At 44.7% G+C, this 162,318-nt stretch carries 133 protein-coding genes, 5 tRNA genes and 1 pseudogene (1 of these 139 running past the window's edge); 96 read left to right on the top strand and 43 right to left on the bottom strand.

Annotated elements, in window-relative coordinates:
* Nucleotides 1-159: 159 nt before the first annotated feature.
* From AAJP47_RS11160 to AAJP47_RS11110, 11 genes are all read left to right on the top strand, one after another.
* Nucleotides 160-690, top strand: coding sequence for a P-loop NTPase family protein (locus AAJP47_RS11160; RefSeq protein ID WP_346717997.1), 531 nt, complete (start codon nt 160-162; stop codon nt 688-690).
* Nucleotides 691-1,020: 330 nt separating this feature from the next.
* Nucleotides 1,021-1,464, top strand: coding sequence for a thiol-disulfide oxidoreductase DCC family protein (locus AAJP47_RS11155; protein ID WP_346717996.1), 444 nt, complete (start codon nt 1,021-1,023; stop codon nt 1,462-1,464).
* A 222-nt stretch (nt 1,465-1,686) separates the two neighbouring features.
* On the top strand, nt 1,687-2,031 hold the full coding sequence (locus AAJP47_RS11150; protein WP_346717995.1) for a VOC family protein: 345 nt from the start codon (nt 1,687-1,689) through the stop codon (nt 2,029-2,031).
* 123 nt (nt 2,032-2,154) lie between these two features.
* On the top strand, nt 2,155-2,574 hold the full coding sequence (locus tag AAJP47_RS11145) for a GFA family protein (protein WP_346717994.1): 420 nt from the start codon (nt 2,155-2,157) through the stop codon (nt 2,572-2,574).
* A gap of 82 nt (nt 2,575-2,656) precedes the next feature.
* Entirely contained in the window at nt 2,657-3,184 is a 528-nt protein-coding gene (locus tag AAJP47_RS11140; protein ID WP_346717993.1) for a CbrC family protein, read from the top strand.
* Between the two features lie 307 nt (nt 3,185-3,491).
* A complete protein-coding gene (locus AAJP47_RS11135) occupies nt 3,492-3,971 on the top strand; it encodes a hypothetical protein (RefSeq protein ID WP_346717992.1) in 480 nt (159 codons plus the stop codon).
* A gap of 288 nt (nt 3,972-4,259) precedes the next feature.
* Nucleotides 4,260-5,087, top strand: coding sequence for a TIGR02391 family protein (locus AAJP47_RS11130; protein WP_346717991.1), 828 nt, complete (start codon nt 4,260-4,262; stop codon nt 5,085-5,087).
* Nucleotides 5,088-5,223: 136 nt separating this feature from the next.
* Nucleotides 5,224-6,663 (top strand): P-loop ATPase, Sll1717 family, encoded by a 1,440-nt coding sequence (locus tag AAJP47_RS11125; protein ID WP_346717990.1) that lies wholly within the window; start codon nt 5,224-5,226, stop codon nt 6,661-6,663.
* 57 nt (nt 6,664-6,720) lie between these two features.
* Nucleotides 6,721-7,137, top strand: a complete 417-nt coding sequence (locus AAJP47_RS11120; RefSeq protein WP_346717989.1) for an OsmC family protein — start codon at nt 6,721-6,723, stop codon at nt 7,135-7,137.
* Nucleotides 7,138-7,146: 9 nt separating this feature from the next.
* Nucleotides 7,147-7,611, top strand: a complete 465-nt coding sequence (locus AAJP47_RS11115) for a flavodoxin family protein (protein ID WP_346717988.1) — start codon at nt 7,147-7,149, stop codon at nt 7,609-7,611.
* 60 nt (nt 7,612-7,671) lie between these two features.
* Nucleotides 7,672-8,331, top strand: a complete 660-nt coding sequence (locus AAJP47_RS11110; RefSeq protein ID WP_346717987.1) for a DUF938 domain-containing protein — start codon at nt 7,672-7,674, stop codon at nt 8,329-8,331.
* A 320-nt stretch (nt 8,332-8,651) separates the two neighbouring features.
* On the opposite strand, the gene AAJP47_RS11105 is transcribed toward AAJP47_RS11110, so the two are convergent.
* Nucleotides 8,652-9,443, bottom strand: coding sequence for a dienelactone hydrolase family protein (locus AAJP47_RS11105; protein ID WP_346717986.1), 792 nt, complete (start codon nt 9,441-9,443; stop codon nt 8,652-8,654).
* 484 nt (nt 9,444-9,927) lie between these two features.
* On the opposite strand from AAJP47_RS11105, the gene AAJP47_RS11100 reads away from it, so the two are divergent.
* Nucleotides 9,928-12,015, top strand: a complete 2,088-nt coding sequence (locus tag AAJP47_RS11100; protein WP_346717985.1) for a catalase — start codon at nt 9,928-9,930, stop codon at nt 12,013-12,015.
* Nucleotides 12,016-12,310: 295 nt separating this feature from the next.
* Nucleotides 12,311-13,081, top strand: coding sequence for an MBL fold metallo-hydrolase (locus tag AAJP47_RS11095; RefSeq protein ID WP_346717984.1), 771 nt, complete (start codon nt 12,311-12,313; stop codon nt 13,079-13,081).
* 138 nt (nt 13,082-13,219) lie between these two features.
* Here AAJP47_RS11095 and AAJP47_RS11090 read toward each other — a convergent pair.
* The 7 genes from AAJP47_RS11090 to leuS form a co-directional block, all read right to left on the bottom strand.
* A tRNA-Lys gene (locus AAJP47_RS11090) sits at nt 13,220-13,295 on the bottom strand.
* A 188-nt stretch (nt 13,296-13,483) separates the two neighbouring features.
* Nucleotides 13,484-13,559: transfer RNA gene (locus AAJP47_RS11085), tRNA-Lys, on the bottom strand.
* A gap of 184 nt (nt 13,560-13,743) precedes the next feature.
* Nucleotides 13,744-15,741, bottom strand: a complete 1,998-nt coding sequence (locus AAJP47_RS11080) for a MacB family efflux pump subunit (RefSeq protein WP_346717983.1) — start codon at nt 15,739-15,741, stop codon at nt 13,744-13,746.
* Between the two features lie 125 nt (nt 15,742-15,866).
* Entirely contained in the window at nt 15,867-17,198 is a 1,332-nt protein-coding gene (locus AAJP47_RS11075; RefSeq protein ID WP_346717982.1) for an efflux RND transporter periplasmic adaptor subunit, read from the bottom strand.
* A 245-nt stretch (nt 17,199-17,443) separates the two neighbouring features.
* Complete coding sequence (locus AAJP47_RS11070; RefSeq protein WP_346717981.1) at nt 17,444-18,520, bottom strand: DNA polymerase III subunit delta; 1,077 nt, start codon at nt 18,518-18,520, stop codon at nt 17,444-17,446.
* A 187-nt stretch (nt 18,521-18,707) separates the two neighbouring features.
* The gene (locus AAJP47_RS11065) at nt 18,708-19,427 is read right to left on the bottom strand and encodes an LPS-assembly lipoprotein LptE (RefSeq protein ID WP_346717980.1); all 720 of its coding nucleotides are present in this window, start codon (nt 19,425-19,427) and stop codon (nt 18,708-18,710) included.
* A gap of 102 nt (nt 19,428-19,529) precedes the next feature.
* The gene (gene leuS, locus AAJP47_RS11060; RefSeq protein WP_346717979.1) at nt 19,530-22,250 is read right to left on the bottom strand and encodes a leucine--tRNA ligase; all 2,721 of its coding nucleotides are present in this window, start codon (nt 22,248-22,250) and stop codon (nt 19,530-19,532) included.
* Nucleotides 22,251-22,456: 206 nt separating this feature from the next.
* Between leuS and AAJP47_RS11055 the strand changes: the two genes are divergently transcribed.
* Nucleotides 22,457-22,834: an arsenate reductase gene (locus AAJP47_RS11055; protein ID WP_346717978.1), complete on the top strand. Its 378-nt coding sequence runs from the start codon at nt 22,457-22,459 to the stop codon at nt 22,832-22,834.
* Nucleotides 22,835-22,924: 90 nt separating this feature from the next.
* Nucleotides 22,925-23,284 carry a hypothetical protein gene (locus AAJP47_RS11050; protein ID WP_346717977.1) on the top strand — a complete coding sequence of 120 codons (360 nt, stop codon included), beginning with the start codon at nt 22,925-22,927 and terminating at the stop codon, nt 23,282-23,284.
* A 31-nt stretch (nt 23,285-23,315) separates the two neighbouring features.
* Here AAJP47_RS11050 and AAJP47_RS11045 read toward each other — a convergent pair whose 3' ends face one another.
* The 6 genes from AAJP47_RS11045 to AAJP47_RS11020 form a co-directional block, all read right to left on the bottom strand.
* A complete protein-coding gene (locus AAJP47_RS11045; protein WP_346717976.1) occupies nt 23,316-23,549 on the bottom strand; it encodes a hypothetical protein in 234 nt (77 codons plus the stop codon).
* A gap of 15 nt (nt 23,550-23,564) precedes the next feature.
* On the bottom strand, nt 23,565-24,476 hold the full coding sequence (gene argB / locus AAJP47_RS11040; RefSeq protein WP_346717975.1) for an acetylglutamate kinase: 912 nt from the start codon (nt 24,474-24,476) through the stop codon (nt 23,565-23,567).
* 91 nt (nt 24,477-24,567) lie between these two features.
* The gene (locus tag AAJP47_RS11035; RefSeq protein WP_346717974.1) at nt 24,568-26,391 is read right to left on the bottom strand and encodes a phosphohexomutase domain-containing protein; all 1,824 of its coding nucleotides are present in this window, start codon (nt 26,389-26,391) and stop codon (nt 24,568-24,570) included.
* Nucleotides 26,392-26,681: 290 nt separating this feature from the next.
* Complete coding sequence (dut, locus tag AAJP47_RS11030) at nt 26,682-27,146, bottom strand: dUTP diphosphatase (RefSeq protein WP_346717973.1); 465 nt, start codon at nt 27,144-27,146, stop codon at nt 26,682-26,684.
* Between the two features lie 79 nt (nt 27,147-27,225).
* Nucleotides 27,226-28,629, bottom strand: a complete 1,404-nt coding sequence (gene mgtE / locus AAJP47_RS11025; protein ID WP_346717972.1) for a magnesium transporter — start codon at nt 28,627-28,629, stop codon at nt 27,226-27,228.
* A gap of 109 nt (nt 28,630-28,738) precedes the next feature.
* On the bottom strand, nt 28,739-30,772 hold the full coding sequence (locus AAJP47_RS11020; protein WP_346717971.1) for a UvrD-helicase domain-containing protein: 2,034 nt from the start codon (nt 30,770-30,772) through the stop codon (nt 28,739-28,741).
* A gap of 811 nt (nt 30,773-31,583) precedes the next feature.
* Here AAJP47_RS11020 and ndhC point away from each other — a divergent pair.
* The 14 genes from ndhC to AAJP47_RS10950 all read left to right on the top strand — a co-directional run bounded on the left by ndhC (nt 31,584) and on the right by AAJP47_RS10950 (nt 49,224).
* Nucleotides 31,584-32,207 carry an NADH-quinone oxidoreductase subunit A gene (ndhC, locus tag AAJP47_RS11015; RefSeq protein WP_346717970.1) on the top strand — a complete coding sequence of 208 codons (624 nt, stop codon included), beginning with the start codon at nt 31,584-31,586 and terminating at the stop codon, nt 32,205-32,207.
* A gap of 205 nt (nt 32,208-32,412) precedes the next feature.
* Nucleotides 32,413-33,081: a NuoB/complex I 20 kDa subunit family protein gene (locus tag AAJP47_RS11010; RefSeq protein ID WP_346717969.1), complete on the top strand. Its 669-nt coding sequence runs from the start codon at nt 32,413-32,415 to the stop codon at nt 33,079-33,081.
* Nucleotides 33,082-33,245: 164 nt separating this feature from the next.
* On the top strand, nt 33,246-35,021 hold the full coding sequence (nuoC, locus tag AAJP47_RS11005) for an NADH-quinone oxidoreductase subunit C/D (RefSeq protein WP_346717968.1): 1,776 nt from the start codon (nt 33,246-33,248) through the stop codon (nt 35,019-35,021).
* 224 nt (nt 35,022-35,245) lie between these two features.
* Nucleotides 35,246-35,755, top strand: a complete 510-nt coding sequence (gene nuoE, locus AAJP47_RS11000) for an NADH-quinone oxidoreductase subunit NuoE (protein WP_346717967.1) — start codon at nt 35,246-35,248, stop codon at nt 35,753-35,755.
* Nucleotides 35,752-37,176: an NADH-quinone oxidoreductase subunit NuoF gene (gene nuoF, locus AAJP47_RS10995; protein WP_346717966.1), complete on the top strand. Its 1,425-nt coding sequence runs from the start codon at nt 35,752-35,754 to the stop codon at nt 37,174-37,176. The genes nuoE and nuoF overlap by 4 nt, the downstream gene beginning before the upstream one ends.
* A gap of 10 nt (nt 37,177-37,186) precedes the next feature.
* A complete protein-coding gene (gene nuoG, locus AAJP47_RS10990) occupies nt 37,187-40,270 on the top strand; it encodes an NADH-quinone oxidoreductase subunit NuoG (protein WP_346717965.1) in 3,084 nt (1,027 codons plus the stop codon).
* A gap of 1 nt (nt 40,271) precedes the next feature.
* Nucleotides 40,272-41,315 (top strand): NADH-quinone oxidoreductase subunit NuoH, encoded by a 1,044-nt coding sequence (gene nuoH / locus AAJP47_RS10985; RefSeq protein WP_346717964.1) that lies wholly within the window; start codon nt 40,272-40,274, stop codon nt 41,313-41,315.
* Between the two features lie 55 nt (nt 41,316-41,370).
* Complete coding sequence (gene nuoI, locus AAJP47_RS10980; protein WP_346717963.1) at nt 41,371-41,919, top strand: NADH-quinone oxidoreductase subunit NuoI; 549 nt, start codon at nt 41,371-41,373, stop codon at nt 41,917-41,919.
* The gene (gene nuoJ, locus AAJP47_RS10975; protein WP_346717962.1) at nt 41,916-42,659 is read left to right on the top strand and encodes an NADH-quinone oxidoreductase subunit J; all 744 of its coding nucleotides are present in this window, start codon (nt 41,916-41,918) and stop codon (nt 42,657-42,659) included. The genes nuoI and nuoJ overlap by 4 nt, the downstream gene beginning before the upstream one ends.
* 104 nt (nt 42,660-42,763) lie before the next feature.
* Nucleotides 42,764-43,066: an NADH-quinone oxidoreductase subunit NuoK gene (nuoK, locus tag AAJP47_RS10970; protein ID WP_346718002.1), complete on the top strand. Its 303-nt coding sequence runs from the start codon at nt 42,764-42,766 to the stop codon at nt 43,064-43,066.
* Nucleotides 43,067-43,070: 4 nt separating this feature from the next.
* A complete protein-coding gene (gene nuoL, locus AAJP47_RS10965; protein WP_346717961.1) occupies nt 43,071-44,945 on the top strand; it encodes an NADH-quinone oxidoreductase subunit L in 1,875 nt (624 codons plus the stop codon).
* Nucleotide 44,946: 1 nt separating this feature from the next.
* Nucleotides 44,947-46,572 (top strand): NADH-quinone oxidoreductase subunit M, encoded by a 1,626-nt coding sequence (nuoM, locus tag AAJP47_RS10960; RefSeq protein WP_346717960.1) that lies wholly within the window; start codon nt 44,947-44,949, stop codon nt 46,570-46,572.
* A gap of 3 nt (nt 46,573-46,575) precedes the next feature.
* The gene (nuoN, locus tag AAJP47_RS10955; RefSeq protein ID WP_346717959.1) at nt 46,576-48,054 is read left to right on the top strand and encodes an NADH-quinone oxidoreductase subunit NuoN; all 1,479 of its coding nucleotides are present in this window, start codon (nt 46,576-46,578) and stop codon (nt 48,052-48,054) included.
* A 330-nt stretch (nt 48,055-48,384) separates the two neighbouring features.
* Complete coding sequence (locus tag AAJP47_RS10950; protein ID WP_346717958.1) at nt 48,385-49,224, top strand: ferredoxin--NADP reductase; 840 nt, start codon at nt 48,385-48,387, stop codon at nt 49,222-49,224.
* Nucleotides 49,225-49,327: 103 nt separating this feature from the next.
* Here AAJP47_RS10950 and AAJP47_RS10945 read toward each other — a convergent pair whose 3' ends face one another.
* Nucleotides 49,328-50,110: a hypothetical protein gene (locus AAJP47_RS10945; RefSeq protein WP_346718001.1), complete on the bottom strand. Its 783-nt coding sequence runs from the start codon at nt 50,108-50,110 to the stop codon at nt 49,328-49,330.
* 722 nt (nt 50,111-50,832) lie between these two features.
* Here AAJP47_RS10945 and AAJP47_RS10940 point away from each other — a divergent pair.
* Together AAJP47_RS10940 and AAJP47_RS10935 are read left to right on the top strand one after the other, a co-directional pair.
* Nucleotides 50,833-51,720, top strand: coding sequence for an energy transducer TonB (locus tag AAJP47_RS10940; RefSeq protein WP_346717957.1), 888 nt, complete (start codon nt 50,833-50,835; stop codon nt 51,718-51,720).
* Between the two features lie 147 nt (nt 51,721-51,867).
* Entirely contained in the window at nt 51,868-52,746 is an 879-nt protein-coding gene (locus AAJP47_RS10935) for a mechanosensitive ion channel family protein (RefSeq protein WP_346717956.1), read from the top strand.
* A gap of 186 nt (nt 52,747-52,932) precedes the next feature.
* On the opposite strand, the gene ybeY is transcribed toward AAJP47_RS10935, so the two are convergent.
* Nucleotides 52,933-53,538 carry an rRNA maturation RNase YbeY gene (gene ybeY, locus AAJP47_RS10930; protein WP_346717955.1) on the bottom strand — a complete coding sequence of 202 codons (606 nt, stop codon included), beginning with the start codon at nt 53,536-53,538 and terminating at the stop codon, nt 52,933-52,935.
* A gap of 398 nt (nt 53,539-53,936) precedes the next feature.
* Nucleotides 53,937-55,025 carry a PhoH family protein gene (locus tag AAJP47_RS10925; protein WP_346718000.1) on the bottom strand — a complete coding sequence of 363 codons (1,089 nt, stop codon included), beginning with the start codon at nt 55,023-55,025 and terminating at the stop codon, nt 53,937-53,939.
* Nucleotides 55,026-55,645: 620 nt separating this feature from the next.
* Here AAJP47_RS10925 and AAJP47_RS10920 point away from each other — a divergent pair.
* From AAJP47_RS10920 to AAJP47_RS10905, 4 genes are all read left to right on the top strand, one after another.
* Nucleotides 55,646-56,878: an FAD-dependent monooxygenase gene (locus tag AAJP47_RS10920; protein ID WP_346717999.1), complete on the top strand. Its 1,233-nt coding sequence runs from the start codon at nt 55,646-55,648 to the stop codon at nt 56,876-56,878.
* A 75-nt stretch (nt 56,879-56,953) separates the two neighbouring features.
* The gene (locus AAJP47_RS10915; RefSeq protein ID WP_346717954.1) at nt 56,954-58,225 is read left to right on the top strand and encodes an FAD-dependent monooxygenase; all 1,272 of its coding nucleotides are present in this window, start codon (nt 56,954-56,956) and stop codon (nt 58,223-58,225) included.
* 54 nt (nt 58,226-58,279) lie between these two features.
* On the top strand, nt 58,280-59,494 hold the full coding sequence (locus tag AAJP47_RS10910) for a hypothetical protein (protein ID WP_346717953.1): 1,215 nt from the start codon (nt 58,280-58,282) through the stop codon (nt 59,492-59,494).
* A gap of 58 nt (nt 59,495-59,552) precedes the next feature.
* Nucleotides 59,553-60,203: an OmpA family protein gene (locus tag AAJP47_RS10905; protein ID WP_346717952.1), complete on the top strand. Its 651-nt coding sequence runs from the start codon at nt 59,553-59,555 to the stop codon at nt 60,201-60,203.
* Nucleotides 60,204-60,224: 21 nt separating this feature from the next.
* Here the strand turns inward: AAJP47_RS10905 and AAJP47_RS10900 are convergent, their stop codons facing one another.
* From AAJP47_RS10900 to nadA, 3 genes are all read right to left on the bottom strand, one after another.
* Entirely contained in the window at nt 60,225-61,136 is a 912-nt protein-coding gene (locus tag AAJP47_RS10900; RefSeq protein WP_346717951.1) for a LysO family transporter, read from the bottom strand.
* Between the two features lie 124 nt (nt 61,137-61,260).
* Entirely contained in the window at nt 61,261-63,243 is a 1,983-nt protein-coding gene (locus AAJP47_RS10895; protein WP_346717950.1) for an L-aspartate oxidase, read from the bottom strand.
* Between the two features lies 1 nt (nt 63,244).
* A complete protein-coding gene (gene nadA, locus AAJP47_RS10890) occupies nt 63,245-64,384 on the bottom strand; it encodes a quinolinate synthase NadA (protein ID WP_346717949.1) in 1,140 nt (379 codons plus the stop codon).
* A 399-nt stretch (nt 64,385-64,783) separates the two neighbouring features.
* On the opposite strand from nadA, the gene AAJP47_RS10885 reads away from it, so the two are divergent.
* The 3 genes from AAJP47_RS10885 to AAJP47_RS10875 all read left to right on the top strand — a co-directional run bounded on the left by AAJP47_RS10885 (nt 64,784) and on the right by AAJP47_RS10875 (nt 67,826).
* Entirely contained in the window at nt 64,784-65,824 is a 1,041-nt protein-coding gene (locus tag AAJP47_RS10885) for an NUDIX hydrolase (RefSeq protein ID WP_346717948.1), read from the top strand.
* A gap of 190 nt (nt 65,825-66,014) precedes the next feature.
* Complete coding sequence (gene nadC / locus AAJP47_RS10880) at nt 66,015-66,875, top strand: carboxylating nicotinate-nucleotide diphosphorylase (RefSeq protein ID WP_346717947.1); 861 nt, start codon at nt 66,015-66,017, stop codon at nt 66,873-66,875.
* Nucleotides 66,876-67,184: 309 nt separating this feature from the next.
* Nucleotides 67,185-67,826, top strand: coding sequence for a MarC family protein (locus AAJP47_RS10875; RefSeq protein WP_346717946.1), 642 nt, complete (start codon nt 67,185-67,187; stop codon nt 67,824-67,826).
* A gap of 190 nt (nt 67,827-68,016) precedes the next feature.
* Here AAJP47_RS10875 and AAJP47_RS10870 read toward each other — a convergent pair whose 3' ends face one another.
* Together AAJP47_RS10870 and AAJP47_RS10865 are read right to left on the bottom strand one after the other, a co-directional pair.
* The gene (locus AAJP47_RS10870) at nt 68,017-69,237 is read right to left on the bottom strand and encodes an acetamidase/formamidase family protein (RefSeq protein ID WP_346717945.1); all 1,221 of its coding nucleotides are present in this window, start codon (nt 69,235-69,237) and stop codon (nt 68,017-68,019) included.
* A 422-nt stretch (nt 69,238-69,659) separates the two neighbouring features.
* Nucleotides 69,660-70,245: pseudogene (locus tag AAJP47_RS10865) on the bottom strand (LysE/ArgO family amino acid transporter).
* A gap of 135 nt (nt 70,246-70,380) precedes the next feature.
* On the opposite strand from AAJP47_RS10865, the gene AAJP47_RS10860 reads away from it, so the two are divergent.
* The 3 genes from AAJP47_RS10860 to AAJP47_RS10850 all read left to right on the top strand — a co-directional run bounded on the left by AAJP47_RS10860 (nt 70,381) and on the right by AAJP47_RS10850 (nt 72,524).
* Complete coding sequence (locus tag AAJP47_RS10860; RefSeq protein ID WP_346717944.1) at nt 70,381-71,151, top strand: hypothetical protein; 771 nt, start codon at nt 70,381-70,383, stop codon at nt 71,149-71,151.
* A gap of 100 nt (nt 71,152-71,251) precedes the next feature.
* Complete coding sequence (locus tag AAJP47_RS10855; protein WP_346717943.1) at nt 71,252-71,914, top strand: hypothetical protein; 663 nt, start codon at nt 71,252-71,254, stop codon at nt 71,912-71,914.
* A 52-nt stretch (nt 71,915-71,966) separates the two neighbouring features.
* Entirely contained in the window at nt 71,967-72,524 is a 558-nt protein-coding gene (locus tag AAJP47_RS10850; protein WP_346717942.1) for a hypothetical protein, read from the top strand.
* Between the two features lie 320 nt (nt 72,525-72,844).
* Here AAJP47_RS10850 and rluB read toward each other — a convergent pair whose 3' ends face one another.
* Nucleotides 72,845-73,765 carry a 23S rRNA pseudouridine(2605) synthase RluB gene (rluB, locus tag AAJP47_RS10845; RefSeq protein WP_346717941.1) on the bottom strand — a complete coding sequence of 307 codons (921 nt, stop codon included), beginning with the start codon at nt 73,763-73,765 and terminating at the stop codon, nt 72,845-72,847.
* A gap of 293 nt (nt 73,766-74,058) precedes the next feature.
* Here rluB and folD point away from each other — a divergent pair, with 293 nt between their 5' ends.
* Both folD and AAJP47_RS10835 read left to right on the top strand, forming a co-directional pair.
* Nucleotides 74,059-74,946: a bifunctional methylenetetrahydrofolate dehydrogenase/methenyltetrahydrofolate cyclohydrolase FolD gene (gene folD / locus AAJP47_RS10840; RefSeq protein WP_346717940.1), complete on the top strand. Its 888-nt coding sequence runs from the start codon at nt 74,059-74,061 to the stop codon at nt 74,944-74,946.
* A gap of 98 nt (nt 74,947-75,044) precedes the next feature.
* The gene (locus AAJP47_RS10835) at nt 75,045-75,563 is read left to right on the top strand and encodes a phosphate-starvation-inducible protein PsiE (RefSeq protein ID WP_346717939.1); all 519 of its coding nucleotides are present in this window, start codon (nt 75,045-75,047) and stop codon (nt 75,561-75,563) included.
* 81 nt (nt 75,564-75,644) lie between these two features.
* On the opposite strand, the gene corA is transcribed toward AAJP47_RS10835, so the two are convergent.
* The gene (gene corA / locus AAJP47_RS10830; protein WP_346717938.1) at nt 75,645-76,859 is read right to left on the bottom strand and encodes a magnesium/cobalt transporter CorA; all 1,215 of its coding nucleotides are present in this window, start codon (nt 76,857-76,859) and stop codon (nt 75,645-75,647) included.
* A 58-nt stretch (nt 76,860-76,917) separates the two neighbouring features.
* Entirely contained in the window at nt 76,918-77,307 is a 390-nt protein-coding gene (locus tag AAJP47_RS10825) for a DUF2237 family protein (RefSeq protein ID WP_346717937.1), read from the bottom strand.
* 498 nt (nt 77,308-77,805) lie between these two features.
* Here AAJP47_RS10825 and AAJP47_RS10820 point away from each other — a divergent pair, with 498 nt between their 5' ends.
* The 13 genes from AAJP47_RS10820 to AAJP47_RS10760 all read left to right on the top strand — a co-directional run bounded on the left by AAJP47_RS10820 (nt 77,806) and on the right by AAJP47_RS10760 (nt 94,736).
* A complete protein-coding gene (locus AAJP47_RS10820) occupies nt 77,806-79,113 on the top strand; it encodes an ATP phosphoribosyltransferase regulatory subunit (protein ID WP_346717936.1) in 1,308 nt (435 codons plus the stop codon).
* 180 nt (nt 79,114-79,293) lie between these two features.
* Nucleotides 79,294-80,583, top strand: a complete 1,290-nt coding sequence (locus AAJP47_RS10815; protein WP_346717935.1) for an adenylosuccinate synthase — start codon at nt 79,294-79,296, stop codon at nt 80,581-80,583.
* A 201-nt stretch (nt 80,584-80,784) separates the two neighbouring features.
* Entirely contained in the window at nt 80,785-81,201 is a 417-nt protein-coding gene (locus AAJP47_RS10810) for a lysozyme inhibitor LprI family protein (protein ID WP_346717934.1), read from the top strand.
* A 487-nt stretch (nt 81,202-81,688) separates the two neighbouring features.
* Complete coding sequence (gene ndk, locus AAJP47_RS10805; protein ID WP_346717933.1) at nt 81,689-82,120, top strand: nucleoside-diphosphate kinase; 432 nt, start codon at nt 81,689-81,691, stop codon at nt 82,118-82,120.
* Between the two features lie 488 nt (nt 82,121-82,608).
* Nucleotides 82,609-83,838 carry a dual-specificity RNA methyltransferase RlmN gene (rlmN, locus tag AAJP47_RS10800; RefSeq protein WP_346717932.1) on the top strand — a complete coding sequence of 410 codons (1,230 nt, stop codon included), beginning with the start codon at nt 82,609-82,611 and terminating at the stop codon, nt 83,836-83,838.
* Nucleotides 83,839-84,085: 247 nt separating this feature from the next.
* Complete coding sequence (pilW, locus tag AAJP47_RS10795) at nt 84,086-85,021, top strand: type IV pilus biogenesis/stability protein PilW (protein ID WP_346717931.1); 936 nt, start codon at nt 84,086-84,088, stop codon at nt 85,019-85,021.
* Nucleotides 85,018-85,827: a helix-turn-helix domain-containing protein gene (locus AAJP47_RS10790; protein ID WP_346717930.1), complete on the top strand. Its 810-nt coding sequence runs from the start codon at nt 85,018-85,020 to the stop codon at nt 85,825-85,827. The genes pilW and AAJP47_RS10790 overlap by 4 nt, the downstream gene beginning before the upstream one ends.
* Nucleotides 85,828-85,913: 86 nt before the next feature.
* On the top strand, nt 85,914-87,029 hold the full coding sequence (ispG, locus tag AAJP47_RS10785; protein ID WP_346717929.1) for a flavodoxin-dependent (E)-4-hydroxy-3-methylbut-2-enyl-diphosphate synthase: 1,116 nt from the start codon (nt 85,914-85,916) through the stop codon (nt 87,027-87,029).
* Between the two features lie 83 nt (nt 87,030-87,112).
* Nucleotides 87,113-88,402: a histidine--tRNA ligase gene (gene hisS / locus AAJP47_RS10780; RefSeq protein ID WP_346717928.1), complete on the top strand. Its 1,290-nt coding sequence runs from the start codon at nt 87,113-87,115 to the stop codon at nt 88,400-88,402.
* A 99-nt stretch (nt 88,403-88,501) separates the two neighbouring features.
* A complete protein-coding gene (locus AAJP47_RS10775) occupies nt 88,502-89,293 on the top strand; it encodes a YfgM family protein (RefSeq protein WP_346717927.1) in 792 nt (263 codons plus the stop codon).
* Between the two features lie 85 nt (nt 89,294-89,378).
* Nucleotides 89,379-90,587, top strand: a complete 1,209-nt coding sequence (gene bamB, locus AAJP47_RS10770; protein WP_346717926.1) for an outer membrane protein assembly factor BamB — start codon at nt 89,379-89,381, stop codon at nt 90,585-90,587.
* A 499-nt stretch (nt 90,588-91,086) separates the two neighbouring features.
* Nucleotides 91,087-92,508, top strand: coding sequence for a ribosome biogenesis GTPase Der (gene der, locus AAJP47_RS10765; protein ID WP_346717925.1), 1,422 nt, complete (start codon nt 91,087-91,089; stop codon nt 92,506-92,508).
* A 269-nt stretch (nt 92,509-92,777) separates the two neighbouring features.
* Complete coding sequence (locus AAJP47_RS10760) at nt 92,778-94,736, top strand: ATP-binding protein (RefSeq protein WP_346717924.1); 1,959 nt, start codon at nt 92,778-92,780, stop codon at nt 94,734-94,736.
* A 287-nt stretch (nt 94,737-95,023) separates the two neighbouring features.
* Here the strand turns inward: AAJP47_RS10760 and AAJP47_RS10755 are convergent, their stop codons facing one another.
* Both AAJP47_RS10755 and AAJP47_RS10750 read right to left on the bottom strand, forming a co-directional pair.
* Nucleotides 95,024-96,190 (bottom strand): D-alanyl-D-alanine carboxypeptidase family protein, encoded by a 1,167-nt coding sequence (locus AAJP47_RS10755; protein ID WP_346717923.1) that lies wholly within the window; start codon nt 96,188-96,190, stop codon nt 95,024-95,026.
* A gap of 523 nt (nt 96,191-96,713) precedes the next feature.
* Nucleotides 96,714-97,151: an MCR_0457 family protein gene (locus AAJP47_RS10750; RefSeq protein ID WP_346717922.1), complete on the bottom strand. Its 438-nt coding sequence runs from the start codon at nt 97,149-97,151 to the stop codon at nt 96,714-96,716.
* Between the two features lie 614 nt (nt 97,152-97,765).
* Here AAJP47_RS10750 and surE point away from each other — a divergent pair.
* The 11 genes from surE (at nt 97,766) to modB (ending at nt 107,983) form a co-directional block, all read left to right on the top strand.
* Entirely contained in the window at nt 97,766-98,566 is an 801-nt protein-coding gene (gene surE / locus AAJP47_RS10745; RefSeq protein WP_346717921.1) for a 5'/3'-nucleotidase SurE, read from the top strand.
* A 221-nt stretch (nt 98,567-98,787) separates the two neighbouring features.
* On the top strand, nt 98,788-99,609 hold the full coding sequence (locus AAJP47_RS10740) for a LysM peptidoglycan-binding domain-containing M23 family metallopeptidase (RefSeq protein ID WP_346717920.1): 822 nt from the start codon (nt 98,788-98,790) through the stop codon (nt 99,607-99,609).
* A 115-nt stretch (nt 99,610-99,724) separates the two neighbouring features.
* On the top strand, nt 99,725-101,032 hold the full coding sequence (locus AAJP47_RS10735) for a lytic murein transglycosylase (RefSeq protein ID WP_346717919.1): 1,308 nt from the start codon (nt 99,725-99,727) through the stop codon (nt 101,030-101,032).
* Nucleotides 101,033-101,527: 495 nt separating this feature from the next.
* Nucleotides 101,528-102,823 (top strand): molybdopterin molybdotransferase MoeA, encoded by a 1,296-nt coding sequence (locus tag AAJP47_RS10730; RefSeq protein ID WP_346717918.1) that lies wholly within the window; start codon nt 101,528-101,530, stop codon nt 102,821-102,823.
* A gap of 144 nt (nt 102,824-102,967) precedes the next feature.
* Nucleotides 102,968-104,047: a GTP 3',8-cyclase MoaA gene (gene moaA, locus AAJP47_RS10725; RefSeq protein WP_497198724.1), complete on the top strand. Its 1,080-nt coding sequence runs from the start codon at nt 102,968-102,970 to the stop codon at nt 104,045-104,047.
* A gap of 72 nt (nt 104,048-104,119) precedes the next feature.
* Nucleotides 104,120-104,656, top strand: coding sequence for a molybdenum cofactor biosynthesis protein B (gene moaB, locus AAJP47_RS10720; RefSeq protein ID WP_346717916.1), 537 nt, complete (start codon nt 104,120-104,122; stop codon nt 104,654-104,656).
* Nucleotides 104,643-105,380 carry a molybdenum cofactor guanylyltransferase gene (mobA, locus tag AAJP47_RS10715; RefSeq protein ID WP_346717915.1) on the top strand — a complete coding sequence of 246 codons (738 nt, stop codon included), beginning with the start codon at nt 104,643-104,645 and terminating at the stop codon, nt 105,378-105,380. The genes moaB and mobA overlap by 14 nt, the downstream gene beginning before the upstream one ends.
* Nucleotides 105,381-105,403: 23 nt before the next feature.
* Nucleotides 105,404-105,925: a cyclic pyranopterin monophosphate synthase MoaC gene (gene moaC / locus AAJP47_RS10710; protein WP_346717914.1), complete on the top strand. Its 522-nt coding sequence runs from the start codon at nt 105,404-105,406 to the stop codon at nt 105,923-105,925.
* Between the two features lie 244 nt (nt 105,926-106,169).
* On the top strand, nt 106,170-106,451 hold the full coding sequence (locus AAJP47_RS10705; RefSeq protein WP_346717913.1) for a MoaD/ThiS family protein: 282 nt from the start codon (nt 106,170-106,172) through the stop codon (nt 106,449-106,451).
* A 231-nt stretch (nt 106,452-106,682) separates the two neighbouring features.
* Entirely contained in the window at nt 106,683-107,147 is a 465-nt protein-coding gene (locus AAJP47_RS10700) for a molybdenum cofactor biosynthesis protein MoaE (protein ID WP_497198723.1), read from the top strand.
* Between the two features lie 128 nt (nt 107,148-107,275).
* On the top strand, nt 107,276-107,983 hold the full coding sequence (modB, locus tag AAJP47_RS10695) for a molybdate ABC transporter permease subunit (RefSeq protein ID WP_346717911.1): 708 nt from the start codon (nt 107,276-107,278) through the stop codon (nt 107,981-107,983).
* 60 nt (nt 107,984-108,043) lie between these two features.
* On the opposite strand, the gene AAJP47_RS10690 is transcribed toward modB, so the two are convergent.
* The 6 genes from AAJP47_RS10690 to kdpF form a co-directional block, all read right to left on the bottom strand.
* Nucleotides 108,044-108,730 (bottom strand): response regulator, encoded by a 687-nt coding sequence (locus tag AAJP47_RS10690; protein WP_346717910.1) that lies wholly within the window; start codon nt 108,728-108,730, stop codon nt 108,044-108,046.
* Nucleotides 108,731-108,736: 6 nt separating this feature from the next.
* Entirely contained in the window at nt 108,737-111,499 is a 2,763-nt protein-coding gene (locus AAJP47_RS10685) for a DUF4118 domain-containing protein (protein ID WP_346717909.1), read from the bottom strand.
* Nucleotides 111,500-111,594: 95 nt separating this feature from the next.
* Complete coding sequence (gene kdpC, locus AAJP47_RS10680; RefSeq protein WP_346717908.1) at nt 111,595-112,290, bottom strand: potassium-transporting ATPase subunit KdpC; 696 nt, start codon at nt 112,288-112,290, stop codon at nt 111,595-111,597.
* 23 nt (nt 112,291-112,313) lie between these two features.
* Entirely contained in the window at nt 112,314-114,452 is a 2,139-nt protein-coding gene (gene kdpB / locus AAJP47_RS10675; protein WP_346717907.1) for a potassium-transporting ATPase subunit KdpB, read from the bottom strand.
* 248 nt (nt 114,453-114,700) lie between these two features.
* Nucleotides 114,701-116,413, bottom strand: coding sequence for a potassium-transporting ATPase subunit KdpA (kdpA, locus tag AAJP47_RS10670; protein WP_346717906.1), 1,713 nt, complete (start codon nt 116,411-116,413; stop codon nt 114,701-114,703).
* Nucleotides 116,413-116,493 carry a K(+)-transporting ATPase subunit F gene (gene kdpF / locus AAJP47_RS13475; RefSeq protein WP_497198722.1) on the bottom strand — a complete coding sequence of 27 codons (81 nt, stop codon included), beginning with the start codon at nt 116,491-116,493 and terminating at the stop codon, nt 116,413-116,415. Before kdpF ends, kdpA begins: the two co-directional genes overlap by 1 nt.
* 281 nt (nt 116,494-116,774) lie before the next feature.
* Here kdpF and AAJP47_RS10665 point away from each other — a divergent pair, with 281 nt between their 5' ends.
* The 3 genes from AAJP47_RS10665 to AAJP47_RS10655 all read left to right on the top strand — a co-directional run bounded on the left by AAJP47_RS10665 (nt 116,775) and on the right by AAJP47_RS10655 (nt 119,338).
* A complete protein-coding gene (locus tag AAJP47_RS10665) occupies nt 116,775-117,434 on the top strand; it encodes a type III PLP-dependent enzyme domain-containing protein (protein WP_346717905.1) in 660 nt (219 codons plus the stop codon).
* A gap of 1 nt (nt 117,435) precedes the next feature.
* Nucleotides 117,436-118,344 (top strand): ornithine cyclodeaminase family protein, encoded by a 909-nt coding sequence (locus AAJP47_RS10660; protein WP_346717904.1) that lies wholly within the window; start codon nt 117,436-117,438, stop codon nt 118,342-118,344.
* A 103-nt stretch (nt 118,345-118,447) separates the two neighbouring features.
* Nucleotides 118,448-119,338, top strand: a complete 891-nt coding sequence (locus AAJP47_RS10655; RefSeq protein ID WP_346717903.1) for a LysR family transcriptional regulator — start codon at nt 118,448-118,450, stop codon at nt 119,336-119,338.
* Here the strand turns inward: AAJP47_RS10655 and AAJP47_RS10650 are convergent.
* The 5 genes from AAJP47_RS10650 to AAJP47_RS10630 all read right to left on the bottom strand — a co-directional run bounded on the left by AAJP47_RS10650 (nt 119,288) and on the right by AAJP47_RS10630 (nt 122,354).
* Nucleotides 119,288-119,665: a RidA family protein gene (locus tag AAJP47_RS10650; RefSeq protein ID WP_346717902.1), complete on the bottom strand. Its 378-nt coding sequence runs from the start codon at nt 119,663-119,665 to the stop codon at nt 119,288-119,290. The genes AAJP47_RS10655 and AAJP47_RS10650 overlap by 51 nt on opposite strands.
* A gap of 16 nt (nt 119,666-119,681) precedes the next feature.
* The gene (locus AAJP47_RS10645; RefSeq protein WP_346717901.1) at nt 119,682-120,809 is read right to left on the bottom strand and encodes a threonine synthase; all 1,128 of its coding nucleotides are present in this window, start codon (nt 120,807-120,809) and stop codon (nt 119,682-119,684) included.
* A 679-nt stretch (nt 120,810-121,488) separates the two neighbouring features.
* Nucleotides 121,489-121,965 carry an NUDIX hydrolase gene (locus AAJP47_RS10640; RefSeq protein ID WP_346717900.1) on the bottom strand — a complete coding sequence of 159 codons (477 nt, stop codon included), beginning with the start codon at nt 121,963-121,965 and terminating at the stop codon, nt 121,489-121,491.
* Nucleotides 121,966-122,161: 196 nt separating this feature from the next.
* Nucleotides 122,162-122,238: transfer RNA gene (locus AAJP47_RS10635), tRNA-Asp, on the bottom strand.
* A 40-nt stretch (nt 122,239-122,278) separates the two neighbouring features.
* A tRNA-Val gene (locus AAJP47_RS10630) sits at nt 122,279-122,354 on the bottom strand.
* Between the two features lie 519 nt (nt 122,355-122,873).
* Here AAJP47_RS10630 and AAJP47_RS10625 point away from each other — a divergent pair.
* The 7 genes from AAJP47_RS10625 (at nt 122,874) to AAJP47_RS10595 (ending at nt 133,005) form a co-directional block, all read left to right on the top strand.
* The gene (locus AAJP47_RS10625) at nt 122,874-124,412 is read left to right on the top strand and encodes a cardiolipin synthase (protein ID WP_497198718.1); all 1,539 of its coding nucleotides are present in this window, start codon (nt 122,874-122,876) and stop codon (nt 124,410-124,412) included.
* A 164-nt stretch (nt 124,413-124,576) separates the two neighbouring features.
* A complete protein-coding gene (locus tag AAJP47_RS10620) occupies nt 124,577-126,046 on the top strand; it encodes a tetratricopeptide repeat protein (protein WP_346717898.1) in 1,470 nt (489 codons plus the stop codon).
* A 120-nt stretch (nt 126,047-126,166) separates the two neighbouring features.
* A complete protein-coding gene (locus tag AAJP47_RS10615) occupies nt 126,167-127,810 on the top strand; it encodes a 3-deoxy-D-manno-octulosonic acid transferase (RefSeq protein WP_346717897.1) in 1,644 nt (547 codons plus the stop codon).
* Nucleotides 127,807-128,574 carry a 16S rRNA (uracil(1498)-N(3))-methyltransferase gene (locus tag AAJP47_RS10610; RefSeq protein WP_346717896.1) on the top strand — a complete coding sequence of 256 codons (768 nt, stop codon included), beginning with the start codon at nt 127,807-127,809 and terminating at the stop codon, nt 128,572-128,574. The genes AAJP47_RS10615 and AAJP47_RS10610 overlap by 4 nt, the downstream gene beginning before the upstream one ends.
* A 289-nt stretch (nt 128,575-128,863) precedes the next feature.
* The gene (locus AAJP47_RS10605; RefSeq protein WP_346717895.1) at nt 128,864-129,991 is read left to right on the top strand and encodes an extracellular solute-binding protein; all 1,128 of its coding nucleotides are present in this window, start codon (nt 128,864-128,866) and stop codon (nt 129,989-129,991) included.
* 62 nt (nt 129,992-130,053) lie between these two features.
* On the top strand, nt 130,054-131,730 hold the full coding sequence (locus tag AAJP47_RS10600; protein ID WP_346717894.1) for an ABC transporter permease: 1,677 nt from the start codon (nt 130,054-130,056) through the stop codon (nt 131,728-131,730).
* 72 nt (nt 131,731-131,802) lie between these two features.
* Complete coding sequence (locus tag AAJP47_RS10595) at nt 131,803-133,005, top strand: ABC transporter ATP-binding protein (protein WP_346717893.1); 1,203 nt, start codon at nt 131,803-131,805, stop codon at nt 133,003-133,005.
* 20 nt (nt 133,006-133,025) lie between these two features.
* Here AAJP47_RS10595 and AAJP47_RS10590 read toward each other — a convergent pair whose 3' ends face one another.
* A complete protein-coding gene (locus AAJP47_RS10590; RefSeq protein ID WP_346717892.1) occupies nt 133,026-133,982 on the bottom strand; it encodes a methyltransferase domain-containing protein in 957 nt (318 codons plus the stop codon).
* A 286-nt stretch (nt 133,983-134,268) separates the two neighbouring features.
* On the opposite strand from AAJP47_RS10590, the gene AAJP47_RS10585 reads away from it, so the two are divergent.
* The 7 genes from AAJP47_RS10585 (at nt 134,269) to AAJP47_RS10555 (ending at nt 143,304) form a co-directional block, all read left to right on the top strand.
* Nucleotides 134,269-135,912: an alpha/beta hydrolase family protein gene (locus tag AAJP47_RS10585; RefSeq protein ID WP_346717891.1), complete on the top strand. Its 1,644-nt coding sequence runs from the start codon at nt 134,269-134,271 to the stop codon at nt 135,910-135,912.
* Between the two features lie 292 nt (nt 135,913-136,204).
* Nucleotides 136,205-136,384: a YdcA family protein gene (locus tag AAJP47_RS10580; protein ID WP_346717890.1), complete on the top strand. Its 180-nt coding sequence runs from the start codon at nt 136,205-136,207 to the stop codon at nt 136,382-136,384.
* Nucleotides 136,385-136,674: 290 nt separating this feature from the next.
* On the top strand, nt 136,675-139,494 hold the full coding sequence (gene gyrA / locus AAJP47_RS10575) for a DNA gyrase subunit A (RefSeq protein ID WP_346717889.1): 2,820 nt from the start codon (nt 136,675-136,677) through the stop codon (nt 139,492-139,494).
* Between the two features lie 185 nt (nt 139,495-139,679).
* Nucleotides 139,680-140,750: an EamA family transporter RarD gene (gene rarD / locus AAJP47_RS10570; RefSeq protein WP_346717888.1), complete on the top strand. Its 1,071-nt coding sequence runs from the start codon at nt 139,680-139,682 to the stop codon at nt 140,748-140,750.
* 276 nt (nt 140,751-141,026) lie between these two features.
* Nucleotides 141,027-141,695, top strand: a complete 669-nt coding sequence (locus AAJP47_RS10565; protein WP_346717887.1) for a glutathione S-transferase — start codon at nt 141,027-141,029, stop codon at nt 141,693-141,695.
* A 201-nt stretch (nt 141,696-141,896) separates the two neighbouring features.
* Nucleotides 141,897-142,145 carry a hypothetical protein gene (locus tag AAJP47_RS10560; protein WP_346717886.1) on the top strand — a complete coding sequence of 83 codons (249 nt, stop codon included), beginning with the start codon at nt 141,897-141,899 and terminating at the stop codon, nt 142,143-142,145.
* Between the two features lie 46 nt (nt 142,146-142,191).
* Nucleotides 142,192-143,304 carry a ribonuclease Z gene (locus AAJP47_RS10555; protein WP_346717885.1) on the top strand — a complete coding sequence of 371 codons (1,113 nt, stop codon included), beginning with the start codon at nt 142,192-142,194 and terminating at the stop codon, nt 143,302-143,304.
* An 83-nt stretch (nt 143,305-143,387) separates the two neighbouring features.
* Here the strand turns inward: AAJP47_RS10555 and AAJP47_RS10550 are convergent, their stop codons facing one another.
* Nucleotides 143,388-144,353 carry an ATP-binding protein gene (locus AAJP47_RS10550; protein WP_346717884.1) on the bottom strand — a complete coding sequence of 322 codons (966 nt, stop codon included), beginning with the start codon at nt 144,351-144,353 and terminating at the stop codon, nt 143,388-143,390.
* Nucleotides 144,354-144,445: 92 nt separating this feature from the next.
* Here AAJP47_RS10550 and AAJP47_RS10545 point away from each other — a divergent pair, with 92 nt between their 5' ends.
* Nucleotides 144,446-145,423: a serine/threonine protein kinase gene (locus AAJP47_RS10545; protein WP_346717883.1), complete on the top strand. Its 978-nt coding sequence runs from the start codon at nt 144,446-144,448 to the stop codon at nt 145,421-145,423.
* Nucleotides 145,424-145,504: 81 nt separating this feature from the next.
* Here AAJP47_RS10545 and AAJP47_RS10540 read toward each other — a convergent pair.
* From AAJP47_RS10540 to AAJP47_RS10530, 3 genes are all read right to left on the bottom strand, one after another.
* Nucleotides 145,505-145,589: transfer RNA gene (locus tag AAJP47_RS10540), tRNA-Leu, on the bottom strand.
* Nucleotides 145,590-145,999: 410 nt separating this feature from the next.
* Nucleotides 146,000-147,793, bottom strand: a complete 1,794-nt coding sequence (locus tag AAJP47_RS10535; protein ID WP_346717882.1) for a sigma 54-interacting transcriptional regulator — start codon at nt 147,791-147,793, stop codon at nt 146,000-146,002.
* Between the two features lie 64 nt (nt 147,794-147,857).
* Nucleotides 147,858-149,264: a two-component system sensor histidine kinase NtrB gene (locus AAJP47_RS10530; RefSeq protein ID WP_346717881.1), complete on the bottom strand. Its 1,407-nt coding sequence runs from the start codon at nt 149,262-149,264 to the stop codon at nt 147,858-147,860.
* Nucleotides 149,265-149,411: 147 nt separating this feature from the next.
* Between AAJP47_RS10530 and rimO the strand changes: the two genes are divergently transcribed.
* The 11 genes from rimO to lpxA all read left to right on the top strand — a co-directional run.
* Nucleotides 149,412-151,022 carry a 30S ribosomal protein S12 methylthiotransferase RimO gene (gene rimO / locus AAJP47_RS10525; protein ID WP_346717880.1) on the top strand — a complete coding sequence of 537 codons (1,611 nt, stop codon included), beginning with the start codon at nt 149,412-149,414 and terminating at the stop codon, nt 151,020-151,022.
* A gap of 169 nt (nt 151,023-151,191) precedes the next feature.
* On the top strand, nt 151,192-151,917 hold the full coding sequence (gene pyrH, locus AAJP47_RS10520; RefSeq protein WP_346717879.1) for a UMP kinase: 726 nt from the start codon (nt 151,192-151,194) through the stop codon (nt 151,915-151,917).
* Between the two features lie 110 nt (nt 151,918-152,027).
* Complete coding sequence (frr, locus tag AAJP47_RS10515; RefSeq protein ID WP_346717878.1) at nt 152,028-152,582, top strand: ribosome recycling factor; 555 nt, start codon at nt 152,028-152,030, stop codon at nt 152,580-152,582.
* 269 nt (nt 152,583-152,851) lie between these two features.
* Nucleotides 152,852-153,610: a polyprenyl diphosphate synthase gene (uppS, locus tag AAJP47_RS10510; protein WP_346717877.1), complete on the top strand. Its 759-nt coding sequence runs from the start codon at nt 152,852-152,854 to the stop codon at nt 153,608-153,610.
* 178 nt (nt 153,611-153,788) lie between these two features.
* Nucleotides 153,789-154,598 (top strand): phosphatidate cytidylyltransferase, encoded by an 810-nt coding sequence (locus AAJP47_RS10505; protein ID WP_346717876.1) that lies wholly within the window; start codon nt 153,789-153,791, stop codon nt 154,596-154,598.
* A 238-nt stretch (nt 154,599-154,836) separates the two neighbouring features.
* Nucleotides 154,837-156,039 (top strand): 1-deoxy-D-xylulose-5-phosphate reductoisomerase, encoded by a 1,203-nt coding sequence (gene ispC / locus AAJP47_RS10500; protein WP_497198717.1) that lies wholly within the window; start codon nt 154,837-154,839, stop codon nt 156,037-156,039.
* 33 nt (nt 156,040-156,072) lie between these two features.
* Nucleotides 156,073-157,449, top strand: a complete 1,377-nt coding sequence (gene rseP, locus AAJP47_RS10495; RefSeq protein ID WP_346717875.1) for an RIP metalloprotease RseP — start codon at nt 156,073-156,075, stop codon at nt 157,447-157,449.
* A 262-nt stretch (nt 157,450-157,711) separates the two neighbouring features.
* Complete coding sequence (bamA, locus tag AAJP47_RS10490) at nt 157,712-160,126, top strand: outer membrane protein assembly factor BamA (protein WP_346717874.1); 2,415 nt, start codon at nt 157,712-157,714, stop codon at nt 160,124-160,126.
* A 151-nt stretch (nt 160,127-160,277) separates the two neighbouring features.
* Entirely contained in the window at nt 160,278-161,294 is a 1,017-nt protein-coding gene (lpxD, locus tag AAJP47_RS10485; protein ID WP_346717873.1) for a UDP-3-O-(3-hydroxymyristoyl)glucosamine N-acyltransferase, read from the top strand.
* Between the two features lie 52 nt (nt 161,295-161,346).
* Nucleotides 161,347-161,856, top strand: coding sequence for a 3-hydroxyacyl-ACP dehydratase FabZ (gene fabZ / locus AAJP47_RS10480; RefSeq protein WP_346717872.1), 510 nt, complete (start codon nt 161,347-161,349; stop codon nt 161,854-161,856).
* Nucleotides 161,857-162,079: 223 nt separating this feature from the next.
* Nucleotides 162,080-162,318, top strand: the beginning of a protein-coding gene (gene lpxA, locus AAJP47_RS10475; protein WP_346717871.1) for an acyl-ACP--UDP-N-acetylglucosamine O-acyltransferase. 541 nt of this gene lie beyond the right edge of the window; only the first 239 of its 780 coding nucleotides appear in the window; the start codon lies at nt 162,080-162,082; the stop codon falls past the right edge of the window.

Below are 162,318 nucleotides of genomic sequence, written 5' to 3'. Positions count from 1 at the left end.
TACGGCGCTCAGGTCATCGTCAGCTCTCTATTCCTGACTAGCCCCTTGATACTAACGTATCAAGGGGCTTTTCTTTGCGTGTTGTTTCCGATAACATACGTTCCCTTTTAAAACAGCTTCCTGTTTAAGTTTCTCGAATAGGATTTTAGGTGCAAAGGTATGAAAAAAATCAACGTAATAGGAACCAGCGGAAGTGGCAAATCTACCTTTAGCCGTATGTTAGCAACCACATTGGATTATCCGCACCTAGAAATGGACTCAATGTTTTGGCAGTCTAATTGGCAAGAATCTAGTGACGATGAGTTTTTTAGTAAGCTTAGATCTTGCCTTGCTCAAGATACTTGGGTGTTGGATGGTAATTATAGTAGAACCACTGAGATAAAGTGGGCGGCTTTTGATCATGTCATATGGATAGATTATTCGTTTTCTCGTACTGTTTATCAAGCCGTAAAACGCGCCTTTATTCGCTCAATAACCAGAGCTGAGCTTTGGGGAACTGGGAATGTTGAGACATTTGCTAAGTCTTTCTTTAGCCGTGATTCAGTTATCGTTTTGGCACTAAAAACGTATAAGCGCAATCGTGTACGTTATACTAAGATCTCTACCGATCCTAACTATAGTCATATCACGTTTGTTAGAATAAGAAGTCCAAAAATGGCTAACGCTTACATAGAAAAACTACGTACGTAATGACATTATAATTATATAAAAACTCGTAGTACCAATTATAGTTTGTCTCGTTTACTGACATTGGATCAGCATTCTTTCTTTATACTTAACGTTCCTAACTTAATCGTTAGGAGCTTTTTTTGTTTGTATGTCGCTAATATAAATCGGCTGCTCTTGCTCGCCTTTCTATTCATCTCTTTTTTACACGTATTTACTACTGTGGTTTGCCTCGTTTAATCAGTATCTGTTTATAAACTTACTTTAGTTCATTTAATTGCTATATTTATATTGTTGGCTACTGGTATTAGTGCTAAATTTGCAAGACGATAAACCGCGATTAAGAGTCTGACCGTGAATACTGACAAGCTTCCTCCCAATGTTGGATCTTCAGACAAAGTGATTCTTTTTGATGGGGTTTGTAAGCTTTGCAACGCGTGGAGTAACTTTATCATTAAACACGATAAACAGCGCCTTTTTAAATTGTGCAGTGTACAGTCAGACGAAGGACAAGCAATACTGCTTCACTTTGGTCTACCTATCGATTCTTACGAGACGATGCTCTATATAGAAGGTAATCAGGCCTTTCAAAAAAGCGATGCGTTTTTTCAAATAATGGCAAACCTTGGTTATCCATGGAAAATGATTGGTGTTTTCAAGCTGATTCCACGGTCATTACGTGATTGGATGTACGACCGCATTGCTCTAAATCGCTACAGTCTGTTTGGTAAATACGATTATTGTACTTTACCTTCGCCAGAACATGAGGCACAGTTTTTAGATGCATCTTGGAAGTAGGATTCTGCTGAGCTGGATAGTGGATCTGATAACTTAGAATCGCTTGATAATTTGTTGTAGTTTGTGCCAAGTCAAATCGTCTTTTACTATCAATTGATAAAGCCAATTTAACATTCTGTATCTAACTAAATATAGAGTCAAAATCTAAAATATATGTGGTTAGTTCAAAGTAATCTGTTTGGATGAATTTTAATACAGCCTTAACGACTTCTGGAAATTATTATGAAGGTAACGGATATAAAAGTGTTTGTTCCAAGTAAGGACTATGAAGTCTCAAAGCTGTTTTATGCGGAAATTGGTTTTAATCCTGAATTTATAACCGATGATTTAACGCTCTTTCAAAATGGAGCGTCTTTTTTATATCTGCAACGCTTTTATAATCAGGAGCTGGCAAATAATTTTATGCTACAGATCTGCATCTCAGATATTGAAGCAGCTTTCAATGTGTGTTCAAACTCAAAGCATAAGACTAAAATCACGCCTGTGCAAAATGAAGCGTGGGGCAAGGTATTTTATTTATGGGGTCCAGCGGGTGAACTGTTGCACATTACTGAGTTGAGCAACTAGCCAGATGTTGTCCAATCGCTTTTCCAACTCATATTATTTTAAGATTTACTCAAATATCATTTATTGGCCTTGGTCGTGTCTTAAAGAAGTGAGAAATTCAAATAGGTATAAAAGGATTGATTGATGAAAGGTGAATGTCTTTGCGGTAATGTAAAGTTTGAGATTTTGGAAGAACTTCGAAACTTCCATCAATGTCATCGCTCCTTGTGCCGAAAAGCCACCAGTACGGTCGCGAATACGGCGACTTTTGTGCAAGAGACAGCGTTTCGTTGGGTAGCGGGAGAAAGCGATATCAAATCCTATAAAAAGCCAAGTGGCTACCGAAGTGATTTTTGTTCAGTGTGTGGGAGTTTGGTTCCTAACAGTTTAAGAGACAGCGGGATGGTGTGGGTTCCTGCTGGTTTGCTTGATGAACCGATTACATCAACAATTTCAGCTCATCTGCATACAAAGTCAGCTGCTACTTGGGCGCAAGATTCTACTGAGTGTATGCGTTTGGATGGTGGGCCTGATAGTCTAGAGGTGCTTAATAAATTGTTGTAGCTTGTTCAGCATAAATGGGCTTTTACGACACATCTTTGTTAAAGATCTGCCCTATCAATCGTTAGCGTACTACGGAGAGCGTATGATTCTACCTTTATTTAAATATCATCCAAATCCTATTGACACAGGCGCAATCGAAAGAACGGAAGAAGCGTGCGAGTGTTGTGGTCAAGCTAGAGGCTATCGAGCTACTTCTACCATTCACTCAGTAGAGAGTATTGAGACGATTTGTCCGTGGTGCATTGCGGATGGTGTGGCCGCCAAAAAGTTCGACGGTGAGTTTTCAGATTCTCACCCTTTACTATCGGACGGAATCGATAGAGAGATTGTCAAAGAAGTGTGTGAAAGAACGCCCAGCTTTATTTCTTGGCAACAAGAACGATGGCTATCACATTGTAATGACGCCTGCGAATTTCACGGAGATGCGGATAAATCAGATTTAGAAGCACTGACAGGTGAAGATTTAAATAAGTTTTTAAATGCTGAGTATATAGAACCTGAATTTTGGTCACATATATTGCAATCATATACTGAAGGTGGTGACCTAGCTGTTTATAAGTTTAAGTGTAGAGTCTGTGGTAAAGACCAATTTTATTCAGATTGTAGTTAGTAATGTTAATTCAGGCGTCACTGTAATTGAGACTCAGCGAAACAGGTTACTATTAAAAATAAACTAGGATGAACAGATCAGTAGTTCTCTATTTTTAAAAAGCCTTTGACATTTATATGTTGAGGGCTTTTTATTAGTTATTACTCTTAGTGGCTTGTAAATGATTTAGTTATATTCACCTAACATACTTTAATATCTTCACGTGATAAGAATACTAAAGTTGGTTTTCTTAATATATTTATATTGTTGATATGAGCTATTAGTGCTAAGTTTGCAGGATATGAAGTAATTATCAACAGGAAATAAAATGAGCATCGAGCAAGAGTTTAGAGAAAAAGTTCAAGAGTATCTAGATAATTTGAGCCGTGATATAAAGCCAGTTCTAAAACATCTAATTGAATACAGCTATCCAAAAGAAGTTGTCAGCTTAGAGTTTGAAGTATTTGTTGATGGATTTACACAAGGATTCCCAGTTAGAGCTTTCTTTATGGATGCATATAATTCTGAGCACTTTGTTTATGTCGATGATAAAGCTCAATATCCGTCGCCTGTTGATCCAGAATTATTAGAGATAGAGCATGTCTATCCTTATGAACTTGAGGAACAATATACAAGTCAGGATGATGAGCTTGAACCATTGAGTGTCGCTACTGACGAACTTATTATATGGTTTTCAAGATGCTGGAGAGAAGTAGGTGGGGAATCGTTTAAGCTAAAAGCTAATATTGCACCTCATGATAATGATCAGGTATATAACCTTATAGAGAGTAAGTGGGAAGAACGGTAGAAGCATACGAGGGTAAAGGAAACTATAGTGTTAGAGGAAAACCTAAAGTTCAAATGCTATGCTCGTCCAACAGTACAGCGAGCTAAAATAATCTTGTGAGTGCTGAGCCCAAGATGACTATCCTCTAAAGAAATCAATTTTTATGGAGTGAATGTCTTCATAGGTATAGTTGGGTATAGGGATAAATTGTCGTTAGCTGTCTATGTTCTCTCATTACACTATTAAATAAAACCCTGCTCTACGAACTGTAGCAATAATCCATGCTCAGCAATTAAGATAGGAAAATCAGTGAAAGCTAAATTTGCAGGTATTCAATATCTAGGTGAAAGTGGTATGACGCAAACATGCAAAGAAGCAGTCATACAGCTTATACACGCTGGTGAAGATATAAAAGACGTGAAAATACTTACTTTTGAAGAAGCTTACTCACATGCTCATGCCTTATTGCTAACCCTTGAGTATGACATTCAGATAGTCATTAAAGGTGGTTTTGCTTCTGGCTACAATGGAGAGGGGCCAAAAGGATATGCATTCGTCTTAAACTTATTACGCAACTATACAGACAGTATCAATGAATACATCATTTCAAAATCGATTTTTGAACGTATATCCAACTCAAGTTTAACCGTGAAAGATTTGGAATATATCAATAGTATTAATCCAGTGCGTCCTGCTAGGTGGTATGATTCTGCTTATCTATACAAGGGACGTGAGAGTAATATTTTTAGTGAGTTTCCACTTACTATTCCTATGGCATTGCTTGACCCACGCCTGATTGAGCTGGCATTGAATTTTGATAAGAATCCAGACAATGCAATCATGGGTGCATACCGAAAGCTTGAATCTATTGTTAAAGAGCGTACAGGCTTACATAACGAAAGTGGCGTTAAGCTGTTTGCAAAAGCATTCCAAGGTGATGATTCAGTTTTGTATTGGGAAAACTTAGATTCAGGTGAATCTAAAGGCAGAGCATCGCTGTTTGCGAGTGTCTATATGGCTTATCGCAACAATCGAGCACATCAAGAACCTCGTCATAATATAAGTGACGATATTCGAGAGTTTATGTTGATTAATCAGTTGTTTATTTTAGAAAGCGAGGCAATTGTAAGAAATTAAAATGCTTAAAATATTAAACGTAAAATGATAGTAAAAAAGCTATATTTTTTTAAAGAATATAATTTTCGTATATCCTACATAGTGATTAGCTTTTAGCTAAGATGCATTAATTATTATATTTTTCAAGGAAAGTGTTATGGAGTTCAACGAAAACAATCTTCAAAGGTTATTTGGTCATGAAGCAGCAGAAGATGAGGATCCTCAAAGATTGAGAGAATATTATTTTAAAAGTAAAATATATTCCCAAGTAGTTAATGATCTACCCTTGAGAATAGTGGTAGGTCATAAGGGCATAGGTAAGTCAGCGTTGTTTCAGGTTGCAATTAATGAAGAGTCAGAAAATAGTAGGTTAACACTGTTAATAAAACCAGATGATATTATTGGTATTGGAGAGGATACTGATGATTTTTTGAAACTCATCAGAGATTGGAAAATTGGTATTAACGAAATTATAGCTAAAAAGGCTTTGATTTCTTTTGGTCTTATCTATGATGGTTGGAGAGGTAAGCTTAATCAATATGGAGGTGCTGCGCTAGACTTTCTAGTATCAACCGTGAAGATGGATGATAAAGTTAGTCTGAATAGTTCTAAAGAAGCTATATTGAAAGATTTTTTAAAAAATAACAAAATATCAGTGTATATTGACGATTTAGACCGGGGGTGGCAAGGAAGAAAGCGTGATATTCAAAGAATTTCTGCATTACTTAATGCTATTCGAGATATATCTACCGAAAATAGAGGAATATACTTTAGAGTTAGTTTGCGTTCTGATGTCTACTACTTAGCTAGAACATCGGATGAATCAACTGATAAAATAGAAGGTTCCGTTATTTGGTATACATGGACAAATCATGAGATATTAGTCCTCTTAATTAAAAGGATTGAAAGCTTTTTTGGGAGAGAAATTGATGAAGTGGGTTTACTAAAGAAGCATCAATCTCAACTTATGGAGTATTTACTACCTGTTATCGAAGAAAAGTTTACTGGTAAGGGGCGGTGGAAAGACGCCCCAATGTACCGTGTACTAATGTCTTTAATAAGAAAACGGCCTAGAGATCTGGTTAAGCTATTAACATTAGCGGGTAGACAAGCCCATTTGAATAATTCAAATATTATATCGACAGGAAACTTAGAGGCTGTGTTCGAAGAGTATTCTCAAGGCCGTCTTCAAGATACAATTAATGAGTATCGTTCTGAATTACCTGAGATTGAGAGGTTAATACTTGGGATGCGGCCCTCTAAGATGCAAAGAAGAGCCGCTGAGGGCTATGTATATAAGACAGATGCACTATTGAAAAAAATTAAAGATATTGAAGAGAGAGGGAAATTCTCTTGGGCAAATGGAAACAAAGCGGAAACTAAAGATCTAGCAGGGTTTCTTTTCAAAATTAATTTTATTACAGCTAGAAAAGAAACAGAATTGGGAATTGATAGAAAATATTTTGAGGAAAATCGATATCTATCAAATAAATTCACAGAATTTGGCTATGAATGGGAGGTTCACCCAGCATATCGTTGGGCACTTCAGCCAGAAGATTCTATGAAAATATTTAGTGAATTAGAGCTAAATTCGTAATTTGTATGAAAAATTATAAATATTTTTTATAGATATCAAATAACAAAGAGAACCCCCATGACCACATCAAAAGTAACCTACCAAGGCGATTTACGCACTACCGCCATTCATTTGCAATCAAACAATGAAATCATCACCGATGCGCCAACCGACAATCAAGGCAAAGGCGAGGCATTTTCACCGACTGATTTATTAGCGACCAGTTTGGCCAGCTGTATGCTGACCATTATCGGTATCAAAGCCTGTGATATGGATATCGATATCACAGGTACGACGGCAGAAGTGACCAAAGTCATGGCCACTGACCCAAGACGCGTGAGCGAAATACATGTTATCGTGACGTTTAATAGAGAACTTGATGATAGAACGCAAACGATCTTTTATAACACCGCATTGACTTGTCCGGTGGCAAACAGCATCCACCCTGATATCACGCAAAATGTCGTTTTTAGATGCGAAAGACCGCTTGAATAAGGTAAGACTATGACTACCAAAACCTTACTTATCGTCGCTCATGCACCGTCTCCCAATACAGAAAAATTGGCGCAAGCCGCTTATAAGGGTGCCAATCATCCTGATATAGATGTCAAGGTCATTCTCAAGTCGCCGCAAGACACTCAGCCAGAAGATGTGTTGGCTGCCGATGCGCTATTACTGGGAACGACTGAGAATCTTGCGTATATGGCAGGACTGACCAAAGACTTTTTTGATCGTTGTTATTATCCGGTGTTAGAGGAGAAGCAAGGATTGCCGTTTGCGTTATATATTCGCGCAGGGCAGGATGGCACGGGTACTAAGCGTGCGCTGAAGACGATTACGACAGGGTTGCGCTGGTCATGGATACAAGAGGCGCTGATACTACAAGGCGAGTGGCAAGATGATTTTGCTGAGCAAGTAGAGACGCTGGCGATGACCCTTGCAGCGGGCTTGGAAGCTGGCATTTATTAGCGTCAGGCAATTCATCGATTAGCAGTAACTCGCTTTCTGTCATATAAAGGTGAAGATATTATGATATATAACAATACTGATTTTATCCCTTCTGATGCGTTGCCGTTTTCTCAAGCTTGCGAAAACAACAAGCAACCCATTCTATCGGTTTTGCAAAAAGAGTTGGCAGATTCGGCACATGTATTGGAAGTGGGGTCAGGAACGGGTCAGCACAGCGTGTACTTTGCCCCGAGACTGGCACATTTGAAATGGCAGACCAGTGATGTGTTAGCCAATCACAGTGCGATTCATGCGTGGCACACGTCACACCCTGCAACTAATTTATATGCGCCTTTAGCGTTCGATCTGTCCGTTGGTTCAGTGCCTGTCAATCCAGTGCCTGTTAATCCAAATAATAACGTACCTTATGATGCATTTTTTACGGCCAATACGTTGCATATCATTGCGTGGTCGTTAGTAGAGCGCTTATTTGCGCTGGCAGGCGATACCTTACCTTTAGATGGGAAGTTGATCGTTTATGGGCCGTTTAATGAAAATGGCCACTATACCAGCGCCAGCAATCAACAGTTTGATATGAGTCTACGGCAGCGCGATCTAAACAGCGGTATTCGTGATAAAGATGATGTTGTAGCGTTAGCAAATCAGCACGATCTGAAGCTTAGCAATACTTATGCGTTGCCTGCCAACAACCAGATACTGGTCTTTACCAAAGTAAATTAAAGTTGCTAGGGCGTGTCCTCAATTCAAGCGATAGTTATCTAAATGGACTAAAAATGGCTAAATTTCATTAAACTGCGTCAAATATCTCGATATTATCTTCACTATTTTCCTTGTTTGACTTCAATTTATCTTATTTTTATCCTCATTTTTAAAATGAGGACATGCCCTAACTCTTCTGAAAATAAAAAACCAAGATAGAACAATTGCCTCTATCTTGGTTTTTTTATAAAGTGTTCTTTATACGGCATTTTTTAGACAATAACTATGGCTTTTTTAATATGAAGATTTTATGAATAAGGTCTTCATATAGGCGATTTGCACTATTTATATTCATCGGCTAAAAAATCCAAATACCGTTTCCAAGAACGTGAATCGGCACGTGCATCATAGCGATCACTATCGAAGACACTAAAGGCGTGAGGCGCACCGCTATAGGTTATCATCTCATGTGGTACTTTGGCCGCTTCTAACGTCTTACCTAAAGTCGCAAAGCTCTCTAGAGATACCGATTCGTCAGCAGAGCCGTGGAATACCAATATTTCACCCGTTGTTTTATCATAATTCTGTCCTGTTGGAATATCAAAAGCACCGTGGAAAGGCACAAAGGCTTTTTGCGGGAATCCTGAACGCGCCAACTCCAACGCAACCGTACCGCCAAAACAATAGCCCATCGTCACGCCTTCACGCACATCATTGCCTTGTAATCGTCCAGCATTCAACGCACCTTGTAGGATGCGGCGCATTTTACTGCGATCATCATATAGTGCGCCCGTTAAGCGTTTATTTTCTTCAACCGAGGTAGGGCGAATACCTTGGCCGAACATATCTGCGGCCAATACATTGTAGCCTTCCGTCGCTAACATATCAGCGCGTTTACGCTCATAGTCTGTTAAACCGTCCCAATCATGAATGAGCAAAATAAAAGGCGCGTTTGGCTTATCCGCTTTGGCGTAATAGCCCTCATAAGCTTGGTTGTCCACTGTATAAGTGACATTTTTGGTAGTGATAGCAGCAGCGGTTTGACTGACTGTCAATGCCATGAGACTGATGGATGCGCTTACCATTAGTGATCGATACGCGTTTTTAGCGGAAGGTTTCTGTGCTGGAAACATAATAAATAGCCTTATAGTTTGTTAAAAAAGATAAATAGATGGCTAAATATCCTATCCATTTTATTTATCGCTCGTATTCCGTCTTCACCAAATCATACCTTAAAGAAGAACGACATTACAAGATTCGACTGTTAACGTTGAGTCTCGCTCAAAAAAATATCTTGATTGCATATTGATGACATGTGCAAAAATTAACTAAACATCAACAAGGTTCACCATATGTATTACGCAATTTTTAGGTAAGATTAAATGGTAAGTTTTTCTTATGTTTTTCAATAATTCCCAATAAATCATTTGTTTTTCAATACCTAATCATTGAATAACGAAGTTTTCAACAATCAATTTTTCAATAACTAATAACGCAAAAAAGCACAGACACACAAGCGACATATGAAGTCATCAATATCTCCAAGGATATAGGTCTGTGTATTTATATTAATAAAGGTCTCAGAAGAGGCCATTTTACTGATAGCCAGGACATTTTATGAAAAAGAACCTTGATAATACCGACCCAGCTAAAAACATGAATACCGAAGTTGGCAATGGTGGCGAAACCCATCAACGCGCCGATGCGGATTCAAAAGTGTTGACCACTCAGCAGGGCGTTGCCATTAGTGACAATCAAAATTCTCTAAAAGCCGGAGACCGTGGTCCAACGCTACTAGAAGATTTTGCATTACGTGAAAAAATTACCCATTTTGACCATGAACGTATCCCTGAGCGTGTCGTCCATGCTCGTGGTAGTGCAGCGCATGGTTATTTTGAGCTGACTGAATCTTTAGCAGAATATACAACAGCCAATATTTTGAGTGAAACTGGTAAGCAAACCCCTGTCTTTACTCGTTTTTCAACGGTCGCTGGTAATAAAGGCTCAAAAGATACCCCACGTGATGTACGCGGTTTCTCCACTAAATTTTATACAGATGAAGGCAACTGGGACTTGGTTGCCAACAACATGCCAATCTTCTTTATCCAAGATGCGATTAAGTTTCCAGATTTGATTCACGCCGTAAAGCCTGAGCCAGATCGTGGTTTTCCGCAAGCCGCTTCTGCGCATGATACGTTCTGGGACTTTGTATCACTTAGCCCTGAAACCATGCACAACGTTATTTGGCTAATGAGTGACCGTGCCTTGCCACGTAGCTTTAGTATGATGGAAGGTTTTGGTATTCATACGTTCCGTTTGCTCAATAAAGAAGGTAAAAGCACCTTTGTTCGTTTCCACTGGAAACCAGTCGCCGGTGTCCAATCATTGATTTGGGATGAGGCCGTAAAAATCTCTGGTGCTGATCCTGATTACAATCGCCGTGACTTGTTCGAAGCGATTGAGGCTGGTGATTATCCAGAATGGCAATTGGGTGTTCAGTTATTCACGGAAGAAGAAGCCGATCAATTCCCGTTTGACCATTTAGACGCGACCAAACTGATTCCAGAAGAAACCGTACCAGTAAAAATCATTGGTAAGATGGTATTGAACCGTTATCCTGATAATTTCTTCTCAGAAACAGAGCAAGTGGCTTTCTGTCCATCGCACGTACCACCTGGTATTGATTTTAGTAATGATCCTCTATTACAAGGTCGCCTATTTAGTTATTTGGACACACAGTTGTCACGTTTGGGTTCGCCAAACTTTGCCCAGATTCCAATCAATGCGCCAAAATGCCCGTTTGCGAACAACCAGCAAGACGGTCATATGCAAATGCGTGTGCCAAAAACCCGCGTCTTATATGATCCACAGAGTCTTGATCCAGAAAGACCACGTGAAAGCCCAGAGAAAGGCTTTAAGTCATTTGTTGAAAAGTTGGACGATGGTGTTAAAGGCCGCATAAGAGCGGAGAGTTTCGCCGATCATTATAGCCAGCCACGTATGTTCTATCGTAGCCAAACGTCAGCAGAGCAAGCCCATATTGCAACCGCTTATACGTTTGAGCTGAGTAAAGTAGACACACCGTATATTCGTACTCGTATGCTGGGTCACTTACGTCAAATCGACGAAGAGTTGGCAAACCGTGTGTCTAAAGCGCTTGGCATGGAATTGCCAGAACCTGCTCATGCAGCGGCACCTGTACAAGATTTGGCATTATCAGAACCGCTACAAACGATTGGACGTACGCCTAAAACCTTAAAAAGCCGCTTGATTGGTATTTTGGTAGCAGAAGGCTCAAACCATAGCGAGATTAAGAAGTTCGAAGAAGCGGCAATGAAAGAAGGTGCCCGAGTGAAGATTGTTTCACCGAGTAAAGAAGTGGTGCTAGATGATGGCACGCGCATTCAAGCTGACGAGCGTGTATCAGGTGGACCTTCTGTCCTATTTGATGCGGTAGTAAGCATTATCATGCCAGATCAAGCTAAGAAAATGGCGAAAGATAGTGCGACACTAGATTGGTTCAACGATGCTTATGTACACTGTAAAGCAATTGCTTATTGCGGTGCGACAGATGAATTTATCCTAAGTAAACTACCGGTTGAAAAAGATGCGTTTGTGACGCCGCTTGATAATGTTGATGGGTTTATTGAAAATGCTAAAACTCGTCTATGGGAACGTGAGCCAAAGGTTCGTGATTTGGCATAAGCTTTTAATATATAAATAGTATCTACTTTAAATATAAAAAACCCAGCCAATGTGCTGGGTTTTTTTGTGTCAACGCTTTATGTTCCTATATATTTTTTAGCTATCGCCAGTTAAAAAATCGTCATTTTAAATAGTCACAAGCGTTCACTGATAATGGTTTATTCGTGGTCAATGGGCGTTATACTAAAATAAAAGACTGGGACAGTCTGAAAGGGTAGCCCTGCAGCCAGCGAGGTTTGCACAAAACGAATATATCGCTGTGTTGTTGCTATTAATGAATCAAGGATGAGTAATCATGAGTTTACGCGAGGTCGTGCTTTTGGACGGCTATATACAAAGTATTTATTTGGCCATTTATGCTGATAAGCTGATGCTACTGGACGGCTGTTGTCGCCCTGATGTACCCATGGTATTGGACTATATTCAAACCACATTACAACGACCAATCAGTGATCTCAAAGTCGTAGTGGTATCGCATATGCACCCTGACCACGCTGGTGGTGCCAGTAAGCTCAGACAAGCCACAGGTTGCCGCATTGTCTCGGCCCAGAAGGCTAAGCAGTGGTATGCAGGCGTAGGAGGGCAGTTGATGCATCTGGTAGACACAGGGCTGGCTTATTACGTGGCTAAACGCCAAAACCGACGTCCCAAGAATCTGTGGTATTCTGCGCATCTGCATCCTGATATTACCTTAAGTGATGGTGACTGTATTCCTGGCTTTGAAGATTGGCAAGTGTTTGAGACGCCCGGCCATACGGATCGCGACTTGTCGGTGTTCCATAAGCCTACGCATCAAGTATATACCGCCGATCTGATCATCAAGTTGCGCCACAAGTTTGTTGCGCCATTTCCAATATATGATCCTGCCGCTTATCGACAATCACTCGAAAAAATCAAAAATCTACAACCGTCCAAGGTAATGATGGCGCATGGTCGTCATCTGGCTATTGATGCCGCCACTTTTGATAGACTGATAGCGGATGCCCCCAAATATCGACGCACCATCAAAGATACCATTATTCATAAACTGCTGTGGCGTCGAGGCAAGAGGTCTTTATTTAAATAAGATAGAAACAATAGTATTTGAGATAAAGACGCTTTTTAATTCACAAAAAGTTAATTCATAAAAAGTTGATAGATGAAAAGTTGATGGACAAAAAAAAGCCCAGTTACTATAAAGTATAGTAACTGGGCTTTCTAAATATGGTGGGCCGACCGCGACTCGAACGCGGGACCAATTGATTAAAAGTCAACTGCTCTACCAACTGAGCTATCGGCCCTGAGCGAGGATAAAATGAAGCACTGCTTCATCTGAGCGCAAGAGAATTTACATTCTCGTAAATTCTAAAAACCCTGTATCCAAACTAGGTCTATCTTTACTACAAACAAGACATCTTAACGATATCTTTTAAACCTATTAATCAACTACCGGATAGGGCAGAACGAATAACAAGTATCAAACTAAATATGGTGGGCTGTCCGCGACTCGAACGCGGGACCAATTGATTAAAAGTCAACTGCTCTACCAACTGAGCTAACAACCCTAACGTTTAAAGTGTTTGTATCCCTAAACGTGAGAGCACATTATATATATAATTATGACAATTACAACCCCACATGATAAAAAAATTGCCAATCTTGCCTAAAAACTCATATTTCTTTAAAAATTCATACTGATATAGGTCTTAAGCACTAAGTTTTGAGTATAAATTCACTGTTTATTAAAGGTTAATCTCTAGAAAGGGCTTCAACAGGATCTAGTTTTGCTGCGTTGCGTGCTGGCAAGAAGCCAAAAACGATTCCGATCAGCGTTGAGCACATAAAAGCGGCGATAATCGAGGTCGCTGAATAAATGACTTGAAAACTATCACCGCCCACGCGATTGATCAATTCACCAATCGCGAAAGCCAGCCCAATCCCAATTAATCCGCCTAAAATACAGACCAACACCGCTTCAATTAAGAACTGCTGCATAATGTCACTTTGGCGCGCGCCGACAGCCATGCGTACCCCAATCTCATTGGTACGCTCGGTCACTGATACCAGCATGATATTCATAACACCGATGCCACCAACCATCAAAGAGATAATGGCAATAGAGGAGATTAATAACGTCATTGCCGTGGTGGTTGCTTCAATGGTTTGACGAATAGAATCTGAGTTACGTATGCGAAAATCATCAGTACCGTGGCGGCTCACCATCAATTGAGAGATGGCAGATTCGGCGGCTGTAGAAGAGATATTGTCATTGATAAGAGCCACAAAGCTGTCAATATTGGAACCGCCTCTGATACGCGACATCATGGTGGTATAAGGCATATAAAGCGTTGGTGTATCGACATTGCCACCAAAACCAGCAGTATTGGGTGCAAGGACACCAATCACGCGTCCTGGGACACTACCGATCAATACCACCTCGCCAATGGGATCGGCGTTATCTGGAAAAAAAGTCTTTTTGGCACTGTCATCAATGATGATGTCTTGTGTTCGGCGTAGAATGCTTTGCTCGCTAAAGCCTTGACCTTGAATTAAGCTCTCACCGCTGACACTAAGATAATCTTGACCGACACCGCTAATGCTAGCTGCCTCTTGTATATTGCGATAGCGCACATCCATATTACTATCGAGTTGCGGGCTAACACTGCTGACATAAGGCTGATCTGCGACCGCCTGAGCATCTTGCGGTGTTAAATTGTCATCATTATATCGCCGCCTCGGATCGCCATAGGGATAACCGTCATTGACCGTAATGGTATTGGTACCAAGCGCGCTGATATTGGTCAGAATTTGTTCCTGTGAGCCTTTGCCAAGCCCAACGACGGAGACGACTGACGCGATACCAATAATAATGCCCAGCATGGTCAGCAAGGTACGCATTTTGTGGGCGCGCATCGCCAACAAAGACATCTTAAAGGCTTCGAGCAAGCGGTCGATAAAGCTACTAAAAGCGCCTTTACGATTGTTGTCCAAAATGGGCTCAGGTTGTACGGGGTTTTGCTTATAATGATCGTTTTTATAATCAGCAATCAGGTAGCCGTCTTTTAACTCAATTACCCGCTCGGCTTGCTCAGCGAGGTTTGGATCATGAGTGACCATAATGATGGTGTGACCTTGGGCATTTAGGTCATGTAATATCTTCATGACATCATCACCGGACTTGCTGTCAAGCGCACCGGTTGGCTCATCGGCTAATATAATATCGCCGCCGTTCATAAGCGCTCGTGCGATAGAAACACGCTGCTGCTGACCGCCTGAGAGTTGGCTGGGGCGATTATTGACCTTTCCTTCCAACCCCAAATCGGTTAATAGCTTTTCTGCGCGATCGCTGCGTGTTTGTCCATCCATACCCGCATATACGGCGGGGACGGACACATTGTCGCGAGCAGTGATATCACCAAGCAGATGGTAACGCTGAAAAATAAAACCAAAGTGCTCACGGCGCAATTTGGCCAGCTCATCTGCATCCAGACGGCTGACAGGTTGCCCATATATTTTGTATTCACCCGCACTCGCTTGATCCAAGCAGCCCAAGATATTCATCAAGGTTGACTTACCAGAACCTGACTGACCGATAATAGCGACCATCTCACCTTGATTGATGGTCAGGTCGATATTATGGAGCACTCGAATGGTTTGTTCACCCGCTTTGAACTCTCTTATTAATCCTTTGACCTGCATCAATGGAACAGCGGCTGCGGTAGTAGGGCTGGGATCTTGGGTATTCATCTGCGATGCTGCCTATATCAATACTGCTTATATAATTGCTCTTATCGAAAGCGATAACGTGCTTGTCAATGAAGGGTAATGCGTGCGCTGTGCTTGGGCACTAAAACCCTGTCGGGGTTTGGGCCTTAGAACCCTCTAGGAGCTCTGCCGCCTTGACCTTTTTCTGGACCTTCTTCACCCAATATCACCTCGTCACCTGCATTCAGACCACTTAAAATCTGTACACTAACGCGGTTATTAATACCTGTCTGTACCGTTTGTTCAACCACTTGACCATCCGGCTTTAGCACGCGAACTTTAGCAGTTTTTACGTTTGAATCAGCGTTGGCTGTACGAGTATTAACGGCTTTATCGGCAGGTTGTAGGGCAGCTGCTGGTATCAGTAGGGCGTCTTTTGCCTGATTAATGACGATGTAAACCTGAGCCGTCATATCGATGCGAAAGCGCCGCTCAGTGTTGGGCACTTCAATATAGCCGACATAATAAATCGCAGCGTCCGTTGAGCTGGTATCACTAATCACCTCAGGCGCCGGTTCAACGGCTTTGAGAACCGCGTCGAATTTTTGATCAGGATTACCAATGATATTGAAATAAACGGGCATACCAGCACTGACGTCGATGACATCGGCTTCTGATATTTGCGCGTTGATGCGCACGGTGGATAAATCGGCCAAGGTTACGATGGTAGGTGCGGTTTGATTGGCGTTAACCGTTGTGCCTTGTTCGGTGGTAATCGACACAACCGTTCCTGAAATCGGGGCACGAATCGTGGTGTAACTAAGGTCTTCTTCAGCCGTATTGACGTTGGTTTGTGACTTGCGCAGTGCCGCTTGCTGGCTGTTGATATTGGCATCTGCCGTCGCAATAGCAGCCTTGGCAGTATCGATAGCCGCTCGTGCATTAGCAACGGCTGCTTTGGCCGTTTCTACGCTGGTGGCTTGCGTGTCATATTCTTGCTGAGATATGGCGTCAATTTCGACCAAAGATTTTAAACGAGTAAAATCTGACTGGGCTTGTTTGAGCTCAGACTCACGGCTGGCAAGGTCGGCATAAGCACTCTTTAGGCTGGCTTGTCGGCTTAAAGAATCTGCTTGCGCGCTTTGGATAGCGGCCACACTTTGTTCAAGGGTGGCTTGCTCATTGCTTAAGTTGTTTTTTTGCGTGACTTGATCGATTTGGGCAATAAGATCGCCTTGCTGCACCTCATCACCAACGTCGACATAGAGGCGCTTTACTTCACCCGAAACCTGAGCACCGACATCGACAGTATTTAGCGCTTTGACTTTACCAGACGCCATGACATTGTTTTCGATGTCACCAATTTCAGCAGTTGCCGTTAAATAGTTGGGTGTTGTTTCTTTTGGCTTCAAAAAAGTATAAGTCAATGCCCCTAATGCTACGACAATTAAGGCGATCACTCCCCATTTAATAGCAGATTTTTTGCTCATTTTGCGCATAACAACAGTCCAATCACAATTAAATCAAATGTAGCTATAGTAGAGGCTTCGTAAGCAAAAGGGAATGGTAATTAGTTTAAGAAAGGTTAAGGCAGCTTTAGATAAGGTAAGAATAGCTAAGCAACATGCCGCTGAATTAGGTAGGTGGGATGATAATCATGCTTGTGATCTATGCTTGTGACGGTTTGATGAGTAAATGATAAGTTTTATAAGTAAATGCTAAAAGTGGGGAAAAACAATAAAACTTATCGCGCGGTAAACAAACGCTTGCCTGCCAGCTCAAGCGCCGCCTGTAACAGCAACTCCCACGCTGGTTGACGAATAAGACCTTTGATTGCCTGATCGCAGCGATAAAGCAGGGCTGGCCATTCCGCCGTTTGAGACTTGGACTGACGGCGGCACGCTTGTTGATACAATCCTTGTTTGCTACGCCAAATACCAAGCGCTTGCGGATCTTGTCCATCCATTAGCTGCATGATTTGCCGCATGTCTTTACTGATTGCCCAAAGCACCAACGTGGTTGGCTCATCGGTGGCTTTGAGCTGAAAGATGATTTTGGCAACTTGCGCGCTATTACCAGCAAGCATAGCGTCTGATAAGTCGAATACGCTAAATTGAGCATCGCTGACCAGCGCCGCTTGCAAGTCGTTGATATCCAGTGCGACATTGGTGGCAGGCTGTGCGAGTGTAGCAGAGTCCTTGGATGAGTCATGATGATCGTTGACTAACTGCGGCGCAAATAAATAGGACAGTCGCCACAAGGTTTGATAAGCACTCAATAGATGATGCTCAGTGTGCGACATGAGCAGCTGCCAAGCTTCTTGTGACAAGCGTAACCCAAACTGCTGGGCTTGTATTTGCAATAGCTGCTGACGCTGTTGTTCACTATATAAGTTACAGTCAATCACGTGACCATATTGCGCAAATGGGGCAAACCATTTACTGCTCTGAGAGCGTTTGTCTTGTTTGGGGGTTAGCCACACCAAACTGTGACTGTGCGCCCCTGTTTGAGCATCCTGTGCAAAGCGCTCTAGTGCGTCAATCACCGCTTTGTCTGGTTTGTGATTGCCCGTTACGATTAATGCGCTGGCATCATCAAATAAAGACTGACTACCAAGCTCTGATAGGACGTCTTGCCAGCTTTTGACCGATATCAGCTCTATACGTTTAATCGCATAATTCTGTGCTCGCCAATGCGGTCGCAAGGCATCGATGAGCCATTGACTCAAGAGCGGCTCATCACCATGCGCCAGCCACAAGCCTGTGACCACAACGGAAGGTTGTAGTAGTTTTGGATAGGCTTGTATAAAGGTATCTTGCATAGAGTCAGGGGCGCAGGTTGATGAGCGTAAATGTAGTCAGTTTTAAATAAAAGAGGTGCATCCATTATAACGCGCGACTGAGTTAATTTTGCTTGCTGTGCCTTCGCAGACAGAGGTGACGCAAAACCTATTTCAGTCGTACTATATTTATTTTATAGTGGAGATAAAATATTTAGCGCATGACGCGTTAAGACGTTGGTACCACCACGGCCGTCGCTGCCGAGCCGTTACCGACGGGTATCGGTTTACTAGCGCCAGTAGAGGTCACTCTAGGTAAAGAGATGGCAACATACTGATCCGTGATACGGCGTGCCAAACTGTCGTACAGCCAATCACGAATTTGATCGCCTTGCAGATCGTCCGTACTGACCGAGGCTTCATTATACTGATAGCTACGCTCGACTTGGATAGGGTTCGTAAGCGTGACAGGCTTGCCATTTTCAATCGTTTGGTAAGTGACATTGGCAGACAGTACCAAACGGATTTCTGTCAAAACACCGACCAGCTCATAACGCTTAAAACGCACATCGCTGATATTAATAACCGCAATGGGTTCGGCGCCAACGCTTTTATTGTTTGTCACCACATCAGATGCCGTCATGTTGTCAATAACATCGACGCCTAAAACATTTAAGCGCCGCGTCAATGGGCGTTTGAGCGGAAACGAGATGCGATTGTCTTCGATAATCACGGCGGTCTTGTCAGCACCAAACAGCATCGGTGCATCATAGCCTCGTAGCTGAAACCCGCAGCCACTAAGACCAGCCGTGGCACCAACAACTGTGAACATGGGCAAGGCCGCGAGTAATACTGCTGCTACTTTCTGTCCACTTAATGCTTTGGTAAGACCACTCTTATTACTTGATCGGGTGTGGTGTGACGCTCCAGCTCTCTGCTTGTACGACATACTCGCTATCCTTAGATGATAAGAAGGCTTAGAGTAATAAACTTTAAGCCTAAAATGCTTAGCTCAATGCACTTATTTTAAAGTACTTATTTACTAGAGCAATTAGCCTGCAACCACGATATTCACCAATTTATTAGGCACAACGATTTCTTTTTTGATATCGCCCGTAATGAACTTAGCGACACTTTCCATCGTACGCGCTTGCGCTTTTAATTGCTCAGGATCGCTGTTCGGTGCCACATCCATTTTGCCGCGCATCTTACCGTTGACCTGTACCACCATCGTGATGGTATCTTGTACAAGCGCACTTTCATCAACAGCAGGATAGCTTAGCGCGACACTCTCAAGGCCAAGCGCTTCCAGTAAATGCTCACCAACGTGCGGCGCATAGACGGATAGCATGATGAGCAAATCAACCAATGATTTATGCTGTACTCGCAAATCTTGCTCATTGCTGGTTTTAAAGCTTGCAAGCTCATTGGCAAGTTCCATCAAACTAGAGACTGGTGTATTCAAAGCCAAACGATCGCCCAAATCATTGTCAATCTTGGCAATGGTCTCATGCGTCTTACGACGTAGATTTTTGGCTTCTTTAGATAAGTCGTCAGTATTCAACGCTTCACTGTTTAATACATCGACGCTTACGTTTGCGTCAGCCAACGCTTGCATGTGCTCGGTGGCAATGCGCCATACTTTTTTAACAAAATTATAAGGGCCTTTTAGCGCGTCATCTGACCATTCCAGCGTTTGATCGGCAGGGGCGGTGAACAGCGTGTATAGACGGACGGTATCAGCACCATATTTATCAATGGTAAGCTGCGGATCAACACCATTGTTTTTTGACTTAGACATTTTCTCGATTTTGCCAATCGTTACAGGTTGTCCGTCTAACTTTAACAAAGCCTTAATCGGTTGTCCGCGCTCATCAAATTCAATATCGATGTCTTCTGCAAAATAATAAGTGGTACTGCCATCAGCATTGACGCGGTAGAAAGTCCCTGCCAATACCATGCCTTGAGTCATCAAGTTGGCAAACGGCTCATTGCCTGTTACCAAGTTTTCATCGCGCATAAGCTTGTGGAAGAAACGCGCATAAAGCAGATGCATGACGGCATGTTCTACGCCGCCGATGTATTGATCTACAGGCAGCCATTTGTTGGCGGCTGATTTGTTGACCATGTTTTGCGTGTCATTCGGACTTGCAAAGCGGGCATAGTACCAGCTTGATTCGACAAAGGTATCAAAGGTATCGGTTTCACGCTCAGCCGCGTTGCCACATTTAGGACAAGTGGTATTTACAAACTCTGGGATATTTTTGAGCGGGTTACCACGACCATCAGGGACGACGTCCGTTGGCAATACCACAGGCAAGTCTTGCTCTTCCACAGGCACGGTACCGCAATGCTCACAGTTGATCATTGGAATAGGGCAGCCCCAATAACGCTGGCGCGATACACCCCAGTCACGTAGACGGTACTGGATTTTTTTCTTAGCCAATTCTTTTGGTTCAAGCTTGGTCAGCATTGCATCAAATGCTTGCTCAAAGTCCATGCCGTCGAACTCACCTGAATTGACCAAAGTATTGCGTTCGGTATAAGCAAGATTGGCTTCCGTATTATTCGCTTTAGCCTCTGCTTCTAGCTCATCGAAGTAACCGTTTGGAATGTCGATCACTTGTTTAACAGGTAGGTTGTACTTGGTCGCAAATTCATAATCGCGTTCGTCATGCGCAGGAACGGCCATGACCGCGCCTGAGCCATAGCTCATCAAGACGTAGTTCGCCACCCAAACCGGCACTTCTTCGCCAGTTAGAGGATGGGTCACAGTAAGACCCGTATCCATACCGATTTTTTCGGCTTTGGCCAGATCCGCTTCAGCGACTGAGCCTTTTTTACACATAGCACAGAATTGTGCGATCACGTCATCTTTTTCAGAGGCGTATTGCGCGAGTGGATGTTCTGCGGCAACCGCCACATAGGTCACGCCCATCAAGGTATCAGGGCGCGTGGTAAACACATCAAGCGTGTTTTTTTGACCTGCCAGCTCATAAGGGAAATGCACTTCCATACCTGAGCTGCGACCGATCCAGTTGCGCTGCATGGTCAGTACTTCAGACGGCCAATGACCTTCTAGCTGATCCAAGTCATCTAACAGCTCATCAGCATAATCGGTGATATTAAAGTAATACATGGGGATGTCGCGTTTTTCGACCGCAGCGCCACTACGCCAGCCTTTGCCGTCGATGACTTGCTCGTTTGCTAACACGGTATTGTCAACTGGATCCCAGTTAACGGTTGATAGCTTTTTATAGACCAAGCCTTTTTTGTACAGCTGCAAAAACAACCACTGTTCCCACTGATAATAGTCAGGGCTACAGGTGGCAAATTCGCGTGACCAGTCGATAGACAAGCCCAGTAATTTAAGCTGTGCGCGCATGTTATCAATATTGGCAAACGTCCAAGCCGCAGGCGGGGTTTGATTGGCAATCGCCGCATTTTCTGCTGGCAAGCCAAAGCCGTCCCAACCCATTGGCTGCATGACTTCATAACCTTTCAGGCGATAGTAGCGGCTTAAAACATCAGAGATCGTATAGTTGCGCACGTGCCCCATGTGCAGCTTACCGCTTGGGTAAGGGAACATCGACAGCATGTAACGACTTGGCTTGTCGCTTGGCTCATTACCGACTTCATAGCGCTTATCATTTGCCCATTTGGCTTGCTGCGCGGCCTCGATCAGTTGCGGTTGATATTGGTTGCTGTTATTAGAGGTATCATTCGCACTGGTGTTCATATTAGATTGGTCTGCTGTCACGGCGTTGCTCATAGTCGGCTCGGAATTGGTTAATACTGATAAAAAATAGGTGGAATTTGACAATGCCATAGCATAGCGTAATTTGGCAAAAATTGCGATGATATGATGTATTTGCTCGTAAGGTTTACTGCTAAAAAGAGTGTAAGGAGAGCAGTGTACCTACTGCTCATCAGTCTTAGGTATAATGACAGCAATACGATTATTAAATAGGATGAAAAATGACCATCACCATTTACGGTATCAAATCTTGTAGCACGATGAAAAAAGCGTTCACTAAGCTAGATGAGCTTGGCGTTAGCTACGACTTTCATGATTACAAAAAACAAGGCATCGATAAAGAAACCGTACAGCGCTGGGTCAATGAGCTTGGTATTGAAAAAGTACTCAATAAGCGCGGCACCACCTGGCGCAAGCTAACTGACGAGCAAAAATCGGAAGCTGATGCAAGTGTAGATAGTGCCGTTGATCTGCTTGTTGAACATACCAGTATGATTAAGCGTCCAATAGTAGAAGGCCAACTGGTTGATAAAAATAAAGGTCAGCCAATACTGCTGTGCGGATTTGATGAAGCGATGTTTGAGGAAACTTTTTCATAAATGTGTTGTCAGTTTGGCGCATTATAAATTATGCTAGCATTAACAGAATAAAGTTGGCTAATTATAGTGTGCCCAGACGAGGATAAGACGATGAAAAAATTATTAATAGTAGCTGCCCTTGCAACCGCGCCTTTGATGATGATAAGTGTGCAAGCGGCTGATTCATCTACCAAGATAACGTTTGCTAAAGACAGTTATTGCGGAAGCTTTACGGGCAATATTCGAGACGGCAAAGAGTTTCGTTTGTGGCTCATGCCAGAGCAGAACTTGGTTATTCGTAATGTGGGTGATGATCAAATCAACGTCGCTTATGTGACAGGCCCTAATGGACGTTTAAGCGGTGATCGCTATGACAAGGAAAACTCTTATTTTGTTCAGCGTAAAGGCAATCATCGTATGAAAGTATATGGTAATAGTAGCCATAGCTCTGTTGAATTTTGCGCCTACTAGACGCTCAAAAATACTGGTGAAATGCCCGAGATTAGCCCCATCTAAGCTCGGGTTTTATGAGGCCTACCACAAACCACAGCACACTAAATGCCCAAATAATAAGAACATATAAGCGAATTTGCTCTGCATTCCAATCTAGGGCAAACCATTCAATCATAAAAAAAGATTTCCAACCTTCTATCCATCTTGCACCGCCATAGCCAATAATCCACCAGCAGTAGATACTTTCTAATACAAACAGCAGACACCATAGTGCGAGCGACATGATGGATTCCTACGGCTAGTTCGATAAGGCATCTATCTCACGGCTGATGAGTGTACCAACGCCTTCGTTGGTGAAAATCTCCAGCAAGGTGGCGTGAGGAACACGACCATCGACAATGACGGCACTTTTGACGCCACTACGTACCGCGTCAAGCGCACACTGAATTTTGGGAATCATCCCGCCTGAGATCGTACCGTCTTCGATTAGGCCATCGACTTTCTTTGGTGTCAGCCCCGTCACCACTTCGCCATCTCGTCCCAATACGCCTTTAATATTGGTCAGGAGCATGAGTTTTTCTGCTTGTAAAAACTCCGCCACTTTACCTGCCACCAGATCTGCATTGATATTATAAGTGTTGCCTTCGCTATCGACGCCGAGTGGGGCGATGACAGGAATGAAGTTTGAGCCGATGAGCATGTTAATGACGTCTTTATTGACACTGACCACGTCACCGACAAACCCCAAATCTATCGGTACAGCTGTACCATCTTCACCGATTTTATCCTTCATGAGTTTTTTGGCAGTAATCAAGTTGGCATCTTTACCCGTCAAACCAATAGCGCGGCCACCATGTTTGTTGATTAGACTTACGATAGATTTATTAACGCTACCGCCCAAGACCATCTCAACGATATCCATGGTGCTTTTGTCGGTGACACGCATTCCGTCAATGCGGTCAGACTGTCGACCCAACTCTTTTAATAAGTTATCGACCTGCGGCCCGCCGCCATGGACGACCACAGGATGTATGCCCACGGTTTTTAGCAATACAATATCACGAGCAAATGAGCTTTCAAGCTCAGGGTCAGTCATGGCATTACCGCCATACTTCACCACAATAAGCTTATCTACAAAGCGCTGGATATAAGGGAGGGCGGTGGTTAATACTTCTGCGGTATTTTTGGCATCATCTAAATTAAGCGTCATTATAAGCTCCTAAAGGGCAGTTTTAATGGGGTATTTATTGTGGCATGGCTAAGGTGTCATGATTTATAAAAGCATCGTTTATATCAGGCATTTATTCAAAACTATTGGTACAAAGCTGATGGTTCAAAGTGGTCGACTCAGCAGGAATAGTAGCAATCTGTACGGCCAATGTTTGATCAAAGGGACGACACAAGGCGGCAAACTTTGACTGAATGTCTTTTAAATCATCCAAGCTATCACCAGCGAAGCGAGCAGTCAGATGATGACTGGTATTTGATTGACGCAGCACCCCAAAACCATGAGCAAAGTCTAAACGCACGCCATCGATACAGCTTAGCTTGGTTCCTACAGGCAATAGATGGCTGGCTTGCTCCAGTGTCATATATTGCTTGTGGGCCGAACAGCCACAGAGTGACGATGGGCAAGTATCTAACAAAGTACGATCTGCATCGTTGGCGTTGGTTACTGCCACAAGTGTGCGTAAATACTGGCAAAGCCTTGCTAACTGTTCGACGATGGAACAATCTGCCTCAGTGGTTTTAGGGATGGGCAAATAATGATCAGCGGTGCTAATCATCGCGGGTAAACATTGAGTAATATCTGTCAACGCGCGTTTGTCACCAAGACCATTAGACGCAGATAACCAATGTAGCAAGCGTAACGCGGCATACATGGCGTCATCATAAATAATAAAGCGGCTGTCATTAAAGATAAAATGCCCTGATAATTCGCCTGCAAATAAAATGCGGCTGCCAGTATGCTGCATCTGTTGGCGCATAAGGCTGCTTCCCGTCTTACTCAAAACAGGCTCTGAACCAAGCTCAGTCAATAGGGTTGGCAGATGATGGGAGCATTTAATATCAAATAGGATCTGAGGCGTTGAGAGTGAATCTGCGAGCGGTTTGGGACATTCAGCCAGTGCTATTTTTGCCAATAAGTAGAGTAGGTGATCAGACGTGACTATGTTGCCACTATTATCAACGATCATCAGACGGTCGCCATCGCCATCAAACGCCATACCGATATCGGCATCATGATCCACAACGCTTTGCTGCAACTGCTCAAGACGGTCAGGTTCGGTCGGATCAGGATTGCCTTTAGGGAAACTGCCATCTGGTGTGTCGTTGAGCATGATAACTTGACGACAAAAACGTTCAAACAAACGCTGAGCAATGGTGCTGGTCGCCCCATTCATACAGTCAATGACGACCGTCACGTCAAGCTTGTCAGATAAAAGAGAGTTATGCTCGCAATTCTGGGCATTGGATGGATACAGTTGCTCAAATACGTGCGTGATGGCTGTCATATAAGTCGTAGCAACTTGCTCACAGGTCAAATCAGTTGGTCGATGACTCATAGCCGAGTCTATGCTGCTCAAAGATATATTTTGCTCTTGGTTTTCTTTGTGACTATCAATGAGATTTTGTGAAGGGTCGTAAGATTTGCCATGCGTCAGCTGCTGATAAAGGCGTTGAATTTGTGTACTGTTAGGGGATTTGTGATCAATGAGCCATTTGATACCCAAAATATCTTTAGCAGAATGACTGGCCGTTACTACGATACCGTGCCCCTGATATTGCTCCGCCCAAAACGCCATCATTGGCGTGGTGATTAGCCCAAGCTGAACCACCTTTATCCCGTACCGAGCTAAGATATTGGCCAATGTTTGCGCAAGACGCTCACTACCACAGCGCACATCATAGCCAATCACAACGATGGGTCTTTTAGACTCCCTATCTGATGATGTTAATGAGCGACTGTTTAAGGATGGGCTTTTTGGAGGGAAGGGAATAGTAGTATAAAGATGGACAAATGCCTTGCCCAACGCGTCTACAAAGTCAGAGGTAAAATGCTGGCGCGACCCACGAATGTCATAAGCACGAAACAAGGATTGCTGCGCAGCAAAAAATGGCATCGCTTACTCTCCTTGTCTTCGTAATATATGTTGGCGTGGATAATGGTTTTGAATAGTTACTTTCGATAGTAACTTTCGATACTTGCTTTCAGTAGTTTTTTTTAATAATCGCTTTACATGCTTTTCTTTCAATCATTGCTTTGAATCATTAGCACAAATAAGCCGTTTATTATCAATAAAAAAACAAAATTAAAAGAACAAACGGCTCAAACTGATTACTGATTCAACGTAAATGTTAGCATTTTATGCGTCTCTGTCACTGTTTAATCTAGTAAATTGACAAGTTGTTACTACTGACGACCAGAGTGACCAAATCCACCAGCACCGCGTGCGCTTTCATCACTAAACTCGTTTACGACTTCAAATTCAGGACGGGCAACGGGTACAACCACATATTGCGCCATACGTTCCGCTGGATTTAGAACGAAGTCTTCTTGACTGCGATTCCAAATACTGACCATCAGCTCGCCTTGATAATCGGCATCAATCAGCCCAACCAAGTTGCCCAAAACGATACCGTGTTTATGGCCCAAACCTGAGCGCGGCAAGATCATACCCGCATAGTTTGGATCTTGAATATAGACGGCAAGGCCTGTGCCTATCAAGTGCGTGGCACCCGCCTTAATGGTCAAAGGCTCATCAATACAAGCCCGTAAATCAATACCAGCACTGCCATCAGTGGCGCGAGTAGGCAGAGAAAAGGCGTCATCTTCGACGATTTTAGGGTTTAAAACTTTAACTTGTACAGCTTGCATAACGCACTCACTTAACGATTTTATGAATTTCTAATATAAGTAGAACAAATTTAATGTTTCTGATGGGGCAAATTTTTTATTAAAGTATCAGCGCACTTGCTAAGCCCAAAAACGACATAAATCCGACGATGTCAGTGACGGTGGTCAGGATTACTGAGGCAGATAGGGCAGGATCAATATTCATACGTTTTAGCATCAAGGGTATGCTGATGCCTGACACATTGGCGACGGTCATGTTGATGGCAATGGCAAAACCAATCACTGCACTGATTTCAGCATCATGAAACCACAATTGTGCAATAAATGCCATGATTATCGCCCATATGATACCGTTTATCGCGCCAACCCATAGCTCTTTATTAAGGAGCCATAAGCGGTTAGAACCCCCGATTTGACCCATGGCCATCCCGCGAATCACCACGGTGAGGGTTTGCGAGCCTGCAATCCCGCCCATACTTGCCACTACCGGCATAAGTATGGCAAGCGCCACCACTTGCGCCAGTACAGCTTCAAACTGTCCAATCACCGCCGCAGCGAGCAGGGCGGTACACAAGTTGATGCCCAGCCAAATACTACGACTCTTTGCACTTGTTAAAATAGGCGCAAACAGCTCTTCGTCCTGACTAACACCCGCCAAGTTTTTCATGGTGCTATCGACATCATCTTGGATAATCTCCATGATGTCTTCGCCATTGAGCTGACCCACCAACTCGCCATGGTTATTAATCACAGGCGCAAAGCGAATGTCTTCTGACCGAAAAATCGCGGCGGCATCTTGAATGTCTAAGCGATCATTGATGGTAATGGCGGTATCAATCAGTGCTGAAACCAGCATGCGCTGATCGTGTTTGATTAAGTCCACCAAACTTAATAGACCGAGTAACTGCTGGCTTTGATCGACCACCAACAGCTCTTGGCTTTCGTCGTCTAGCAGATCATCATTTGCACGCAGCCAATTTTGTACCTCCGCCAAACTCACGTCTTCTCTTACCTGAATCAGGTCAGGATCCATATAGCTACCGACTTCCCAATCTTCATAGGTGTCGAGCTTATTGACCTGCACACGAATGTCTTCGTCCAAGGTTGCCATGACCGAGGTACGCACGCTTTCGGTGACGGTGTCTAGAATCTCAGAGATGTCCTGCGCATCAAGGTCTTGGGTGAATAAAGAGATCTCTTTTGAAGAGATATTCTCCATCAAAGGCTGGCGTGTATCAAAATCCAGCTCAGCGAGCACTTCCCCTTTGATATGCTCAGGTACTTGCGCCCAAATCAGTAGACGATTTTGGGTGGGAAATGATTCTAATAGACTGGCAATCTCATATTCTGACTGCTTTTCTAAAAACTCAGTAATGGCTTCATAAGCCTTGTCAGCAACCAAACCTTGCAAATACAGGAGCTTGTACTCGGCGCTATATTCTGCCGGATTGTAATCTCCTGATAGCACTGATGGCCGTTCCTGATTAGGCGTAGGGGTAGACATAAGGGGTCTCGTGTTTTTAGAAGGTGGAGATAATTACTTAGCATACAATGGATGGGTCATACTGCCACTGCACGCTAGGCTATTGAACACTTGGGTTCGCAGTTTATGGCTAACGTTTGCCAAGTAAGGCTCGAATATTAGCCAAATATTCATCAGCGACTTTTGCTGGATCTTTGGTCGCTTGTTTCTTTTTGGCTTTGGCAGGCCAGTCGATATGATCTTCTGGCAGCTCATCTAAGAATCTGGACTCTGACGTGACGCGCATTTGCCCACCCGCACGGCGCTGGGTGGCAAGCGTCAAGGTCAGCTCACGACGGGCGCGTGTGATACCCACGTACATCAAACGCCGCTCTTCTTCGACCGTCTCGCTCAGAATAGAGTTGCGGTGCGGCAGCATCTCTTCCTCAAGTCCCATGATATAAACGTAATCAAATTCCAGACCTTTGGCGGCATGCAAAGTCATTAAGTTTACTTTATTGGTGTTCTCTTCTTCTTGCTGCTGCTCTAGCATATCAAGTAAAACCAGCTTACGAATGATGGTATCAATCGTGCGATCTTCGTCCTCTTCAGCGCGATTGATCAAGGATTGAATGCTGGTATAGAGCATATCGATATTATCGATGCGGTTTTTTTCTTGTTGCGGGGTTTTGGCATCGCTACGGACAAAATCAATGTAACCTGTCTCATCGATCATCTGACGTACGATAGGCACAGGGTCAGGATGTTGATCAAGCTCTCGCGTGTAGTGCTCGATGAATTCACCAAACTCTTTTATTGTGCCATAAGCCTTCGATGGCAAAACATGCGCCAGACCTGCATGGGTACAGGAGGCCAATAGCGATATGCTGTGCTCTTGCGCAAACAATCCCAGTTTCTCTAAGGTTGCTGGCCCCATACCGCGCTTGGGTGTATTAATAATACGCAAAAAGGCACTGTCATCTTCTGGGTTCAAAATCAAACGCAAGTAACCCATGATGTCTTTGATTTCACTACGTGCAAAGAAGGATTGACCACCCGATAATTTATAAGGAACTTGCAATTGACGGAGTTGTGCTTCTAACATACGCGCTTGAAAATTACTGCGATAAAGAACGGCGTACTGCTCCCATTCATTACCAAAGCGCAATTTGTGCGTGACGATCTCTTTAGCAACGCGCTCAGATTCATCATCGTCATTGCGACAATTAAGAATACGGATTTTTTCGCCCTGACCTTTATCCGACCACAGTTTTTTCTCAAATAAATGCTCATTATTTAAAATAACGGCGTTGGCAGACGTCAAAATACGGGTGGTTGAGCGATAGTTTTGCTCAAGCATGACGATTTTTAATTTAGGAAAATCTTCTTTGAGCAGTGCCATGTTTTCAGGCTTGGCGCCGCGCCACGCATAAATGGATTGGTCATCGTCGCCCACGACCGTGAAGCGGCCTTGTGGTCCGACCAGATATTTGATCATCTCGTACTGAGCGGTGTTGGTATCTTGATACTCATCGACAAGCAAATAGCGAATACGGTTTTGCCATTTGTCACGCAATTGCGCATTTTCACGCAAGATCTTGGTTGGCAGGACAATCAAGTCATCAAAATCGACGGCGTTGTAAGCGCGTAGATTGCGCTCGTATAAGGCATAAAGCGTCGCAAAAATCATATCTTCTGGATCGTCTAAGGTTTCCATCGCCTTATCCGGTTCAACCAAATCGTTTTTCCAGTCTGAAATCATTTTGATCGCTTTACCGACCAGCTCACGACTCTCAGCGCCGCTTAAATTATCGCGCATCATCAGTTCCATGAGCAGACGCTTGCTATCATCGCTGTCCATGATGGAGAAGTTGCCCTTAAGCGGGGTGTGAATCAACTCGTAGCGTAAAAACTGTAGGCCAAATTGGTGAAAGGTAGACACGGTCAAACCACGCATTTTTTCGCTTGGCAACAGTTTGCTGACACGGGCTTTCATCTCGCGTGCTGCTTTATTGGTAAATGTCACCGCCGTAATGCGCTCAGCTGGCATGTCGCATTCTTCGATAAGATAGGCGATCTTGCGCGTAATCACGGACGTCTTACCAGAGCCTGCGCCCGCTAGTACAAGGAGTGGACCGGATACGTAGAGCATGGCTTCTTGTTGTTTGGGATTAAGTTGACTCATAACGTGTCCTGTAAAACAAAAGCAAAAAAGAAGAATGGTGCAGATAACATCACAATCGAGCAATGGTGAGGCGTATCATGAATATTAAAACGATACGCTGATGATATTTTAATCAAAAAAGCAGTAGACGTTGCGACTTAATGGCCTTTGACTAATAATAAGTTATTGAATTAGGTGGGCTATTATAAAGCAAAAACGGTGGTTTTGGGGAGGAGTTGACGACTGAATCAAGACAGTAAAGAATCAAATTTGAGTTCGATAAAGGGGTTAATAATGGCACTCAGATCGCTTATAATATAAAGTATGGATTTGGGGTTAATATAAGGTAACGTCCATATCATAATTTATCGTAAAAAAAATACATTTTTTTGTAGATAAAGTGACCGTTCAATACAGTTAAAAACTAGCTTTTGGACACTGACATGCGTATAGTACGTAAATAATTTATGCCAGTTGTCACGTCATTATTGACCACGTGTAATGAGCTATTAAATCAATTAAGTAAACTTTGGATATGACATTGATTTAATACGTTGATCTTACGTTGTTAGGAGATGCGTTAGGCGACCAGCCATCTATCCGCGCATACCGGAATATCCACAGTTGGTCATGTCTGACATCGTCGTCAATAAGCTTGATAATTGGTTATTACCAGCACAGACCCTAAAATAGTTACCTAAATACGATATAGCGACTCAATGACCGTCGCTTTGTATTTTCGTTTGCGTTATGTCTGTCGTTAGATGGCCTGCAAGTGGGTCGTTATTGACGCCGGGCTTAACACTCAATTGGGTGAGGAGCACGTATTATCATGTCTGCTTTTAATTGGTCAGCCATTGCTTTTATCTTAGCCGCCATTGGGCTAGTTGTCTTTATGCTGGTCGTTCCGCGTTTGCTTGGCGGTCGCTCTCAGGGCTCACAAAAAGAAGAGATATTTGAAGCGGGTGTTGTCGGATCTGGCAACGCCCGTATTCGTTTGTCTGCCAAATTTTATTTGGTAGCGATTTTCTTCGTTATTTTTGATTTAGAAGCGCTCTATCTCTACGCCTATGCCGTGTCAGTACGCGAAGCGGGCTGGCTTGGTTTTGCCGCCGCTGCTATATTCATTACCATTTTGATTATTGGTTTGATATATGAGCTGAGCTTGGGCGCGATGAACTGGGCACCTGCCGACAAGCGCCGCAAAAAAGAGCGCCTATATGCAGCGCCAGCGGGCTTTAATTTGGCAGATATCACAGGTTTTGATGGCGTTGACGAGCTGATGGTTGATCCGACCGGTAAAATACCAGCACAGTCTTCAGGGCAGATTAACGTTTCAAACAATATCGAAACCAATCGCCGTCACTTGCAAAACATCGATCATATCAATACCACCGGTAATGTGACTTCTGTCGATTTTGCGTCGTCTGCGACTCAAGATAACGTTGGTCGCTGATTGCTTTTTTTGCTTTCGTCTAAGTTCTTGGCGCTGGTTTTAGCGCTGTTTTTAGAGGTTAGACAGATTGATTGCAAAGGTATGACGACAAGGTCATGCTTGTTTATTAGATTGGTATTGATGCCCATTTATTCATAATAGAAGTTAAGGCCATAGCGATGGCAAAATACTTGCCATGCCAAGCCTAATTAAAAGGTTGTATGTTATGAAATACACATTAACAAAAGCCAACCCTGATGCAGATATCTATCCTGCACAGACCAGTCAAACGGTCAATGACCCCATCGAAGACGAAGTCAATAAAAATGTCTTTATGGGTCGTCTAGAAGACCTTGTTCATTCAACAGCAAACTGGGGGCGCAAGCACTCACTTTGGCCATTTAACTTTGGTACGTCTTGTTGTTATGTCGAATACGCCACCACTTTAACCGCCGTTCATGATTTATCGCGCTTTGGGGCAGAGGTTATCCGTGCTTCTCCCCGTCAGGCCGATGTCATGATTGTGGCTGGGACATGCTTTGTCAAAATGGCACCCGTGATTCAGCGTCTTTATGAGCAAATGCTTGAGCCAAAGTGGGTCATCTCAATGGGTGCTTGTGCCAATTCGGGCGGTATGTATGACATCTATTCTGTCGTCCAAGGTGTCGATAAAATTATCCCAGTAGATGTCTATGTGCCAGGCTGTCCGCCGCGTCCAGAAGCACTGATTCAAGGGCTAATGTTATTACAAGAATCGATCACTAAAGAGCGTCGTCCATTGGGTGTTCATGTCAATGAACAAGGGGTCTATCAACCTCAAATGACGCCTGAGCGTGACCGTAAACAAGCGGATCGTATCGCGGTCAAAAACTTGCGTAGTCCAGACAGTATTTAATCAGTCTGTTAGCCATTGATTGCGGACGCTCGCAATTTGGCTCATTTGTTAATAATCCCTAAAAGGGCCAGTACGCATACGCTCATCATCGTTCGGTTATGATTAACACAGTTCGGTTATGATTGACATAGTTCAGTTATGATTAATGAAGGAATACATCATTCATGGTCACGGTAGTCGAAAACATAGATCCTAAAATTAAACCTGTCCCCGCGGTTATCCAAGAGCTGGAACAGAAGTATGCTGGTAAATTTGTAGTGCAGCACACTGTGGATGAGATTCCAACAGTTTGGGTGGCGCGTGCAGATTTGCTTGATGTCCTTTTATTCCTGCGTAAGCTGCCCAAACCTTATGTCATGCTGTTTGACTTATCAGCGATAGATGAGCGTCTGCGTCAGCATCGTGCTGGGTTGCCTGATAGCGACTTCACGGTGTTTTATCACTTGATGTCGCTCGAGCGTAATAGTGACGTACGTATCAAAGTGGCACTGAGTGAAGATGATCTCACCGTACCGAGCGCTACCCAGATTTGGCCAAATGCCAACTGGTACGAGCGTGAAGTGTGGGACATGTTCGGTATCGTCTTTAGCGGCCACCCGCATTTGACTCGGATTTTATTGCCCAAATATTGGGAAGGTCATCCACTGCGTAAAGAATACCACGCGCGTGCGACCGAATTTACGCCGTACTTCTTAAACGCTGCCAAGCAACAATATGAGCAAGAGAACCTGCGCTTTATCCCTGAAGAGTGGGGCATGAAACGTTCGGGCCGTGACGAAGACTTTATGTTCTTGAACATTGGTCCTAACCATCCCTCAGCGCATGGTGCGTTCCGCTTGGTGCTACAGCTTGACGGCGAAGAAGTGGTCGATTGTATTCCTGATATTGGCTATCACCACCGCGGTGCCGAAAAAATGGCAGAGCGTCAGACGTGGCACTCGTTCATTCCTTACACCGATCGTATCGATTATTTGGGCGGTGTGATGAATGAGCTGCCGTACATCATGTCGGTCGAGAAGTTGGCGGGAATTACCATTCCGCCTCGCGCTGAGACCATCCGCGTGATGATGAGCGAGTTTTTCCGAATCACCAATAACTTATTGTACGTCGGTACTTTTATTCAGGATGCAGGCGGTATGACCCCTGTTTTCTATATGTTTACCGATCGCCAAAAAGCGTATGACGTCATCGAAGCTGTGACGGGTTACCGTATGCATCCAGCATGGTTCCGTATCGGCGGTACAGCGGCTGACTTGCCGCGCGGTTGGCAGCGTTTGGTGCGTGAGTTTTTAGACTGGATGCCAAAACGTTTGGATGAGTATGTCAAAGCCGCTCTACAAAACAGTGTGCTAAAAGGTCGTACCCAAGGCGTGGCGCAATATAATGCCAAACAAGCATTGGCGTGGGGCGTGACGGGCGCAGGTTTGCGGGCAACGGGTTTGGACTTTGATCTGCGTAAAGCGCGTCCATATATGGGCTACGAGAATTACGACTTTGAAGTACCAGTCGGCTATAACGGCGATGCTTATGACCGCTGTATGGTCAAAGTCGAAGAGATGCGTCAATCGTTACGCATCATTCGCCAGTGTATGGATAACATGCCGCAAGGCCCTTACAAAGCGGATCATCCATTGGCTGTGCCACCCCCAAAAGATCGCACCTTGAATGATATTGAGACCTTGATCAATCACTTTATCTCGGTGTCGTGGGGTCCGGTGATGCCAGCGGGTGAGTGCGCCACAATTGTAGAAGCGACCAAAGGTTTGAACAGCTATTACATTACCTCTGATAAAGCCACGATGAGCTATCGCACGCGCATTCGGACGCCGACGTTTGCTCATTTGCAGCAGATGCCGTCAGTGATTAATGGATCGCTGGTATCGGACGCCATTATGTATCTGGCTTCGATTGATATTGTGATGGCAGACTGTGATCGTTAGTAGGGCTTATTAAAGCGATCATTTATTAGAACGATCATTAAACAGTGACGACTCAATACAGTCGTCAGCAAATAAAATCTCTCATTGTCAAAAAGCTACGTTAAACAATATATTGCCGCCAAATGGCACACCAAAATGCTGTCATTTTTTAAAATAACGACCGTTGTGAGACGACTGTCATTATTAAGAAATAGAGCGTGATGAGTGAGGAAAGATAGAAAATTATGAAAATTGTTTCCGACAAAATGCCAAAAGTAGACGTGGCAAGTATCCTCACCGCTGAGGAAATTGCCGCTATTCATGAGTTTATGCACCATTATCCGCAGGCGCGTGCCGCCTCGCTGGATGCGTTAAAAATGGTACAAAAGCGCAATGGTTGGGTTGATGACGCGCAAGTAAATGCCATTGCCAATATTTTAGATATTCCAACGTCAGATATGGACGGGGTTGCTACTTTCTTTAACCGTATCTACCGTCAGCCTGTCGGTCGTCACGTCATTCTTATTTGTGATTCAGTGGCTTGTTACCTAACGGGCTATGAGGCGTTATCGGCTGAAATTCGATCACAGCTGGGTATTGAGTATGGGCAGACAACGGCGGATGGTCGCTTTACGTTATTACCGATCTGCTGTTTGGGCAACTGTGATAAAGGCCCTGCCGTATTGATTGACGAAGACACTTATGGCCCTGTCCAGCCCACCGAGGTCGCGCAATTATTGGAGCTATACGCATGAGTTTAACGATTTCAGAGCAGATTGCTCGTCGCGGCCAAGGCAAAGCGCCAAGCCAGCTGAATGAACAGCGCGTTCCAATTTATGGTGATAAAGCAACTGCTACCAGCGAAACCAGACCGTTGACATGGCGTTTGGCGCACCATGATGCCGTACTTGATTTGGCGACTTATGAGTCTTTAAAAGGCTTTACTGGCTTAAAGCAAGCATTAGACAAGTCTCCAAAAGATGTCGGCAATATGATTAAAGCAGCCAATGTCCGAGGTCGCGGCGGTGCCGGTTTTAATGCTGGTCTAAAATGGTCGTTTATGTCGCCTCCTGACGGCTTGCCGCGCTATCTTATTTGTAACGCAGATGAGATGGAGCCGGGTACATTTAAAGACCGTTTATTGATGGAGCGTCTGCCGTTTCAGCTGATTGAAGGCATGTTGATTACAGCCCATGCGATTGGTGCTACCGATGGTTATATTTTTATTCGCGGTGAGTACATTGTGGCGGCCGAGCGTTTGGCGGCGGCTATCGATGAGTGTATTGCTAATAATCTAATGGGCGACAACATTTTAGGGTCTGACTTTAGTTTTAATCTGCATATTCATACGGGTGCTGGACGTTACATTTGCGGCGAAGAGACTGCCTTGATTAACTGTTTGGAAGGTCGCCGCGCCAATCCGCGCACCAAGCCACCATTTCCACAGATCTCTGGTGCATGGGGCAGACCAACCGTTGTCAATAACGTCGAAACGTTGTGCAATATGCCAGCGATTTTAAATCACGGTGTAGAGTGGTATCAGGGGTTAGCTGATATCAAAGGCAAAAGCAAAACGCCGGGTACTAAGCTGTTTGGCTGCTCAGGTTTGGTCAATGATCCGGGTCTATGGGAGTTGCCCTTTGGTTATACCGCTCGTGAGATTATCGAAGAGCTGGCAGGCGGTATGAAAGACGGTAAAAAGCTAAAAGCTTGGTTACCGGGCGGCGCTTCAACGGACTTTTTGACCGCTGATCATTTAGATGTGGTTGTCGATTTTGATTCAATTCAAGAAGCAGGCAGTCGTTTAGGTACGGGCCTAATTATGGTGGTCGATGAATCACAAGATATGGTGCCATTGGTACGCAATCTTGAGATTTTCTTCCAGCGTGAATCATGCGGTTGGTGTACGCCATGCCGCGATGGTCTACCATGGGGCGTAAAATTGCTGACCGCTATCAACGACGGTGACGGTCAAATTGGCGACGTAGAAAAACTTGAGGGACTCACGCGCGACTTATGGATTGGTAAAACATTCTGCGCGCATGCGCCAGGTGCAATGGAGCCACTCATGAGTGCAATTAAATATTTCCGTCCTGAGTTTGATCAAAAAATCGCGCAGGCGGTTGGTGTAGACGTCATTGATGCGGCAACCAATCAACAGCCAGTAGTGAAATAAGGAGAGCGGCATGGCAGTCATACATATTGATGGAACCACTGTCGAAGTAGATAGCAGCGACAACTTGCTACAAGCATGTTTGTCCCTTGGCATTGATGTGCCTTACTTTTGCTATCATCCAGCCCTCGGCTCAGTCGGTTCGTGCCGCCAGTGCGCGGTTAAGCAGTACCAAAATAAAGAAGATATGGAAGCAGGTCGTGGTCGCCTTGTGATGTCATGCATGGTTGCCGCTGATAACGACATGTATATCTCAGTCACTGATGATGAAGCCAAAGCGTTTCGTAAGTCGATGGTTGAGCTACTCATGACCAATCATCCGCACGACTGTCCAACTTGCGAAGAAGGTGGACATTGTCATTTGCAAGACATGACCTATATGTCGGGTCACAGCCGTCGTCGTTATCGCTTTACCAAGCGCACCCATCACAATCAAGAGCTTGGGCCATTCATTGCGCACGAGATGAACCGTTGTATCGCTTGCTACCGCTGCGTTCGTTTTTATAAAGACTACGCGGGTGGCGAAGATTTGGGCGTATATGGTTCAAACAATCGTGTTTACTTTGGTCGTGATCAAGACGGCCAGTTTGAAAGCGAGTTTTCAGGCAACTTAACCGAAGTTTGCCCAACGGGTGTCTTCACTGATAAAACCCATTCCGAGCGCTACAACCGTAAATGGGACATGCAGTACGCACCAAGCATCTGCCATGGCTGCTCAGCGGGCTGCAACATCTCACCGGGTGAGCGTTATGGCGAGCTGCGCCGTATCGAAAATCGCTACAATGGCGAGGTAAACCGTTACTTCTTGTGTGATCGTGGTCGTTTTGGCTACGGCTATGTCAATCGTGCGGATCGTCCAACCCAAGCCCTTGAGCGTATCAATGACAAGCATGTCAAAATCAATATCGATTATGCGTTAGATGAAACCATCAAGCGTATTAAAGATAAAAAAGTCATTGGTATCGGCTCACCACGTGCCAGCTTAGAGACCAATTTTGCCCTAAAAAACTTAGTCGGCTTTAACCATTTTTCAACCGGTCTCAATCACCAGCAGCAGTCACTGGTCAATAAATGCATCGAAGTACTCAGCACTGATGGCATCTACAACCCAAGTATGGCGGATATCGAAAGCTACGATGCGGTATTGGTGTTGGGTGAAGATATCACTCAAACCTCATCGCGCGTGGCATTGTCAGTGCGTCAAGCAGCGAAAAACGAAGGCCTAAAAATGGCGGCCGCGTTGAAAACGCAGCCTTGGCTTGCCGAACCTGTTAAACGTATCACTCAAGACGCTTTAAGCCCAGTTTATGTCATTGACGTGACCCAAACCAAGCTAGAAGATATTAGTAAGGTCAGTGTGGTTGCCACACCTGAAGATATCAGCAAGCTTGGTTTTAAAGTGGCAGATGAGATTGACCGCTTGGCGGATGATTTATCAAAAATCGAAGACCCACAAGCCACTGACTCGCAAAGCTCAGCAGCTGATACCAATACTGATGGTATGCAAGCGCTGGCGCAGCAGATTGCCTACGATCTGATACAAGCGGATAAACCGCTAATCATATCGGGCACCAGTTTGTCGTCTAATGCGTTGATAGAAGCGGCCGCTCATATTACACAAAAGCTCACGCAAAAGCGGGCAGCCATTAAAGCCACCGAACAGCATCAAGTTGACGTCCACAATGAAAAGGTGCGTTTGGCAGAGCAGCAGGCGCAAACCGATCAGCCTGACGAAGACCAAGAGCTGTCAGCCAAACCAGAAAAACCGGATACAGGTACGAATAAAGAGGCGCAAGACGATGTCGAGCGCGAACCTGCCAGCAATCTTGAATTGAAAGAAGTCAATGACAGCTATCATGCGCAAGCAGGTATTTATCTTACTGTTCCAGATGCCAATAGTATGGGGGTTTGCCTGCTTGGTGGTCAATCTGTAGAAGAGGTACTGGCCACTGATTTTGATGTCGTGATTGTCGCTGAAAACCAATTAACGGATGCCATTGATGCTCATAAATTGACGCAGTTATTGGCGGATAAAACGGTCATCGCATTGGATCATCAACTGCTCGATTGGCACAAAGATGTTGATATCGTTTTGCCAGCTGCTAGTTTTGCTGAAGCCGACGGTACCTTGATCTCGGCTGAAGGTCGTGCTCAGCGTTTCTTCCAAGTGTACGACACCAATTACTACCATCCGATGAGTAGTATCAAAGAAGGGTGGCGCTGGCTACATGCGGTTCATAGTAGCTTAGAAGGCAGAGAGGTTGATTGGACGCAATTGGATGATGTCATTAATGCGCTAATCGTTACGCATCCAAAACTTGCTGGTATCAAGGGCGCGGCTCCTGAAGCGGATTATCGTATCACGGGTCTAAAAATTGCACGTCAGCCACGTCGTTACTCAGGCCGTACTGCTATGCGCGCGCCAATTTCAGTCCATGAGCCAATGCAGCCAAAAGACTTGGATACAGGTTTGACTTTCTCAATGGAAGGTTATAGTGGCAAAGAAACGCCAAGCTCGATGATTCCTTTTGCCAACGCGGCAGGTTGGAACTCACCACAAGCGTGGAATAAGTATCAAGACAAAGTTGGCGGTCACTTGAAAAACGGTGATCCAGGTGTGCGTTTGTTTGATCAATTGGAGCGTCTGGCCAGTCGTCAGTATGTAGCACCAGAAGCCACTGCTTCGACCACGACAAACCTGCAGCAAGGACAAGCCAAATTGGTGCCTATTTACAACATTTATGCCAGCTCAATGATGGCCTCACGCAGTCCTATCGTCGCTGAGCAATTGCCTGTTGCAACATGGCGTCTCGGTATTGATGATGCCAAAGATTGGAATATCGCTGCAGGCGACTATCTAGCGATTGAGGTTGATAAGCAACAAATCGTCTTACCTGTACAGCTTGTCAGTTATTTGGCAGAAGGTTGTATCGGTTATCCAGTCGGCCAAGTCAGTATTATTCATCCGTCCATGCCAGCGTCGGTTCGTAAAGTTGATGCACCCGTGGCCATGATGGGCGGTATGGCTGAGGATATGATGGACAATAATAACGCAGCGCAAATGAACACAGCGCCGACCACCACACAGGAGGTGTAATATGCCAGTCATCCGTATTATCCCTGATGTGCCAAGCTTTTTGGCCGGTAGCTTAAGTTTTGATGCGTGGTCCATTTTATTTATGGTTGGGCAGTCGCTGGTTATCTTCTTGGTCGTGGTGCTGGTTGCGGCGATGATGATCGTCTATGAGCGCCGTATGTTGGCCTTGTGGCAAGATCGTTATGGTCCAAACCGTGTGGGGCCTTTTGGTTCATTGCAACTGATCGCTGATATGCTCAAAATCTTCTTTAAAGAAGATTGGACGCCAAAATTTACCGATAAGTTTATGTTTACCTTGGCACCTGCGGTCGCGATGTTTACCGCATTGGCCTCGTTTGCCATTATTCCTATTTCGCCCACACTGGGTGTGGCAGATTGGGACATTGGTATTTTGTTCTTCTTTGCGATGGCGGGTATCGCGGTTTACGCAGTGATGTTCGGTGGTTGGGCATCTGCCAATAAATTCTCTTTACTTGGCGGCTTGCGTTCTGCGGCACAAACGATCAGTTATGAAGTATTTTTAGGCTTGTCATTGATGGGTGTGGTGGCATTAACCGGCTCATTTAACCTGCGCGCCATTGTGGAGTCACAAGTAGACGGCTGGTATATTATTCCGCAGTTTTTTGGATTTTTGACTTTTGTGGTGGCAGGTGTGGCGGTCACTCACAGACACCCATTTGACCAACCAGAAGCAGAGCAAGAGCTGGCAGAAGGCTATCACGTCGAATATTCTGGTATGAAATTTGGTATGTTCTTCATTGGTGAATACGTCAATGTCGTACTGATTTCTGCACTGATGACGTGTCTGTTTTTTGGCGGCTGGCTTGCCCCTTTTAACTTAGATATTCCATTTATTCCACCAGCTTTTTGGTTCATGATTAAGACACTGTTCTTTATGACCATGTTTGTATTGGCTCGAGGCTCACTCATGCGTCCGCGCTATGATCAAGTGATGAACTTTGGCTGGAAAGTTTGCTTGCCCGTCACCTTGATCAATCTATTGATTACTGCTGCGGTCATTTTGATCTTTACACCAACGTTGTAATCATTACTAGCCATCATTGATGAACTAGGGTAAAGCTGATAAGGATAATAATCCCATGTTTACTACCATAAAAAAGACCGTCATTGGACTATTTACCATTGTCCGCAGCATGTGGATGGTCAATAGTCATGCGCTCAGACCGCGTGACACCATTCTTTATCCTGAAGAGCCGGTACCCGTACCGCCGCGTTTTCGTGGACGTATTGTCTTGACGCGTGATCCCGATGGGGACGAGCGCTGCGTGGCTTGTAACTTGTGTGCGGTGGCCTGTCCAGTTGGCTGTATTTCATTACAAAAAGCGGAACGTGACGATGGGCGTTGGTACCCAGAATTTTTCCGGATCAACTTTTCACGCTGTATCTTTTGTGGATTGTGTGAAGAAGCCTGTCCAACGACCGCCATTCAAATGACCCCAGATTTTGAATTGGGTGAATACAAGCGCCAAGATTTGGTCTACGAAAAAGAGCATTTGCTCATTTCAGGACCCGGTAAATATCCTGATTATAACTATTATCGTGTGACGGGTATGGCGGTCGCGGACAAACCAAAAGGCGCAGCGCAAAACGAAGCGGCACCGATTGATCTAAGGAGCTTGCTGCCATGATGAATATCTTGAACCATCCTGAATTGGCGGGGTTTTATTCGCTTGCCGCTGTGGCTATATTTGCCAGTCTGCGCGTGGTAACACAAGCCAATCCAGTACACGCCATTTTATCGATGATTGTATCTTTATTGGCAATCGCTGGCATATTTTTTATCCTAGGCGCGCCGTTTGCAGGCGCACTTGAGATTGTGGTCTATGCCGGCGCTATTATGGTGTTGTTCGTTTTTGTCATCATGATGCTCAATCTCGGTATGAGTAATGATGAGCGCGAAGAGCGTTGGCTTGATGCCAGTACTTGGGCGATACCGACCGGATTGACGTTGATCGTTGCCGTTGTGCTTTATGCCATGATTGGACTTAATCATAACGAAACAGCGGTGATTGGCGGTGCAACTGTAACGGCTAAAACCGTCGGTACAGTACTATTTACCAAATATGTGATGTTAATAGAAGTGGCAGCTTTACTATTGTTAGCCGCTTTGGTTGCTGCCTATCATTTGGGCAAAGAGACGGTCAACGATGAGCGGATTGAAAAAGACAGTCAAGGTGTTCACCCAAATATAGACGGTGGCGAGCAATATGACAACGATATTTCGCTTAGAAAACAGGACGCAGTCAAAACGGCTGAGCCTTATGAATATAAAGATGTTGACCCGCATGACTATGTAAGTATGAATGTAAGCACGAATGTAGGTAAGCAAGTAGGTGTACAACGAGTCACGCGCAAGGAGTCAGACTGATGGTACTAGCAGCGAGCGTGGCACAAGAGGTGTCAAACGTGCCGTTTGCCCACGAGGTGGCAGGCTTAGTACAGCCGGCTGCCGCGGCGCAAAATGTCCTTGGCATGATACCCATGAGCCATGGATTAATTTTGGCAGGGATCTTATTTGCAATTGGTCTATGCGGTGTCATGGTAAGGCGTAATTTCCTATTTATGTTGATGAGTCTTGAGATCATGATGAACGCGGCAGCACTGGCATTTGTGGTTGCTGGTAGTCGCTGGGTCGATCCAGATGGGCAAATTATGTTTATCTTTATTTTGACGTTAGCAGCAGCAGAGGCCGCCATTGGTTTGGCAATATTATTGCGGTTTTATCATAAGCGTGGGCATCTCGATGTCGATAGCGCCAATGAGATGAAAGGATGATGTCATGAGTTTATTACCATTAACCTTTATATTCCCGCTCATTGGCTTTTTAATTTTAGCCTTTATGCGCGACAAATTAACGGAGCAGGTGGCAGCGATTGTCGGTGTCGGCAGTATGCTGTTGTCAGCATTGTGCACACTGGTTGTCAGCTATACTTTTTTGACCACCAATGCAGCAGGAACGGTCGTACAGATACCGCTGTGGACGTGGTTCCAAGTGGGTGATTTTGCACCGAGTTTTGGACTGAGCTTTGATGGCTTAGCATTGACCATGACGGGCGTCATTACGGGTATTGGCTTTTTAATCCATTTGTTTGCCGCATGGTACATGAAAGGCGACACTGGATTTGCCCGCTTCTTTAGCTATATGAACTTGTTCGTGGCCAGCATGCTATTGCTGGTATTAGCAGATAACTTGTTCTTACTCTATCTTGGCTGGGAAGGCGTGGGTATCTGTTCGTACTTGCTCATCGGCTATTATTATCATGATAGAGCCAATGGCCGTGCCGCGATAAAAGCCTTTACGGTCACGCGTGTGGGTGATGTGTTCTTAGCCTTCGGTCTGTTCTTATTGTTCCGCGAATTTGGCACACTTAACATTCAAGAGATTATTACGCGCGCACCAGAGGTTTTCGACATCAATAATCCAATCATGATGTTGACTACCATGATGCTGGTGGGCGGTGCGATGGGTAAATCTGCTCAGTTGCCATTACATACATGGCTTGCCGATGCGATGGCAGGCCCGACGCCAGTTTCCGCACTGATTCACGCGGCAACGATGGTGACAGCGGGGGTTTATCTAATTGCTCGTTTACATCCATTGTTTGAGCTGACACCAGGTATCTTATTGTACTGGGTGGGCGGTGTTGGTGCCTTGACATTGGTGGTTGCTGGATTTTGTGCATTGGCGCAAACGGATATTAAACGTATCCTTGCGTATTCAACCATGAGTCAGATTGGCTATATGTTCTTGGCGCTGGGTGTGGGTGCGTGGCAAGGCGCAATCTTCCATTTGATGACGCATGCGTTCTTTAAAGCACTGCTGTTTTTATCGTCAGGTGCGGTTATCCTTGCGGTACATCATGAGCAAGATATCTTTAAGATGGGCGGCTTACGTAAAAAAATACCGTTGGTATTTTGGTGCTATATCGTTGGTGGCGGTGCGCTTGCGGCCATTCCTTGGGTGACGGTCGGTTTTTACTCGAAAGAAGCAATTCTTTGGGAAACTTATGCCACAGGTCACATGGTACTGTTTTATATGGGAGTGTTCGGTGCGTTCTTAACGGCTATTTATACCTTCCGTATGATTTGGATTATCTTCTTTGGCGAAGAAAAAACGCATGCGCATAAGCTATCGGGCGTGTCTTATTGGTTGCCATTGACGGTGCTGCTGGTGCTATCAACCGCTGTTGGCGCATCGATCACACCGCCATTGCAGGGCGTGTTGCCAGAGAGTGTTGGGCATTTATTAGAAGTGGCGGGTCAAGCCCATGCTAAGCACACCGCTGAGTATATTGCGATGGCTGCAATGGCAGCAGGTTTGGTGATTGCAGCGCTACTGTATGTGGTGGATAAAGGTCGCATGCTGACCAGCTTTAAACGTTCACGCATTGGCGGCGGGCTATATCACTGGTGCTATCACGGCTTGGGCTTCGATGCGCTATACGATGTAATTTTTGTAAAACCCTTTTTGTTCATCGGCCGCTTATTTAAAGCCGACCCTATTGATAAAACGTGGTATGTATTACCTAAGCTGGCATCAGCAGGTAATAAGATATTGTCTGCGACGCAAACAGGGTCACTTCGAGGCTACGCTACAAGTTTTGGCTTGGGTATGGCTGTATTGCTAGTGCTGGTAATGATGACGGTGGTATAAGATGATTGAGTTACAACAAACGTGGATGCTACCAGCATTGATCGCACTTCCTTTTATTGCAGGGTTGCTGTGCTGGTTGGTCGAGCGATTTAATAAACGTCTGCCGCGCTGGATTGCATTGGTCGGTATGATCTTGACTTTTGCTTTGTCATTGGTGCTTTGGCAGTACGGCAACTTTAGCGGTATGAGTAAGCAAGTCATTGCGCCAGACTCAGCGGTGCCTTGGGTGGCAGAATTCAGTGTGCCATGGATACCAAGTTTCGGTATCAGCTTTCATTTGGCACTAGATGGTTTGTCGCTAATGATGGTGGCATTAACAGGACTGCTGGGTATTGCGGCAGTAGCCTGTTCGTGGAATGAGATTCAACGCCGTGTTGGTTTCTTCCACTTGAACTTGCTGTGGAGCTTGGGCGGCGTTATTGGTGTTTTCTTAGCCATTGATTTGTTCTTATTCTTCTTCTTTTGGGAGATGATGCTGGTTCCTATCTACTTCTTGATCGCGATTTGGGGTCATGATGTGGTGGGTAAAACCAAAGAATACGCAGCGACCAAGTTCTTTATTTATACCCAGGCCTCTGGTCTTATCATGCTGATTGGTATATTAGTATTGGTCATTATCAGCTACGCACAAACGGGCGTGGTGAGCTTTAATTATAATGATTTGCTCGGCACGTCACTTGGCGGCTGGGAATACCCAATCATGCTGTGCTTCTTTATCGGCTTTGCGGTTAAGTTGCCGATCATTCCGTTTCACGGTTGGTTACCAGATGCGCACGCACAAGCACCAACCGCAGGTTCGGTCGATTTAGCGGGGGTTTTGATTAAGACCGCCGCTTATGGTTTGATCCGATTTGTTTTGCCTTTGTTCCCAGTGGCGTCACAAGAGTTTGCACCGATTGCGATGACGCTTGGTACGATTGGTATTTTTTATGGTGCATGGCTCGCCTTTATGCAAACCGATATGAAGCGCTTGCTGGCCTACACCAGTATCTCGCACATGGGCTTTGTGGTACTGGCGATTTACGCCGGTACGCTGCTCAGTCTACAAGGTCTGATGATTCAGATGCTTGCGCATGGTTTAAGCTCAGCCGCACTCTTTATCATGGCAGGGCAGTTATATGAGCGTTTGCACACGCGCGATTTGACCCTGATGGGCGGTATGTGGGGACAGTTCCGCTACTATGCACCGATATTGATGTTCTTCTGCGCGGCATTACTTGGCATTCCCGGTACTGGTAACTTCATTGGCGAATTTATGATTTTATTCGGCTCATTTGCTCAGTATCCTGTGTTTGTGGTATTTGCGACATTCAGTTTGGTATTGGCAGGTTTGTACTCGCTTATTTTGATTCACCGGGCGTTGTTTGGTAAAAATAACATTGAGACGTTGGCGGTAGAAGAAGCCAGATCTCACGGATTACCAGTGCGTAAGCTCAAAGATTTGGGCAAGCGTGAGCTGTCGTTGTTACTCGTATTAGCGGCGGGACTGGTGTGGCTTGGGCTATATCCACAGCCGTTCCTTGATACGTCAAGCCATGCAATGCAGTGGATCAACAATGCGTATATATACAGTCAAGTCACGCAGGTAGATGCGTCGCAACTGCTTGATGCAATGGAGGCACGTTAAGTCATGAATAATATTACGATGAATGATTTGATGGGATTGTTGCCTTACGCGCCAATGATAATCGTTGTGATTACGGTGTTGGCAGTCATGATCGCAATCGCCGTAAAACGCTCGCACGTGGTGACCGGTACGATTACGGTCGTTGGTTTAAATATTGGCCTGTTTACCTTAATTGGTCAAATGCTCGGTATCATCAATAGCGGCACTCTCGTACCAAATGCAGAGCAATTATTTGTGATTGATAATTTTGCTCAGTTTAATATGGTGGTTATTTTTATTTGTGCCTTGGCCTGCTGTACGTTATCTTATGCGTATTTGGTCGACATCAAAGACAATAAAGATGAGCTGTATTTGCTCATGTTGCTGTCAACGATTGGGGCACTACTGATGGTAAGCGCTCAGCACATGGCCTCATTCTTTATGAGTCTAGAGATGCTCTCAGTGCCACTCTATGGCATGTTGGCCTATACTTATATGCGCAACCGCTCGCTTGAGTCGGGTTTGAAGTATTTGGTATTGTCTGCGACCGCGTCAGCGACCTTGCTGATGGGTATGGCCTTCATTTATGCCGAAGTCGGGTCACTGGCTTTCAAACCGATTAGTATGACGCTGAGCACTCTGTTTGAGTCGCCACTATTGATTCTTGGCGCGGCGATGATGATGTTTGGTATTGCTTTTAAACTGTCGGCTGCTCCTTTTCATATGTGGACACCGGATGTTTATGAAGGCGCACCAGCACCCATCGCTACCTTTTTAGCGTCGGTATCAAAAGTTGCCATGATGGCGTTAGCGGTACGTTTCTTAATTGATACGTCTTTATTGGCATTGCCGTCGGTACAGATGTTGTTGATGGTCATGGCGACTTTATCGATTTTGGTGGGTAATTTACTAGCCATACGTCAAACCAGTCTCAAACGCCTACTCGGTTATTCATCGATTGCCCATATGGGTTACGTGTTAATCGTTATCGTTAGTATTGGTGCCGCCGCCGATAGTATCTCCAGTATGTATATGGCCATTTATGCGTTTACGTCTATTGGGGCCTTTGGGGTTGTGACCTTGATGTCGAGTCCTTATCGCTTGTCTGGGGAAGCGGACGAGTTGACCCATTATCAAGGACTGTTTTGGCGTCGTCCGGTACTGACCGCCGTTATGACCATCATGATGTTGTCATTGGCAGGTATCCCATTGACAGCCGGATTTATTACCAAGCTATTTGCGATATTGTCTGCGGTACAAGGGACGCATTGGTTCTTAGCGGCAATGATTATCCTAGGTAGTGCCATCGGCTTATTCTACTATTTGCGTGTCATGCTGACGCTGTTCAAACGTCCTAAGCAGTTCATCGAGTTTGACGTATCCAAGCAGTGGGGTATTCGTACGGGCGGGATCATGGTGATTGCGGTAACGGCCATTATCGTCTTCTTTGGTATCTTACCAAACAGCATGATTGAGTGGGCAAGTTTGGCACGTATCTGGTAGTGTCATTGCATAAGAGTGTCGTTGCATAAGACAGGTGATAAGTAACGGTGAATGTTGCCGTCACTTATCCATAATTACGGTTAGAAAACCAAGATGCGCCAGCTTTGTGATAAGCTTGGCGCATCTTTTCGTTTGTATAGTCGATTTAAAATGAAAACGGTACATGTCATTAGCCTGTTCTACAGGTATCAATTTTCTTCGCTGGCTATTCGCAAGCCTGACAGAGGCTTCGAAAATTTCTCCCAGTAGAAGCATGCTTTTATTAAAGTAAATCGACTATAGAATCTAACCATTTAATAAGTATAAATAATAGGTGAGTGATCAATTATTATGAGTGACAACATTCAAAAAGTAACGGTACTTAGTAAAACCACATGGACGCCCAATCTGTTTAGTTTTACAGTGAGTCGTCCTGACAGTTTTAAATTTACCGCTGGTCAGTTTGTACGTTTGGGCGTGAATCCTAGCCAATTGCAATATTATAAGCAGCAAAATGAGATGTCTGAGGATATTAATGATGAGACGAATGCAGCATTAAACGAAGATATCTTCCGCGCTTACTCGATTGTGTCTTCTCCCTTTGATGAGGTGTTAGAGTTTTTCTCTATCGTGATTCCTGAAGGTGCTTTTACCTCGCAGCTCCAACATTTGCAAGTCGGCGACGAGTTGCTACTTAACACCATGCCGTTTGGGTTTTTGACCTTGGCGCGTTATCAAAAACCTTTGCCCAAGGATCTATGGCTCTTGGCAACAGGAACAGGTCTCGCACCATTTTTATCAATGCTACAAGATTTGAAAACGTGGGAAGACTACGAACATATTATACTGGCTTATAGTGCACGCTCGACCGATGAGCTTGCTTATGTTAAAAAGATTGAAAGCTTACAAGCAGACTTTGGCTCGTTGGTCGACAATCCTGCGACGCTGACCTTTATTCCTATTGTCACTCGTGAGTACGTTGAAGGCGCATTGACTGAGCGACTGCCCAAGCTGTTGTTAGAGAGCACGCTGCAAGAGCGGGCAGGTATGGATCTGAATATTGATAGCACGCATGTCATGCTTTGTGGCAATCCAGACATGGTGGAAGACACCAAAGAGATGTTAAAGTCGCTGGGTCTGGTGATGAACCGCCGCGGTGAGGGCAATATTGCGGTAGAGAATTATTGGTAGAACAAGCTATTGGTGATTTCATTTAACAAAAAACGCGGTATCTTAAAGATTGTTAGTCTGACAGATACCGCGTTTTTTATGGATAATAATTTTTGTTATCGGGTCATTCTTGGCTGGGTTCGGTAGCATCTTCTATCGGTTTGATAGGCCCTTGCATCAGCTCAGGCTCATCATTATCGCTAATAATGTCTTCATTACTACTGGCCGCCAATAGATCGCGGTAATTGATTTGAGCTTTTAAAACCATTTGTTCTTCTTCAAGCTCGCCGTAGTTCACTTGAACTTTATGTAGGGCGCTCATGATTTTTTTATTGCTTTTGAGCCAGCGGTTGATATCGAGATAAATGATTTCGTCTTTTGGACGGGCGATATTGATATAAGAGAGAATAAAGCCTAACGGATCTTTTTTGAGGACGCTGTGATAAAACCAGATCGCAAGCTTGATACCTTGGCGTTTGATAAAAGATTCGCAGCGTAGGTTAAGCACATCGGTATAAGTCCGCTGACCAAAGACGAAGCGCTGGACGTTGCGGTCAAGCTGCACATGTACCAAACTAAAATTACTGGCGACTTCCGCGTAGATACCACCGGCATCGACCGTACAGTACAAGCGAAACCAATCATCGTGCATCTCAACGCGCAATTCTAAAATGGCTTTTACATTGTCGGTCACAAACTTTTGCAGCGCATCGTTGACATATTTTTGTGCCACAGGTAAAACGAACTCATCCTCAAGCTTATCGGTTGTTTTGTTATAAATCTGCTTGATTGAATTGGTTAGACGCTCCCAGCCACCACTAAATGACTCATCGAAACGATCGCCAATGGTTTCGAACAGCTCATCAAAACTGTCTAAATTGTCTGCGTTGTTTGCGTCGTCACTCATATTATCAAAGCTACTCAAACTTATTATCCTTATAATGACACAGCGCGCCATTGAATAGATGGCGTAAAAATAATTGTCAAAAAAATAGTGATTAGAAAAAGGTTATTAACAGTAACCAGTAAGCATTTATAACCGATCCATTCTAAAAGCGCTACAGTGAGACTGGGAGGAATTTTTTGTAGCCTCTGCGTTAGCCGCACGCAAAGAAAGTTTATACCAGCCGCCCAGGGTTATTAACCTATGATTAACATATCGATTGTATTTCGAACTGCCTATATTCAGGTCAATCATAGCGTTATCGCTCAATACCTATAAAACAGTATATAACAAATATCATGGCTTAAAAATAAGCACCTGTGTTTTGTCGTTATCCATTTAGTGACTGTTTGGTGACTGCTACTTATAACACCAAACTGCGAGAGGTAATGATCAATAAATACGATACGTTAATGTTCGCTCTATTCGCTCTGTATCCTTACTAGAATATATCGACTATAGCGTCTTAAGTGTATTTACACTTTGTATAGTTGCCGCTTTTAATCCGCATCTTCTGATGCGATTGCTAGCAGCTAAACAGGTTCTGTACCACCCACACTTATACTGGTAGTATAATTCTATGTCATGTTATGATAGTACTGACACGGGTCTTATGTTTTCTTGTGCGCTTTATTGTAATCGCGCGTCGCGTTTGCACCATTTATTCTTATTAGATGACACCTATTGTGGCCTATATCAAAGATTCGCAAAGCTACCATTTTTCTGCCCAAGCGCCTAGGCGTAACTTTAGCTTGTCTATTGCGATTGTAATTGCCGTCTCAGTACATGTATTGGTGATCTTTGGTATTAGCTTTTCGATGGGTAAAGATCCCGCTGCCATGATGCAAGATGTCGCAAAAGCACTGACAGATAACATGAAGCCGAACGAAGACGCGCGTTTTATTGCCAACGCTTCACAAGAAGGTGGTGGCACAATACAAGAGACGTTGAGACAAGAGACCGATCAGACCAGCCCTTTGTCCGCTGAACAAATGAGCGAGACGCAAGATGTTATTAATCTACAAAGACAAGTTCGCCAGCAGCGTTATCAAGAAAGCTATTTACGAACCACGCTAAGCTGGCGTCAAGCGGCCGTTGAGTCTGACAATGACAGCAAGCAGGCACAAGATGATGTCATGGCACAAGAGGCGCGGCTACGTAAACAGATCGCAACGTTAGAAGCACAGCTCTCTCAGCGTCAGCAGGTCTATGCCACCAAATCAAAAGTGGTAACCATGGACAGCAATTCGACGACGCGCGGTGATGCAGCGGATTATATCAATACCTTTCGTGAGCACGTTGAACGCGTTGGCAATCTGCACTATCCAGTGCAAGCCCGCGCCCAAGGCATCACAGGTGATGTGCGCCTAATGGTTATTATCAATAGTGATGGTAATATTAAAGCCATTCGTCTGCTAGAAAGCTCGAACTCGACGATACTCGATGAAGCGGCGAAGCAGTCAGTACGCCAAGCGGCACCTTTTGGTCAATTTACCAAAGACATGAAAGACATTGTTGAGCTGCGTTTGATTCGCACTTATCGCTATAGTGATACAGTCAATGTTACCTATTAATAGCGTGACTTTTAATAACATGACTTACTCGGCTTACCCGAGCTACCTAATACGATGTTGGTTTTATATTGGGGCAGCTTTTAAAGCATAGGTAGCAAACATTATCAAGACTAACTTATCAATACAATTATAGAATAAAGAGTCAGTATGGAATTTTTAGGTTTTACCGTCGATGTCGCTACGTTAACCACCAGTGCGATCGTCTTAATAACCAAGGTGGTCATGGCCATCTTGATATTCGTCATTGGGCTGTGGTTGGCCAAAAAAGCGGTGAATGTGGCGCACAAGATCATGCTACGCAGTCATTTGAATGACACGGTGGCAAGCTTCTTAGGTCGTCTCTTATACGGGGTGCTCTTGGTCGTGGTCACCTTGGCCGCGTTGAGCAAGGTTGGGGTGCAGACCACCTCCGTCATTGCCATATTGGGCGGTGCGGCAGTTGCCATTGGTTTGTCGCTAAAAGATCAGTTGTCAAACTTTGCAGCGGGTATCATGATTGTCACTTTCCGTCCCTTTGTTAGTGGGGATTATGTTCAAATCAATGGCTTTACTGGCACCGTAGGCGAAATTACTTTGGTCAATACGCATCTGACGACCACCAACAACCACGATATTATCATCCCAAACGGCACGATTACTACTTCAGCGATCACCAACTATTCATCGCTGCCCAACCGCCGCGTGGATATCACGGTTGGCATTGGTTATGACGCCGATATTAAAGCGGCTAAAAATGTCATGATAAGCTTGGCACAAAACAATCCATTAGCCTTTACCGATCCTGAGCCGATTGTGCGTGTGACCAATCTGGGTGATAATTCGGTAGATCTGACTCTGAACGTCTGGACCACCAACGCCGATTGGTGGTCAATGCAATGTGAGTTGCTAGAACAATTCAAAGTGGCTTTAGACGATGAGAAGATTGAGATACCATTCCCGCAGCGTAGCGTCCATGTCAAAGGTTTAGACCTCATGATTAACCAAATGGGTGAATCGCAAAAACTGCCGAAGCCTGAAAAAGACTAGCGAATAAAAATAGATATCTAGGGTTAATTCTAAATACAATGGATACATGGCATTATCACGCTTAACTGGAATAAATTTTTCTCGCTTGCTGTGCTGTTGTAGACAGAGGCCACGAAAAATTTATTCCAGTCCCACTGTATTCTTTTACTATCGACCTGACTATAGCATTTTACTATCTTGTAGATACTAGACATAGGGATTTGGTAAATCCAGTTTTGCCAAAATGTTGATTTCAAAATCTTCCATCTCATCTTGCTCCACCTGTCCGAGTTCGTGATCAAACCCTAGTAGATGCAGCACACCATGTATTAATAAATGGCTAATATGCTGCGTCACTGTTTTGTTTTGCGCATTGGCTTCGCGTACCATCACGTCATGACAAATGACAAGCTCTCCCAAGGGAAGCGTGGGCATCAGCTCAATAATGGCGGTAGGTAAGTCGCTGGGATAAGACAAAATGTTGGTCGCATAATCCTTATCGCGCGCTTCCAAATTCAATGCGTGTCCTTCAACCTCATCGGTAATGTAGATGTCTAATGCTTTGATTTTTGACTGCCAGCGCTCAGGTTCGATGTCTTCAAAATAGGGCAGTATCAGACCCTGATTCATACGCCCGTCTATATAATCCAACGTCGTCATCATAATGTGCAATAAGTGATCTCGATGATAAAAGCTATCAAGTATTTCATCATCAATGCTTTCAGCAGCATTGATATCGAGTGCCGCTAACTCTGCGTCATTACTATTGGTTTCATTGTTTGCGTCATGTTTATCATTGGTAGACTGGCTCATGCCATTATCCTTTTATCGGTTTATAAGACAATGTGTCTAAATCTTGTGTCTAAATCTTATGCTCTCAATTATTTCAGTTATTGCCTGACTGCTCTATAGTCAATCCAATATCAAATAAACACAGTGCTGCCAACATCATATTTTCTTGCTTGCTGTGCCTTTGCAGACAGGGGCTGCGAAAATATATCGTTGCCAGTACATTATCATTGTTGTACCTTTTCTATTTAGGAATAACTGTAGTCGGCCGTAAATAAAACAATAGCAGTGACAAACCACAGCATTCTACTATTAAGAAGTGGTATCAGGTTAAAGTGGATGACCCATCATCGCAAAAAACCGGACTACGATATCAGTAATCCGGTTTTATTATTTTAAAATTAGACTATCAAGCTTGCCAATTATAGCTTGGCTGCGGCATCCGTGATGGCTTGCTTGCGTTCTTGCTCTTTGATGCGCTCAAACTTACGTTTTTCTTGCAAAGCAAACTGCTCTTCATCAAACACATCATAGGCTTCGACGATCTTTTGAACCAATTGGTGACGTACCACATCTTTTGAGTCAAACTTGGTGATATGAATTTCTTCAATGCCGCTCAAGATATCCATCGCTTGCGCCAAGCCCGATTTGTGACCGCGCGGCAAATCGACCTGAGTGATGTCACCGGTAATAACAGCGCGTGAACCAAAACCCAACCGCGTCAAAAACATTTTCATCTGTTCAGGTGTGGTGTTCTGTGCTTCATCTAGGATAACGAATGAGTTGTTTAGTGTACGACCACGCATATAAGCAAGTGGCGCGATTTCAATAATCTGACGCTCAATCATTTTACCGACTTTCTCGAAGCCTAGCATCTCATACAGTGCATCGTATAACGGACGTAAATAGGGGTCGATTTTTTGTGTTAAATCACCGGGTAAGAACCCCAGTTTTTCGCCAGCTTCTACTGCTGGACGTACCAATAAAATCCGCTCAATTTCATTACGCTCAATCATATCGACTGCACAAGCAACGGCTAGATAGGTTTTACCAGTACCCGCAGGACCAATACCGAACGACACATCAGAACTAAGGACGTTTTGTACATAGCGCTGTTGGTTGCCACCACGCGGGATAATGCGGCCTTTACGCGTGCGCAAGCTAATGGGCGTAAATTCGGCCGCTTCCAACTCGTCTTCATCTTCTGCATTGGCCGCGTTTTGCTCATCGGCTGCCATGTCTTCGTCGCGCGAAATGCTTGATTGGATGATCAGGTGCAGCTCTTCAGCACTGATGTCTTTTGAGTTTTGCGCTTCGTCTACCAGCTTATAAATAATACGCTCACCGCGCTCGACACCAGTGACATCGCCACTCAGGCAAAAATCACCTTGGCGCTGGCTGATTTTGATATCAAGGCGCTCTTGGATATATTTCATATGATTGTTATATTCACCAAGCACGGTTTTGAGCTGTGCGGGCGTTAATGATTCAAACTTTATACGGCGGCTCATGGAATCAGTCAAGCGATTATCCTTATGTTGTGTACCCGACACTAGGAATTATTTTTAATAAAGCGGCGGGTTTAAACGGAAAATAGTCAGTAGGTTTATATTGGTTTTAGATCGTAGAGATAAAAATAACGGCAATGTTTAAAAAATTATTATTGATTATTGGGAATACAGAGAAATAAATGTCTTGTCTTTATTATGGTAGATAGTTTTTAAATTTCAAGCAATTCATCATGTAGATAGCGCTGTTTTTGTATGGTGATTGCAACCACTCATACTTATTCAAGCTTTTTCTGAGACGCTCAAAGGCGCAGGCTTATTTTGCTGTGCTGATATAAGCGTTAGCCATTTTTGGGCACACGTTTTGTCTACCATTAAGAGGACAGAAACAGAGGCAATTTGTGGTAATCTACTCGCTATATCACCGTGTTTTATTGTAACGTTTAAAATATAAGTAAAATAAGACCATTTGCGAAACATAGCTTCTGCTCACTACTGAGCGCATTTAGCACGCATATCTAACAGATTATAATAGGAATAATAGGATGCAAAAGACGGATTCAACTCGATCAAATGCCAAAGAGATAAGTACCGAAGAAATAGAAACCATCACGGAGCAGCAGATGCTGATCGCTGGCGGTGGTCATGTAGGCTTGTCCTTTGCCTTGTTACTTGCGCACCATGGTATTGCGAGTACTTTATTAGAGAAAAACCGTTATCCTATCATCAGTCCCAATGACGACAAAACGCGTAGCCATTATTTAGACAGTCGTAATACCGCGCTGTCACGTCGCACTGTGCAGATTTATCAAGAAATTGGCTTATGGGATGACTTGCAAAGTCATGCGTGCCGCATTGATGGCGTGCAAATCAGCGAGCAGGGAAGTTTTGGACGTGCGCAACTTAATAAAGCTGAAGAGAAGGTCGAATCATTTGGGCAAGTTATGGAAAACGCTTGGCTTGGACGCAAGCTGTTATTAGCCGCTCAGCAGGAACCGCTGATTACCTTGATTGATCATGCCAATGTGACAGCGGTCACCCAGCAAGCTGATAGCGTGACGTTGAGTTTCATCAGTAATAATGAAGCGGCGACTGAGCAACAGTTACAAGCCAGCGTTTTGGTCGCTTGCGATGGACGCGACTCTACGGTACGCCAGTTGTTAGATATCGGAACGACGACTTACGATTATGGACAAACGGCTATCGTTGGCGTGGTTGAGACGGACAAACCACATGAGCATTTAGCGATTGAACGGTTTAGTCCCGCAGGTCCGCTGGCGGTACTGCCACTAACGGACCCAGAAGGCGATGGCAATGACGAGTACCAAAAAGGCCATAGACGCTCGGTCGTTTGGATATGCCCTAACGGTGAGGAGACGCAGTATCTAGAGGATGACGTGCACTTTTTGGCGACTTTGCAGCAAGGTTTTGGACAACGCGCAGGCACGTTTATCGCTGCGGGTCGCCGCGGCGCTTATCCGTTAACGCGAGTGTTGGCAGACAAGCAAGTGGTGGGGCGCTGCGTCATTATGGGCAACGCGGCTCACACGTTGCATCCTGTAGCCGGACAGGGCTTTAACCTTTGTATGCGCGATGCTCATGTACTGGCGCAAATGCTGAACGCGCAAATGCTAAGAGGCAAAGACATCGGTGATAAGCAATTATTACAGCGTTATGAGACAGCCAGAAAAGCGGATCAAAAAAGGGTCATTCGCTTCTGTGATGCGGTTGTCCATGGCTTTACACATACCAATCCAGCCGTGAAATTGGCACGCAACGTGGCCTTAGTTGCTTTTGATAAATTGCCAAACATCAAGCCATTAGTAGCGACTTATGCGATGGGCTTAAAATCTTAAAAGTGTATCAATAAACGATTGAGTTCGATCAATAGATATTAATAAAAAGAGCGATTGCTTTATAAAGGATGTTTCATGAACAACAACCACACACTCATTATCGGCGGCGGTATCGTCGGTGCCACCCTTGCGTTAAAGCTGGCACAAAATAAAATGCCAGTGACATTGATTGATGCTCGTTCTGCGCGTGATGAGCTTGCTTGGCAGGACGTGCTGAGCAAACGTGATGCCCGTGTCTATGCATTGAGCGTGGCTAGCATCAACTTGCTTAGCGATGTGGGCGTATGGCAAAAAATTGTAGCCTCCAAGCGTAAAGCGGACTACTCACAAATGCAGGTATGGCAATTTAACGGGATGGGTGAGTTGTTGTTTGGTGAAAGCATCCATGAAAAGAATCGTAAAAACGCTGCGCCGGAGATACTGGGCAGTATGGTCGAGCCGACGGTTATCGATCACGCACTATGGCAACGTATGAGCGAAGAGACGGTCAGTGAGTATTTGACCGTCATTGCTGGTCAAAAAGTAGTGAACATGGATTGGTTGAGTGCTGGGCGCGGTTACCGTGTCACTTTAGACGATGGTACAGCCATCGAGGCGGCACTATTGGTCGGCGCTGATGGTCGCAGCTCTTTTGTGCGTCAGCAAGCGGGCATCGGGCTAGATACCTTGGATTATAACCAAACCGCGATTTGTTGTGCGATTCAAACTGAAAAACCGCACCAAGCGACTGCCCGCCAAGCCATGTTACCAACGGGCACCTTGGCTTTATTGCCGCTAGCGGACATTACCGATAGCGATAAGGCAAATCCGCAACACTGGCAATCGATCGTATGGACACTGCCGCGCAATCAGGCGTTGGCATTGCTAGAGGAAGAAGATGACGTTATCGCCAATAAATTGGCAGCTGCTACCAATTATGAACTTGGTGCTATCCAGCAAATTGAATCCATCGCTAGCTTCCCATTAACGGCACAACAAGCAAAAAGCTATGTGGCGGATAACTTGGTATTGATCGGTGATGCCGCGCATGGCGTTCATCCGCTGGCAGGTCAAGGGTTGAACCTCGGTATGCTCGATGTGCAAGTATTGAATGAGCAACTGACTCATGACTTTGCGCGTAGTGGCAATAAGCTTTGGGGCAGCAATCAGACATTACGTCATTATGAGCGCTCGCGTCGTCCGCACAACAGCCTAATGATGCACAGCTTTTCAGCACTTAACTGGCTATTTGCAGGCTCGCTTGCGCAAATGCGACCGGTACAGCAACTGCGCAATGAAGGCATGTACCGTGTCGGTAAGATAAAGCCATTGATGCGATTGTTTGCTAAGCAGGCGAGTGGGGTGTAAGTCGCGCAGCGGCATTCAATACCAACTATTTACATCAATCCGAGGTCATGTTCCATGCTCATCCCAAAATATTGGGCGCAATATAAGCAGCGCTTTGACTCAAAAACTGAGTTTAATACATCTTCTAAGCAAGCCACTATTAAGCGTTATGGTTGGTCGGATATCAGTCAAGAAGCGGCTTTGGTGCATGCCAAAGAGCGGGTTGCTGATGCGTATAGTCGTTGGTTGGCAGGTGAAGATATTGTCAGACGTGAGCGTAGAGAAGCGTACAACGACAGCAATGGTATTCCCATTCGTGAAGAAATTATTTCGGAACATGGTTTTTCAGAGAATGGCTTAACAGCAGGCAATTTAGAAAATAGATCGTTTGATATTCAGCTCATTGTGACGCGTAATACTTATGGCGCACAGGTTGCTAATGTTAATAATATTGCGATTATCGATGTTGATCATGATGATTTATTGCCTCAAAAGTTTCCTGATAGTTATGACAAACAAGGTTTCATGGGTGTATCTATCATTGATAAAAGCCAACCATCAACGATGAAAGTAAAAGTCTGGTCTTTTATTCTTATCTTTATACTTATCGCGAGTAGCATTGCTTGGCTAGGGTTATCATGGTTATGGCTATTGGCCGTTATGGCGGGTGTGACTGCGTATTTATGGCAACAAGCCAGTAAGAGAGATAAAGCACGCACGCAAAAATACTCCGATGATATTGCCTCATTACTACCTTTTATAACGGATTTAATCAAAAAGCGCGTTGCCAGTCATTCAAAGGAGTCCTTCCGTTTGTATGAAACGCCAGCAGGATTTCGTATTATTGCGACTCACGATACTATCGTACCAAGTGCTGATTTAGTCGCGCAGTGGTTTGAGTGTTTTCATGCAGATGCCAATTACGTGCGGCTTTGTCAGGAGCAGCAGTGCTTTCGAGCGCGGCTCACTGCCAAGCCATGGCGTATGAGTGAGGTTGAAAATAATAATTTGGCTAAAGACATTCCCGCAAAAGACTTTTGGTTCGCTGAGGATAATACTGTTGAAGAAACAGCAACACAACAAAGCAAAGAGTTAGCGTTAGACAGAGAGTCACGCAAGCAATGGATTGCCTATTATGATGAGTATGCAAAACACTATCGAGCATGTCGATACGTCGAGACTTTTTCTGGTCTCGATGCTGGTCATCAATTGGAGCATCAAGCCATACAGGCATTTATTGATTGGCATGACAGTACTTGTCAGGCGAATAAAGAGCTAGAGATGGCTTAAAGTACGTCTTACTTCATCAATGAAAACCGTTTTGGGATTATCTCAAGGAAGAGCAACCATGACTATTAAACTAAACTGCTATGGCGTGTTGTTATTGACAGTATTTACAACGCTAGCTGGCTGCCAGACTACCGAAATTGCTTCGCCAAAAATCATACCTCAATATGAGAATACCATGACGATGAAAGCAGAAGATACCGATTCAGATGGTGATGGGGTTTTAGATCAAATCGATCATTGCCCAAAAACGCCTGAAAACGTTGCAGTAAATGAACTTGGCTGTCCGATACTTTATGACTTAATAGACAAGACTGCCATGGAGCTGAGAGTATTTTTTAAAAAAGATAGTAATGAGTTACTTCCAAAGTATCAGCTTGAGCTTGATAAAGTAGCAGATCAGATGAACAAGTACGATAACACTACCATGCAAATTGAAGCTCATATTTCAGAAGATGAGATCGACCAAGTTTCAGGTTCTTTAAGCAAAGATAGAGCGCTTATGGTCAAAAACTACCTTATTTTAAAACACGACGTCGAACCTATGCGTTTGAGTACTTTTGATTGTAGCGTTAGAGCGCCTATTGCGCCCTCTGATACCGAAGAAGGCAAATTTTTTAATCGCCGTGTTTATGGATTAGTTAAAGAGCCAAAGGTAAACACTTATCAGCAGCCAAACGATTCAGAATCAGATGTATGCGTCGAGTTTTAAACCGTAATCAATCATCAAAAGCTACCCAAACGCTGAAAAAAACACCATCAGCACGGGCGAGACGATATTAATCAGAAAGCCAAAACTAATTGCCAATGGCACCACTTTTAGACCTCCTGATTGTTGAATCACAGGCAGCGTAAAATCTAAGCTGGTGGCACCGCCAAGTCCGACCGCCGCCGATGGCGATTTGCGCATAAAGACAGGAATAAAGAGCAGTGCAAAGAACTCGCGTATGAGGTCATTGAACAACGCCACACTGCCCCAAACTGCGCCGTAGGCATCGGTCATGACAATCGCTGATAGTGAATACCAACCAAAGCCTGATGCCAAAGCCAAGCCTTTGGTCCATGACACATCCCTAAATAGTAGGGCAAAAACCAGACCGCCCAATAATACTGACAGCGTAAAGATCACACTCATCTCGACGCCGCGGCGATTGAGCATGACCTCTTTTAAAGTGATGCCTGATCCTTTTAGACCAATACCAACCAGCAAAATCAATATCATTAGCAGTGCAGTCATGGTGTTTTCCGGCGGCATATAATCAGCGGGTAAAAAGTACCCAATGACCATACCGATCACAACACAAACGACTTGTGCTAGGCTGCCTCGAATACTGACGCGATGCTCTTTTGATTTTGCGCTTGGTTTTTTGGCATGCCACGGACGTAAATGGTCAAACGCCATCAGGGCAAACAAACCTGCACCCACCGTCAATACCGAGAGTACAGCAACATACAACACGATTTCATCCAACCGATTGCCCAAGCCTTCAACTTGCGATAACTCAATGCCAATCAGCGCTAGAATAATAAATACCAAATAAGACAAGCCTTTGTCTGCAAACTTGGTCAAGCTAGGATTAGATGGAATGGCAAAGCCAATAAACATGGGGGTTAATACCAGAATAAGGGTAATTAGGCTTTGCATGATGGTCGGCTCGCAGCGTTTTTAGTAAGGCAATTTCAACAAGCCGACGATTGTAGCATATTGCTAAAAAATACGGACAACTTAAGGGTAAAATGCCTTATAAACATGCGATGTCTGGCGCTGCTCAAACAGTGATTACTGCTACTTCATCGTACGAAGGCTTATGCCCATACGGGTTAACGTCATTCGCTTGATGATAAGTTTGTTTTATTAGCGGTTTAATAACACTTATTTGAGGATTGGCTGCTAACTGCGGATGATCTTGTCTATAATGTCCGCCGCGACTTTCAACGCGCTGATAAGCGCACTGAATAATGAAGACTGCCAACTGTAGCTGTCTGTTTAATTGAAAATGAGCAAGGCTCTCGGCAATAGCAGCGCTGTTTTGATTATCGAAGGCGGGCAGACTAAGCTTGTCATGGCCAAAGTATCGTTGCCATGCTTGGACTTGTATTAAGGCTTGCTCTAACGATTTGGCGCGACGCGTGATCCCCATGTGCTGCGTCATTAACGCTTTTAATTTAACAATGGTGTTGGCAACGTCAGCATTGGGAAACTCATTAGCCTCGTTATGGCGCTTAGCATTAGCCTCGGTGCATTCATTCGGTAAAGAAGAAAGCTCGACTGTGTGCGCACGCTCAAGGCATGGTTGCGTCCATATATTCTCAATCGGTTGTTCTGTATTTAGCGCGCTTATCTCATTTAAATACCGCGGTAAGTCAGCAGCAATATGACGCCCAACCACCACGCATTCTAGTAGCGAATTGCTTGCCAAGCGGTTGGCACCATGTAGGCCAGTATGAGCGACTTCGCCCGCCGCATAGAGTCCTACCACATCGGTGTGACCGTCGGCAGAGGTAACCACGCCGCCACAACTATAATGAGCGGTCGGTGCTACCGGAATGGGATCAGTTGTCATATCAATGCCAAGGGTGAGCAACGTTTGGTAAATCTTTGGGAAATGCGCTGTTATAAATGAGGCAGGCAAGTGACTAACACTGAGGTGAACGTAGCCAAGACCATTTATATCAATTTGTTCAGCGATAACGCGGGCGACGATATCGCGCGGCGCTAATTCAGCACGCGCGTCAATGGCTAACATAAAGCGTGTGTTGGTTGTTGGACAATACAAATGACCCCCTTCACCGCGTAATGCTTCAGAGATCAAAAAACGACTATCGCCAAACGCCAAACCTGTCGGATGAAATTGAATAAACTCTAGATTGGCTAGGCGGCAGCCTGCTTGCCATGCCATCATGACCCCGTCACCAACACAGACATTGGGCGCACTGGCGCGCTGAAACAACTGTCCCAAACCCCCACTGGCCAATACGACGGCGCGACTATGAATGGTAAGCTGGCGTTGACGGATATGATCAAAAACCAACGCGCCTTGACACTGTCTAAGCGCTACAGGACGGCTACAAACATCATTAGCAACAGGCATCGTTAGTAACTGTAGAGCTTCGTGGTACGGAAGGACAGTAATGTTAGACGCAGCGTGCGCCTTAGCAGTCAGCGTCTCCATCATATATTGACCAGTCGCATCATCTGCATGGGCCACTCGGCGACAGCTATGTCCCCCTTCTTTGGTCAAATGTAGGTCGCTGATTTGTAAACTATGGCTAGGAAGCTCATTGATTTGCAAGTTACTGGTATGAGGCTGCGTTGTTGTTTGCTGAGCATCACTATGACCATTAAGTTTAGGCATTTGGGTAAAAGGCACGCCTTGCGTACACAGCCATTGGACAGCTTGCTGTCCTGCGCTTAGAATGCGAAAAGTCGAATCGGCCTCGCACAATCCTGCACCAGCGATCAAGGTATCAGCGACATGGTCAGCGATTGAGTCGTTTTTGTCCAAACTGGCTGCAATACCGCCCTGGGCGTAGTGACTCGAGCACACCTCAAGCGCTGATTTACTCAATACGGTGATACTCAGTGACGGCGGCAAAGACAGCGCAGTGCTCAATCCTGCAAGCCCAGCACCAATGATTAAGACATCCGTTTGTCTCGTATTTTGCTCATCATAGGCACTATGAATGACACTGTGAATGGCACTATGAATACCACCATGAATGGCGCCAGCCGCTGCAATAGCCTCGCTCATGTTAGGCGGCTCCAACATTAGCGAACAATGAGCGATCTTTGATTATATCGCCGCTTGTCGTGACACGCTGCTTTTGTGATTCGGCAAAATCAAGCATACGCTGCAACGGTTTTTTGGCAGATACGGCCAGCTCAGGTGTCATCAGTACTTCGCCGCTTTGATGAATCAAACACTGCTCGATACCTTGTAAGCCGTTCATTGCCATCCATGGACAAAAGGCACAGCTTTTACAACTGGCACTCTCGCCAGCAGTAGGCGCGGCCAAAAAGCGTTTGTGCGGCGAGCGTTTTTGCATCTCATGCAAGATACCGAGATCGGTGGCAACAATAAAAGTATCGGCCTCCATCTCATACGTCGCTTGCAGCAATTTACTGGTTGATCCCACCACATCAGCAAGTGTAACGACACTATCAGGCGATTCAGGGTGTACCAATACTTTGGCGTCTGGGTGCGCTTCTTTTAATTGCAGCAGCTCAGTGGCTTTAAATTCATTGTGCACCAAGCATGAGCCTTGCCAAAGCAACATATCTGCGCCAGTCTCACGCGCGATATATTTACCCAAGTGGCGGTCAGGACCCCAAATGATGGGCTCGCCTTGCGCATGTAAGTGACGAACGATATCGATACCGACAGAGGAGGTGACCACCCAATCCGCTCGTGCCTTTACAGCCGCGCTGGTATTGGCATAAACAACCACAGTACGCTCTGGGTGCGCATCACAAAAGGCGGAAAACGCATCAGCGGGACAACCCAAATCGAGCGAACATTCTGCTTCTAAGTCTGGCATGAGTACTGTTTTTTCCATACTCAGTATCTTGGCTGATTCGCCCATAAAGCGGACGCCTGCCACTACCAATGTTTGCGCACTATGCGCTTGACCAAAGCGTGCCATTTCAAGTGAATCACCGACACAGCTGCCCGTTGCTAGTGCCAAGTCCTGAATAAAGGGATCGACGTAATAATGAGCAACCAATACCGCATTCTTGTCTTTTAATAGTTGTTTGATGTTTTCCTCAACGATCAGACGCTCGGTACGTGGCAGATCAACAGGTATTTTGGCTTTGGCATAATCGATGTTCATTTGAGTCGCAATGCGAGTGTCATTGCTCATGATGGGCGCGTCATACGGATAGAGTTTCATAAGAAGGCAACCTTAGGTACAGTGACGACAACAGATGTGCCGCTAAAGTGAATCAGTTAAATAGCACTTAAAACAATTTGATTTTATTATGCTCATTTAGAGCATAAAAACAAGTGTTTTTTATGACTCATTATTGATATGAGGTAAATCTATTTTATGTTTGCTCTGTATAACCCCTTATTTTTCATGCCAATGCCTTGTAAAAATAGTAATTTCAAATAGGTTGCCAAAGTTTTACATTGAGCTAGAGACGATTTTTTTATTACTCCCTTCCAATGCGTAACGTTACAACGGCAAACTATGATCGTGTTGGATTCACGTTATACTAGGACACACCTTAAGCGCTAACGCTTTTCTTCTTACCAATACATTTGCAAACAAAGGATAATCCCTACAATTATGACGTTGTCTTATTCACACACCCATCAACAAGGGAGTGGCACGACCGAAGTGGTCGCCGTACTGGTTGCGATTACCGATCATACCGCTCGCGTCTTAACCGTCGATCAAGGCAAATTGTTGCCCAATGGACCGCTCATGCCATTACATCGCTCTTTGCAAGCGGGCGTCCGTCAATGGGTTGAGGAGCAAACGCAGCAACCGCTCGGTTATTTGGAGCAGTTATATACCTTTGTCGATACCAATAGGCGCAACATCGATGGGCACGCGCTGGTGTATGTAAGTTACTTGGGGTTGGTACAAGAAACGCAAATGCGGCGACAAAGCCAAGCACTATGGCAAGACTGGTATGATTACTTCCCATGGGAAAATCACTTGGATGGTGCTCCCAGTGTGATGATGGATTTTATCGTCCCCGCTTTATTGGATTGGGCTGCTATGACAGAAGATTTGGTGGTTCAGCAGCGGCGACGACAGCGTATTGGTCTATGTTGGGGTTTGAGTGAGTCGTTTTTGGACAGTGATAATTCAATACAGGCAGAGACTGATAATGCGTCAATGCACAATCATGTATACGAACAAAGAGAATGGGTGCCCGAGCATGTCTTGCTACGCTATGAGATGCTTTACGAAGCAGGTCTGGTGCCAGAATCACCGAATTATCCACCCAGTCACCAGACAAAGATAGCAGCTGATAAATGGTCGCAGCTTATCGGTACTCCCATGTATTACGACCATCGCCGCGTGATTGCCACTGCGATCTCAAGGCTACGCGCTAAGATTGAATATCGGCCCCTTATCTTTGGACTAATGCCAACAGTCTTTACTCTATCGCAATTACAGCAAAGCGTAGAAGCGCTGTCGGGCGTACGGTTGCATAAGCAAAATTTTCGCCGTCTGCTTGAAGCGCAGAGTTTGGTCATAGAGACAGGAGAGAGCAGTAGTGCCCAGCGTGGTCGTCCTGCCAAGCTTTTTCGCTTTCGTCATGACATTGAACTACAAAGCTTATTGATGGACAGTAAACTGCCAAAACGTAAATAAACAGCAAAACGTTACCATTCTCGAGTGGCTGTCATTTTTCAAAATACGTCAGTTTGTTAACTTCAACTTTGTTAGCTTGAAAGTCGATGACTTTGCTTGCGAGCTTCATTGCTTTACGCTATATTTATGCTCATTTTGAGATTAATTTTATAAAATTGCCATCATTTGCATATTTATAGGGGAATTAGCGATGACACTGATAACAGAGCCAGCATTGGATGAGGTATTGCTTAAGCCTTTGGTTGAAGCAGCTTTAACCGAAGATTTGGGCAGACGCGGGGATGTGACGTCGCAAGCGACCATTCCAGCCGATAAGCAAGCGCAATTACAGATTAGAGCGCGGCAAGCAGGCGTCATATGCGGCATGGATTTGGCCCGCTTGTCTTTCGCGTTGGTCGATGCGAAGATTGAGTTTGTGGCTCATGTTCATGATGGCGAGACAGTGGAGGCAAATACCGTTTTGGCAGTCGTTCGTGGTAACGCGCGTCACTTGCTAACGGCGGAGCGCACGGCACTGAATTTTATGACGCACCTTAGCGGGATTGCGACGGCAACAAGACAAATCGTCGATAGTGTCGCAGAGTATCCTGCACAGATTACTTGTACGCGTAAGACCATTCCAGGCTTGCGTGTGCTACAAAAATACGCGGTACGTTGCGGCGGCGGGCGCAATCATCGTTTGGGATTGGATGATGCGATTTTGATTAAAGACAATCACATTGCCATCGCGGGCGATATCAAGACAGCTATTAAGCACGCGCAAGATTTTGCTGGTCATCTGATTCCGATTGAAGCGGAAGTCGATACGTTAGAGCAGTTAGAGCAGGCATTAGAGGCTGGCGTGAGTTTGGTATTACTTGATAATATGGCGCCTGAGACACTGTCGCAGGCGGTTGCCATGTGTAAAGGTCGCGCCAAAACAGAGGCATCCGGCGGTATTACTCCTGCCACGGTACAAGCCGCTGCAAAAACAGGCGTTGATTTTATTGCCATGGGCTATCTGACGCACAGTAGCACGGCACTCGATATTGGGTTGGATTTTAGTGCCTAGTCTCGTTTTTAGGCTCTATTTATTGACACTTTATAGGTATGTTCCCTATTTGGGTATGAGGGACGCGTTTATGAAAAGTGTTTATTGCTCGTATGCTCGTATGCTCGTATGCTCGTATGCTCGTATGCTCGTATGCTCGTAAAAAACCGTGCACCCATAACGTCAAAAAAATTAAGCAAAGTTAATGATTTTATTGGCTTATCTGCCTATGCTACAATGCCATTTTTTATTGCTTATCGGGTCATCGTTGCATTTGCATGATGACCTTAATTTTTTTGCAAGTGGTCTCAACTAACAAGCGAGCGTTCAGTGAATACTGAAATTATTAAGATAATCTTGGCCTTTATGGTATTGATCAATCCGTTTAGCGCCTTGACGTTATTTTTGGATTTGACCCGTGGCTATTCGATGAATAATCGACGTAAAGTTGCGCGCGTTGCTTGTCTAACGATTTTTATTACCATTAGCTTTTTTACATTAGCAGGCGAGACGCTACTAAAAGCCTTGGGTATCTCTATCGGCTCGTTTCAGTTGGCTGGTGGTATTCTGGTATTTTTAATCGCGCTTAATATGATGAATGGTGAGGGCAACCCCGTTAAGCCCGACCAAGAAAATTTTGATACTGATCATGTGCAAGATGCGCCGCCATCAATGGCTGCTGCCGTCGTGCCACTGGCGATACCGATGATGATTGGGCCTGGCGGTATCTCCACGGTGATCATTTATTCATCGCAAGTTTCGGGGATATTGCAGGTATCTGCCATCATCATTGCTGGCCTATTAATCAGTCTATTTTGCTATTTAGCATTGATGGCAGCCGGTCGTATCAGTCGCTTGTTGGGCGATACGGGACTCAACATTATGAGCCGAATCATGGGTATGCTATTAGCGGCGGTTTCTATCGAGATTATCGTAAGTGGCCTGCGGACACTATTTCCTAACTTGGTGTAACAACGACGGCATTAGCAACTGGCAAGCATCACCCATCACATACTAAAAAGCACTTAACAGCGAATGATTGACCCGCGTTAAGTGCTTACTTTTTTATAAATCTTTGTCTTATAAAAACATTGTCTTATAAAAACATTGTCTTAAAAATCTTATCGTACACAGAGCGTCGTATCAAAGACGTCTGCTTTACTTATTCTTCGCTAAATTCTTTAAAATCCGCCTTACGAATTTTGGCATGGATGCCTTTTGTTTTATCGACTACCTGTGACACTTCAAAGTCAGTTGCCGCACTTAAATAAGCATAAGCCAAGGCTTCATCGATTCCATACTCTCTATTTAAGAAACCAATGGCTTCACGAGTCGATTTTTTCATGGCTTCATCTAAATCTTCATCCAAGCCCGGCGTAATCCAAAATTCAGCATTTTCGCCTAAAGGTTGTGACAATGCCTTGCCGGGGATTTTGTCTTTGCCCGCTTTTAGTAAGGTAAATTTGAACGTTGCCCGAGCTGAGGCTTCAAGAGCGGTCAGAGCGACTTCGCCATCGCCTTGAGCAAAATGACTGTCGCCTGTGTAGAAGAGGGCACCCGGTACTTGCACGGGATAATATACGGTGGAACCGTCACCCAAATCATTGATATCCATATTGCCGCCATGCATGGCAGGGGGTACAGAGTGGACAGGTTCTGAGGTGTTGGACGCCACGCCCATCAGTCCCATAAATGGATTGAGAGGGAAGCGGATAGACTTACCAGACTCGGTTTTGATTACCCCTTCATAGTCGCCTTGGACATTTTTTTCTATGGGTGTAAATACCGAGACATTACCAAAGCGCTCGGGATGCTCTTTAGAGGCGTTTGGTTGCTGCGATGTTTTTGGAAACTCTCCAACCAATGTTCCTTTGCCATGACGATTAGAGATGACACCGTAAGGTACGCGAGGTTCGATTTCAATGACTTCTACTTTTAAAATGTCACCGGGCATGGCCCCTTGTATGGCAAGCGGACCTGTCACAATATGCGGTCCATCTTTATGAAAATCATGCGCTAAGCCAGAGCCAGTAATCTTTTTTGCTTCATCTAAAACATAGTCCGCTTTGACACCTTTTGATGTAAAGTATTTTTCTGCATCGCGGCCTTGATCTTCAAGTAAGCCCTCATGAGATACCGTATCAAAGGTCACCGTACTTCCAGAGGGGACACTCAAAACAGGCTTGGCATCTCTATTGGGTAAATATCCCCAGCTAATGGTCTGCAAGGTAGAAGGCACATAGTAGTTGCCTTGGTATTTGCCCGTTTTTAATTGTGTGGGCTTATTGGTTATCTCCTTTAGCACTTGAAAATCTTCTGCATTGGCGACCGAGACCGTAAATGTGCTCAAAATAAATAGTGATAAAGCCGTTCTTTTCAACATAAATCTTATCCTTAATTTTTTAAAAGCAATAATTTCATAACTGCTTTTTAATTAAGGCAAGTTCTATACCATTCCGAAAAAAACGCTTATTTAGCGAACAAACACAAAAAAACTTTATGCTACCGTCACAATAAGTGCTAATTTGGTGCTAAAAAATGACTGAAGAACATTTTTGGTGCATGGCTATTAAGCTATTAAGTTATTAAGTTATTAAGTTATTAAGTTATTAAGTTATTAAGCTACAAATTTATAAACGATACTTCATACAAATGAGGTACCGCATTACAATGCGTGACTAGGATAAATTTTTGCCGCCTCTGTCGCTTCGGCACAATAAGTAAGAAACATTTATTTCAGTTACCCGCTGTCTCTTTTATATTAACCCGACTATTTTATACTGATCCCATTATCGCTAAGCAGTATTAACTGTGATACAAGTGCCAAGCCAAATACAACATCAGTATACCAACCAAGGCATCAAGGATATTCCAAGCTTTAGGCTTGGCAAATAGTGGTCTGAGTAGACGCGCCCCGTAACCGAGCGCAAAAAAGAAAAAGAAAGACGCGCTGATGGCCCCTGCGGCAAACACCAGTTTGCTATTTGCGCCTGTTGAAACCATACCAACGAGTACCAATGTATCTAGGTAGACGTGTGGATTGAGCCACGTAAAGCCAAAACACAACAGCAGGGCTTTTTTTAAGCTGGTTACGACTTGTCCCTCGACACTCATTGCATGGGACAAACGCGCACTGGCATACAGGCTTTGTAATCCGTAACCCAGCAAACTTTGCAATAGTGACGACCTGAGGGTAGCGGGCGGTGACCGCGCCAAAACCCCCAACGCCTGCTGCGATTAACAGCGCATCACTCACCGCGCAAAACAGACACACAAAAAATATGTGCTCGCGTTTGAGTCCTTGTTTGAGTACAAAGGCGTTTTGAGAGCCAATCGCGATGATGAGCGATAGCCCGAGGAAAAAACCAGCAAGATAATCGGGGGCATTCATAGTAGGGGGCTTATTATTTTTAAGAGTAAGAAAGTTGACAGTTTGCTTACTGGCAGCACCAAAAAAAGCTGTTAAGATACGCTATTGAATGTAGGTATGCAATACAAGCACAACAGATGAGAGGCGAAGTCAGTCATGGTAGTAAGTTTGGCAAGAATGCTACAGTCGTTTGGACAAGCGCAAAGTGACTTGCCAACGCTCGCGGCTGAAAAAGCTCAAAGAACGAGTATCGACCAAGACGCTGATGTCACAGAGGCTGGTGGCAAAGACGCTAGTGTTAATAAGGACAGTAATCCAGTAGATAATGAGCTGTCCACACTCACTCCGCCTGAGCGTGCGGAGCGTATTTGCGACGCGTTAGCCCAAGTCAATGATATTCGAACGCCCACCCCTTTGACCGATCGCTATTTGTCCAACCGTGCCCAAATGCGCCCAGCAAACAGACCTCCCTTTGACCCAGATACGCTATGGTATCTAAGATATGGACGTTGTCCGATTATGACTGAGCTTATTGATGTGGTTGATGAGGCCACCCTAAACGCCATGCCGATTGAAGCGGTTGCCATACTAGATCGAATCAATGGTAAATTAAAGCGCTACCGTGAATGGAGCAGTGAGCTGCACGAGCAACAGCAGCAGCATAACGAGCGTCAATTCATCATCGATAAGCTGGTGTCTGAAAGTATCCCTGAAGCGCTCCATCATTATGAGCAGCTGCAACGCTTTAGTCCACATCGGACAAAGAACAGTACGGTACAAGGCAAAATGACGGCAGGTGATATGCTGACCGATTTGTTTTTAGAGATCGACTATGAGCTTGATGAATTATTGGATGAGCTGCACCAAACCGTGTTGAGTCGATTGGCTTCCACGCACCGTTATGTCAAAAGTCGCACCCAAAGCTAGTTTGTCTACCTCTACATGTAGACGCTCACTATCAAATAAAAACTAAACGCGCCACTATCAAATAAAAGCAATGCTACTGGTATAAACAAAGGACCATTCGATGACTCAATTGACTGCGATGTTCGTGATGTTCGTTCTATATGGAGTATTACCAGCCGCTGGGTTGTATCTGGGTTATCGTGGTATCAAAAAAGTCACAGCGCCCAAAATGCTTGAGTATAAAGCCATGCCGCAACTGGGTTATATCCCCGAAAAAAGCTTGCCCCAAGACGTCAAAAACGCGCTTGACCAAATCAATAAAAAAGGCGAAAAGCTGCGTTTGATTTATGGTGATACCAATAACGATGGAAAAATCGATGACAAGGACACCGTCAACGAAACCTATATCATGATTCAAAACCTGATGGACAGCCATATACCCAGTGCCGTAGCTGACTATCGCCGTTTGCATGACTTGGACGGATCGCTTGCAGATACCACTAAGATTAAGCACTCAAATGTCACGGGTAAAGAAGCGCTGCTTGACGTGCTTAGCACCATTAATACCCAGTTTGATGATTTACTGAATGCCTCTTATCATCAAGATGGACAAAAACTGCTGGTCACCAATCGATACTTACAAAATCGGTTTGATAATCCCAAGAGTAATACCGATGCACCTTCTCTTACTGATATTGGTGGTACGGTTAAGGCGCGCGACAACATTGATAACGCTGATGACACCAACGATAAAAGCGCAAACGAGCGCAATATTAAGCTGTGAATGATAATCAACAAATATAAGTGGATAAGGGCGTGACAAATAGCGAGTGTATATGAGTATATTAATAGGCATCGGTGTCGTAGCCACGATAACCACCTTTTATTTGGGCAAAAAGGGCTGGCACGCGTTTCATAAAGCGGTTGGCATCTCTCCAGGCGTACTCACCTACCAAGATTATCATGCGCCACTGTCGCCAGCTACGATAAGCTGGCAACAGCTCAATTTGAACAAAACACACTTAAAAAATTTGCCTGAACACCAATTGCGGCAGTTGAACCGCATTGATGAAAAGGTAGAGCACTATCAGTCCCATCAAAAAGAATTACAGGCGCAAAATAAAACGGTTGTCGCTACCGAATCGCAGTTTGTATTGCATAAGATGTTGCAGACGCGCTTACCGGAAACGCTGTCCAGTTATCATCAGTTGACTCATAAGCGTAAAAATACGAAAAATGCGAGTCGTGAAAAAAACGCGGAAGCAGGGGAGTTACTCCAACAGGTATTAGACAATATTGAACAGCGTTTAGACAAGTTGTTAGCGCAAATGGAGCACCAGCATTTGCAAGACTTACGCATGATGAATCAGTATTTTGAAAGCCATGACTCTTAAGTATTCATGATTCTTAAGCAGTCACGATAAGTCAGCTGAGTGACTATCTGTAACGATTAAATGATATTCCATGCCAAACAACATCTCATACTAAATAACGTCTTATACTAAAAAATGCTGCACAAAAAAGCGGCCAATGACAATCAATCATTGGCCGCTTTTTTTGGATTAACGCTATACCTATCGTCGATTCACTATAAAATAAACCAAGTGCTAATACGATAAAGTTTGCGTAACCTCTGTCAGCAACGACACAGCAAGCAAGAAAAACTTATCTCAGTAGTATGCTATATCGTTACTTATTTCATTTAGACGCAAAATTAACGCTTGTCGTTACGGTCACGCGTGTTGCGCGACCCACGGCTGGCAGGACTGGCGCTACTCTTAGGCTTGGCACTGCTATTATCACTACGACCATCAGGACGGCGCGCTTTTAGTGGCTTGCTTCTGATACGTTCTTGTTTCTCTTTGGCAGCACCATGTAGACCCGTACCATAACGTGGACGTAAGCTGACCAAATCTGTCAAGGTGTTGATGTCTTTTTTGTCCAGCTCTAAGAAGCGGCCAGTACGTAACTCTTTTGGTAGTGCGATCGTGCCATAGCGCGTACGCAATAGACGGCTGACTTTTAGACCTTGTGATTCAAATAAGCGACGTACTTCACGGTTACGTCCTTCTTTTAGCTGGACGTGATACCACTTGTTGACGCCTTCACCGCCGCCTTCTTTGATGTCCTCAAACTTTGCCATACCATCTTCTAACACCACACCCGCAGTCAGCGTACGAGCGATATCAGGCGTCACTTCACCCAATACACGGACGGCATATTCACGCGTGACTTCACCAGAGGGATGCATTAAGCGATGCGCCATTTCGCCATCGTTGGTGAACAATAGCAGGCCAGTTGAGTTGATATCCAAACGTCCAACCATCACCCAACGATCATGCGTGAGCTTTGGTAAACGCTCAAAAACCGTTGGACGACCTTCTGGATCTTTTGCAGAACACACTTCACCTTCAGGCTTATAATAAGCAATCACGCGACGACGCTTTTCGTTTTCGGCAGTGTATTTGATTTGACGACCATCAACGCGAATCTCATCGCCTTGGCTGACGCGATCACCAATGGTGGCTGGGCCATTATTGACAGAAACGCGACCTGCTTTGATCACCTCTTCCATTTGACGACGTGAGCCAAGTCCCATACGGGCGAGCGCTTTCTGTAGTTTTTCATCTTTCATTGTGATGTCCTTGAGTCGGTGGGTTTACATTTCTCAATGTATAAAATTTTAGCAAAGTAATTTGCAGCCGCTATTCTACTATATTTGCGAGGATTTAGCACGTCAACTGGCTTTAATATTGACTTATTATAGAAAATTATCCGCATTCAAACGTTATCCCACGCTAGGATTTTGTAGCGTACACAGGTACAATATTATTCTCAGTCAAAGGTTGACGAAGCAAAAGACAGGCACGCAAGTATAGGCGAGCGCTGTCTTTATTTTTTTATACTGCCCTCTCTATTGGAGTTCATATGTCTATCGCGCCTAATGCCCAAAAGTCCGCCATCGTTTTGGATGGCAAAGCACTTGCCAAACAAATAGAACAGCAACTGCGCACACGTGTGGATGCCATTAAGGATAAGACGGGACGCACACCGAGCCTAGCGACGATATTGGTCGGGGACGATCCTGCGTCAGCCACCTATGTGCGTATGAAAGGCAATGCTTGCAAACGGGTTGGTATGGACTCTATACGAGTTGAGATGCCAAGTGAGACAACCACCGAGCAACTGATGACAAAGATTGATGAGCTGAATAACGACCCTGATGTGCATGGTATTTTGCTACAACATCCGGTGCCTGAACACATTGATGAGCGTGCCTGTTTTGAGCAAATTGATTTAGCCAAAGACGTTGATGGTGTGACTTGTCTTGGCTTTGGTCGCATGGCGATGCAGCAGTCGGCCTATGGTTCATGTACACCGCAAGGCATCATGCATTTATTGGCACATTATGATATCGACTTGTCAGGAAAAGAAGCGGTTGTCGTAGGTCGCAGTGCGATTTTGGGCAAGCCTATGGCGATGATGTTATTGAATGCCAACTGCACCGTGACTATCTGTCATTCAAGAACTGAGGACTTGGCTTCTCATATCAAACGCGCTGATATCGTTGTGGGCGCTGTGGGTGTGCCTGAACTGATTAAAGCGGATTGGATTAAAGCGGGCGCTGTCGTGATTGATGCAGGTTTCCACCCAACGGACAATGGCGGCGTTGGTGATATTGAACTACAAGGGATAGAAAACATCGCCAGTGCATATACACCAGTACCAGGCGGCGTCGGTCCAATGACCATCAACACGCTTATTCGTCAAACGGTCGATGCCGCCGAAAAATCAGCAGGTTTGGCTATCAGCTAAGCAACGTATCATACGAATGCTGATCGCCAAGGGATAAGAGGGTCTGAGGGCACAGACTCAGGCCAAATCAACCACCTCTAAGTTGATAGGACCTAAACATGGCTAAAAAAAACGTCGGTATTCATGAGCGGTTACAAGGCATTGGTCGTGAGTTTGTCGATATCTGTCATTACGTAATCTTGTTTTTAATCAGTGTGGTGGTGGTTTGGACCGCGGGCAAAGAATTTATATATATTATCCAAAAAGGTACCGCCGATTTAAAAGATATTCTGATGCTGTTTATTTATCTTGAGCTACTGGCGATGATAGGTATTTATTTTAAAACCCATCGTCTGCCAGTCCAGTTTTTGATATTTATTGCCATAACGGCTTTGTCACGACATTTGGTTGTTGATGTGCAAGCGGTTTCGGACTACTTTCATTTGTGGTTACTGGCGACGATTTCTGTGGCTATTATGCTATTGAGTGGGGCTATCGTGGTGCTGACATGGACCGCAAAGACATTTGGTCGTCCAGAGGACAATCTTGATCAGCAGTATACGCATTTAACGGTCAAAGCCATGTTGCCTGACAATGCGCAAGCACCGAACAGCCACACCAAACACCGCCGAGAATGAAAATTTATTCACTGTATATTTATTAATGGCACAAAAAAAGCGACCGATATCGGTCGCTTTTTTTATTGGACTGACTTCAGCTTACAACCATTTTAAGCGCTTAAAGTTATAATATAAGAAGCTACACAAGGCGATGATAATGAGCATAATAACGAAGTAAGCGTACTTCCAATGGAGTTCTGGCATAAAATCAAAGTTCATCCCGTAGATACCAGCGATGGCGGTTGGCACTGCTAGAATACCTGCCCACGCCGCAAGCTTTCTGACCACCTCGTTTTGTCCCATATTGACCATCGCCATATAGGTATTCATCACCACGCTCAGCATCTCGTTGAGACCATTGATTGCATCCAAAGAATGCAACAGATGGTCATTCACATCGCGAAAATAGGGCTTTGCTGCTTGAGAGAAGCCCGATACCAGCTCGCTTTTTTTATGATTGATAAAAAAGCTACAGATGTCTTGTACGGGCAAAATAATAGCACGCATATGTACCAGCTGTGATTTTAGCTCATACAGGTTTTTTAGTGTGCCTTTGTCAAATTCATAAGTAAACACATAGCGCTCTTGCTCACGCAGATAGCGACCCAAGCGATCGGTGATCGGCATGTAGTTATCCACGATAAAATCGAGAATGGCATGGAGGACAAAGATAGGGCCCATGCGTAGCTTTTCAGGACGGCGATGGCAATGCTCACGGACAGGTGCATAAGAATTTGATGGCCCATTACGAATAGTAATGAGGTAGTTTTTGCCCATAAATATCGCTGTAGTACCGTAGCGAATAATATTGTCTTCAAGCTTGGCGGTACGTAGCACCACAAACACCATGTCGTTGTCGTAGTTCTCAACCTTAGCGCGTTGATGATCGGCAAAGGCATCTTCAATGGCTAGCTCATGCAGCTCAAAGGCTTCTTTGACTTTGACCATAGTCTCAAGGCTGGGATCATACAGACCCAACCAGATAAATTGACCATTATTGCTCAAGGCACGACTGACGTCAGTGAGCGCAACTTGATCCAACTTCTGACCCGTTTTGCGCGAATAAGCGTAGCAGTTCACCACTTCCTCAGAGCTGGATGAGTCGATATCTTCATAGCGCTCAGAGTCTGGATCATAGACCGTCATGGTCTCGATAGTGTCTTCAGTCGTCGCGTCCGCATCACCATAGATATAGCTATCGTCATTGTCCAGATATAGATGTTTGTCATTCATATTGGCATGAATACGATTGACGTTGGAGTTAGGTGCAATGCGCGCTGTTTCTTTGATCAACGGATCGTTATTGTTTTCCATACACCCTCCCTTAATAAAGTAAAAAACTGGTAATAATCAAAACCCATAATAAGGATTATTAAAGCGCGTAGCTTTTTAGAGTTTCGATATCGACCAAGCTTAATAAGCTTTCGTGACAAGCTTCTAGTTTTATGGGTGGGGCAATATCAAAGTCGAGCGCTTCAACCCAGCGTAGCGCGCAGATACACCAATAATCACCGGGCTTGAGACCTTCAAAGCCATATTCAGGTAGCGGCGTGATAAGGTCATTACCGCGACTGGCGGAAAAATTCAAAAACTCGCTGGTCATCTTGGCACAAACTGTGTGCTGACCAACGTCATGATTGCCAGTGTGACAAAAGCCATTACGGTAGTAACCAGTAATAGGATCAAAGCAGCAGCTGGCAAGCGCTGTACCTAAGACATTGGCTTGGTTATTGGCAGGATTTGGGTGGTAATCAGATGACATAAGGCTTCCGAGATAAAAATATGTGCTAGTGTAACATGAGTCTGCGCCAAAGGCGGTGTTCTAACTGGCAGCGTGAGTTTCTTTATGGTTAAAAATGTACGTGATCATCGACCGTTGAAATGCTGTATATCGTGCGCTAGAAAGTTTGGGCTTTTAACAACAATTAGATAGTGATTGGGGCGAATTGTCACTAGGCGAACCCAAACTGCTATGCTAAACTAAAGCGTAAAGTGCCTTGATGGTTTATCGGGGTTCATTAGCTTATCGCGATTTTTTAGCGCCTTATTTTTTAGCGGCTAAAGATACTCGTCTTATCATTCTAAATTATACTTATTACTCACCCTTTTGCGGCTACCTAGTTTGTTTATATATAATTGGGTCAATGATGTTGTGCGTTAAAAATAAAAAATGCGTTCTATCAATGCCATTATAAACAACTCTTAAGTATCGCATCAGTACCGCGTTTTTGGTAAGCGCTACGCCAAACAAGGATTTATTGTGTCTGTCAGTTCTGATTCTGCAAAACTTGCCCAGTCAAATACCGTCAATGAAACGGCGACATCTGCCGCTTATGACAAGGCGATGCCTACTCATAAACCTTCTTTTAGTAACTTTACCAGCGATATTGCCAACAGCTGGTTGTTACCGGATGGGGTAGTGGATGTACTGTTTGAAGATGCTCATAAGCAAGAAGTGCTGAGACATCGCTTGACGCAGCAGCTCATTACGCATGGCTATCATCTGGTCAGTCCGCCGATGATTGAGTTTACTGAATCGTTGTTGAGTGACGCCTCAGAAGACCTAAAGCGTCAAACCTTTAAAATTATCGATCAGCTGACGGGTCGATTGATGGGCGTTCGGGCTGATATTACCCCGCAGATTTTGCGCATTGATGCGCATCATGGCGGCACTGGCATTGCGCGTTATTGCTACGCTGGCGACGTCATTCATACCTTGCCATCAGGGCTGTTTGGCTCGCGTACACCATTACAGTTGGGTGCAGAGATTTTTGGCTGTGCCTCTCTTGCCGCAGATATTGAGCTGATTGATGTGTTGTTTACGATGGTCAATACCCTAAATATGAGTGCGGCGCTGCATATTGATTTGGGTCATGTGGCGATATTTAAACGCTTGGCTGAACTGGCTGAATTGTCAGACAGTGATACAGAGCAATTAATGCATTTCTATGCCAATAAAAACTTGCCAGAGCTAAAGCGCGTCTGTCGCACATTGCCGATGGGCGATGACTTTTATGTCTTAGCGCGCTTCGGTCATGATATTGATAATTTACTCACCAAACTGTCGGTGAGTGCTCAGCAAGATACCGAAATCGCGACGGCGATCGATGAATTGCAGCGACTAAAAACCCACTTGCAAGACCAATGGCACTGTGATGTGAGTATCGATGTGACCGAATTGTCAGGCTACCATTATCATACCGGTATCGTGTTCAATGGTTATATCAATAGTGAAACCCAGCCGCTAGTACGAGGCGGCCGTTTTGATGGTATGCAAAGTGGCTCTCAATTGACGGGTCATGAGCTACGTGAAGCCACAGGGTTTAGTATGGATGTTAGCCGCTTGCTTGCTCATACGCAGCTGGATGCGCCAACCATTGTATTGGTCGACTATGAGACGTTGACAGCAGCCAATGCAGAACAAAAGCAAGCAATGCTACAGCAGGTTGAGAGTTTGCGTCATCAAGGTTATCGGGTCACTATGCCATTAAATGCAGCAGACCGCCCAGCCAATACGACGCACCAGTTAAGCCTTGTAGACAGTCAATGGCAGCTACAGTCTTTGTAAGCGAGCCTGCTCATTCGTTGATTGGCTCAAACAGATTATAAATAAAGCATTGATTTTTAAAGTTGTTATCACTTTTTAATACTATTAACGTTATTGTCATTAAAATGATTGTTATTAAAACGGTCATGGTTTTTAAACCGTTATTGCACACACCTCAATACATAAAGGTAAGGATTGATCATGGGTAAGAATGTCGTAGTTTTGGGTAGCCAATGGGGCGATGAAGGTAAGGGTAAAATCGTTGATTTGCTTACCGAAAAAGCCTCAGCAGTTGCTCGCTTTCAAGGCGGTCATAACGCTGGTCACACACTCGTTGTCGATGGCAAAACCACCGTCCTACATTTAATCCCATCAGGCATTTTACGCGAAGGCGTGACGTGCTTTATCGGTAATGGCGTGGTGTTAGCCCCTGATGCTTTGCTAAAAGAGATGAAAGAGCTGGAAGACAACAACGTACCAGTACGTGAGCGTCTGCGCATTTCACCCAATTGCCCCCTTATCATGCCTTATCATGTCGCGCTTGACCAAGCTCGTGAAGCCAAACGCGGTACTGGCAAAATCGGTACAACAGGTCGCGGTATCGGTCCTGCATACGAAGACAAAGTTGCGCGCCGTGCTATTAAGCTTGCTGACTTATTCCGTAATGATTTAGAAGAAAAACTGCGTAACTTAATTGAATATCATAACTTCCAGTTGACTGAGTATTACAAAGTTGACGCGATTGATTTTGATGAGACGCTTAGACTGTGTAAAGAGTGGAAAGAAGAGATCACTGGCATGGTCACTGATGTCACAGAAGAATTGAATCAGTTGCGTTTGGCTGGCAAAAACCTGATGTTTGAAGGTGCGCAAGGTACATTGCTTGATATCGACCATGGTACGTATCCATTTGTGACCAGCTCAAGCGTGACCGCAGGCGGCGTCTCTACAGGTACGGGTATTGGTCCATTGTACTTAGATTATGTACTGGGTATCACCAAAGCCTATACCACACGCGTTGGTAGTGGCCCGTTCCCAACTGAGTTGTTCGATGATGTTGGCGCGCATTTGGCCAAAGTTGGTCACGAGTTTGGTGCAACCACTGGTCGTGCGCGTCGCTGTGGTTGGTTTGACGCTGAGGCATTACGCCGTGCCGTGGTATTGAACTCGTTGTCTGGTATCTGCTTGACCAAACTTGATGTACTAGATGGCTTAGAAGAATTATTAATCGGTGTGGGTTACAACCTACCTGAGACTGAGTGTGCAGGCGCGCATGATGCTGAATTCTATGAGTCAGTCACACCAAAATATGAAACGTTACAAGGCTGGAGCGAGTCAACGGTTGGTATCACTAACTATGACGATCTGCCAGAAAATGCTAAAAAGTATATCAAACGTATCGAAGACTTAATCGGTTGTCCTGTTGATATTATCTCAACGGGTCCTGACCGTGAAGAGACTATCGTATTGCGTGATCCGTATGATGCCTAATTAGTAATACATTTATTTAGCGCGAAAACCTCCACTGACTTAAATGTCATGGAGGTTTTTTTATGGAACTTTCTAAATTTTTTATAAACTATTATCTGGTTTCTAATTACATTGAATTAAGATATCATTACTTTTGTAAGGTGCTATTTAATATGGCGAAAGTGATTTTTAATAATAGCCAACTAACAAAAGGGAAGTTTTATGAACATTCGTATCGTTAAAAATACTATAAACAAAGCACCATTAGCACTATTAGTGTCCGCTGCTTTTATGCTTCCCATGATGTCTTGGGGCGCTCAAAATTGCGACAAGCCAGTCAATGATTTTGACGGGCTATATTGCCTGAATAAAGTATATTTAGAGGCGGATAAAGAGCTTAATAATGCTTATGCAAAATTGGCTAAGCAATTAAACACCCAGCAAAAATCCAAACTAAAGCGGGGACAGCTTGCTTGGATTCGAGCGCGCAATGAAGATTGCAGTTATCATGATGGAGATGATTTTTACGTGAATCTAGCCTGCACCAATCGCGTGACGACAGAGCGAGTCAACTTCTTAACTGAGCGTGTGCGTGAATGTAGTGCTGGCAGTTGCCGAGACAGTCGCTTAGGTGAATAGTAATTTCAATTCGTAGGTTTTGTTGAAAACTACAATCTTTATCATTTATCACTGAAAAAAACCCTTAGAGCGATGTGCTAAGGGTTTTTTCGCTCGTAATATTGATATAAAAATAATCATAAGTCAGTTTCACGTTGTCAGATAACGTAACTATTTTATTTATTATCGACTATAGGACAAAGATAACGGGTAATGCGATAAATAGTGTAAGTATCTGCTGCTAATAAATACGCACTCTATTTTGAGATAAGCTGCTGTTATAAATTTACTTTTATGTAGGGTGCATTCATAAATTAACCCTATCATTTATAGTCTTAATCATTATAATAGGCAGCAATCCTATGTTGGCACTCATGTTTTTGCCATACGCCTGCATGGTCGCCCCATGTATTGGTTAAATCGGTGCATTCCAACATAGCGGCCAAAGACAAAACAAAGCAATCACTACTTTATTTTTATCGAGTTTATTATTTATTAGGAGCTTTTCATGGCTAACGAACGTACTTTATCTATCATCAAACCTGATGCTGTTGCTGGCAACCATATCGGCGCTATCTATGACCGTTTCGAACAAGCGGGTCTAAAAATCGTTGCAGCAAAAATGCTACAACTTGATGATGAAAAAGCAGGTGGTTTCTATGCTGAGCACGCTGAGCGTCCATTTTACAACGATCTAAAATCATTCATGATGTCAGGTCCAGTATTGGTATCAGTACTAGAAGGCGAAAACGCCATCGCTAAGCATCGTGAAATTATGGGCGCAACCAACCCAAAAGACGCTGAAAAAGGTACTATCCGTGCCGATTTTGCAAGCAGCATCGACGAAAACGCAGTTCATGGTTCAGATTCAGCTGAATCAGCCAAGCGTGAAATCAGCTACTTCTTCAATGATGACGAAGTTTGCGCCCGTACGCGTTAATAGCGGTAATTATTGATAGTCTAGTCAGTGCAATATAAAGCAGAGCCAGCGTGACTGGGATAAATTTTTCGAAGCCTCTGTTACGCTTGTGAACAGCCAGCAAGAAAAGTTTTTACCAGTTGCATGCTATAATGTTAAGTATCCATTTTATTTAGTATTGACTATCGCTACTTTTTATTCTGGTAGTAGTTATTAATAATTGATATCGTAAAACGGCTTATATCTGATGGGTATAAGCCGTTTTAATGCTTTTAATCGTAATATTCTTGATTGAAATTATCGGTTTTATCCCTCATTATTGGTTTTATTCAGCGTTATCAATCCTTTATCAGCATATACTTATCTGATTTTACCAAAAACTGGGTAAATCAATCGATAACACTAGCGCTCATAACGGATTGCTCATGCACCGCATCATTCATAGCGTATAGCAACGTTCACAAATAATTGCATCGATCTTGCAAGCTCATGCAAAAAGGCTACCGATTATGTCAACTGTACAAACACCAATCCAGCACGTACCCGCCAAGCGTACGGATAGCATCAAACTCGTCGATGAAGCACAGGCGAAAACCAATCTATTGGGGATGACCCAAGCGCAACTTGCCGATTATTTTAAGAGCATTGGCGAAAAACCGTTTCGCTCGACGCAGGTAATGAAGTGGATATATCAGCATGGTGTGACAGATTTTGAGCGTATGACCAATTTGAGTAAGTCCTTGCGTGATAATTTGTCGCTCAATGCCTGTGTCGTGCCGCCCAAAGTGATTCATCGTCAGTATAGCGATGATGGCACGCGTAAATGGGTGTTTGAAGTCACGGGCGGCTCATTGGTTGAGACGGTGCTAATACCAGCGGATGACAGCAAACTGAACGGCCGTAAAACCTTGTGCGTGTCTTCACAAGTAGGCTGCGCGCTGGACTGTAGTTTTTGTAGTACGGGTAAGCAGGGGTTTGAGCGTGATTTGAGCGCCGCTGAAATTATCGGACAGCTTTGGGTCGCTAACGCCTCTTATATGACAGATGAAGATGAGAGCTTAGAGCATGTTGACCATAGTCTATGGGAAAACAATGTCACCAACGTCGTGATGATGGGTATGGGTGAGCCACTATTGAACTATAAGCCAGTGGTTGGTTCAATGGAGGTTATGCTAAGCGATCACGCGTATGGTTTGTCAAAGCGCCGCGTGACTTTATCAACCTCAGGCGTTGTGCCCAAGATGTATCAGTTGGCGCAAGACCTTGATGTGGCCTTAGCTATCTCACTACATGCGCCCAATGATGAGTTGCGTAATGAATTGGTGCCTATTAATAAAAAGTACCCGTTAGATGAGCTAATCGCTGCCGCCAAGAACTACGTTTATGACGTCAATCCTCGTCATAAAAAACACGTCACGATCGAATATGTGATGCTTGATGGCGTCAATGACAGTAACGAGCATGCACAGCAGCTGGTCGCGTTATTAGAAGGGTTACCAAGCAAAATCAACCTTATTCCATTCAACCCGTTCCCGCATGCGCCATATGACAAATCAAGCAATAACCGCATTCATGCGTTTAGTAATATTTTAAGCGCGGCGGGGTTTGTTTGTACCATTCGTCAAACACGTGGCGATGACATTGACGCGGCTTGTGGTCAATTGGTTGGGCAAGTGGCCGATCGTACTCGGCGCTCAGCCGCTTGGCAGCAAAGCATTAAAGAGCGCGAGAGTGTCTAGCAGCGGCGCTCACTTCGATTTGCACAAAACGGTCTAATGAAATCATGATAGAGAAGACAATTAGTTTTTATTAATAGCGTTTAGTTGTCTTTTATCTATCACAAAGGTTATAAAAATGTAGCAATAGCGGTCAGGGTTGGTAAGCTTAGCAATTAATGACAACTAAATTGTACTTATGAGGACTAAATCTATTAAACTGATGCCTCGAGGATCGAACGCATTGAATTTCAGTTTTATGATGGCGGCTATGATGACTTCTAAAAACTCTTGTCAGCTCAAGTATCAAAACCCATTTTCTTTAGAATATAAAGTATCGCAAACGCTGACTATTAAGGCGACGATGCCAAAGTATATGGCATTGGCAACAATGCTAGCAGGATTGCTCTTAGTCGGTTGTCAAAGCGCGCCTGTCAGTGAGTTTGCAGATAGCAACCCTTATCAAACGTCCACACGTCCCAATGACACTCGCAACTTAGATAAACAAGAAATCGCGCGCGTGCGTACTTCACTTGCGGCACAATATATTCGAAAAAATGAGCTTGATACCGCCCAGCAACAACTCGAAAAAGCCTTTGCTGCGGATAGCCGTTACGCGCCAGCCTATGATATGATGGGCGTTTTGCTGCAGCAAGAGGGCAGCCGTATCAATCTTCAAAAAGCCGACCAGTATTTTAAAAAGGCCATCACGCTCGATAAAGATTTTGAGCAAGCAAACAATAACTATGGCGTTTATTTATCACAAATGAAGCGCTATCGCGAGGCCGCTGAGCAGTTTGAGATTGCAGGCGCTGCATTGGGTTATGATGGCCGTATTGGCGCTTTAGAGAACTTGGGACGGACGTATATACAGCTAGGTGAGCGCGATGCCGCGGCTAAAGCCTTTTTACGGGCGCTTGATGGTAACCGTAATAGTATTATTGCCCATATCGAATTGGTAGATTTATTGCTTGAGCAACAGCGTGTACCGCAGGCTCAAAGGCTGTATGATGAAACATTGGTACTGGTGCAAGGACAAGGTATTAGCCCGCGCTTGCTATTACAAGGCATCAAACTTGCTGCTGTACAGAATAATATAACCACACGCCAGCAATTGGCACAGCAGCTTTTATCCGCTTATCCATTAAGCGATGAAGCAAAACAACTTAAGACTTGGCTTAATAATCCAGAGGCACCATGGAAATGACCACCCCATCACCCAACACTCAATCTAACGCTCAGGGATCATTTGGTGCTATGTTGCAGCAAGCCCGTAAAAAGAAGCAAGTCAGTTTAGACGAGGCGGCCGCTGAGCTATTTATCTTAAAGCGTCATCTACAAGCGCTAGAAGATGAAAACTTTTCTGAGTTGCCGCAACCAGCGTTTGCCCGTGGTTTTGCCATTAATTATGCCAAATACTTGGGGTTAGATCCCATAAAAATAGCGAGCAGTTTTGATGCCGCTTACCCCAATGAGCTCAAAGTTCAAGCGTCTAATAATACAGATACGCCGCTGCGTCCAATGGGCACGTTGCAACGCGATACGCACAGTCGCATTCGTTTTAATCCGTTACTGATTATAGCCGTTATTGGTGTCATTATATTGGCCGTATTTTTGTTCCGTATGGTCAGTCATGCAAGCAAAGAGCACAATGAAGAACCAGTCACTACCACAGAAGATATGTCTGTCTCAGAGCAAGCGCAAGGTGCCTCGATCGATGCCACTGATATTGGTTCTTCAGGTTCAGCGCTTAATTTAGGCGGTACTGATATAAGTGAAGCCAATCTAGCAGTCAGATTGACTGATACTGCGACCGTTAATATTACCGATGCGTCTGGTAGTAGTCTGATGAATGGCGAGCAGACATCTGGTAATTATACATTGGCAGGTGTACCACCGTTTAATGTGCAAATTGATAATGTTAATAATATCAGCTTAATGCTCAACCAAGAAGCGGTTGCTTTGGATACTTATACAACGGATAACCAAGCCAGTTTTGAGTTAGCACCTTAATTTTAAAGCTGCAATTAACCGCTGTTAAAAGCGACCATGCGTGTGTTTTTTTTCCGTTTTTCTCGCTCCAATTGAAGGGTTTGTCTATGTCAACGTCAGCGCCTATTAACCGTCGTCTTACCAAAAAAATATATGTCGGTGATGTCGCGATTGGTGGTGATGCACCGATCAGCGTACAAAGCATGACCAATACGGATACTTGTGATGTGGCAGCGACGGTCGCGCAAATTGAGCGCTGCGTCGAGGCAGGCGCGGATTTAATGCGCGTATCGACCCCAACCATGGACACAGTCAAAGCCTTTGGTGAAATTCGCAAACGGGTCAGCGTGCCATTGATAGCGGATGTCCATTTCGATCATAAGATTGCCTTAGCGGTTGCTGAGGCGGGCGCTGATTGTCTGCGCATTAATCCCGGTAACATCGGTAGCGATGCCAAAGTACGCGAGGTCGTTGCGTGCGCTAAACATTATAATATCCCTATTCGTATCGGCGTTAATGCAGGCTCGCTCGAAAAAGACATTCAGCGTAAGTATACAGAGCCAACAGGCGAGGCGATGCTTGAATCAGCCATGCGTCATATTGATATACTTGAGCGCTTAAATTTTGATCAATATAAAGTGTCTGTCAAAGCCAGTAATGTGTTTTTGACCATGGATGCGTATCGTCTGATCTCCGCAGAAATCGACAATCCGCTGCATTTGGGTGTCACAGAAGCCGGCGTCTATCGTACGGGCGCGGTAAAATCAGCTATCGCGCTTGGTGGTTTATTATTGGACGGTATTGGCGATACCATTCGGATCTCGCTTGCGGCAGAGCCTGAAGAAGAGATCAAAATTGGCTTTGATATTTTAAAGTCGCTGAATATTCGCTCCAATGGTGTCAACTTTATCGCTTGTCCAAGCTGCTCACGTCAAGAGTTTGATGTGATCAAAGTCATGACAGCGCTAGAGTCGCGTTTAGAAGACATTCGTGAACCATTGAATCTGTCGGTCATTGGCTGCAAGGTTAATGGGCCAGGGGAGGCGAAAGAGTCAGACATCGGTATCGTTGGAGCTGCGCCAAAGTCACTGGTATACCGTATGGGTGAAAAGAGCCATTTAATCGATACCAATAATTTGGTTGACGAGATAGAAAGCATGGTGCGCGCTCACGCCGCAGATTTGGCCAAAAAACGCGAGAATGAGATTATTCGAGTTAAATAAGCGACTTATAAAATAAGTAATATTACGAGCGCATACAACAATAATAGCAAGTTTGTTAGAAATTTTAAGGATACGACCGTACCATGATTAAAGCAATTAAAGGGTTTAATGATATTTTGCCAGAACAGGCTGCAAAGTGGCAGCATTTAGAGGCGATATTGGCAGACGTGATGGGTCGATACGGCTATGAACATATTCGGTTGCCGATTGTTGAGCAAACTGAGTTATTTACGAGAGCCATTGGCGGTGCCACCGACATCGTCGAAAAAGAGATGTATAGCTTTACGGATAAATCTGATCCACCAACGCCATTGGCGTTGCGCCCAGAAGGCACGGCAGGTGCGGTACGTGCAGTAATTGAGCACAACTTGTTGCGCGGCGATACACCTAAGCTGTGGTACATTGGCCCAATGTTCCGTTATGAGCGTCCGCAAAAGGGACGTTATCGTCAGTTCCATCAACTGGGTGTCGAGAGCTTTGGCAGTGCGTTACCAGACGCCGATGCTGAGCTTATCGCTATGACGCATCTGATGTGGCAAGAGCTGGGTTTAACCAATGAGGTAAGCCTGCAATTGAACAGTTTGGGTGAGCTTGATGAGCGTTACGCCTATCGCGAGGCGCTGGTTGCCTATTTAACTGATAAAAAAGATCAGCTCGATGAGGATAGCAAACGCCGCCTTACGACCAATCCCCTTCGTATTTTGGACAGTAAAGAGGCGACTACGCAGGCGATCTTGGCAGATGCACCAAAGCTGGCAGAATTTTTGGGTACAGAAAGTTTGGCACATTTTGAAAAAGTGCAAACCTATTTGACCGCTCTTGGCATCGATTTTGAAATCAATCCGCATTTGGTACGCGGACTTGATTACTACAATAAAACGGTTTTTGAGTGGGTTACTGACAAACTTGGTAGCCAAGCTACCGTTTGTGCAGGCGGTCGTTACGATGGATTGGTTGGACAATTGAAGTCTATCGGGACGGACAATGATAAGCCCGTAAAATCTGAGCCTGCGGTTGGATTTGGGATGGGGCTTGAGCGTTTATTGTTACTAATGGAGGCAGTCGCACCGATTGCTGACGTTCCAGTTTGTGATGTGTTTGTAGTTGCTCACCCAGAAGTGTATGGTGCTGGGGTTGGTTATGCGCAAAACCTGCGTTATAGTCGTCCCGATGTACGAGTCAAAATGGCGAGTGCGACGAGTTTAAAAGCGCAAATGAAAAAAGCAGATAAGTCGGGTGCTGCATTGACTGTTATTATCGCGCAGCAAGAATTGGATGATAATACCATCAGTATTAAAGACATGCGGACGGGCGAACAACAGACCGTTGCCCAAGATTGGCTTTTAAATAAAGACAATTTTTCTCGCAACTAAACGCTCAATTTACTATATGAACAGTCGTATCTACCAATACTTCATTGGTTTGGATCTTGTTGACGACAACTTAATAACAATTTTATCAGGTAAACACGTATGGCTCTGACACCAAATTCGCCAAATGCAGACAATTCAATGCAAGCGTTAAAGCAATATGGCAGTTATATTGTCACTGCAATTTTATTGGCACTGGCCGCCTATTTTGGCTGGACTTATTGGCAGAATAACCATGCGCGAGTAGATACGGTGGCGGCGGATCATTATGCCGATATTCAACGATTAAATGAAGAGGTCAGCTTGGCTGCGCAAAATCCAGATTTAGAGGCAGAAGCGCAAGAATCATTGACCCAAAGCCGTACAGAGCTTAATAAAGACATTGACGCACTTGTCAATGAGCACGGTGATTCAGTCTACGCGTGGCAGGCACTTATGATTAAAGCACGCCAACAAGTGGATAGCGATGAGCTGACTGAAGCCAGCGAGACACTCAAAAAAGCATTGGCCATCGATTTGGGCGATGCAGGTTTACAGGCGATCACTCGTTTGCGCTATGCCACTGCGCTATTGGCAGCAGGTGATGCAGATGCGGCATTGACAGAAGCCAGTAAAGATATGCCAAGCTCGTTTGAACCTAGCCAGCAAGAACTGCTCGGTGATATTTATTTGGCTCAAGGCAATAAAGACTCAGCGATTAAGTCATACAACAATGCTTGGGAGCTATTACGTGGTCGTCAAGAAACACGCGCAGTATTGGCATTAAAAATGGAGAGTTTGGGTATCGTCCCTGAACGTATTGACGAGCAAGCTGGCCTTATCCAAGAGCCAACCGCACCTGTACAGCCATTAGAAGACGCTACAGAAAATGCCTCTGCTGAGGTTGCACCGTAATTGTATAGTAATGAGCGCTATTGACTAATAATAGCTTTGGCGTTTTACCTAATCATCAATAATTTATTTGTAGTGAGAACTTGTAATGACTCAATCTATTCGCGCGAGCAAAATGTTAAACGCTAAGACCCTTAAAACGACGGTTATGCATGTGGCAGTACTAGCAGTAATGAGCACTGCGGTGGTTGGGTGTAATCGCGGTATCAAACCCGTTGTCAATGAACCTGTCAAGCTTGTACAAATTGCTCAGCCTATTAGTGTGCTACAACCTGTGTTTAGCACGGACGTCGGCAGTAAAAAAGCCAGTAAAAGAGATCCGCTAGATTTGCAAGTTGGCTACGCTAACGGGCAGATCGTAACCGCCTCACGAGGTGGCGATTTGACAGGTTTTAATAGTGCAGGCGAGCGTGTGTGGTCGGTTGAAGTAGGTGATCAAATTACAGGCGGCGTGGCTTTAGATGCGCTGAGCCAAACCGCCATTGTCAGCACTCGCAGCGGACAAGTGATGGCATTTGATAGTGCCACGGGCGCGAAACGTTGGCAGCAGCAGTTGTCAGGCACGGTTCTGACACCAGCGCTTATTACCAATAACCGTGTGATCCTATCAGCAAACGATGGTTTTTTACACGGATTGTCTCTACAAACGGGTCAATCAGTATGGCAGTTTGCTACCCAAGTCCCTGCTATCAGCGTCCGTGGTAGTGCAGCGCCTACCTTATTAGACAGCAAAACCGCACTATTAGCGACTGCCGATGGACGTTTACATGCCGTGACTACCGACAGTGGTTTGCCGCAGTGGTCAAGACGTGTGGGAGTCGGTACAGGTAGTAGCGAAGTTGAGCGTATGAGCGATGTCGATGGTCAGCCTATCGTCGATAAAAACCAGCTGTTTGCTATCAGTTACAGTGGCCAGTTGCTAGGGATTGATTTGGCGTCGCGTCAAGTCATGTTCGTCAATGAGCTTGCCAGTCTAAAATCATTGGCGGTTAACAACCAACAAGTCATTGCTACTGGCTTGGATGGTAAAGTGGTTGCTTATGATAGAAGCACTGGTGAGACGCTATGGGAAAGTGAAGAGCTGGCCTATCGCCATTTAACCAACCCTGTGATGATTGGTAACTATATCGCCGTTGGAGATTTGGACGGGGTGGTACATTTATTTGATCCTGCCACTGGAAAAATCGTCAGCCGTGTAGAGACCAAAGGCGCGCTGAGTAGCTTACAAGTGCAAGGTAGCCGTTTGATGACGCAAAGTACGTCAGGTCAGGTTGCTGTTTGGCAATTGGCACGTTAACGGATGTTTGTCAGCGCTAAGTTATCTTGTAGGTTTTGATATTAGGTTCTAGTAGTAGCGCTGAGCCAACCGATTGACTGTGATTTTATGAAATATAGACATAAACGCTGCTTAGTCAGCGTTTCATGCGTTGTGTAAATGGCTTGTTTAAACCCAAGCTTTCGCGTACTCTATGCGACCGACACGCCATAGCATTGTTCATATATATTAGTTGAATTTTTGCAGATTATAAGTCCGTAAAAGAGTCAGTAAGAGCTGCTTATAGCTGACATAAGAAGTTGCTATGACAATGAGATCTCTTTTATTTTGGACTGGCGATACGGTTTGTATATAATGTAGTCAGACCATACCCCTTTTGCCAATTACAATAGAACCAACCTTTGTTTTTGCTAACGTTTTATCATCCATTTTAATTTGCGGATTAGTACAGTATATTTATTACGGTTTTAAAAGAATAAATGGTACAGTTCGTCATTATGCCTTTCACTGAGAGTAACCCATGAGTATCAAGCCTGTGGTCGCCTTAATTGGTCGCCCAAACGTCGGTAAATCCACCTTATTTAATCAGTTTACAAAAAGTCGGCAGGCATTGGTTGCTGATTTGTCAGGACTGACTCGTGACCGTCAATATGGCGATGCTACCTATGAAAATAAATCCTTCATTGTAGTAGACACGGGTGGTATTGGCGAGGCAGATGATGGCAGCGGTAATATTGATGATTATATGTCTGAGCAGTCGCATACCGCGATTCATGAAGCAGACATCATTGTTTTCGTTGTTGACGCTCGTGCCGGAATGATTGGGGCAGATGCCGAAATTGGTAAGTTTTTGCACACCCTTGGTAAGCCTGTCTATGTGGTCGCGAATAAAGTCGATGGGGTTCACGATGCTGCCCCTGCTGAGTTCTATGCGTTAGGTTTGGGTGAACCGTATCCAATGGCTGCCAGCCATGGTCGCGGTGTCGGAAACTTACTCGAAGTGTTGACGGCTGATATGCCTGAGCAAGACAACATCGTAGAACCAAACGGCCTAAAGCTTGCCATTATTGGTCGTCCCAACGTCGGAAAATCGACACTGGTCAATCGTCTCTTGGGCGAAGACCGCGTTGTGGTTTTTGATATGCCTGGCACCACGCGTGACAGTATCTATATCCCTTATCAGCGCGATGGTAAAGACTACGTCTTGATCGATACGGCTGGTGTCCGCCGCCGCGGTAAAATCGATGAAAAAGTAGAAAAATTCTCTGTCATCAAAACCTTGCAAGCGATTGAAGACTCTAATGTAACTGTGATCGTTATTGATGCTCATGAAGGTATCGTCGATCAAGATTTGCATATGATTGGTTATGCGCTTGATGCTGGTCGCGCGTTAGTGGTGGCAATTAACAAGTGGGATGGTCTAACGCCCGATCAAAGAGACTATATTAAAATTGAGATGGATCGCCGTTTTAACTTTATACCTTATGTAAAAGTGCATTTGATATCAGCATTACATGGTACAGGCGTTGGTAACTTATATCCGTCTATTTTGCGCGCTTATAAATCCTCAATGTTTGAAGTATCAACCAATCGGTTAACTCAGATTTTACAAGATGCTGTTACCGCGAATCCGCCGCCAACCGTTGCTGGTCGCCGTATTAAAATGCGTTATGCTCATATCGGTGGTCACAATCCACCAGTCATCGTTATTCATGGTAATCAGACCAGTGCCTTGCCTAAGAGCTATCAGCGCTATCTTGAAAACCAGTTCCGTCAAGTATTCAAACTTGAAGGCACGCCGCTTAATGTCATATTCAAACAAAATGACAATCCTTATGCCAATAAGAGCGACACGCCAACCAAAGCGAAAACGCAGCAGTTGCGTCAACGTGAACGCAATCGGGCAAAGAAATTCACCACAAAAGACAAAAAATCTCGTTAATTATTAGGGCGCGTCTTCATTTTTCGTACCTTTAGATGACTATCGATCGGATTGAGGACGTGGCCTAAGCTGCTTGCTACTTTATTTACTTTATCGCGTGATTGGACGCGGTAAAGTAAGTTTGGCTTAAAGAAGTGGTATTCTAATACAATGCCTGTTTTAACGATGATGTACTCAAGAACGGCACGCAAATACCTGAATGTTTCACTTATCACACCGCAAAAATACCTGTAGTATAGATAAACGTTGTCTTGGCTCAGTTGAGTGATATGAACAACCCTTCATCACAAACCATCTCTACCCTTATCTGGCGTTCTGTCATACAAGCCATCATCTTGGCATTGTTAGCAGGCTTTTTATTGTCTTTCGTTTGTGGTCTATTGCATCACTACAAAGAAAAACGTCATCATATCCAGCAAATGGCAGCACTACTGACGACCAGTGCCTCGACGGCTGATGGGGCAGACATTGTGGCTGAGCAAGTCAGGTTTTTGTTAGAAAGTGAGCCGAGCATTCAAAGCATTTTATTTTATTCCACACCCCAGCCGATCGAAGACAGCAATCAAGCGAAACGCGATTGGAAAAATGTCTTATTTGCCGATACCGTCAGTTTTAATTATCCCGTCATTAGCAATTACATCGATAGCAATCGCAACTATATCGATGGCAATCGTAACATTAAACCATCAAATACCAATCAGCAACCAGCCACGTATTTAGCAAACACGGTGAATCAGCCGTCTGAGGCTAATGAGGTAGCCGACAATAACGCTTTGGTAGGCTACATCAATATCACCTTGGATCTAAAGAGGCTGCGTTTATATTGGTTTCAAAGCACCTTATTACTATGGCTGATTACCACTGTGATAGCGATACTGGGGGTGCTATATCTTTTACGTAAGCTTCATTGGCCAGTAAAAGACATAGAATCGTTGGCGGATGCTTGTGACGTCATTATAAAAAATCCAGACCTTAAGCAGTTGCCTGTCATCTCACAGCGATTTGAGTTTCAAGAGCTGATGCAGATCAAACAAACCTTTATCACTTTGTTTAACCGTCTACAAAAAATCAAGCAAGAGTATGAAGCGATTGCCGACTTTGAGCAGCAGCTGTATAAAAAAGACATATCGCTCGATGTGCAGCTACATAACTTCCAAAGCATGATTACTCATGAATTGAAAACCTCACTCAATGCAATCGTGGGCGGCTTGCAGCTGTTAGATTATGATGCTTTGAATATAGAGCAAAAAGACGCTGTGCAAATTATCAGTAAAGGCAGCGATAAATTGGTGTCATCGCTGGATCACATCATTCAGTTGAATCAAATACAAAAAGGGCAGATGACGGTTGCATCAATCGAATTTAACCCCTTACAGTTGATGGCGGATCTATTAGCAAAATTTGAGCCAATCGCGCAAAAAAGAGGGCTTACGTTAATCAGCCGCATTCATCATATAGATTATAATCTCGAAGGGGACGCAGAAAAAATACAACAGATATTGTCGATACTGCTGAGCAATGCCATTAAATTTACGCCAGCAGGGCAGGTGACCATCACCTCGCAGCTGACCCATTTTTCTAAAAGTAATCGGTGGCAAATCAGCGTCAAAGATACAGGTATTGGTATCGATAATAACTATATCGAAGATATTTTTAATCCATTTTTTCAAGTGGATTCATCGAAAACCCGTCAATACGAGGGGTCAGGCATTGGCTTACCAGTGGTCAAGCAAATGGCGCAGCTTATGGGCGCTACGATAGAGGTTGAGAGTACACTAGGCTTAGGTACGGAATTTACATTGACAGTAGCGATGCCGAGCCAGCGCCAATCTCGCCAGCTGCACTCTTTGGACAAATTGACGATCATCTACTATTACTATCATGAAACCGGATCTTTAGCCGACGAGTTGGAACGTCTAGGCGCTCATGTCATCTATCGTCAGCATGAACAACTGGTGCTAGAAGACGTGAGCCTAAAGAAAGTAGATATGGTTATGTTTGCAGAAGATATCGCCCCAAGCACCGCTGAATTCTTAACCAAACGTATCCGTCAATCTGAAAGTGAGCATCGAGCTTTGGTGATATATTGGTACCCACAGCATCAAGCGCGACATTTAGAAGGTTTTGAGCACTTTTTAAAAGCCGCTGGCGTCGATTATTGCCATAGTGCAACCTACAAGGACAAAGCATTGATTGAGCTAATCAAACGCTGGTTGGTATGGGTATGATGCCTTTTTAAAAAGATCGTTAATCTACTAGCTCAAACCAGTAGATATGTAGCCGATACTTATAGCTAAAGCTAAATAAAAAAGATACCTGACTATAAAGTCGCTCAATTAACTGAAATGATATTTTTCTTGCTTGCTGTAACGGCGTCTCCAGAGGCTGAGACAAACACCATTTAATCCCGTTGTATCTCTTTTATGTAAGATTAACTATATCTGTCATTAAGTACAGACATAAAAAAAGACGCCTTAATAAGGGGCGTCTTTTTTATTAAACGAAAAATGCTGTGTTAAAGCAGGTTTTGTACCCAGCGTACAATGTGCTGCCACGTACGGCTCATAAAGCCTGACTCTTCGATATCGCTGGTTGCTACAATCGGGACAGACGCTACGGCTTTACCATCAATAACGGCCATCATTTTACCGACTTCTTGACCTTTTTTGATGGGTGCTTCTAAGCTCTCAGGAATGTCGACCACCGTGGTGATTTTGTTCTTCTGAGTTTTGGAAGTCAAGATTTGTAGGTTATCACCCGTTGCCAGCTCTATTTCATCCGCTTCCCCAAACCATACCGGAACCTTGCTGACGAACTGCCCAGCAGGTGCTTTGGTGACAGTGGTAAAGTGACCAAAGCCCCAGTTAAGTAGCTCGCGTGATTGGTCGGCGCGCGCTTGTTGGCTGTCAGTGCCCATAATCACAGAAATTAAACGCATGCCATCACGGTTGCTTGAAGCAACCAAGCAGTAGCCAGCCGCGTCAGTGTGACCTGTCTTTAAGCCGTCAACTGTGGAATCAGTGGCAAGTAGTGCATTACGGTTTCCTTGAGTAATACCGTTATAGCTAAACTCTTTTTCTGAGTAAATACCATAATAATCACCGCTATTTTTAATAATAGCACGTGCCAGTTTGGCTAAATCTATAGCAGAGGCTTCATGCCCTTCATCAGGCATACCAGTGGCGTTGACGAAATGGGTATTGGTCATACCAATTTTTTCGGCTTGCTCATTCATCAAGATGGCAAACGAGTCTTCACTACCTGCGATATGCTCTGCCATTGCTTTTGAGGCATCATTACCTGATTGAATGATAATACCGCGAAGCATGTCGATGACACTGGCTGTTTTATTGACTGGTACATACATACAGGACTGACTGCTACTACCACGACACCAAGCGTTTTGGCTCATCAATACTTGTTCGTCTTCTTTCAGGTCCCCTGATTTTAAGCGTTGCTCAATGATGTAGCTGGTCATCATTTTAGTCAGAGATGCTGGTGGAAGAGAGGTATTGGCATTTTTTTGTGCCAAGATCTCGCCAGTATTATAATCCATTAATACATAAGCAGTATTATCCATCTCAGGCGGTTGAATGGCTGCGCTCGCCATTACTGCACTCATCGAGATACTTACACCAACTACCAGCTGCATAAGCTGGTTTTTTACACGCTTTACTGTCATATATCATTACACCGCATCATGAAACCAAATGTATCTATCGCTTGTGCCCAGTACTTACTCTCATCGATTTTTTCGCTAACCGATGTTAAAAATGAGGTCAAAAAGTAACGTCTCAATACAAGCAGGGGTAACTGAGCGACAGACTTAAAATTAACGCCTTATCTTAGCAAAATGCCAACCAATGGGGAATCGATAAATGCAAAAAAAGGCGCAGATTAAAAACAAAAATTAATAATCATTGCGCCTTTACGCTATTGTTGTTTTATCGCTTGAGCATATGTCATAGGGTCTGTCAGATAAACCTGATTGCCACAAAAAAGCCTGTTGCATTCCCCAGTGGTCTTGATGGAATGACAACAAGCTTTTGGATTGTATTGCCTTGATTTTCTCACCTAATCATTAACATCAATACGATCGCTACGCACCCAAAACTGGCAGCGCTGAACTGATAACGCTGATTTGCTTAACCTTTGCTTAAATATGGCTGCTTATTTTACTAATACTTAATTTACTGGTACTTAGTCTACTGGTACTCGGCATTGGCCAAATCTTCACATAAAGCTTTGTTCTCTTGCTTTGAGAATCCCATTGTCCAACTGCGGATGCCTTGTAGGATTTGGCGATAGTCTTGCTGAGTTGATAAGTATTGAATGGCAGCTTTTGGATCTTCTAAAGACGGCATCAACTCGTGAAGCTGTACGGTATAAGATTTATAAAAGCGTTGTTTTTGTTTGCCATTAAGCATCGGTGGACATATCTCTGATAGCACCTGCATAACCGCAATTTCATGTTTGGTGACATTGATACCAGACATATCTAACGGTATGGTTGTCGCATTGTTGGTTGCGGCAAGAGATGCTTGAGAAAACATGGCAACAGATGTTATCAGTCCTGCAAAACCAATTTTTGAGGCGGTCTTTGCTATCACAGAAGCTACAGATAATATCGATTGATTTTTCATTCAGTATTACACTCACTTATCTTTATTTGATGGTCATATGTTAATAGGTAAGAAAAGAAAAGTCACATAAAATATTGATTTATGTGTAGATATCTTGTGAGCCAAAGTCCTATTTTAGCAACATGCCAGTAGCATAGGCGCATAAGTTACATCAGCATAAAAATATAAGTTTATATTGTTGTGTATTATTATCTATTGTAACCTGATAAATCACTTTTATTTAGCAGTATCAAGAAGTTGGCTAGATTTTTACGGTGCCAAAAAACTAAGACAATTTTAACGGCAGATTGAACTTGTATCTGTATACTATTGAGGGTCAATTGCATGCAATAGTGATATCAGTCTAGCAAATAAAGTTTTTTAGCATCATTAGATTAGAATACGTTTGAGTATTTGGTTGACTTGACTGACATTGAGTCAACTAAAATGACAACCAATTGGACATTTTAAACATGGGCACTTATACGTTGGCGCTTAGATATTGGTACTTAAACGTTGCCGCTCAAACATTAACGCTATTGTTGATCGGCAGATTATAACAACTCTATAATAAAAAGGGTCATAAGTAGACAGACGGTCAAGCACGCCTACATTCATAAATATATTGAGTAAAAATGAGATTTTTGATTAGTAATGACGATGGGATGTATGCGCCAGGATTGTTGGCGTTATATCAAGCGTTGTCTGCCATTGCCGAGGTCGTGGTAGTTGTGCCAATGACGGAACACAGTGGCTGTGGTAGTGCCTTGAGTATTTCAACGCCGTTATATACACAACAATTGGATTCAGGTTTTATTGCCGTTAATGGGTCGCCTGCCGACTGCGTGTATTTAGCGTTACATGAGCTATATCCTGATACGCAATTCGACTGCGTAATTACGGGCATTAATTCAGGCGCCAATCTTGGGCAAGATGTATTGTTTTCAGGGACTTTTGGCGCCGCATTAACAGCGCAGCTTTTGGGCATACCGGCGATTGCGACGTCACTGGTGGGAGGCGGAACCAAAAGCAGTGCCCAAGAACAAGTCAGTCAGTATCAACTGGCTGCCAACGAAATCATTAAGTTATTGATAGAAACACCGATATTGGATATATGCAAAAATTTGCCCTATCACGTATTAAACGTTAATATTCCCGATGTGCACAGTGCTGATGATATAAAAGGTCGCAAAATCACGTCTTTGGGACATAAGCAAATGGTACGTCCTGTGCATCAAGTGGTTGACCCGCGCGGGCGAGAAGCCTACTGGTTGTCTTTGCGTAAACAACCGTGTGAGATGCCCATGGATAAGCAAAGTGAGTCGTTGCAGACAGATGACCAAGCAGTGGCAGCGGGTTACATTAGTCTGTCGCCTGTCCGATTGCATCATACGCCCACCGCTGCTTTAAATGCTTTGTCCGAGCTGGCTTTATAGCTGGACGCCAGTAAAAGTCGTCAGATTATATATCGGAAAAAATGACAAAAAGTCGCTATCACCATCTCAGGTGTGATGGTGGTTATTTTAAAATGGCACTTACCTTAAAATTGTACTTATGCACATTGTACTTATACACTACGAAACGGTATAACAGTTAGCAAAATGCTTGTGAGTAACACAAGGCGTTTGTGAGTAATATAAAGAATAGGAAATCTTGTATGAATAAGCTTATTGCGGGATCGCGCTTTGTAACAGTGGCATTGGTTGGCACTATGACAGCAGCAATGTTGACAATGGCGGGCTGTGCCACAAAGCCCACCTACCAAGCAACCAACCAAGCGGGACCTAAGATCATCACCAACGCACAAGGCGTTCCTAACTATCATCGCGTACAGCGCGGTGATACGGTCAGTCAAATCGCTGAGCGTTACCGTCTCAACTATCGTCAAATTGGGGCGATGAACGGTTTGGATAGCAAGTACACGATTTATAGTGGTCAGTGGCTTAGATTGTGGGAAGGGACGCCTGCACCGCGAGCCAATAATAACTACAATAACAACAGCTACAATACATCCGCGCCAACACGCCCGCAGCCTACTTATACACCGCCTGTGACAAGCGCGCCGATTAATAACTCACCAAGTCCTGTATACGAAGCGACTGCCAATGCTACTTCAGGCTATGACTATCCGAGTCGCAACCAAGTAACGCGCAATTTTGATGCCAACGCTGGCACGATGGGCATGTGGTTTGCAGGTAACGTCGGTGATCCCGTGCTTGCCAGTCAATCTGGCACCGTGCTTTACTCAGGCAATGGTCTGCCAGAATACGGCAACCTTATTATGATTCGTCACAGTGACAATTATATTACGGCGTATGCTCACAACAGCCAACTGCTGGTCAAAGAAGGTGATGCTGTGCAGCGCGGTCAGCGTATTGCCAATATGGGCAACAGTGGCCAAACCAATCAAGTGGGTTTAGAGTTTCAAGTGCGCTTAAATGGTAATCCTATTGACCCACGTGCAGTGTTAGGGCGTTGATGCTGATTTTTTTAATGGCTTGGTTGATTAAGGAGCGTTATCAAAGGATTTGTTTCTACCTTTCGATGACGCGTCTTTATTTGAGTCAATTTACTTATTCACACCTGAGAATTTTATGATTGTAAAAAAACACTATATCGCTCTATTTCCTGCCTTAGTGATGGTCGGGTGTACGAGTCAACAGGCGATGCAAAAAAACAGTAAGCCGGTTCGCCAAGGCAATGTTGAGATTACACAGACTCAAACCATTCAAGTGAAGCCCACGCCGCGTCCAGTCGTTGTTAAGCCGCAACCAGTGGCAAAACCAAGCTACAGCAGTTTTTCTGATTGGAAGTCAGATTTTTCTATGCGGGCGATTTCATCAGGTTATGATGCTCAAACGGTTCGTCGTTTACTCGATACTGCTTATCTAAATCAGCAAGTGATCTCTTTGGATTCAGGGCAGCCAGAGTTTTCTAAAATGCCATGGGAATATGTAGACTCTGCCGTATCAGACGGCCGAGTAAGCACGGGTAAGCGTAAGTTTGCTGAGCAGCGTTCATTCTTATCGCAGTTAGAATCTCAGTACGGCGTCAATGCAGAAATCGTCGCGGCGATATGGGGTATGGAGTCGTCCTATGGCGCGGTTATTGGCAATAGCAGCATACCAAGCTCACTTGCCAGCCTTGCCTATGATGGTCGTCGTCAAGAGTTTGCCGAAACCCAATTATTGTCACTAGCAACCTTATTGCAACGCGGTGATGTGTCTTGGTCACAGCTTGATGGCTCGTGGGCAGGCGGCATGGGACAGACTCAGTTTATTCCTGCCACTTGGCTTGAACAAGGCGTAGACGGTGATGGCGATGGTCATCGCAACCCTTGGGCGACGTCTGATGCTTTGGCCTCTACTGCCAACTATTTGAGTAACTCAGGATGGGTGCGCGGACTAGCACCTTTTTATGAAGTGACGGTTCCGGCCTCGTTTGATTACTCTACCGTGGGTACTAAGCAACCAGCGGCCAGATGGGCGGCAATGGGCGTAGATACAATTGCTGATGTCTATTTAGACGCCAATACCCAAATGGAGTTGTGGCTTCCTGCTGGTAAAGATGGCCCAGTGCTGTTATTAAGTCCAAACTTTGACGTTATCAAAGTCTATAATAATTCGTCGAGTTACGCGCTGGGCGTGAGTTTGCTTGGTAAGGCACTGGCTGGACAAGGTGGCCTACAAACGTCATGGCCACGCTATGAGCGTCCATTATCAACCGCTCAAGTACGCAATTTGCAGCAGCGTCTGACCAGTGCAGGTTATGACACCAAAGGGGCCGATGGTATTGTAGGTACCAATACCCGTAAAGCATTTCAACGTTGGCAAGCAGATAATGGTCAAACGCCAGACGGATTTATCACCCAGCGTAGCGCCTCATCGCTAGCGTCATGGTGAAAAAGCGTGTTGAGGTTTCTTTTTGGACATACGCTTTTTAATCTTATGTTTTCTCATTGAATGTCTTTAAGCGAATGGCTTTAAACGCTAGTGTTTTATGCTAAGCGTTAAAACCTCAAAACAACAAAAAAGCACCTTGTTTGGGTGCTTTTTTGCGTTATTCTTTGACAGCTTTTTAAAAACTTAACGGTTTTGCTAAGATCCTAAGAACAAAGATCCTAATAACAAAGATACTAAGAACAAAGATACTAAGAACAAAATCCTAAAAACTAAGTGTTGAGTTATCAAGAGGCGCTGAGTTGAATAATAAAAAGGCGCTGAATTGAATAATAAAGAGTCGCTGATACCGATGATCATTCCTGTCAAAAATAAGCTGGGGTGTGTCAAGTGTTAAAATAAAGGACGAGTATAAGAATATTGCGGCAGTGAATGATACACTCTAGATAATGGATTTTGACAAACGCATCATTAGAACAACGATAAGAGTACGCCTTTATGATTACCATGGAAGAATTACAATCTGCGATAAAGCAACGCGTAGATAGTTATAATAATAACGACTTTCCCCTAAAAAACAGAGCCATTAGCACGTGCGATCTACTAGAAAGTCGTAATCAAATATTGGCGCAAGAGGTGGCCTCACCTTTTGATGTGCCCAGACAGAATGTATCCGCGATGGATGGTTATGCGATTGCTCAGGGCAGCGCCCTTGCAACAGACAGTGTGATCGAAATCATTGGAGAGTCGCAGGCGGGCAGCGCTTATATTGGTAATCTCACAGCCGGACAAGGTGTCCGTATTTTTACGGGTGCTGTGGTGCCAGATGATTGTGATACGGTCATCATGCAAGAAAACACTAACTTTGCAGAAATCAGAGACACAATCGATAAGTCACAACCTTATACCATAACCCTCAAACAAACGGCTCAGATTGATAGCAATATTCGCAAACAAGGTGAAGAAATTGAATCAGGGGAAGCGGTTTTACCGATAGGTAAACGCCTCAATCCCACTGATATCAGCTTGCTTGCAAACTTAGGTATCAGCCAAGTTCGTGTGTTTCAGCCATTAACAGTTGGCGTATTGGCGACGGGTGATGAGCTTGTGACCATCGGGGATGAGCTGACAAGCCTTGCGCAAATATATAATTCGAACACACCAACTCTAAAAAGCTTACTGGCAAATCTACCTGTCAGTGTGCGCGATTACGGCATCATTCCTGATAATTTAGAGCAAACAATGGCGGCCGTTGATAAAGCCATGCAAGATTGTGACGTACTGATTTCGACAGCAGGCGTCTCGGTGGGTGATTATGACTTTTTGACCACCGTGATCGAAAACTTGGGACAAATTAATCATTACAAAGTAGCGATGAAACCGGGCAAACCCTTTGTGTTTGGGGAATTAAACAAAAATATTGATAAGCCTGTATTGTATTTTGGTCTACCAGGCAACCCGCTATCGACCGTCGTTGGTGCCTTACAGTTTGTGATACCAGCGCTGTGGCAGATGTCGGGTGCAAGCGCGATAGAGCAGCCTATACCGCTAACCGTCAAAGCCACGCTGAGTAATGACGTCAGAAAATCAGCCGGTCGCAAAGACTTTCAACGCGGATTTTTGTCACAAAACACGGCAGGCAGCTATCAAGTTGAGTGTTTCTCAGGCCAACAGTCGCATAGAATCAAACAGCTTAGCCGCGCCAACTGTTTTGTGGTGTTGGATAAAGACAGTGGCGATGTCTCAGCAAACAGGGAAGTGACTGTCCAGCCTTTTCCATGGTTGTACACTTAACTCATCGTTTGCTAATTTACTATAAGATGACTACAGAAAAATGGAAAAGTAATCTTAAAATGATAAATTCAATACGAACAATAAAGTACTGCTGATAGCAAGCAATACAAATGGCAATAAAATATGAGTGATGACAGTTTTAAAATAGGTAGTGCCAAGTGGTATTCGCCAGCATCTGGATCAGTGACAGACGAGGGCGATAACACCTTCTCTGTGGTTGCGCCTACTGATCAGACAAGCGAGCCCAACCAACTTTTAACGGACGGATTTTCCCGTCGGTTGACTTATCTGCGCCTATCCATCACTGACTTTTGTAATTTCCGCTGTGAGTATTGCCTGCCAAATGGCTATCAAGGCAAACGTCCTGACGACGAGCTAAGCGTGCCTGAGATCGCCACATTGATACGCGGTTTTGCAAAAGTAGGCACCAAAAAAGTCAGAATTACAGGCGGTGAGCCATCCATTCGCCGCGATGTTGTCGAGATTATCGAAACCATCAAGCAAACGGACGGCATTGAAACGGTCGCGATGACCAGTAATGGCTACAAGCTTGGCAAGCATTTGGCAAGCTGGCACGCTGCCGGATTGGACCAGCTTAATATCAGTATGGACAGTTTTGATGCCGCGACCTTTCATAAAATGACGGGTTTTAATACCTTGCCGCAATTGCTTACAGATATGGATCGATTGTTAGAAAAGACGAATATCAAGCTTAAAATCAATAGTATTTTGATGGCAGAAACGGCTTTTGAAAATCTACTGCAAGCGATTGACTATGTCAAAGACAGAGCAGTGACTTATCGCTTTATTGAATTTATGCAGACCAGCGATAATAGCGATTTGTTTTTTGCCCAGCATGCTCAGTCTGATACGATTATCGATTATCTGTTGGAGCATGGCTGGCAAGCGCATGATCGGGGCAGCTCTGATGGCCCAGCAGTAGAATATAGTCATCCGGACTATGTGGGCCGTATCGGTATGATTGCGCCTTATGCTGAGCATTTTTGTGAGACCTGTAACCGCTTGCGAGTCAGTAGTCAGGGCAAAGTGCATCTGTGCTTATTCGATCAAGGCAATTACGACATTCGCCATTATCTCCAGCAAGACGATGTCACAGGATTGGTCAGCACGCTACACAGTTTTATGCCGATCAAACCTGAACATCACCATTTACATGATTCGGATAGTGGCATTATGCACAATCTCTCGATCATCGGTGGCTAACTCGATTAACCGCGCCCTGAACCAATAACTACCTACATTTTTATTGAATAAGTACTCTATAAAGGAAACTCTATGAGCAAGCCTGCTGCACCATTTACCCCATTGAATATTGCCGTATTGACAGTATCTGATAGTCGCACACTTGCGGAGGATACCTCAGGACAATATCTGGCAGACAGCTTAACAGAAGCGGGTCATCATTTAGCAGACCGTCAGCTGATTACCGATGATATCTATCAAATAAGAGCGGTCATCAGTGGCTGGATTGCAGATCCAAATGTTCATGCGGTTATCACGACGGGTGGCACGGGGTTCTTTATTCGCGACAGTATGCCAGAAGCGGTCAAAGTGCTGTTTGATAAATCCATTGATGGCTTTGGCGAGATGTTCCGATTAATCTCAAAAGATGAGATTGGCATGTCAACCGTGCAGTCGCGGGCAGTTGCTGGTATGGCAAATGGCACGGGAATCTTTTGTCTGCCGGGTTCATCCGGTGCTTGTCGCACAGGCTGGGAAAATATTTTAAAAGAGCAGTTCGACAGTCGCACGCGTCCGTGTAACTTTGTGCCACATTTTATGGCGCAAAACCCTAGCCATGACCATGACTGAATGTGCAAACCCTTTAGATAGCGCTTCAAATAGTTTGGCAGGTGTGATTATTTTAGCGGGCGGTGCCTCTAAACGAATGGGGACGCCTAAAGCAAAGCTTATGCTGTCGACTGGTGAGCCGTTACTTGATTATCATGTTCGCCACGCGCTAAAGCTAAATGTACCGATTATGATTGCTGATAACGCGCGTGGTTTTACTATCGACTCAACGCTAATAGACAATGAATTACCGTCGCCCGTTATCCATATTGCTGATTATGACCCTAGTGACATTAAAGCCAATCAAAGTAATGAGCACAGTAAGACGGGCGGTGCATTGGTGGCGATTGAATCAGCGCTGCAAGCGCTAACAAAAATGAGCGACTCAGGTACATTAAAAAATAGCCAATCATCACCATTATCGTGGCTACTGGTCATTAGCTGTGATAGTTTGATACCAGCCATGGACTTGTGGCAAAAGCTTGAATCGTTTATTGGCCAAGATGCTGATAAAAAGGTTATTTGCTTAGCCGACGAACATCATTTGTATCCATTGTTAGGCATTTATCAATTAAGTATCAAACCGAATCTAAAGGCTTATATTGATAGTGGTGAGCGTCGAGTCATGGCGTTTATTAAGCCAATGGCGCATTCTGTAAAATTTTCGAAGCAATGGCAGCATTTGACCAATTTTAATACACCAACAGAATTTGCATTTGCCTGTACAGCTTTAAATGATTTATAAAAGACTGATCAAGAGAAATATTAATGAATATGGACAGCCAAACAAACAATCTTCAAGCTACTAATCCATCGACTTTATCGCATTTAGATGGTAATGGTGATATCACGATGGTCGATGTCAGCGGTAAGACGGCAACGACAAGAGAGGCGGTAGCAGCTGGACAAGTACGCTTTCCGAGCGAGATTTATCAGCAAATCAAAGCGGCTGATGGCATGACCAAAAAAGGCAGTATTACGCAAACGGCGCATATTGCGGGTATTATGGCCGCTAAGCGTACGCATGATTTGATTCCACTTTGTCATCCACTACCGTTAGACAAGATCGGTTTGAGCTTTGAATACGATGATGCGCTTGATAGTATCATTGTCAGTGGTACGGTAAAGGTCACCCATAAGACAGGGGTTGAGATGGAAGCATTGACTGCAGTCAGCGTGGCTTGCTTGACCATTTATGATATGACCAAAGCGCTGTCCCACGACATTGTGATCGATAATGTTCGCCTTATTAATAAAACAGGTGGTAAGTCAGACTATAAGCATGCCTAGAGCTGCAAAGCTTAAAGGCAAAAACGGTCGTTTGATTGATTAAACGTATGATGAGTATCAAGCTGGATATAGTCTATTTAATATAAAAGAGATGCGATGGGCATGGTGCTCTGCTGGTATAAATTTTCCTCGCTTGCTGTGCGCTTCACACTTCAGAGGCATCGAAACTTTCATACCAGCCATACCAGCATCGCTGTATTCTTTTTAAAGTGAATCTACTATAGATTTTAAAAAGGAAGGGTTTATGAGTAATACTGCTGTGGCAACCAATACAAATGCAACGATGACGATCAATGTTCTATATTTCGCGAGCCTAGCGGATGAAGCCAATTGCTCAGAAGAGGCGGTGGTCGTAGATAAGTCGATGTCGTTAGATGCGTTGTACGAACAGCTCTGTCGAAAGCATCAGTTTAGTCGACCAAAATCAGAACTGCGCGTTGCCATCAATGATTACTTTGCAAAATGGACGGATCCAATTCACGATGGTGATAGCATTGTATTTATTACGCCCGTTGCTGGTGGTTAGTTTTTAACAGAACGTCTTATATTGAACGCAACAATAGACATAGCCAGTTCCAAATAGAATCTATACATACATAGCGACGTGCTACTGACACAATTTTTTTGCTTGCTGTGCCGTTGAAGACAGAGGCTGCGAAAAATTTATCCCAGCAGCACTGTATCCGTTTTAAAATGAATCAACTATAGAAACAAAGAATAGAGACAATAAATGACAGATAATGTCCACAGCCATTCCATGACCATTAAGCGCAGTGTTGATGAGGTTTATAATATTGCCGAACGCGATGGTTTTGCGCTATTAGATACGGCTATTGATGAGACTCGACTCAAAAACACACTTGATGACGACAGTTGCGGTGCGTTCGTGTGCTTTGAGGGTCGCGTGCGCAATCACAATAATGCTGAGAGCGTTGAGCGTCTGACTTACTACGGTTATGAGGATTTGGCGTTGAATCAAGGCCGCGCCATTATACGAGAAGCCAAAAAACGTTTTGAGATTACGCATGCTATTGCCATCCACCGTATCGGTGCTTTAGAGATTGGTGATGTGGCTGTATGGGTTGGCGTGGTATCTGCGCATCGTTATCCGGCATTTGATGCTTGCCGCTGGATATTGGACACCATTAAGGCAGACATTCCTGTTTGGAAGCAAGAGTATTATGAAGACGACTCTTCTAAATGGCTCAGTAATAACGGCTAGACAGCCAGGAACTGCGTTTGCTGCTTGTGATTATTGTCTGAGTAGCTGATGCATCTGGCACGCTTCATTTTCCAAAACAAACCCTTACTCGTGATAACACCTATACCAATGAGACGAGCAGTGACAGTATGATAGACCCGTCGCTTATGTCAGATATGCTTAGTCCATTTTGGGTCAGCATCAAGCTTGCTAGTGTGACCACCTTATGTTTATTACTGTTTGCAACTCCTGTGGCGTATTGGCTTGCCAAACCCAGTCGAAAACCAGCGGTGGCGCGTTTTAAAGTGTTACTCATGGGCATTATTGCCATGCCTCTCGTATTGCCACCAACCGTCATTGGATTTTATCTGTTGCTGCTGCTCAGTCCTAATATGGGTATTGGTCAATGGCTTCTTGAACATAATATCAGCCCATTAATCTTTACTTTTGAAGGTCTGGTTATTGGCTCCATTATCTATTCCTTGCCTTTTTATATCCAACCTGTTTATGCTCAGTTCTCGCGTATTCCGCAAAGTGTGATGGAGATGGCTCATTTGTTAGAGCCAAGCATTGTCAGGCGCTTTATGAGAGTGGCGTTACCGCAAGCGCGCGTTGGGATCGTGCTGGGCGGTTTGATTAGCTTTGCCCATACTATTGGTGAGTTTGGGGTGGTGCTGATGATCGGCGGTAGTATTCCTGGGGAGACCAAGGTGGTATCGATTGCTATATACGAGCAAGTCGAGGCGCTTAACTATGAAGCCGCGCACATGATGTCGGGTATTTTGATTGTCGTTGGTGTTGTGATGATTACGCTGATTGCCAGTGTAAGCCGCATGAGTCAGCGTTCGTTAAGATAACGCGCTTGAACGAAGTGCTTAGAAGACGTAGCCGCAACAATCTTTCTATTGCAGTCAATATTAACGTTTGGGAATATGCAGCTTATAACCCACGCCAATTTCGGTTAAAAAATAATTGGGCCGAGAAGGGTTGTCTTCGAGCTTTTGCCGCAAATTCGACATAAAGATGCGCACATAATGCTCTTGGTGATTGTGACCTTTGCCCCATACTTCTGTCAGTAGCTGTTGATGGGTCATGACTTTTTCGGCATTTTTGATCAATACCGTCAGTAGGCGATATTCGATAGGGGTCAAGTGGATGTTGTCGCCATTTTTGCTGACTTTTCTTTGCGTCAAATCAATACTGACATTGCCGAGCGTCAACTCGACGGGCGTCTCATAGCCCACTTGCCAGCGCCGCATATGAGCGTTCACTCTAGCAATCAGCTCGCCCATGCTAAAAGGTTTTACCAGATAATCATCTGCGCCCAGATTTAATGCTTTGATTTTATCTTGCTCATCACTGCGCGCCGACAATACCAAGATAGGCAGTGATGACCACGTTCGAATGTCTAAGATCACATCGCAACCATCGGCATCCGGTAAGCCCAAATCTAAGATAAGCAAGTCCGGACGTCGAGAAGCCGCTTCTATCAACCCTCTATTTGAGCTGTCAGCGCTATAGACTTGATAGCCTTCTTGCTCCATAGCAGATTTTATAAATCGGGTAATATGCGCTTCGTCTTCGATAATGAGGATGGTCTTCATAGTGCCTTATTTTTCTGAATTTGTTGTCATCTCTGACGTGCCGAGTACAAACTTGTCATCAAACATATCTTGTGCTGATAAAGGTTCCCACGGTAGCACTATAACAAATTGTGCGCCGTGCGGTTGTATATTGTGCGCGCTTAGTGTGCCGCCTAAATGTTTGACCAAATCTCGACTCAATGCCAAACCCAGTCCCAGACCTGTCGTACTACTTTCGTTGTCACCGCGCGTGAAACGATCAAATATTTTTTCTTCCATACCTATGGGTAAGCCTGCGCCACTGTCTGTTACTGTTATTTGATAGCTTGGTGGTTTTGGCTGGTGTTGTACGCTTGGTTGGTCGTTGAGGGTGGCTTGAATGTCAATAGTCGCGCTATCTGGGGTGTAGTTAATCGCGTTGGTCAACAGGTTGTTTAGAATCCGCGATAAAATAAGCTCGTCCGTATAGATAAAATCTACCGCATGAGGAATGTCGATCTTAATCTGCCGATTTTGTAGATAAGGGTCAAGCTGGCGGATATTGCTACCAATGATTTCCTCCAAGCTGACCCACTGCTTGTTTAGTTTCATGCCACCTGACTGAAGCGCCACATAATCTAAAATATTGATGACCAAACGCTGAATAACGTGGGCTTGCTGCTCGATATCGACCGCTAGCTGCTTTTGCTCATCGAGCGCTAAAGTCTGGGTGGCAAGCGAAGTGGCAAGCCCCGACAGTACGGTAATGGGTGTACGAATGTCATGAGACAAGGCTGACAGCAGCGAGCCGCGCAGTCGTTCGGATTCCACTTTGATAAGCGCGTTTTGGGCAACTTTTGCGTAATGTACGCGCTCCAACGCCAGCGTGATTTGCGCAAGCGCCACATCGAGGGTTCGCTGCTGCTCGGGCTGATTAAAATTATCATGGTCTGTCGGTTTTAATGCCAATACGGCCAGTACATGACTTGAGGTTGCAAGCGCTCGATAATGTATGGCGTTGGCGGGAAGAGTGTTGGTGGCGAGCCCCGCGCTTTCATTGTGATCGAACACCCACTGCGTGACATTCCAATTAAAATCTGCTGGCACGTTTGGCTCTGAGACAATCGATAGCTCACCATCGGCATTTGGCATCACCATGATGGCTTTGCTCGCGATATGCTTATTCAGCCAGACAATTGATTGGCTGATGATTTCGTCGTTTTTACGCGCGGCACTTAGGTTTTGTGCCAAGTGACTCATTGAGATGGCTTGTTGCTCGCGTTTTCGTGCATTTTGCGCCTGAAAGCGTAAGCCTACCGCCAAATTATTAATAATTAATGACACCACAAGCATGACGGCAAAGGTGACCAGATATTGCACATCGCTCACACTAAAAGACAGCTTGGGCTCCACAAAAAATAAATCAAAACTTATAACACTCAAAAGCGCGGCAAATATCCCCGGCGCACGGCCAAAGCGCACAGAGATAAATACAATAACCAATAAATAGAGCATCACCACATTGGCCAAATCAAACCAACGCGTGAGCGCCACTAGGCTAACGGTGACGAGTGTACAGCCAAAAAATGCCATCAAATAACCGGTGCGGTTGTCGGTAGCAGACAAGTCGGATAGGTTCCAAGCAGGTATCTCGCGCGCGCCAGTTAGCGTTTTCTTCTTTTTGATTTGATTGACCAGTATCAAGTCTAAATTCAAATCTTGCTCTGAGATTTGTTTGACCAATGAGCGATTAAAATAAGACGCCCCTTGGTTTTGTCCAATGATAATACGGCCAATGTTAAATTGATGCGCATAACTGACCAAACCTTCAGCCACATTAATGGCACTGATGATCTCTGTCTTTGCGCCCAGCTCGTCTGCTAAGCGTAAGGCATTTAATACGTTCTGCTTGTTTTTGGACAGCTTATAAGGACTACGAGGTGTCTCTACATAAACCACATACCACTGAGAATGTAAGCTGCTGGCAAGTCTGGCCGCATGTCGAATAAGACGTTCGCTGTACTCACGCGTGCTGATACCGACTAATAGCTGGTCTGCTGTGTTCCAAATGGAGGATATGCGAGATTGGTTGCGATAGTCGCGCATATCAGCATCGACCAAATCCGCCGTTCGGCGTAAGGCCAGCTCACGAAGCGCAATCAGATTGCCTTTTCTAAAAAAGTTTTTTATCGCGTGTTTTGCTTGGCTGGGAATATATACCTTGCCCTCGTGCAGCCGTGCTAGTAGCTCGTCCGCTGGCAAGTCGACCAATACTACCTCGTTTGCCTGATCAAAGAACCAGTCAGGAATGGTTTCTTGCACCACGACGCCTGTGATTTGATTCACGACATCGTTTAGGCTCTCTAAATGTTGGACATTGACCGTGGTATAAACGCTGATACCGGCTTTTAATAGCTCATTGACATCATGCCAACGCTTTGGGTGCCGAGATCCTGGCACATTACTATGCGCCAGCTCATCCACCAATAAGATATCGGGCGCACGCGCCAATGCCTCGTCAATATCGAACTCAAACAAGGTTTGCGCTCGATATTCAATCTGACGTAATGGCAGTATGGACAAGCCCTCAAGCAACGCGGCTGTCTCACTGCGGCCATGCGTCTCTACGATACCGACTAAGACATCGAGTCCATGCGCTTGATCTCTTTGAGCGGCTGAGAGCATGTCATAAGTTTTTCCCACACCTGCCGAAGACCCAAAGAAGATTTTTAGTTTGCCTCTACTCAGCGTGTCTTCTTGCTGCTTTATTTGCTGCAATAAATCTTCTGGATTGGGTCGCTGATCACTCATGTCTATGCTCGTCATTATGGCACTCACTTATCATGGCGCTCATTTATTATCACACCTATTTATCACCGCGCGCACTGCTTATTGCTTAGTGTAAATCAATTGCTGCCAGACATCTCATCTAATGCTAAGTTGACAGCCAGTACGTTTACGCGAGGCTCACCCAGCCAATGCAGTTGGCGACCTTCTGTATGTTCATCAATCACTTTTTGTACTTGCTCGCTACTAATGCCTCGTATGCGTGCCACTCTATTTACTTGCCACGCGGCAGCGGCGGGGGAGATGTGTGGATCCAATCCACTGCCTGACATGGTGACCAAATCAAGCGGAATGGGTGCGGTGTTTTGTGGATCGGCTGCTTTAAGTTTTTGTACTTGCGTCTCTACATTGGTGACCAATTCAGGATTCAGTGGACCTAAATTGCTGCCCGATGATTGCGCCGCATCGTAGCCATCTCCAGCGGCTGATGGGCGAGTCCACAGATATTCTGGTTGATCAAATGTCTGACCAATGAGCGTAGAACCAACCAAGCTACCGTTTTGATCTATCATGCTGCCGTTGGCTTTGTTTGGCATTGTCACCTGCGCGACGCCAGTCATTAGTAAGGGATAGCATAAACCTAAAGTGATGGCTAAGACGATAAATAATGATAACGCGGGTTTGAGCATGGGCATACGAGTGGCCGTCTGATCAAGTACCACGCTTTCGTTATCGTCAATATGTGAGTGTTCAGCGTTCATAGGAGAAGCAGGTTGCGTCGCGTTACTAGAAGGTAGGGAGTGGTTAGATTGCATAGTCGTTATCATCCGTATTGTGGTTATACCAAGTGCAGGGCATTAATAATAAGATCAATCAGTTTGATGCCGACGAAGGGTAAAAGTAGCCCGCCCAAGCCGTATATCATTAAGTTGCGACGCAATAGATTGATGGCAGAATCAGGTCTATAAGTGACGCCGCGCAGCGCTAAGGGAATAAGAAAGACAATGATTAACGCGTTAAAAATAATGGCGGACAAAATGGCGCTTTTGGGACTACCCAAGTGCATAATGTCGAGCACCCCAAGCGCTGGGTAGGTACTGGCAAAGGCGGCTGGGATAATCGCAAAATACTTGGCGATATCGTTTGCAAGACTAAACGTCGTCAAGGCACCGCGAGTCATCAGCATCTGCTTACCCGTTTGTACCACTTCAATGAGCTTGGTCGGATTTGAGTCCAAATCGACCATATTGGCCGCTTCTTTGGCGGCTTGAGTCCCGCTATTCATGGCGACCGCCACGTCAGCTTGCGCCAAAGCAGGCGCGTCATTGGTACCATCGCCCGTCATAGCGACCAGTTTGCCTTGACGTTGATAACTGCGTATTCTCTCCAGCTTTTGTTCTGGCGTGGCTTCGGCCATAAAGTCATCCACACCCGCTTCAGCAGCAATAGCGGCAGCGGTTAGAGGGTTGTCGCCAGTGATCATGACGGTGCTAATACCCATCTTACGCAGTTCGGCAAAGCGCTCTTTTATGCCCGATTTGACCACGTCTTTTAGCTCGATGATGCCAAGCAGCTGCCCATTATCGGCCACAAGCAGGGGCGTACTACCACGGCGAGCAACTTCTGCAACTTGCTGATCGAGATTGGTTGGACGTTTGCCGCCTTGGGCTTCAATCCACTTTATGATGGCATCAAAAGCGCCTTTACGAATACGGCGACCTTCGATATCTGTGCCACTCATACGCGTTTGTGCGGTAAATTCAATCGTGTCAAACGAACGCGCTTTCCATACCTCATCATCGATATCAAAGCGACTTTGCGCAAGTTTGACGATACTGCGTCCTTCTGGTGTCTCATCGGTTAAAGAGCTGATCAGTGCCACCTCGGCAAGCTGGCTTTCTGTTACACCTTGAGCAGGTATAAAGAGCGCCGCTTGGCGATTGCCATAAGTGATGGTGCCGGTTTTATCGAGTAGTAAGACGTCAACATCACCTGCCGCTTCTACCGCGCGCCCAGAAGTCGCGATGACGTTGGCCTGCATCATGCGGCTCATACCGGCAACGCCAATGGCTGATAATAAACCGCCAATGGTGGTCGGTATCAAACACACTAACAATGCGACCAAAACTACGATAGAAATGGGCTCACCATTGCCCGAAGACATCACGGCAAACTGCGAAAACGGCAATAAGGTGACACACACCATCAAAAATATTAGAGTCAGAGCGACCAATAAAATAGTCAAGGCGATCTCGTTGGGAGTCTTGGTACGTTTTGCGCCTTCTACCAACGAAATCATACGATCCAAAAATCCTTGTCCTGGGGCTTGCGTGATACGAATCATGAGCCAATCGGACAACACTTTGGTGCCGCCTGTCACCGCATTAAAATCGCCACCGCTTTCACGAATGACAGGGGCTGACTCACCCGTGATCGCCGACTCATCTACTGAGGCTAGACCCTCTATCACCTCACCGTCAGCAGGAATGATTTCGCCTGCATTGACTAACACGATGTCATCTTGATTTAGCGCTGTGGCTTGAATCATCGTTGGAGTTGAGTGTCTATCAATATTCGCCAGTTTGCGAGCTTGTACATCTTGACGCGCCTGTTTGAGGCTGGCGGCTTGGGCTTTGCTGCGGCCTTCTGCCAAAGCTTCAGCGAAGTTTGCAAACAACAGCGTAAACCACAGCCAAAAAGTAATGGCTAGCGTAAAACCAACACCTGACTGGGACTGAGTCAGCATGGTGATGGCCAAAATACTGGTCAGCAATGAGCCGATATAAACCACGAACATTACTGGATTGCGCCATTGGACTCTGGGATCAAGCTTAAGTAACGCGGCTTTTAACGCTGGCTTGATCAAAGCAGGATCAAGTAGTCCTTGCGCGGGTTTTTTGGGGTTGCCTGACCGATTGGGATCTTGTTGTGACTGTAAATGGGTGGACTGCTCGTTGGGATCTGATATAACCGTCATGTTGGTATTCCTCACATAATCATAAAAATGGGGCAATTTGCTGCTGGGTATAGAGTCAATCTATAGTCAATCCAAAACAAAAGTGGTACATATCGTCATTCAGTTCTACTGGATGCAATTTTTCTCACTGGCTGTTCGCAAGCGTGACAGAGGCTTCGAAAAATGCACCCCAGCAGAACGGTACTTTTTTTAAAATGGATCAGTAATATGATGAACAAGATGACTCGATGCTGACCGATGTAAAGCGGCTAACCGCCCAACATCCAAATCTGCTCTATGATGGGCCCGAGTGCTAAAGCAGGGACAAAAGTTAGGGCGCCAATCATAAGGACAGTACCGACCAACAACCCGACGAACAACGGTGTGGTAGTGGGTAGGGTGCCGCTATTGACTTCGAGTCTAGGCTTTTGTACCAACGAGCCTGCCAACGCCAGTACGGGAATAATTACACCAAAGCGTCCAACCAACATAGATAGACCAAGCATAAAGTTATAAAACAGGGAGTTGGCGCCTAAGCCTGCAAACGCAGAACCGTTATTATTAGCGGCTGAGCTAAAGGCGTAGAGCACTTCACTAAAGCCATGCGCGCTAGGATTAAAAATACCTGCTTGACCGGAAGGCGTCATCACGCTGATTGCAGTGCCGAGCAGTACCATGAGCGGCGCGGCTAATAGGGCCAATACCACCATTTTCATCTCGAACGGTTCAATTTTTTTGCCAAGATATTCAGGCGTACGGCCAATCATAAGGCCTGAAACAAACACTGCCAAGATGGCAAAGAGCAACATACCGTAAAGACCCGCGCCCACACCGCCGAACACCACTTCACCCAATTGCATCTGTAGCATGGTGCTAAGACCACCGAGCGGTGTGAACGAATCGTGCATTGCGTTTACCGCACCACATGATGCCGCCGTCGTGATAGTGGCAAACAGCGACGAGGCCACAATACCGAAGCGTATCTCTTTGCCTTCCATATTACCGCTCACGTTGGCATCGGTTAGTCCTTGCACTTGCGCCGCCAACCAAGGATTGCCAGCCAGCTCACTACTTACCGTCAATGAGTACATGCCCACGAACAAGACAGTCATCGCACCCAAAATCGCCAAGCCTTGTTTTAGGTTGCCACTAAGTTTGCCCAGACAAAAACAAAGCGCGGTTGGAATCAAAAAGATGGCCAACATTTGAATAAAGTTAGATAGCGGCGTGGGGTTCTCAAACGGATGCGCGGAGTTGGTATTAAAGAACCCGCCGCCATTGGTACCGAGCATCTTAATGGCTTCTTGTGAGGCCACAGGACCTAAAGCGATGGTCTGCGTGTCACCTTGCAAGGTTTGTACATCCATATATGTGGATAGGGTTTGGATGACGCCTTGACTCATGAGCATCACAGCAATGATTGCAGCAATGGGCAGTAGGATATAAATGTTACAGCGCCATAAGTCGATCCACGCGTTGCCTAGATGAGCGCTTTGCTTGAGCACCAAACCCCGCATTAGCGCAAAAGCCACCACGATGCCGGTGGCTGCGGATAAGAAGTTTTGTAGAGATAAGCCCATCATTTGTGTGAGGTAGCTCATGCTACTTTCGCCGCCGTAGGCTTGCCAATTGGTATTGGTCATGAAACTGATGGCGGTATTCATCGCCAAGTCCCACGTAACACCCGTCATGTTTGCTGGATTCAGCGGTAAGCGCCCTTGCGCCAATTGCAAAACAAACAACGCCAGAAACCCAATAAAGTTAAACAGGACAATGGCGAAAGCATATTGCTTCCAATTCATACCAAAAGCGCGATTGCCTTTGCTGTCTTGACCGATCATACCAAGCACACTAAAGAGGCGTGACTCAAGGGCAGAGACCGGTGCTTGCATGCGCTGGAGCATATAACCGGATAAAAAATATCCTAAGACAAATAAAATCAGCAGATAGATAAGCAGCTGCGATAGTGCATACATGGTCATCAGAATGCCTCCGGCTTAATCAGGACATACAGCAAATAGAGGAATAAACCAAGGGCAAGAAATCCTGCAAAAACGTCCATGACACGCTCCAAAAATAATAATGAAGATCGGTTATGAGTCGCGGGTCAGCGGTAAAGGTAAGGTGTAAGCGGAAGGCTTAGTATGATGTTCACTGGTAGGAGGTGTTGGCCATCACTTGCGGCATCTCGCTCTATATCACTGACAACGCATTCATCGACTGATCGTTTATTAACGACTTGTTTATTAATGGAAACAGTATGCCAAGCGAGGTATAAAAGTGTTGTCAAGATAACGAGGCGGGGTATAAAGAAAGTATAAAGATGGAGGGAAGAGTTATTTTATGAAACGTACGGAGATAAAGGGAGTTTTGACTCATGCTGGTAAGTTTTGTCACTGTTTTGATCAAATATCGCTATGCGCTGTCGCTGAGAATGAAGTAAAAGCTGTGCTTAGCGCCCATAAGAACCTTCGTTCCACAGAAATACCATGTGAGACCGTGAATATTGGGGCTACGTCAACTGCCTACAATTACCAAAATCTAGAAGGCGTCACAGAAGTAAGGTCAGGAGTGTATGGCTTTTTTGATTTGGTTATGATGGGTGTGGGCGTTTGTCGTGTCAATGATATTGCAGCCAGCGTGATAACTACCGTCATCGGGCACAATCAAGAAAAAGGTTGGCTCATCATTGATGCCGGATGGATGGCGCTGTCTTCAGATCGAGGCACCGCGAACCAACCAACCGATTGTGGCTATGGTCTGCTAACTGACAGCAATGGCGTATTACTCGACAATCTGCAAGTCACAAACGTGAATCAGGAGCACGGCATTATAGAAGCGGTCAATGGTGCCAGTATAAACTTCAGCGATATTCCGATTGGTAGTCGTTTACATATCTTGCCCAACCACGCCTGCGCTACCGCTTCAATGCACAAACAATATCACGTGTTTGATACCCAAGATAATACCTATGAAGTTTGGATGAGAATACAAGGATGGTAAGATGATTTATTTGAATGAAGCGCAAACGGCAAAACTTATTTCACACGAGCTGGCATATGCGGCTGTAAAAGAAGCTTTTGTCGCTGCCATTAGTAGTGACACAACCCTGTTTCCCGTTGTTAATGCCTCAGGGGCACAGCCTGATTCTATGTTTTCGTTAAAGTCAGCCTCTACCGCTCACTTAGTCGGTTGGAAGACTGGCACTTACTGGCCAGACAATCACGCTAAAAACATGCCGTGTCATGGAACCACTATTTTTTTATTAAGCCCAGACACAGGCGAGCTTATGGCTGTGGTGGCTGCCAGTCAAGTCAACGCTTATAGAACAGCGGCAGCAGACGCCGTTGCCGTTGATTATTTGGCTCGAAAAGACGCTGCGGTATTGACGGTTTTTGGAACAGGGCATCAGGCAGAATATGAAGTCTTGGCGATCTCAGCTGTTCGCAATATCTCCAAAGTCCTTGTCGTCGGAAGAAATAAAAGCAATACCGAAAAATTTATCAATCGCTTGGTGAGCAAGGGCATTCCTGCTGAAGAAGCATCTGCTCAGTATGGTTGTGAACACGCGGATATTATTGTCACTGCAACGACTGCTAAAGAACCCTTATTTCATGCCGATTTGGTCAAAGCGGGCACACATATCTCAGCGATGGGCGCGGACAAAGTCGGCAAGCAGGAGCTACCTGCCGAGCTATACCAAAACGCTAAGCTTTTTTGTGACTATAAGCCGCAGTCTATGATTATTGGTGAGTTTCAGCATAGCGCTCATGCGTCAATCACAGAGATAGGTCAGGTCATAATTGGTGAAGCTCTAGGTCGGCAGCAAGACTCGGACATTACTATTTTTGACAGTTCAGGTATCGCTATTCAGGATTTGTTTATTGCCTCTAAACTGCTTGAACAGGCTTAAAATTGAGCAATAACGTTTTGTCATCCTAAAAAACTACGCTGATGTAGGTGAAGGTAATTTTTGGCATATAATAATTAAAAATGGGAGATAACAAAGGCGCGATATGTTATTAGAAGGAATTGAGACGTTACTGGTGCTCGCTGAAGCAAAGACGATGAGTAAAACGGGCAGTTTACTCTTTATCAGCCAGTCTGCTGTCAGTAAGCGCATCCATAATTTAGAAAAAAAGATAGGTAAAAAGCTCATTGAGCCTCAAGGTCGTTACGTGCGTTTGACCAATGATGGCAATGCTTTGATAGATAGTATTGGGCCACTATTTGATGAGCTTCGTGGACAGATTTATGAGCAGAGCCTATCTGAGCATAGCAAAAGTCTTATAAAAATAGATTGTTCTGAAACGTTGATATCGGGTTATTTTAGTGGATTATTGGCGTCAGAAATTCAGTCAGATCGCTATATCACGCTCTCAACCAATCACACGCCTAGAATTATTGAGAATGTGAAATCAGGCAAAGCCACAATGGGGTTATGTGCAGGCTTTTTGCCTTTGCACACAGGGTTACTCACATTTCATCTTTTTGATGAGCACTTCTATATTCTGAGTAATACACCATTAGCTACCTTGCCAGACCAAGTGATTACCACCGATTTAAGTAATTCAGCGAATGCTTATCAATCGGTAATATTGGATAAACTTAACATCAAGCCCGCTATGCAGCTCGACTCTTATAACGCAGCGGTACATCTTGCATTAAGTGGGGCGGCTCCTGCTTTGATTCCTCTGTCTATCATCCATACGCTATCTATCGATCGTGCTAAAGTACATCGCTTCTCCGAGTTGGACGAGCTTATTCGACCCGTCCATATTTGTGTTAGGCAAAACAACTACAACTTAAGCCGGGTAAAGGACTTGGTTCAGAAATTTTGTGATTACGCCCACGACTCAATGACAAACAGCGATACAATCGATCTCGATGCTCAAACCAAAGTGTAGCTCTCGTGTTGGTACAATAGTTCTAACGGGCTTATGATTGATGAAATACTCGCCACAGATGTCATTCACTCGATTCCATAAATCCACGCTTGAGATATAGATAACCAGTTTAATTACCTGATTGAGGTCAGTACCAGCCTGATTCAGGATTAGTTCTATGTTATCAAATACGCATCTTGCTTGAATGTCGATATCACCAGTCACTTTTTCGCCAGAGTTAGGATTAATAGGTAATTGACCAGAGACATAAAGCAATCCAGCATGTTTGATCGCTTGGCTGTAATGACCTGCAGGCTTTAGCGCATTGTCAGTTTGAATGTACTCCATTTGAGACGCCTTGTCATTATTCAGCATTAATCAATAAATCTTGCAAAGTATTTGTCGATTTAAGACCATTGCCTGTGATTACACCGACAGTGATTTGTCCGTCCATAATTTGGTCTGTATCAATCAGTTTTTTTATTCCAGCAAACGCAGCCGCTGACGTAGGTTCAATAAAAAACCCTTGTTTGCCCATCATATGTAATGCTTCTTTGATCTCTGATTCGTTCACACTAAAAAAGTCACCATTCGATTGACGAACAAAATCAACGATTTCTTTGAGGCGAGAGGAGCGTTGAATCTTAATACCTTCGGCAAGCGTATCGGTTGAGCCAATATTGATTTCCTCATTATTGAACGCTTGTACAAAAGGCTGGATTCCTTCCGTTTGAATGCCAAACAGCCGTGGCATTTTGTCTATAGCGCCGCCTCGCAGCAGTTCCATAAAACCCAAATAAGCACCTGCTAATAAACTGCCATTGCCTGCTGGTGCAATAAAGTTATCGGGTGCTTGGTAACCACATTGTTCCCATATCTCGTAGGCGATGGATTTGACGCCTTCAATAAACAATGGATGCCAGTTATGACCAACATAATAGCTATCATGCGTCGCTTTGCTGTTCATGGCTGCATTGGCGACATCTTCTCGGGAGCCTTCAATCTCAAAGCAGCGCGCGCCATATATCCTAGTCTGAACGGTTTTGCCAAGTGAGGTTCCTGCTGGCACAAAAATGTTGCAGTCAAACCCTCCTTTGGCAGCATATCCTGCGTAAGCTGAACCGCCATTGCCGCTTGAATCTTCAGAAATGCTGCGTATACCTTGCGAGTTTAGATAGTTAACGACCATAGCGGCGCCGCGATCTTTAAAAGAACCCGTTGGCATTAATGAATCCATTTTTGCCAAGATATTAACATGACCGATGTTGGCAGAGGCTAGTGGCGTAATGGTTTCGTTAAATGTGATCTCGATAGATTCTTTGTCTAGGGCATAGGCGTTGGCGTACCGCCACATGGTAAAGTCATCAGTGATAAGATCTGACTTTGAAAAGCTTTTTTCGGGTTTGACCCATAACGCGGCGCCACAATCGCAGCGAATAAGAAGGGGTGCTGGCGCGTACTCTTTCTCACAATTCATGCATATATATTGCATATTGATACCTAATAACGTCTGTTTTATATAGGATATAATCAATACGGATGATGAATAAGGGAAAGGTGCAAATACGTTGTATGCCGTTTTGGAATTGATGGAAGGTTTTGATTTGTTTTAAGTACTTGGTCTGAGTAATAGTAATCATTAATCCACTATAATCTGAATAAAAAATAAAAGTATATAAATCAATTGCTTATATAATATTGCAAACACAAAAAAACCCCAAACAAAGTTATGTTTGAGGCGAAACTTGCTTAAACTCGTAAGTTTAAATTCGTTTTCTGCTTACTACAGAATATGGCGCAGCGGACGGGACTGATTACCTGTGCCTACACAGTTGAGGATGCCTTTTTAAACATGTACATTTTACAAAGAGCCTGCGAGATTCAGATAAAAGCGCAGAGCGGAGGAGGTGCATTGACGTTGATACCAGCAGAGATATTGGCAGGTATTCAAGCGGCGTTAAAGTAAGTGACGAAAGGTGCAAATGGCAATATCGCCTGGCCAGCATTGTTAAGAAAACTGCGTCGCATTAATCTCTCATTTGAAGAATAAATTAGTCGTCTCAACTTCGGCATGATGATTTCGATACCACAAATCCTTTCAAAACAGCACAATCGTCTTTGACCGATACGTAATCTATAAGAGGGTTTGGACTATAGAAAGATAGGGATTCTTAGGCTTCGATGTCGTTGACTTTAATATACATAGTCTCCGACGGCAAATCTAAAAGCGACTGTTGAAGGAATTCAGGTTTAATTGGAGCCTCAGCAATGCCATTCAATGAAAACCATTTAAATTCAAGATGAACTTCTGTCTCAATGCCATAGAAACTTTCAGTATTTGGCAATTGATTGGGCTCGGTGAGTTGAACAAGGAAGTAGTTGGCTATTTCATGAAACTTTTTACCTGAGTGTTCAAAGAAATTTTCTACGTACCATAAGTGTCGCTTAACGATGGAATCAACACCAAGTTCCTCAATCAACTCTCGCTGTACTGTGATATCTGAGTTTTCGAAAAATTCTACTCGACCGCCCGGCAAGGCCCAATGACTGTCTCCTTTAGCTTTATGAAGCAATACATTATTATCGTGAATAATCACAGCAACACTTCGAAAATTGAAACAAGCATTGTCTTTATTAAATTTCAACATTTAAACTCCCAAAGTTAAAGCTATCTTTTACGTTCGTATAATATACTTCAGTACATCAATCTAAAACTGAGTTCCATAATCAAATATATTTTTTATCGTACTGGTAATAGAAATGACAGACACAAAAAAACCCCAAACAAAGTTATGTTTGAGGCGAAACTTGCTTAAACTCGTAAGTTTAAATTCGTTTTAAATATGGCGCAGCGGACGGGACTCGAACCCGCGACCCCCGGCGTGACAGGCCGGTATTCTAACCAACTGAACTACCGCTGCTTAGGTCGTTTTAGTCTATTTTACCACGTCTCTAAATCAGTGGTGGGTGATGACGGATTCGAACCGCCGACATTCTGCGTGTAAGGCAGACGCTCTACCAACTGAGCTAATCACCCTGAGAAGCGTTAAAAAATTGCACTGCAATTTTAGCTTCGCAAGTTAAAATTCCTTAAAGGGAATTTTATGGAAACTCTAATACTTAAAGTTGTCACATTCTAAGTTAGAAAATTTCCAACAACACAGAACTTAATTAAGTCCCCTTGCTGTGGGTGTGTATTATATAGATTTACACATGGCTGTCAAACCCTATTTTGACAATTTTAATAAATAATCCAAGAAATTTTATTAATATTATTATTTACAAGGACTTGGATACGCTCATCAATAAACTTATCAGACAGACATTTATGGATGAATCTATTGTTTGGGCTATAAAAGCTACTATACTATCGATGGTTCATACGATTAAGGCTTTATACTATATAGCTTTTATACTATTGATGGTTTATGAGTTAAGCTATCATTTATTTTGAGCATCGGAGGCAAGCATAGACACTTCTACTATTAAGCAAACCTTTACCACTTGGTCATGGGGAGACTTTGCAGGGTTAGGTCTGGTATTACATATCACTCTGATGATTGTCATGACGCTACGGATTGTATCGGTGCAGCGCAATATCGGTGTGTCGATTGCGTGGGTTGCTGTCCTTTATACTTTGCCTGTTTTTGGATTTATTGCTTACCTGTTATTGGGTGAGCCGATGATAGGGCGGCGCTATCGCGAGCGGGTAGATGAGGCCAATTTGCTCATGAATAATATGGCGCAGCGTGAGCACTTGGTTTTTGATAAAGGACAAGATCTATTACCAGCCAACTATCGCGGGGTCAGTCAGATAGGCACGCGCTGGACAGGACTTGGGGTGTTTCCGAATCATAATATGCAGTTGTTGACCGATCCCAACACCATTTTTCAAGGATTGATCAAGGATATTGATGCCGCGCAGCGTATCATTTTGATGGAGTTTTATATTGTTTACCCTAAAGGACAAGTGCTAGAAGTAGTCGAAGCGTTGGCTGCGGCCGCGCAGCGCGGGGTGGAATGCCATGTGTTGGCAGATAGTGTGGGCAGCTTTAGCTTTTTTAATAGTAATGCGCATCGTACCTTAGAGCGCGCTGGTGTGTTTGTGCATCAGTCGTTGCCTGTGGGATTGTTTAAGACGCTGTTTAAGCGCTCTGACTTGCGCAATCACCGTAAAATGGTGGCCATTGATGAATACATTGGTTATATCGGCAGCTTTAATTTGGTCGATCCCAAGTTTTTTAAACAAAATAAAAACGTGGGTCAGTGGATCGATGTGGCGATACGTACCACCAGTCGGGAATCCATTAGCATCACAACAGCCATGGCCATCGTTGTCGCAACGGATATTGGTGCCGAAAACAATGACAATCTAGATGCGCTTAATCATCGGGTCAATAGCTATACGCGTAAGCTGTATGTGATGGATCCGACGATTAACGATCTAAACAGTCGGGTAAAGGTGCTTGGCAATCGTAGCAGTCACAATGAGACACCAGATGTGGGCTCAACATCGATTGTCATCCCTAAAATGCCAGTCGTAGAAGGCGTTTTGGCACAGCTCATACCGTCAGCACCGCAAGTGACAGCGCATGTGATTTATAATACCTTGGTGACGGTCATTCATCGCGCCAATAAGCGCATTCGTATGACCACGCCTTACTTTGTTCCTGATGAAACCCTATCAGGCGCGCTCATGATCGCAGCCAAGCGCGGGGTTGAAGTGACCTTGATTGTGCCTGAAAAGGTGGATTCTTTCCTCGTTCAGCATGCCTCGCAAGCTTACTATCAAGAATTGCTTGAAGCAGGCGTGACCATTGCTTTGTTCAAAGGCGGGCTGCTACACACCAAAACAGTGGTCATCGATGATGATTACTGTTTATTTGGTACGGTCAATATTGATATGCGCAGTTTTTATCTAAATATGGAAGTCAGCTTGGCGATTTATACACCAGAAATGGTAGCGCAAGTGGCGGATTGTCAGGAAGTCTATTTGCAAAATTGCCGATTTTTGGGATTAGAAGAGTGGCGCGAGCGTCGCGGCTCAGCGCGACTGTTTGACAATGTGGTGCGCTTATTTAGTCCTTTATTGTAGCGCTTTATATTTTAGGTTAAGGTAACCTGTTGGTGTGGATGGTTATCCTTGTTTTATCGATATAGCCAGTTCCAGATAAAATTGATACCAGAAGTACGGCATTGGTTTTAAAATAACTCGACTATGTCATTCTTCCTCTTTTGGTAAAAAGGCCGCGTTTATTTATGTCTGCACTACTTACGCCACTTGATTATATTGCAGCCGGTTATTGGCAAGACTTCTTGGCTGAGCGTCCTATTGCGGGTGGCATCGTTTATGAAAACGAGCTGCGTGATTGCATATTGGATGAGTCGCTGGCAAGTTTGCAGCGAATAGACACGCTTTTGACGCAAATACGCCGCGATATGATTAAAGCGGGTCAATGGCAAGAAGAGGTGCTATTAGCGGATGAACGTTATCGTAACTTCATGATGTTTTTAGGGTTTTACGCAGGACGAGTGTTGGCGCAGCAATGGCAAACGACGCCGCATTGGTATGGTCAATTTGAGCTACGCAAACGCTATCCCAAGCTATCACTCACCACTGATGATTTTTATCAGCACATGGCAGTTGTTTGTGGGGATAATGGTGAAAACGATACCACTACGCCCGTATTTTTTGCCTTAGAGCCAATAGGACTGCGTCTGTTCGGCCACATCGATCGACCGTTTGCAGCGGTGCAGGGTGGTCAAGTGGCCAGCGGTTTGTATCAAGCAGTCAGTACAAAATTGCCATCTGTCAACGCCTCTCCAGTCGACAAAACTGCTGTGCAGAAGACGGTTAAAAATGTTGATACCGATAAGAATACTGAGGCTTCTGTAAACGCGGCTCACAATCCAGAACTGAGTTCCAATCTTCATAAACCGCTAGAAAACCCCGCAGATAACTTCTTAAAAAATACAACCATCAATGCGATACTTGTGCCTGTAGATAACGACTTGTCAAAACAAGTTAATCAAGAAGCGCCAAAGCTTATAAAAACTGAGCCTTTACCAGTCGACCCAGCGCCTACTAATAGGGTGATCCCAAAACCCGCACCCTCGAAAATCTCGCCCACCCCAGAGATATTTACGCAACTGCTTATCGAGCTAGACGAGATCGAGGTGGTACAAGCCGTAGAAAATACTACATATCAAGAAGCTTGTGACGTGCTGGATCAGTTTGAGCAATATATCGCCAAACAAAACAAACCGCGTGCGCAAATTTCGTTTTCAGAAAAGCACTTAATGGCAAAGAAACAAGCTTTATTAAAATTACAAAAGGCGGCTGACGCTGGTCATACCTCGGCGATGCTACGACTTGCAATGTATGAGCTGCTTGGTGAAGGCTTGGCGGATAATAAGCTTGCTGACATCGAGTCTGGAGCCGAGAGGGTAAAGTTGGCAGCGAGCAAAGACGACAGCCGTGCCCAGCGTTTATTGAGTAAGATGTATTATCAAGGTATAGGTGTCACACAAGACCTAGACAATGGTCAGTATTGGCTTGCGCAAGCCGCCAAAAATGGTCATGCCGAAGCCGCTGACTTGATGGTGCATTGGCAAAAAGCGCAAGAGCTGATCAGCACACAAAAACAAGAGCGGCATAGCATCAAGCGCTATCAGATATTGCTGGGTGTTGTGGCAGTAATAGCGCTATTAATCCTTATTATTCTCTAAAATATTTTGTGACAGGTCACGCTTAAAAACATATTGTTAGGCGCTAAATTCAGGTAGAATTGGCGCGTTTTTTGCCGTTCTCTTTCTATTATTTGATCCATTACCAATCTGGGCTAATTCATGCCATCTTCTCATATACCGCCGGATAGCACGTCAAAATCAACTGATATTGCTGCGCCAGCAAACCGCTCTGTTCATACGCCGCCCTTTTACTATCAGTTTGGTATAGGACTGCTCAAACCCTTGTATCGCCTCCAAGTATGGCGACGTTCACACAATCGTGAGAATTATCCACAAGAAGTTGAGCAGCGGTTTGGTAAACGCTATCCAGCGCGTCCATCGATGGCTTCTATTCATAGTGGTAAAGATAGTAGCAGCACGAATAATCGTATTACCAATAATGGTTCGGATGTGTCTCTTCACAACAAAGGCGTGATTTGGTGTCATGCAGTCTCGTTAGGGGAGACCAATACGGTGGCGCCGTTGCTAGATGCTTTATTGGCTGATGGCTATCAGATTTGGCTAACCAATACCACGCAGACGGGTTTTGCTCGCGGTGCCAGCCGTTTTGCCGAACAGATGGAGCAAGGTCAGATGAGTCACAGTTATGTACCTGTTGACAGCCCCGCCGTCATTGAAAAGTTTTTGACGCATGTGCAGCCCGTTGCCGCTTTATTTGTAGAGACAGAGCTGTGGGCCAACATTTTGACCAAGCTCTCCGAGCACCATATCCCTAGTATTTTGGTCAATGGACGGCTGTCTGCCTCTTCTTTTCAAAGCTATCAAAAAATCGGTGCGGTCAGTGCCAGTATGATGAAAAATCTAACCCTCATCATCGCCCAAGACAATGAGTCTGCGAAACGCTTTCGCCAGTTGGGCGCGCATAGTGCGCAAATTCGCGTGGCAGGTTCATTAAAGTGGGTGATTAATACGCCTAAAATAATAAATGAGCCGGCTCATCTGGATGATAAACATGACGACCAGCAAAAGCTGAAAGCAGCGGAGCAAAAAGCAGCGTTAGCAGAAGGGTTACGCGTCGCCGATCGAACCATTTGGGTAGCCGCGAGCACGCATAGCGGTGAAGAGGAAACGGCACTAGCATTACATAAGCAATTGCTGTCCAATCGGGCGCTGGCAACTACCTTATTGATTATCGTGCCCAGACATCCTGAGCGTTTTGATGAAGTGGCAGAACTCATTCAAAATGCTGGGTTAAAAATGGCGCGACGTAGTACAGAAGACACCATCGACGCCGACACGCAGGTCTATCTGGCAGATAGTATGGGTGAGCTTATGACGTGGTATGCGTTAGCTGATGTGGCATTAGTCGGTGGCTCGCTGGTGGATATTGGTGGGCACAATCCTGTTGAGCCAGCAAGTGTGGCAACGCCTGTGATAATGGGGCGCTACACACAATCCTGTCAAAGCGTGGTGGATAAACTGTCTGAGGTAGGGGCTTTGTATCAGCCGAACAATGCCTTTTACCAGCCTGCGAATAAAAGCAGAGCGGCGGGTATCGATAAACAAGCAGCGACACAAAATACATCGAGCACTAGCCAACCAACCTCTCGCAAGTCTTCCGCTAGCGACGATACCGCTCTTATTTATCAGCAGCTGGTGTCTTGGCTTGATCAGCCTGAATTGGCAACACGGGCGGGACAAGCGGGCGCACAAATCACCCGTCAGCAGCAAGCGGTATTGCCCCGTCAGCTTGCTATGATTACGGGCGTTATTGAGAAGCACTTAAGCTCAGAGATTCTATGAATTGTATTTTATTACCCGCAGCAAACGTCTCACATGATACGGCTAAAATCAGTGCCTTGGTGCAAATCAATCATGTGACCCACGTATTGGGCGCAAAAGTGGGTGAGTCGCTCAAGATTGGTCAACTTGGTGGTCAGTTAGGAACAGCGATCATTGATAATATAACCCCTGACGGTATCCAACTGCGTGAGGTTGCTTTAACAACCGCCCCGCCTCCAAAGTTAGATTTGACAGTGGTGTTGGCATTACCACGACCGAAAGTGCTACGGCGTTTGATTATGGACATGACCGCACTTGGCGTGCGCGACATCATTCTTATCAACAGTTACCGCACCCAAAAAAGCTATTGGCAAAGTCCGATGCTAGCGCGCTTGGACGAGTTTGTCTTGGAAGGATTACAGCAAGGGGTGGATACGATAGCGCCGCGCGTTGATCTACAAAAACGTTTTAAACCCTTTGTTGAAGACGAATTGGCACGTTTGACAAACGAGCGTGCTATTGTGGCGCATCCTTATGGTTCGCAGTCATTTTCCCAGTACTTAGAGAAACAGTACTTAGAAAGTCAGTGTTTAGACCAGCAGTATTCCCAAGCGCAATCTGCATCTGTTTTGCCCAGTCTGGTTTGTATTGGTGCGGAGGGCGGTTGGATTGATTACGAAATAGATCTGTTAGCAGCGAAGGGTTGCGTACCTGTGCATATAGGCCCTCGTATCCTACGCACTGAAGCGGCAGTGAATGCACTATTGGGACAATGGCTGCTGTAAAACAAGACTATGTAAATAAACCGTGAGCGCTCTCAATAAAGCAGTGATGTTAAGGTTACAACGTTAGTTTCTGAGTAAATACAGAAGCGCTTAGGCAGGTTTTACAGGAGAGATAAATTTATTGATAATTACTCTCATTTACATTAGTATATCGTTTCTGTATATGTTATTTTAGTAATATTAATAATAAGTGTTAGATATACTAAAAAATCTTATAACTCTAGTTTGTTACTCGCCTTTTCAACGTCTTAAAACACCATCCTTTATAACACTATATTGTGGGGAAGCCATGTCATCGAACGCCGTCACTCCTGTATCAACTTTTAGCAAACTGACCTTACCGATGGCCGTATTTGGCGTGATGCTCGGTTTGACTGGTTGTAGCAATTCCTCGACAACAGATGAGAGCGCAGTGTCAGAAACAGCGGCTAGTACGGAGGAAGGTGCCGCTACCACGGATGCGGTTGCGGCCGATGCTGACAGTCACATCGTTACCATCTACTCGTCACGTAACGAGCAGCTAATTAAACCATTATTAGACCGTTATACTGAAAAGACAGGCGTAAAAGTGGAGCTGGTCACAGACAGTATCGGCCCATTACTTGCGCGTCTAAAAGCAGAAGGCCAAAACACACCAGCCGATATGCTATTGACGGTGGATGCGGGGAATTTATGGCAAGCGACGCAAGAAGGGCTGCTGCAACCTGTCGCGTCAGAAGTGTTAGAAGCAAACGTTCCTGCCAAATATCGTGATCCAAAAGGTCAATGGACAGGTCTGTCATTGCGTGCCCGTACTATCTTCTATGATCCAAGCAAAGTCACTGCCGATCAACTATCGACTTATGCGGATTTGGCCGATCCGAAGTGGCAAGGCAAGCTATGTCTACGCAGCTCTAAAAAGGTGTATAACCAATCGCTGGTGGCAAGTATGATTGAACACTTAGGCGCAGAAAAAACCGAAGCTGTCATTCGTGGTTGGGTGGATAACTTGGCCACGGATGTATTCAGTGATGATACTGCTTTGTTAGAAGCAATTGCTGCTGGTCAATGTGAAGTCGGTATTGCCAACAGTTACTACTATGGTCGCCTGCTAGAAGAAAAACCGAATTTCCCTGTGAAGCTATTTTGGGCAAACCAAGCTACAACTGGCACGCATACTAATATTTCGGGGGCAGGCGTGGTGGCAGGTTCAGACAATCCAGACGATACGCTTAAACTCATAGAGTGGTTGTCATCTGATGAAGCACAAGGCATTTATGCCAGCTCAGACAAAGAATTCCCAGTCAAAGAAGGGGTTGATGAGTCTGAAATGCTCAGATCATGGGGTCAGTTCAAGAAAGATGACATCAACGTGCAAAAGTTCGGCGAGCTACAAACCCAAGCGATTCAAATGATGGACAAAGCGGGTTATAAGTAACGACTATAAGTCATGGTCGTTTATTTAGCCTCTTTAGTTACAGATGACATGGTGATAATAAGATGAGCACAACGCCAGATGTGTCTGTTGTCAAAAATGAGACGGGCAGTACTCGGACTCATAACAAGCAGGTTGCCACCCAAGACCATACTACGCTTAAACGTTTTCTATCAAAATCAGTCTTAGGACTGATTTCGTTGTTTATGCTGGTGCCAATTTTGATTGTGCTGCTATCGTGGACACAGCCAGTCGCCGAGATTTGGGGGCACATGATCGACTATGTGCTACCACAAGTACTCAAAAACACCGTGATTTTATTGTTCATGGTAACCGCTATTTCTGGCACGATTGGTACCTTACTTGCTTGGGTAACGAGCATGTATCGCTTTCCCGGACAGCGTTTTTTTGCGTGGGCGCTGATGTTACCGCTTGCGATGCCAGCTTATGTTTTGGCCTTTGTCACCGTTGGTATGGTAGATTTTAGTGGACCATTGCAGACAGGTTTGCGAGATCTGGGTATTGATACGGCGATTCCATCGGTGCGCAATGTGTGGGGCGCAGGTTTGGTGCTGTCATTGGCTTTTTATCCTTATGTATATTTGCTCGCGCGCCAAGCATTCTTGTCACAGGGCAAGCGAGCGCTTGAAGCAGGACAGATGCTAGGTTTGAGCCGTCGCCGCGTATTTTTTAGGCTGGCTTTACCGCAAGCACTACCTTGGATCATTGGCGGATTGTTGCTGGCAAGCATGGAAACCTTGGCGGACTTTGGCGCGGTGTCAGTCTTCAATGTTGATACCTTTACCACCGCTATCTATAAGGCATGGTTTGGTTTTTTTAGCTTGACGACGGCGGCACAGTTAGCGGCGCTATTGATCAGCGTGGTTTTTATCGTGGTTTTGTTTGAGCAATATTGGCAGGAAAAACGCAGTCATTCATTGACTCAAGGCAGCAGTCAACGGTTTGATACCAGCACGCCTATCAAATGGGCCATGACATTATTGTGTACGTTTGTATTTGCAATCGCCTTTTTTATCCCTTTTTTACAGCTAATCTATTGGACGGCTTTAAATTTTCAGCAGGATTTCGACGCGCGTTACATTGGCTTTGTACTCAATAGCATCAAGATTGCGGCTATGACCACGCTATTTATTGCGGTTTTAGCGGTTATCATTGCATGGATTAAGCGCCAATATCCTGATAAATTAACCAAGCTGATGACGACATTGGCCAATTTGGGTTATGTGGTGCCCGGTACGGTGTTGGCCGTGGGTATATTCATTCCAATTGCTTGGTTAGACAACCAGATGATTGATGCCGGCATGGTCTCAAAGCAAGTGTTGTCAGGCAGTGTGATTGTGATGTTACTGGCGTTATCGACGCGCTTTATGACCGTGAGCTTTCAGCCAGTAGACCGCCAACTACAGCGATTGACGGTCAATCAGGAAGCCGCTGCCAAACTACTGAGCAATAGTGCTTATCAACGCTGGCGACAAGTGATACTGCCCGTGCTCAGTCCTGGGGTATTGACGGCGTTATTAATAGGCTTTGTTGAAGTCATGAAAGAGATGCCGATTACGTTGATGACACGGCGGCAAGGCTGGGATACGCTAGCAGTGCGAGTGTTTGAGATGACCAGTGAAGGAATGTGGGGACGGGCGGCGCTGCCAAGCTTATTGATTGTGCTGGTTGGCTTGTTGCCGGTTTGGATACTACTACGACAAAGCGACAAACAACATTAACCATGAGCGATAAAGACAATTAAACTTTATTGCGCCTGCTATGGTTATCCTATTTATTACTAGGGCATGTTTATGGATACTGATTCATATCAAAACTCAACAGATTACAAAGCAGCGAATACCCGTTCAATCAATGTCAGCCAGCCTTATTTTAGCGTGCAAGATTTAATCGTCGGTTATGACGAGACAGTTGTTGTTAATGGATTGTCTTTCCGCTTACAGCAAGGCGAGATTGGTTGCTTTTTGGGGTATAGCGGTTGCGGAAAGACCACGGCATTACGCGCCATTGCCGGATTGGAGCCGAGCCGCTGCGGTACTATTTATTTAAGCAATCAATGTCTAACGGATCAAACTGCTCATCAGTCATTTGCGGTTGTACCAGCCAAACGCGGTATGGGTATGGTGTTTCAAGATTATGCGCTTTTTGGTCATTTAAGCGTGGCAAAAAACATCGCGTTTGGGCTAAATAAATGGTCTGCGGCTGACAAAAAATCCCGCGTCGCTGAGATGCTAAACCTTGTTGAGTTGACCGGACATGCCAATAAACGTCCTCATGAATTGTCAGGTGGTCAGCAGCAGCGAGTGGCCTTGGCACGGGCATTAGCGCCCAAGCCTAAATTGTTGTTGCTCGATGAGCCGTTCTCTAATTTGGACGTGGTACTGCGTGAGTCACTGGCAATGAGTGTCCGTAATATTCTCAAACGTACCAATACTACGGCTATATTGGTGACTCATGACCAAAATGAAGCATTTGCACTGGCGGACAAAGTAGGCGTCATGAATAAAGGCAAACTCGTACAGTGGGCGACGCCAAGCGAGTTGTATCATGAGCCAGTCAATCCTTTTGTGGCGGAGTTTGTGGGCGAAGGCGCCATGATAGATGGCATTATTAAAAATGGAAGAGTCGAGACAGCGTTGGGTGATATCTATCGACGCCTAGAGGTCTATGATGAGTCAGGACAGCCGCAATACCGTGAATATGACTATCCTAATGGTACGCCCATCAAAGTGCTGGTGCGCCCAGATGATATTATTCATGACGATGACAGCACGCGAACAGCATTGGTGATTGGACGGGTGTTTCGCGGGGCCAATTACTTGTATCGCTTACAACTGGATGACGGCCAGACCGTATTGTCTTTAGTCGCCAGTCATCATAATCACGAGATTGGCACCAAGATTGGTATCTTACCTAAATTAGAGCATATCGTAGTGTTTGATGAAAAAGCAATCAACGCCACGGCTTGGTCAGCTTCTGATAAATCAGAGAGTTGAGGAGAGAGAACAGGGGTGATTTACCGAGTGGCCATTATGTGCAAATACCGTCCCAGCCATTTATAAGGCTCTAGTTGTGAGTAGCGCAGCTCCATTCGTATGACGGCATCTGGATCGTTATGACCACCACGTTTTAGCGGCGAATAGTCATGAAACACGCGCAGTCCGCTGGTAAGGATGGTTTGATAATGATGGGTCGCCAACCAAGCATCGACTTCTTCTTTGGCAACGGGATAATTGGGCGTCAGGCTTTTTTTATTGTCCGCCTTATATTCAGTGTTATCGAGCAAATTAAAGTTGCCCATAATGAGATTGCGATAATCAAAGCTTGCTGGATTATAAAAACACAAGGATATCGCGCCATTATCGGCTAAGTGCTTATCAAAAAAATCCATCACCGTCGCAGGCTCGGCTAGCCATTCAAGCAATGCATGTGACATGATTAAGTCAAACTTAGTGTCTTCCGCAGCTGCAGTGTCGTTATTGTCATTATCTTTCTCTTTTTGCTGATTATCATGATTCAACTTATCTTCAAGTTCTTGATACGGGCACACATACCACGTTATGTCTAGCTCTTGATGAGCTTGCTCTGCATTTGCTCGCGCTTTTTCGAGCATGTTGGCTGAGATGTCATTGATAACGACCGAATGCCCTTGAGCAGCAAGCTCTATCGCAATTTGAGCAAGCCCGGCACCCACGTCCAAAATACGCAACCGTCGTCCAAGACTTTCGCTCATCTGCGCGCTATAGGCAAAAATATCGCGGCGTAATACGGCCAGTCGAATGGCACCTTTTAATCCGCCATAAACCTTTTTTTCAAAATGATCGGCGATGGCATCAAAGTTGCGATCAGACCGTCGCTTTTCTTGCGCCGATTCCTCTGGTTCTATTAAGTTTTTTGGTTGGGTGTCCGAGGCATTGGTCTCTTGCGTGTTTTGCATAAAGGATAGTTCTGTATAAGAGGGTAATTTTGGCATATCGTACAACAAAGCGAAATGTGAAGCTAGGACTGGCTTTATAGTAGGTCGAAAGAAGCCCTAGTCTCAAAGAAAGGCATGAGTATATACTTTACAGTAGCTTTTAATAATATTTTGCGGTATAAATAGTAAGGTTTAAGCAACAATTACGGTCAGGCAGATTTTACCAAAATGCTTAAATCACGACGTTAAAATTTTTTGCCAAGACGAATTTATCTACTGCCATGGACGCTCGATAATCAATTGACTCACCATCACTAGGGTCACACTACTAAGGATAGTAACGATGATAAAATCCAAATCTACCATCAATAATGATTTTTTACTCACGCAGATCACGACCAACCAACCTCTTCAAACCACCAAGCCCACCATGACGCGCTGCTTATTGTCAGTTGCCGTTGCCAGCAGTTTACTATTGGTTGGTTGTAACGATGATGATAACGAAGTGACGGTCAGCTATGACACAACAGTTGAAACGATCAGTGCATTTACCACGGCTGAGATAGACAATGGCTTTGGTTTAGACAACACGGCAACTCCTGATGCCAAATGCGACATTAAAATTGAAAAAGTCAATTATCCAACAGTAGGTGCCGCTGGCGAGCGTACCAATGCGACCGCCGCCTTGATGCTACCAAGTGGCAACAGCGCGGACTGCCAAGGTGATCGTCCTATCTTGCTCTACGCACATGGCACGACCACTGAAAAGGATTATGATTTTAGCCAAGTGGCCAAGCCTCAAAACCCAGCTGCCGCTGAAGCGACTTTGATCGCCGCAAACTATGCCGCCCAAGGTTATATTGTGGTAGCGCCGAACTATGCTGGTTATGATGACTCTGAGCTTGATTATCATCCGTACCTAGTGGCGGAGCAGCAAGCCACTGATATGGTTGATGCGCTAGAAGGAGCGCGGGACATTATTGAGAGACAACAACGTGTCAATGATACGAATTACACCAACATTGATGACTCTGGCAAGCTTTTTGTGGCGGGCTATTCACAAGGCGGGCATGTCGCCATGGCAACCGCACGTCTCCTTGAACAACAAAATGAACCCGTCACTGCGATTGCCCCTTCGTCGGGTCCATATGCGCTAGCCGCATTTGGTGATGCGATTTTTGCGGGCAATGTGAATGTGGGGGCGACTCGTTTTGCGCCATTATTGGCCGAAGGTATGCAGAACAAATATAGCGATATCTATAACAGTCCATCAGATATTTTTTCAGCACAGTACGCTGACACTCGGCTGCCAAGTATGAAGACGTTTGGCGAGCTGGTCAGCGCAGGTGAGTTACCTGATAATGCATTGTTTCAGTCAAAACCTACTGGTAATCCTATCCTTGATCAACTTCCAAATAGCAGTTTACCTTTTGCATTTTTAGGGTTTGCTAGTGATAATTATCTCATCAAAACGGATTTCCGAGCCGCTTATGTAGGCGATGCTCTACAAAACCAAGACAGTCTCATCGCGGGGACAGGTGCATTGCCTGCTGAAAGTCCACAAAACCCGTTGCGTAAAGCATTAAAAGACAATGACTTACGTGGCTATATCCCCAAAATGCCAACGCTACTGTGCGGCGGTAATCAAGACCCAACCGTTTATTATGATATAAACACCGGTTCGATGAGTGCCATATTGCAGCAAGCCGGTGCGGCGCCCACAGCCAATCTTAATGTCACGGTACTCGATGTCGATACCAGAGGCGATCGAGGTGACGTGACGTCGATTGGTCGTGCCATGAGCAATCCATGGATGACAACGACAGTGATTGATGACGTTCAAAGCCGATTCGCTACTAATTTGACCGCGATTCAAAATCAAGCAGGTCCAACCGCAGTGCTGGCCAATTATCATGGCGGTTTAGTCAGTGCAGCCTGTACACAAGCCACCCGCGAATTCTTTAACCAAGAATTCAAAGCCAGTTAAGACCACTCAAAATTGAGCGCAATCGTTATTTCTATAAAAACTGTATCTACTGGATGCAGTTTTTTTGATGGCAGTAAAACAAGGATAACGGTATGCAGCGCTTTTGTTTTAGATTCACTACGTATAGTGAGTTCGGTATAAAAACGATACAGCGGGACAAATATGGATTTTTTGCAGCCCTTGCCTGCCAAGGCACAGCAAGCCAGAAAAATTTATGTTAGTTCCGCCTCATAAGATAACCTATCTGTTTTATTTAGAATCGACTACATCACTCATTAATAAGGAAAAAGTCATGAAATCAATCGTGTCATTACTATTTGCAGCCGTCTTTGTGGTTACGCCTATCAGTCAAGCACAGGCAAAAAACACGCCGTGCTCGGGTAAAATGGGCGGGGTTTCTCACTGCTCAAAAGACGGCAAGTTTGTCTGTAACAACGGTAAAATTAGCCAGTCAAAAAAAACGTGTCGTTGATATAAATCTAAAGGCCATGGATTCGTCAAAATACAGTCGCTAATAAGCTGTTTTCCTTGATTATAATGACAGTCAGATGCCCCTAAATCAGCAATTTTGTGCTAAAATAGCTTCTTTTATTAAACATTAAAACTATCGTCATTTTCCTAGTGTTTTGCACGATTAGCCGTGTCTTTTATAGTCACTATTTTGAGAGTAGCTGCGCATTCACGCAGCTATCCTTTTGTATAGTACGTGAGCATCGCAAAAAGTATTGGCATTAGAAAAAGAATGAAAGTGAAGGAGTGTATATGAGCGAATCGGTCAGTCCTATTGGCATTGTAGATGAACTAAAACAATCCTATCTGGATTATGCGATGAGCGTGATCGTCTCGCGTGCGCTACCTGATGTGCGTGATGGGTTTAAACCTGTACACCGCCGCGTAATGTACGCCATGCATGTGCTGTCTAACGACTATAATAAGCCTTATAAAAAGTCAGCCCGTGTGGTCGGTGATGTCATTGGTAAATACCATCCTCATGGCGACAGCGCGGTCTATGACGCCATTGTGCGTATGGCGCAGGACTTTAGCCTGCGTTATCCCATGGTTGATGGTCAGGGTAACTTTGGTTCAATTGACGATGATCCACCGGCAGCGATGCGTTATACCGAAGTTCGTATGACCAAGCTGACCCACCAAATGCTGGCGGATCTGGACAAAGACACGGTCGATTGGGAAGACAACTACGACGGTTCTGAGCGTATGCCAAGCGTGATGCCAGCGCGTATTCCTAACTTGTTGGTGAATGGCGCGACTGGTATTGCTGTCGGTATGGCCACCAACATGGCGCCGCATAACCTGACCGAAGTCATCAATGCGTGTTTGGCGTATGCCCAAAACCCGCAAGTTTCTGCTGAAGAGCTGATGTCACATATCTCAGGCCCTGATTTCCCGACAGGCGGTATCATCTATGGCCGTGCAGGTATCTTAGATGCTTATCGTACGGGTAAAGGCCGTTTGCATATACGTGGTCGTTATCATATCGAAGCCATGAGTGATACGGGTGTCAACCGTGATCGTGAGCGCATTGTATTTACTGAAGTGCCTTATCAAGCCAACAAGGCCAAGCTGATTGAGCGTATTGCCGAACTCGTACGTGATAAAAAGATCGAAGGCATCAGTGAGATTCGTGATGAGTCTGATAAAGACGGCATGCGTATCGCCATCGATTTGCGCCGCGGTGAAACGGCGGAAGTCATCGTCAACAACTTGTTCTTACAAACGCCGCTTGAATCTAGCTTTAGTATCAATATGGTGGCGCTGGATAATGGTCAGCCAAAGCTATTGACCTTGCGTCAGCTGATTGCTGCATTTGTACGCCATCGTCAAGAAGTGGTGACCCGACGTACCATTTATGAGCTAAATAAAGCACGCGTTCGTGGTCACTTGCTCGAAGGTTTGACGGTTGCGCTTGCCAATATCGACGAGATTATTGCGACGATTAAAGCGTCTGCCAACCGTGGTTTGGCACGTGAAAGCTTATTGAATAACACATGGGGTTCAGGCAGCGTTGTGGCGATGCTAACCGCTGCTGGTAGTCAATCAGTGCGTCCTGAATTTATCGAGGGCGAAGATCCTAAAGCACCATTTGGTTTGATCGATGGTGAAAGCAATGGTGAACAGCGCTATCGTCTGTCACTTGAGCAGGTCAACGCCATTTTAGACATGCAATTGCATCGCTTGACGGGCCTTGAGCAAGACAAATTGACCGAAGAGTATCAAGACCTATTGCGCGAAATTACGCACTTAGAATCTATCTTAGGCGACTTTGATAAGCTAATGGCCATCATCTCTAACGAGATGATTGAGATTCGTGACAATTTCGGTGATGAGCGCCGTACAGACATCATCGACTCGCGCACTGACTTTAACCGTGAAGACCTCATTCCTGAACAAACCGTGGTTATGACCGTCTCGCGTACTGGCTACGCAAAAACTCAGCCGATTGATGATTATGTGGCACAAAAACGTGGCGGTAAAGGTAAGTCTGCAACGGCGATGAAAGAAGACGATGTGATCGATCATTTGGTGGTAACTTCAACCCACGCGACGGTATTGTGCTTCACAGACAGCGGTCGCGTCTTTAGCTTGCGCGGCTTTGAAGTGCCAATTGCCAGTCGCGGTGCGCGTGGTCGTCCATTGGTCAACCTCATCGGTTTGAATGGTGACGAGACGGTAACGACCATACTACCGATTCCAAAAATAGTAGAAGATCTTTCTACAAAGAATGACATGTCGTTGGCTGGTAACGATGATGAGTCATTAGAAGACAGTAATGACGCCGTGCCACCTTTTGTCTTCTTTGCTACCGCCAATGGTACTGTTAAGCGGGTTGAGCTTAAACAGTTTGCCAATATCCGCTCCAATGGTTTGATTGCGGTTGGATTGGAAGATGGTGATAAATTGGTGAGTGCTCGTATCACCAATGGTAGCCAAGAAGTGATGCTGTTTGCCTCAAGTGGTAAAGCCATTCGTTTCGATGAGAATGATGCTCGCGCCATGGGTCGTACCGCAAAAGGTGTCCGTGGTATGCGTCTGGCGAATAATGAATTTATCAAATCATTGGTCGTTATCGAAGATGATGTGCGCGAAATTCTTATCGCTTGTGAAAACGGCTTTGGTAAACGTACCTTTGTCGATGAGTTCAACACTCAAAATCGTGGCGGTGGCGGCGTTATTGCGATCAAGACCAGTGAGCGTAACGGTGCATTGGTTCGTGCCACCAAAGTTGAGCCTGAAGATGATATTATCTTAATCTCTGATAAAGGCACGTTAGTACGTACGCCTGTTGAGCATGTCGCCAGCTCTGGTCGAAATACCCAAGGCGTAACGTTGATTCGTTTATCAAAAGATGAAAAACTGGTCGCCATGGCGCGTGTCGAAAACGAAGAAAGCGACGATACGTTAATCGATGCGATGAAGGAAGATGGTACATTTGATCTTGCAGGTCAAGAACAAAGAGATATCGATGCTGTGACCGGCAGCACGGCAACCACAGACGTTAACGACGCGATCGATATTGCCAACGACTATCCATTAAATGACGACTCGCTAGACGATGACGAATAACTTTATTATGAGTTAGTTTTTTAGTTTAGTTTGTAACACTGCTCTAAAAAAAGCCTCTGACGCTATCGTCGGAGGCTTTTATTTTTTTCTGAATTTTATCTATTTTTGCCGTCTGGCTGTCATTGTTAGAGGCTCTAATGGTTTATGGGTTATGCCCATAAAGTTGTATTTTTAAGGCTATTGTTATGATCACGACCAATCAAACTTTTCAAGGAACCTTTGCAGCGGTATCGTCGAGTTTTTTATTTTCGATGATGTTTTTGTTTGGACTATTTATGCTGCCCTTAACCGGTACGCAGGTGGCGTCATGGCGCGTGCTGATGATGCTACTCAGTTTGGTGATATTGCTCAGTTTGACTAAGCAATGGCAGCACGTCTTTGATTATATAAAGACCCTAAAAACAGCAAAAGAGTGGCTGATATTTACGTTACCTGCACCGATTTTAGGCGGACAGATTTGGCTGTTTATGTGGGCGCCTGTGAATGGTTTCGGTCTTGATGTTACTTTGGGGTATTTTCTACTACCCCTGGTTATGATAGTGGTTGGGCGCTTTTTTTATCATGAGTATATGAGTGCCTTACAGTGGGTGGCGGCGCTATGTGCCGCGCTAGGCATTGGTTATGACATTCTTCAGTATGGTTCGGTATCTTGGGTAACGTTAGTTGTGTGCTTGGGTTATCCGCCCTATTATCTATTGCGGCGCACGCTTTCTGTACCGCCTGTTACAGGCTTATTGTTTGACTTGACGTTGCTGACGCCCGTGGTGCTGATTGCCCTTTATATAACGGGTGGTTTTAGCGTGGCGGCACAAAATATGAAGTTTTGGTATCTGCTGCCATTACTAGGCGCCTTTAGTGCGCTTGCCATGTCACTGACAATGATGGCAAGTAGTAAGCTGCCCGTTTCATTGTTTGGGGCGTTGAGCTATATAGAGCCGATGTTGTTGTTTGTATTATCCATTACCGTTTTGAGCCAAAGCCTTGACGAGGGCGGTTCGCTCTTTATGTATGGCATGATTATACTTGCGCTGCTAGTGATGATTGTCGATAGTGTGACAGGTTATCTGGTTCGTCGCCGTGACGATCATTTGCATGGTTATAGAGAGCCGCAAGTCGGTGGTTTTCCGCCGCGTCGCCACTTTATCAATCAACGTATCGATGGGGTGCTAAAAGCCCATCGTTTCCGCAAAAAACGCCGCTATCAAAAAAAGGTGGATAAGATACAACAAAAAATCGAACAACTTGATTTAAAATAAATGCTCAAATCTTCTAAATTTATTTGATGTAAAAATGGAGGCGTGATAGGAGTGCTGATGGGTGCCGTGTTAGCGATTTGACTTAATAAATATTAAAGGTGTTTGCTTTAACAGACGCTTGACTTAGTAGGCATGGTTTTTCGTAATCCTTCTACACAGTCCCTATGTTAAAGACACATTAATTACGCTATTATCGAATCAATGCGGGCACGCTGAGTTAGATACGCGCCATCACCCAGACATTTTATTATTTACTTATTATAACTAGGACGGTTTATGTTAAATCTGCATCATTTAAACAATTCACGCTCATTTCGTATTTTGTGGTTATTAGAAGAGCTGGAGCTTGATTATAAGCTCACCAGCTATGAGCGTACCAAAGCTTATCTGGCACCTGAGAGCTTAAAAAAGGTTCATCCGCTCGGTCATACCCCTGTACTCGAAGTCGATGGTCGTGCGCTGGCTGAATCTGGTTTTATCATCGAATATCTGCTTAGACATTATGATACCGATCATCAGTTTAAGCCAAGTGATAATAATGAAGAGGCGTGGGAAAATTATACCTTTTGGCTACATTTCGCGGAAGCTTCTGCGATGCCGCCTTTAGTCATGCGCTTGGTGTTTAGCAAAGTGGTAGAAAGATCACCTATGCTTATCAAACCCATTAGTAAAGGCATTCGCAAACAGGTAGAAGACGGCATGATCGATAACAACATCATGAACAACTTAAACCTGATGGAGCAACATCTACAAAATAACCATTGGTTTGCTGGTGAAGCATTCAGTGCCGCTGATATTCAAATGTATATCGTCGTCGCAGCGTCTAACGCGCGTGCAGGCATGGACAGAGTCAGATTTGCCAATCTATTAAACTGGCTCAAGCGTTGCCAAGAACGTCCAGCTTTCAAACGTGCAGAAGAAAAAGGTGGCACGCCAAAGTTTTAAAGACATCTAATTTTTAAAGGCACCGACGTTCTAAAGGCATCTAATTTTTAAAGACATGCAGTTTTTAAAGACACGGATGTCTGAAGGCACCAAGGTTCTACAGATACTGACGTTGTAAAGATATTGACGTTTTAAAAATATCCTGTGCTATTGCGAGCGTTTTTAATACCGAATCGCAATAGCCTATTAAGAAGAGATATCATGAGTGACCAAAACAAGTTGGCCAAGCAGACATTGAAGACTGACAGCCATGAGGTAGGTCGTCAAGAGATTCGTGCACAGCAAGTCTCCATTAAGTCATGGACACAAAAAATACTGGTGGTGTTATTGTGTGTTGCCAGCTTTTACGGTGGCTTTAAATCTTATGAATCCAACATGGTTAATGACTGCAAGGCCAATGGCGGTCAAATGATTGAAGGTCAAAAAACCATGTTATGTCAATTGTCATAGTAATTTGTGATAATGAAATGATGGCTATCAATACAAGAAACTCCTCATGCTAAAGCTAACCTTTTTGGGCACCTCAGCTGGCGTGCCCACCAAGCAGCGCAACGTAACGGCTTTGGCAATTGAGTGTCTAAATCCTTATTTGTCCGGCTCCAAGCAGCAAAGTAGTAAGTCGCGCCCTTGGCTATTGATTGATTGCGGTGAAGGTACGCAGCAGCAATTGTTACATACCAAGCTGTCTTTGCATCAACTGGCGGCTATCTGCATCACCCATGTGCATGGAGATCATTGCTATGGTTTGCCAGGACTGCTGGCAAGTGCTGCCATGTCTGGACGCCGTGAGCCGCTTACTATTATTGCCCCCAACGCCATTGCAACACTACTCGATGCTATCGTAGCAACTACCGAGTTATACTTTCCTTTTACGATTGACTTTATGGCGATTGAAGAGGTTTTAGAGGCGCAAGCGGGCAGGGTCGTTATTGCTCTAAATGATCAGCACCAGTTAACTATTGATATCACGCGACTCTCGCATCGAGTTCCGTCTCATGGGTTTGGTATCACACAAAACATCAGCCGCCATACGCTTAATACGACTAAATTAACTGAAGAAGGCATACCTGCCAGTAGTTTGTGGGGACGCTTGCAACAAGGCGATGATGTCACAACGGATGACGGTCGGTCGCTACGTTCAGTCAATTATGTTGATTATGAAACGCAGCGTACACGCGTTGTAGTCGCAGGCGATAATGATAAGCCCGAGCTTTTAAGTACGGCGGTCATTGATGCAGATTTATTAGTACATGAAGCCACTTATACAACTGGTGTTTTAACCAAAATTCAGGCAAAAAACTCAGATTTTGATCCGATGCATAGCAGTGCGCAACGGGTGGGTCAATTTGCGCAAAATAGTGGCGTCAAAAACTTACTTTTGACGCATTTTAGTGCGCGTTATCAGAATTTTGAGAATTTAAGCAGTAGCACGCCCAACATGGCACATATTCGAGCAGATGCCGCAAGTGTTTATGAGGGCAGTTTATGGCTGGCAGAAGACTTCGCGCAGTATGTGGTCAATGGCGCAACCGACTCGCAAATCAAGCCAGACAATGAGCGCGTGCAATATGTTGGCTCTGCACGAAATGATATAGTTGAACCTAAGTAAGCAAGGGACAACTCTGACAACCGTACTGCGACGACAATTTATCCTAGCAGCACGGTCTTTGTTTTATAGTGATTTACGCTGATTTAGCGCTTGCTGTCTTCAATCGCCAACTGCGTTTTACCGCTCCAATAACGACTAAACTGATAGGCGACTCGCCCTGAGCGTCCACCACGCTCGGATGCCCAGCGTAATGCATCGGTTCTAATAGGGTTCGGCAAACTTCCTTCATCCGAACCAACCTCAATCATAGTATCGGTATTGGCTAAAATCTTCTGTTGTTCTAAAATCAGATAATGTTGAACAATCTGCAAATACGTCTGCTGATCCATGGGGTGAAAGGTGAGAGACAATCCGAATCGATCCGACAATGACACGGTTTCATCAATCGTTTCATAAGGATTGACTTCATCCGTCTGACCATTATAAATATCAAGATTGTCCTTCATCATCTGTGGTAGCAAGCGTCGGCGATTACTGGTGGCATAGACCAGCAGTTTGTCTTGCTCAGAGTCCAGCGAGCCATCGAGCACACTTTTTAGGGCGCGATAGCTTTCATCTTGACCGTTAAACGCCAAGTCATCACAGTATACGATATAGCGACATTTACAATCGGCTGGCAGCTCATTAATAGCCGCGCGAATCTTGTCTAAGACTTGTAAATCATCACGGGCAATCTCAATAATGCGCAGTCCTTCACTATGGTAGGTGTGTAGTAACGCCCGAATCAGAGAGGATTTACCCGCACCGCGTGTTCCTGACATCAGAACGTGATTGGCAGGATAGCCTTTTAAAAACTGGCGAGTATTTTGTACCAGTTTTGCTTTTTGTTTCTCAATACCCTGCAAGTCGTCTAAACTTAAAAACAAATTGACCGCGAGCGGTGCTAAATGACCATTGTGACCACCGACCCAGCGATAGGCCAGCTGCGTAGGATCGATCTCAATCGTTGGCGTGACTTGCTCTTGCAGATATTGAGTCAGCAAATCCAATAAAGGGTCAGGCAGGGCATAAGGAGTAGCAGACTTAGATGACTGGGTTGGTTGTGACATAATAGCTCTAACTGTTGGGGTGTATTTAAATTGCGTAATGGCAGCTTCAAGGTTCTACTGTACTATAAGAAATTATCACAAAAGATTAAACCATGAAAAATAGTACCGACAGTTCGCTTACTTTACAGGCTTTGCAAGCGCAGGCTCAGCAGCTACTGCCAGCCGTGACGCAAGCATTATCGGTCTTACAATATAGCGAAATAGTGCATCAACGTCTAGCGCAACAACGCACTAAAGACAACTGCTATCAAGGGTTAACGCGAGCACAGCATACTGTGTTTGGTCGCGTCATGATTAAATGGCAACTAAGTGCTCATACCAACCATGATTCATCTGGCTTGTCTCACGAAATCGATGTGCTGAAATCTTTAAATAATTTATCAAAAAGCCAGTCCAGTCTAGACAGTGTCGCTCTCTTAGTACTTGATTATCACTATGTAGACATTCAGGCCTTGGGACAGAACCAACAATTAACCGTTTTAGTTATGACCTACTATACAAATGGCAGCTTAGCAAAACCGCTAAATGGTCAAAGACATGCGTTGTTAACAGATGAGCAAAAGCATCACTTTATTAAACAAGCGGCACATTTGATAGCGAAGTTGCACAATGCGGGCTGGCTACACAATGATATCAAACCCAGTAATATTCTACTCGATGGTGACTCAATAGATGGCGATCTTGATCGCGGCAAAATGCCAAATTTACGGATGACAGACTTTGCTTTAGCCAAAAAAGTTGATGATCGTGTTGCATCAAATTCTACTGGTACGCCCGCCTATCTTGCGCCTGAACGCTGGCAAGGGCAAATTGCTACTGTACAAAGCGATATCTATGCGTTTGGTATCATGATGGTTGAGATACTAATGGGCGAGCGACCGTTTAAGATAACTGCCCAAAGTCACGATCCTATGATTGATTGGGCGACACAGCATTGTCAGCAGCCTATACCAAAACTGCCTTCACCATACAGCCGTTATCAATTTATTATAGATGGCGCATTGGCAAAGCGGGTAGAGAAACGGTATCAGACGATGGAAGAGGTAATATTAGATTTAGAAGAAAGATGAGTACACGCTTAAAACTCAGACACAAAAAAACCTGCTAAAAAGCAGGCTTTAATATTTGGTCTAAGATGTACTATCCGAAAATGGTGGGGCTGGAGAGACTCGAACTCTCACACCTTGCGGCGCCAGAACCTAAATCTGGTGCGTCTACCAATTCCGCCACAGCCCCATTTTCGTTACTCTATCATCAAAAGCATTTAAATTCAAATGCCATCTAGACAGTTAACTGATTCGGTAGTGCGTCTCAGTGGTTGGCTATTATATAGAGTTTGAATATTTTGGCAACCCCTATTTGCAATTATTTTTAATTATTTGACGAATATTTTTATTAATAATGATAAATAATTGATAATACTAATATTTTGATTTAGTGCTTTTGCTTATAGGCGATGCTCAATAAAATCGATACACGACATTATAGTGCATGACTGGTACAAATTTTTCTTGCTGGCTGTCCATTGCTGACAGAGGCGGCAAAAAACCCATTCCAGACACGCTGAATTTTTTATAGTGATCTTACTTATCTTATTACTACTTATCTTATTACTACTTGTCTTATTACTACTTATTGCATCAAGGCTATGAGGGAAGGTCCAGCTGCTGCAATTTCCGGGTCAAGGTATTGCGTCCCCAACCCAGTAAGTTGGCCGCTGCTATCTTTTTACCGCCGCTGTGCTTGAGAGCTGCGGTAAGTAACACACGTTCAAACTCAGGCGTCGCCATTTGTAAGATATCAGTTTCTCCTTGCTGTAGCGATTGCTCAGCCCAAACGGCTAGGGCTTGTTGCCAGCTTTGATCGTCAGCGATAGGATAGGTTTGACCCTGCTGCTGGCTATCGAGGGCACCATCAGTTTGCTGACCATGATTTTGAGTTGTGTCTTGGAACGAAGACTGTGCTGGCTGCGACTGTAGGTCGAACGGCGTATTTTCGAGTAGCTCTGGTGGCAAGTCATTTACCATCACGGTATCACCCGTTGCCATCACTGTTAGCCACAAACACACGTTTTCAAGCTGGCGTACATTACCACGCCATTCAAAAGACTGCATAATTTGTAGCGCTTCGGGATGTAGCTGCTTTGGTGCAGTATTCATTTGCTCAGCGGCACGTTGCATAAAATAAGTGGCGAGGGCAGGAATGTCCTCTGGCCGTGTGCGCAGAGGCGGGAGTGGTAAGCGAATGACATTGAGACGATAAAACAAATCCTCACGGAAACGACCCAGTTTGACCAATTCTTCTAAATTTTGATGAGTGGCAGCAATGATGCGCACATCGACTTTGACGGGCTGCTGTCCGCCCACGCGATAAAACTCGCCATTGGCGAGCACACGTAGCAGACGGGTTTGAGTGCTAAACGGCATATCACCGATTTCATCCAAAAACAACGTCCCACCATCCGCTTGCTCAAAACGTCCTTGTCGTGTTGTCGTGGCGCCAGTGAACGCGCCTTTTTCATGACCGAACAATTCAGATTCAATCAAATCATGCGGAATAGCGGCCATATTAAGGGCAATAAAAGATTGCTGCTTGCGAGGAGAGTGCTGGTGTAGCGCGCTTGCGACCAGCTCTTTACCCGTTCCTGATTCACCTGTGATCAGAACGGTAATAGGCGAATATGCCAAGCGACCAATAGCGCGGAACACGGTTTGCATGGCTTGCGATTGACCAATGATACCGCTTGGATTGTTTTGAGCCTGAGTTTGAGGGTTAACTTCTGTGTTGCTGCTAGCGGTTTTTTGGGTTTTACTCGTCGCTCGGGCGTTACTGACAGGTTTTGCTTTGCTCTCAGTTGTCTTATTGGCAGGGTTGATAGCAATGTCTGATTTTATAGGGTTATCTGACTCAGTTTTTTGATGATTGAGGGCCAAGTTGGGCTGATAATTAATTGCTTTATAAATGGTGGCGACCGCATCATCCAAATCAAATGGCTTGGGCAAATACTCAAACGCCCCTGTCTGATAGCTATTGATGGCAGAAGTCAGGTCTGAATGCGCGGTCATCACGACAATCGGGAGCGTAGGGAAGTGCTTATGTACCCAATCGCTAAAAGACAATCCATCCATCATTGGCATACGAATATCAGTCAATATCACATCGGGCAAGGATTCAGCTGAGGCATGGTTTTGTAAGATGTCATTGAGCCGTGTCCACGCTGCTTGCGCTTGCGTAAAGCTTATAACCGTCAGCCCTGCATCTTCAAACGTATCTGCCAATACCAAACGCAAGGTCGCATCATCATCAATGAGCCATAAAGTAGCAGCGTGCTTATCAGCGGCGTTATTGACTGTTACTTTTAAGGTTTGCTCGCTGGTTGCTTGCAGGTTCGATGGGTTGTGATCGCTTTTAGAGTCAAGCTTGTCGTTATAGTCAGTCATGTATTAGGCCTAATGAGCAATGGGTTGATTCAGGTTCCAGCATAACGCTTTTATGTTGAACGAATTATAGGGATGCCTCAATAATCGGTTGGTTAAAAGGCAGGTATAAGGTAAAACGGGTTTGGTTGGAGCTGGGGTTGTTTTTGGTGCGCAGGCTAGGGCTTTGCGCTTGAGTTGAGCTGACGTCAATCATACCATGATGATGGCTGATGATCTCTTGCACAATGGACAATCCAAGACCCGTCCCTGCCGCACGGCTGGTGACCATTGGAAAAAATATCTGACCGATGAGAGCAGGATCAATTCCTGAGCCATTATCGGTGATATTCACCTGCAATACTTGTTTATGCTGTTGCCGGCTGATGGTATGTTGAAAAGCCACACGGGTTTGAATATGCAGCATTGGCTGGTAATCAGCATCGCTGTTATTTTCTGCCAGTGCGCCATTCTTGTTTGCCTCTGAAATATCAGACTGGTCAGCGTTAGAGTCAGACCACTCTTTTTGTTGCAGCGTTTGCTTAAACTCAGTCATAGATTCGCAAGCATTGTTAATCAGATTTAAAAAGACTTGAATCAACTGGTCTTTGTCAGCCTGCAACTCTGGCAACGATAAGTCATAATCACGCTGTAGTGTGACTTGTGGGTATTGGTTGAGTACCAAGGTTATCACATGTTCTAGTGGCTCATGAATATTGAGCATTTGCCAATTTGGCAATTGATTGGAGCCAAGAAACTGTCCGATGAGCTGCGTTAAGCGATCCGTTTCAGAGATGATAATATCGGTATAGTTACGCAGTTTTTCAGTGGTTTTTTGCATGCTATTGCCACTGTAGTTTGAGACGGCATTTGTATCGACAGGCGCTGTAGACGGCTCAAAATTAAACGTAGTAGGGTCACTAAACGTGATAAATTTCCGCTGTAATAGTTGTGCGGCACCGCGAATACCCGCCAGCGGATTTTTGATTTCGTGAGCAACCGAGCGCAGCATGTGACGCGCGACGCTATATTGCTGCTGCTGACGCTGCTCCTCTGAAATTCGGCTTTGACGATCCTTACCCCACATCTCAACGATAAAATAATGCTGCTGCTCATAGATGACAGGCGTCACACTATAATCAACGGATAGCGATAAATTACCATTTAACGAGGTGTCTATGATGTGGTCGTGGTCGATGAAGGGCTGCTGATAGTGCTTGGCTTGATTAAAGCGTTCGGTCAAAGCGTGGATTGGTTCTTCTGTTTCATCATCAATGAGCGCGCCGTCTGCTGAGGGTGCTGATTCAGGTGCAAGTAATGCCAAGATAGATTGATTGAGTAATCGTCCACTACTGATGGCAAGCAGCTGCTCGGCTTGGGCATTTAACCACGTAATATCAAGCGCATCGTTGATCCATAAGATAGAGGTAAATAAATGCTGTGATACAAATGCTAAGTCGGGGGTCATTTCTGCGCTTGTTAAATGGCTCGTCATGGGTGCTGCCTAATAAAGGGGTGCTTAGAAAAAGAATGCTTGATATAATATTTAACCACAAATCAACAGTATAGAGCGGCAAAACTGGCGATATTTGCAAAAAAAACGTACAATGCGCCCAGCCAATTATCTCTAGCAAGGTCAGCCATGTCCAAAACTTCTACCGAGTCGTTGAATACAACGACGAGCACCTCACAGTCAGCTTCTCTCACTTCTAACAATACGCCCAAAAACACTGCTACTATTTTTAATCCTGCTAAACCTGCAATGCCTGAGGCGCAGGGATTATCAGACAGTAGCGCGCCTAGCCGTATCAAAGACAGCCATCATAAAGCCAATCACAATCAAAACCGTAGCATTGAGCAAAGTAGTGATGCAACGGTAGCGATGACAGCGACCGCCAATGCACCCGTCAGCGCGGCACCAAAGATTGGTTTTGTGTCATTAGGTTGTCCAAAAGCACTGGTAGATAGTGAGCGTATTATTACGGAGCTTAGCCTTGATGGTTATCAAGTGGCCAGTGATTATGACGGCGCTGATCTAGTCGTGGTCAATACCTGCGGATTTATTGAGTCTGCGGTACAAGAGTCGCTTGACGCTATTGGTGAGGCCATTAGCAAAAATGGTAAAGTGATTGTCACAGGCTGTCTAGGCAAAGAGGCGGATAAAATCCGTGAAATGCATCCGGCCGTGCTCGCAGTGACGGGTGCCCATGCTTATGATGAGGTTATCACAGCGGTCGCGCAGCATGTGCCTAGACCGAACCGCAGTCTGGATACCAACTACGATCCCAAAATTGATTTGATTAATGAGGCGGGCATCAAGCTGACGCCCAGTCATTATGCTTATCTAAAAATCTCTGAAGGCTGTAACCATCGTTGTACTTTTTGCATCATCCCAAGCTTACGTGGCGACTTGGTCTCACGTCCCATTGATAACGTGATGAATGAAGCGTTGGCACTCAAAAAGGCGGGCGTTAAAGAGTTGCTTATCATCTCGCAAGATACCTCCGCTTACGGGCTGGACTTAAAGTATAAGACCAGCTTTTGGAACGGTATGCCGCTGAAGTCGAAGTTTTATGATCTGTGTCAAGCATTGAATGACTTAGGTATTTGGGTGCGGTTGCATTATGTTTATCCGTATCCGCATGTAGACAAAGTCGTTGAGCTGATGGGTGAGAAAAAGCTGTTGCCTTATTTGGATATCCCGTTCCAGCACGCCAGCCATAGTATCTTAAAAGCCATGAAACGTCCGGCGCACAGCGAAAACACCTTAGCGCGTATCAAAGCGTGGCGTGAGATTTGTCCTGATATCGTCATTCGTTCAACCTTTGTTGTCGGCTTCCCAGGCGAGACGGAAGAAGACTTTCAGTGTCTGCTCGATTGGTTGGTTGAAGCCCGTCTCGATCGCGTTGGCGCTTTTACTTATTCAGAAGTTGAAGGGGCCGTTGCCAATGATTTGCCAAATCATGTGCCCGAAGACATCAAGCAATCTCGTTATGATCGTTTGATGACGCTACAACAAGAGATATCCGCGCAAAAACTACAAGAGAAAGTCGGTAAGACTTTACTGGTCTTGGTGGATGAGATTGATAGCGATGAGAACATTGCGATTTGCCGCAGTTATGCGGATGCGCCAGAGATTGATGGTCACGTCTATGTGGATGACATTACCGATCACGTAAAAGTGGGTCAGTTCTTAACGGTCACTATTGATGATGCTAGCGAATATGATTTATTTGCCAGCTATAACGGATAAAACTCAGGATAATATACGAGTGAAAATTGCCCAAGAGCGGGCAGTTTTTGCTACAATTGGCGCAATTTAGCCTGTTCCATACGCCGACATCGCATAGGATGTTATGGCAAACGCTGTTTGTGTTTTACCAATGACTGTAATTATAATTTAATACTAACAAGGTGACCTCATGTCTGACAAAAACCCGCGTTACTCTCGTATCTTGTTGAAACTCTCTGGCGAAGCTTTGGCTGGTGGTAAAGACATGGGTATTGATACCGAAGTACTCGATAAAATGAGTTTGTCTATTGCTCACTTGCGTGGACTTGGGGTACAAGTCGGTATCGTCGTTGGGGGCGGTAACTTATATCGCGGGGCGCAGCTACAAAAAGAGGGCTTGGTTGGCCGTGTTACTGGTGATCAGATGGGTATGCTGGCAACCGTCATGAATGGACTTGCCATGCGTGATGCGCTTGAGCGCCGCAATATCAAAACCCGTTTGATGTCTGCCTTGCCGATTGGTGAAGTGACCGAAAGTTACAGCAGCCGTAATGCGATTCGCTATCTTAAAAATGGGGAAGTGTGTATCTTTGTCGCTGGTACGGGCAATCCGTTCTTTACCACAGACACAGCCGCTTGCTTGCGCGGTATTGAAATTGAAGCGGGTCTAATCTTAAAAGCGACCAAAGTAGATGGCGTTTATGATAAAGACCCAAGCCTCCATTCTGATGCCAAAAAATATGATGGCTTAACGTTTGATGAAGTATTAGAGCAAAAACTGGGCGTTATGGATCTAACGGCGATTGCTTTATGCCGTGAGCACAACGTACCACTGCAAGTATTTGATATGACCAAGCCCAATGCCTTATTAAATGTCATTATGGGCGAAAATGAAGGGACGCGCGTTTATCATTAATAAGATGAACGTCCCAATAGATGATGAATGTCCCAATAGATATTGTTAAATAACCGTTTATAAACAACCGTGATGAATGATTTGTCGATAGCGATAAATAAGGATACATAATGATTAAAGAGATTAAGCAAGACGGCGAAGCGCGCATGCAAAAAACGCTAGAAGCGCTTGAGAGTACCTTTAGTAAAGTTCGTACTGGCCGTGCACATCCAGGCATGTTGTCAGGTGTTATGGTCAGTTACTATGGTGCGCCGACACCATTAAACCAAGTCGCCAGCGTAAACGTAGAAGACTCACGTACGCTATTGGTTCAGCCATTTGACCGTACGATGGTACAAGCGGTCGATAAAGCCATTCGCGAAGCAGATTTGGGTTTAAACCCAATGACCGCTGATGTGATCCGTGTACCGATGCCAGCATTGACAGAAGATACGCGCCGCGATATGCAAAAGCTTGCTCGCGGGGAAGCTGAGAGCAGTCGTGTGTCCATTCGTAATATCCGCCGCGATATGATGAATGACATCAAAGAGTTGGCCAAAGAAAAAGAAATCTCAGAAGATGATGAGCGCCGCGCCAGTGATGACATTCAAAAGATTACTGATAAATATATCGAAATCATCGATAGCCGCTTGAACAAAAAAGAAACCGATTTAATGGCCGTATAAAGACTGATGTTCTATTGCTGATGGCGATAATCGGTCAAGTCATCTCTTAAAAGCAGCCAATGCGTCATTGCTATTGGCTGCTTATTATTATGTCGACTGCTATTATAGTCGTAGTTATATGCATAGTATGGATAGGTCGCTTTTACTGAGTCTTCATAAACGACGGTCGGTCCGATGTATGAGAAGTTTATGAATTATTTGTAATGCGCTTTTTAACCGCTACCGTACACGCTATTATTATTTTACCTTAACAATAAGTAATCTCTCCTATGTCCACTTCTGCCTTTACGGCCTCTGATATTCTTCCTCGTCATATCGCTATCATCATGGATGGCAATAATCGTTATGGCAAAGCCAATGATTTGGCAAAAGGTCAAGGGCATGTGGCGGGTAAAGACGCGCTTGACCCGATTGTTGAATATTGTGTCGAAACGGGTATTGAAGTATTAACGGTTTTTGCTTTTTCTAGTGAAAACTGGCAACGCCCGCCCAGTGAGGTGGCGCTATTGATGCAACTGCTGGCATCGACCATTTACGAGCAAATACCGCGTATGAACGAATATCGCATTCGTTTGCGTTTTATTGGTGATCGCAGTCATCTGAGCGATGATTTGCAAGTATTGATGGCGGATGCGGAAGAAAAAACAGCCAATTTTGAAGCCATGACATTGGTCATCGCCATCAGTTATGGTGGACAATGGGATATTGCCAATGCGGCAAGGCAGCTGGCCGAGCAAGTGCAAACAGGACAATTGCACGCTGAGGAAATCAACGAAGCGCGGCTTGGTGAGTACGTTCAGCTGGCAGATACGCCAGCGGTAGACATGTTGATACGGACGGGCGGTGAATATCGTCTCTCTAATTTTCTATTGTGGCAATCTGCCTATGCAGAGTTGTTCTTTACTCAAACTCTATGGCCAAATTTTGCGGTAGATGAGCTCGCAACGATGGTAACAGAGTTCGCCCAGCGTCAACGCCGTTTTGGGAAAACCAGTGAGCAGATAATGACGGCTCAACAGACCCGTTAAAATATAGATGCGATAGACGCTTTTATTTTGACGATACGATGAGTAGTTAATATATCTTGTTTATGAAATAATAAACCGCTTTAATGGGTGTCAAATGTGATTAAAGGTCTGTTATGAATTAACTGTTATAATGCACTTTTTGATCATGCGTTTTTTATAATTATAAGGCTCAACAAGTATGTGGCAACGAATTAAGACGGCAATTGTTCTCGTTATTATCGTTGGTATTGCAATGTTTGCGAGCCAAACCCCTATTTTATTTGCCCCACTCTTAGCAATTGGCGCGACGATTGCCGCGCATGAGTGGACGAAACTGATGCCAAAATGGCGTCATCCTTTGTTATTTGTACTAATGATTTTGGTGCTGACACTAGCGTCCATGATGTTCAAAGTGACGTGGCTGTTTTGGTGGGTGGCCGCAGTCGTCATATGGTTGATGGCAACGTCTTGGGTTCGAGTGTTTCCAACCAATACCAATTGGTACGGCAAACAGCTGGTATTGATCGGTGCTGTCTTATTGACCGCCTCCATTACCGCCATGTTTTACTTATGGCAACTGTCAGCGTGGTGGTTACTATATGTGTTCTTATTGGTCTGGTGTGCTGATAGTGGCGCTTATTTTGTGGGACGCAAGTTTGGTCGCCGCAAAATGGCACCCAATGTTTCACCCAATAAAAGCGTAGAAGGCTTAGTAGGCGGATTGGTCACTGGTTTGCTAGTGGTTATTGCCATTAGTCTCTTTAAACTACAACTGACTGGTCTATCGCTCGTTGCGTTTGCTGCCTTGTCCGTTTTGACAATTTTGGCGTCGGTACTGGGTGATTTGTTTGAATCAATGCTCAAACGCCGCGCTGATGTCAAGGATTCAGGGACTATTTTGCCCGGTCATGGCGGTGTTCTGGATCGTATTGACTCGTTGTTGTCAGCCACGCCCATATTCGCGCTTGGTTTTTGGGCCATACAACATTTCGGTTTGATGGTGGTGTAAGGCGAAGCCGACACGAAGGCTGCGAAACCTTTGTGTTAGCGCTACGCAAGCAGTATGGCTATCAGTAGCGCTTGATTCTCGATGTGTTGATTTTATATGGAGCCGACTGTAACCGCCTTTGCGCCTTGATTATCACTCACTACCGATTATAATTTCCTACCATTTTGTATGGTTATACCTTGTTTATTCCCTTAGTTTTTCGTTTTACCGTATTATTCATATATAGGCACCACTGGTTATGACGCAACGCATCGCCGTACTAGGCGCGACAGGTTCAATTGGCGATAGCACGTTAGCAATATTGGCGGCGCAGCCGCAGCATTACGACGTTTACGCGTTGTCAGGTAACCGCCGTTTAGACAAACTGTTTGCGCTCTGCCAGCAGTTTTTGCCCAAGCGTGTCAGCGTACCCACGTCAGCGGTGGATGACTTTGCCGAGCGCCTTAGTGCCGCAGGTTTAAACATTGATGTGGTCGGCGGCGAAGCAGGGCTGGTCGATATTGCTGCTGATTCGCAAACCGATACGGTCGTTGCTGCTATTGTGGGTGCGGCAGGTTTACCTTCTACTTTAGCTGCCGCTCGCGCCGGTAAGCGTATTTTGCTTGCTAACAAAGAAGCGCTGGTGATGGCAGGTCGAGTCATGATCGATGCGGTCAAAACAAACAACGCAACGTTGCTACCGCTTGATTCTGAGCACAATGCCATTTTTCAGTGTTTGCCGCTTGCCATACAGCAAGACAATACTCAAATTCATCAGCCAGATCATGGGGTACGCAAGCTTTGGTTGACGGCTTCTGGTGGACCATTTTTGCAGCAGTCATTTGCACAGATGCAGCAAGCCAGTGTCGCAGAAGCAGTTAAGCATCCCAATTGGTCAATGGGTCAAAAGATATCGGTTGATTCTGCTACGATGATGAATAAGGGGCTAGAGTTAATCGAAGCCTGCCATTTATTTGATTTGCCTGAAAATAAAATAAATGTGGTGATTCATCCGCAAAGTATCATTCACTCAATGGTAGAATATAGCGATGGTAGCTTCTTAGCGCAGCTTGGCAGTCCCGATATGAAGACGCCAATCGCGCATGCGCTCAGTTATCCCAATCGTATGGATAGCGGCTCGCAGCCATTAGACTTGTACGCACTCAGTGGACTAGAATTTATCGAACCGGATCTACATAAATTCGCGTGTTTGCGTCTTGCTCGCCTTGCGATGCAAGCGGGTACTCAGGCGACTATTGTCCTTAATGCAGCCAATGAGATTGCAGTAGCTGCCTTTTTGGACGGACAGATTCGCTTGACTGACATTGCTGATATCAATGAGCAAGCTCTGTCCGAGATTCAGGTGCCTGTGTTGGGTGAGACCGCCGATATAGAGGATATATTGGCAATTGATAAAATCGCACGTCGCCATACTGATACACTTGTCAAAAAACTGGCGTAATCTTCCTATTAGCCACTTCATAGAGAAAAGATCATGACTTTTATATTAACGCTTCTTGCGGCAATATTTGTCTTAGGTCCACTCATCGCCTTACATGAGTGGGGTCACTATATTGTGGCGCGTCTTTGCGGCGTTAAGGTATTGACGTACTCTATCGGTTTTGGCCCCAAGCTTTTTGGTTGGACCAGTAAAAAAAGCGGCATTGACTATCGCATCTCAGCTTTACCGCTTGGTGGCTATGTCAAAATGCTTGATGAGCGTGAAGGGAATGTGACAGAAGAGGAGAAGCATTTAGCCTTCAATTACCAGCATCCTCTCAAAAAAATCGCCATTGTCGCCGCTGGCCCTATCATGAATTTTATCATCGCCATTGCGCTATTTTGGGTGCTCTTTATGACCCCGTCAGAGCAGCTAGCGACTAGAATTGGACAAGTATTACCTGACACGCCTGCCGCTATGGCACAGCTACCTATTGGTGACAAAATTGTTGCCATTGATGGTCATGACGTGCAGACGTGGGAAGGTATTAATTATCGTCTTGCGGGGCGTATGGGCGAGACGGATAATGTCAGTATTACCTTACAGTCAGAAACCCCAGCGGATGACTCGCTCAAGACCTATCAAGCGCCAGTTAAGCAGTTTATGCAAGGCGCGTCGCAAGGCAAAGACGCTTTGACCAGCTTTGGTATGTTGCCGTGGCAGCCAAACATTGCACCAATCATTGGTAGTTTGATGCCTGATGGTGCTGCCAGTCGTCAAGGCTTAAAAGAAGGCGATCGCATTACGGCAATCAATGATGAACCAATCAAAGACTGGATCAGTGCCACTCATATCATTCGTGATAATCCAGAAAAGCTGCTTAACTTTACCGTATTGCGTGACAACCAACCTGTTCAGCTACAGATTATGCCACAAGGCAAAAAAGACAATTTAGGTAACGATTACGGGCAGATTGGTGCTATGGTGGAGCAATCTGAGATTGTGATTCCCGATGCCTATAAAACAACGGTGGTGTATGGTCCTGGTGAGTCATTAGTGAAGTCATTTGAAAAGACGGAGCAGTTAGCAGTCATGACCGTAAGCTCAATGGGTAAGATGTTGTCTGGTATGATTGGCTTGGATAATTTATCAGGACCGATTACCATCGCCAAGGTTGCCAAACAAAGCTTTGATATCAGTTGGCAGATGGTATTGTCTACCGCCGCTTTGATCAGTTTGAGTCTTGCTGTGCTGAATCTTTTACCTATTCCAGTATTAGATGGCGGTCATATTGTCTATCATTTTATTGAGCTGATTCGCGGTAAGCCGTTATCAGAAGGTGTACAAATGGTCGGGCTAAATATCGGTTTACTCTTGCTGGCAAGTTTCATGGTGTTAGCAATTGGTAATGACATCAGTCGCCTATTTTGATTGATCCATTGACCATCTGTTGGACAAGGTGAGATGTACTAATGGCTTTGCGCTGGTTCTGTGCGTATTATTCACAGAATAGGTGAGCGGCTTTATATTGGAACCTCTGTACTAATCGTAATTTTTAGTTTATTTTGTGATGCATTTTATATAAAGTGTTCTGAGTCTCCCATAGGCAATCTAAGATTTAATGCGAATTGGGCTAGACAACCTATGCTTTTTAACTTAACTTAAGCAAGTTTTTTATTGACGGATAGTGTTTATGCGTACGCCTTTATTTATGAGCGCGGCAGGGTTGCCGTTAGTTGTAGCGATGATGAGCATGCCTGCACAGGCTGCAGAATTTGTAGTAACTGACATCGGTTTTAATGGTCTGCAACGCCTAACCCCCGATAGCCTCTATCCGGTTCTACCTATTTCGGTAGGGGATACGGTGAATGATAGTAGTTTGGCGGCCAGCATCAAGGCGCTGTATGCGACCGAAGATTTTGCCGATATCCAAAGTCGTGTCGAAGGCGGTCAGCTACGATTTGATGTCGTTGAGCGTCCAACCATTGCTGAGGTGAATTTTGATGGCAATAAGCTCATTCCAAAAGAAGGGCTTGAGCAAGGATTAGATAACGCTGGTCTCTCTGTGGGCAAGGTACTCAAACAAGCGACGCTACAAGGCGTGGCCAATGAGCTACAACAGCAGTATATCAGCCAAGGTTATTACAATAGTGATATCGAAGTCGAGCAGACGTTACTTGAGGGTAATCGTGTCAAGCTTGATGTGCGCTTTGTTGAAGGCAAGCCTGCCAAAGTGGTCGATATCAACATTATTGGTAACAAGCATTTTAGCGATGAAGACATCAAAGACGTCTTTGCGGTAAAAGAATCTTCTTGGACGCGTCTGCTTTCTAAGTCTGATCGTTATGCCAAAGAAAAGCTGGCAGCCAGTTTAGAAAACCTAAAAGCGCTCTACCAAAACGACGGTTATGTGCGTTTTGCAGTAGACAACGCCGTTCTTAATATCACCGAAGACAAAAAAAATGTCTTTATCGAAGTCAGCCTGAGCGAAGGCGAGCAATACCAGTTCGGTGAAGTGAACTTTTTAGGCAAACCAACGTTTGATGAAAATGAATTAGAAGAACTCGTCACTTTTGATCCTAACGAAAAGTATTCACAAGCCAAATTGGATGCGACCACTGCCGCACTTAAGAGTCGTTATGGTAATGAAGGCTATTATCTAGCACAGGTTAGACCGGTGCCGCGCATCAATGATGAGACCAAAGTGGTTGACATCGATTACTATATCGATCCAGCTCGTCCTATCTATGTTCGTCGTATCAATTTCACAGGCAATATCAAAACGCAAGATGAAGTGTTGCGCCGTGAGATGCGTCAGTTAGAAGGCTCATTAGCCTCTAGCGATAAAATCCAGTTGTCACGCACTCGTCTCATGCGTACAGGCTTTTTCAAAGCGGTCAATGTGGATGTCAAACCCGTCCCTAACCAACCAGACCAAGTCGATGTCAACTACACCGTGGAAGAGCAGCCTTCTGGTAGCTCGACGATTGCAGCTGGTTACTCGCAGAGTGGCGGTGTCACGTTCCAGTTGGATTTGACTCAAAACAACTTCATGGGCACGGGTAACCGTGTTAAAGCGGCGCTATCGCGTTCAGAAACCCGTGATTCTTATAGTTTGGGTTATACCGATCCGTACTTTACAGAAAATGGTGTGTCGCAGGGTCTTAGCGCCTATTATCGCGAAACCAAGTATGATGATCGAAACGTGAGTAATTACGTTACCGACTCATACGGTGCCACCTTGAACTACAGCTATCCTGTGGACGAAACCAAGCGTGTTAGTGCAGGTATCAATGTCGATGATACCTCAATACGTGGTGGGCGTTTCCTTGGCGTATCAAACGTACAGCAGCTACTAGATGATGGTGGTACGTTTGAAGACTTCACAGGCGACTTTGTAGGTCGTACCGGCTTTAAAAACGAGTATCAAACTTACAACTTATTGTTAGGTTGGGATTACAGCACCTTAGATCGCCCTGTTTTTCCGACTAAAGGGATGAGCCATACCGTAGATGCGACGATTGGTTTGGGTGATGCCAGTTATCAAAAGCTCGTTTATCAAGGTAATGTCTACTATCCGTTCTACAAAGACTGGGTTGCTCGCGGTTATACTAAGCTAGGCTATGGTAACGATCTACCTTTCTATGAAAACTTCTACGCGGGCGGCTATGGTTCAGTACGTGGTTATGAAGCCTCAACCCTTGGTCCTAGATCAAAAGCTTATTATGATGCTATCAACAATTTTAATAGAGAAAGAGATGAAGAAGTGGGCGGTAACGCGCTGGTAAGCTTTGGTAGTGAATTGATTTTACCAATGCCATTCAAAGGGGATTGGGCGGATCAAGTACGTCCGGTATTGTTTGCTGAAGGTGGTCAGGTATTTGATACAACCGATAAAGAAGATCGCACGTTCGTTAATCCTAACACAGGTGTTGACACTGACGTCCCGTTATTAACTCAGGACAATAGCCTGCGTTTTAGTGCGGGTGCTGGTGTGACTTGGTATACGCCAATCGGGCCGATCTCACTCAGTTATGCTGTGCCAATCGGTGACAAAGACGGTGATGAGACTGAAAAAGTTCAGTTCCAGATTGGTAATACTTTCTAACCAATCCAAACTTAGCCGCATCGTCCAATCTTGTTTGGTCGATGATATAAATTCATTTAATTGAACCAAGCGTCAATTAAATACCAATAGATCGCCAAGATGATATTTCAGCTTGGCGATTGCCATATTCATAATGATATTAATAGCAACTATGATAACGATTGAGCAACTTATCACTCGGATTGAGCAGCGTCAGCCTATTATCAATAAAGCTGAACTTAATGCTGAACAGTTACGTCAAGCATTTAATAGTGTTGGTAGTTTAATCACTGCTGAACCTAACCAATTGAGCTTTTTAGCCGATCCTAACTATGTCTCCAGTCTGGCGGATAGCCAAGCAGGGGCTGTGTTTGTCACTGCTGAATACTCTGACCAAGTGCCGCAAACTGCTATAGCCTTGGTGGTTGCAAACCCCTATTTGGCTTATGCCAGCGCCAGTCAATTGTTTGCGCCTAAATCGTTGTTTAGCGGTGTTCATCCTAGTGCGTTTATTTCTGATAGCGCGATCATTGAAGATGACGTCAATATCGGCCCCTTTTGTGTCATCGGTGATCACGTAACGATCGGCGCACGCAGCTCACTAGATGCGCATGTGGTCATTGAAGCGGACACAGACGTTGGTCATGATTGCGTTATCAAATCGCAAGTGGTCATTGGGCCTAATAGCGTCATTGGTAATTATGTCAGATTACATAGCGGCGTGAGTATAGGGGCAGAAGGTTTTGGCTTTGCACCTACTCGCGACCCAAGTACCACTGGCTGGGAGCGTATTGCTCAGCTCGGACGTGTGGTAATTGGCGATCATGTCCGTATCGGTAGTAATACCTGTATTGATCGCGGTGCGATTGATGATACGGTCATCGGCAATCATGTGATTATTGATAACTTGGTTCAAGTTGGACACAACGTACGTATTGGTGATGGTACTGCGATTGCGGCGCAAACAGGTATTGCAGGAAGCACCAGCATAGGTAAACGTTGTATTATTGGCGGGGACGTCGGTATCACAGGTCATATCGACATCACAGATGATGTCATCTTATCTGGTATGACAATGGTGACCAAATCGATTAAAAAGTCCGGTTCATACTCTTCTGGAACGGTAGCGATGCCGACCGCTGAGTGGCGACGTGCCGCTGTACGCTTTCGTAAGCTTGGTCGTGATTAGCGCAAATAAAAATACGCCAAAAAGATTTAAAACACCGTAAGGAAGAACCACCATGAGCAGCACTGATATAGATAGCGGAACCGATAACAACGTAAAAAGCTTGGCTGAGCAAGGCCTTACGCTGCCATTAACTTATCATACCCTCAAGCATTATTTGCCACACCGTTATCCCTTTTTATTAGTAGACAAGATCATTGATTGCACACCAGGTGAGAGTATCACGGGTATTAAGAACGTGACGATCAACGAAGAGTTTTTCAACGGCCATTTTCCTGATGAGCCGATTATGCCAGGCGTTTTGATGATTGAGTCAATGGCTCAAGTCTCAGGCGTGCTTGGCTTTATCAGTGCAGGACTGACATCAGAAGATGGCTATTTATATCTTTTTGCAGGCGTGGACAAGGTGCGCTTCAAGCGCCGCGTGATTCCTGGTGATCAATTGATCGTTCGTGCCACCACAGTGATGCAAAAGCGAGGTATCTATAAGTTTGATTGTACCGTTCATGTTGGTAACGAGCTTGCTGCTAGCGCACAGATCATGATTGCCCGTCAAGAACAGTAATGATTATTGACGCCAATTTTTGACTGCTTTTTTCGAATGATTTATATTCAAAAATGAGGTTCAAAGTTGGTTAGTATGTCTAAAAAGATATATTAAAGTGGTCGATAAAAAAGACAATCCATCATTATATTTAGCAAAAAAGTAATTTTTTTGTTTACTATAAAGACACTGGCTACACTTGTTTTACTATTTATTCGCATAAAATGATACAAAGGCCCACACTATGAGTCAGATTCATCCTACAGCACTCATCTCACCATCCGCTCAGATCGATGAGACTGCTATTATTGGTCCCTATTGTATCGTCGGTGACGAAGTGACCATTGGTGCGCATACGGTGTTGCATCGACATGTGGTTGTGACCAAGTTGACGCGTATCGGTCAGCACAATCAGTTTTACCAATTTGCAAGCATTGGCGAAGATCCACAAGATTTGAAATATGCTGGTGAACGTACATGGCT

This window comes from Psychrobacter halotolerans (genome assembly GCF_039680845.1).
Taxonomy (GTDB): Bacteria; Pseudomonadota; Gammaproteobacteria; order Pseudomonadales; family Moraxellaceae; genus Psychrobacter.
The sequence above is the reverse complement of the archived record's forward strand: the minus strand, read 5'-3'. Positions and strand labels throughout refer to the sequence as shown.

What these genes read in the sequence shown, in the direction of transcription:
- AAJP47_RS11160 (WP_346717997.1), top strand. Translation starts at nt 160, where the DNA reads ATGAAAAAAATCAACGTAATAGGAACCAGCGGAAGTGGCAAATCTACC.
- AAJP47_RS11150 (WP_346717995.1), top strand. Translation starts at nt 1,687, where the DNA reads ATGAAGGTAACGGATATAAAAGTGTTTGTTCCAAGTAAGGACTATGAA.
- AAJP47_RS11145 (WP_346717994.1), top strand. Translation starts at nt 2,155, where the DNA reads ATGAAAGGTGAATGTCTTTGCGGTAATGTAAAGTTTGAGATTTTGGAA.
- AAJP47_RS11140 (WP_346717993.1), top strand. Translation starts at nt 2,657, where the DNA reads ATGATTCTACCTTTATTTAAATATCATCCAAATCCTATTGACACAGGC.
- AAJP47_RS11135 (WP_346717992.1), top strand. Translation starts at nt 3,492, where the DNA reads ATGAGCATCGAGCAAGAGTTTAGAGAAAAAGTTCAAGAGTATCTAGAT.
- AAJP47_RS11125 (WP_346717990.1), top strand. Translation starts at nt 5,224, where the DNA reads ATGGAGTTCAACGAAAACAATCTTCAAAGGTTATTTGGTCATGAAGCA.
- AAJP47_RS11120 (WP_346717989.1), top strand. Translation starts at nt 6,721, where the DNA reads ATGACCACATCAAAAGTAACCTACCAAGGCGATTTACGCACTACCGCC.
- AAJP47_RS11115 (WP_346717988.1), top strand. Translation starts at nt 7,147, where the DNA reads ATGACTACCAAAACCTTACTTATCGTCGCTCATGCACCGTCTCCCAAT.
- AAJP47_RS11110 (WP_346717987.1), top strand. Translation starts at nt 7,672, where the DNA reads ATGATATATAACAATACTGATTTTATCCCTTCTGATGCGTTGCCGTTT.
- AAJP47_RS11105 (WP_346717986.1), bottom strand. Translation starts at nt 9,443, where the DNA reads ATGTTTCCAGCACAGAAACCTTCCGCTAAAAACGCGTATCGATCACTA.
- AAJP47_RS11100 (WP_346717985.1), top strand. Translation starts at nt 9,928, where the DNA reads ATGAAAAAGAACCTTGATAATACCGACCCAGCTAAAAACATGAATACC.
- AAJP47_RS11095 (WP_346717984.1), top strand. Translation starts at nt 12,311, where the DNA reads ATGAGTTTACGCGAGGTCGTGCTTTTGGACGGCTATATACAAAGTATT.
- AAJP47_RS11080 (WP_346717983.1), bottom strand. Translation starts at nt 15,741, where the DNA reads ATGAATACCCAAGATCCCAGCCCTACTACCGCAGCCGCTGTTCCATTG.
- AAJP47_RS11075 (WP_346717982.1), bottom strand. Translation starts at nt 17,198, where the DNA reads ATGCGCAAAATGAGCAAAAAATCTGCTATTAAATGGGGAGTGATCGCC.
- AAJP47_RS11070 (WP_346717981.1), bottom strand. Translation starts at nt 18,520, where the DNA reads ATGCAAGATACCTTTATACAAGCCTATCCAAAACTACTACAACCTTCC.
- AAJP47_RS11065 (WP_346717980.1), bottom strand. Translation starts at nt 19,427, where the DNA reads ATGTCGTACAAGCAGAGAGCTGGAGCGTCACACCACACCCGATCAAGT.
- leuS (WP_346717979.1), bottom strand. Translation starts at nt 22,250, where the DNA reads ATGAGCAACGCCGTGACAGCAGACCAATCTAATATGAACACCAGTGCG.
- AAJP47_RS11055 (WP_346717978.1), top strand. Translation starts at nt 22,457, where the DNA reads ATGACCATCACCATTTACGGTATCAAATCTTGTAGCACGATGAAAAAA.
- AAJP47_RS11050 (WP_346717977.1), top strand. Translation starts at nt 22,925, where the DNA reads ATGAAAAAATTATTAATAGTAGCTGCCCTTGCAACCGCGCCTTTGATG.
- AAJP47_RS11045 (WP_346717976.1), bottom strand. Translation starts at nt 23,549, where the DNA reads ATGTCGCTCGCACTATGGTGTCTGCTGTTTGTATTAGAAAGTATCTAC.
- argB (WP_346717975.1), bottom strand. Translation starts at nt 24,476, where the DNA reads ATGACGCTTAATTTAGATGATGCCAAAAATACCGCAGAAGTATTAACC.
- AAJP47_RS11035 (WP_346717974.1), bottom strand. Translation starts at nt 26,391, where the DNA reads ATGCCATTTTTTGCTGCGCAGCAATCCTTGTTTCGTGCTTATGACATT.
- dut (WP_346717973.1), bottom strand. Translation starts at nt 27,146, where the DNA reads ATGCAAGCTGTACAAGTTAAAGTTTTAAACCCTAAAATCGTCGAAGAT.
- mgtE (WP_346717972.1), bottom strand. Translation starts at nt 28,629, where the DNA reads ATGTCTACCCCTACGCCTAATCAGGAACGGCCATCAGTGCTATCAGGA.
- AAJP47_RS11020 (WP_346717971.1), bottom strand. Translation starts at nt 30,772, where the DNA reads ATGAGTCAACTTAATCCCAAACAACAAGAAGCCATGCTCTACGTATCC.
- ndhC (WP_346717970.1), top strand. Translation starts at nt 31,584, where the DNA reads ATGTCTGCTTTTAATTGGTCAGCCATTGCTTTTATCTTAGCCGCCATT.
- AAJP47_RS11010 (WP_346717969.1), top strand. Translation starts at nt 32,413, where the DNA reads ATGAAATACACATTAACAAAAGCCAACCCTGATGCAGATATCTATCCT.
- nuoC (WP_346717968.1), top strand. Translation starts at nt 33,246, where the DNA reads ATGGTCACGGTAGTCGAAAACATAGATCCTAAAATTAAACCTGTCCCC.
- nuoE (WP_346717967.1), top strand. Translation starts at nt 35,246, where the DNA reads ATGAAAATTGTTTCCGACAAAATGCCAAAAGTAGACGTGGCAAGTATC.
- nuoF (WP_346717966.1), top strand. Translation starts at nt 35,752, where the DNA reads ATGAGTTTAACGATTTCAGAGCAGATTGCTCGTCGCGGCCAAGGCAAA.
- nuoG (WP_346717965.1), top strand. Translation starts at nt 37,187, where the DNA reads ATGGCAGTCATACATATTGATGGAACCACTGTCGAAGTAGATAGCAGC.
- nuoH (WP_346717964.1), top strand. Translation starts at nt 40,272, where the DNA reads ATGCCAGTCATCCGTATTATCCCTGATGTGCCAAGCTTTTTGGCCGGT.
- nuoI (WP_346717963.1), top strand. Translation starts at nt 41,371, where the DNA reads ATGTTTACTACCATAAAAAAGACCGTCATTGGACTATTTACCATTGTC.
- nuoJ (WP_346717962.1), top strand. Translation starts at nt 41,916, where the DNA reads ATGATGAATATCTTGAACCATCCTGAATTGGCGGGGTTTTATTCGCTT.
- nuoK (WP_346718002.1), top strand. Translation starts at nt 42,764, where the DNA reads ATGATACCCATGAGCCATGGATTAATTTTGGCAGGGATCTTATTTGCA.
- nuoL (WP_346717961.1), top strand. Translation starts at nt 43,071, where the DNA reads ATGAGTTTATTACCATTAACCTTTATATTCCCGCTCATTGGCTTTTTA.
- nuoM (WP_346717960.1), top strand. Translation starts at nt 44,947, where the DNA reads ATGATTGAGTTACAACAAACGTGGATGCTACCAGCATTGATCGCACTT.
- nuoN (WP_346717959.1), top strand. Translation starts at nt 46,576, where the DNA reads ATGAATAATATTACGATGAATGATTTGATGGGATTGTTGCCTTACGCG.
- AAJP47_RS10950 (WP_346717958.1), top strand. Translation starts at nt 48,385, where the DNA reads ATGAGTGACAACATTCAAAAAGTAACGGTACTTAGTAAAACCACATGG.
- AAJP47_RS10945 (WP_346718001.1), bottom strand. Translation starts at nt 50,110, where the DNA reads ATGAGTGACGACGCAAACAACGCAGACAATTTAGACAGTTTTGATGAG.
- AAJP47_RS10935 (WP_346717956.1), top strand. Translation starts at nt 51,868, where the DNA reads ATGGAATTTTTAGGTTTTACCGTCGATGTCGCTACGTTAACCACCAGT.
- ybeY (WP_346717955.1), bottom strand. Translation starts at nt 53,538, where the DNA reads ATGAGCCAGTCTACCAATGATAAACATGACGCAAACAATGAAACCAAT.
- AAJP47_RS10925 (WP_346718000.1), bottom strand. Translation starts at nt 55,025, where the DNA reads ATGAGCCGCCGTATAAAGTTTGAATCATTAACGCCCGCACAGCTCAAA.
- AAJP47_RS10920 (WP_346717999.1), top strand. Translation starts at nt 55,646, where the DNA reads ATGCTGATCGCTGGCGGTGGTCATGTAGGCTTGTCCTTTGCCTTGTTA.
- AAJP47_RS10915 (WP_346717954.1), top strand. Translation starts at nt 56,954, where the DNA reads ATGAACAACAACCACACACTCATTATCGGCGGCGGTATCGTCGGTGCC.
- AAJP47_RS10910 (WP_346717953.1), top strand. Translation starts at nt 58,280, where the DNA reads ATGCTCATCCCAAAATATTGGGCGCAATATAAGCAGCGCTTTGACTCA.
- AAJP47_RS10905 (WP_346717952.1), top strand. Translation starts at nt 59,553, where the DNA reads ATGACTATTAAACTAAACTGCTATGGCGTGTTGTTATTGACAGTATTT.
- AAJP47_RS10900 (WP_346717951.1), bottom strand. Translation starts at nt 61,136, where the DNA reads ATGCAAAGCCTAATTACCCTTATTCTGGTATTAACCCCCATGTTTATT.
- AAJP47_RS10895 (WP_346717950.1), bottom strand. Translation starts at nt 63,243, where the DNA reads ATGAGCGAGGCTATTGCAGCGGCTGGCGCCATTCATGGTGGTATTCAT.
- nadA (WP_346717949.1), bottom strand. Translation starts at nt 64,384, where the DNA reads ATGAAACTCTATCCGTATGACGCGCCCATCATGAGCAATGACACTCGC.
- AAJP47_RS10885 (WP_346717948.1), top strand. Translation starts at nt 64,784, where the DNA reads ATGACGTTGTCTTATTCACACACCCATCAACAAGGGAGTGGCACGACC.
- nadC (WP_346717947.1), top strand. Translation starts at nt 66,015, where the DNA reads ATGACACTGATAACAGAGCCAGCATTGGATGAGGTATTGCTTAAGCCT.
- AAJP47_RS10870 (WP_346717945.1), bottom strand. Translation starts at nt 69,237, where the DNA reads ATGTTGAAAAGAACGGCTTTATCACTATTTATTTTGAGCACATTTACG.
- AAJP47_RS10860 (WP_346717944.1), top strand. Translation starts at nt 70,381, where the DNA reads ATGGTAGTAAGTTTGGCAAGAATGCTACAGTCGTTTGGACAAGCGCAA.
- AAJP47_RS10855 (WP_346717943.1), top strand. Translation starts at nt 71,252, where the DNA reads ATGACTCAATTGACTGCGATGTTCGTGATGTTCGTTCTATATGGAGTA.
- AAJP47_RS10850 (WP_346717942.1), top strand. Translation starts at nt 71,967, where the DNA reads ATGAGTATATTAATAGGCATCGGTGTCGTAGCCACGATAACCACCTTT.
- rluB (WP_346717941.1), bottom strand. Translation starts at nt 73,765, where the DNA reads ATGAAAGATGAAAAACTACAGAAAGCGCTCGCCCGTATGGGACTTGGC.
- folD (WP_346717940.1), top strand. Translation starts at nt 74,059, where the DNA reads ATGTCTATCGCGCCTAATGCCCAAAAGTCCGCCATCGTTTTGGATGGC.
- AAJP47_RS10835 (WP_346717939.1), top strand. Translation starts at nt 75,045, where the DNA reads ATGGCTAAAAAAAACGTCGGTATTCATGAGCGGTTACAAGGCATTGGT.
- corA (WP_346717938.1), bottom strand. Translation starts at nt 76,859, where the DNA reads ATGGAAAACAATAACGATCCGTTGATCAAAGAAACAGCGCGCATTGCA.
- AAJP47_RS10825 (WP_346717937.1), bottom strand. Translation starts at nt 77,307, where the DNA reads ATGTCATCTGATTACCACCCAAATCCTGCCAATAACCAAGCCAATGTC.
- AAJP47_RS10815 (WP_346717935.1), top strand. Translation starts at nt 79,294, where the DNA reads ATGGGTAAGAATGTCGTAGTTTTGGGTAGCCAATGGGGCGATGAAGGT.
- AAJP47_RS10810 (WP_346717934.1), top strand. Translation starts at nt 80,785, where the DNA reads ATGAACATTCGTATCGTTAAAAATACTATAAACAAAGCACCATTAGCA.
- ndk (WP_346717933.1), top strand. Translation starts at nt 81,689, where the DNA reads ATGGCTAACGAACGTACTTTATCTATCATCAAACCTGATGCTGTTGCT.
- rlmN (WP_346717932.1), top strand. Translation starts at nt 82,609, where the DNA reads ATGTCAACTGTACAAACACCAATCCAGCACGTACCCGCCAAGCGTACG.
- pilW (WP_346717931.1), top strand. Translation starts at nt 84,086, where the DNA reads ATGATGACTTCTAAAAACTCTTGTCAGCTCAAGTATCAAAACCCATTT.
- AAJP47_RS10790 (WP_346717930.1), top strand. Translation starts at nt 85,018, where the DNA reads ATGACCACCCCATCACCCAACACTCAATCTAACGCTCAGGGATCATTT.
- ispG (WP_346717929.1), top strand. Translation starts at nt 85,914, where the DNA reads ATGTCAACGTCAGCGCCTATTAACCGTCGTCTTACCAAAAAAATATAT.
- hisS (WP_346717928.1), top strand. Translation starts at nt 87,113, where the DNA reads ATGATTAAAGCAATTAAAGGGTTTAATGATATTTTGCCAGAACAGGCT.
- AAJP47_RS10775 (WP_346717927.1), top strand. Translation starts at nt 88,502, where the DNA reads ATGGCTCTGACACCAAATTCGCCAAATGCAGACAATTCAATGCAAGCG.
- bamB (WP_346717926.1), top strand. Translation starts at nt 89,379, where the DNA reads ATGACTCAATCTATTCGCGCGAGCAAAATGTTAAACGCTAAGACCCTT.
- der (WP_346717925.1), top strand. Translation starts at nt 91,087, where the DNA reads ATGAGTATCAAGCCTGTGGTCGCCTTAATTGGTCGCCCAAACGTCGGT.
- AAJP47_RS10760 (WP_346717924.1), top strand. Translation starts at nt 92,778, where the DNA reads ATGAACAACCCTTCATCACAAACCATCTCTACCCTTATCTGGCGTTCT.
- AAJP47_RS10755 (WP_346717923.1), bottom strand. Translation starts at nt 96,190, where the DNA reads ATGACAGTAAAGCGTGTAAAAAACCAGCTTATGCAGCTGGTAGTTGGT.
- AAJP47_RS10750 (WP_346717922.1), bottom strand. Translation starts at nt 97,151, where the DNA reads ATGAAAAATCAATCGATATTATCTGTAGCTTCTGTGATAGCAAAGACC.
- surE (WP_346717921.1), top strand. Translation starts at nt 97,766, where the DNA reads ATGAGATTTTTGATTAGTAATGACGATGGGATGTATGCGCCAGGATTG.
- AAJP47_RS10740 (WP_346717920.1), top strand. Translation starts at nt 98,788, where the DNA reads ATGAATAAGCTTATTGCGGGATCGCGCTTTGTAACAGTGGCATTGGTT.
- AAJP47_RS10735 (WP_346717919.1), top strand. Translation starts at nt 99,725, where the DNA reads ATGATTGTAAAAAAACACTATATCGCTCTATTTCCTGCCTTAGTGATG.
- AAJP47_RS10730 (WP_346717918.1), top strand. Translation starts at nt 101,528, where the DNA reads ATGATTACCATGGAAGAATTACAATCTGCGATAAAGCAACGCGTAGAT.
- moaB (WP_346717916.1), top strand. Translation starts at nt 104,120, where the DNA reads ATGAGCAAGCCTGCTGCACCATTTACCCCATTGAATATTGCCGTATTG.
- mobA (WP_346717915.1), top strand. Translation starts at nt 104,643, where the DNA reads ATGACCATGACTGAATGTGCAAACCCTTTAGATAGCGCTTCAAATAGT.
- moaC (WP_346717914.1), top strand. Translation starts at nt 105,404, where the DNA reads ATGAATATGGACAGCCAAACAAACAATCTTCAAGCTACTAATCCATCG.
- AAJP47_RS10705 (WP_346717913.1), top strand. Translation starts at nt 106,170, where the DNA reads ATGAGTAATACTGCTGTGGCAACCAATACAAATGCAACGATGACGATC.
- AAJP47_RS10700 (WP_497198723.1), top strand. Translation starts at nt 106,683, where the DNA reads ATGACCATTAAGCGCAGTGTTGATGAGGTTTATAATATTGCCGAACGC.
- modB (WP_346717911.1), top strand. Translation starts at nt 107,276, where the DNA reads ATGATAGACCCGTCGCTTATGTCAGATATGCTTAGTCCATTTTGGGTC.
- AAJP47_RS10690 (WP_346717910.1), bottom strand. Translation starts at nt 108,730, where the DNA reads ATGAAGACCATCCTCATTATCGAAGACGAAGCGCATATTACCCGATTT.
- AAJP47_RS10685 (WP_346717909.1), bottom strand. Translation starts at nt 111,499, where the DNA reads ATGAGTGATCAGCGACCCAATCCAGAAGATTTATTGCAGCAAATAAAG.
- kdpC (WP_346717908.1), bottom strand. Translation starts at nt 112,290, where the DNA reads ATGCAATCTAACCACTCCCTACCTTCTAGTAACGCGACGCAACCTGCT.
- kdpB (WP_346717907.1), bottom strand. Translation starts at nt 114,452, where the DNA reads ATGACGGTTATATCAGATCCCAACGAGCAGTCCACCCATTTACAGTCA.
- kdpA (WP_346717906.1), bottom strand. Translation starts at nt 116,413, where the DNA reads ATGACCATGTATGCACTATCGCAGCTGCTTATCTATCTGCTGATTTTA.
- kdpF (WP_497198722.1), bottom strand. Translation starts at nt 116,493, where the DNA reads ATGGACGTTTTTGCAGGATTTCTTGCCCTTGGTTTATTCCTCTATTTG.
- AAJP47_RS10665 (WP_346717905.1), top strand. Translation starts at nt 116,775, where the DNA reads ATGAAACGTACGGAGATAAAGGGAGTTTTGACTCATGCTGGTAAGTTT.
- AAJP47_RS10660 (WP_346717904.1), top strand. Translation starts at nt 117,436, where the DNA reads ATGATTTATTTGAATGAAGCGCAAACGGCAAAACTTATTTCACACGAG.
- AAJP47_RS10655 (WP_346717903.1), top strand. Translation starts at nt 118,448, where the DNA reads ATGTTATTAGAAGGAATTGAGACGTTACTGGTGCTCGCTGAAGCAAAG.
- AAJP47_RS10650 (WP_346717902.1), bottom strand. Translation starts at nt 119,665, where the DNA reads ATGGAGTACATTCAAACTGACAATGCGCTAAAGCCTGCAGGTCATTAC.
- AAJP47_RS10645 (WP_346717901.1), bottom strand. Translation starts at nt 120,809, where the DNA reads ATGCAATATATATGCATGAATTGTGAGAAAGAGTACGCGCCAGCACCC.
- AAJP47_RS10640 (WP_346717900.1), bottom strand. Translation starts at nt 121,965, where the DNA reads ATGTTGAAATTTAATAAAGACAATGCTTGTTTCAATTTTCGAAGTGTT.
- AAJP47_RS10625 (WP_497198718.1), top strand. Translation starts at nt 122,874, where the DNA reads ATGATTGTCATGACGCTACGGATTGTATCGGTGCAGCGCAATATCGGT.
- AAJP47_RS10620 (WP_346717898.1), top strand. Translation starts at nt 124,577, where the DNA reads ATGTCTGCACTACTTACGCCACTTGATTATATTGCAGCCGGTTATTGG.
- AAJP47_RS10615 (WP_346717897.1), top strand. Translation starts at nt 126,167, where the DNA reads ATGCCATCTTCTCATATACCGCCGGATAGCACGTCAAAATCAACTGAT.
- AAJP47_RS10610 (WP_346717896.1), top strand. Translation starts at nt 127,807, where the DNA reads ATGAATTGTATTTTATTACCCGCAGCAAACGTCTCACATGATACGGCT.
- AAJP47_RS10605 (WP_346717895.1), top strand. Translation starts at nt 128,864, where the DNA reads ATGTCATCGAACGCCGTCACTCCTGTATCAACTTTTAGCAAACTGACC.
- AAJP47_RS10600 (WP_346717894.1), top strand. Translation starts at nt 130,054, where the DNA reads ATGAGCACAACGCCAGATGTGTCTGTTGTCAAAAATGAGACGGGCAGT.
- AAJP47_RS10595 (WP_346717893.1), top strand. Translation starts at nt 131,803, where the DNA reads ATGGATACTGATTCATATCAAAACTCAACAGATTACAAAGCAGCGAAT.
- AAJP47_RS10590 (WP_346717892.1), bottom strand. Translation starts at nt 133,982, where the DNA reads ATGCCAAAATTACCCTCTTATACAGAACTATCCTTTATGCAAAACACG.
- AAJP47_RS10585 (WP_346717891.1), top strand. Translation starts at nt 134,269, where the DNA reads ATGATAAAATCCAAATCTACCATCAATAATGATTTTTTACTCACGCAG.
- AAJP47_RS10580 (WP_346717890.1), top strand. Translation starts at nt 136,205, where the DNA reads ATGAAATCAATCGTGTCATTACTATTTGCAGCCGTCTTTGTGGTTACG.
- gyrA (WP_346717889.1), top strand. Translation starts at nt 136,675, where the DNA reads ATGAGCGAATCGGTCAGTCCTATTGGCATTGTAGATGAACTAAAACAA.
- rarD (WP_346717888.1), top strand. Translation starts at nt 139,680, where the DNA reads ATGATCACGACCAATCAAACTTTTCAAGGAACCTTTGCAGCGGTATCG.
- AAJP47_RS10565 (WP_346717887.1), top strand. Translation starts at nt 141,027, where the DNA reads ATGTTAAATCTGCATCATTTAAACAATTCACGCTCATTTCGTATTTTG.
- AAJP47_RS10560 (WP_346717886.1), top strand. Translation starts at nt 141,897, where the DNA reads ATGAGTGACCAAAACAAGTTGGCCAAGCAGACATTGAAGACTGACAGC.
- AAJP47_RS10555 (WP_346717885.1), top strand. Translation starts at nt 142,192, where the DNA reads ATGCTAAAGCTAACCTTTTTGGGCACCTCAGCTGGCGTGCCCACCAAG.
- AAJP47_RS10550 (WP_346717884.1), bottom strand. Translation starts at nt 144,353, where the DNA reads ATGTCACAACCAACCCAGTCATCTAAGTCTGCTACTCCTTATGCCCTG.
- AAJP47_RS10545 (WP_346717883.1), top strand. Translation starts at nt 144,446, where the DNA reads ATGAAAAATAGTACCGACAGTTCGCTTACTTTACAGGCTTTGCAAGCG.
- AAJP47_RS10535 (WP_346717882.1), bottom strand. Translation starts at nt 147,793, where the DNA reads ATGACTGACTATAACGACAAGCTTGACTCTAAAAGCGATCACAACCCA.
- AAJP47_RS10530 (WP_346717881.1), bottom strand. Translation starts at nt 149,264, where the DNA reads ATGACGAGCCATTTAACAAGCGCAGAAATGACCCCCGACTTAGCATTT.
- rimO (WP_346717880.1), top strand. Translation starts at nt 149,412, where the DNA reads ATGTCCAAAACTTCTACCGAGTCGTTGAATACAACGACGAGCACCTCA.
- pyrH (WP_346717879.1), top strand. Translation starts at nt 151,192, where the DNA reads ATGTCTGACAAAAACCCGCGTTACTCTCGTATCTTGTTGAAACTCTCT.
- frr (WP_346717878.1), top strand. Translation starts at nt 152,028, where the DNA reads ATGATTAAAGAGATTAAGCAAGACGGCGAAGCGCGCATGCAAAAAACG.
- uppS (WP_346717877.1), top strand. Translation starts at nt 152,852, where the DNA reads ATGTCCACTTCTGCCTTTACGGCCTCTGATATTCTTCCTCGTCATATC.
- AAJP47_RS10505 (WP_346717876.1), top strand. Translation starts at nt 153,789, where the DNA reads ATGTGGCAACGAATTAAGACGGCAATTGTTCTCGTTATTATCGTTGGT.
- ispC (WP_497198717.1), top strand. Translation starts at nt 154,837, where the DNA reads ATGACGCAACGCATCGCCGTACTAGGCGCGACAGGTTCAATTGGCGAT.
- rseP (WP_346717875.1), top strand. Translation starts at nt 156,073, where the DNA reads ATGACTTTTATATTAACGCTTCTTGCGGCAATATTTGTCTTAGGTCCA.
- bamA (WP_346717874.1), top strand. Translation starts at nt 157,712, where the DNA reads ATGCGTACGCCTTTATTTATGAGCGCGGCAGGGTTGCCGTTAGTTGTA.
- lpxD (WP_346717873.1), top strand. Translation starts at nt 160,278, where the DNA reads ATGATAACGATTGAGCAACTTATCACTCGGATTGAGCAGCGTCAGCCT.
- fabZ (WP_346717872.1), top strand. Translation starts at nt 161,347, where the DNA reads ATGAGCAGCACTGATATAGATAGCGGAACCGATAACAACGTAAAAAGC.